Raw genomic sequence first — 230,686 nt, 5'->3', positions numbered from 1 at the left:
TCTTTTTCTGCATTCCGAAGGGTGTGGAACGAAATATATGGCAGCATTCCGCGCACAAGCGTAATAATATTTTTTATTTCTTTTGAAAGAGTCTGAATTTCGTCGTGTGTTTTAAGATTATCGTCAAACACAAGTCTGTTTGCCTCAACCTTTGCATTGCCTGAAAATATTTCGTTTAAGATATTGGTCGTTTTTCTAATATTTACGCAAAGCTGAATAATAGGCTCGGCAATAAAATCGGCAAGGAAAAGTGTAATGATAATTGCAGCGTATGCAAAAACTGCTGCAAGTGCAAAGATAAATACTTTTGCTTGAAAATACGGACGCTCCAGTATTTCTTTCATATATGTTACAACGGCGAAACCAACCAGCCTTTGACCGTCTTTGCGCGAAAAGGTTATGGGATATATATATATACAGGAACCCTTTTCCGGTTTATAAATAGGCTGGCTTCGCGTGAGTGTATTTTGAAAATGTTGTATGTAAAGAGCAGCTTCTTCCGCAGTAATGCGTTTTTCTTCTGCCGGTATATTACGCACCGCCCCCTGCTCCGTTGTATACGAGAATACATTGAAATCGGGAAGTACTGTAGTGTCATTAATCTTATCAAGAAACACCGGCTCGTTACTGTCTGTTGTAATAATATCTACACGGCGATGCGGAAATGGAGAAGATGCATTTGTCTTTTTTATGCCTTCAAGAAAGGCGCTTATTTTTGCATGAAGCCCATCTGAAAAATCATAAATGGCAGCGACCTGTTCGGCTTGATTCTTACCGGTTGTATTGACATTTTGCGTTAAAAGCAATTTGTAGTTCTTTAAATCCGTATAAATAAAGACAGAAATAATAACAATAATTGTAACAAGAATCACCGCTGCGATTTTATTTTTTAGATGCGTTTTCTTGTCAGGATCTTTTACTCGCTCGATCAAATTTTTGATCTGTTCTTTTATATTTATATTGAATCTTTTTCCTTCCGGTTGTTCGGCTACTATTGTTCCCGATTTAGTGCTTACCTGTGGTTTATTCAGTTTATCCGTTTTTTCATCTTCCAAAATCAGCTGTTTGTATTCAGAGTACGCCTCATTATTTGCTTTTATCAAAGAAATCCCGCGACTGATTAAAAAGACATGAAAAATAAAAGCAGTAAAAAAAGCAACGTATACTAAAATACTTAACCCCTGAAACCAGCGTATAGTGTTGGCAAATGTCATCATCCCCGAAATAGCAGCTGCAAGATAAAATGTTACTGCAACAAAAGCAGAAATAATAACAATATTCTGTGTTATTTTTTTATTAAAGATAGAAGTTAAAATAATGAGAAATGCTACGGGCAATAAAAAAAAGGAGAAACAGCTTATATAAAAAAAATGTAAATTCCTTTGTACTAACCCTGAGAATAGAACCGTAAACGGGTACAAGAGCTGCGGAGTTTGCTCATAATTGAGCAGATCCATTTTATCCATGCCGAACGGCATAAACATCAATGCAGCCAAAATAACAAGGGAAACAATTTGCAGCATATAAGGGAATTTTGCTGTCTGTGTATGTACTGTTTCTAACTTTTCATCTTCGATTTCGCTCATCACAATGTCCTATATTTTTAGAATAGCTTATAACCTGAAGGAACGTCTTTCAACGACCTGCCGATATATTAATGATTACCTATAGTGTATATTCTCGGTATTTTTTGTCAAGGGAACGTCCTGCGTGCCATGATAAACGCATTAGGCGATTTTTTTAACAGCCCCGCAAAATAATTAGGACTGTTCGACCAGAGTTGAACCACTTCGCTGTTCAAATGGTCTCACAGCCCCAATTATTTTGCGCTTTTGCTCTACTTTGCCTAATATGTTTACCTGTTTCATCTGCTAAAAAAATGTGCGAAATTTTGAATAAAATTTCACACAAAAGGAAGGCAACCGCTTAAATTATTTCTGGTACGGTTGCCTTAATTAGGAATCACGGCAGCTGCAGCATTATACAGGCGCCTGTGTCTTGAGTATTTACGGCACTGATTGAACCGCCGAGCGCATGCACAATGCTTGCCGCTATCGACAATCCAAGTCCCGCACCGCCTGCACCTCTCGTATGTGCGGCATCTCCGCGGTAAAAGCGCTCAAATATATGTAGCAGTATATCTTGCGCAATTCCCGGACCGTTATCCGAAATCGAAATAATATATGCGCCTTCCGATGCAGGCGCATCAGGAAGGCGCTCTGCTTCTAAAAGCGGCTGTACCGAAAGTTCGATATGAGTATATTCTCCGGCAAATTTGACGCTGTTGGAAATTATAATGGTACATACTTGATGAAGCAGCGCCTCATCCGTGTAAATAGTTGGCACCCCAATACTTTCGGTAAAGCTCACATTCGGTGCGTAGCTTTGTGTACTGTCGATAAGCCGCGTAAAAAATTCGGCAACGGGAACAGGCGTTTTATGAATCCGTATATGCCCGTTTTCAAGCCGGGTCATTTGCAGCAAATTTTCGATAATAGCTTCCATCGAATGTGCTTCGCGGATCAGTGCCGAAAGCGATTTTTCCAAACGGTCGGGATCGTGCTTTCCCCAACGACGCAGCAGATTGGCATGACCGAGAATTACGGCAAGCGGTGTTTTTAACTCGTGCGACACATCAGCTGTAAACCGGCGCTCCCGTTCAAAATCGGTTTGCAGGCGGGAAAGCAAATCGTTCAATGTTTTTGCAAGGACATCAAAGTCGTCGTCCTTATCCGTAACGGGAAGCCGGTCGGTTAAATTGGAGCCGCTGATGTTCTTTGCCGCATCGGTCATAGCACGAACGCTTCGCATTGTACGTTTTGTCATAAAAAACACCGCGATGTACGAAAGCAGCAGCAACGGGACGGTAACCACGGCGAGAATGCTCGGTATGCCGGAAATAATGGACTCCGCCGTATCGGAATCCATATTCAACGCCGTCTGTATAACGTAAGCCTCCCCCGCATGAACGGATACTGCATAGTAGAGAATATTTAAATCGCCGTCGATAAAGTATTGCTTTGCCGTATACCGTTCTGCACGGCGGGGTGTTACCGGCAGCATCGGTAAAAAAGGGTCGTTCGTTGCAATCACTTCCTGCGTGCCGCTCTGATACACGGAAAACGTAATATAATACGGAAGCTCCGCATCAATTTCTTGTACGCGGCCGTTCTTCAGTGCTTCGGCAATAATTCGAGCGGCGGAAATAAGTTCGCGGTTTTGCTGCTGCCTAACGCCGGAACGAAGCAGCACAATAATACCGGCGGAAAAAAGGGCAATCATCACGGCAAACAAAAGAGAGAAGCGCAGTGAAAGCTGCCGTACCGTCGATATGCGGAGCTGCCGTACCGGTGAATCAGATGCTTGCATTGCCGGTGTCCCGTATAACATAGCCGACGCCGCGTACCGTAGAGATGTATTCCTCACCGGTTTTGTCATCGATTTTTGCACGCAAATATCGCACATACACATCGACCGAATTTTCATCGATGTAATGATCTGCACCCCATACCGTATTGATGATGGTATCGCGGCTTAAAACGGTGTTCTTGTGTTCAAGCAATGTCTTCAACAAAAGGTATTCGGTTTTCGACAACATAACCCGTTCTTTGTTTACCGTTACTTCCATACTGTTCGGATTAAGTTCGATACCGCGCAGTTTTAACGGCGTTATTCCCTGTGCATTATTCCGGCGCATCACAGCCCTCATCCGCGCAAGCAGCTCTTCAATCTCAAACGGTTTTGCAAGATAGTCATCCGCCCCGGAATCAAGACCGCTCACCTTATCGAATGTATCCCCCCGCGCGGTGAGCATAATAACCGGTGTATTCGACGTTTTTCTGATTCGCCGCAACACTTCAAGTCCATTCAACTGAGGAAGCATGATGTCGAGCAGCACAAGATCCGGCGTATTCTTTTCAAAAATATCCAAAGCGGTTCTGCCGTCTGCGGCGTAGAGAATATCATATCCTTCATGTTCAAGTTCAAGCTGTAAGAATTCCGCAATACCCGAATCATCTTCAACGATTAATACTCGTGCCATCAATCTTTTTCCTCAAAGCGGACATATTCATAATGGTGATGATTATGCATTTCTTCGTGCATTTCCTTAGGGGGTTTCTGCGGCGGAATATTCAAAAATGTAAATTTATATTCTTTGTCGCATTCCATATCATCAAAGTGTGAAAGATAGAGCGGAATATGATTAAAACTTTTCGCTTCCGGTAAATCAAGATGAAACGGACGATTTGGCGTATCTTTTCCCGCAGATAAAAAAGAGTCCCGAATCAATATTTTTATTTTATCACCTGCTTTGTTAAAAGCAATCAGCGCATCGGCAGGTAAAAACTGACCGTTTATGCTGATATGTTTTTTTTGCAGTGTACGCGGATCGGCAGGCATATTGAATTTAATCTCTATTTCGATAATGTCGGAATGCTCGATTTCGGTTTCTATTTTTGTAACATAAAAAAGACCGTCGGCATTTGCCATCCGCATACCGCGGTACGAAAATGTATGTTTAGCGTCCTTCGGTTTATCCGCAAAAAGTGCACTGTGCATAATAAGAAAGATAAATACCGATATGATAGAGACACTCAATGTCTTATGGGTAATCATAACCGTATCATACCGTATTCTTTCCGTTTTGTGTCAAAATTCCCGATTAAAATATTTTAATCTTTTTCCAATGCAGGCTTCATGATACGGCAAACACAATACGGTATAGTCGTGCACAGACGGTATGAAAACTTAAATAACCGTACTTTATTTTTTTAGGAGTATACAAATGAACAAACAAATGGTAAAAAAGGCTGCGGCATTCGGTATCGTTGCGGTATTATCGGTAGGAGCCGTTTTTGCAAAACCGCACCAATCGAATTCAAAAGATTGGAAACATCATAATGATGCCGGAGCTGCGGAACGCCCGATGCCGTATGACGGTAAAAGCGGCGAGTTTAACGAACGCCAAATGCAACCTGACGGCAAAGGCGGAGAGTTCAACCGGCGCCCGATGATGAACGATGCCGCTGCACAAACGGGAAATTCGGTTATGGGTAAATGGATTGCCCGCGATGAAAATAAGGCAGTCAAGGTCGAGTTTGACCGCGACGGCAGCATGGAAATCGAATGGCTGCAAGGCTTTACTTCATCGACGGAGTGGGAAGGTTTCTGGACTGCTACCGATACCGAAGTTACCTTTACCGTAAGAAGTAAAGAAACCGAAACATGGACAAACGGCTCTAAAAAGGAAATCCGTGAAAGCATGAACGCAGTGTGGAAGCTCCAATACACCCGCAACGACGATAATACGCTCACACTGACCGGCAGCGACTTACCCAAAGAGCTGGCAAACCTTACCTTGTCTCGGCAGGGGCGCTAACACCAACGATGTGCAGGGCAAGCGCATCAAATGCTTGTTTAATATTCCCGCAGAAAAAGTGGAGCTGTTCAACCGGAATTGAACCTCTTTGCGGTTCAAATGGTCTCACACCCCCACTTTTTCTGCGATTTTTCTTTATTCGTGCGGAGGCTTTAATACCCGCCGTCCTCGGCAACGCTCTGCGTCGTAACAAAGGGTATTAAAGCCGACTGCAACCACCTTATGAGAACAACATACCCAGACGCTTGCGTCGGGGTATGTTGATTAGTATGATACGCTTGCCCTGCTCCTGAAAATCAGTCGATACCGACCATCACGGAAGTAGCCTTGATAACAGCCAGAGCAGCCTCGCCCTCTTTTAAGCCGAGTTCTTCGACGGCATTGTTGGAAATGGTTGCGGAGATGGTCAAACCGCCCAGTGCACTGATGCGCACGATGGAATTGACGGCGCCCTTTTCTACTCCCAGTACCTTGCCGGGAAATTGGTTGCGGGCGCTCAGGGGCAGGTGTTCACCACGGCCGACCATAACCTCTGTAGCCTTGATGACAGCGTAGGCCTTTTTACCCGGTGCCAATCCCAGCTCCCGTATGGCGTTCATAGAGATAGTAGCGGACACGGACGTTCCGTTGACATCAATCGTAACAATGCCGTTGACGGCTCCCTCGGCTACCTTAGTTACGGTGCCGGGGAACTGATTTCTTGCACTTAGTTTCATTTAGAACCTCCAAATTATCGAATGATCGAAAATTAGTCTAATTTCGGCGTTTCATAATTCAAAATCATCTGCGCCTGCTCATCGCTGAGTTCATAGTAGAAGAACGTATGATAGAAGTTTTTCAGTTCCTGTGCAATGTCAAAATCTTCAAACAGCTCCGGATACAGCAGCTTTGCACACCACTGGGGCTGCAGTGCGGATTCCACACCATAACGATCCCATGCGAAAACTCCCTTGGGATTGGAATACACCCGTCCGTTTTTCACCGCTTTAAGATTTGCCCATGCAGGATCGGACATAACCTGATCAACCTGCTTCTTGGGTTTTCCGGTAATCAAAACGTCGGGATCCCACTGCAGCACCTGTTCCATAGAAATGGTTTGCAGATTTCCCGTCATTCCTTCCGCAGCTGCGTTGATACCGCCGGCATATTTGATCCACTCATCGATGATGGTGTTGGCGCCGTCGAAGTTCAGCTCATAGATAGAATTGCCGTGCGCTACCGTTGTGCGGTTTTCTTCGGGGATATCTCCTACACGCTTTGCAACCCAATCCAACCGCTCTTTGAGATAGGACGTATAACGGTTAGCAATATCGATAGCATCTCCTCCGAAAACTTCGGCGGTAAGCTGTACGGATCGAACCATCTCGTCATAGGTTTTAAACGAACAGTTGATAAAGGGAATACCGACCGCAGTGAACATATCACGGTATTTTTCGTTGGAACCGAACACTACATCGGGCTTGGCGGCTATAATCTCTTCCAGATTCATATCTGCGGAGAAGTTAGTCGAAACAGCCTTGTAGAAATTCGGACATACGATATACATCCACGGCTGCGAATTCTTGTTGACACAGGTAACCAGCATTCCCTCAGCCTTATTCAGCATTAGGTCAACGGCGTTGTGGGCGAACCAACTCTCTACATACGTGTTGACATGAGCGGGGATTGTAACCTCGGTTCCGGACATATCCACAACAGTACGAGTGGCAGGCGCCTCGTTTTTGGCGGTACACGCCGTAAACAGCATCAATGTCATCATCACGGATAACAGCAATGAGAGCATCTTTTTCATCATTTTCCTCCTCAATAATTCCCTGATATAGGTAAATTGAATCTACAGAAAACCTTTCAAAACAGTCAAGGTTTTCTTCTATATAAATCAGACTGAAAAACAGGCCGGTTCATAACAGCGGAACGCAGCTTCGAATCTTTTCTCCGGTCTCCGTAACTGTCGTGGTGATCCGAACCTCTACGCCGTATGCTTTGCGCAGGTTTTCTTCAGTAACGATTTCGTCAACGGTTCCTTCCAGTACCTGCTTGTCTTTTGTCAGCAAAATAACCCTGTCGCAGCACAAAAAGGCATGATCAGGGTTGTGAGTAGTCATCAAAACTCCTAAGCCGGAGGCGGTGAGCTTTTTAATACTCTGCAATACATGAATCTGATTGCCGAAGTCCAGATTGGCAGTAGGCTCATCCATAACCAATAGGCCGGAGTTTTGCGCTAACGCACGGGCAATGAGAACCATCTGCCGCTCACCGCCGGAAATCCGGGTATACGTTTTTTCTCGCAGGTAGGAAATCTCCAACATGTTCAAAACCTGATCGACGATGCGGTATTCTTCAAGCCCCGGAGCCTCGAACGGACGCAGGTGTGCGGCACGCCCCATAACCACAACATCCGGCACGGAGTAAGGAAAGGGCGGCTCATGGCTTTGCGGAACATAGCCTACGCATTTGGCAAAATCCCTTGCGCGTATCCGGTCTCTGGGAACCCCGTCCAATAGTACCTCTCCTTCCAGCAATTTTAAAAACCCCAAAACCGAGCGAAAAACCGTCGTTTTTCCAATTCCGTTCGGGCCGAGAATGCACACAATTTCTCCTTGCCGGAGAGTCAGCGATACGTCTTTCAGAATCGGCGTTGTCCCATAACCGCAGGTAACATGTTTGAGCGTCAATTCCATTATGCGGCTCCTCTTCTTTTATAGAGAATAAAGATGAAGAAAGGCGCACCCAAAAGCGACGTCAGTACACCGAGCGGAATCTCATAGGCCATAAGCGACCTGCAAAAATTATCGATAATCAGCATGAAAAGTCCGCCGGTCAGCAATGACAGGGGAATCAACGTTTTATTGTTCGGCCCCACCAAAAAGCGTACCAGATGAGGAATCATCAGCCCCACCCAGCCGATTGTACCTGCAACGGAAACAACCGCTGCCGTGAGTAAGGTTGCGCAGATAATGCAAACTACGCGCACGGCGCCTACATTAACGCCCATCGCTTTTGCTTCATCCTCTCCGAAGGATAAAACGTTCAGCTTCCATCTCAGTGCAACGATCGGTACAATCCCAACGGCAAACGGAATAAGAAAAAACAATAAATCGCGATAGCTCACTTTAGCGATGCTGCCCATAAGCCAGTAGGTCATCTCCGGCAGTTGAGATTCCGTATCGGCAAGGTATTTGATGATGGATACCACTGCTTGAAACAGGGTGTTGACGGTCATACCGCACAGCACCAAAAGTAGAATCATATTACTGCCTCGGCCTATAGCCTTGCTGAGAAAATAGGACAGCGTAACCGCTATAATGCCCGTTACAAAAGCTCCTGCTTGAATCATAGCAGAACTTTGATTCATCAGCATCATAAAACACGCGCCGACACTCGCGCCGGCCGAGGCTCCCAGAATATCCGGAGAAACCATCGGGTTACGAAACAGACCTTGATACGTCGCGCCGGCCGCCGCCAGCGCAGCCCCCACCAGCATAGCCGCACAGATACGCGGCATCCGCACCAGCCAAACAACCGTATCCTCCGCCGTTCCCCATTTGGAAAATTCACCGGCGCCGTTTTTGATCCCGCCCCCGATACTTTGTAACACCCGCGCAGGACTAATTGAGTACCGTCCGATACAAAACGAAGCAATGAACGCCAAAGTCAACAGCGCAATCACTGCAATAAAGGCAATCAGCCCTTTTCGCTTGGATTGTTTGTATTCGCGAAGGAAACGTTCGTCTTCCGTATGCCCCACGCTCCCGGCTTTTTCGGGAATACGCGAGCCGATATCGGGATGTACAGTCTCCGTCCGGTTTTGGCTGTCCATATTCTCTCCTTTCGTTTGCCTCACGACAAAAGTTTTCAAGCAGCATTATTGCAAAAGATGCTTCTGAAAATAATACCACAATGATGGGGCTATCAAGAAACCTCAGTTTATGAACAGTCCTTTGAGCTTTATGCGCCCTGCGTCTTCCGCATATCCTGAATAACCATTTGAGGTACCGTATTGCCGTTAAAGGTATTCCGGCTTAGTGTGAATACGGCATCGATATTGTCGCCGATCTTAAATTCAACATTCAATTTATCCGCTGCCTGCCAATACACCGCTGTCCATTTATATGTTCCGCAATCGAACGTAAGACGCAAATGCTGCGGTTGGGTTTTCCCCATAATTGAGGCGGCGGTTAGTTTGATTCCTTTAGCGGCAAATTGCAGCGCCGGAAACCCTTCGCCGTAGGGTTCAAAGGTGTCGAGCACGGTTAAAAGATCAGGCGTTAAATAATCATGAGGGAGTTCCGCATCGATGGAAAGCGGAGGATTTTCGGAGTTTTCGTCAAATTCGATAGCCGCGGTAAATTCCTGAACTTTCTTTAAAAACGGCGCAAGTTTTTCCTGCATTAAGCTGAATCCTGCCGCAAATGAATGTCCGCCATAGTCGAGGAAAAAATCGGGATATGCTTCCGGCAAAGAAAGCACCCGATAGCCGCGGGCGGAACGAAGCGAGCCGACTGCGGTTCCGTCTTCCATAAGACAGATAACCATACTCGGCACGTTAAACTTATCCGCAAGCCTATTTGAAAGAATACCGGTAATGCCGCGGTGGATTTTATCGCTTACGACAACGGTAAGCTTTTCGCGGTATTTTGCAAGACTTTCCCGCGCAATCGGTTCGGCAATTGCCCAGCCGGTCTTTCCGAGTTCTTTCCGCTCCTCGTTCATTGCAATAACTGCATCTGCAAGTTCATTGCGTACCGCTGCGTTTTGCTCAAGAAAAAGTCTGATTGCCGTTTCCGGTTTCCCCATCCGTCCGGTTGCATTGATAACGGGCGTAATATTCCACGCAATATCGTTGGTTCCGATGTGCTTACCGATAAGCCCCTGTTTTATCATCAACTCGGAAAGACCGGCACGTGGCGCGGCATTGATGGCTGCCAGCCCTTGTTTTACCAATATCCGGTTTTCTCCGGTCAGCTGCATCAAGTCTGCAAGCAGCGAAAGCGCGACAAGCTGTAATTCGCTTTTTTCTTTTTCACCGTACATATTATGCGCTTGTTGAACGAGCGTAATAAAGATGTTGAAAAAGCCGTCGAGTTCGGACATCGGCGTGTCGTTGTACTTGCCAATCCGCGATAAATTCTTTAATCGCAAAAGGCTCATCTCGGCAAGCTGAGGCGCAATCTTTGCACATTCGAGTCTAAAATCGCTCACATAAAACTCAACCGACTTACCGAACACTTTTTCCAGCTGCTTGAGCTGCAACTCCTTATCCCAGACAAAAATCTGCTGTCCCTGCAAAAACCTGCCGAGCCGAGTATCGGAAAACGGAACCATACCGGGGATAATCGTTTCCGTGATTCGAGCTGTTTCAACTAAATTGACGGTATGGATCGCTTCCACTGCGAACGCATCGTTGACGGGGCGCACATTCAATAGGCAAATTTGCTGTTTATAAATGTCGAGAAGTCCGAAGCGCAGGGCGGTAACCACCTTCCACGCCGTAGCGCATCCCGAAAGGTATTCGTTAGGATACCCTGAGTCCGGCACCTTACAGTTAATGATGACTGCGGCATCGGGAAGCGTATCCTGCGGGGTGTGATGATCGATGACGATAACATCAATCCCTTTTTCCGCAGCGTAGGCGACTTCTTGAATATTGGAAATACCGCAGTCTACGGTAATGATGAGGGTACCGCCGTCGGCTTCATGTGCATCAACCGCTTCGCAGGAAAGTCCGTACGGTTCGTCGCCGGTGGGAATACGCCATGTCGTCGGGATACCTAAATCGGTAAGCGCTTCATAGAGCACGGTAACGGCGGTGATCCCGTCCACATCGCGGTCTCCGAAAATAAGCACCCGCTCCCCTTCTTCCTTTGCATCGAGTATCCGGTCAACGGCATCCTCCATATTCGTAAAAAGAAAGGGATTGTGCACATAGCGCAAATCGTTTTCAAGATGAAAAAACGCCTCGCTCCCTTCGGCAATGCCGCGCCGCAGCAAAATCGATGCAACAAGTGGCGTGCAGCCGTATTGCTGCGCCATGGATCGAACAATATTAGGGTCTATATCTTTTTTTTCCCAATTCACTGTATGGTACCGGAAGCGCGACTACAAGTCGGCCGCAGAGATTTCTTTGAACACTAACGGACGCATTTGCGGCTTCTCCGCTGCATACCGTATCGCTGTTTTGATCATATCGGAAGCGGTCGGAAGACACTCCGCATCCTTGCCGTACACATCCATGATGAGGTCGCCTTTTTTTACGGCATCGCCTGCGTGCTTATGCAGAATCATACCGGCATCGGGACACACCGCATCGGTAGTTTTATTGCGTCCGACCCCGAGATTGACTCCGGCAATACCGATTTTAAACGCATCGATATCTGCGATAAAGCCGTCTTGTTCCGCTTTAATGTGGCAGGTGTGCGGGCTGCGGCGCTTTCCGCATTCGGCAACAAACTGCTGCGCATTGCCGCCTTGCAGCGTAATATTTTCTAAAAATAGCTCAAGCGCTTTGCCGCTGCGAAGCGCCTCTTGCGCTTTTTGAATTCCTTCTTCTTTTGATACAGCTTTATGACCAAGCACGAGCATCCAGCCTGCAAGCTGTAGTGTTAAGTCGGTTACATCATGCGGTCCTGTGCCTTTCAGAACATTGTAGGTTTCTTCCATTTCCAAGAAGTTACCGACTGCATGTCCTAAGGGCTCATACATATCGGTTATCATCGCGATGACTTTTTTACCCATCGCGGTGCCGGTACCGACAAGGCTCATTGCGAGCGCTTCAGCTTCGGGCAGCGTTTTCATAAAAGCGCCGCTTCCGCATTTTACATCGAACACCAGCGCTTCGGCGCCTTCGGCAACCTTCTTGGAGAGAATACTCGCCGTAATGAGCGGCACCGATTCAACGGTCGCGGTAACATCGCGCAAGGCGTAAATCAGCCGGTCGGCGGGGACGATTTCTTTTGTCTGTCCCGTCATTGCAAAGCCGTTTTTTTTAATGTAATTTCGGAATTGTTCAACGGAAAGCCCGGTCTTATATCCGGTAATCGATTCAAGTTTATCGAGCGTACCGCCGGTGTGTCCAAGTGCACGACCGCTCATCATCGGAACCTTCACCCCGCAGGCAGCTACAATAGGGGCAAGCGGCAGCGAAAGCTTATCTCCGACGCCGCCGGTGGAGTGTTTATCGACAAAAGGACCTTCAATCCCCGACAAATCCATGACTGCTCCGGAATGCAGCATTACATCGGTAAGAACGGCGGTTTCATCAAACGTCATACCATTAAAGTAAACCGCCATCAGCCATGCGGCCATTTGATAGTCGGGAATCTCTCCGGCTACGTATCCGTTCACTAAAAAGGCAATTTCTTCCCGAGAGAGCGTTCCTGCGCCGGTTCCCCGAAACCCGCGCTTTTTCATAATGATATCAACTGCACGCATGTTTTTCTTCCTCTCTTAATTTCTTAATTGAAGGCTTTTCGCCACGCAGCGGGATTGCCCGGTCCTACCCACCTATTGAGGGCAAAACCGTTCCGTAAACTTAACGTAATAAATTTCTTTGCGCGGAGAGCTGCTTCGTAGGGTTCAAGTCCGAAGCCTAAGCCCGCAGTAATTGCAGCAGCAACGGTACAACCGCAGCCGTGAGTCCATTCGGTTTTAATCAGCTCCGCTTCAAGATGCCGGAATTCCTTGCCGTCGTAAAAAACATCGATGGAAGTTTCCGCATCTTTCAATTTGGAACCGCCCTTAATGAATACATACGGTACTCCCATATCATAAATCCGTTTTGCAGCCTCTTTAATTTCTTCCAACGTCGAAGGCGTATCGATATGGGCAATTTGCCCTGCTTCAAACACATTCGGTGTAATAATCTTTGCAAGCGGCAACAGTTTTTTAATAAGCAGCTCATTGATTTCGGGATTAAGCGGCAGATTTCCGCCTTTACAAATCATTACCGGATCAAGAACGTAGTTTTCTACCTTATATTTACCGAGATATTCGGCAGCAAGTTCGATTGCATAAGGAGTTGCCAGCATTCCCGTTTTTGCCGCATCAACGCCGATACCGGTAAAAATAGTTTCGAGCTGAGCCCTCAGTGAATCTTCGCCGATCGGGAATACTTCATGGTTCCAATCCTTGTGGGGATTCATGGTAGCAACTAACGTAATCGCTGCCATACCGTATCCGCCATACTCTTGAAATGTTTTTAAATCCGCTTCAAGCCCTGCTCCGCCTGATGCGTCGGAACCGGCAATTGTCGCCAATTTTATCATTTTACACTCCTATAAAAAGTCAAGAAGAAAGTGTCAACTTTCGATTGACTTTTTACGCACGTTCGCAACGAAGTGAGAACGTGCAGATGATATACAAGTTTGCGCTTAAGCAAACTTGGGTAAATAAAAGCCTGAGCTATTTGTATGGCTTTTATTTTACACTCCTCAATTATGAAAATATCTGCGAGTGAGAACTATATCACATTTACCCGTTAAGTCAAGATCGTTGCGAGGCTGGGATTCTGGGCTCAGAGCACAGAGTTGCTTTTTACTGCCTGTTAGCCTATAATAATAAATACCACATTATGCCGATCCGATGTACCGCACTCCCACCGCACCAACCGCATTATCCCAAAGCGCAACTCCCAGCTTTTAAAAATAGCCTTTTGCAAAGAGGCGGTGTAGATGCTAGGAGTGTACAAAAAACACCCGCAGGCGTACTTGTTGTACGTCGAGGACTGTTTTTTGTGAAGCGACAATGCAGATATACCGCATATTTGCAAAAGGGGCTTGACATAATGGTAATCAGCGGTACAATCCTCACAGCTCGAATACTCTTTAGATAGTTTTTTTTATCTACTTTTTACACACAGCATTATTTTTTCTCATTATGTCCTGTCCTCTGCCGTAATGCGCAGCAGGTAGTCTGGTTCGATACCGGATAATCGCCATTTTTTCTCACAGATTTGTAATCATCACTATTGTATTATTATTAGGAGAAAATTATGAATATACATCTATATAAAAACACGAAGCGCTTATGTTGGTTAGCAGGTGTGCTGCTGCTTGCATCGCTGGTAGTCGGCTGTAAGCCGACTGTAAGCGGGCCGGAAACATATACAGTAACATTTTCACACGGCAAACACGGTACATTGGAAGCAACCGTAGGCGGGAAACCTTTTACCACCGGTACAGTGGTGCAAAAAGGCACAACTGTTGAGTTTACTGCAAAGGCTCTCGCTGGCTATACAGTAGACACATGGACGGTTAATGGTACTGCCGTACCGAAGAATGCATCCACTTCTTATAGCCACAGGGTAACGGCAAAAACAACGGTAACGGTATCCTTTAAGGTTAAAACGCCTCAGGATGAATCTGACAAAACCGTTCAGTATACCGTAGAACACTGGCAGCAAAATACCACAGACGATAAGTACACCAAGGTTGCAGGCGATACCGTAACCCAAAAGGGCAAAGCAGGTGAACCCACAAAGGCAGAAACAAAAACGTACCATGGTTTTACGGCAAAAAAAGTTACGAATAAGCCAATAGCTGCAGACGGTTCGACGGTTATAAAAATTGAGTATGATAGAAACGAAATCACCCTTACGTTCAATCTTGACGGAGGAAATAGCAACGGCAAGACTGATTCGGTAACGGTAAAAGGAAAATACGCGCCTGCCACATTCCTTGACGATATCCTCGAAACGGCGCTGATGAATGCGCTGACGAAAGGAGAGCTTGCAGCAATGCCTTCGATACTGAAGTTCGATAAATTCCCGTTGACCTTTATCCGTCCGCTCTGCCTTGCCGACATCCCGATGATTGTGCGTCATGCAGAAATGCAGGGCTATATTTCTTCTACCTGTACATGCAGTTATCAGGATAATTCAGGCAGAAAAACCGCTCGTTCCCGATTGGATAAGCTTACGGACGGTAACTATGAGTTAAAGCGTAAGCTCTTCGATGCGTTGCGGAATATAAATACGGCGTACCTACCCTAGTAACACCTTTTGAAATATACGGCGCATCTACTGGGTCGCTCGTTCAGCGAAGTACGTCCGTGTACTTCGCTGAACACAAGTTTGACCATTGTCAAACTTGATTCTGCTTAATACGAGCGGCATCCGTGCCGCCGCTCAACGTATCAAAACTGCCAAGGATGGCAGTGGTTTTATACAGGAGCGAGATTTGTGTTATGCACAAATCTCGTCGTTAAGCAGTTGTACACGGATGTACAACTGCTTAACAGTCTATTTCAAAAGGCTTACGGAAAGTTTTTTCAAAACCGTAGGGTAAACACATCAGATAGAATCGGTAAGAACGCAGAATAAATAAGCTGTGAGACCATTTGAGCCGCATAGCGGCGAAATTCTGGTTGAACAGCTTATTTATTCTGCGGGGTATTCAAAAAGTGTCTGATGTGTTTACCCTACCAATAGTCGCTATTTTGCGATGCGCGATGCGGCGCTGATAGTGCGGTGATGTTCTTCCCATGGAGAGGCAACACGGTTTACATCGGAAACGACGAGGAAGCACTGGGTTGCCTTGCCGAACCAGTCTTTATTGGTTGCATCTTTGCGGAGTACATACTGGCATTTTTTCCCATCGGTAGAGAACGAGCGGCATCCGTTTACCGGCTTGCCTGTTGCATCGATCATTGAACCTGAATCGCGATAGTATTCTTCTCCCGGTACGTCAAAATAGAAGTATGCGTTTTTAACCCGAGAATCGTTAACCGAAAAGATAATCTCTATTGTATCGGCGTCACGAGAGACGGAGCGAATAACCGGCATTGCCAGCGCTTGCTGTTCATTCTCCGCTTTTGCAGAGGGGACAATAAACGAAGTCTTTTTTGATTTCTCCTTTACTGTTTTACCCGCCGCACCTGTTACTGCTTGTCCGTCGATACCGGTTACATTTAATTCTTTTTCAAACGGCTTTTGTCCTGCAAGGGTAACCGATGCAAACCACTTTCCAAGAGCAGCTGCTCCTTCGCCTTCACCTGCAGCAAGATGCTTCAGCGTCAATAATTTATCTTTTTTATTGATCTCCAACAGCCCTTTCGCATTTTTCTCGTCAAGGCTCCACATATCAGCAGGGGACGCAAAAAACGCTTCATGGAAATCTTGAGCGGTAAGGGCTCCTTTATATTTTGCGAACATAGTAACAAACATTTTTCCGGCGCCTTTGTGCTGTTTAGAAACAAAAGAGGCATCAGCCTGTTCAATCATCCATAAAATATCCGTAATTTGAGCAGCGGCAATATGGGCAGCCGATCCTTTTGTTTCGGCTTTTTTGTTTTCCGACTGTTTTGCAGGAGCCGCTTTAGCGGCAGTGTTTTGTTTGTCAGATGCCGTTTTAGCGGTTTCTTTTTTGGCTACCTCTGCAGTCGTGCCTTTTTTCTGTGTTTTTTCCCCAACAGCTTTGGATTTTGATGTTTTTTGTTCTGTTTGTCCCTGTTTGGAAGACTTCGTTTGAGTGTTTTTTGCAGCCGATGCACCGGGTACATTTGACTTTGCTGGTTTCTGCTGCGCCGAACCCTGTTTAGCGGGCTTTGTCTGAGTATTTTTCACTTGAGAAGCTGTTTTGCTTTTAGCAGCGCTTCCCGATTGAGCTGTCGTCTTTCGAGGTGTTACCTTCTGAGCGGGCACTTGCGTTGACGTAGGCGTTTTTGCTTCAGCTTTTTGAGACTCGTTTTTTTTAGGTTCGACCTTTTCTGAATTGGAAAGCATAGCCGTAGTAGCCGAGTTTTGCATTGTTTCGGATTTGTTTTCAGTCTGTGTTGCCTGTGTATCCGAGGCAGAGGCTTTTGCAGTTTCTACGGGTGTCGGTTCGGGTTTTTTATCCTCCGGAGCAGTTTTACAACCCGCAGCAATTATTACTAAGCCGAATAAGATAAACGGTATCAATGATTTTTTCATTCGAAATCCTCCTCAGCGGTAAGGCGTATAAAAAACAAATAGTCTTATGAGATATATCGGTAATTATACCAAAAAGTCTAAGAAAATGCCAGAAGGAATCCCAGCCTCGCTCTGCGCCCATTTCTACTTGAAATATATGGGTTATCTGCTGCGTTGCTGCCAAAAACAGCCGGATACGTTTGCCATGCTTATCTTGGATACTAATCTTGACATATTCAAAGAAAATTCGATATACTTATGACCTATAACTTTATTTTATGTGCATTAAGAAAAGTGTACTGGAGGAGAATAGTTGGCGGAGAATAAAGGTTTGCGGATTAATGAACAGATCCGTGTCCGCGAGGTTCGTTTAATTGATGATGCAGGGGAGCAAAAGGGCATTGTTTCCACCCTTGAAGCTCTTAGGATGGCTCAAGACGTTAATCTTGACCTCGTTGAAGTGGCTCCGCAAGCGGATCCTCCCGTTTGCAAGATCTTAGACTATGGAAAGTATCGTTTTGAATTGGAAAAAAAGCTCCGTGATTCCAAGAAAAAACAGAAGCTGCAAGTTCTCAAAGAAATTCGTATGCAGCCTAAGATAAATGACCATGATCTATCTTTTAAAGCACGGCATATACAGGATTTTCTTGATGACGGCGATAAAGTAAAAGTAACAATCCGCTTTCGGGGGCGGGAGTTAGCCCATACCGAGCTGGGGCTGGACGTATTAAATAACGTACTGGCAAAACTCGGCGGAGATTTAACGGTAGAAAAACCTCCGGCAATGGAAGGGCGCACCATGTCAATGACATTAGCGCCCAAATCAAAGAAATAATTTACGAGGTGTACTATGCCTAAGATGAAGAGTAAGAGTGCCGCAGCAAAACGTTTTAAGTTTACCGGCAGCGGTAAAGTAAAGTACAAGCAAATGAATTTGCGTCATATTTTGACCAAGAAATCCCCGCAACGCAAACGCGATTTGCGCAAAGCCGGAATTTTAGCCGAAGCTGACAGCAAAAAAGTAAGAAAGCAGCTGCTTCCTTATGGCACCAATTAATTTTTGATTATTTAGGAGAATACAATGCCGAGATCGTTATGTTCAAATAAACGCATCCACAGACGCAAGAAGATTTTAAAGTTAGCAAAGGGATTCCGCGGACGCAGAGGTACAAACTATAAAGCTGCAAAAGATGCTGTTGTAAAAGCGCTTACCCATAGCTTTGAAGCACGCCGCGACCGCAAAGGCGATATGCGCCGCTTGTGGATCAGCAGAATAAATGCCGCTGTTCGTGCGGAAGGAATGAGTTATTCACGCTTTATCAATGGAATGGCAAAAGCGGGTATCACTTTAAACCGCAAAGCCTTATCCAATATGGCTATCGAAGATCCGGTCGCTTTTAAAAGCGTGGTAGAACAGTCAAAAAAAGCATTAGGAGCCTAACGTATGTTAAACCTCGATCAAATTAAACAGCTTGAAGCAAGAGTCTCAAAAGCGATTGAGCTGATGCAGACACTCAAAGATGAGAACGATTTATTAAAACTTGAACTGCACGATCGCCAAAAACGAATCGAAGAGTTGGAGAATATAGTACTTGTCTTTAAAAACGACCAAGCTAAGATCGAGGAAGGCATCATCAATGCGCTCAATCACTTGAGCGCATTCGAAGACACCGTGTATCAAGCGGCGAATTCCACCGCGGCATCTGCCATATATGGAACAGCTCCGGCAGCGAGCGAATCTTCGGTAAGTGAGGCTGCGGAAACACAGGAAGAAACATCGGCGCCTGTTGTAACGGAACAACCGGAACCCATAGCGGGTGAAACAGCGGAGACGCAAGCCCCTGTTTCCACACCTGAAACAACAGTACAGTCGGCTCCGCAAGAATCTGTAAATCATTCCAATCAACTGGATATTTTTTAACGATGGCCGAACGCAAAGGGCGGTTGCAAATCGATCTGTTAGGTACGTCATTTGCGCTTGCGGCAGACCAACCCGCTGAATATTTACAGGCCATCTATAATCATTATAAAAAAGTCGTATCGGAGGTTCAGCAAACATCCGGCGTGAACGATTCTTTGCGTGTTGCGATTATCGCCGGTATTCTGCTTTCGGATGAATTGAGCAAAGAACGGCTTAATCCGCAAGGAACACTTCCGCAAGACGAAACAGAGGTTTTAATTGAGCAGTCGGCACGAAAAATGATCGAAGATATCGATTCGATTATCTACTCGCTTGCTCCGTCAAACGATGAACAAGTATGACCCTCTTTGTCGATGCGGACTCCTGTCCGGTGCGTATCCGCGAAATTATTTGTAAAACGGCAAAGCGACTGCAAGTTAAAGCTGTCTTTGCCGCTAACCGTCTTATTCCTATTCCGAAAAATTCTTATTGTACCTCGATTATAACCGAAGCCGAAGATCAAGCAGCGGATATGTACATCCTTGCCCATGCTGTGCAAGGGGATATGGTTGTTACCCGTGATATTCCGCTTGCAAAACAACTTGTCGATGTGCATATCAGGGTTATTAACGACCGCGGTATTGTATACACGCCTGAAAATATCGGAGAACGTTTATCTATTCGGAATTTTATGTATGAATTATCGGTAAACGGACTTGCTCCCCAACGGACAAAAGCGTTCGGCAAGAAAGAAATTATGGAATTTGCTCAAGCGCTTGACCGTGAGACGCAGCGGCTTCTGAAAAATGTTCCTTGATGGCTTTAATTCTCGGTATAATTTCCAAAAAAGCATCGGTAATTTCGGGGTCGAATTTTACACCGCGCAGCCGCCGTATCTCTTCCAAAACTTTATCATCAGTCCATTCTTCTTTATAAATCCGTTTGCAGGAAAGCGCATCGTAGACATCTGCAAGTGAGGTAATACGGGCGCCAAGCGGAATTTCTTCACCAATAAGCCCCTGTGCAGCAGTGTGCGTACGGTTGTATTTTACTATTGCGCCGGTCTCTTCAGCGATATGCCCGGGATAACCGGTTCCATCCCAGTTTTCATGGTGCCGCAAGGCAATATCCCGCGACATAGTATCAACCGCCGAATTTCCCGACAAAAATAATTTTGCTCCGCGCCATGTATGGCTCTGCATAATTTGATATTCTTCCGGTGTGAGTTTGCTGGGCTTTTTAAGTATCAAATCCGAAATTCCGATCTTTCCGACGTCATGCAGCATAGCAGCGATTTTAAGTGCATCTCGGAATTTTTCTCGTTCATGCCGGTTGATATTATGGTTAAACGCCCAGCGGTCATAAATTTCTACTGCATAGTTAGCAACCCGATGTACATGTAACCCCGTCTCCCGCGGATCATGCAGCTCAGCCATTTGCACCATACGAAGAATCATCTCGCGAGTTAACGATGCGTGCATAAGCGTTGCGGCAGCATTTGCTGCAAAATGAGAGAGAAACATTTCGTCGTCGGAAGTAAAGGCGCAGATATGGCCATGTACGTCTAGCGCATTGATCATTTGCAGGACGCCCAATACATTGCCGGAAATCGCAATTAACGGCATCGTCAACGTCGATACTGTTTTATAGCCTGTCGCAACATCGCTGACCGTACCGAATTTATACTGTTTATCGGGAGAAATAGCATAGACATTCGGTTCATTAATCAACTGTCTGGTCATCGCAGCCGAACCTGCAATAGTCGTGTTATTGATTGGAAACGAAAAAACATGAAACGGAAGCTTTTCTCCCGGCTTTAATCGCTTTTGTAGCGTTTCGTTTTGGGCATAATGAATAACCAGATGATTCCCATCTACCAGATAAATGGAACCTGCGTCAGCATTTAAAGCCTGCCGTGCCTCAGTTAATATCCTTTCCAATAAAATATCTTTATCGCGAATACTGTATAACCGGGATGTCGTTTGCATAATGTCAAACAGAATTTCTTCCCGTGTCCTCACTGCCGACATCGTATCCATAACATTTCCTTTCCATTTATAAATTAATAATATAGAGATTCTGATAATATCATCTAAAATACGATGTGACAATACGGACGGACACCCTGTAACATTCGTAAAATTATGATACACTGAAAGGAACTCTAAGCGATGTTTCGATGGTTTAGAGAAATCCACTATTTCCGCTCAGGAGGAACAATTATGACTATAGAAAACATTCAACCCAAAGAAGTATTCCATTGGTTTGCCGAAATATCGGCTGTACCGCGCGGTTCACACAACGAAAAAGCCATCAGCGATTTTTTAGTACGCTTTGCAAAAGAACGTTCGCTTGAAGTGTATCAGGATGAAGCGCTCAACGTCATTATCAAAAAGCCCGGGACGGCAGGATATGAAAAATCCCCGACGGTGATATTGCAGGGTCACATGGATATGGTCTGCGAGAAAACGGCGGATTCTAATCACGATTTTTTGAAAGACCCGATCAAGTTGATTGTAGACGGCGACAATCTCCACGCCGACCGCACAACGCTCGGCGGAGACGACGGCATCGCGGTCGCGTATGCGTTGGCAATTCTTGATTCCAAGTCGCTTGCACATCCGCCGCTTGAGGTCTTAGTTACTACAACCGAAGAAGTCGGCATGGACGGTGCGCGAGCGTTAAAAGCCGACCATTTGCAGGGGAGGATTCTGTTCAATATCGATTCCGAAGAGGAAGGCGTCTTTTTAGTCAGCTGTGCAGGCGGCGCCAATACCCATATCGATTTTAAGATTGAAACGGAACCGTTGAAGGGGCAGGCGCTCTCCATCAAAGTCGACGGGCTACTCGGCGGGCATTCCGGTATGGAGATTATCAAGCAGCGTGCAAACGCCATCAAACTGCTGGGGCGGATTTTGTCCGCAGTAAAGGCGGAGCAGACTGTGCATATCGTGTCCATTTCAGGCGGCTCGAAGCATAATGCCATTGCAAAAGAAGCGCAGGCAATTATCACCGTCGAGGATGCCGCCCGCGCACAAGCAGCCATCGCAAAACTTGCCGAAGCAATCAAAGCGGAATACCGCGTTGCCGACAAAGATATCCGCATCACAGCCGAAGCGGCGACGGCTCTGCCTAAGATGATGTATAACGGCACGGTCAGCGGCGGCATCATAGACTTTATGACAATGGTTCCCGACGGGGTGCAATACATGAGTATGGATATCCCCGGATTGGTACAAACCAGCTTGAATAACGGTATCCTCGCCGTCGACGGAGAAACCTTGACATTTACGATTTCGGTGCGCAGCTCGGTGAAGAGCGAACTGGATGAAATTGTGCAGGTGCTGCAGCTCTGCGCGGAGCGTACCGGCGGCGTCTTTAACAAGGTGTCGGAGTACCCCGCGTGGGAGTATTCACCGCAGTCTCGCGCCCGGGATGTTGCCGTAAAAACATACAAAGACCTTACCGGAAAAGAGCCGATTGTGTCCGCCGTTCACGCAGGGCTGGAGTGCGGTCTTATCAAAAAGACCATCCCCAACATTGACGCCGTCAGCTTCGGTCCGAATTTATACGATGTCCATACCCCAAATGAGCATTTGAGTATTTCCTCAGCCGAGCGGATGTGGAAATTTATCGTTAAACTGCTGGAAAATATGCGGTAAGAAATATAATCCAATGGAATCAACAACCCCGATGCGGATCGTCGGGGTTAAATTTTCCGCACGAATAAATTATTAATTGGGACATTCTAAAAACCTACCGATCGACAACTCTTTATAACGCTCTCTTACTTATTATTCATTTTTTAATTTTATTAAAAATATTTATAAATAGATAAAAAAATAATTATATACTTGCGAGCACCGACAATATATGATACGATATTCAAAGATTATTAATTGGAGGTTCTATTTGTATGGAAGCGTTTTTACAAAATCTTACTAATTTAGTTGGCAGCATAAACAGCTTTGTATGGGGCCCGTATTTCCTCATTCCCCTGCTCTGCGGAACAGGGTTGTTTTTCACCCTTCGACTCAAAGGCGTACAATTTTCAAAGTTCGGCGCCGGATGGCGCAGACTTTTCAGTAATTTTTCATTAAAAGGAGAAAAAGCGGGAAAGCATGGGATGAGTTCTTTTCAAGCTGTCGCAACCGCTATTGCCGCACAGGTAGGAACCGGTAACCTAGTCGGTGCAATGACTGCGCTGATTATGGGTGGCCCGGGAGCAATCTTTTGGATGTGGCTTGCCGCATTGGCAGGTATGGCAACAAACTTTGCCGAGGCTTGTATCGCACAAGTTTACAAAACAAAAGATAATTCAGGACAGACAGTCGGCGGCCCTGCATATTACATTTCCCGCGGATTAGGAAATACGGGCTTTGCAAAATTCCTTGCGGCGTTCTTTTCCATCGCAATTATCCTCGCGCTCGGATTTATGGGTAATATGGTTCAAGCGAACTCAATTTCCGATGCGTTTTTAAATGCATTCTCCGTCCCCACATGGATAACAGGAGTTATCCTTGCCGTTATTGCCGGTATCATTTTTATGGGAGGTGTAAAGCGTATCGCTTCCGTTACCGAAAAGGTTGTTCCGTTGATGGCGATTGTTTATATTATTGTCGGAATCATCGTTATTTTGATGAATGCGTCCAATATTCCGGCAATGTTCGCGATGATCTTTAAAGGGGCATTTAACCCGAGATCTGTTTGGGGCGGAGCTTTAGGTTTCGGTATGGGACGTGCGGCCCGTTACGGTATTGCACGCGGTCTTTTCTCCAATGAGGCAGGTATGGGTTCAACGCCGCATGCGCATGCAGTTGCAACCGTAGACAGCCCCGTTGAACAGGGTGTATTGGGAATTGTCGCCGTCTTTATCGACACCTTCGTTGTTTTGAATATTACCGTTTTTACCGTACTCAGCGCAGGAATTATCAAGTTTGAAAACGGGCAGCCGGTAATGAAAGGTATTCAGCTGGTTCAAGAGGCGTTTTCACAGCATCTTTTCGGGCACACTTTCGGTTACCTTTTTATTGCAATCTGTTTATTCTTTTTTGCATTCTCCACGATTATCGGTTGGTATTATTTTGGCGAAACCAATATCCGGTATCTGTTCGGCTCAAAAGGCTTAGTACCATATCAACTGTTGGTCGTAGTATTTATCTTTTTAGGCAGCTTGCTGAAAATCGATTTAGTATGGGAATTGGTAGACTTCTTTAACGGTATTATGGTTATCCCGAACCTTATCAGCTTATTGTTGTTGAGCGGTACCGTTGCGGCTGTCTTGCATGATTATAATGCGGGTAAACCGTATGACGTCAATAATTATATCAGAAAGTAACTGAATTTTAAAACGCACCAATCCGCCGATTAGTCTTTGCTCGGATTAGTCGGCGCGATTCATCCGTATCTACCAAAAACAGCTCTCTTAAAATAACCTGTCAAAAAACACCTTGCAAAAACCACCGATAAACAATATCATTATAAACCAATGTTCAATGTATGAACCGCATAGGAGTAATGGTATGGCACACAAAGTTCGGATTTCCGATCTGGTATTACGGGATGCGCATCAGTCTTTACATGCAACGCGCATGACAACCGCAGATATGCTGCCTATTTGCAGCAAGCTGGATAGCGTCGGATATTGGAGTTTGGAAGCATGGGGCGGAGCGACGTTCGATTCATGTATCCGTTTTTTAAATGAAGATCCGTGGGAGCGGCTGCGCTCTTTGCATAAGGCGCTGCCGAATACTCCCATTATGATGTTGCTGCGCGGACAAAACTTATTGGGTTACCGACACTATGCCGATGATGTCGTCGATGCGTTTGTAAAAGCTGCTGCCGATAACGGTGTCGGGGTGTTCCGTATCTTTGATGCGCTCAATGACCCGCGCAACCTTAAACGTGCGGCGGATGCAGCAAAGAAAACCGGTAAGCATGTTCAAATGGCGATCTCCTTTGCGACGACCCCGTATCATACTATCGAAAAATATGCGGAACTGGCAAAAACGTATACGGAATTCGGCGCCGATTCCATCTGTATTAAAGATATGGCAGGGCTTTTAAAGCCTTTTGATGCATTCGATTTAGTAACGGCAATTAAGAAAAAGACAAGCATTCCTATCAATATTCATACCCATGCAACGACGGGACTCTCCGTAGCGACACTGCTGAAAGCGGCGGAAGCGGGAGCTGATATTTTGGATACCGCGATTTCATCGATGTCGATGGGAACCTCGCATAGTCCGACCGAAACGATGGTAGAAATTTTCCGCGGTACCGAAATGGATACCGGTTTGGATATTAACCTGCTCCTCGAAATTGCGGCCTATTTCCGTGAAGTGCGCAAACATTACGCTCAGTTTGAATCGAGCTTCCTCGGTGCAGATACCCGCATCCTCGTGTCGCAGGTGCCGGGCGGTATGCTTTCCAACCTTGAAAATCAGCTGCGCGACCTTAAAGCCTCCGACAAAATAGATGCAGTCTTAAAAGAAATCCCGATTGTTCAAAAGGACTGCGGCTATATTCCGCTTGTTACCCCGACCAGCCAGATTGTCGGTACTCAGTCGGTGTTTAATGTGCTGTTCGGACGGTATAAAAAACTGACCGCAGAGACCCGCGACCTGCTTATCGGCCGGTATGGTAAAACTCCCGCTCCGTGCAACGAAGAACTGGTAAAAATCGCTTTGGCAGAAGCAAAAGTAGAAGCCCCTGTAACAGCGCGTCCTGCCGACCTCATTCCCAATGAGCTGGATAAAATAAAAGCCGAAGCAAAAGAAAACGGGGCGGGCAATTCCATCGAAGATGTTTTGACTTACGCGATGTTCCCCAAGGTTGCGCCCAAATTCTTTAAAGAGCGCAGTAAAGGCCCTGTTGTGTTTACGGCACCGACGGCAGAGAAAAAAGTAGCAGGCAGTGCAAGCAGCGGCTCGTATACGGTAACGGTAAACGGAACCGATTATGCGGTTTCTTCATCTAACGGAATATTCACCGTAAACGGTACTGATTATGCAGTGAGTGTAAAAGAGAATGCATCCGCCGCATCGGCTCAAAAAGTAGCACCGGCATCAAAATCGGCAACGCCCGCAAACTCAGCTTCGAAAGCAGTCGCCCAACCAGCTTCGGCATCGACGACATCGGCAACCCCTGCCGCAGCGCAAGCAGCACCGGTTTCTAAACCGGCAGTACAACAGCCTGCTGCATCCGCACAAACTTCAGCCGGAACAGGCGGCGAAAAACTTACCGCTCCCGTTGCCGGTACCCTTCTCCGCTACACTGTTGCGGAAGGTGCAACGGTTAGCGAGGGACAAACGGTTATCATGCTTGAATCGATGAAGATGGAATTGGAAATCAATGCGCATAAGGCGGGCATTATTCACTTTGTGGCTGCAGCCGGTACGCAGGTAGCAGAAGGCGACTCACTCGCAGAAATCCGTTAACAGCCGCTCTGCCGGTAATGGACAAAGATATTCGCTTCTCCGGTACCGCTTTTTTATGTTATCGCTAAAAAAAATACGCTGCAGCTGTTGTATGACGGCTGCAGCCGTTTTCGTTTTTACCCTTTCCGCTTTATTTGCGCAGTCTCGCAATCTCACCGTATCAACAGCCGCCTCAGAATATATGGCATCATCTCAAAATGAGGAAGCTCTCCGTGCCATTGTTTCGAAGCTTTCGCTTGAAGAAAAAGCAGCGCAAGTATTGATGGTCAATATCACAGGGAGCAAAACGGCGGATGCAAAAAGCATCGCATCGTTCAAGGGAACCGTTCCGGGCGCAGTGCTTTTATTTGGCTATAATATCGCGGACACGCCCCAAGCAGTTGAAGACTTTTTGGAATCGGCAGTACAAGGTTTTCAGGAAGCGGCGCGCCATTCAGGTCATACTTTTATCCCGCCGCTTTTTGCGCTCGATAACGAAGGCGGTACCGTGTACCGAACCCGCCGCATCACCGCCCCGCTGCCCGCTGCAGAGGAAATCGGCAAGCGTTTTTCCGTCGAGGAAACGGAGGAACTCTACCGATTGTTGGGACAGCAGATGCGGGAGCTTGGTTTGCATCTTAACCTTGCACCGGTTGCGGAAGCAGGAACGGAAGACGTTGCAACGGCGCTTGGTACGAGGACATTCAGCTCGGAACCGGAACAAGCAGGGCAATACGCCGCCGCTGCAGTACGGGGTATGCAGAACACCGGTATTCTTGCAGCGGTCAAACACTTTCCCGGCAACAGCGCCGCGGATTTACACAAAGGCGCTGCCGAATTAACCGTTGACTATGAAACCTTCCTCAGCCGCTATTGCTCAGCATTTCAACCTTCAATTACGGACGGCGCAGCGGCGGCGCTCATTTCCCACATTACGGTACCGGCAGTCGAAGCCGCGCCGTTCTGTTTTTCTGCAAAGGGAATTGCCCTACTCCGTAATGTATTGGGCTTTTCCGGCCTTATCATCACGGACGATATTGCAATGCAGGCATTAAACCGGAACGGCGCTTCGCCCGAAGAAAACGCCGTGCGTGCAATCGCAGCCGGCTGCGACATGGTTATGTGCTCGCTGTCTAAGATTTATCCGTTGGTTGAAGCCATTGCCGAAAAAGCCCGCACTGATACTGCGTTTGCAAAGCGGCTTGACGAAGCGGTACTGCATGTTTTAACTGCCAAGCAAAAAGTGCAACTCATCGATACAAGCAAGCCCATTGCTGCCGACAACTTCTTTATACCGCATACACCGGATTGGGAAAAATTTCGACACGCAAAAGAAGCCGCCGTCGTATATGAAAGAAGAAAGGTAGATGCATCAGACGAGTAAATATAAATCACAAAATCGGGAGATTGGGCAAGCATTTGAAGCGCGAAGAAGTTCAACTCTGCTTGAACAGCCTCCCGATTTTGTGGGGAACCTTAAAAAAAATGCCCGATGCGTTTACCCTGATATTTTTTCAATAGATTTGACGAAAAGTAAAATTTTTTTTATATTACTTTCAGAAACTAGGAATAAATCCTATAATTGAAAAATTTCTTTAATGTTTTAATATATTGAAGAAAAAGGAGTGTAAACTAAAATCCGTACAAATAGCACGGCTTTTAGTTACTCAAGTTTGCTTAAACGCAAACTTGTATATCATAAGCACGTTCTCACTTCGTTGCGAACGTGCGTAAAAAGTCAATCGAAAGTTGATACTTTCTTCTTGACTTTTTATAGGAGGAACTATGACAGTTACTGTTGATGAAAAAGCAAGAGCTTTTCTTGCAAAACACAATGAAACCAACGTGTATACCTATTTAGGCGGATGCCGCACGTGAGGCGGCGTCGTACCTCAACCGGCCGTGTTTGCCGGTTCGCCTGATTCGCTCGATGACTACGACACCTATACTGCTGACGGTATTACCGTCTATGTACGCAAGGGCACTCAAACCGAAAACGGCACACTGACCGTTACAGTGGTTAAGATGCTGTGGATGGATTCTTTAGCAGTAGAAGGGATGGCATATTAGCCGCTGAAATTATCCCCGCAGGATGAACGCCTTCGGGGATTCTAAAATCTCCCACCGCATTATACTTAGGTTATAGATTTTCCAAGAAAGGCAAAATAAAATATCGCAGTAAAAAAATAGAGAAATGCACTGACGTAAAAACCGGAAGAAGACGGTGTAAATGCGGAAGCTGCCGCACCGGCGGCAAAATATATGATACCGGACAGATAGTGTACACTGCGTAGCAGCTCTTGCCGTTTTCCACGAATGACTTTTCCCATCGCGAGTCCCGCATCCGTTAAATAGCCGCTAAAATGCGAGGTGCGTATCAATATGCCATTATATGGAATGAACATGCCGTTTTGTATGCCGAGTACCATACATGTTATTGACAGGACAATACGTAGTGACGGCCTTATAACGGCGATCGCGAAAAACACTGTTGAGAAAACCAATAAAAGAATACCGTAGCGTTTTGAGAATGTGCAATCACTTTTATGAAAAAGCATACCGGAGATACATGCTCCGATATAAAAAGAAAGAATAAGCAATAAAAAGGCGGCTGCCTCTGCAACAGCTCCTTTGGAAAGAGTAAGCGCTACACGAGTAATAGTACCGGTGTGATGGCTGACCGCCGTACCGGCTGTAATAAAAAATACACCGTTCAGAAATCCTGCGATAAAAGTTAGCAGATGTATTAATATCGTTAGAATAAGATTGTGTCTTTTGTTCACTCAAATACTATAATCTGATTTTGATAAAAAAGCTACGTGATTTATTCGTACGGGGATTTAATACCTGCTGTTTTTCAGCTACACTCTGCGTCGGGGTTTGTTGATTATCCGAAAAGTGATATAGTACCGGCAGAGGCGACAGTGATTATCCTTGAAGTACAGGACATCTGTAAATATTACGGCACAGGAAAGAAGCGGCAAACCGGCTGCGAACACATCAGTTTTACCGCTGAATCCGGCGGCATCTACTCCCTGCTCGGATTAAATGGGGCAGGGAAAAGTACGGTATTGAACAGCATCAGCGGGTACCGCCTGCCCTCTTCCGGAGACGTATCGATTTGCGGATATTCCATTTTGAACGAACCGATCGAGGCTAAGCGGAATATCGGGATTTTGTATGAGCAAAATCCGCTCTACGATTCGATGACGGTGCGGGAGTTCTTACTCTTTACGCTGCAAATGCGTGGCTTCGGTAATGCCGTGCAACAAGACCTGCTTGACGAGGCGGTTGAGTTTACCGATCTGCAAGAGGTATACGCCAAACGGATTAAAGAGTTGTCGAAAGGGTATCGGCAGCGGGTAGGTCTTGCGCAAGCGATTATCCATCACCCCCGACTCGTCCTCTTGGACGAACCCGCATCCGGCCTTGATCCGTTCCAGCTGAAAGACTTTGAAAAAAAGATACTCGCGCTATCCACATATGCCGCGGTCATCCTATGTACCCATCAGCTTGAACTTGCCGGACGGATATGCTCACAGCATATTCTGCTCCACAAGGGACGGCAGATTGCCGGAGGAACACGGGCGGAACTTGCCGAGCGTTTATGCGAGGACTTCGGCATTGAAGAAGATGCTTCTTCCGATACGCTTTTGTTCAAAACCTTTGAACAGTACGCCGGAGTTACCACCCGCGAGTTTCGTGAATCTGCCGCTTCCGAATCCGCGGGACGGAAGCGCTCATATTCGGAAACGCCATCATCTGCGGTAGGCGCCAGACAATCGGAAGCCGGTACGCGGGGACGGCGATGAATCAATTCCCGGCGTTTAAGGCGCTTTTTAACAAGGAACTGCATACGCTCATATACAGCCCCGCACTGTATGCGGCAGCACTCGTGCTTTACCTCGGAGCGGCGCTCCCGTTTGTGGGTTCAGGGTACTGGTTTTCGGCGGGGCTGTCGGACTTCCGCTCCTTTTTCCTCAATCTGCCGTTCCTGTTTTGTATTGTCATTCCCCTGCTCGCGATGAATAGCTGGGCTGATGAAAAAAAGCACGGCACCGACCGCCTCCTTGCCGCCTATCCGGTGGATAAACGCCTGCTTGCCGCGGCAAAATATGCAGCCCTTCTCGTCTGTTTTGCAGGAGCCGCCACGCTCACAATGGTGATTCCGCTTTCGGTTATTCCGCTTGTCTATTTTGACTTTTTTCCGTTTTTTCTTTCGTATTGTGCCGTCCTCTTTTTCGGCGCAGCCTTTACCGCATGGTCGCTCGCACTGTCAAATATTTCTGCGCACACCGCCGTCAGCTTTTTGCTTAGCTTTTTTACCGGTATCTTTTTTACCGCAAGCCACGTGCTTGCTCAAGTGTTGCCGCTCCCGTCAGTCATTGTAAAAATACTGCGCTATTGCTCTTTTACGCTTCATTTTGAATCGGCTGCACGCGGTATTTTCGACACCCGTGATTTCTTCTTTTATATATTGCTCATCGTTGCGGCGCAGGGGCTTTCGGTCTTTTTACTGTACGTTCAGGAGGAAAGCCGATGAAAACAAAACCGATAAACATAAAGATGCGCAGCGTAAAAGAGTACCGTATTCAGGCCATGCTATTGGGCGCCATCGTAGTAACGGCGGCTCTGTTCTCACAGCGGCTCTATGCCCGGCTTGATATGACAAGGCAGTGCACCTATTCGCTTTCAGCCTATACCCGATCGATACTGAACAGTCTTGAAGGCTCGGTAACAATCACGTGGTTCCGCTCGTATAATATTGACGGGTATCTGCCGTCGCTGCAATATGTTGAAGACATCCTCGCAGAATATCAGCATACAGCGGACGGGCGCTGTCTCGTGCGATACAAGGATACGGAGGAGCTTTCCCCGCAGCAGCTGAATCAGCTCGGTATTGTCGCTCGGCAAATTGAGCGGAACAGCAACAATACGCAGGTACTGCAAAACCTCTACTCGGGACTGCTCTGCGAGTACCGCGGGGAGAGCAGGGTAATTCCGTTTCTCTCCGATATCTACACCCTTGAGGCTGATATTGCGCGTTTCATTACCGAGATGAATCAAGACGCGCAGGGCAGAAAACTCGACCGCTCCGTCTATGTTGCGCTTCCCGAAGGCAGCACAGAAAACGGTGCAGCGGGCAATTATAAATATGTGTTGCCGTGGCTTGAGTATGCGGGTTTTGTACCGATTACGTTGACGAAGCCTTATCCTGAACTGCACCCTGAAATTCCGCTATTGGTAATCGGCTCTTCCTATTTTGATGCGGATATGCTGACGGCTGTTGATACCTTCATTAACAGGCACGGTTCCGCCGTCTTTTTTGTATCCGCAAACACCGTGGATATCGGCGGCAGTTGGGGGGCAACCCCCAAAAACGATGACGGCCTGCTTGAACTACTCGCCCGATCCGGTTTTGCAGTGCAGGCTAATCTTGTGATGGATCCCGTAAACTTCCGCATGACATTACCGGCCGCCGACGGCTCTCGGTACGAGCACATCAACTACCCGTTTTGGGTTCAGGTGTTCCGACAGGAGGCGGAAGCGATTCCTCCGCTGCTATCTGCGGCAAAGCCCGTGCAGTTTTTCTGGCCGTCGGAGGTTGTTTGTACCGCCGCGCGGGGAAAGACGCCGCTTTCGCTCTTTGTTTCAAGCAACAGGTCGGCGCTGCAACAGCCGCCATATAACACCGACCCACACGGAACTCAGCTCGCCGCAGCAGCAAACGGCGAACACGCGGCCTATCCGCTTGCAGCCTTCAGCGAGCGGGGCGTCAATGAGGTGAGCGGTATCAGCGGTGCAGATAATGCGCGGCTCTTGGTGGTTGCGGATGAGTATTGCGTGAGTTCCGCCGTAGAATACACAAATTCCGATGCAAATTTGGACTTTATGGTGAATACCGTGTACTGGATTGCGCGGCAGGATGCGCTTTTACAGCTGAAAAACAAACAGCCGGCAGTTTTACCCTTCCGCTATTTTGAAAGCGATGCGGCGTTTAACCGCATTATCGCCGCCGCCCGTATCTTTAACCTTGTGCTGATACCCCTGCTGATTATCGGTGCAGGAGCCCTGCTGTACATCCTCCGCCGGAGGAACCGCGCATGAAAAAAGAGACAAAGGTTCTGTTTATCATCCTCTGCGTGCTGCTCTGCTGCTATGCGCTGAGCTTTTTACACCGGTCTTCCCGGGCGGGCGTCTTTTCGAGCAGCTTGATGCATGAACAGGATATCCGCGAGGTTGCGGAAATCCGGTTTTCTATTCCGACAAGGGCTGAACCGGTAGAGATGGGCGAAATGACACTGATTAAAGACGGCGCCCGCTTTTATCTCCACACCGGAAACGGCAGCTATCCGGTCAGGCAGGAAATTATCGACCGCTTTTTTTCGCTGCTCGGAGCCGACCGCTCCTTTCTCCCCATATCGGCACGTCCTCAGGATTATCCCGATTACCAAATCGATGACGGACACGCTTCGCGTATTGTCTTTGTGCGGAAGGATAAAACCGTTCTTTCTGAGCTCTTTTTCGGGATGACCGATGCAGCCGGTGCCGGGCGGTATGTGCGGACGGGAACAAGCGTCAAGGTGTTTTTAATCGATAATGCGTTTGAATCTTTTTTAACGGTCGCCGCTCCGTTCTGGCTCGACTTACAGATATATGCGGCGCTTTTCCGCGGCACGGGTATCCAAGGCTTGGAGTACGGAAATCACAGCGTAATCAGGACGGAAGCAAACAGCGATGCGTTCCGCGCATTGGAAAGCTTTTTAGAGAAATTCTCCTGTATCGATATATACAGCGCGCCGGCATTGCAAAGTCCGCAGACCGCATGGGTACGCCTCACGCTCGGCGACGGCACGGAGTTGCGTTTTTCGTTTACCCCCCTGCAAAGCGGCGACTACGTATTTTTCGACAGCCGCAGCTCGAATGCCTACCTTATCAGCGGGTATACCTGCGAACAGCTGCTCCGGCATATCGATGCGATATGTAATTCGTAATAAGAATAGAAACTAAGGATTGGGTAAAACGCCGTTATGGTGGAGTTCCTCTAAAGGGAAATGCTCATGTATACGACGGTGCGGGTATACACGGCAGGTTTTCTACACCGCTGTTCCAGCTGCTGAATGATTTTTTCGAGCGTTCCTTTTTCCGAACCAAAAGCGATGCGGATTGCCGTGCCGTATTCGGATTCAGCTGAGAACCAACGGTCGAGTTCCGCCTGCGTTACCAGCCGCTTTTCCTGATAGTCTACTTTTTTCAGCAGCTGTATGCGATAGCCTGCTTTTTCGGCGATGTCTGCAACGGTGTTCTCCGTCCATGCAGTACGTGTATTTCGGCTGTCGGAAAAAAATGCTGCTTCGGCAGCCGAAAAACGATTTACGGATTCGTCAGTTGGGAGCAGTACCGACAGCCTGAGTCCCTGCTGCGGAAGCGCGAATGCAAAAATGATACGCGCACCGTCGGTATGCTCTTGCGCGATACGGGAAAAGAAAGCAGTAAAACCGTCCGCACTCGCAGCGGGGTTATACGAAAGCACGGCATCAAACGCCAGATCGGGAAAAAGCGCGTTGCTTTTCTCTCGTACATGTACCATACTATCTAAAGTTCCCGTATTCTCTGGCGTAGAGGATGGTTTTTCATTAAGTCGGATGGCGGCCGGTGTACTTTCACTTTGTTGCCGCGTATAGATTGGAATAATGGTCATAATCGGACGGTTTAAAAATTCAAAGGTTTCCGCGTACCGCTGTGCGGATTGCAAGGCTTCTTGGTGTTCAAAGATTCCTGCGGTACATCCATTCAAGGTGATACGGGTACTCGGCCACAGTAAAAGCCCCCCGTCAGCCCTGTACACCAACACGCGGTCATCGGCGGACAGATTTGCTAACTTGATAAGGGTGTCCCGTATCTGCTCCAGTATTTCAGCGCTGCTGCCTTCCGTCCGCGCCTGCCAGTCCTCAACCGTAAAGGCATCCTTCTTTCCCTCGGCAGCCTCATATATGGCAGCCAGCTGGGTTTCCCGTTTTGCCAGCACCTTATTCCGTATCTTTTCTTCGTAGCCGGTGTATCCGGGTGTGTAAAATACCCTGCCGACCAGTTCATCGGGTAAGTACTGCTGCGCAATCCAGTGGTCACGGTAGGCATGAGGATACAGGTACCCTTCTCCGTGTCCGAGCGATTCTCCATCACGGTTAGCGTCTTTCAGGTGATTCGGAACCTCGGTTTGTTCCCTTTCTACCGCCTTGAGAGCATCAAAGAAACCGAGCGAGCTATTCGATTTAGGGCATGTCGCAAGATACAGAGCCGCATGGGTGAGATGGTACCTGCCCTCCGGCAAACCGATACGGTCAAAGGCTGCCGCCGCACTTGTAACAACGGTCAGCGCGTGAGGATCGGCAAGTCCGATATCCTCGCAAGCGGAAATAAGCATACGCCGAAAGATAAAGTGAGGAGACTCCCCTGCCCGCACCATTCGGGCAAGCCAGTAAAGAGTAGCATCGGGATCGCTCCCCCGGATGGATTTTATAAAAGCACTGATGATATCGTAGTGGTAATCGCCGTCCTTATCATAGAGTACCGCCTTTTGCTGGATACTTTCCTCAGCGGCTTGCATATCGATGATGATTTCCATACCGGCAGACGGCGGCCAGTGCTCGGTAGAGGTTTCAACGGCTAACTCAAGCGCATTTAAGAGACTGCGCGCATCTCCTGCGGCGGTTTCGATGAGGTGTTCCAATGCGCCTTCGGTAAAAGAAACCTTCCACTTTCCATAGCCTCGCTCCGTATCCTGCAAACACCGTTCCACCGTCCGGTACAGATCGGCATCGGTGAGTGCCTTGAGCTGAAATACCCGACTGCGGCTCACTAAGGCTTTATTCACTTCAAAAAAAGGATTTTCGGTTGTCGCACCGATAAAAATAACGGTTCCGTTTTCTACCCACGGCAGCAAAGCATCCTGTTGGGCGCGGTTCCATCGGTGTACTTCATCGACAAAAAGAATAGTCGGTTTCCCGTAGAGGTTTTTATATTGCTCCGCCGATGCAATCGCATCGCGTATCTGCTGCACGCCTGCAAGCACGGCATTTAAACTTAAAAAATTACTTTTGGTATGATTGGCAATAACTTGAGCAAGGGTTGTTTTTCCCGTCCCCGGCGGCCCGAAAAAGATAACGGACGAAAGCCTGTCCGCTTGGATCGCTCTTCTTAAAAGCCTCCCTTTTCCGACAATGTGTTCCTGACCGATATACTCGTCAAGACTGCGGGGGCGCATTCGTGCAGCAAGCGGAAGCCGTTCCGCCGCCGCTGCTGTCTCGAATAAATCTTTACTCACGGTTCCATTCTATTCGCTCCGGCTTATAGAGTCCCCACAAGCCGGTATATTTCGCGTTGGGATCGTTTACACCGACATAGACGATATAACCGGTATCGGTATCAAACGCCTTGATGAGATTGATCGTATATTTTCCGACGCTGTTATTATATTGATGAATATTCGCAGGCGGGACAGAAGAATCTGTAGAACCCGCTTGAATCGATTGCGCACCGGTAAGATCAGCGCCTGCGAGTTTAATTTCTCCAAAGCCCTTTATACCGCTGATCAGCACTAACTGCTTGCTCGGCAAATAGGTAATACTTTGCGGGGCACTTACCTTATGTTTGGTGTCTGTCCAAGCACTGCCGTCGTAACAGTACAGCTTGCTATTGTCAAAAACGAAGACAGAACTTGAGGGGCCTTCACAAATACCTTTTAATCCCGATGAAGGACAACCGGCTACCTTTGCACCCGTTTTATCGTAAAGACCGTCTTCCAACAAGCAGTATTCACGTGCTGCGCCTACCGGAAATTTTCCGTTTGACCATGTGCTTGATACCGCACCATTCTCAATGGTACTTATCGTATAGGTTGTTGTCTTTCCGCTCTCTTCTGATTTAATTGCAAACACAATATTCGTTCCAATAACAGACTGCGCTGTCACTCCGGACACCTTACTCCAAGATGAAGCGGTCGTGTCATACTTATGAATCGTAAAGGTATCGCCTTGCCCGAATGCGGCATAGAGAAGCTTATTGGTGTCGTCGGCGGCAAGCCCCGTACAAAGACCCGAGGGGCACCCGCTCATCTCCGACCATTTTCCTCTGTTTCCCTTTGCCTTGTAATATATTTTTCCGTTTGAAGCATATAACGTATTGCTAATCTCAACTATTCCGCGGATTAATCCTTTAACGGAAGCAGGATTGAGTTTTACCTCCTGCTCTATCGCAGCGAATATCGGAGAGTTTTTACATGTTGATAAACCAATTATGACAGAAATTACAAAAGCGACTGCAAAAATTCTTTTCTTCATAGATGTCATCCTTTTTTAGAAGTGATACCGGGCGGCAAAACCGATATTTAAGAAATTGCCCGTACGATTAAAGCTTTTGTCTTTATACCATTGCGGAACAATATCCCATGATAATTCGCCGCCGAACGACCATTCAGGAGAATACTGATAGAAAACGCCCGCCTGCGGTCTAAAGAACAGGCTGAAATACCGTGTACCGTTATAAGACTGAAAATCACCGCCGATCCCGAAAGTGAGTGGAATACGGAATTTGTCGATTGCAAAGGTATATCCTGAATTGATTGTAAAGGGGATTGCAAAATAGAGATTGCTGCCGCGTGTTAAGTGAAATGTAAAAGCAATATCGCCGCCGATCGAGACCCCTTTCGTCAGATAGTGAGTATAACCGAGGAAGATACTGCCGCCCGGATAGATATTAGTTTTAATCGCAAACTTATTCGGCGAGGTATTAAAAAGCGGTATACCCAGCTGTAAACCCATACGGATAAACTGGTCGCCCTTCCGAATCGGTTCATAGACATAAGCGGTGATAGGGGCTTGCGCAGACGGGGTTTCCGGTTCTTGAGTTTCGGTAGTTTCTTGCGCAAAGGTATTCCATATCAAAACAGAAAAAAAGAAAAATAACCAACAACGTTTCATAAAGGAATTCAACTCCATCTCATTTTAAGGGATTGGGTCGCTCTAAAAACTTAGATATGGATTTTTAGAGGTTCCCGATAAAACAATATCAAACTTGTCTTGTAAGGCGCTGTTAAACAATCACTCTATACTATAAGTTACAGAAGCGCCGGCGTTAACCAAGCGATGTCCCATGCATAGAGCGCTAACGCAATCAGCCCCATACTAATCAGTAATAGCGGTGCATTTTTCCATTGAGCGCTCACATTGCTTTCCTCAACTCTCCGTTTGACGGCACAGAGAATAAACGACCAGACAAGCATACTTGCCAAAGCGCTAAGCACAATGGCAATCAATTCGATATAGGTGAAAGCTTGATAGAGGGCAAAGATAACAGTACCGCCGGAAAACAAACGCTCCCGTATCAGTCGGCTTTCCGTACGTTTTAAAAGTATTCGATATAAGACCAAATCGCACAGATACACAATTATCAATGCAACAACCGGTGTTATACTGACGATATCGAGCGGTAATAAAAGAGAGAATTCAAGCAGCCAGCTGAGCGACGCAGCAATAAGCATTATCGCGCCGTCCCGTAAAATAAACGAAATAATCACACGGGTTGAACGCGCATTCATCGAAAGGCGCTCCAAGCCGATACCATGCAAAAAAATTAATGAAGCAGGGAAAGTATAAAAAAAGATTAAGGATGCAATAAACATACGGCGTCTCCCTATAGCCGACTTCGATATGATTCATCGGTTTGAAACGGTAAAAGTTCACCCTTATGAAAACTGCGGAAAAGCCAGAGTGCGATGCCGAACATCATAAGAACACCGGCGCTGCTCCCCAAAAATGTAAGCGGCAAAGAAAACGGGATAAGTGTAATGCTGAATAAGCCGGAGCGGATAGGTAAAGAAACCGTACCGAACACAACAAGTTCCCTCAATATCGAAACAGCTGCTAAGAGAATTGAATAGAGTATCGGCATTTCAAACGGATATTGGCTTGAATCATACATACCGATACTGATAATCAGTATATACGAAAATCCAACCATATAGATGTATCTTTCAAGGCTAATTGCCATAACAGGAAAAATCACCCCTACGATTTGTGCATATAATGCTGCCGCAAGAATAATATCAAGATAGAGTACAATATGAGAAAACTTATCAATTTTAAAATAATTGATAAACATCTTGCTTACGATTCCGACTGCCAAAAGGAACCAAAATTCTGCAATAAAGATCAGGCCTTCAGCAAAATGGGCTGCGAGGGGGATGATCGGACATAAACCTAAAAAAAAGACGACCGATTTATTGACCATAACTATCTCTCCTGCTTCTTCATCAATATGTCAATTCTATTTCGGTACATTGCAATGGTTGACGGCGTTATCCCGTAACGCTCTGCCTGCACCGGAAGAGCATCAATCCCTGCAAGTCCGCAGAAGACGCAACCGATTGAGCGTTCATAAAAAAAGACTGCAGGATAAACACCGTACTTACCGGTTAGAGGAAGCATAAATACAAACGCTTCGCGTCCGGAGTATGAGGCGGATAATACGGCTTTGAACGGCAAACCGGATAAACCTGTATTATCAAGCCATCTAACAGTTATTTGCCGCCCTTTAAAACCCGGATATGCACGGCAAAGCTTTTCTGCAGCGGCGGTCAGATAGCGGGTATCCGCCTTTCTCCGTAGATACGACAGCCCGAAAAATGAGGCTAAGAATACAAGCAAAATTCCGGCAAGCGCGGCATATTTTTTTAAAAGGTGTTTTGCAGCATCGGTCATAATGCACCTCGTCGTCTTTTATAAAAATATGCTTCCAGCCACTCGATGAGGGGTGTGAGGCAATCGGCAAATAAGACGGCAAAAGGGATACCGGCCGGTATAGCGCCGGGACCGGCAATACAAAACGCGAAAATACCGGTCAGTATGCCGGTGATAAACCTCCCTTCCCATGAGCGGGGAATGGAGCCGCTGTCGTTCATGACAAAAAAGGCCGAAAAAAGAGCACCGCTCGTCAATATCGCCGATAATATATCACCCTTCCCATAAGCGTTTGCTTGTCCTACGGACGGAAATAGATATACCAGCAGCCCATAAATGAGCAAAAATGTAAAAGGCAGCGTTTTATGAATCGTTTTTACTGACAGCAGTACGATTGAAGAACATAATGTTAAGAGATTATACCGGAACGCCGGTACCGTTGATGGATAATGAAGAAACAGTCCGATATACCCTTCCGGCAGCGTTACATCAACTCCATGCAGAAATGTCGAATTAAACATCGAAGTTATATATTGATCTGCCGGTGTCTGCAACAGACCGGAGCCTTCCAGCGCTGCAAAAACGCTACCGCCGGAGATTATCCGATCAAGAGCGACCGGTTGTACAAAGCAATCGGGCTTGCACACTGCAGCAATGCAGGCAGCAAGCATAACCGGATTAATCCATGAGGAACCTTTTCCACCGAAAACACCCCAGCTGAAAAAATAACTCATAAACGCGATTAAAAAGCTAAAAACAAAACCGCCATTAACCGGCAGAAAAAAACCTATCAATAAGCCGGTTACGAACGCATGGATATCAAAGCGGATTCTACCTTGCAGATACCCGATAAGAAAAGACACAAGCGTTGCAGCCGCTCCGGCAGTTATGATCAGAAAGATGCTTGCAAAATCGTGCATAATCCCCATAGCAATAAGCTGAAGCGATAAAAGACTTAATACCAGAATTGCCGTATTCCGCGCATTCATACCGGTATAGACGTAGGGGGCAGGAGAAAGTATGGTACGGTTATACGGCATAACTATCTCCTCTCTCTGCTGCCGATTTGATAATCGCGCTTAACGGAATACGCACCGGACATACTGCCGAACAACAGGCACAGCCGCTGCATAACGCAATAGAGCGCAGCGTTTCGGCAGTGTACCGATTTCTTTGAATCCGACTTACCGTATTTATCGGGTCGATATATGCGGGGCAGCTCCGCAGGCATTGTCCGCAATGGGTGCATTCGTCCAGTTGTTGTTGAATATCAATATCGGTACCGACCGCGTGGATCGATTTAATCCCCTTACCGGCGGGTAAGTCTAAACTGTCAACCAATGTTCCACGCAATAAGCCATTCAGAATGATATGCGTATTTTTGCTTTTAAAGCCGCCGCATTCTTCTATGAGGTGGCCGATCGGTGTACCGATGCGTACTTTAATAACCGTGGCGTGTTCCAATGTCTTGCCGGTAAGGAGTAAGTACGTTGTCAGCATCGGTTGATTATGCTGCACCGATTCATAAACCGACAAAGCAGTCAAAGCGTCGATCACAACAGCATCTTTTTCGGCTGAACGGGTATGGGCATTTCCTGCAGGATAGGTTTGCGGAACGGTGAGATGCGCAAGATCGCGGTCGGAAATAACGGTTCCGATCGTATCAAAAAGGGCACGGTCTTTTTTTTCCATACCTGTTTCAACGATAATTTTCGCAGCCCCTGCCGCATGAGCAATAATATCAATTCCTTCTGCGACTTCGCGGATAAACCGGCGGGCTAAAAAAGAATCCAGCATACAGGTAGGGTCTTTATCGTAAAGCATAACGGTAAGCGTTTTTATACCTTGCTTTACAGCCATCCTGATCTCTTCTGCAAGAGAAACCGTTTCTCCTGAAGTATTAACTAAACCGGCAAGGTCGATGAAGTGAAGAAGCCCTGTTTGATCGCTTTGTTTCCACAGATACGGAGTGCGTCGTTTACCCAGTATGCTGAAGCCACCCCCTGTTTTGATATGAAGTCCGCGGAATGAATGACCATTTGGAAGCTGCGCGTCAACAATTCCCGACACAATGCCGGGAACCGAGGCATGGACGTGCGCCGATAAGCTGTTACCTGCGCGAGCGACCATCTGTCCCTCATTCACAAAATCTCCGACGGAGACTAAGGGAAGGCTACTCGTTTGTGTTTTTGATGCAAGCGGTACCAGCGTATATTGCGGCAGAAAAGCATTTCCTTCGAATTGGGGATCCAAGCGGATATATTTTGCTTGCTGTTGTCCCCGTTTAAATCGTATAAATTCCATCATCGTATTTTGCTCATTATAATCAGAACACAGGGAAATAACAACGTGCCGAGGATAATAAAAAATGCAATAACAGGACTCAGTGTGGATACATATAAAAGACGATAGGCTGCAGCGGAAAAACCGGCTTGAGCTATCAGCATCTTCTCTAACGGGAGCAGCGCCAGTCGCTCGTTTCTTAATGCACGGAGAATAAACACCGTATCGAAGGAATATATAACCCTTTCGTCACGATGCAGCTTTCCATCTGAATCCTCATGATAGGAATCAAAGTATATCCGCATATTCGGGGTAAGCGGCGGTAACGGTTCATGAACATTGAGATAAGGTAAAGCCGCCGTATACCAATAATCTTCTATATAGTTACTTAAATCGGGGAGATAATCCTGCGGCCGCGATGCCTGCACGGTAAAAAAACCTGAATCGGTAAACGGAATCGGCGACCGTGAAACCGGCTGCGGCACGTTCAGTTTAGCGGCAGCAGGGCTTAAACGGTTTGTTGATAATACAAGCGGGATAACTGCGGAAACAAATAGCAAGGCGCCGGCCAGTATGGTTGCATTGATGGCATATCGAGTATTCCAAAACTGTGCCCATGATTGCGGATGCATCGCAAACAGCTTTAACGAAGGATGTTGGCGGTATCGCTCCAGATACGTTTCTCTTATCTGCAAAAAGCTGTGCACTGAAAAGAGCATACCTGCCGATAACAGCAACGCCAACAAGAAAAAGCAAAGGGGAACGATGCCATCGATGACCGCAGTCAACAGCGGAGCCGCAGGAAGAACGAGCATAAACCTGTTATGCTTAATCCGTTCTTTAAGCTGCTTCCATGGGATTGCCAGTTCATTTTCCAGCGCCTCAAGCCAGTATGCAGCGGTTAATATGCTTAAAAGAGCAGTCGCGGATGATAAACTGCTTTTAACGCAGAATGCATAGCAGACAAAGCTGAACGCAGCGGCAAAAAACAGCAGTTTTTTACGGGAATTGGCAATGCAGTAGGCAAACAGAATAAGCGCAAGAAGTCCTTGTATCGGACTATATGGAATAGCGGCTTCAAGAAAAAAATGCGCTCGTTTACCGTAGAGTGAAAAATAGAACGAAAGGTATTTAAAAATCGAAGTATACGGAAGATAAAGATATTGGTATCCGCCGTCATCATCGCGGAACCATCGAGTATAGCGTTCGGTATCGGTAAACGGAAAGCGTTCATGCCGACCGGTTCCTAGTAATGAAAAGCGGCTCGAAACGGAAAACTCCGATGCGGTACCCGAGATGCCGACTTCCTCTGCAGCAGAGATATAGGGTTCAATATCATCCGAGCAGGGAACCGCTGCTATCCGATATCCGTCCCATGTAGGAGCATAAAAACGGAGAGGAAAGATGATAAAAAGCAAGAGGATTCCGGTTGCGATGAACGCCGACAAGAAATATAAAAAACCGTTCAGCCGCTTCATGGGTTATACTGTATAATAGAGTGAAAAATAACTTCCGATTACAACACCGAGAATCATACCGGCAAAAACTTCAACAGGGGTATGGCCTTGAACTTCTTTGACAGGCTTAAAAGATGTATTCATTATTTCGGCCATTTTTGCGCCTACTTCGTTTAACATTTTTGCTTGAAGTCCACTTGAGCGGCGAACTCCCATTGCGTCCCTAATAACAATCATCGCAGAAAAAATAGAAAAAATAAATAAATCCGAAGAAACGCCCTGTTTAAAACCGATTGTAGTCGAGAGAGCCGTCACAAGAGCAGAGTGGCTTGAGGGCATACCACCCGTGCGCCATACCAATAAGTCGAAAAAGACCGGCAGAGAATGTACTGATGATCCGCAAAATCCGATGAATGTTTTGATAAATTGACTCAAAAGCCAGCTTGTAATGGCTGCTAAAAAAATCGGGTTTTGGGCTACAATCTTAACTTGTGTAAAAAAAACCTGCATCTTGTGGACAGTTTTGTACAATTAACAGCTTTTGTCAAGCACTGTCTTTTAAAGAAGCCGTCCAGTATTGCATGAGGATGCCGAATGCGACTGCGACATTGAGCGAGGCTTTGATGCCCTTCATTGGAATGCTGACAATACCGGCGGAAACGCTTTTGAGAGCTTCCGCGCTGAGTCCCAGTTCTTCGGAGCCGAGCAGTACAACACCTTGCTTGGGGAAAGAAAAAGAGGTAATCGGAGTGCCGCCTGTTTCAAGCGCAAAGACGGGAAGGTCGGCAGGCAGAGCTTCAAGCGGACAATACTCCCACGGCAAAAAGCGGATGCACCCCATCGCCGAGCGCTGCGCACGAGGTTGTTCCGGCGAAACGCAGTCCTCCGACAGCAGTAATTTCTCTGCGCCGAAAGCCTCCGCGGTACGAAATATGGAGCCGAGGTTAAAGGGTGCACGGATATCTTCGGCATACACATAGACCCCCGGATAAAACGGGCGCGGTACAGGAAGTGCCGGAGGGGGCGCGTCAGTCTGTGTTTCAGTGTATGGCAGTGACACATTCAGCGCAGCAATATCGTGCTTTGGTATGGCGGTACCGTAGCGCAGCCCCGGAGCGATTAAATCCCATTCGGAAGGCTGTACGTCGCTTTGCCGGTACAGCGCATGACGCAGCGTATTAAACAGTACACGGTAATCTCCGGCGGTCAGCGTTTCCGCGTGTAAGGCGGACGTATACGTTTTAACGGCAGTGGTAATAACAGGATCGGAAGGATAGATTGACGCAAGGTGCGCGCAAAGCCCTTCAACGTAAAATGAATCGCAAGAAAGCAGAACAGCTGAATACGGTAAATCCGGCGAAACGACAACGCATTCAACTTCAAGTATCTCAAGAATTTTGATAATCTTACGTATCTTTTGGGTATTAGGAAGCCGGATAAGCTTAAAAAGCTCAATCATGCGTTAATACGCTTGTTTAAGCAGCTCAAACACATCATCGCTCCGCATCGGCTTGGGGATATAGTTCATAAAACTCAGCGAAACGGTATCTTCGGAAATAGCAACCAGCTGCTCAATAGATAAACCGATATCCTTCAAACGAGTGGGCAGATTAGCTTGAGCCAAACGGCGGCGGATTTCTTCGATAGCATCCTTTGCGACGTACAGCGGATCGACACCGCGCGTATCAACATTCAGCATCCGTCCGATTTTTAGGAGTTTGTCGAGATTCGATGTTTGCGCATTCGTAAGGATATACGGTAAAAGGATTGTTCCGACTACCGAGCTGGAAATATTATAGCGGCTTGCACAGGCGAGTGCGATGGCGCTCCCTAATCCCGGGCTGGAAAAAGAAATACCGATAGCAGTTAAACAGGCCGCTTCTGCAATAACCGTTTCGCGGGAAGCGCCGGTAGAACGTCCGTGCTGCGGATCAAGCGACAACAAAAAGCGGTCGATTGCTTTCCCTAAAATCGTTTCCGACAAAAAGTTTGTTTTTGAAGAGGTATAGCCTTCAAACGCAATGCCGACGCCTTGAAGAATAGTTGCCGTCGTTGCATTTGGTGCAAGATTTGAATAGCAAGCGGTATCGAATACGCAGAGCTTACAGAGATCCTTCCGCACTTTTAATAAATGAATTTTTCGTGAACGAGCGTCAACAATCGGACTGAACGGTGTAAAAGTGAACGGTTCGCGGCAAGTAGCGGGAACTTCAATGAACGGAAGCGGTTCTGCCGCACAAGGCTTCCCTTCGATAAAATCATAGATGGAACCGCTTTCATTGTATAACGAGGCAACGGCACGACCAACTGCGACCGGTCCCATACCGCCTGAGGCAATAACGGCATCGACAAAGACTCCGCGGGCAAGACTTAATGCGTTTTCAATGATATCCGAGTCGGCGGAACGTTTTACGCCGTCAAATACAAGAACGGATATATCCCTTTCTTCCAATGCGTCAATAATTTTTTTTGCAATACCGGTTTCGTGCAGCAACGGATCAACAATAAATAAGAATTTTTTTCCAAATTGAACGGCTTCCGCACCTATTTTTGCTATGGAGTAACTTCCGAGGATAATATTTGATGTAAGCTTAAAGGTAAAATTAGACATACTCGTATTCCGCCTTTATTTCAGGTTTTTTAGAAGAAAATATATGAGCGATTAAAACTGCGTTGAAACGACACAATACCATTTGATTGTGCCGCTGCACGCTTTTAGAGACCGTAATCGTCTAATATCTTGTCAGCAACGAGTTCCAAGAGAGCATTATTTATATATGAAGGATCCGCGAACTTTTTCTTTACCTCGGCAACCTTATCTTCACGAATATCAGGTGCATTTCTCACCGCTTCCAATGCGATATTTGCATCTGATAATACCCGCGCTTCATTTGAAACGGAAACGGCATCCGTTTTACCGAATACTTCAGTCCTTTGCGTCCGTTGAATAGGTTGTACAGGTTTTACAGGCTCAATTCCGTTTAGTCTATCAATTGTCATGTTTTTTCCGCCTTCCATAGCTTTTATCGGCATTTTTATCGAAAAAATTAAGCCTTTCCGGATACAAAAACCGAAAACTCGCCTTTTATCGATTGCCGCTCCTGTAATGTATGTAAAATATCCGATACCTCACCGGATAAAATTTCTTCATGCAGTTTGGTCAACTCACGGCCGACAACAACCAGCCTCTTGCTATCAATATCGGCAATATCTTGTAACAGCTTGATAATTCTGAACGGAGATTCGTAGAGTACGAAGCCCGTGTGCATATCAAAAAGTTCCTGCAGCCGCCGTTTTCTCCGCCCTTGTTTAGGGGATAAAAAACCTTCAAAAAGCACCGACGAGTCGCACGTTCCTGCAATGCTGACCATAACCGCAAATGCGGAAGCGCCCGGGATGGGTACAATAGGATACCCTGCCTCACGCACCAGCTTAACGAGAATGGCTCCGGGGTCGCTCAAGGCCGGAGTTCCTGCATCGCTCGCATACGCGACATTCTTGCCGTCAGCCAATAGACCGATAATTTTCTGCGCGGCATCCGCTTCATTCTGCGAACGGCACGAAATAAGCGGCTTCCGTATCTCAAAATGAGTTAAAAGCCCCAACGTGTGCCGTGTATCTTCGCAGGCAATATAGTCAGCCGTTTTGAAAATTTCCAATGCCCGTACTGTAATATCGCCTAAATTTCCAATTGGTGTTCCGACTACATATAACGATGCCACTATAAAAGTATACTGTGTTTTATAGGTTGCCGCAAGTCCATGAATCGTGTATCTTATTGGTATGGGTACGTTTCTTTCGCCGCTTTCATGGTTCATATTGGTATTTATCGGTATATTATTAATGGGTGTCGCTTATTTTTTATTTACTTTCAAAAGTAGAAAAACAGGAGATGCAGAATATTTACCGAAAGGAAAACCGGGCGCGCCCGGCGTCTGCCCTATTTGCTGTACCGTATTAAAGAAAGGGGAACAGCTAAAAACAAAGGTTTATCCATCGGAAGGAACCGACCGATTATGTTCAATCTATGGATGTCCTCACTGTTATCCGATGATAGAACCCGACGCAGATCGTTTTTGTCCCGTGTGTAAAGCCCCCGTTCCAACCGATTCATACCTCATTGCACGGCTATTTGACCGTAGTAAAACGGATAAGCACGTCCGTATCCTCGGATGTAAAGTATGTCGGCACGCATAAACCGACGATGCCGTATCCGCAATTTTAATCGCAAAAGTATATGCCCCCTTACGAAAAAACTCCATATCTGCCGCGGCGATGTCGTATCTTTTATCGGGAGCGGCGGAAAAACCACATCCATAATTACCACTGCAAATGAACTCGCAGCGCGGGGATTACACGTCGCGGTAACGACTACGACAAAGATGGGGATACGCGAAAAGGAGCGGCTTGATTCCGCCGTGTCCTTTTTCGGTATGGAGACGGGAGAAAAGCTGAGCGCACCGCCGTTAGAAGTAATCGATAGTCTCTGTGATAATTACGATGTAGTTCTAATTGAAGCGGACGGCAGTAAACGGCGGGCGGTCAAGGGGTGGAACGATACCGAACCCGTCATCCACCCCCGTACCACAAAGACGGTTGGGCTTATTTCGACGCGGACGCTCGGCAAGCCGGTGAATGAAACGTGGGTACACCGAACGGAACGATTTTTGAACATTACTTCCGCAAAGATGAATAGACCGCTGCGACTTACCCATATTATGCAAGCGGTTTTTCACCCAAACGGTCTTTTTTTGAAGGCGCGCGGTACTTGTTTTGTACTCTGTATTGCGCCGAGGAGCGAACATGAAGCAATCCGCACCGCTTATTATCGTGCGCGGGGCAGGAGATTTGGCCAGCGGGGTACTGGCAGCAATCCATACCTCAGGTTTTCGTGTCCTTGCACTGGAAACCGAAAACCCTTCCGCCATCCGCCGTACCGTTGCGTTTAGTGAGGCTGTTAGGCTTGGACATTGCACAATAGAAGGAATCGAAGCGCGCCTGATTGCAAAAGAGCATGCCGCAGGGATTCTGTCTGCAAAGGACAGTGAAGCAGGTACTCGATCCGGTACGGAATCGATTGCGGTCGGAACCGGCGCTGCTGTCGGCTCCAAAGCAAACCGGTCAAGCTTTATCCCCATTGCGGTTGACCCTACGGGAGAGTTGATCAGTGTATTGCAGCCTGCCGCCGTTGTGGATGCCATCATCGCAAAGAAAAATTACGGAACGCGCCTCGATATGGCGCCGTTGGTCATTGCGCTGGGACCGGGCTTTACCGCCGAAAGGGACGCACACATCGTTATCGAAACTATGCGCGGGCATAATTTAGGACGGCTCATTTATCAAGGAACGGCGCTCCCCAATACCGGCGTTCCGGGGCTGGTCGGCGGAGAAAGCGCCTTGAGGGTTATCCATGCACCGGCGGCAGGCACGCTGCGTGTTATACATGATATCGGCGACTCGGTTACCCGCGGCGAAACTATTGCCCGCATCATACGCGCGGACGGCAGCGTTACTGATGTTGCCGCTTCGCTTAATGGGATAATCCGAGGCATGCTGCCCGACAGGTTTACCGTCCGCAGCGGACTCAAAATGGCGGATATAGACCCGCGCCTTACCGAATTGAACAACTGCTTTACCATTTCCGACAAGGCGCGCGCACTCGGCGGGGCAGTATTGACGGCGCTGCTTTCCCGCGGTATTGTGCCATAAGACGAATGTCTATACGACAATGACGGAGCTGTGGATTTGCCGGCATAAGGGATTATCCTCTGAACAAGAGCGCACACTGGCAAAGGGATTGCTGAAAACCATACTTGCTGAGCGGATTCCGCATTGTCCTGTGCAGCTTTTGTTTGAATACGGAAAATACGGAAAGCCGTACCTAAAAGATGGAGCGCTGTATTTCAGTTTATCATATACGCATGGAGTGTGCCTCATTGCGCTATCCGATAGTGAAATCGGCGCTGATATTGAGCGGTTGCGCGCTGCAAAACCGAATGTTGCAAGCCGCTGTTTTACCGATGCCGAAAACAGCTATCTTTACCAAAATATGGAGCTGTTTGATCAACGATTTTACGAGTTGTGGACACAAAAGGAAGCATATCTCAAATATACGGGGGAAGGCTTTTACCGCTCACCCAAAAGTGTAGATGTTTTATCTTGTCCTATTCGCCGCAGTCTCTATACGTTGACGGTGAACGATGTAGTCATCTCCTTGTGCGGAAAAAATATACAACCGGTTTCGGTTTATAAGGTCCCTTTACAAGGAAATTAAGAAGGTACTCTATGAAAGAAAATACTGTGATGCTTTGCGCTATCGGTGCGCTCTTGCTTATCATGTTGACGGCATGGATTATCAATCTTGTACGGGCGGCAAAAAACAAGCTGCCGATGCGCTGGTTGGAACGTGTTGTATATATATCCGGCATTATTTGTGTCGGATTAAATGCAATCCGCAGTTGGCGCCTCTACGAAAACAGCATCGGTATCTTTATCGTCGCTCATGCGATTGCGCTTTTCAGTATTCTGTCGGCATTTATCCGCTCGGAACGGCAGCGTAATGAAAAAGATAAATCCTAAAATTGCCGAACGTGTAAAAAAAAAGACTACAAATAGTTTTGCAGTCTTTTTTTGAGCTATGATGGATTCGAACCATCGACCCACGCCTTAAAAGGGCGTTGCTCTACCTACTGAGCTAATAGCCCATATCTTGAAATAACAGGGCAAGTATATAGGATATTGATTGCTATGTCAATAGCCTTTTTTTAAAATGCCGAGAGCTATAAATACTAGACCTATTCGATAACTGTGTTTCGAATAGGTCGATGAACTCTTGCATCGCACAATTTAGAACATCGCATTTCAAGGTAACCTGTTCAGAAACGGAAGTTTCCGAACAGATTTACTTTTATTTCGGTATTCCTGTTACCGATTTTTATGTTAAAGACGGGGTGCCGAGAACTTGCCCCCCTGCCTTTTTCCCGCTATTTTACAACATGGCGTCCTGATGGGGATGCCGGACAACTTATTCCTGCTGAGGTAACAATTCTATCACCGAGAATGCTTATTTGACGTCCGCAATGAATACAGTGAACACCGTCATATACGGCAATATGCTTTTTTGTCGGGTTCTTGGTACAAACAATATCACCGGTCGCTGATACTAAGTTATGACCGACCGGTTTTATATCTTGCTCACAAAATCTACATTTCATAAAAATCTCCTGTAAAAAGCAATGCTTATTCTTTCTATCATTTTTTAGGAGAGAAATCAACATACCCCGACGCGCGAATCAACAACCCCGACTTAATTGTATCGGATAACCGATTGCAGCGGTATCCAGCCGGTAACCCCGACGGCGGTTTTAATGTAGTACCATTGCGGCGCCTTGCGCATGATGATAACACTTTCACCTGCCGAAAGCCGGTGCACGATACTACCGGTATGTTCCGGTATACGCCGCACCGCAATTTCGCCGGAGTCCTCAATGCACACGCCTTGCGGCCGTAGTATGAGCCGAAACAGTACGGCGGTGAGGCTTCCGCTGCACAATGCGATGATGATACAAAGCAGCATAAACCGCTTTTTATTGCGGAAACCGCACACTGCCGCACCGATCAGCAGCAAACCTGAGATTGCCGCCGTTAGAATACCGAGCAGGCGCGGATACAGCGGCAACGGATGCGCAATCTCCAACGCAGCTTCCAACTTTCTGCGTTCACGACGGATTGCGGGAGAAAAAAGCGCCGCGGCTTCCTGCTTACGGTAATCAGCTATCTGTTTTGCCGCGGCGCTTTTTTCTTGCTCGGTCATAGTGCTGCCGCTGTACTGCGTTTCAGGCGGGAGCGCCTGAAACGCAGCGGCGGTGAAGCCGCCCGCGCCGCCTTTACCGGCGACCTCGGTAATTGCCTGCCGGTCAATGCGGTACGTAGCAGGAGCGCTGAATGCTTTTCCGCCCGCTGTAAAAAATATCTGCGCTTGGGGAAGGCTTTGAACACCTATCCGCAAGGGTATCAAACTAAAGGCGGCAAGAACATAATGCTCGTCATCGGGGTATTCGTACGGAACGGAAGCGGTCGACATGAACGGCAGTTCTGTGAGTGCAAGCGGTTTCAGCGCGGCGCTTTCGGAAGGAGCGCATTCGATACGGACTATTTCAGCCGGTAACGGCAGCTCACTGTGCATATTCCGAACAGCGGCGCCCCTTCGGCCATCTTGTGGTTGGGCTGATTCGGAGCCGATTCCTGCAGAACCGGAAACTTCTGATCGACCGGCTTCGGAACGGGGCGCTTCGAGGTGGGAGTATTCTGCTTGCTCAGAGGCGGTTTGTAAAGCGTGTCGGTAGCGCTCGGTATATCCTGCCGAATAAAAGGCTGCGGTTAAACACAGGATGTATTCGGTGCCTTGTTCAAGGGCTGCGCCGTCCGCAATCGGCAGACCGCTTGAAGAATACAGCGTCCACACAAACGGCGTATGCTCCGAAAGCCGCGGCCGGTGTACGGTTATATCCAGCGGTGTCAGCTCGACCGTTTGCCGTTTCCATTGCAGCTCCGGCTCGAACCGGAACCTGCCTGTTTTGTTAAAACGATACCGATAGCGCAGGTGTAGGCCGTCTCGTTCGGGGATTGCACTGCTCTGTATCAGCTCTGCCGTATCGTTCTCCCGCTCGAGGATAAATCGCGGCGTATTGCCATTATTCTTCTGCAAATACGGAGCTTCTCGTTTGATGATAACTTCAATTTCAAATTCACGATCAATTGATAATTCGGTACCGTCTATTTTGAGTTCCATAAAATGCTTAGCATAATCGCTTTGCTGCCCATAGAGGATTGCGGCTGCACAAAAGAAAAAAAAGAGTGTTGCCGGCTTCGCGACTAGCCTGCATACTAAAGGTACTAATAATCGTTTATCGCCGGTTCCGATTCGCGCTGTGTTTTTTTCCATTCGGTTTGCTCTCTTTTGCGAATAATATCTAAGATAATCGAATCCGTCAGATCGGCTTCGGGATCTTCGGTAGCATTTTGCGGAGCTTGATGCTGCATCTCTCGCTGTGTGTCGCTCAACTTTTTGCTCAACTCGTAATTAATCTTAGCCGCCGTATCGCGGCCGGAAAGCTCCAATGATTTTCGGAACAATGCCGCCGCTTCCGCATAATCCTTTGCATGAAACGCAATAATGCCTTGTTGATAAAACCGATGCGCCCGTAAAATATCCGGAGCGGTTTCGAAACCATTTTGTAATTTTCCGGACGCAGCCTCATCTTCTCCCTGCATCAGATATGAAGAGGCAAGCGCAAAATCCGTGTACGGTTTTATGGTCTCATCGGATAATTCCGCCGCTAAACTTTCAGCCTCATAAAAATACAACACGGCATCGTTCCAATCGCTCCGCATCCATGCGAGTGTTCCTTTTACGTGTGCAATTTTGGTTTGCTGTTCTGCGCTACAGCCCGATAGGACAAACATCGTCATCAGTAAAAAAATAAAACTCACCGACAAAAATGATGATCTACATAACGATGATAATAATGTTAAAAGTGATGATATGGCGGCAGCCGGACGTCTACATTTTTTTAGCACGGATACCTCCCGCACAAAGACCGAGACAAAAAAAGAGGAGCGCCATCGCCGTACACTCAAATGTCCGCCGTACCGGTTTTTGCACATATCGTATTTTCTCGCTTTCGGCATCGCCTTCCGTCAGCGATTGCAGCACCTTCTGAGCCGAACCGAGGTCGGCAGCGGAAATATAAAAACTTCCGTTTAAGGCTTGCTCCGCATAGCGTTTAAGAATAGCTTCCTCCAATGCACTTTTTTGCACGACCGATTCGTGTCTTTCATTCAAGACGGAGAGCGTACCGCCTGTTTCCGTTCCAAAGCCGATGATAATCAGTTGAACATTTTCTTGCCGATACCGCGGAAGAATACGCGGCACCGAACCGATTGTTTCACCGCCGTCGGTACACAGCACAACCGTTTTTCCGGTTAATCGATTTTCGGGGAATGCCTCCAATGCGACACGCAGCCCGTGTTCAAGATTGCTGCCTGCCGAGGTTGCATTGAACGGCGACAGCGTTTCCGCTGCGGTCAGTACACTCTGATGATTAAAACTCAACGGTACGGCAAGCGTACCCAGTCCCTTTATCGTAACGAGTCCGCAGGCAGTTTCCGGCAAGCGTTCTATCAAAAAGGAAACATAACGCTTTGCAAATTCGAGCCGGTTCGGTGCGATGTCGGCGACGGTCATACTGCGCGAAATATCAACGGCAAAGATAACTGCATTCCCGTGTTTAACTACGGTGGTTTGTTTTGTGCCCCAGAGCGGTACTGCTGCAGCAATACTGAGAAACAGCCAGCCGATACTCCAAAGCGCCGTTCGGATTCGCAGTGTCCGTATAATGGCGTGAATCTCTCCCGCTGCCGCGTAGCTTTCTCTTAATTTTTTTATGCGATACAGCGTAACGGCGCAGGCAGGCAGAATAGCAATGATGCACAACAGGAAAAACGGTTTTTCAAATTCAATCATTATGACACCGCCTGCATTCCGATTCTACGGAGCAGCCATGCTCCTACCGCGCAGCTCATTGCAATCAATAAAAACAGCCCGTCAAGGTACGTGTATTTACGCATCGTCATTGAAGGAGGCGTCGCCGGTATTTTTTGAATAAATCGATTAAAAATATCCGTTAATAATTCGGGAGACTGTGCCGAAAAATAGCGGCCGTTACCGTAACCGGCAATTTTTTGCAACTCTGCTTCATTAAACATGGTATTGAGCGTACCGGAAATTTCTTTTTTTTGAATGGGATCAATATATTTAACCGGCGCATATCCCGACTTCCCCAACCCGATAATGTAAAACCCGATTTTTTTATGCTTGATGATATCCGCGGCCGCGCGGGGATGCACCTCTCCGGTGTTGTTATCTCCGTCGGTAAAGAGAATGATATGTGAGGGAATCGCGGAATACTGCGTCAGATGCAGCACGGCAGAGGCAAGCCCCATACCGATTGCCGTTCCGTCACCGAATTCACCGACTTGCAGTTGATCCAACCGAGTCAGAAACGTGTGCCGATCGATTGTCGGCGGAATGAGTACGGCGGCGGAACTTCCCAGCGCGGTAAGTCCTAACGAATCGCCTTCATATTTTTCCGCAAAGGACTTGATAATCTGCTTCGCCGCCTCAAGCCGTGTCTGTGTTCCCATGTCCTGTGCCGCCATCGAGGGGCTGGTGTCGATGACAAACATCAGCGCCTGTCCCGAACCGGCATACATCGCTTCGGAAGTTTGCCGTACCGGTTCCGCAAGCGCTGCAACGGCGAACACAAAGGCTGCCGCAAGGGTGTACTGGGAGATACGGTGCACAAGATACACCCGCAGATTTTTTTCTGGAACAAATCCGTTCCAATTTCCGAGCGGCAGCGATATCGATACCGCTTGCAATCTCCCCGTCCGCCGGAGCAGTACAAAAGTCGGCAGTAACAGCAGGAGGAAAAAAGAAAGCGGTCGTTGAAAATTCAGCACACGGATGTCCTTATCACGGGGGTAATTTTACGGGTCTGTGTGCGTTTATGCAAGGGTACGCATTGCATCCATGACAAAGCTTCATAGATATGCAGATTATTCAAATCGCTGAAAATACTGATCTTGCTAAACTTGGTAACCTACGAGAATCCCCCCCATATCCGCCAAGAGCGCGAAAAGAGAATTGTTAAATAAAGCGAATTTATGAGCAATACTTACACTTTGAATTTCCCGATTTCATCAACCAATCGATTGATGCTTTCTTTATTTCGTTCCGTAAATGACTTTACTCCGTAGATGGCATCGTTAATCTGCATAAAATTTGAAGCCATTTCTTCCATACGGCTTTGAAGGGTTTGCGTAACTTTATCTAAGTTTCGTACCTCATCCATAACCTTTTCACTCCCGCCGGAGATTTCGGCAGAGCCTTGCTGAACCGATTGCGTTACCGCATTTATATCCTGCATGGAAGTCAGCACTTCTTTACCGGCTTTTGACTGCTCCGTCATCGAAAATGCAACCATAGAAGCTGATTCCTGTACTGCATCAGTATGCCCCGAAATAACGGTAAATTTTTCTACCGCCAGTGAGGCTGCCTTTACCAGTTGATCTATCTCGGCGGTTATCATCTTTAGAGTTCCGCTGATGGTTTTTCCTTGTGCGCTCGATTCTTCTGCCAGTTTCCGTATCTCATCGGCGACAACAGCAAACCCCTTTCCTGTCTCTCCGGCGTGAGCAGCCTCAATCGCAGCATTCATTGCCAACAGATTTGTTTGCGAGGCGATATTTTCAATGACATTTGAAGCTTCAAGCAAACTGCCCGATTGTTCTGCAATCTTTTGCGAAATGGCATTTGTCTCCACAAGGGTATTTTTACCGTCGACTGTTGCCGACGAAAGTGACTGAAGCGCCGTATTTGCCTTTTGCACGCTCGCAGTAACTGCTTGGATATTTGCAACCATTTGCTCTACCGCAGAGGAAACATCGCTGACATCGGAAGATTGTCCCTCAATCGACGTATTTAATTCACGTATGGCTTCAATAATTTGTGCGATAGCACTGGATGTTTCCGAAACACTATGTGCTTGATTATCAGCTGTAGCATGGAGACTGTCTATTTCACTTGCAATCTGAGTAATAGCACCGTCCGCCTTTTGCATCTCCAGAAAAAGATTTTCACCGATGCTCGTCATATTATGCGCTTCATCTTTGACTTGTTTAAATAACTTCCGCATCGTACCCGTTGTATGATTCAAATAATTACCGATTTGACCTATTTCATCCTTATGGGTATCCGCTTGTACGGTCAGATTTCCTTGCGCAAGTGACCCTAACACGCCCCCAATATCGATAATCCGTTTTGAGGTACTCCGCGCATTCAGTGCAATCAGCAGCGACACCAAAAGCAGCATTATGATTATTGCAACCGTAGAATCCAGCACAATACTAAATACTGATGGTAAAAAATCTTTAATCGGCGCCGTCAACACAATACTATAAGGGAAATCTTTAGATGCAGCTTTTTTTGCATAGATCATTTTTCCCGACTGTTTGTCATGCCACATACCAAGATGGGTAAAACCCGGCACCGACTGCGCTTCGGCAGGGATATAGTCTTGCAAACGTTTACTGAATACATCATCGTTTGATGAGATAACGATATTTCCATCAGAATCAACCAGATACAGTGTTGAATGTGCACTCGGTACTGCTTGCTTTAAGCTCTCCACGGATGTTTCCAAGCTCAGGCCGACGCCTGCAACACCGATAATGTGTTTTTGCGCGTCAAAAACTTGCGCATTAATCCATAAAGCGGTAAGACCGGTTTCTTTATTTTTATTGATAAAAAAAGTGATTGGATCCTTGAGCTGCAAAGTTGTATAAAACCATGTGTCAGAATCATTTTTGGTACTCAACTTTCCTACTTTCACTACTCTATTTGCGTCAGACTGATAGTTGGTTTCTGCTCGGGCGCCGGCAATAAATACTGAAATGATATTGTCTTTTGAAGCAAGCTTCTGAAAATCCCTCATTACATCGGTTTTAAGATTTCCTTCCGGCTGCCCCTGATCAACCCAGCTGATAAGGTTATGGTTTTCCGACCAATTCTGTGCAGCAGAAAACCCTCTAATAAAAGCAACTTCTAAATTGATTGCGGCGGAATCGAGCATTGCATGAGTGTCTTCATAAAACCGGTGCTCGAATTTTTTGCGAACCGACAAAACCATAAAGGTAAGGCTGAGCGAAGCTGTAACAAGTACGGCAATCATCATAAAAAGCGTAAGTTTAGAGCGTATGGACATAGTATCTCTCCTGACATTTTCCGGCGTTCCTGCCCGGACAGTATTCTTACTTTGAAACTTTTTTTCTAACGATTTGTATTATGACTATTAGAAGTGTTCTACTTTTGAAATATGCAGCTCCATAACATTCATCCGCTATTCATCGAGCCGCTACCGATAGCATCAGTATATTTTCAGTGTATATCGATCTAATGTAAAAGTCAAGCAAACTTTTTGAAAATACTTACCGTATCGAAACAACCGAGCAGTCAAAAACCGCCTGCTTGACAGAAAGATATAAAATCATTATTGTATAAAGAGATACTAAGGATATAATCCATTGGAGGTGATTCTGTAAGTGGCAAGTATCATTATCGATGATTCCGAAAACCTTGAAAAAGCGATTAAGCGTTTTAAGCGACAAGTTGAAAAAGAGGGAATTATCCGCGAGTGGAAAAAGCGCGAATACTATGAAAAGCCGTCTACTATTTTAAATAGAAAGAAGAAAGCTCTTCAGCGCAAATTAATGAAAAAAAACCGCAAGTCGTATGATTCAAAATCATACTAATTTTTAACAATCAACAGCAAAGCCGATTCATCGATTTTTTTATCTTATTTATACTGAATTGATAATCGGCTTTGTAATCCTCCTGCAAAAAATTTTAAACAAAATTTTTTGTATTTTTTTACAGATTTTCCGTAAGTCTTTTGAAATAGACGGTATAGATACCTTGCCAGCAAATGTACATCCGTGCACATTTGCTGGCAACGAGTTTTTGCAAAGCAAAAACGTCGCTGATGTACGGGGACGTCCCTGTCCGTTCTGATACGTTGAGGATTTGCAGTAGCGGCATGGATGCCGCGCGTATTAAGCAGAAACAAGTTTGACACCGGTCAAACTTGTGTTCAGCGAAGTACACGGACGTACTTCGCTGAACGAGTGACAACGCAGATGTGCCGTATATTTCAAAAGGACCCAATATTGTTTTAATCCATAAAATCGCCTATACTATTCTCAACCATCCTCAAAGCTTGTAAAAGGACTTTATCATGGAATATTCAATAGAAAAGTTTGAAACCGGCTACCTTATGGTCAATACGTGGGTATTCCCGTTGAGCAAAGAAAGCGCTGCCATAATCGATCCGGGCGGATTGAGTCCCGAATTATCCCAGTATCTATATAAACTTAATCCTACGCATCTTGAAATTATGCTGACACACGGACACTTTGACCATGTCGGTGGCTTGCCTGCTCTCGTACGAAAGTATCCCGATTATCGCTTGTGGATTCACGAAAATGATGCCGCATACCTCGGAAAAGCCGGTATGGAAATCCATTTAAAAAGTTTTGGGCCGCTCCATGTTCAAAAACTGATAGAGCCGTTGGAAAAAAATCCGCTTCCGGAACCGACAGATTTTTATAAAGAAGGAGACAGCGTAAACGGCTTTACCGTGCTGCATACACCCGGCCATACACAAGGCTCTGTTTGCTTGTGGAACGAAGAAGCCGGTATTCTTTTTAGTGGGGATACCCTTTTCTACGGCTCCCGCGGCAGAACCGATTTGCTTGGCGGTAATGAGATGCAGATATGCCGGTCGCTCAAGCGGCTTTTTACCGAACTGCCGGAAAATACACACGTTTATCCGGGGCACGGCTCAAATACGACGATTGAATTTGAAAAGAAATATCAAGGTGCGTACGTGTAAATGTCAAGTAAACGCATCAGATCCCTTTTGAAAACATGCGGGCATCTACTTCGTTATTCCACAAAAATTAGTCCTCGACGTGCAAAAAGCACGCCTGCGGGTAATTTTTGCTCATGCCTCGTATCTGCCTCACCTCTTTTCAAAAGGCTAACGGAAAAATTATTTTTAACCATTAGCCCCCATTATTCTGCGCTTTTTATCTATTCTGTCTGATGCATTTACCCTTCTCGTGAAAAAATTGTACGAAATTTTTGACAAAATTTCGTACAAAGGCAAGCAATCGCTTAACACGTTTCGGATGCGATTGCTCTTAGTGTAAAGGCGCTTCCGTTTCTATAGCCGGCCGTCAACAATTTTGAGAATCTGTGCAGCCTTCTCAGTCTTGAGAAATTTTCGCAAGCCGGCAGACTTTCGAGCGCGTTGTTTTACGATTTTCATAATTGCCGCAAGATCATTGATATAGCCTTGGTTGTTAAAGGCTGAAATTTGCCGCAGCATTTCATATTTCTTTTCGGCAAGTTCGATGAGCATACTCTCCAGCTGCGCTTGCGTCGGCTGACGAAACGCCTCGTAAATAAGTGCCGTGATCGCCCCATACCGCTTTGCCAAATAATAATCGCCCTCGAATCGGCTGTTACGGGTGTTATGCGCCGGAACCGTATTTTTTGCATTGGTTAATAAAATGATGATAAGATGTTCGACAGGATCGATAATGGTAAGCGTTCCCGTCCAGCCGGTATGCCCGAAGGTTCCGGCAGAGGCAAAGGGCGAAAAAGCCCAACTGTATTCCTGCACTCCCTGCCGCCGCCAACCGAACCCGATGCTTGAAACAAGAGACTGTTGCGCCGTAAAATATCCTGCAACGGACGGATCGAAAAACCGTTTGACACCATATCCTCCGTTATTCAGCATTACTTGAGCAAGCACTGCAATACTTTCCGCATTTGCAAACAACCCCGCATGCCCACTAATCTCTTCCATTGCCGTATACGCTTCAGAGTCATGTACAGTTCCATGAATGAGTTCCGTGATTTGTGTGCTATCAATAGCATCTTGAGTGCGCGGTTTTGCACGAATTTCCGTTGCGGCAATCTCATCGAGTGTAAAACCCTGCCGGAGCGGTGTAAAACAAATTCTATCCAAACCAAGCGGGCGGTAAAAATTGTCGGCAACATATTCCGCCAGCCCCACCCCCGTTACCTTTTCGATAATATAGGTAAGCAGCATATAGTTGATATCCGAATAGATCATTGTCGTCCGAGGTTGATACACAAACGGAGTTTCCATAATCAAGTCAAAGGTATGCTCACGATAGCTTTTTTTTGAAACATTTTTAAGTTTCTTAATTTTCTGCGAATACGCCCTTCCAGCGGGAAATCCCGATTGGTGAGTAAGAAGATCAAAGATCGTAATATCGGCTTTGCCTTTTATTTTACTCTTCTTAGTATCAACAAATTGCGGGAAAAAATGGTGAACGGTATCAGTGAGCGCAAGGCGCCGTTCGGAAATCAGTTTTTGAACGGCAAAATTAACCGCATACATCTTTGTATTGCTTGCAAGGTCAAATAAAGTCTTTTCCGTTACAGGAATCACTTCGTCAAGCGGATTGCCTGCGCTGTCAACCCTGCTGATGGCGCCGTAAGCGCTGTTCTTAATCATCATGCCGTCTTTAATAATGACAAGCTGAGCGCCGGGAAACCCCGCCTCCATTTCTGCAGTCAGCAGCTGATCCACTATTTCAAGCGTTTCGGTTGAATACGGTGCATCTTTCTGTTGTTTTTTTAAAGCCTCCTGCGAATTTGAAAGCGGCAGAATAACAGGGTAGGGTATCTTTACCTGTAATGAAGGTTGTTCTTGTGCCGTACCGTTTCCGGCAGGAGTAAGCGCCGCAATATAGAGCATATTTCTACCGTTTTGAATATACGGCGATGCATCAAAGCACATCGGTTTATCCGTACAAAGAGATTTTGTCGGAATTTTTCGGTTATTGATGTACAAATCAAAAGAAGCAAGTCCATGCGCCCAAAAATAAATACGAGCCTGTCCTTTATACGCGGTAAAGGCAAGATAGTTATTCGGTAAAATAGAATCATCGTATTCCTTCATCGGGATCGGAAATATCTGTTCTGCTTGCATTTGTGCATCGGCAGAAAATACCGCTTCGATCATTTCGGCAGTATCGGTAGGCAACAAGCTGTCGTATTTATGGGCAGAGGCAGAAGCGCATCCCAAAAGGCTCAACAGAAAATATGAAATAACAACCGATACAGCAAACGGCCAAAGGAAAAATCTATGGGAAAATCGGAAAGGCTTCATATCCGGCATCCTTTAACCGGAGCCCCATATCTCCGGCAGCGTTCTCTTTAACAAGTACGGCAAAATAAACAGTACCGCTGGGACGCGTTTCTTCTTTTATAATGGGAGTAAAATGTTTTTTTTGCAAATCGGCGGCAAGCGCTTCCGCATATTTTTTTGTCTTATAAAATCCAAGCTGATAATAGGAAGGCTTAGCCTGTGTTTCGGAAACCGCTGCCGGTTTTGAGGATTGAGTAGAAGCTGCCTCTGCTTTTGATGCAGCGCTCGATTGTACTGAAGCTTTTGTCGTTTCCGATGAGGTTCTTGCTTTAGAGGATGTGCTTGTTTTAGAAGCTGAACTGCCGGCAGCCGGTTGCTGAGCAAGTCCGCTTCTCGGCATTAAGTACCAAAAAGTTGACGGTTGCACTGTAACGGTTCCATTGACGGCCGCCGCTTCCATACCGGCAGGGTACTCTTTCAGCAGCCGCTGCTTTGCATCCTCATCACCATTGACCCACCAGAGTGTAAACAGCAATGCAGGATGATATTCCGAAAAAGCCTTTTTCTTAGTATAGGCGGTAATGAGGGGTACAGCTCGATCAGCCCGGTCTTCGGCGAGCAGTCTCCACGTATCATACACGGCGGCTCTCCGATAATATGGATCTTCATCGCTCACCGGTAGCGCGGCGGCGATTTCACTTAACAGGCTTCGGGCAGAATCCATACTGCCGCCGCAAAGCAACACACGAACCGCATCCAATAAAAGCGCAGTTTTTTTATCGGTAGTATCGAACCCCGCCGCCTGCCGGTAACAGTCCGCCGCATTGGAATAATTCCCGTTATGTTGTTCATACTCTGCCAACAGCGTCAGCGCTTGAACTTTTGCCTGAGCATTCGGGAGTGTCGCCAAATTCTTTTCAAAAAATTGCCGGACAGCCGCATCTGTCTTTTGTGCAAAAGCTTTTTGCGCCAAAGTTTGCACGGCGGGCTGCAACGCCGGTTCCGAAGATTCCGCAAAGGCTCCGGCAGCGGCATTTATCATCATTGCTCCGACGATAATGATAAAAAAAAGATATGGTTTTTCGAATCCTAAACAGCAGCTACGCATCCTGCTTTGCCGTCCCGTTCTCTTCGGAATGTTTCTTTTTCCCGAACCAACGGCGTTTTTCAGGTTTTAATTCAACTTTTTCAACATCATGGTACAAAGCCGCTTGCTTTTCAGCCTTCTTCATTTTATGACGACTGCTGATAAGAAAGGGCAGCACCGCAATATTCCCAAACAAAAATGCAAACAACATACTTAAAAAAATCGGCACATCTTTGAATACGTAAAAAATTACGGAAATATCGCAACGATTTGATAGATTAAACCCCATAAACAGCGCAAGCATCAGTATTACAAGAATAAAATACAATAACTTTCCCGGCATTATATCCTCCCGTAGAATCCCTACACGACAGGGACAGCCCTAAACGTTTTCCCTTTTATGGATTGTAATTGAACTTTCATAAAATGTCCAATATGTTTCGGATCACACTTTTCCGCAAGCACAGTCATCTCCCCCTGTTCGGTATGCCCGAACAATTCATCGGGATTATTTCTCGACTGCGATTCAACCAACATCATAACGGTTGAACCAACCCGTTGCTGCATTTTAAGATCGGTAATATGTTGCTGTAAATCGATAACCTGTTGCAGCCGGTTAATCCGCTCGACATCGGGAATCCGGTCGGGAAAATCGTACGCTTTGGTCCCTTCACGCGGATTATAATGATACATAAAAGCCGAATCAAACTGCACCGTCCTCATCAAGTTGAGCGTTTTTTCAAACTCTGCCTGTGTTTCTCCCGGAAACCCGATTAAAATATCGGTTGTCAGTACAATATCCGGTATCCGTTTACGGAGCTTTTCAACAATAGTAAGGTATTGCTCAACAGTATACCGCCGGTTCATTCGCGCAAGAATTTCATTGGAGCCGTTTTGTACCGGCAAATGGAGCGATTTACATATCCTCGGATCCGCCGCCATCACCTCAATCAGCTCATCCGATAAATCTTTCGGATGACTTGAAATAAAGCGTATCCATTTAATAACGTCCTGTTCGGCACACGTCGCTGAAACCGCACGAAGCAAAGACGGAAAACTCGCCGCTGCTCCCGTGACAGGGTCAACTCCGTGATACGAATTGACATTCTGCCCCAACAGCGTAATTTCCCGGACATTCTTTCCGCTTAAAAACCGAATCTCATCCAAAATGCTTTCAACCGGACGGGAAATTTCCCTCCCACGGATATACGGCACAATGCAGTACGTACAAAAATTATTACAGCCGTTCATAATCGGGACAAAGCTTTGAAAAGCCCCTTCGGTATACGAACATTTGGAAAAATGATAGCGCTGTTCATTACTGGACTGCGGGCTAAGCGCCGTCAGCTCAGCGACTCCTTCCTTCGTGCCTTCCCAAAGCGTTTCCCTTTCTACTGCATCGAAGATTGCTGTAAATTGATCCCGTTCAAACATCCCGACGACATAATCAAGCAACGGGAATTTTTCCTTTATCTCATCATGTAGCCGCTGTGCCATACAACCCATTAAGACAATCGTAAAATTCCGCTTCTTTTTCATTGCAGAAAAAAGACCGAGCCGCCCGAATACGCGGGTTTCGGCGGTTATTCGCACCGAACAGGTATTCACAATCAGCAAATTGCAGTGCTGTATATCTTTGGCAGCCTCCCAGCCGCGTTCCCGCAAGAGCTGTTCCAATGCCGCAGATTCGGCAAAGTTCATTTGACATCCATACGTTTCAATAAAGTATTTCAAAATATGTATTCCTAAAATTATCTATAAAATAAATAAGGCAGCTCTCAACACTGAGTTTTTTAGCGATGCCTAATATAAAAAGTTTTCCATCTTACCGACGATTTAAAAAGCGATGCAATTTTAATGCAAGATTATCATATTTCCAACGGAGAACGCTCCCTTTTTCAAGGGCTTTGTTTGCAATAAGCGGAAATTCGGCAAGCACCAGCGGTTTCCCCTCATCTTCCGTAAAGAATTGCACCTTTCCTATTTTTTCTCCTGCTGCAATGGGAGCGGCGAGCGCACCGGGCACGAGTATACGCGAATGAATTTCAGCAGTATTCGGTACGGTTTCACCTGACTCCGCATCGGAAAGAGGAACGGTAAAAGCTCCACCATTTCCGCCCGGATCGTCCGGCAGCGGCAGCAGCGCCGTTCTATTCGCCTGTTCTTTTGCCCCGACAACGGGAATAGCCGGAATATCCAATGGAAAGCTCTGTGCATATCTTGTGGAAAAGTGAGAAAACGCCCATTCCATCAATATTGTGCCGTTCTCTTCCCGTAGAGCCTTTCCCTCCGCCATACTTTTACCGGCGCCGCCTAAAATAACTGCAATGAATCGGATACCGTTCCGCTGTGCGGTAAGCGCAATATTAAAACCGGACTCATAAATGAACCCCGTCTTAATGCCATCGCAGCCGTCCAGTTTAGCCAACAGCGTATTCGTCGCCGGCTGGCGGATAATTGTTTGCGGTTTCAGCATATTATGCGGCTGCGGATAGCTGAATTCCCGCAGCGAGTGAAACTGTGCAAGGTGGTCGGGGTATTTCCGCACATACACTGCACAAAAACGGGCAAAATCGCGGGCGGTTGTGCGGTTATATTCGCTCAAACCGTTTGCATCCTCAAAGTGCGTATTTTGCAAGCCGAGCGCCGCGACGGCTTCATTCATCTGCCGAACAAAGGTCTCTACAGAGCCAGCCGTATGAATTGCAAGTGCCACCGCAGCGTCATTACCGGAAACGACCGCCATACCCCTCATCAGCTCTTCAACGGTTACCCGCTGATTTTTTCCTAAAAACATCAGCGATGACCCCGGCGGAATATTTACCGCCCACGATTCTGTAGGCGGCATGAGAGTGTCGGTCAAGTTGATTTCTCCCCGCTCAACAGCCTGCATCACCGTGTACATCGCAACCAATTTTGTTAATGAAGCAGGAGGAATACTTTGATCGGGATTTTTTTCGAATAAAAGAGCTCCGCTCGCAGCGTCCATCACAACAGCGGAACGAGCGCTTATTGCAGCCGGTTGCGGAATACCTTGCGTACAAGGTGCAAGGTGTAATAAAGGAGGAGTGTGAAAATATCTGCAAGCTTCGTTTCCGAGGGAATCGCGCGTAGCGGTTATATCTGCGCCGAAAGCTGCGTCCTGTTGCGCTTGTTCCTCCGGTAAGATAGTCAGTAATTGCGAACCGCGAACATACAGCGCAATGCCCGAAGCAATAATCCAACCGGCCGCTACGGCAACGGCTATGAGAATATAAAAACCGATTCTATGGGATTTTGTATTAGTCATGCGTCAATAATTATTGAAGGTGCAATCTTTCAACAGCGTGAGGCTAATTTAACAGGCCGGCAGGGTTAAGCGTCGCTCCGTTTCGATAAACGGTAAAATGAAGGTGTGGCCCCGTACTCATTCCGGTATTCCCAACCGTACCAATCTTTGAAGACACGGAAACAAAACTACCTTTGGAAGTAAGGATCGTATTAAGGTGTCCGTACAGCGTCTGATATCCCGAATGATGGCGAATCATCACATAATTTCCATATACGGTGCTGTATCCGGTCGCAATAACTTGTCCGTTCAATGCCGCATAAACGGCAGTACCCTTAGGAGCCGCCATATCCATACCGTTATGGAAACTCCGCTGACCGTTCAGGAATGGATTATCACGCCAGCCGTAACGGGAAGTGATATAATAACTGCTATGCAGCGGCCTTCGGAAAAGGTCTCCGTTGATTTCCTGCAAGGTAGCCCAATCGAGCTTGGCATCAGGTAAAAAGATAACGGAAGCTGTTTCTATCGTATTATCGGTGAGTGTATTTACTGTTGCCAGTTTTTCCAAGGATATTTTGTATTTATCGGCAATAGATTCAGGTGTATCGCCTTTTTTTACCGTATAGGAAATACCGTCTATCGACGGAATCTTTAATATCTGTCCGATTTGCAATGTCCGCGTATTTTTGAGTTTATTAAGGCTGATAATTGCATCTTGACTTACCCCGTATTCGGCAGCGATGGTGCCGACTATATCGCCTTGTTTAACCGAATATGCCCGATAATACAAGGACTGAGGAGCAGAAGGCGCCTCATGTTCTTCCGGTAGTTCAGCAGGTAGAGAGGTGCCGCCGCCCACACCATGGTCGAAAGCGTCATTTTTGCCGCTATCGGACGACCATAAAACGAGGAATACGGAAGCGAAACATATAATACCAAAAATAAAAATACGCGTTACTTTCATTGTAATAATCACTTAGGTCTATTTTATTATTATAGCATGCCTTGGGAAAAAATCAAGGGAACTTTTGCAAATATGCGGGGCATCTACTGCGTTACTCGTTCAACGAAGTACATCCGTGTACTTCGTTGAACACAAGTTTGATTGGTGTCAAACTTGTGTCTGCTTAATACGCGCGGCATCCGTGCCGCTTCTGAAAATCCTCAACGTATCAAAGATACGCCTGCGGTTAATTTTTGCTCGCGCCTTGTATCTGCCTCGCCTATTTGCAAAAGCGCTGGATATGCAGAACCGCCATGGACGGCGGTGGTTCTAAACAGTAGCGATGTTTTTGCGTAGCAAAAACTCGCGTTCAAAATTGATAAGGAGGTCAATTTTTGAACGTGCCACGGATACTCTTTCTATATGATACAAGGTAATCGATAAACGAGCCAACCGACAATAGGGCAGCAATCCAGTAAATACCTTTGTTAATAATAATCATCATATCGGTAACGGATTTTTCTGCAAGCGAAAATGCAATCAGCAGTTCAATAAGCAGCGTAAAACCTTCGGCGAGGATATAGCATACCGTTTTAGTCTTACCGCCTTTTTTCGCACCTATGGTAATACCATTGCCCCGTGCAAGCATCCGTAAAAATATATTCTATAAGGTGGTTGCAGTCGGTTTTAATACCTTCTGTTACGATGCGGCCTGTGAGCATTAACCCTGCACGAATAAAGAAATATTGATGGTGTTCAGTAATTGTGATACATTGATGGACATCTGAAAAAACTCAGGTATAGATTCGCTTCGCATCCTTCGAAATAGAAGATACCCTAAAGTTTATAACATTAAATCAAAAAGGTGATAAATATGTTAAAAAAGGATAAGAAAAGTAATATGAGCAGTATAATTTCAAAAATTGTAGCGGATTCCAATTATAAAATTGAGCAGTTTAATCAAACAGAGATAGATAGTGTAGAAAACTTAATCACTACTAAAACGGATAAAAAAGGAAATGATGTCTATTATGTAAAATGCCAGATAAGAGATAAAGATATTAAGCTTACTGATGAGGAACTTGTCCGTCAGCTTTATATCAATAAACTTATCAATGAATACAACTATCCAAAAGAAAAAATGGAACTCGAATACAGTGTTTCTTTTGGGAGGGAGAAGAAAAGAGCGGATATCGTTATCTTTGATAAACTTGCAACAACAAGCCCTTACATTATTGTTGAACTTAAAAAGCCAAAGCTGAAGGACGGAAAGGAACAGTTAAAGAGCTACTGCAATGCAACAGGAGCTCCTATTGGCGTATGGACAAACGGCGGACAGATTTCTTTTTATCACAGGAAAGATCCTAATTTTTTTGAAGATTTACCGAATATCCCGACCTTTAATGAGAAACTGTCAGATATTTTAAGTGAGCGTTGGACGATAGATGACCTTATCTCAAAAGATAAGTTGCTTACAGAAAAGAAGAGCCTAAAAGACCTTATTTTGGAAATGGAAGACGAGGTGCTTGCTAACGCAGGTGTCGATGTATTTGAAGAAGTTTTCAAACTGATTTTTACAAAGCTTTATGATGAAATGGAAAGCGGAAGAAATCAGGTACGCCATCTTGAATTTAGAAATTACGGAGATACGGAAACGGAACTGAAAGACAAGATACAAAAGCTGTTTGACAAGGCAAAGAATAAGTGGGACGGTGTATTTTCACAAGACGCTAAAATTTTACTTAGTCCCTCTCATTTGTCCGTATGTGTATCTTCTCTTCAAGATGTAAAGCTTTTTAATTCCAATCTCGATGTTGTCGACGACGCTTTTGAATATTTGATGAGCAAATCTTCTAAGGGAGAAAAAGGGCAATACTTTACTCCAAGATATGTAATAGATATGTGCGTTAAAATGCTCAATCCAAAGGCAGATGAAACAATGATAGATCCTGCGAGCGGCTCCTGTGGATTTCCTGTTCACACAATATTTTATGTATGGAAACAAATACTAAAAGAAAAGGGAATAGAGCAAAGTCATTTGTTCACCAGTCAAGAAAAGCCTGCTGAATGTACCGATTATGTTAATGATAACGTGTTTGCAATTGACTTTGATGAAAAAGCTGTGCGGGTAGCAAGAACACTTAATTTAATTGCAGGAGACGGACAGACGAATGTGCTCCATCTTAATACCCTTGATTATGAGCGCTGGGAGGATACGACTAAGACTGAAGATTGGACAGATACGTATAATGAGGGATGGAAAAAGTTTAAAAAACTAAGAACAACTAAAAACAGCAACTATTCTTTTGAGTTTGATATTCTAATGGCTAATCCGCCTTTTGCGGGTGATATTAAAGAGTCAAGAATTATCGCTAAATACGAACTTGGTAAAAATACAAATAGCAAATATCAATCAAAAGTCGGCAGAGATATTCTATTTATAGAAAGAAACCTTAACTTCTTAAAGTCCGGCGGAAGAATGGCAATCGTGCTTCCGCAGGGAAGGTTTAACAATTCATCTGATAAATACATTAGAGATTTTATAACGGAGCGTTGCAGAATTCTTGCCGTTGTCGGCTTACACGGAAATGTTTTTAAACCTCATACGGGAACGAAAACCTCGGTTCTTTTCGTTCAGAAATGGGACGATAAACTTTGCCCTAAAAAAGAGGATTACCCTATCTTTTTTGCCACAATGCAAGAGCCGAGCAAGGATAACTCAGGCGATAAAATCTTTGTCAAAGATAAAGACGGATTGCCAATCCTTGATACGCACGGACACTTAATCGTCAAGCACGATTTATATAACCACGATGGAATGACTGAAGACGGCATAGCCGAAGCCTTTGCAGAATTTGCAAAAAAAGAGCATTTAAGTTTTTTTTAAATAGCCCGTTTGATAAGGAAAAATACGAAAGATTATTAAACGGGCTTGAAGTACGAGAAATCTCACTAAATGAAGTTGAAAAAAATAAAGATTGCAGAGTAGATAGTCAATTTTGGACTACAAAAATTTATTATAATCAGCACTTGGACTACAAAAAAATTGGTGATATATTAACAAAATCTCAATATGGAATTTCAATTGCAATGAATGAAGAAGGAATTGGATATCCTATTTATAGAATGAATGAGATTCATAATTTACTTTGTGATTTAGAAGTGGATAAATATGCTGATGTAGCTCTTAAAGAGGCTAAAAAGTTTATATTGAAAGACGGTGATGTTTTATTTAATAGAACAAATTCTTTTGAATGGGTTGGAAGAACTGGAATTTATTATAAAAATGAATTAGATGATAGAGATTATGTTTTTGCTTCTTATCTGGTTAGATTTAATACAAATGATAATATAATTTTACCAGAGTATTTAAATATTTTTTTAAATTGCAAATATGGAGTATTGGATATAAAACGAAGAGCAAGACAATCAATAAACCAAACTAATGTAAACCCTGAAGAAGTAAAAGAAATGCAAATTCCAATATTGAGTATGAAATTGCAGAATAGGCTCAAAGAATTTTTAATTAGTGCGAGTAACAAAGAAAAGAAATCCAAAGGCTTGTACTATTCAGCCGAAAATCTTCTCATTTCCGAACTGGGACTTGAAAATTTTAATCCGTCGAATAAAAAAGTATCTATCAAAACTTTGAAAGAAAGCTTTTTAAGAACAGGAAGATTGGATAGCGAGTATTACCAGCCTAAGTATGATGAAATATTAAATAAAATTACTAAATATGGTTGTTCTGAATTTACAAATTTTGTAGATAGCTATACAACAGGTTATCCATATTCAAGTGATAGTTATGTAGAAAAAGATGGAATAGCGCTTATAAAAATATCAAATATAAACAATTTTAAACTTGATATTTCAAGTGCAAGTTTAATACCAAAAAACGATATTGGTTTGAGCGCAGAAAATGTAGTACAAAAAAATGATATTTTAGTTTCTATGTCAGGAACGATTGGAAATAGTTGTATAGTACAAGATGACATAAAAGCTGTTGTTAATCAACGGATTATGAAAATAAAATCAAAAAATATCAATCCTGTTGTATTTTCTCTTATTATCAATAGTATGATAGGTAAAAATCAATTGGAGAGAATACAAACAGGAGGAGTACAAGCAAATATTTCTCCGAAGGATATACTAAAAATACAAATACCTTGTATTAAAACGAGCGTCCAAGACGAAATAGCCGGATATATCAAGCAGAGTATGGAGTATTCAAAAAAGGCAAAAGAATTACTTGAAATTTCTACAAAAAGTGTTGAAATAGCTATTGACAAAGATGAACAAACGGCACACAATTTCTTAGAACAGAACAGAACAGAACAGAACAGAACAGAACAGAACAGAACAGAACAGAACAGAACAGAACAGAACAGAACAGAACAGAACAGAACGCTAATTGTCTACTATAATGAGCAAGCGAGCTACTATATCAACCTTGCAATCTTCAGACTTTATGAAGAAATCGGCTTGTTTGATAATCAAAAATCTGTAAATTATACTGTTAAAAATCTTAAAGATACATTCGCCGTTACAGGGAGATTGGATAGTGAATACTATCAAGAAAAATATGACAGGTTGTTTGAAAAACTGTCGGACAACAACTGTGATAAGTTATCTAATCTTGTTACAATCAAAAAGTCGATTGAGCCGGGGAGCGAAAGCTATCAGACAAAAGGTACACCATTTATAAGAGTACAGGATTTAACGAAATTCGGTTTAACTGATACGAATATTTATCTGTCGGAAAACGAATTTAAAGATTGCATCAGACCAAAAAAAGATACGATACTTTTATCCAAAGACGGGACTGTCGGCATAGCCTACAAGATGAATAAAAGCGAAGATATTATTACATCATCTGCCATACTACACCTTGATGTTAAAGATAAGAGAGTGCTACCTGATTATCTGGCATTGGTGCTAAATTCCGTAGCGGTAAAAATGCAAGCGGAAAAGGACGCAGGCGGTTCAATTATTAATCATTGGAAAAAGAGTGAAATAGAAAATGTAATAATTCCGATTATCGCAAAAGAAAAACAGGAGCAAATAAGCAAGCTGCTAATTGAAAGCGAGACTTTACGGAATGAAAGCAAGTCTATTTTAGAAAAGGCTGTTAAGTCGGTAGAAGCGGCGATTGGATAAAGAAGCGTATTCTGCTATTACCGCTGACGCTGGATATGATGCAGGTGTAAAATTCCACGAATTGACTGCAACCGATAACCGGTTACAGTACCGCAATTCTGCTATTCAAACAGTAGAGCCGATTGCAAGGCATTTTCTCCGCGCCGATTTTTTGATTTGCTCATGATAGAAATAATTGACAACAACAGGCGGTGCATCAAAGGGACGGTTCATACTGTCATCGTTTGTTACATAGTCATGCCCGATGTCCGCGGTAAAGGCTTGCAGTGTTGCATCAAGTAGTTCCCAATAACTGCGGTCTCCGTCAACATATATACTTTGATAGAGCGGCAGCAAATCAGGATAGTTCGTTCCTATGTAGTCCATGATCACCGGTTTATAGCTGCCGCGTAAATTGAGATTTTCAAGCCAGATTAAATGACACTGATTCGATATTTGAGAATGATTGCATAATGTCTGCGGTAACTTTTTTGAATGGTGCGGTAAGATAGTGCGGCCTGCTTTGGTCAGGGGTTATCTTTAGCACCGAACATACCCGTAAGTGAAGCAGCTTCGATTGCGTGCCCTTTAATCGCGGCCTTAAGCTCTTTTACGCTGCTGCCCGCCGGAAGAGTCAGATTCATATCGAGCGCATAGAGGTAAAAAATATAGCGGTGCGTCCCGAACGGCGGTTGAGGTCCGTTGTAGCCGCTCGTACCCCAGCTTGTTTCGCCTTCGACGGCATCCGATGGTACATTACCTTCTCCGATCGACGTTGTTTGCGGCGGAATGTTCCACAGCGTCCAATGATAAAATCCGCCGGGAAGCGGCGCATCCGGATCGTGCACGATAATCGCAAGGCTCTTTGTACCCTCCGGTACACCGTCGATTTCGAGCGGAGGAATGTGATTCGCTCCGAGTTTTGCAAATTCTCGGGACATTTTTTCGCCGTCGGCAAAAGCCGTGCTTGTCAACTTCATAGAACCTCCTTCAGTAAGCGGCTTGATTTCGTCTTTACTTGAGCAGCTTCCACAGGAAATAACAATCAGCGCCGCCATAACCGGCAGCATTTTTGTATAGATATGTTTCATACCGATATTTTATAACAAAGCCATTTTAAGTCAATATGCCTGATGGTTGCTTCGGGGACACACATCAGGCTGTTTTAATAGTCTTACACATTGATCAGTGTTAGGCAAAAACTAGGGAGTTTAGTTCCGAAAAAGTTAGGAAAGTATCCCGCCAACGCTTTCTTATATTCTTTATTTCTCCTTCTGCAAGGCACGGATACTCTTTCTATATGAAACAAGGTAATCGATAAACGAGCCGACCGACAATAAGGCAGCAATCCAGTAAATGACTTTATTGATAACAATCATCATATCGGTAACGGATTTTTCCGCAAGCGAAAATACAATCAGCAGTTCAATCAGCAGCGTAAAACCTTCGGCGAGGATATAGCATACCGTTTTAGTCTTACCGCCTTTTTTCGCACCGATGGTAATACCATTCCCTCGTGCAAGCATCCGTAAAAATAAAATATTTAATTCGCGATATAAAATAATGATAAAAACAGGCAGCGGCACATAACCTGACAGCATAAACGCCAACAACACCGTCAGATTTGCAAATACATCCGCAAAAGGGTCGAATAACTTACCGAAATCGCTCACCTGCTTCAACTTACGGGCATAATAGCCGTCTAAAAAATCGGTAAACTCCATGTAAATAAACAACGGTATAAGAATAAGCATCACCGTTTGTTCCGATATTCCTATATAACGAGGAAGGTAGTAGACAAAGATAAAAAGAGGAGCTGCGACCATTCTTGTTGCGGTAAAAAAATTTGCGATGTTCATAGTTTGAGTATCTCTTATCGGTACGAGTTTGTCAAACCCTAGGACAAATACATCAGCCCATTTTTTAACAGCCCCGCAGAATTATAGAGGCCGTTCAACCAGAGTTTCGCCGCTGTGCGGCTCAAATGGTCTCACAACCTCTATAATTCTGCGATTTTTATCTACTCTGCCTGATGTATTTGCCTATCCTACTGAAAAACCGTGCGGAATTTTATTTAAAATTTCGCACAGAACGAAGGCTACCGTTTAAAATATTTCCGGAACGCCGGTGTGTAAACCATCCGCACAAATAAAAAAGCCGACTAAAATCCGATGAAGACTTTAGACGGCTTTTTCAGAAATTACGGTCGGGCATCCGGGGATGTCTCAAAAGTTGGTTGCTTTTTCGACAGTCTCGTGTCTCCGATTTGTGATGTTAAATCGCTTATTCTGCAGGTTTTTCCGCTTCGGGCGGGAGGATGCCCAATAACTCAACTTCAAAAATCAATGTTGAGTTAGGAGGAATAACCTGTGAAACGCCGCGTTCTCCATAAGCAATCTTAGAGGGGATATAAAGCTTGTATTTTGAACCGACTTTCATCAGCTGCAAGCCTTCCGTCCAGCCGGGAATAACGGCATTTAACGGAAATTCAACGGGATTTCCTCGGTCGTAAGAGCTGTCAAAGACGGTGCCGTCAAGTAACGTCCCTTTGTAATGCACTTTTACCGTATCGGTAACGAGCGGAACAGAACCGGTTCCTTCGGTTATAACTTCATATTGCAAACCGCTTTCGGTTGTCTTTACACCGTCATTTTTTGCATTTTTTTCAAGAAATTCTGTTTCTTTTGCCAAGTTTTCCGCCGCTTCTTTCTTATGAGCAGCTTCACTTGCCCGCTGTAATATCTTCTGTGCGGCAGTGATATCTACTTCTTTGTTTTTTTCGACATCCTTTAAACCTTTTACCAATTCACCGTAATCGACATCCAGTTTAAAGTCTTTAAGCGATGTTCCCATCATAACGCCGAACGCATAGCCGACCTCTTTTTTCGTCGGAGGGGGAAGTTCTTTTTCTTCCTCTGTTTTTGTTGTCTCGGTGTTAGCGCCTTCCGCCGGAGCAGCAGTTTCGGCGGCCGGTTGTTTTTTACAGCTTACCGTAAAAGAAAACACAAGAAGTGCCGCAGCAATAATCGATAGAATCTTTTTGTTCATTTTTCACATCCATAAATAATAAAATTAGATTTTATGACGATACTAACAATGACTAAAAAAGTCAATGTTTTATGATAGAAATGGAGAAAAAATGCGGATACTTATTGTTTGTATTATATATGCTGTTCTCGTTACGATTCTCGGCTCAATTACCGTAAAAAACTTTTTTACTATGAAAACGAAAAAAGACCCGCTGCATCGGCAATATTTTTTTGCCGCACTTATCTTCTTATTTTTCCTTATTATATCTTTTATTGCAATTCTTCTAAAGCTAAAGCAAGATATATTTATCGGCGATGGCGCAGGCTCAGATATCTTTATAGGATATTCCGATAAAACCGGCTATGGTCTTATAGGTTTTATCATCTTAATTATCCTTGGAATAGCAGCAATCGTCCTATTTGACCGATTCTTCCTGAAACGGAGATCAAAAACCGAACAAGAATACCGCACACGCCGAAAATTAGCCATCGCTGTTGTTATAATTATAATAGGAATAATTGCAGCGCTTAGATTGATTTGGTAACAAGTTGGAAAACCAATCCCCGGATGAATGGAAACCATATTATTAATAAAACAAGCACTGCCGGATTGTCCGGATATAATCTTTCATAGCAATGCACTTTCTATACATTTTTTCAAACACTTGTTAGAATACGCCGTATGCGTTTATTCTTTTCATATTTTAAACCTCATTGGAAACTCTTTACTGCCGATCTGTGCTGTGCAGCTTTTATTGCAGCGGTAGATATTATCTTCCCCATGGCAAGCAGATACAGTATCCAACATTTTTTACCCAAGGCTGACTATGCAGCCTTTTATGCATTTATTGTAATAATGATAGGATTATATCTTATCCGCAGCGCTGCTCAGTATTTTGTAACGTATTTCGGGCATCTTTTCGGTGTTAAAGTTGAGGCGGATATGCGGCGGGATCTTTTTCGCCATATAGAAAAACAGTCTTTTCATTTTTTTGATACCAATAGAACCGGACAGCTGATGTCCCGCATCACAACAGATTTGTTTGAAATTACCGAGTTATCGCATCACGGACCGGAAGACCTCTTTATTTCAGTATTAACGTTGACCGGCTCGCTGGCACTTATGGCTTCTATCAGATGGGAGCTCGCACTGCTTTTGACGCTCTTTATACCCATCGCATTTTTTCATACTGTCCGCTGCCGTGTACATATTATGAAAGCGTCCCGCCGTGTAAAGGAAGAAACTGCTGCAATCAATACCGCTATTGAATCAGCGCTCTCCGGAATACGTGTAACACAAATATTTACCAATGAAGGCTATGAACAAGATCGGTTTGAACAAAACAATCAGGCATTTTATACGGCAAAAAAACGTTTTTATTGGAATATGGCATTTTTCTTTAGCCGTTTAGAGTTTCTTATTTCAATGTTACATTTAGTGATTATTGCCGCTGGCGGTTTTTTTATTATGCAGAAGACGATGACGCTTACCGACCTTATTACCGCAACACTTTTTGCCGGTGCATTTTTACAGCCTATCCGTCGGCTTACTGCTTTTATTGAACTATACGCAAACGGTATGGCAGGTTTTAAACGCTTTAAAGAACTCATGGAAACAGATGATAGTATTAGCGATCATGATAATGCGGTAGAAATTACTTTAGCTCATGGAAACATCTGCTATCATAATGTTTCGTTTTCGTATCAAGATGGGGTTACGGTATTAAAAAATATCAACATGGATATACAGGCAGGGCAAACCATTGCTTTTGTAGGACCGTCCGGCGGAGGGAAAACCAGTTTATGTAATTTACTGCCCCGTTTTTATGAACCGTCCGCAGGAACAATTACCCTCGATGGGCGGAATATACAGGATATTACCGTGCACAGTTTACGGCGGCAAATCGGTGTTGTTCAGCAGGATGTTTTCTTATTTGCCGGTACCATTAAGGAAAATATTGCATACGGAAACAATGACGCTTCTGAACAGGATATAATACATGCAGCAAAACGGGCTGAAATTCATGAAGATATTATGCAGATGCCGGACGGGTATAATACGCTTGTCGGAGAGCGGGGGGTACGGCTTTCCGGCGGGCAAAAACAGCGGGTTGCGATTGCACGAACCTTTTTAAAAAATCCCCCGATTTTAATACTTGATGAAGCAACTTCGGCTCTTGATACCGCAACGGAAATAAAAATTCAAAAATCATTTGAAGAACTCGCACGGGGTCGTACAACGCTGGTTATTGCCCACCGCTTGTCAACAATCCGCAGTGCAGACCGTATTGTAGTAGTTGATGATGAAGGTATTTGCGAGCAAGGAACGCATACAGAGCTATTGGCAAAAGGCGGTGTCTATGCCGCCCTCTATAACGCACAAAACAACATGAGCTAGATGTTGATTTGCTCTATCTGAAGACGGAATGATTCCACAGCATACTCATCTTACGTTTACTGTAAAGCCTTCTATATATTATAGAAAATCTTTAAAAATCTAACCGAGTTTTTAGAAATGCCCATCTATTTACAAAAAATGATCGATGCGGGATATTGGTACCAGCAATTAATTCTCGTAATGTCCGTGGCAGGAAAGGATTTCTAAAGTATTTGTACTCACTCGATATACAAGCCTATTCACTTCATCAATACGCGGCTCCAAAAACCATTCAGTTCACCCTTTAGAGGTTCCGGTTTACCTATACCGTCAAAGCTTCCCCGTTCAATAAACCCTCATTTTTGCAACGTTTCAGCAAAAACCGCTTGTATTTTATGGATAAACGGATAAGGGGAATAGCGTATACCATAGTATCACCGACTATACAGGTATCCGCAAAGGAGTTTCACGCAAAAAACTGTACAATGCCGACAAATTCGGTGCCTTACCGCTTGTGAATGTCAATGTATTGAAGGAGCTGTTTTATGCCGAGAAAAACTTGGAAAATACAAAGTAATACAACGGTGCTGAAATTGGAAGAAAGAAATAAGAAGGATGAAGATACCTTCGTGTCGTCTTGTAATGTGCATAAACTTTTTGAAGAGATTGAACAGCTGAACGAATAATTTTGATTGTGAGGTATGTAAATCAAATCCGTTTTTATCTTGTAATTTATGTTGAATCATTTACATACATACAGTCATCATATAAGTATATTTCTAGCAGTATAGAGCCTACTAAATTTACATCAAATTTTTGCAGCATAAAACTATATTTCAATAATATTCCATAACTGGTTATCAATTTTCGTAAGATGTTTATCAAACCGTTCTTTTTGTACAGCAAAGCATAACAGATGCGTTGGTCTGGAGAACCCGACATACACTGTTTTTGCGGCTTTATACATCATACCGGATTTTTTTGTTTTGGCAGTCTTACGAAATTTTTTATGTATAAAACAATCGACAAGCCTATTTGATTCGTGCATACTTGAATTATATGTTTCCATATAAAGCAGACCGGTTACTGTTTGACCTTTTATTGCATGGACGGTTTTGATGGAAATATCAATTCCTGAAATACTGCATATATTTATCTGCTTAGTATCTACGGTTTTATTATTTTGTATAATATTTACAGGGGTTGTTATAAACGAATAAATGTCATTGTTTATATTTACGGGATTATTATCTAATGATACCGCTTGCAAAAAATCGGGTAGAAATGCTTGTATATCGTGAATAGACTGCTCGATAGGTTCATTATTGATCCGCTGCTTGCACCAACGAAAAAGGTTTCGCTTAAATAGTTCATATATATCGGTTTCTTCTTTGAGATATTTGAATAATGTTCTTATTGTATAATAGCGTCCATGCTTATCTTGTATCTTTTGCATATAAAGTATATGTAATAATGCATTTAAAATAGACTTTCTCATTGTTTCCAAGTGCTTTTTATGAGGATCAACTGCGAGTAAATGATCTGTAAGAGAGCTGTAATTAATTTTAGTTGATGCAGCTGCTGTACAAAAAGAATCATAGTAATCGGAAATTCCAAGTTTATCGTCTGCGGCACCATTTAAAATAGATTTCCGCCAGCCGACGGCTGCATAACTTCCTGTCATCGGCAGTTTCCCTTCATTTTGTAGTTCACAAATAAGATGAGCAAATCTCGTAATAACCGTTTTAATATTCTCTTTTTTATACACGAAAAGATAGGGCTTAATATCTATAGCTGTTCCGTCTGCATTTTTTCTGAGACCTTGTATCTCATGAGGCTCTACAGCAAATGATGACACAATAGCAGCAGTACAAGGAGAAAGCCTATGACTTCCGAGTAATGTTAAGTTTCCTCGCGGCTTCCAATCCGCTTTATCGGAATTATCAGCTTTCTCATTAGAACCATCACTATTATCACTATCGTTTTCTCCAAAAATGCTTTGATTTACATCTCCTATACGTTGAAATACCGTTATAGCTTGTTGTTCATCTGTATATCCTGATGTGTAAAATAACTCATCCAATAATTTTATTTGATGACTGTGCATATCCTGCATTTCATCAACAAATACATACTTAAATCTTTTTTGGAAAATAGTTACTATACGCGGATTATCATGAATATAGAAATTTGCAAATTCAAATGCATCATTATAGGTTAGCAAACCTTTTTTCACATTATCATACTTAAATTTTGCAATCTCTTTTGCTATATCGCATTCAAGATTCTTTAACCCATTAATACATTTTGCACAACCGTCTTGATCGATTTGAGCGGTTAGTAAAGTTGCCATTTGAACCTTGTAAGTTCGATAGCTGAACCACTTCCATCTACTGTATTTATATTTAAGTGCTAATTCACACTGCTCAAAATATATGTCATCATCTATTCGATAGGGATGTGTTTTATGAACATGGGCATAATAGGGAAGTGCCAAAAAAGCATCGGTAAAGCTTTGTATTGTTCCGACAAAATTAGGATAATTAAACAATTTCGGGGCAATAGTCTGTAATTTAGACTGTATTTCTTCAACTGCTGTGTTTGTATGAGAAAGAATAAGTACACCCGAACCGTCAGGAAACGGCATTTTCTTTTCTAAAATGATAAGTTTTGCCAACAGTGCTGTTGTTTTACCGCTTCCGGGAACCGCTTGTAGGTCAATAGTATCTAAATTAGTGATAAAGTTTCGACGTTCTTCATCAAAATGCTTATTTGCAGGAAGCAAGATTTTCTCTGCATATTCAATATCTTCATTTGTTATTGTTATTTGCATACAAATTGTACCGCCTCAATAAAATTCTGTATTGCCGCATCACTTTTAAGTTCGTTTTCTGAACAAAAAACATTATCGAGACCTAAGGCTAGAAGATATGCAATTTTCCGTTTATTTAAAGAATCAGAAAGCAGTTTTTGGGCAAGAGCCTCTTCAAATGAACTACTATCAGAGGTAATTCTTGGGTGTACTTTTTTAACCGTTTCCTCAAAAAGATTACCGAATACTGTTGACTTGTACAAAGCATATTCAAATGTCCATTCCTTTGTTACAAACAGCCGTATATTGTTATTAGTATCATACTTTTTCGTCAGTTTTGTCATTTTTTCTGATAGAGCTTGTTCTATTTCAATATCAGTTTTTATTCTGATTTCAGCTGTATCTTTATCTTTTTCATAGTATTTTACATCGGAATCTGTAATAACAGCTATCGGGATGGGTATAGACTCATTATTGTTTTTCCGTTGAAAAATGTGCGTATAGTTAAAAAAGCCTATGGATTGTATGTTAATAATTGAAACACCGGCTTGCGTTATATCTTTTTTTATCATTCCCAGTTTTTTAAGTAGCTTTGCAAAAGACGGCAAAAACACTTGTTCCGACCAGCCTTCGACAAAAATAAGACCTTTTGCAAAAAATAGATTTGCTTTCGTTACATCAAGAAAGGTTTGTAAAAAGCAGTAATTATCAGCGGATAGTTTGGTAAACTCATGTCCCATAGGGTAACAGGTATTATTAGCACAGAGAATAATATTTTTAAGGTTAATTTTTGAAGCAAGATTTGGGCTATGCGTTGTTAAAATCAATTGAACATCTTTTAGTCTTTGTAGTTTTTCAATTACTTTTAGCTGTGCCTGCGGATGTAAATGTGCCTCTAGCTCTTCAATCAATCCTAGTTTTACACCGTCCCAATTCTTTCGCTGCAAATTCAAAAGTTCGGCTGCCATATAGAGCCGATTTAGAGTTCCCAGCCCCGGATTTTGTGTCTTTTCTAAAGAAAGCTGCAATTTTCCTAAAATACTTTTTAGTGTTGTTTCGCTCATTGAAAATCGAGCTTTTTCATCATTAAAACAAAAAGACTGTAAATATTCGTCTAACTGTTCTTTTATTGCGGCTCCTTCAGTATCTGATATTTGCATTTCGTCATTGCCTGAAAAGAAATTATCTACAAATAAATTAAATTCTTGTAGATGATTAATAAAATTTTCGTGAGTTTCCTCTTTGGTAAATACTTCATGTGCCAATAAAATATTTGAAAGCCGTGAATATTTTCCCGGCATTAATTCATTTTCTGCATCACGCAGCGGTTTTAAATAGGTAACTTTCAAATACTCTCGTGCTTCTGAAGTTAACAGATACAAAGCAGAACCTTCTCCCGCACGGATATCGGTTGTTGTAATTTTTTTTGTTTTCGGATTCCGTCGTGCTTCAAATACAACACGGAGGTAGATTACTGCAGGCTGATTGCCTTGTTTTTTGTAGCATAGCCATTCAATAAAGTTTTTTGCTTCATCATCAGTTAAATCTTCAAAAAGCAATTCTATCCGCAATCGATCCGATTCATTATAGAAATCATCGTCTGTTACTCTTAACCATTCGTAGCTTTGTGTTTTTAATACCAATTTTACAGCGTCTATAATAGCCGTCTTACCTGAATCATTTTCACCGACAAGGACATTCATACCCTGATGGAAAGGAACTACTAAGTGCGGAACATTTATATCAAAATCATTCCGACCATATTTTCTAAAATTCCATAATTTTATTTCCGATAAATACATTTTTTCACCCCTGTATTCCTTTTCAGTATACTACTTACTCATCATTATAGCTATTCCGATACGCACTTAGTTTCCCCCGTTTCCTCTTCCCCGTAAGCAGCCCCTCCGTCTTCTTCCCATACAGCTCGAACAAAAAAGCCACACGGGAGGCATCGTCGGGGAAGGGGACTTTCCGGTAGAGCTTATCCACAGCAGGAATCCATGGCTGCGTGCGCTTTGGTGAGTACCGGCGGCATAGTCAAACCATTTATCGTAGCAAATTGTAAAATGTTTGCAAAAGCTGTAACGCTGGATTTCTCGGCAACCGGTCATTGAATAAAATATAACAATTGTTCATAAAGTCGTTCGCTAATATGCCTACCGGAGTCTCTCAAAATATCTATAGCCTGTTTGATTTCTTCTTTTGAAATAAGAGAAACTTCATAAGCAAGTCCTAAAATACCAATTGTTCCCATGATTTTAATATCCATACGAATTGCAACTTCACGCCCTCTTGCTTCGTCCATTAGGAGTAAATCCGCTTTTTTATTATCGGCAAGGTAAATCGCTTCACTTTCACCTAAATCGAGACCGGCAGAACGGCGGAGAAGTGAAACATAGTTTTCATCTATATCGTCTATTACGTGAATAAACATACTATTTTTTATTATTTCTGCTTCATCTCTGTATTTAATATTTTCTGTAAGTTCTGCAAAAACACTTTTTGGGATTTGAACAATTTCAAAAAGTGTTTTAAGCAAATCTAAACGCTTAATCTTTAAAAATGAAATAAGAGGTGTTGTGTCTGAAATTACTATCATGTCTTTATCTTTTTAAGAGAATGAAATGTTTGAATATCTTGCATAACATCAGTTATATCCATATCAAAATAAGGGAACCCCATATCATCATATAAATCAATCAAATCAAGTTTTTTTATTCCCAAAATTTCAGCTGCGCGACCATGAGAAATGACTTTTTTGTAGACATAGGGATATAGCAGGAGTGCATTTCGCTCAAGATCTTCGTTTGATTCACCGCTATAATTGTCCGTAAAATACGTTTTCATATCTTTTGGGACTGTTATCTGAATCGTAGCATATTCCATAAAATCATTCTCCCTGTATAAATATAGTATATACCCTAAACACTTCTACCCCCGCCTCTGTTTCTTAGCACGTGAAGTCAACCCCTCCGTCTTCTTCCCATACAGCTCGAACAAAAAAGCCACACGGGCGGCATCATCGGGGAAGGCTGTTTTACGATAGAGTTTATCCACAGCGGAATCAAGGGCGGCGTGCGCCTTGGTGAGTACCGGCGGCATAGTATTGGGATCGTATAAGTCGGCAAGGGAGCTATCGGGAAACTGCGAGCGCGCGTCCAATACCGCTTGCGCCTTTTGCATAATAGCTGCCTTTTGTTCTTCCGAAACATCCGGCCACGGGAAGTTGTTATACACAATCTGTGCAGAATAGCGGTAATCGCTTTTGAGCCGCCCGCATACGGTACGCATCCACGCCATGTGTATTTGCGAAGTAAGCACCCCGAACTCGTATAGCGTTGCATTGGGAACGAGTAAGTTCGCATTGCTTGAAATATCAGAACTATTCATAAAACCAATCGGAATATATTTACGGCGTTCTGATGATGTACTCGGCACGAGGAGATAATGTCCCGACTCCGGCTGACGGATTTCTCCAAAGAGGGATGGCGTTTGCGCAAGTTTCCGTGTTGCTTCACGGCTGCTGCCTCCACGGTGTTCCCGCACCTTTTGTATTCGCGCTACAATGAGCGGACATTTTTTTAGATGCTGAGGTTCCGCATTCAAAAGCCAGAGACAATATCGTTTTTTATTATTGATAAACTCTTCCGCCCCCAAAAACGGACGGATATACCGTTTTGCTTCCGGTTCTTGTTGCAAAAAGGCTGCGTATTCATTTTCTTCTATAATGAGATTACCGCCATCGTTCGGCATACTGCCAAACACCATCGGATTAGTTTGTGTATCAAGTACCGAACTTCTACTATCAATAAACACATTTTGTGCATCAGCTAAATAAGCATTTATCCGCTTGACTGTTTGAGCTTTCGGCTCTCCTTTTATATCGTCATATAAAAAGAGTTGTTTTTCCGTTCGGTTCTGGAGAGAAAAGCCGACAATAATGCAGTACACTGCCGCATTGCCCCGCGCTTCATTCGACCACTTGAAGGTCTGGTGTGCAAAATTAATATGCACCCCGCGCGCAAAAAGATTTGGCCACAAAATCGGTACCTGCTGTCCCTGACAAATAGAATTGGTAGAAACAAAGGCGCATTCAATCTGCGTTCCTTGAATATACTCCGCAACCTTTTTATACCAGCCCGTAACGTAGTCAAGATTCCCCGCATTCTTTACCCCGCTAAAAAGCATTGCAAGCTCCGCAGACTGTTCTTTCTCCATCACCCGCGCACCTAAAAACGGCGGATTGCCGAGAATATACGAAAGGTTATGTTTTGGTACGATGGTCTCCCAATCAAGCGCAAGCGCATTGCCCTGTACAATCGACGCGGAATTAACCAACGGAATACGCGCAAAGTATTGACCGAAGCGGCTGCCTACCAGTCTATTCATTTGATGATCCATCAGCCACAGCGCCGTTTGTGCAATCTGAGCGGGAAACTCTTCAAGCTCTATGCCGTAAAACTGATTAACATTTACCTTGATATATTCGCCGACATCAAGCAGCTGCTGATCTGTGCTTTTCAATTCTTCAATAATCGCAAGTTCCAAAAGACGCAGCTCTCGGTATGCAATAACCAAAAAATTCCCGCAGCCGCAGGCGGGATCAAGAAAGGTTAAATGTGCAATTTTATCATGCAGCGCGTTCAAGTTTGTTACGCGGGCTTCGGAGGTGTACTGTTTGTATTTATCAAATTCCGTCCACAGAGAATCTAAAAAGAGCGGATGAATGAGTTTTAAGATATTTGTTTCGCTGGTATAATGCGCTCCCAAAGCGTGCCGTTCTTCCGGCTTCATCACACTCTGAAACATCGCACCGAAAATTGCCGGAGAAATACCGCTCCAGTCCAGTGCACAGCATTCAATCAGTTTTTCCCGCATTGCACAGTTAAAATCCGCAGTTGGAAGCAGCTCCTTAAAAAGCCCGCCGTTGATATACGGAAAACGCGCCAGCTGCTCATCAAGTGTTCTAAGCCGCTTTTCTTTCGGCGTATTGAGCACTTCAAAAATCTTTTGAATGTGCATCGCTAAATCGCTGCCGTCAAGATTCGTCCGCTGCAAAATATATTTAATAAAGTGATCGTGCTCAAAAATACCGGTGTCATCAGCAAACAAACAAAATAACAGACGAACCAAATACAACTCCAGCTGATGTCCGGTATAACCGATTTCTTTTAAGGTATCGTGTAATTCTCCCATCTTTTCCGCTGCTTCGATATTGACCGCATCCTGTTTTTTATATTCAACATCCTTGTAACCTGCAAGAAAGAGAAACAGCTCAATATACTCCGCCAGTTCATCAATTGTAAAAGAGGTGAGCTCCGCATTTTTTTCTAAATGATAGTAGTCGAAATGAACAAAATCGCAAATCAAAATGCCCTTCGGCATATCGGCATTCTGCAGCGCATTGGCGTAGGCTTTTGCCTGTTCAAAGGCTTTTTTTCGGTCTTTGCCGGGAGACTTCATTTCGATGAGAATGTAACTCTTCCAAAAAAGATCGATATATCCATTTGAACCGTCTAACAGTTTAACTTTGTGCTCAAACACGGCAATTTTATTGCGTGGCACACCGAAAATTGCAAAAAACTCGTTTTCAAAGGTTTGCGCATCCGCTTCTTCCCGCGCAGTTGCCGCTTTATCTTTCCAGTTCAGTACAAACTGCTGCGCTCGTATCTTAATTTCGTTTAATGATAATGCCATATAATCAGTATGTCCAATGTCTATACCGATTGTCAAGCAAGAGGGTATCTCTAAAAAACTGTAAGCTTTTAGCAGTGCGAAGGTACTATAGATTGGTGATTTTAACCTCTATTATCAGCGCTGCAACTGCTATAATTTTAATTGTCCTTTATAGGAACCCGTCTGCTTTTTATGCTATACTTTTATCGTTATGCGTTCCGAACGGCTTTTTGAAATCGTCTTTATTCTTCTCAATAAAAAACGAACGACGGCGCAGGAGCTTGCGAAAAAATTTGCTGTATCGATTCGTACCGTGTATCGTGATATTGATATTTTAAGCTGTGCCGGTATTCCGGTGTATACGGTGCAGGGAACAGGCGGCGGAATTTTTATTGACGAAACATACACCATCAATAAATCGATTGTAACACAAGAAGAGCAAGATAAAATTCTGCTCGCCCTGCAATGTTTATCGCCTGTTGACGAGATACATACCGAATCGATTTTAAACCGATTGTCTGCTGTCTTTCAGCGTCATGCCAATTGGGTTAAGGTTGATTATTCTCGCTGGGAAAACAAAAACGACACGTCCATTTTCGATACGGTTAAACAAGCCATCTTGGAATGCCGTGCGCTCCGCATTGAATATCTCAGTTCCTATGGAGAAAAAACTGAGCGTACGATTTATCCGCTTCGCCTTTTGTTTAAATCCAAGACGTGGTACGTTGAAAGTTTGTGTACCGACAAAAATGCTTACCGGCTTTTCCGGTTAAACCGTATGGTTTCCGTTATGCAGACAGTAAGCACATTTAAGCGTACGGAATTGCTCAACAAGCTACCTGACCGTACAGAGTATTCCGATGCTCTGACGCTTACGAACATAAAATTAAAATGCACCGCCGGAATCGCTTATCGGTTTTATGATGAATTTCCTCCCGATCTTATCACAAAAAATATGGACGGCTCGTACACGCTTTCGGTATGCCTTCCGATCGATCATTGGCTGTACGGATTTATTTTGTCGCTCGGTACCGAGGTAGAAATTCTTGAACCGGAAACTCTAAAACAAGGAATAATCGATTTTGCTGAAAAAATAGCGGCGCACCATAAAAAAGTTTAAATGTTTTTTCAAACCTGACATACCGTGTCAGCTTTCTATGGTACAATAGGGCATCTTACTATCCTAAAGGAGTCACAATAACCTATGCCAAGACCTACCAGCAAATCCGATTTAATCCAAGCCGCAAATGACCAGTTCGCAAAACTGTGGACGCTAATCGGTGAAATGTCTGACGAAGAAAAGAGCGCCGATATTGTTCCGAACGAACGCGATAAAAACGTACGGGATGTTTTAGTTCATCTATATGAGTGGCACTGTCTTTTGCTGAATTGGATACAGACAAACACAAATGGGAAACCTGCGCCTTTTTTGCCGGCGCCCTATAATTGGAAAACCTATCCCCAGATGAATGTTGCTTTTTGGGAAAAACATCAAAACACATCATATACCGATGCAGAAGCAATGCTCAAAAAAACGCATAAAGAGGTGATGGCGATTATCGAAACATTTTCCAACGAAGACCTTTTTTCCAAAGGCGCTTTCGATTGGACGGGAACAACGACGCTCGGCAGCTACTGCGTGTCTGCAACTTCGAGTCACTATGATTGGGCAATTAAGGATATTAAAAAAGCCTTGAAAAAATATAGAACACGATAACAGCCATCTCTAGCAACTGCGGTTTTTAAAGGTTTCCAACACAAACACTGCCGAATTGCCTGTGTATAATCTTTCATAGACAACACGGCGTTATTCGTACGGAGGGTTTAATACCCCGACGCTCTGCGTCGTAACAAAGGGTATTAAAGCCGACTGTAACCACCTTATGAGAACAACATACCCCGACGCTTGCGTCGGGGTTGTTGATTATGGTATTATCATGCCATAGGGGGGATAGTTATGCCGCAAATAGTTCCGATACGTGATTTAAAGAATACTGCAAATATTTCCGCCTTGTGTCATGAAAGTAATGAACCTATTTTTATAACAAAAAACGGTTACGGTGATATGGTGATTATGAGTATGGAAACGTTTGAAAGAAACTCTTTTTTCGATCGTCTGTATGATAACCTGAATGCAGCGGAGCAGGATGTAAAAGAAGGCCGTGTTACCAATGTTGATGATGCAGTTGCGGAACTAAAATCCAAGTATGGTTTATAAAGTCAGAAAAAAAGATTGTACATATATTGCATATATTTTATGCAAAAAGAGATTATGCAAAATCGGTGTAAAACAAAGCCTTGAAAAAATATCGAACACGATAACAGCCATTTCTAGCAACTGCGGTTTTTAGCAGTTGCCGACACAAACACTGCCGAATTTTCAGGAATAACAGATGCACTTTGTACAAGCAAAAGGAATTTTATCAGCGAAAAATGGGATGAACTTATACCGCGGTTGCACGCATGGGTGTATCTATTGCGACTCGCGCAGTGAGTGTTATCATATAACCCACAGCTTTGAAGATATAGAAATAAAAGAAAATGCAATAGAGCTGCTCGACGATGCCTTGCAGCGGAAGCGTAATAAGTGCATGATTGGTACCGGGTCTATGACCGATCCATATATGCCGCTGGAAGAAAAACTCGGTATGACGCGGAAAGCGATAGAGACTGTCTACCGCTACGGTTTCGGTTTTACTGTAATAACAAAATCGCCGCTCATATTGCGCGACCTCGAACTTTTACAGGCGGTAAACACCAAAGCAAAATGCGTTGTACAAATGACACTGACCACCTCTGACGATAGCTTGTGCAAAATACTTGAGCCGAATGTTGCCGTTACCAGTGAACGCTTTACCGTGCTTAAAACGCTACGCGACGCAGGTATACCCACCGTTGTGTGGCTTACGCCTATTCTTCCCTTCATCAATGATACGGTGGAAAATCTTGAAGGTATTTTACAGTATTGTATCGAAGCAAAAGTACGCGGCATCATCTGTTTCGGCATGGGCTTAACGCTCAGAGACGGCAACCGCGAATATTTTTATAAAAAACTTGATGCAGCGTTTCCGGGCTTAAAAGAACAATATATCCAGCGTTACGGTACTCGCTATTCCGTTATAAGTCCGCACAATACACGCCTAATGAATATCTTCCATGCGCGGTGCAAAGAAAACGGGATAGAAACCAACCCTGATGTCATATTTGCGTATTTAAGCGCTTTTGATAAAATCCCCGGAAAGACGAATGCGCAGTTGGAATTATTTTGATATAATGGCAGCCAATACGTAAACGAATCAAATCCATTAGGAGCAGATTATGAATGAAAATGAAACGCACGCTGTTACCGAGCGCGGGATATTTTTTGTGCAAAAAAAGTTGTGATTGTAACGCAGCAATATCGTTTATGACATCGTAACGCATAGTCTGATTTTTTACCTTGACCGATATATGCTTTTGTTATATACAATTAAGTATTCACCCTATGAAACTTGAACGGCTCCTTGAAATAATTATCTATTTATTAAATCATGAAAAAGTCTCTGCAAAATACTTAGCCGAGTATTTTAATGTATCGGTGAGGACTATTCAGCGCGATATGGCGAGTATCGCTGAAGCCGGTATACCGGTGTATACATTAGGCGGAAGGTATGGCGGTTATGCCGTTTTAGAACATTATAAAATAAAGAACCTCACCGTCAAAAACAGCGAACAGCAAATCATTGTCAATGCGTTGGAAAGCCTTGCAACGTCATACACAAACGAGAGCTTAAACTCTTTAATCAAAAAATACAATGCAATTATCGAAAAAGGAGACGGGCAAAAAGTCTTTTGGGATTTTAGCGTTACAAAAGAAAATAAAAAAGTACAAGATTTCAATCTGCTGTTGGAAAAAGCTATAAGCGATAAAAAATATATCGTATTCGATTACCGTAATTCAGAAGGAAAAAGTTCGCATATTTGTGCGGAACCGCTTGCCATTCATTACAAATGGTATGCGTGGTATTTGTTTACATACCTTAAAGAAACAAAAGAGTATCGAACTTTTAAAGTTGCACGGATTCAAACGCTTGCCATCTCAAAAGAAACTGCCGCTGCAAATCACGGCGATATACAGCAGAGGATGAGAGAAGCCGAACTTGCGTATTACAAGACCTGCATTGATATAGAAATCGTTTTTTCCGAAACGGAAATTCCACTCATCGAAGAGTATTTTCCCGACTCCGTTATCGAAATGCTGCCGTCTCAAAAATATAAAACCCATATCCGTGTTCCTGCAAAAGAACGGTTGTGGAAGGCCTTACTCCTCAGCTTCGGGAATGCAGTTACCGTCGTATCTCCTAAAGATTATCAAGCGGAACTTGTAAAAACAGCAAAAAGTTTTTTAGCTAATTATGATAATGCTCGATTTTGCTTATGAAATGAATGAACACACTAGAGTGTTCGGAGGTGCTTTATGTTATATATTATTTTAGTATTAATGTTCCTTTCATTCGCCGGCGGCGGTATTATAATTAGAGAATTAAAAGCATATGACTTAATAGCAGGGTACAATACTATGCCGGATGAAGAAAAGGCACAATATGATATTGAATCGGTCGCAAATCAGTTAGGTATACTATTATATTTTTTTGCGTTATTAGCTGCAATTGTAATGATATTGTTTTATTTTGCTCACCTTTCTTTACCAATGAAAGAGTTAATAATGTTTGGCTATGTGGCAATTATTTTGTTTATACTAGGTATAGCTATGTTGGTATTTAATAAAAAAAATATTCGTAAAATTCTTCCGGTTTTCATTATTTACAATGTTGTTATGATAGCATCATTAATACCGGCTTTCTTAAAGCTGGTAAAAAAACTTTTGTAAAAAAATGTAATTTTTTTATCCAATTACGACAGATAGCGGTTCCTTTTTTATTCCATCGCTCCGACAAGATAAAGATATTGAATTGGCAGCCCATATATTTCAGCCTCTTCAATATTTTCAACCTTGGGAAAATAGGTGTAGGTACGCCCGTCGATAAGTTCAATAATAATCATAAAGTCAGGCTCGCTATCGGGTGCATTAGGATTTAAGCTGTAGGTTGCCTTTTTTATATCTTCCAGCCTATTCGGTGCAATGTAGCCAATGTTTTCAGTTTGGCCTGCAATAAGTTTACAAATGAATTGTTCAGTCCGTCCTTGAAGCATATCCATACATTGGAATGCGATATATTCAGGTTTAATATACTGTAAACAAGAAGCCGCATCATGGGCATTAAGAGCTTTTACAAAACCGCTCAATAATATACTGTAAACATCTGCTTCATCATCGGTTTCTTTTAGCACATAGTCGCTGATGCGGACAAATTTTTCATTTTTCCACTTAAAAATCATACAATCAAGTTGGTTTATCATTACCGCAAGCGAAGTGTTGTCCCGCAGCGGATAAAAACGTATCAAATCATTCATACCTTGAAATGCAGGGCTTTTTTTGATCTGTTCTTTTACTGTTTTTATGCCGAAATCGTTCGTTTCGGAAATTTTGCCTTTATTGTAAAGATAAAAGACTCCAGAGCCGGCACCGTCGTAACTTACCAAAATAAGTTTTTTACCGCCTTTTACATCCCAATAACACATTTCAAAACCGTATTTGCTTTTAAGGCTCAAATACCGGTTTTTCTCATCGCAGACCTCAATGTACGAATCCCTGTTTGCCGTATCCAAGTTAAAATTATCAAAAACAGGCTTTAATGCTTTTTCAGGTAAGAGTTTAAAGAGCGTTTTGATCGTTACAGGTTCCTCTGCAAAAAGAGCGGAAGCTCCTGCAGTTAAAACGGCAAGAGTGAAAATAATCGATATAATTTTTCTATTCATATTGTGTTAACTCCATATTGCAAGCCTGATTACTCGGCTTTTTTGTAACGGGTCGTAACAAATGTCAATAGACCGTTTTCGATAACACATTTTTCCCAATTAGGTTTTTGGCCTTGACCGTCAAAAAAATCAACCGTTCCGATTTGTACCCATAACTCACCGTTCCTGTCTTCCCAAGGCTGAGGTTTACCAAGCATCATCATACCATGACGGAGCGTGATTACCCCCGCTTCGACGGCTTTATCAATTTTTTCTTGAGGTACATTATCAGGAATCGACATAAGCATATAAATCATACCGTCTTTACAAATTTCCAACACAGAGTTTATCCTAGTCTTTCTCTCGCGTCGTTCTTCTTCGACTGCAGCTGTATTATTTTTATCGATGAAATCAGGCAACGTGTTTAGATACTCCTCGGCATTAAGGAACGTAGTTCTGTCGCTTTCATCCATACTCATAATTGAATGAAATACCCATTTTCCTACATAGGACATAGAATTCTCCTTATTTTTTTCTGCAAAAAGCAGAGAATTAAAGCCCGTAAAAAGTGCAATACTTAGCATAATCAATGTGATGTTCTTTTTCATATTAAACATAGTTTTTCTCCGTAATATCTTATGTTTATTATAACACACTTTGCAGTATTCTCCATAACAGAAATTTCCCTTACTGAAGAATTTCTCAAAAGGTTTTATCCAATTACGACATATAGCTGTCGCTGTTCCGTGATAGTGTCCGTTATAACTTATTTTAGGCGGATAGGATACACTGTTTGATGAAAAGATATCTTCTACTATTAAAAGCCTATTTTAAAGGTTCCCTTATGAATCTACTGGAATATAAGTTTGATTTTATAAGCGGCGGCACCTTTGAGCTTGTATGGCTTTTTATGTATATCATTTTTATAGACACGATTTTTATTCATACCAACACGATAAACGGGTGGGATAAATATCAAATGCTGATGTTGACTTTTCAGGGCGGATTGACGGATTCTGTATTTACTTTTGCGATAGTACCGGGATTAAAAAGACTGCCCGAAATGATCAATACCGGCACCTTGGATTTTATATTATTAAAACCGTTAAATCCGCGCTTTAATATTTCATGTCATGCATTCGATATTCCGCAAATAAAAAACATCGCCATCAACACTATTGGTTTGATATATTGTCTTATACAATTAAATATCCCTATCACACCGTTAAAAGGAGTGATGTATATTCTGCTTTCACTGAATGGTCTTTTTTTAATTTATTCGATTATGTTTATATTGATGAGCCTTGCTTTTTGGTTTATGCGGATGGATATTGTTATGGGGATAGGCTCGGAATTAATTACTATTGGAAATAAACCGATGCAGATATATCCGAAAGTGATTCAAAAAATTCTAACCTTTGTTATTCCCTTGTTTGTTTGCTTTAATTTCCCTGTTTTGTTCATCGTTAAACAATTATCTGTGCGCGCTATTTTCTATGCTTTTATCTTAAATGTACTATTTTTGTTATTATCAAATTTTATTTTTAAAAAAGGAGTAAAGCGTTATGTCGGATCATGTAGTTAGAAGCGAAAAGATTATTGTTGCAGAAAATATTTGCAAAAGTTATACGTATTATAAAAAAGAGGCAGGGCTGAAAGGCAGTATAAAAAACTTGTTTAAACGTGAAAAATTGTATAAGCCTGCGGTAAAAAATCTTTCTTTTCAAATTAATCATGGCTCGATAACGGGGTTAATCGGTTTAAACGGCGCGGGAAAAACGACGACCCTCAAAATGCTATCCGGTTTAATACTTCCGACGACAGGAAATCTAAATGTCTTGCATTATAATCCCTTTGAAAAGAAAAAAGAGTACCTGCGACAAATTTCGATGGTGATGGGGAACAAGAGCCAACTTTGGTGGGATCTGCCTGCCGTTGATTCTTTTGAGCTCAATAAAACGATTTATGAAGTTGAAGGTGCCGAATACAAAAAAACGCTGCATACGATGATTGAAATACTCGGGGTCAAGAAACAGGTGAATGTTCAGGTGAGGCGGCTGTCTTTGGGAGAACGGATGAAGATGGAATTAATAGCTGCGCTAATTCATAAGCCGAAACTTATTTTTCTTGATGAACCTACGATAGGGCTCGATGTCATTACGCAATACAATATACGGGATTTTTTAAAACACTATTGCAGTACGTATCATGCGACGCTTATATTAACAAGTCATAATTTTAACGATATTGTTTCTCTTTGCAGTGAATTGATTTTGATAAATAACGGAGAAAAGATATACTCGGATTCTTTTATTAATTTTAAAAACACCTTTCTCAATCAAAAATATTTTATCCTCAAATTAAAATTTCCGGCAGCTGAAAAAATAATAACTATGCTTCAACAAAAAGGAGTCGGCACTGCAGAAAAAACAGCTGACGATACGGTAAAAATTTCTGCGGATTCAACTGAAAGTTTAGATATACTAAAAAATATTTCCAATGAGTTTATTGAAGATTTAAGCGATATTACTATTGAAAATATATCCATGGAAGACGTTATCAGAAAATTGTACAAAGCAGATGAGTGATTTTTTAAGACACTATTTTTAATTCACTATAGGAAAAGATTATGAATACCTATTATAAAATTTTTAAGATAAGCTTAGCAAATCAATTGGAATACCGTGCTAATTTTATTTCAGGATTTTTGTTTTCGCTCGTTCCTTTTACCGTTAATGTCTTATTGTGGCTTGCCGTTACTGCTCAGAGCAGCACCATTCCTCTTGAAGCAAGCGGAATAGTGTCGTATTACTTTTTAACGTTGATTACATACAATATTACTTCGACGACTTCCGTATTCAAAATTTCAGATGATATAAGACTCGGTTCTCTCAATCAGTATCTGATAAAACCGTATAACTATACATTGTATCAACTTGCCGTCGATTTACCGTATCGTTTTGTTTTTATTGTTATGAATGCCCTTCCAATTGCGGTTTTATATTTTGTGCTAAAAAGATATTTTGTGTTTACGATATCTGCAAGGAAGATTGTATTTTTTACAGCTTTTTTGGCCGCAGGTTATCTTATCAATTTTTTAATTGATTTTTTGATAGCGCTCTATAGTTTTTATTTTTCTCGAGTTTCCTCGCTGTATACGTCGATACGGGTATTTAAAAATATTTCCGCCGGTATTATTTTCCCGCTCGTCCTTTTACCAAAATCCGTATTTACCTTTTTAAAAAACCTCCCCTTTGCCTTTATCTCGCATATTCCTGTAAGTCTTTTACTTGATGATATGCCGATGCATACTGCTCTTTTTTCTTTATGCAAAGCATTCGGCTGGATAACAATCCTTAGTATATCGTGTAGAACGGTGTGGAAAAAAGGAATGAAAGTCTATTCTGCCTATGGAGGATAGTTTTTCCGATTTTCTTTTTATCAAGAAAATACCTAACTTGTATAAGTTAAAAAAAACTGATATTATTTTATATTCGGTATATTCAAAAAGATTATTTGTGAAACAAGCCTGTTTATTAAATAAATCATTATACAATAATGATTTATAAAATTTACAGATAGTTCGGAAAAGAAAATCCTTTTAAATTATCACTTTTTGAACTTCCCTTCACACAGATTTTGAAATACCAATCTATGTTATATGAGGTGAAATATGATTAGAGGCGGCGATATTGCAAAAGGCACGGTATTATTACACAAAGGTAGTCCGTATTTGGTAGTCGAACGGGAATTTGTAAACCCCGGAAAGGGAGCTGCATTTGCTCGTGTTAAAATGAAGAATTTAAAAGACGGGGCTGTTTTAACCCAAACAATCAAAACGGCAGACACTGTAGAAGACGCAACAGTGGATACACACAAAGGACAATATCAATACGAAGATGGCGAAAGCTATCTCTTTATGGATACGGAAAGCTATGATCAGATTTCAGTTCCTTCAGATATTATCAACGATAAAAAATACTATCTACGGGAAGGTGATGAATACGAAATCCTTATTTGGGAAGGCAACCCTATCGATGTAAAAATACCTGCAAAAATGGTATTTGAAGTTGCAGAAAGCGAAAACTATGTAAAGGGTGATACCGTTTCAGGAGCAACAAAGCCCATTACTACCGAAACAGGGCTTGTAGTTCGTGTTCCACTCTTTATTAAGCAAGGTGAAAAGATATTGGTCAACACCGAATCGAATGAATATCAAGAGCGTATTAATTCATAGTTACTTTCAAGAACTTTAAGTTTAGCTGAAATCTTAACAAAAAGCCCTTCACATATTTGAGGGGCTTTTTCTTTTTACAGAAAATTTATTCGTGCGCGAGGATTTAATACACTGACGCGAGCATTGGGGTTGTTGGTTATTCCCTGATGTCTTACGCCAAGGTTATTGATTTATACTATATATTTAATCGCTTTTAAAAATGCTTTTCTTGAATGTTTCACGTGAAACATTTTATACAGAATTGAAAGAAAGCAGCTGTTGGGAACCTCTAAAAACTTCAGTTTTTAGAGGTTTACCATAGACTTAATTTGCGATGTTTTGATTTAAGTCATTCAATTACAAAGACTTAAATCAAAACTCGTCGGGCATCTCTAAAAATCTAACCGAGTTTTTAGAGATGCCCTATTCATATAATTTTAATTCTTTTATTACTTTTGCCATATTTATAAAATCATTATCATCATGCAGTAAATATAAATCATTTTCTATTGCTGTTTCTGCTATTAACAAATCTATCGTACTTCTAATGGTAATGCATTTTTCTCTACACCTAATATTTATCAGTACAGCTTGTTCATAAGATTCTTTACCGTATTTTAAATGATATAACGGAATTGTTTCAAAATACTCTTTTAAAATATTATATTCTTTGTCTGTTTTCGCTCCTTGTAAAATTTCTTGATAAATAAATGTATTAATTCCATACGGCAACCTTTTATCAAGAATATATTCAAATTGTTCAACAGCTTCAGTTTTTTGATCTTTCAAATAATTAATAATAACAGAGGTATCAACTAAAATCATTTTCCGATCCGCATTTCTTTATAATTATAATTTTCATAAAAAGCTATTTTACCTTTTAAATCTCTAATATCTTTTACTTTTCGATTTTGAATATATTCTTGTAATGCAGTTTCAACTAATTCTTTTTTTGTATGAATATTTGCAGAATATTTAAAAGCTTCGGCTACAAGCGCATCATTTAATACGATATTTGTTCTCATATATACACCGCACAATACACATAGTAATACACATATATTCTTTTGTCAAATTAATGCTTCAATATTTTTTAGCATAGTTTCCTGAGATTTAATTATAAAAGCAATAACATAAGTCATTATTGTAAAAATATTTATCTTGATAATTTTTGAAAATTTTTTTTACTTGACATTTCGATAAAGAGAAGATAATCTAAAAAAAATATATTCTAGGAGGATATATGAAAAAAATATTTTTTGTAGTGATGTTTGCACTTTTAGCAAGTTCACTGACCTTTGCAGCAGCAAAGGATACTAGCAAAAAAGGTGCCAGCGGCGGTAATGGAAATGGAGGAATAGACAAAATAGGTGGTTGGGTTGGACTACCTTTCATGGGTTTAACCTATTCCCATGAATTTAATGACCTCATTGAATTTGATCTATTAGCAGGTTCGACAGGTATTCCATTTTATGCACGTAGATTAAATATTCGCGGTGGAGTCCTTTTTACAGTATGGGAACCAGTTATAAATGGCCAAAAATGTCCTCTTACTATAGGACCTGCACTTGAATTGAGCAGTTTTTTTTCACTTTTTATACCAAGTTCTTTTGACATATCAGTTCTTTGTCCCATCCGTTGGGAGGTTAATTTTGAAAATATCCCTGCATTTAATTTATTTATTGAAGTAGCACCACGTCTTGGTGTGAATTTTGGTACATACAATATTGGATACATACCTGTAAGTGAGACAACAAGTATTCATGTAATGCCGCAATTCGGTATTGGTTTAAGATACCGTATTCCGGGTAAAAAATAAAAAACACTGTTAACCAACACGGGGCTGTCCCAAAAGTATAAAGACGTGATAAAATCAGGATATGAGTAGAGGAGTCAGTAGTAAAATAACGTTTAAGACGTATGATCAAAGTGAACGGTGGCTATTGCCCCCGAGCTTAGAAGAATTGGTGCCGGAGAATCATCTGGTAAGAGTAGTCAGCGCAACGGTGGATGAAATAGAACTGAAAGCCCTGTTTGAAGCCTACACAACGGGAGGGGGAGCAAGCCGCTACCATCCGCAGATGCTGTTAAAAGTATTGATCTACTGCTATCTGACCGGCACCTATTCGTCGCGGCAGATTGCGAAACAATGCCGAGAAAATGTAAACGTAATGTGGCTGGCAGCAAACCAAAAACCTGACTTTAGAACAATCAATGCATTTCGAGGAGAAAGGCTGAAAAGTGTGATTGAAGAAGTATTTACCGCAACGGTAAAGCTTTTGTATGAAAAAGGCTATGTCAAACTAGAGAAGTATTTTGTGGACGGAACAAAGATAGAAAGTGCGGCGAACAAATATACATTTGTATGGAAAGGGTCGGTAGAAAAGTACGAAAAGAAACTGGACGAAAAAATAAGGGAGCTGATAAAAGAAATAAATACGATAGCCGAACAAGAAAATGAGATATATGGCGATAAAGATTTAGAAGAGCTCGGAGAAGGAGCAGAGGTTACGAGTAAAGAGATCAAAGAAGTTGCGCAAAAGATAAACAACAAGCTTGAAGCGTTGGCAGAGAATAGTGAAACAAAAGCAAAAACGGTTAAAAAAAACTGGAGAAAGCAAAGAAAGCACTTGAGACAGAGCTGCTGCCGCGAAAAGAAAAATATGAAGCATACAACGCAACCTTTAATGGGAGAAACAGCTTTTCTAAAACCGACCATGATGCCACTTTTATGAGAATGAAAGAAGATGCGATGAAGAACGGGCAGTTAAAGCCCGGCTACAATGTACAAGTAGGCAATGAGAATACCTTTGCAATAGGCTATGATATATTTGCGGATGCTGCGGATATGAGAACCTTACCGGTTCATATTGATAATGTACAAAAACGGTTAGAGCATACCTTTGAAATGGTGATAGCAGATGCAGGGTATGGTAGTGAAGAAAACTATGAGTATCTTGAGAGAAATGGAAGTGTTGCATTAGTAAAATATGGAAGCTATCATCAACAGCGGAAGAAGAGTTTTAAGAAGAAGCTCTTTAATAGTGAAAATTGGGACTATGATAGTGAGCAAAAAGCATACACCTGTCCAGCCGGCAACAGAGTACCGTATGTGAAAACCGTGACGAAAGAAACGAAAAACGGGTATACCCATACTATTGATATCTATCAGTGCCATAGTTGTGAAGGTTGTCCGTTACGGGAAAAGTGTAGCAAAGCGAAAGAAGGGCGAACGGTACAGCGGAACGAGAAGTGGCTTGCCCAAAAGAAGCAAGTCAATGAGCGGCTTGATGATGATGAGAACAAGAAAATCATGAAACGCCGCTCGGTAGAATGCGAAACGGTCTTTGGACAAATAAAAGGGAACCAGCACTTCCGTCGCTTTTATTTACGCAGCACTGAAAAAGTAACAGTAGAGATCGCTCTGTTATTGCTTGGTTATAATATTAAGAACCTTATGCGCAAAGAACAGGAAAAGAAGGCGGCATAAGGGGGATAAATCGAGGGTTACCCCTAAAATAATCAAAAAAAACGAAAAATATGGTTAGTTCTGTGAAGCAGGGTCTATACAATCGGTAATAAAACAAAACTTTTAGGACAGCCCCGTGTTAAACTCTTTGCTTCTTTTATTGTCGCTATCATTTTTTCATTAAAATTATCAAATTGATATCTTGACGTACTATACTAACAGGTGATATTGTTTAAAAGTTCTGCGGATGTCGTATAACGGCTATTACCCGAGCTTCCCAAGCTCGTGACGGGGGTTCGACTCCCCTCATCCGCTGTTTTCTATTCTAATCTCTTTCGCTAATAGACATCCTCAATCTTTCAAATGCCTTTTGTACTTCTTGTGGTAATTCCGTTTTTATAGCATTATCAGTTTCTAGTGATATTTTTTGCTGTATTGAGAGTGCAGCAGTTTTTTCACTCGCCTTTTGCTTATCAGGAACTGTCCTATCGTTATTTTCAATATTTCCAAACTGATGAGAAGTCTCATAATACGATGAAACAATAACTGAAATATTTTTAACTTCCAGTTGAGGATATTTTTTTTGAAAGTTTCGCAAAATATATTTCTTGTTTAATAAAATCTGCTGACTCCAGCCGGGATGATCAACTTCAATAACCGCCGTTTGATGTTTAATATCAAGCAGCTTGGAATGGGCAGCTTGCTTCTCTCCGACAATAGAAGCCCATGACGAATATACTTCCAATACTTTTGATTGTTCAAAAAGCCCTACCTTATCAAGATAGCTCATAATCAACTCAGAAAGCTTTTTTACGTCATTCTGCACGGAAGCTGCCCTCGGAAACAATATACACACGGCTTTTTTCGCGTATGTAGTTTTGATACGGTTCTCCCGGAAGGAATGTACAGATAAGCTGGTCATAACGAGGTAAATGCTCGGTAAAATTTTTTCGTTTTTCAGGATCAAGTTCCAAAAGAACATCATCCATCAGCAATACGGGCAACCGTTTCGTCTTTTCCGTATAAAAATATGCCTGAGCCGCTCTCAAAACAAGAGAAAGTAAACGTTGTTGTCCCATCGAAGCGGTTTGTACAAAGGGCTTTTTATTGCGGATAAAGCGTATCTTATCGCGATGAGGCCCTGACATACTGGTATTCATCGTAAAATCAAGCTGGCGTTTTTCTATTAATGAGATTAATACTTCATCAAAATTCGTCGATTTCCACGAAGGACTGTAATCGATCATCACGGAATCTATTCCACCGATATTTTCATATAAAGAAGAGAATATATTATTGAACGATTCAATAAGTGTACGACGCTTTTCTATAATTTGTATGCCTATAGGAATGAGCTGCGCGTCAATGACATCCAGTATTTCGCTCTTTTTTTCTTTTAATACGAGATTGCGTGATTTTAGTAATTTTGTAAAGTTACGTAGAATATCGATATATGACGGATCATAGAGAGAAAGAGATTGATCGATAAAAAAACGGCGGCGTTCCGGTGCTCCTGTCGCAAAATCCAAATCATCATGGCAAAAGAGAATGCAAGGAATAGTTGAGATGAAATCTTTTCTGTCGTGAATTTTCTTTAAGTTTTTTTCTATGATTTTTTTTTTATCTTTTGAAATAATCGATATGCTATGGCTCCGCTCTTCGTTTTCTTTAAATAAGACGCGAATACTGTATTCATTCGTATTTTTTTTATATATTTCCGCTTCGTTTCTGGTTCTAAAGGAATTTCCATAAGCGGCAAGGTATAACGCTTCCAGTAGGTTTGTTTTACCTTGACCATTTTGACCGACTAAAAAAACTTCAGGAGCGGAGAGGTCAATTGCCTTGTCCTCAAGGTTCCTGAAGTTGTAAAAAGAGATCGACAAAAACGGCACAAATACTACTCCATTTGCATCGGCATAATGATATGAAAGAAATGAGTATCTGTTTCCGGCCGTAACGTGATTGCACGCATCGGATCGGTAAATTCTATGCGGATATTTTCCGAACCGAGTACCTTGAGCGGTTCTTCAAGGTACATATAATTTAAGGCGATGGTTATTTCTTCACCTTCATATTTACAGGGAATTTCTTCGTTTGCCGTTCCAAGCTCATTTTCATTTGACGTGATGGAGAGCGTACCGGCAGAAATTTTTAAGAATATCCGTTTGGATTTTTGCTCTACAAGCAAGGCAACTCGTTTTAAGGCTTGTAGGAAATCATCGCAGTTAGTTTCAAAACAATGTGCTTGAGATTCGGGAATAACTCGTTCATAGTTCGGAAATTGACCGTCTATTAAAACCGAGGAAAAGTTATAAGCATTGAAGCGGAAGAATATGTTTTTTTCGCTTATTCCGATGGAAATCATGCCTTCTTCCGACGATCGTCGTTGTACAATAGAAAGAATTTTAGGAGGAATGATACTTCCTTTAAAATCAGGTAAAGCAATCCTAAAATCATGTTGAATAAATGCTAATCTTCTGCCGTCGGTAGCTGCAAAAATCAGATTGTTTTCTTTCTTTTCCATATAGACACCGTTCATAAAGTAACGAGTTTCATCATCGGAAACAGCGAAAATCGTTTGAGTTATCATTTCTTTAAATTCTTTTGCAGGAACTTCGAAGAATTGAACATTTGAAGAATCCGTAAAAGGAGGAAAGTCGTTATCTGATATGGTTTTAAGGGAGAATTTCGCTTTTTTACTGATGGAACGGATAATGAGTTTTTGATCTTTTTGTTCCGCTTCTATCTCACCGGAAGGCATTGAAGCAATAATGCTGGTAAATTTATCGCAGAATACGGTTGTTGCACCTTCTTCGGCAATATCGACGGGAATTTTTGTTTCAAAGGCTACTTTTATATCGGTTGCACGGATTGTTAAGCTGCCTTCTTTTGCTATGAGCAGGACATTTGATAATATGGATATTGCTGTCTTGTTTGAAATGATTTCTTGAGCAATAGCCATTTCTTTTAGTAAAACTTCTTTAGTAAATGTAAATTTCATGATTTCTCCTAAAAAGAGGTTATCTTTATTATAATATAAATTTAGTAATAGTAATAGTAGGCGCTGTGAATTTCTTGATATTTAGGTTAAAGCATTGGTTAGCCGTTAGTTAGCGCTTGAATAATGATGTCTGAATTGTGCACAATTTGTATCATTATGCACAGCTGAAAAAGATATGCACAGTAGAATAGGTCTTATAAACAAGTTTTACATCGATTATGCAGAGGTTATGAACAGTGGAGAAAATGAGGAATTGACTACTGAAATAGCTTGACTGAAAAGCTCTGCTACTGAAAATTTTTTGTGATATACAGAATTGGCGGTTTTTACTATACTAAGCTCAGTATGATAAAAGCGTTTACGGTAGGAAAAAACATATTTTCATCGCAAGAGCATGTGTTGATTATTGCGGAGATTGGAACAGGGCATAACGGCAGCTTGCAGAAGGCGAAAGAATTGGTAGTGGCTGCTAAAGAAAGCGGAGCCGATGCGGTTAAATTTCAGATTGTGTATGCGGATGAAATTTTGCATCCCGATACCGGTTTTGTGAATTTACCGACCGGAAGGATTCCTCTTTATGAACGCTTTAGAGAGCTGGAGTGCAGTATTGATTTTTACGCTGAATTGGCACAGTATGCACATAAGCTTGGAATGCTTTTTTCCGCTTCGGCATTCGGCCTTCGTTCAGCTGATGAATTGCGGCAGCTTAATCCGGCTTTTATCAAAATTGCGTCGCCGGAGCTCAATCATTTTCCGCTGCTTGAGCGCGTTGCTTCATTCAGACTGCCGGTTATTCTTTCGACCGGTGTCTCTCGGCTTGGAGATATTGAACGTGCCATAAGCTGTTTGGAAAGCAACGGGTTACCTGCCGATATGCGGGCGTTGCTTCATTGTGTAACGGCGTATCCTGCGCCGGAAACGGATTATAATACGGCTGTGCTGCAATCCTTGTCGATGTTGTTTAACAGTCCTGTCGGTATTAGCGATCATTCGCTTGATCCTGCTGCCGTTCCGATAGCGGGGTTGTTGAGCGGCGCCTGCATTATCGAAAAGCATATTTGTCTTTCCCGCAGCGATGCCGGTCTTGATGATCCTGTTGCGTTGGAACCCGCGCAGTTTTTGCAGATGTCAAAAACTGTAAGGGAATTAACCGGTAAGTCCGATGAAGATATTTTTAAGGCGGCACAGGGTTACGGCTATTCTAGAGATTTTCTACAGCGCATTATCGGTGACGGTGAAAAAAAACTTGCTGCTGCGGAAAAAGATAATTACGGTAAAACGAATCGTTCGCTGCATTATATAAAAGATTTACAGAAAGGCGCCGTGCTGACAAACAGCGATATTGCCGTTTTACGAACCGAAAAGAATTTAACGGCCGGAGAGTCCCCTGAGTATTTACATTATTTTATCGGATCGGTTTTGCAGAAAGATGTTACCGGAGGTTCCGGCGCCGTGTTTGATGATATTATAGAGAGGAAAATGCGATAATGTCGGATTATTACGAAACCCTCGGCAGTTTGTTGCGTGATAGACTTGGGACGGATGACGATCCCTTTGAACAAGCGGTAGAAGGCCGGCAGGGTAAATATCGAAGCGCCGGAAACAAAATAGAACGGCGTGTTCCTAAAAAAAGAACATACAAAGAACCTGAACAAAAGATTGAACCGATACGTGTACCCGTCCCCGATGCTTTAACGGAAGATTTTGCTATTCTGCAAGTACTTCCGGGTGTTCCGCTTGACTATTGCAAAAAAGCATGGAAACACTTATTGAAAAAATATCATCCTGATGTCATTGCTGAGGAATCTGCACGGCAACAAGCTGCGTCTATTGTCCGAAGGATAAATCGTTCGTATAAGCGTATCGAAATATGGTTTTCAACCGGTAAGGTACAGGATTATGACAGTTTATGAGTTGTGTGCATAACTATTTATTGCCGAGATTTCGGTATCTTTGGATATTTTTGTTTCTTCTTTTTCCGGTGCAAGGACTGATTGCAGAAAATATTTTTTATGAATTTGGGCCTAAAACGGATAAGGTTATTGTCTTTACCGCATCGGCAGGTAGTGATAATCAAGCTACTGCTATAACTCTCCAACTGCAAAAATATGCACAAAAATTATCCGCTGAGGCGCCGGATACCCATATCATTGTTGCTATTACGAAAAATGATATTTCCGAATTACCGGTTGATGTTCCTGTAAAGCGGTACGAAGGTACTAAGGCGTTAATTCAAACCTTGATCACGTATCCGAATGCCGCTGTATGTCTTGTTGCCCCCGATAAGTTTGATGGCGCACGGATTATTACGGGAACATCGAAAGGTACAACCCCTGCATGGTTTCTGAAAGTGGTATACGCCTCTTTGGAACAAAAAAATATTCCTATTGACTTTTATACTAATGCGGTTGTGTTTCACCGTCTCGGTTGGCTGCCTGATGACCCTGCTTTACGGCTTTATAATGAAGCGAATATTCCGGCAATAAAAATAGAAACCGGTGCGGATTTGTCGGATTTTTTTTCTTCGGTTGCACCTGCCGTTATTCAGAGTATGAGTAATGAATGGGATACTCATTATTTTGTTTTGAAGCTGCATAAAAAACTTATTATCATCAACGAGCAGCATATCGTCATCACGCTTATTGTATCGTCAATTATATTTTTGCTATGGGTGATGTTTTTTAGCTTTTTATTCGGGAAAAAACGAGATCAACATATAAAAGATTTATTTAAACTATGGTGGATGCCGATTTATTTTTTCTTGGTCAATTGGCTTAGTTTTTTCTTAGGCTCCAAGATAACGGAAGCGCTTTTTTACCTGCGGTTTTCCTCTATAAGTGAGCTGAATTCATTTCCGTTGACAGCGCTGCTGATTAAATATGTGTTTGCATTGTTTTTTATGTTTACCGTTACCGCATTTAATAAATTTATTCCACTTCCGGCAAATCGTTTTATTTACGGATTTATTGCTCATGTCGTTTGTTTGTTGAATATTTTTATTTTTTCATTTTTTAACCTTTCGTTTTCGATCATCTTTATGCTGATTTATTTTGTTTCGTTAGCTGCTTATCATTTTAAAAATATTGTGCTGCAAATTATATTTATTGTGTGTCTGTTTTTGCCGCTCATGCCGGTTGTGACGCATATTATCCTTTATCGCGAGTATATGTTCCATATCATATTTTTTATCAACCTTGCATCAGCCTGTATTTTTGTTCCTTTTGATTTATTTTTAATTAGGCTGAGTTTGAGCTTTGATAAAAAAAAGAAGATCGTTAAACTGCTTTTAAAAATACCGATTCAATGTAAGGTTATGGGCGGGCTATTTATTGCATTAACGCTTTGGGTATTTGTTATGCCGACAGCAAGAAACACCGCTCATAATCGCTGGATGTTGATTCAACGCCTTAACGGGGATGAAAGTACCGTAGTAAAAAAATATATCGATTCTCCGGCGGAAGAAAGCATAACGGATTATACTCGCGGTAATACACAGGGTGAGGCAGAAAATGCGGATAGTTTTTTAACTGTTCGTACCTCATTTGAAAATTACTTTGAGCGCAGCATCGGGACTATTACCATTGATTCACCGTTAAAAATTGAAGCGTTTTCCGTAACATTGAGCGCACTGAACGATATTGCAATTTTTGAATCCGATGTTCGATTTGAACAAAATGCTTCCGGTGATACGGCAACCTTTGTGTCTTCTTCCCGTCCGAGTTTTCCGGTTGTCATTCATTTTTCAGGTAAAAAAGATGCTGCCCTTACGCTTTCGGTTGTAGTGTGGTCGAATGATAATCCATTCGAAATAAAGCTGCCGATGGATAATTCCAAAGATGCTGCCGGTAAAACGGAAGCGATACCGTTCCTCTTAAAGATAGAAAAAAGGATGAACATTACGGCAGAGGGGAAGGAGTAGCAGGGTAATCAATATTTATAGTTTTTATCATGGCAAAAATAATTACCGGCTCATGACATATTTGTGAAATTATTGTAGTATTTTTTAATTCTTTGTTGGAAAAGCAGGGGAATTAAATTGAGAGACTTTTAGAGAGTTTCCTTAGATTAAAATTAGGAGAATAAAAATTATGACACACCCCATAGAAGTAGAAGTCAGAAGCTACGAACTGGATGCATATAATCATGTAAATAATGCCGTTTATTTAAACTACTTGGAATACGCCCGTATGGAATACCTGCGCAGAATCGGTTTTGATTATGTCGGGCTCATCGAAGAAGGCTATATGCTCTATGTAACGCATATCGATATTCACTACAAATATTCTGCGCGGCTTTACGATAAACTCCGTATTGACGTTACGCCTATCAAACTCGGCAAACTTTCGGGAACGTTCCGGCAGGTAATTACAAATCCCGAAGGATATGTCTGTGCTGAAGCGGACGTTTCGTGGGGGTGTGTGGATAAAACCGGCAAACCCGCAAAACTGCCGGACAAGTATTTTGTGGAAGGGCTTCAACCTAAAAAAACAATAAATTGATCTGCATAGTTCTTCACTGCAACAGCATCCAAAGTTTATCCTTTGTCTACTTGTTGCAGTTTAAAGAAAATTTTAAGAAATGTTTATGACCGACAGGCAATGCGGAAGCCGATATTCTTGTATTTACTATTAGGTTTATCACTAAAGCGGATCATACGAGTAGCCCCAGAAGCGTCTTGGTAATAACTACCGCCGCGGTTAACACGCTTACTGCCGGTCTCCTTGCCGGTAGGATCCTGTTTATCATAGCTTTCCATATTACTCCAGTACCAATCCCAGCACCATTCTATTACATTCCCGGTCATATCATACAATCCGTAAGCATTCGGCTTCTTTTTCTTTACTTCATGCGTTTTGTTATCGGCTCCGGTTTCGGATATCCATGCGTAGTCTTTCAGCTCGCTCAGCATGATCGTACCTGCCCATGCATCATCCTTTCCGGCTTTTGCTGCCCATTCCCATTCCGCTTCGGTAGGGAGTCGGAAACCTTTCTTTGACCAATCTGCATACGGTAGTTTTTGAACCTTGGCATCATCTTTTGTATACACTGCGGTAAACGCCGCATCACTATAATAAACGCACGTAGTACTTGCTCCACTGTTCGTTTTCTTGGTCAGTTCATTACAAAACGCAATGCATTCATACCATGTAACCATTTCCACGGGACGCTTCATTTGTACTTCACCGGCAGCAGGCGGATTCCATGAGCCCTGAAACCCGCTTGGATTATTTCCCATAACTTCCTGCCATAACTCTTGGGTCACTTCTGTTTCGCTTATATGATAGGCGGTTAAATTTACCCAACGCGGGGGATTATTCGCTTCTGTACTATGACCTATACTGCCGTCGGTTACCGCGGCAATTGATTTCATTACAAAATTTACACCTTGTACGGAACCGATACCGTTTGCTGCATCATATCCACTGGGTTTTTCACCATTGGAGGAGGGAGTTGTACCGGGACAAGCGGTGAATAAAAGAGATATAATCAGCATACACACCGATATGGCGGCATAACTGAAATACTTTTCTATCGTCCGGTCTTTCTGCCTGAAATTGTTGATTTTCATATTTGTCATTTCTCCCATAAAAAGTCAAGAAGAAAGTATCAACTTTCGATTGACTTTTTACGCACGTTCGCAACGAAGTGAGAACGTGCAGATGATATACAAGTTTGCTCAAACGCAAACTTGAGTAAATAAAAGCCGTGCCATTTGTACGGCTTTTATTTTACACTCCTTAGTCATACTATCTTTAGAATATAACCGAACGCATTATACTGTAAAATATGCATAATCGCAATGCTTCTTAAATGTCTAACCATGAGTAACCGCCATGGATTCCAACGCTTGCTGGACAGCTATCAGAAAAAGAGTTATACTCTTTTTGTATATAAGTAATATACGTGTGGATCCGCTTATTATTATCTTTCAAAGGCGGACAAGATAGGCGGATGTCTTTTTTATTCATTAAAAGGAGACTTGACAAAATGAATGAAAAAAGTATAATACCCCCCCCCCCCCCCCCACCCCACCTACCTACCGTTTAATTGGTAATACTGGATGGGTGATTGGTAATCGAAATTCCTACAAGATAATCTACTCTTTAGATTCCTTCTCTGGGAAAGAATTTTATATGCGTTTGTAAGGTTACCGCAACTAATACCCTGTATCATCATCTCAAATTACTATATCCATTATTTTATTGGGAGGTTTACAATGAAAAAACGTTTTTCGTTAAAAAAGAAATTCATTCTTATTTTTGGTATTCTCATTGCTGCAGCAGGAGTTATTGAAATTGTCTTAGCAGTTATGATTGCCAGAAGGGCAGTCACCGAAAAAATAGAGGATCATCTTATTGATAAGGCAAATGATACCGCCGAAATCATTAACGGAAGGGTTACAGCCCTGTTGCAATTTATCGAAGGTATTTCCCGAATGCCGGTTTTGCGAGATGCAACCGCTTCATCCACTGCACGATTAGCGTTCCTTGCAAATGAAGTTTCTTTTAATGAAACAATAATCGAATTGAATATGACTGATGCACAAGGACAGTGTATGCTTGCTAATGGAAGCGTATTATCCGTTGTGAACAGAGATTGGTTTCGTTCCGCCATTAGCGGGAAATCCTTTTTTTCGGAGCCATACATCTCTCGTGCAAACGGACAATTAATAAACACCCTTGCCGTCCCTATCTATGATGATAACAAAACTATTGTAGGAGTGTTATCTGCCGATATCCCCGGTTTGCTGTTATCCCAAAATATTGCTGATATCGTTGTAGGAGAATCCGGCAACTGTTATATTATGGGGGCAACGGGAATTATCATTGCAGATAGGGATACCGATTTAGTACAAAGTCAAGATAATATCATTGAACAAGCAAAAACAGATCCTTCACTCACATCGACCGCAGCCTTTTTACAGTATGTGCTTGATACTGACGAAGGAGAAGTCTGCTACTATGACTATCATGGCATTGAATATATTGCATCATTCGCAGCGGTTAAAACTACTAATTGGTCGATTATCATTCGAGCGCCTGTCAACGAATTCATGGGAACGGTCAACACACTTCGCAGCACAATGATTGGAATTGGTATTAGTGTACTAATTGGAGCGCTGATTATTGTCTATTTTGTTGCCCGTACAATGATAAAACCAATTCAAACGACGGTTTCGGCTTTACAAAATATTTCACAAGGTGATGGCGACTTAACAGTCCGGCTGCCGGTATACGGTAATGATGAAATCACCGATATGGCAAAGTATTTTAATGAAACAATCGCTAAAATCGGCGCTTCAATACAAGCGGTTGGAACAAGCAGCAGCGAAATGGAAGAAATCGGTAATGAACTTGCGTCGAATATGACCGAAACGGCAAGCTCCGTCAACCAAATTAGTGCAAACATTGATGGTGTTAAACAGCAAGCCTTAACTCAGGCTGCCAGCGTTACCGAAACTGCAGCAACTATTGAAGAAATTGTTCGGACTATTAAGCAACTAAATGCCAGTATTGAAACGCAAGCTGCAAGTGTCGCACAATCTTCATCTTCCGTAGAAGAGATGGTTGCAAATATTGCATCTATCGGTCAAACACTCGGTAAAACCGATGACGTAATTAAAAGCCTTACAACAGCAACCGGCGACGGTAAAGCAACGCTTGTTACTTCTAACACGGTAACACAGAAAATCGCAGAAGAATCCGGTTCCTTGATGGAAGCCAGCAGTGTTATTCAGCATATTGCTTCACAAACGAACCTGCTCGCAATGAATGCTGCAATAGAAGCGGCTCATGCGGGAGAAGCAGGTAAGGGCTTTGCTGTTGTTGCAGATGAAATTCGCAAGCTCGCAGAAGAATCTTCGATGCAAGGGAAAACCATCACCACTACATTGAAAGCGCTCAGTGGTGAAATTGAAACACTCTCTACTTCATCCAAAACGGTGGAAGAAAAATTTAATACAATCTTCAGCCTTGCAGAGAAGGTAAAAGAAATGAGCACCAGTGTTACCGAATCGATGCGAGAGCAGGAAAACGGCAGCAAGGAAGTTCTAGCGGCGATAAAAAGCATCAACATGGTAACCGTAGAAGTGCAGGCGGGTTCGGAAGAAATGCTAAAAGGTGGAGAGAGTGTTGCACAGGAAATGCATACATTGGACGACCTTACGCGCATTATTACGGAAAGTATGAACGAGATGGCTGCGGGTGCGGTGCAGATTAACAATGCCGTGCAGGAAGTGAGCGAGATTACGCAGAAAAATAAACGGAGTATTGAGCGTTTGGCGGAAGAGGTCTCAAAGTTTAAAGTTTAATAGGTAAAACATAAGCATACAGTAGCTCCTAATTGTTTTACTATATCCCAACGGGGAGGAGTTGAAAATGTATAGTCGGAAAATTGATCCTAAAGGGATCAGCATCCTTATCAGTGCACTAATTTTGATTGCATTGTTGGGAAATGCCTGCACAACGCAGAAAAAAAAGAATGATATACAAGGCGCGGACATCGTGGATATGAAAGGCGCCGAGTTGGACACCATTATGAATGACAAGGCGGAACAAGAGCAGTACCTTGTTATCGATGTACGTGAAAAATACGAGTATGAGGCAGGGCATGTCCGCTATGCAATCAACATCAGTCTCAACGATATCGAAAACAGGCTGAACGATATTGCAGACTTCAAGGATAAAAATATTATCGTTATTTGCAGAAGCGGAAGACGGAGCCGGGCTGCTGCGAAAATCTTACAAAAGAACGGATTTAAAAAACTGTTCAATGCGGATGGAGTCGGCAGCTACTCTTATAAGTCGATCACCAAAGTTACAAACGTACGCGGGAAACAGATGCAGGAGCTCGCGAATACAGGGAACTATTCCGTTGTCGATGCCCGAGAACCCGCTGATTATGCCGCTTCGCATTTAAAAGGTGCAATATCGGGGAATGCGGATACCCTTGCTGAATTACTCCCGCAATTACCTAAGGAAAAACCGGTGCTAACCTACTGCTATTCCGGCAACCGCTCTTTTGCCGTTGCGGAAAAATTAGTAGCTGCAGGATACACGGTGATAAACAGTTTAGACGGTACCAACGAATACTCAGCCTTTGAATTGGTAAAATAACGAAAAATAAGACAGATATCCGCAGACACTATCAGAAATCAAAGCCCGCTAAAAAGTTAACTTTTTAGCGGGCTTTTTTATTTATGCGAAACGTTTAATACACCGGCGTTCTGCTTCGGTGTGTGTTGATTTAAGTTAATGATAACTATGCGCCGCGTTTACTTACACTTCACCGGGGGCAAGTTGAGTTAAAATTTCGGTGTGGTCTTCAAAGATGGCAACCGTGTGCTCCATGTGGCAGGAACAGGACTTGTCGGCGCTGACAACCGTCCATCCGTCGGCGCGGGTTTTAACATCTGCCGTACCGAGGTTAATCATCGGTTCAATCGCAATCACCATACCGGGTACTAGCCGCGGGTTTGGTGCGCCCCGCTCCGGTACATTCGGAATATTCGGTTCTTCATGTACTTTAAGCCCGACCCCATGACCGCAGTATTCATATACGACACCGTATTTATACTGCCGCGCCAAGTCGTACACCGCGCGGGATATTGCATTTACACGCTTACCTGCCTGACAGGCGGCGATTCCCGCATAGAGGCAGTCGGTGGTAACCTTTAAAAGTTGTGCGCGTTCGGGGCTTACCTTTCCAACCGGCACCGTTACGCACGAATCGCTGATGTATCCGTTAAGGTCAATACCGATATCCAGCGATACGAGGTCTCCTTCCTGTACGATTTTCTTTTTGCTGGGAATGCCGTGGATAACTTCTTCGTTGATGGAGATACAGGCTGCCCCCGGAAAATTTTCCGCATACCATGCGGGAACGCCGCCGATGCTCTTAATGTACTCAACACAAAAGTCATCCAGTTCTTTCGTGGTTACGCCCGGCTTCACCCGCGGCGTTAATTGCTTAAAGAGCCTTGCCAATGCTTTACATGATAGGCGGATACCGTCTATCTGTTCCTTTGTCTTAATTCGTATCATATATTCCTTACCCTTTGCGCAGCCTTATCGTCTTAGGATTTGCCGGTTATCTTATGTTAAGGATAACCGGAGCACCTTTAACGCCAAAGCTGCTCCTGATAGTTTTTTTTCAACTTCGTTATGCCGCGGATGCGGGGATTCATTCGCATGGACGCCTCCGCACATCCGTCACCGGTAGTAAAATCACCCATCCGGTAATAAATTTCCGCCATCTTTTTTAATATTTCTGCATTATCCGCTTTACTTAGCCCAAAATCCAGCGCGGCTTCGCAACAATCAAGCAGTAAATCGTCTGCAAGATTGTAGATGAGTTTTTCGCGGATAAGCTTGCGGGCTAGAATAAGCACTTCGGGAAAAAAATGGCGGAAATATGCCTGCTTCTGCTCTTCGCTGATAATTTGGTCAAGCAGCAAAAAAGACTCATAATAGTGATCACGGAAATAGAGTTCCTCTGCAAGCACAAATCCGCAATCCATAAAGTCTCCCCTGCTAAAGTACCGGCGAAGCGAAAACGAAGGCTGTACCGAGCGGAGCCGTAAAAATTCCTGTACCGCTTCGTCCTCAGCATTATGGAAAAGGTCAAAAAAAATTAGCGTCGCCCTGCTTTCGGGATCCGTCCGCTCTTTTAGCCATGTACGGTAATCAAAACTTTCACCTTTTTTCGCGGTCTTATTATAGAAAAAATCAAACTCCGCCCGGCGCTTCGCATCCAGCAAGGCTTCATAGGCACGGATAAGCCTCATCAGCGCCTGCTCATTAGCTTTTTTGCCGTCGGTATTCCGAACATTATGGGGAATATCGGGATGCAGTTCTTTGGCTTTTTTTCGGAATGCCCGTTTGATTTCGGAAGTAGAAGCGGAAGGAGAAACACTTAAAATCTTATAATAATCTTCTATTATTATGGCTTGATGTGTTGAGCGATCTCCGCGTCCTTCTTCGCTATCCTGCCGTCCGCTTTCCGCCTTGCTACCCAATATTTGCCCCCGCGCGGCGAGCATCCGCTACATTCCGCAAAGTATCGAAGTAGTCGATCATAAAACCGCAGCTTTCTAATGTATTCATCAGATTTCGAATAAATTTACCCGAAAACAGCCCACGGTTTACGGTAAGAACGCAGCCTTTACAACCCTCTTTAAGGCCGTGATCTCTGAGGATTGTTACGACGGCAGGATTTGGTTTTGATGTAAAAAACGGTTTTTCGGCGCAGAAAATAGCAATATATCCGTACATATTAAGCCGATCCGTATCGGTCAACGTATGCCCATTCAAAATACGAATATCATCGCACCGATTATGGGCGCCTTCTTTTAGGGCTGCCAGAAAAAGCTGTGTTTGTGCTTTTTTCCCTTTATCAAAATACACCAATGCGGTTGTCATGGGGATATAATAGAAAAAATAAATCTCTTATGCAAGCGGACGCCTAGTTAGGAAAGGTTGATCCAAGTCTGTAAAGGAATGAGCAATACAATAATTGGTTTCAAATTGCCAATTATTGCATGTCGTTACGGGAACCTTTTCCTCGTCGTACCTTTTGCGGGAAGCTTGTATGAGGTACGGCTTTTCGGTGCTTTAATAACGTGAGTTCTTTTACGGTAACTATGGTTCTTTGTGGTAAAATATATGGTTTTTTCACTTCGATAGTGTATACTGTGTTAACGAATAAGCCTATCGGCTTGTAGTTTTTACACGTTCCTGTTAAATCCTTGAGGTACTTATGTTAAAAAAATGCTTTTTTGTACTTGTACTTACACTTATGGCAATTTTTCCACTCGCAGCGGAGATATCATTTAACAGTCTTGCAGGCTCTGTCCAGACTTTCTGGTCGGATACGAACGGGTTACCTTCAAATAGAATATTGGACGTTTTGCAGGATGGAACGGGTTATATTTGGCTTGCCTCCTATGACGGCCTTATCAGGTTTGACGGAGAAACGTTTACCGAGTTTACCGAAGCCGAACACGGGTTTACCGGCATAGCGCCGCGTGTTCTATGCGAAGATGCATACAGTACGCTCTGGATAGGAACCAATTCCACCGGTTTATACGCCTATCAAAACAAGATATTTAAGCGCTATGCCGAAGAAGATGGTCTGCCGAATCTTTCAATTAGAGCGATAAAATTTGATAAAGACAATGTGCTGTGGGTCGGAACGGCAGACGGACTCGCGCGGTTGGAAAAAAGCGGCCGTTTTGTCCCTATCCTTGATGAACGCAATAAAAGTTTAGGGATTATTACGTTTATCCTTCCGGTAAAGGACAGGATATATGTCGGTTCAAATCTGCAGGGGATTACAGTCATTCAAAATAAAAAAGTAGCCCGGCTCCCGTATTTGGATGCCATACAGGATCATACTTTTTCGGCTGCATATTTTGATTCCGATAACATACTGTGGCTCGGTACAAAAAACGGAAAAATCATCAAGATAAAAGAAGAAAAAGACATTGAATTTATTGACGCGGAATATCTGAAAGGGATGAGTATTAACGAATTTTTGCGTACTGTGAACGGAACGCTGTATGCGGCGACCAATAGAGGTATTGTTACGATCAAAAAGGGTAAGCCGGAAATATTTTCGGAAGAGAACGGCTTGCCGAATAATATCGTTTCATGTCTCTGTCAAGACTTTGAGGAAAACCTTTGGGTAGGTATGGAACGCGGCGGCGTCGGGAAATTCAGTAAAGGAAAATTTCTTGATTTAACCAGCGCAGAGTCCCTGCCACCAACCGCGGCAAATTCCGTATTGGAAGATTTGGATAAAAACATTTGGATTGCAAAAGATGACGGCATTGTGTGCTTAAAAAGTTCGGCGCTCTCTCCTACAAGAGCAAGGCAAATTGATGCCCTTATCGAAAAGCTGCATGCCGTCCGTGTCCGGCAAATCAGAGAAGAAGCGGACGGAACATTATTTTTTGCTACCTATTCCGATAACGGCCTTTTGATTTTTAGGAAAGACGGAAGCATGCAAGCGCTATCAAAAAAAGACGGACTACCGAACAACCGTGTACGTTTTTCGTACCGCAGCTCGGATAATCTCCTGTGGATCGGCACAACGGCAGGACCCGCCGTCTATTTTGACGGTACGATAACAACAATTACGCAGGAAGACGGACTCCCTAATTTATTTATTCTTTGTGCGGAAGAAAGCCGCAGCGGAAAGATATGGCTTGGTACGGACGGCGGCGGGGCGGTCGTTTTAACGGTGTCGGGTTTTTCTGACGGCAGACCGGTTATCAAGGTGGAACACGTTTTTACCAAAGATGATGGACTGCACGGCAATATTATCCTTAGAATTATTGAAGATACGGAAAATAATATTTGGTTATGCACAAGCGAGGGGCTAACACTGTATAAAAACGGCGGATTCTATTATGCCAATAAAGCATTCGGTGCAGGAGCTATCAGTGTGTTTAACATCGTACAAGACACAATGGGAAACCTCTGGATTGTAACGGCAAAAGATTTGCTGCTGGTAAAAACGGATGTTTTTGTAAAGGCAGTGCTGAACGGTCTCCCAGCTGAATTTCTTGTCCGCTACAACCGGCTTGACGGCCTAACAGGTCAATTAGCGGCGAATGCATGGGCGCATGTTACCGCCGAAAATACATTGTTTCTGCCTACGCTTAAGGGAGTTGCCGTTTGCGCTCCTTCCTATTATGTTACCAATAAACATGCTCCACCGGTTGTTATCGAGAGCATTGTTTTAGACGGCAAAAACTATGATGTAACGGAAGAAAGACTGAAGGTCGCGGCCGGAATAAAGCGTATTCTGTTTAAATTTACCGCTTTAAGTTTTACCATTCCGCAACGGGTTCAGTTTGAATATAAACTTGAAGGATATGATAAAGAGTGGCGTAGCTGCGGAACTACGCGGGAGATTGCCTATACGAACCTCAACCCCGGTAATTACGTGTTTAAGGTAAGAGCTGCGAACAATGACGGCATTGTAAACAAGAGCGGTTCCAGCGCCGCTATCTATAAGAAGCCGTTTTTTTATCAGACTATCTGGTTCTATCTTTTACTTGTATGCTGTATCGGAAGCGGTATCTTCTTTGCCGTCCAACTCCGCTTTAGAAATTTACAGCGGAGGGCTGATGAACTTGACCGGAAGGTACAAGAAAAAACAAAAGAACTCGCCGGTGAAAAAGAAAAAAGCGATAAACTTTTACGCAATACTCTGCCGCCCTCCGTTATCGACGAACTTATCAGTACGGGAGCGTCAAAGCCTAAAGTGTATCCTGCGGTAACGGTACTGTTTGCAGATTTAGTCAGCTTTACCGAATGGTCGGGTGGTACGGCGCCGGAGCATGTTATTAGGCAATTAAATACGATGTTTACTCAATTTGACGGTATTATGGATGTTTTCGGCTGTGAGCGGATAAAAACACTTGGAGACGGATACTTAGCATGCTGCGGCCTTAGAGGAGAAAAAGACCATGCACTCAGGCTTACCGGCGCCGCTGTCGAAATGCTACGAAGCTTTGAAACAATTAATAAAGATAATAACAGCCATTTTAGAATAAAAATAGGCATCGATTCGGGAGCAATCACCGGAGGTATCGTCGGCGTGCATAAATATATTTTCGATATCTTTGGTGACACGGTTAATATGGCTTTCCGCCTTGAATCGGTAACTGCTCCGATGGCGTGCACCGTTTCGATGAAAACAGCGGCGCTCATTTCCGGCAGCTATCGGCTCTATAAACGCCCTCCACATCTTTTAAAGGGAAAAGGAAAGGTGCCATGCTATTATATAAATTATCAGGATGTCGACTATACGATGGAATTCGAAGAAATAAAAGAATGTTATGATCAACTGACCAGAGCATTTAAAGAAAACCGACTCTCCGAATGCCGTGCCCTTATCAACAGGTTGGAGCCGACGCTATTGGAGCCTGAGATGGCAAAAGGAATTTCTATTATAGAAAAAAACATGTGCAGGTAGCATGGGGATGCTCTGCAGCGGGGAATAGATTGCATCTTTCAAATAATTATCTTAAAATCGAATGACCTAAGAGACGTTTCTTAGAACTAACGTTTTCAGAGATGGTTTCTATTTTTTTTCGGAGGTAAATGATGACTATCTATGATTATTCGGTGCAAGATGCGCAAGGAAACGATGTTCCGCTCAAGCAATACAAAGGCAAAGTCTTGTTGATTGTTAATACGGCGACGGCTTGCGGATTTACACCGCAGTATAAAGAGTTGGAAGAACTATACGAAAAATATCACGATAACGGTTTTGAAATAATCGATGTGCCGTGCAATCAATTCGGCGAGCAGGCTCCCGGAACCGATGCGGAAATTCACTCGTTTTGTATGCTCCATTACAACACAAAGTTCCCTCAAATGAAAAAATCGGATGTAAACGGTGAACACGCGCTTCCGCTTTTTACCTATCTAAAATCACAGAAAAAATTCGAGGGTTTCGGCACAGGGAAGATGGCGGAAACGCTAAGTGATTTTATTCAAAAAATAGACAGCAATTATAAAAATAATCCTGAAATTAAATGGAATTTTACCAAATTCGTTATTGCCCGGGACGGCACTGTTGTTGCCCGCTTTGAACCGCCCGCTCCTATGGCTGATGTTGCGGCATGTGTGGAAAAGTGTGTAGTGGGGTAAAGTAACTCAAAAAAAGGAGCCGTGCCCCCGGCAGGCAATGCGAACTACGCTTGGATCCAGCACATGATACACCATCTTTCTGCAAACGGTAAAATCGGACTTGTGCTTGCCAATGGCGTATCCGCTTTACTTAGCCCAAAATCCAGCGCGGCTTCTCGAATAAATTTACCCGAAAACAGCCCACGGTTTACGGTAAGAACGCAGCCTTTACAACCCTCTTTAAGGTCGTGATCTCTGAGGATTGTTACGACGGCAGGATTTGGTTTTGATGTAAAAAACGGTTTTTCGGCGCAGAAAATAGCAATATATCCGTACATATTAAGCCGATCCGTATCGGTCAACGTATGCCCATTCAAAATACGAATATCATCGCACCTAAAGCCACAATGGAACAACAAAATAGTACGAAATGCACATTTATTTTGACAAGTACTGAATCGCATGATATAATCCTTTTTATATTTATTGCCTTTTTTAAGGTAAGTGTGATTTTATTCGGTAGTGTTTGCCGGATTATTTTTAACAGGGAGTACATTATGAAAAAAATGTGTCTGTTTTTATTGGTTGCCGTGGCCGGCGTATGGACAGGAATGTCTAATGCTTTTGGCTGTACGGGGTTTGTTGCAGGAAAGGATGCAACAGCCGACGGCTTCCGTATCATTGCGCGTACGGAAGATTTGAGTGGCGCCCATAACAAAACCTTTAAGGTATATCCGCATAAGAAAAACAGAAAGCCGGTACAGTTTACCGACTCAATCGGCTTTAAAATCGAATTACCGAAAGAGAGCTATCGGTATACCGCTATTTGCGATGCCGAACAATCCGAAGGCATCTACGACGAAGTAGGTTTTAACGAGCACGGCGTTGCGATGAGCGCAACCGTTTCTGCCTCTCCGGGAAAAGCTGCAGAAGAAGCTGACCCGCTTGTTGAAAACGGACTTTCGGAAGCATCTATGACAACGGTTGTGTTGCCGTATATTACCACAGCCCGGGAAGGCGTTGAACGGATTGCAAAGATTGTAGATACCTACGGTTCGGCAGAAGGCAACATCATTTTTATCGCAGACGATAAAGAAAGCTGGTACATGGAAATTTATACCGGCCATCAGTATGCAGCGGTTAAGGTCCCGGATGATATGTATGCGGTAGTACCTAATTGCTTCTTGCTCGGTTATGTCGATACGACAAGTAAAGATGTTATCGCATCAAAAGATTTAATCAATTTGCCTAAGTCGAAAGGCTTTTATAAAGAAGTTGACGGTAAATTCCATGCAGCGCTTACTTATGGAGAAGAAATGAGCGACTACAACCGTGTACGGCTTTGGGGAGGACAAAATAAACTCTCACCGTCCGCTAAGGTTGCGTATGACACGAAGCTATTCTCTTTGTGGAGAAAGGCTGATAAGAAAATCGCCCTTGAAGATGTAATGGAATTGCAGCGCTATCGCTATGAAGATACCGATAAAAATGCAAATTTACCGGAAAACGCAGGAGTTCGCGCAATCGGTACACCGACTTCTATGGAATGCCATATCATTCAGATGAAAGACACCTTACCGAAAGCTGTCGGCGGTGTGATGTGGATGGCGATGGCAAATGCGGAACATTCGGTGTATCTGCCCTTCTATGGCAACATTACGGACACCTACGCTGCGTATAAAGTCGACAACAAAATGTATACGCCTGATTCGTTTTATTGGCTGATGCGGACTATCAATGTCTTTTCAGCTTTAAACAGGGATATGTACGGAAAGAATGTCCGCAGCTATTGGAAAGCGTATGAGCAAAAGCTGATTAAAGAGCAGAAAGGCAAAGATGCTGAAATTGCACGGCTCTATACCAAAAAAGGTGAATCCGCCGCAGCAAAATATGCAACCAAATTAGGAAACGACCAAGCAGCCGATGTGTTTGAAAAAGCACAGAAAATATACCCGGAACTGGTAGGTTTTGCCGCACAGAACGAAGGCAGAACTCCTAAAAAAGCCTTTGAACCGTCTGTAGCAAAAGAAAAATAAATAATGTCTTCCGGCAGTTTAGCCGCTAAACTGCCGGAAATTGGAAACAACCAATGAATATACGTACTATGCTTGTATCCGACTATGAAGCGGTATATGCTTTATGGATGTCGTGTGCGGGAATGGGCTTGAACGATTTAGACGACTCAAAAGAAGGTATTGCTCGTTTCTTGAAGCGCAATCCGGAAACATGTTTTGTTGCGGAAAATGAAAAAGATATTATCGGCGCAATATTAGCAGGAAATGACGGAAGGCGAGGTTACATATACCATACTGCTGTACATCCGAAATGGCGGAGACAAAGGGTTGCTTCCCAATTGATCTCCACGGTGCTGAATGCTTTAAAACATATTGGTATTCACAAAACCGCGTTAGTTGTATTCACTAAAAATAAAGATGGTAATGCCTTTTGGGAAAACGAAGGCTTTTCCGTTAGAGACGATTTAGTTTATCGCAATAAAGCCCTTACAGAATTAAAAAGAATAGACACCTAGCAGAAATTTAAACCACAAATCAGCTTGACCGATTAATCGACTTTGAGAACTAAGGTATGTATTTCCTCTATAATAAATATTTTTTTTAATTCAAGCCAATCCTATAGCCTAAAGTAAACCGGATTTTATTGCATCCCGCATACGGAATATAGAATCGCAACCGCTGCTTACGGATAAAGATAAAGAACTATATTTTTTTAACAGTATATGTAATTCAGAAGCACTCGGTAAATACGTACCATTCTGTGAAGCATGGTATATAGCTGCACTAAAGTATCTTGACTGGGTTCAAAATAGCGATAATTTGACGGATGTTATGACCGCATACGAAAACGCCCTCCTACTTGGTACAAATATTTCCAAAGAAGATCTCAAACACATATTTGAGCATTTACTTTATCTTTCGTTTTGCTATTTTAATACGACAAATGATACTGAAAAAGTTTTAGAAATTTATAATCAAAGACATAAATATCTTACTAACGATGAGTATACGAATACGTATCAACTGATGGTCAAGTTTAATTTTTCTACGGAGGAATTGAATCCTATAAAATATATCTGCGAACTATGGAATGAACATTTCAATGTTCAAGCTGTTGGAAGTATTATTGGCTTAGATATTCTGGAAACTCAAGCACTTTTACAAAAAAACAGAAAATATTTACAAAGACAAGACGGAGATGATCTTGATTATGATTGGGAAGAACAGCTTGAAATGGTTGACTGGTGTTGTTCATATATTTATTTGCGGGATATACCGATAGGCTTACCGTTTTAGAGGCTCAAGAAACCGTTCTCCAGTCAGCTGCTTTTGAATAAATGCACATCGGAATTATGCAATTACCAATCAAAATTAACATCTCCCGATGCAGAGTATCACGCCCACATTTCACTTTCTCTTACTTTTTATTCCCGCATAATGCGCAACCGCTGCGAACAGCACAAGTATTGAAAGATAATCTACCGCGAACAAAACATAGCCTCTGTCAAAATCGAAGAAGAAAAACTGCTGCTGCAGGAACATATATTGTACAAGACCGCGGGAGATAAACGCATACACACCGTAAGCGGAAATCAGCAGAACGAGCACCCTCAAAATCCGCAGGGTACGGGGCTTTGCTTTAAGTCGGGAGGCAATCATATTTGCGTGCATTCTTAAATGGAAGCACATAAAAAGATAATACCAGTGCGAAGCGATAAGATGAGCAATCCGTGCAAAGCCGAGCATATCGCCCACGGCTTCCGGCGGAACAAACCACGCCATCATAAGACCGCTCATCATCAGAAAAAGTGCGCAGAGCAATATCCCCATATTTACCGCAATTTGCATGATTCTGTGTGCGGAATATTTCCCGCGAAATAATGCCCCGTACCATCTGCGGTTCAGCACGATGTGAACCGCCCATAGTACGAGCAGCGGCATTCCTAAAATCTGGTGAATCTTATCGTCAGGGAAAAGTACCGTGCCTCCCATCAGGATTATAGAAAGCACGGTCATCATCATATCAAGCGGCATTCTGATTTCGTTTAGTTTTATTATTGTATTATTCCTTAAACTCTTTTTCCATTATAGATATTACTATATAAGTTTCCCATACTCGTAAATATATGCTTAACCATTTACAGCATAATGCTTTGCATATTGAGAAAGTACTTCATTCATCATAGTCTGATATTTTGTATGATTTTTCTTTGCTTCTGTTTTAAAAAAATTAATACAATCAGAATCTATTGAAATGGTTATTTTTTCTTTTGCTGGTTTCTTTACAAGCTCTGCCGGTGAAGGAAGAAAATCCGTCACTAATACGGCAGAATCCAATGCTTCCATTACTGATTTTTCGGGGTTACTGTAAATGCTCTTCATAGAGTTTCTTTCCTTGACGCCAATATCCTGCGCCGAAAATCCTAATATTTTGACCACGTATTGTAAAACGCACGGTCAAAATTCCTTTATCTGTTTTTCCAATACAAAAATAACGTTTTTCTGAAATGGAATGCTTTACATCTTCTAAAATCATACGGTTTACGTCAAAAAAAGCATCCTGCGCCTTTTCAAAAGAGACCTTATGCTTCCCTATGTTTTCAGAGTTTTTATTTTCATCCCATTCAAATGTCATATACCTCCATATTATACATACTATTTTATGTATTCGTCAACATACAAAATATTTTATTGAAAAAACTAACAGCACGCTCATAACCTCCGTCCCCGATTTTCATCATTTTACCGCAACTCCGCTCTTATTAAGCCATTTTGTCACATATTTGCCAAGGGATGAGCCGCCCGAATAATGAACCGACAGCCCTTCACCGAGTTTAGCATTCGGGGCAAGCAGAGGGATTGCAATCCCCCTGGAATAATCGGAAAGATTAATGATTATAAACGAGAGCTGTTAACATGGATTTTCGGTTTTGCTGCAGTATAAAGCGGCGGCAAAGTTGACGCGAAGGCTGCCTAAAAAAGGGAGATGCACCGGCATCGACGCCTCAAACAACTTTCGTGATAAAACAAACGTCAGGTTAAAGTGGGTCAAAATTTTCTATGTATGTTTATTCTTTTTCCACGTTATATAATCTTTTTTTATCTTCATATTTTTTAGTTTATTCCATTCTTCCAAAGCATCTTCTCTTATCGCATCTTTTTCATTTGCTAAATAATCACTTATAAAGTTATTAAATTTGCAGGATGGAATTTGCGGAAGTTTTCCTTCGGTTTTATTTAAACGAATATATTCACAAATGACATCATTATAAGTTATTTTTTCATCATGAGAAAGTTTATTTTCAATCCATCGATTAAGCCAATATTTTGCCCCTGATTTCGGTTTTAGTCCCGGAACTCGGCTATTCATTTGACTATGTATGAATTCCCATGTTTCTTTTTTATTGCTAAAATTTTCAACATAACTGCTATTATTCAAAATTTCTATATTCCGGCTTTTGCTCCTAAAACTATTCTTTTTATTCACCGTCCCGGTTTCCAAAAATTGAATAATCATTTCTTCAAGCTGATCCTTTCGTATTTTTGAATGAAAAGGAATTTCAAGCGATTTTGCCAATGCTTTGAGTTCACTCATATACCAATATTTATTTTCAAATTCTTTTATCGTCATATAGTCTTTTGCTTATGTGCGGTGATTATTGTATAACTGTATGCATTAATGGTGATAATAACATCATCAATACTTACATACCAATTTTTTACTTTTTTGATTATTGTGGAATGCCCGCATCGTGCAGCGTTTTAAGCACCGCAAAACGCTCACTCGTAACGGCAACATTCGGTTCAAGTATTTTGCAGAGCTTATCGTTATATGTGGTGAGCGTCATCTGCACAACACACTTTGCTTTTTTGTTCACCGCCTGCAAAAGTTCAAGGTCGCGCAAAATCAACGGCGATTTTGTTATCACGGTAAAGCCGAACCCATACCGGTACACGGTTTCTATCGCTTTGCGCGTCATACCGATTTTTTCTTCAAGCGGCATATACGGATCGGTCATAGAACCGGTGCCGATCATGCACTTATTTCGTTTCCGCCGCAAAGCAGTTTCGAGCAGTTCTATTGCATTCTCTTTTATTTCTATATCTTCGAACGTATGCTTTATTTGATAGCAATCGCTCCGCGAGTCGCAGTAGATGCACCCGTGAGTACAGCCTCGGTACAGGTTCATTCCGTTTTTAGCCGATAAAATTCCTTTTGCTTGAACAAAGTGCATACGAATACGACTATTTCTCCCGCCACTTTTTCAGCGCCTTTTTAATATCCTTGATTGTCCAATCGTAATGGCTCGATGTTAAAGCCGATAGGCGATTCTGTCAGTGCATTTTAATTTAATATTTGTAAGGAGAATATCCGGCGCCGCTAAACCGAATTACAGTTTTTCAATTTCTTCAACGGAAAGACCGGTTCCTTCAGCTATCTTGTCAATGTCAAAACCGAAACGTTTAAAAGCCTTAGCTGTTTCAAGCTTTGCTTGGCGCGATCCGTTGGAAAAGCCTTGTTCAATACCTTGTTCAATACCTTCGGCAAAGGCAATTTCTCGTTCTTCAGCACGTTGTACGGCTATATCGGTTTCATAATCATATTCAGCTAATAGCATATTAACGACCTCCTTACTCTTGCGTTTTAGATATTCACGCAAAATATTGTTCTCTATACATTCTTCAACGGCTTTTTCAAAACCGTTTTGAGGGTCTATTTCTTTCCATTTTCGCACTGTTTCCACAAATATACTGTATTCCTGTATCGTTTTACAGTTTTCCAATACAGGATGGCGGTTTTGGCGGTTTATGTTTATTACTTTAACGGTCAACTCAAGATTAGGTTCCGCTGCCTTTTCTATGAAGGCCTCCGAGAGTTTAAGAGTCTTATCACAAGGATAGTCTTCTTCTCCATTGTAAAAAACATAGAATTCAGGACTCGGAATTTTCAGTAGTTTACGGCTATATTTTTCTTTTGATTCAAAGAGGGTTTCATACAAGCGGCTGATGTATTCAAGGCAGCGTAAAGGCATATTCGGGTTGATTGTTGACTGGTGTTCTGCAAGCACTATTATTTTGTTATCTACAAGGTAGGATACATCGTTATAGAATGTCATGTACAAGACTTGATCAAGGCGGATATTTTTCAAAAGCTCTATAGCCGTAAGTTTGGTATTATGCAAGGCGTTATACAGTGACAAAAAGTTTTCTTTTGCTTTTTCGTCTTCACTGAATAAATCGACAAAGACAGAATCTTTATATTTTCTGTTTGAAGTGCTCATATCACAACTCCTTAACATACAATTATACCACATTTACCGCCGTTTTGTAAGAATACCGTGACGTATACCGCACGTATATACACAAAAAAACGCCTCAAGCCAGAGATATCTCCGACGTGAGAGCGGATAGTTTAGTTGACTGTGTTATTACCTATTAATCGGACTACTCTGCAACAAACCTATCGGCCTGTGTTCCCATGTCATCGGCATTGAACATCAGTCTTCAATATCATTTTCCAGCTGTTTTATCACCTTTGCGGGAACACCGGCGGCTACGCAGTTATCGGGAATATCTTTTGTTACCACCGCACCCGCCGCGATGATGACATTGTTGCCGTTGGTTACGTCCGGCAAAATCATACAGTTACAGCCGATCCATACATCGCTTCCAATAATAACGAGTTTTGAGTTCGCCATTTTTATTTCATATAAATAGTTGTTCACTCTACAAATTTCAAATCACCCAAACCGGCACGATGTAGTTTTCCCTATCAATTGCTGAAAGCTCCGGTTTCATGCAGATGACCGCGCCTTTAGAACGCGGAATAGAAGCGTTATCCAGTAAGCTGAATACTTTGACAAGCTCGGAACCCGGATTTGCGGATTTCTTAATTTCTATCGGATTAAGTACGCCGTCATGCTCTAATACGATATCGATTTCTTTCGCGTCTTTGTCCCGATAGTAATACATAAAGGGCGCTTTACCGTTATTGAGATATGTTTTCATTATTTCGGAAACAACATAATTTTCAAGTATGGCTCCGTTCATAGCGCCGCTTTCCAGCGTTTCCGCACTGCTCCACTTTGTCAGATAGCAGACTAATCCCGTATCATAAAAATACAGCTTGGGAGTTTTTACGAGGCGCTTTAACATATTATTTGAATAAGGGTGTAAGTAAAAAATAATTCCTAACGTTTCAAGAATACCCAGCCAGCCCTTCACCTGCTTTTGATTAATATCCGCGTCGCGTGCTATGTCGGCGATATTGAGCAGCTGTCCGCACCGTGCGGCAACGGCAGTTATAAACCGCAAAAATTTTAAAGAGTCAATCGAATCCGAAAGCGCTCTTACATCTCTTTCAATATATGTTGTTACATAACTGCTGTAAAAAATGTGAGTGTTTTTATTTTGACCGCTTATGACCGCAGGCATGGAGCCGTTATAAATTCTGTTAAAAATTTCTTTGATATTCGCAGGTTTTCGTTCTCTGCTCCGTGCAGAAAGTTTTTTCATATCGAGCACAAACGGCTCAAGTCTATTTCCGTAAATCTCTGCTTGCGATAAAGATGTTAATGAGAGCACCGCTACTCTTCCTGCCAATGACTCTTGCATTCCCTGCATCAGCTTAAAAGCTTGAGAACCGGTAAGCCAGAAATCACCTTTGCTGCGCTTTTTATCCGCATATATTTTTATGTAGGTGAATAATTCAGGCGCATATTGAACTTCATCGATCAGTATGGGCGGTTTATGCAGCTGCAAAAACAGTTCCGGATCGGTCTTTGCAAGAGCTCTCTCATGCAAATCATCGAGCGACACATAACCTCTGTCTGTGCCCTCCATAAGTTTTTGCAGCATGGTAGTTTTCCCAACCTGTCTTGGGCCTGTTACCAATACTACCGGATATTCTTTTGTTACCTCTAAGACTATCTTTTCCAAACTTCTGGAAATATAACTCATACAGCATCCTTTCGGCTAATATGTATTGTGATTACATTTTAGCCGAAGGCTATAGACATGGCAAGTACAAGGCCTCCCATACGGAACAACACTCGAATTGACAGCCCAATATATGCGAATTATTGCGTTAGGCGCAGTCTTTCAGCTTTTAGCCACCGGTCTTATACCTTTTATCCGCAATAGGAAGCAAATATTTTCTCTTGCTGTTTTTGTACAAAATAGTGTACATTATAAGTAAATAATCCTAAAAGATTAAAATTTTGAATAAAGTATTTAGAAAAATTTGATGTAAAAGGATTATCACAATTGCAAAGAACTGTTTTATTCTTAAATTGACCGATATAATGAGAAAGTTCGTTTTCTACAGTTTCATAAGTTGTATAAAACTCATCATCTTTAAATCGCTTTGCTTTATGTAAATTTGTATTTTTATTAGCCATTTTCCCTTCACACCTTGGTTAATAATTAATAATAATAGCACATTTTACAAAAAATTTATAGAGGGCGGTCGTTAATTTTTTAATATTTATATAACAATGCTAAAATACAAAGTTTAAAAGCCACTCTTGACACTGTTTTTAATTGTACATATAATCAAATAAACATCTGAACATTTGTTCATATATTGACAGATAAAACAATCCTGCTGTTTTGAGAAGACGAATGACCAAGGTGGGCAGGCATGATAATCAGAATACGTAAGGAGGCAGCATAATGGAAAACCAAGAAGAACCGATGAGTGACGAAGCGGCGGAGTATTTTAACCCCGATGCCGTGGCTCATGCACGCTCAAAGATCCCCGACGAGGACACGATGACCGCATTGAGTGATTTTTTTAAGAACTTCGGTGATTCAACCCGTATCAAGATTGTATCCGCGTTAATGGCGGGTGAGCTGTGCGTTGCCGACATTGCGGAGGTACTTGAAATCTCCGCTTCGGCAATTTCTCATCAACTGCGTATCCTCAGACAGGCAAAAATAGTGCGTTCGCGGCGGGTGGGAAAACAAATCTATTATTCCATAGAGGACAATCATGTCGGCATCTTATACAGCGTCGGCATGGAGCATATTCTGGAAGGCCGCTAGACCAAAGGAGCAGGGTAAACGCATCAGGCCGTTTTTTAACACCCCCGCGGAAAAATTGATACTATTCGACCAGAACTGCCAAGGATGGCAGTGGTTCCATACAGTAGTGATGTTTTGTGCACGCACAAAACTCGCCTTCAACTGTTGTACATGGACGTACAACAGTTGAAGATGGTTCAAATGGTCTCACAGCCTCAATTTTTCCGCGGTTTTATCTACTCTACCTGATGCGTTTACCCATTTACTGAAAAAACGTGCGAAATTTTAAGCAAAATTTCGCACAGAAGGAAGGCAACCTCAAAAATATTTTTAATGTGGTTGCCATGACCTAAGGAGGAGAGAAAATGGCTTGTAGTTGTATGGCATGTAATCATATACACGAAACGCATAATCATGATGAACATCATCATGACAGTTTGTGGAATAAACACGATATTATCCGTTTTAGCGTAGCGGCGGTGTTTTTTATCGCCGGGATTATATTGAAGGCAGCCGCCGAACCTTTCAAAATTACCGTCCAATTCGGCGGCGCTTCTTACTCCATTGCACTTTCATCACTGCTTTTTGTCGGTTCATGGCTTGCTGCAGGACTGGAAGTTATCCAAACCTTGCTGAAGACCATCGGTAAAGGAAGTATTTTTGACGAAAACTTTTTGATGACCTTTGCGACACTCGGTGCATTCATACTCGGAGAGTGGTCGGAAGGCGCCGCGGTTATGCTGTTTTACAACTTAGGCGAGCTGCTGCAAGCGGCCGCCGTTCAACAGTCCCGCCGTTCCATTACCAACTTGATGGATTTGCGCCCCGAATTTGTCCGGCTCTATCGTAATCCTGCCGACTCCGCATCGGAGTACGGCGATACACACGATTGCTGTGGGCATGAAGATGATGACCACCATCACAGTCATGAGCACATTCACGCCGAGATGTGCGAATGCGGGTATGAACACGGTGAACATCACCATACCCATTCGGAAAACTGCGAATGCGGGCATGAACATAGCCATGAACACCATCACGAACATGAAGAATGCGATTGCGAGCATGAACACGAACATACGCATAATCATACCGAAGAGTGCTGCTGCGGGCATCATCACGGAGACGCCGATTCGAATATTGTTGCTCCTGAAGAGGTGCCGATCGGAACACTCATTCTTGTAAAACCGGGAGAGAAGGTTCCGCTTGACGGGATACTGGTCGAAGGGGCGTGTTCTTTTGACACCTCTTCAATGACGGGAGAGAGTGTTCCGCGTTTTATTGAAGCAGGCGGTACGGTACTGGCAGGATTCGTCAATACGGACGGGCTTGCGGTGATTAAAACCACTGTAGCGGCGGAAAACACCGCTGCGGCCAAAATGCTGCAGTTGGTGGAACATGCGCAAGACCGCAAGGCAAAAACGGAGCGGCTTATTTCGAGCTTCGCACGGGTATACACGCCGATTGTAACGATCGGTGCAGTCGTGCTGGCGCTCCTTCCGCCGCTTGTACTTTCGGCCGTACACGGCGGCCCGCTTTCGTGGAACGCCTTTGTTCCGTGGATTTCGCGCGGATTGGTATTCCTCGTTATATCCTGCCCTTGCGCCTTTGTTATCTCCGTTCCGCTCGGCTACTTCGGCGGACTCGGCGGCGCAGCAAAAAAAGGCATATTGATAAAAGGCGCGGATTTTATCGACTCGCTTGCCAAAACGGACAGCGTTGTATTCGACAAAACCGGCACACTGACCGCCGGTGTTTTAACGGTACAGCATATTCTTCCTGCGGAACAATTCAGCACGGAGGAATTGCTTGAGCTTGCCTACATCGCCGAGTATCATTCCGGCCATCCGATTGCCGTTGCGATAAAAGGCGCTATACAAGGACAGCTCGGCAAAGAGAAAATAGCCATATTTGAAAAAGAAGCAGCCGAACTCCGGCAATACACGGAAAAAGCCGGTTCCGGTGTTAAAATGCTGCGGAACGAACAGGAGCTTGCGGCCGGTTCCGCGCTGTTCATCTTCGGCGATGCGGAAAAGCAGCTTGCTTCCATCGCTCAAATCGAAGGAACAAAGGTATTCCTTTCCTACGGCGGGCGTTATGTCGGCTGTATTATTTGCAGCGATAGCATTAAGCCGCAATCCGCACAAGCGATACGGGAACTGCGCGGCGTCGGCGTTGGATATCTTGAGATGCTGACCGGCGATACGAAACGCACGGGTGAAAAAATAGCCGCCGAATTGCAGCTTGACCGCTGCAGCAGCGAACTTTTGCCGCATGAAAAGGTCGCCCGCTTTGAAGCAATCAGCGACGAACGAAAGAAAGGCAATGCCCGCGCCGTCTGCGTGTTTGTCGGAGACGGAATTAACGATGCGCCCGCTCTCGCCCGTGCGGATGTGGGTATCGCGATGGGCGGAATCGGCAGCGACGCCGCAATCGAAGCCGCCGACGTCGTTCTTATGACCGACAACCCGCAACTTATTCCGCAGGCAATCAAGTCGGCACGTTTTACACGGCAAATCGTCAAACAAAATATCGTTATGTCGTTTGTTGTTAAAATCGCCTTTTTGGCAGGCGGCGCCTTGGGCATTATCGGATTATGGGCAGCGGTGTTTGCCGATGTCGGCGTCGCACTTCTTGCCGTGTGCAACTCGCTGCGCGCACGGAGATAGGAAGTTCCTAAAAGATACAACAGTGCGGGAATATATTCAGCTTTTACTTTTAAGTCCGCAAGATCGATTTTGATAAAATCTTGCGGATAATCAGCGTCTTTATATTTAATGTCAGACCTCCTAAAAAACAGCAAAATTATTTTCTTTTCTCTTAAATTCTTAGCCAAAAAGCCGCGCGTGTCGCATATAGAAGGTAGCTTACAAATACTTAGGAGACGAACCGATGAAAAAACTCTTTTTTGTTATGCCGGTTATCTGTGCGCTATGCGGAGCAGGGTGTGCAGGTTTTTCTCAACAGCCGATTTTTACCGATATTCTCGGAGGAGAAGCTGAACCCATTAAAATAGTAAAAACCGTACGGATGGAAACCAATACTATACAGATATACTTTGCCGGTACGGCGGAATTTCTTTCAGTGGAAATTTTTATCCCCGAAACGGGAGAAACGCAAACGTGCAGCGCCGAGCCGATGGATATCCCCGACAATTTTACCGATTCCGACGAACAATCCGGCAAGGCTGATACCTACACCGCCTTTGCGCTTAGCCCAACTGCCACGATCGGTATCGGAGTTCCTTTTGTATTGCGCGGTTCCGTGTCGGACACAAAGCACAGCGTTCTTGATTTTGCGCTGCCGTTTGAGGGAGCCAATACGCACCCTGCAAAACTGCGGATAACCGAAATCCGTCCGCTATACAGCAGCAAACCGAAAAGCGAATTTATCGAGTTTATTGTAATGGAAAGCGGCAACCTTTCCGGCATCACCATCACGAATGTCGGAGATAAGCAAAACCCGCACTGTCGGTTCCCCGCCGCAGAAGTTTCCGCAGGCGAGACTATTGTATACCATTGGCGTTCCGTCGAAGAGGGTATCCGCGATGAAACAACCGTTAAAATTATTTCCGGCGGAACACAAGCTTGTGCGGCTGCGCGGGATTTTTGGGGACCGTATACGAGCATTCCCAAAAGAAACGCCAATGTCATTCTGATAAAAGCCGGAGTGGACGGCGATATTCAGGATGCCATTCTCTACTGTACCGAAAAAGAATGTGCTAAACGGGGCGCAGCTCCTGCATGGAATGACGAAGAGCTGGTACGGGAAGCGGAAGCCGCCGTTGCAAGCGGTGCATGGCGAGGAGGCGCCGTCTTAAAGTCAGCGGTTATCGCGCCGATAACAGCCTCAAAATCGCTGGTACGCGATGCAAAAACCGCTATTAATAAAGCAGAAAGCTGGACACTCCGCGATTCAAAAAAGGTTACTATGGGGAAACCGTATTAACACCAGCTTTTAAGAATATGCGGAGCATCTACGTTGTCGCATCTAAATTTAAAGGAACTGTTCAAAAACTGTTACGCAATCCGCTTTAGCGGATATGATAAATTATTTCCTTACAGAAAAGGCCGATAGGCTTTCAGTTTTTGGACAGCCCCTTGTCGTTAAGCGGTGTATACGAATGTACATTTCAGAACCGCCACGGATGGCGGTGGTTCCAAGCAGTAACCGGTTTGCTTGCAAACCGGCGCTGGCTTACAAGCGAGGATTTGACTATCTGCAAGCGATAGCAGCATAAAAACAATGGTATGACGCTACCTGTTCCATCCGGCAGGGGAAGGAATGTACAATCCATTCAGTCTATTAAATGCTTTTGATAATAAAGAAATTAAAAGCTACTGGTTCGGGACGGGAACACCGACCTTTTTGGTGAATTATCTGAAAGAAGCTCATTTTTTTATCCCTGACTTGGATGGGAATATTGAATTGAATGAAACCGGATTGGAAACATACAGGGCTGTAGCGCAAGATGCCTTACCTATTCTGTTTCAATCCGGTTATTTAACCATTAAGAAATACGTTACAGAAGAGCGGATGTACCGGCTTGGTTTTCCGAATGATGAAGTGCGGTACGGGTTTTTAGAAAATTTGATGCCTGCATATACTACAATACCGTTTACAGACACGGGAAAATCAGTATGGAGCTTTGTAGAAGATATCTGTAAAAGCAATGTAGACAGCTTTATGGAACGGATGCGGTTGTTATTACAGCTGATATTGAGGTATGTTAATGGAAGCCCGAAAACAGCCTATACATTTCGGTTGTGCATAATCTCCAGTTCTTCCATAACGAGATCGACGACGGCCTGTTTTTTGTCATCTCCGTCACGGCAGCGTTGTTTCGCACGCTCGCGGAATTCGTTACAGTCGATAACCGGACTCATTTCCATTACAACCTTGTCTTGGCACACAATGTCTCCCAGCATATTGGATGGGTCGTCCGAAATGCGCAAACAGTTACCGTTAATAGACACCAACAGCATCACATCGGAGGTTCGGATGTATGAGTCGATTTCGCGGACACCCCGTTTTGTTTCGGGCTTTCCCGGGCGGTAGCGGGTACCTGCCGGATATACGATAACGGCTTTTCCTTCTTTTCGCACTTCTTCCAACGTCCGCATCGAGGCGATATTGATGCTGCGGCTCCGTTTTTTCTCTTCTTCCAGTTGTACGGGGTCGGTAATGCCGGCAAGTGTTCTGCTCGGATAAATGACAATGCGCTCATAGCCTTCGGTGAGAGCGGCTATCAGCGGGTCTTCTTCAGTAAGCTTCATCCCTGCCATTGCGATAGAGCGATGGGCAAGTTCCTCTCCTGCCGGTCCTGTTTGTTCCATTAAATATAAGAAAATCGGTAAATCAAGGTTGCTGTAGTGCTCGGAAAGGATAATGCCTTTCTTTCCTGCTTTAATTGCTTGTAAAAATTCAGCAATGTGTTTTTCTGGGTAGAGTTTTGAACCTTCCAACAAGAGTTTTTTTACGGCCGATTCTAAGATTGATCGAATTTGAGGATTTTCCAGTTTGTGTACATTTTCTTCGGTGATAACATTATCCTTGCTTGCGTATTGTTCGAATAATGGCCTCAAGTTTTCAAGCATATTTTTTAGTACAAGACCGTCAATTTTTTTCTCTTCCATAATGCGCTCCTCAAAATAATACAATTGTCTCGTCGACCTATTCGAAAACGAAAGTTTCAGAATAGGTCTAATATACTCCTATATGGAAAGACGTTCCAACAGCGGCGGCAGCTCATAAATTGATTTGATCGACGGGATACCGGACGCTTTGGTAAAATCCGTACATCGTTCTTTTTCGTCGATCAGTACGCTCCTGCCGCCAATTTTGACAAAACCCTCAACGTAAGCGGGGCAATCATCCAGAAACAACGTTTCTTCAACCGTTTTATGCACAGCGGCAAGCGGCTTGGTAAAGGCTTCCGGTTGCGGCTTCCCTCTCCCTTGGTTATAGGAAATGTCAAAAACACCGAGGAATAAATCACTGATATTAAAGAAGTTCAAAACCCGTTCGGCATGTGCCATCGGTGCATTGGTCAAAACCGTCATCGGCATTTGTAACGAAATGAGAAAGTCTCGTAAATTGGGATCAGGCTGTAATTCTGAAATCTCAGAAGCGGGATGTACTGCTTCAAAATAAGTGTCTCTGTCGTTAAAATGATATTCACACTCAAGCCATTCGAGCGTAGTGCCATAGTTGTGCCGCCGTGCACGTTGCAGTTTTATAGCCTCTTCCAACGGAAGCGATAAGAAATCGGCAATAAATTGAAACATCCGTTCGGAGATTCTCCGTTCCATCAGATTGGATGCAGAATAAAGCGTATTATCAATATCAAAAAGTAAATGCCCTATCATCTCTGTTGCAGTATAGCACAAAAACTAAAAAAGTCCATTAAAATAGGCTTGCTCTGCGCTATACGCAGCGCTGTTAACTGTTAGGCTGACAATGGTAAAGCTGCCGTCTTTATTTTTAATGCATCGTTTTATGTCTTTTGAAATCTTTTTTGATTCGATGTCGTATACGGATTGCTTGAGCGTAAAGGCTGTTTGCTTCCCTTCGACAGTCGTATACGGCAGCAGTGTTTTGGCATAAGGACTTGAAGCTGTTAGCAATCGAAGCAAGCGTTCGGGTACGGATAACGGATTCCCATTTTCTGCCGACGGTATATTGACCGTACTTACCGTTAAAAAGGCGGTATCCTCGCAAAGAAATGAATTATCTGCAATTTTTTTCCACTGGCTATCCAAATGGAGCTGCACACCTGATACGGTTACCGTTTCTTTCTTTGCCGCTTTATCGACGGTAAATACGTTTGTGTTTTGCTGAGGTTCTGCCGGATCATAACCATAGAATACCGATTCCCCGTTACCATTAATGGAACCTATTTCGGTTAATTCCAAAACCGGTTCTTTTTTTGCGCCGGTTATCGCTTTAAGGTGAAAGAGGGGCACAAAAGATTGAAAGTCCAGTGTAACTGCTCCGCCGAATTCTTCCATTTGCTTGCGTACCGTTGCCGTGCCGAACGGCGCCTTTCCTGCACGAGGGAAAGTTTTAATTTCATAGAGCTTGGGTAAAAGCTCCATCAAATAATTAACGCCGAATGTATCATCCTGCGTAATAGAAGAGATAATTTGCTGACCGGTCAGGACTAACCGCCCCTTTTCAACTTGAGCGCTGAATAGGATGGATACGGTACGGGAATTTCCCTGCTCATCGGTACGGATAAAAGCACCGTAGGTTTCATCGTTATAATACAAAAAGCCTATCCATGTAGGGACTTTCCATGAATAATCACGGTAAATAACGTAATCACCGGAAAAAGTACCTTGCGCAGATTCTTTTGTAGGTTTTTGCGTTGCAAAAAGAAGTGTGGGAACAAATACCGACATACAGCATACGATAAACCATGCTGCACTTCGCTTGAGGAAGGCGTGATAATAATCCATTATAATCTCCCCAAAAAATTAACTTTTTTCTGCGTTTTCTTCTGCATATTTTTTGAATTCTTCTTCGCTCATTTTATCGGCATAGAGCGGATAGAGCGCTTCGACTAAATCTTCCAACGTAGGGAATTTTGCACCGTCTAATTTGTATGGCATTATTGTACCTCGCTTACTGTATTTAAGATTTTGATGAGTTCTTCTTTTGTTCCGTTGATGAGCGGTACATCCGGAAGAGGCGTATCAATACCTCGAAGATATTCGGGAATGATGGGAGATTCGCCGCATATCCGGGTAAGAATTTTGCTTTCAAAGGCAGGATGATCCTTCGAGACCAACACGAGAGATTCTCCGCCGCTCCTTTGGCATATATTCCGGTTTTGTGCTGCTGAGTATGCATGAGCGGTCGCCATATCGAACATAATACCGTAACGCCGATAGGAATCGCTGATGAGCATTTCCGCTTCGGCATCCGAGACCCATGCAGGGAAAATAATCGATTTCATAATCGCAGGGCTGAGTGTAAAAATTTGTTCAAGTCGTTCGATGCTGGAAGGTACGGCAGGATCGGCGGGGCCGCGTTCCGAAAGTGGGATGGACGAATTAACGCAGCGGCAGCTACCGGTTTCGTCACAGTTCAGTGCATCCGTTGCGTCCGTGATAAAACCGTTTACCGGCAAGCAAAACTTCCATGCGTATAAGCCTGCCGCAAGATTACCGTAGTTTCCCGACGGCACTGCATAGAATATCTCCCCTGCCGTTCTTGTTTTTATGCGGGTAAAAGCAAACATATAGAAAAACACCTGCGGCAAAATGCGCCCGATGTTGACCGTATTTGCCAATGTCAGGTTATAATCTTTTACGAGCTGCCGCTCTTGATAAATAGACCGGATGAGATTCTCGACTGTGACAGTGTCTCCTTCAACCTCTACGGGATAGACGGAGCCGCCGTTCTGAAACAAATGCTCCGGTTTTAGCCCCTTTGCATAGCCTTTCGGATATAAGATAATCAATTTAAGATGTTTTTTATTTCCGAATGCTGCCGCCATACTTCTGCCGCCGGTTCCGGTACTGGGGGCGATGACAATGGCTTTCTTCTCATCTATTGTTAAAAGGTGTTCCAGCGCGGAAGCAAGCCATAGAAAGCCGAAATCTCGATGATTGCCGGTCGGCCCGTGGAACAGCTCCAGCAAAAAGAGGCGGTCATCAAGCTGGCGAAGCCGCGGGCTATAGGATTGAAACGCCGTTGCTGCAATCCGCTCGGAAATAACCGGACTAATCTCTTCTTTGAGCAGTGCAGATGTTAGCGAGCCTGCTATGGTCGAAAAGGTTGTCTGCTCATTCATGTGCAATATCCACGAGCGTAAATCGTGTTCGGAGTACGGAACATATAAACCGCCGTCGGCAGGCATACAATCAAAGATCGCATGTTTAAAGGAAACAGCGAGATTGCTGTTTCGAGTGCTGACTAACTTCATAGTTTCAAAGCGCTCCTTTATCAAGTCGGTATTTTTTAACAAAACCTTCCGGCTTGTAGCTCATTTTTGCATGGCGCAGCCCCTCGTCGCCCAAGTCTTGCTCACGGTTGATGTAGATAACCTGTTCGGGAAGCGATTGGGCAAAGGCATAGTTGATGTATTGATAGCTGCCTCGAAAATCGGTTCGTGCTTTTTCAAAATGGACAACGGCGATAGTTCCCTGACCGGCCAATTCAGCTAAACACCATGCAACCGGCACACCTTGTACATACAGGATAAGGCTGAGAAAATTCGCTATTTCCGGCAATGCCAAGGCTTGTTGTGCAGCCTCGTAGTCGGTTTCTTGGATGTTGGTTTGCTCCGTCGCCCAGATGTCTAAAATTTTAGATGCGTCTTTTTTGGTATCCGTATCAAGCTTTTTCAACGTAAAATCAGGATAATTGCTTAAAAAGCCATTCACATGGTTTTTCTTTTTATGTAATTGCTTACCGGAAAGCGTACTCAACGAGAGGCGGGTGTAGAGGTAATCGAAATTATCCCTATCTTCGGTAGGAGACTCTTTAAAGTTTTGGAAAAAGGATTCATTAGTAGTTAAATAGGATTCAGAGATTAGTTTCCAGTAAGCACAGTCGCGGTACAGTTCTTTAATTGTAGAAATAGGAAGCGGCGTCCCGAGTGTGAAAAAAAACGGTTTTTGCCGCTCTTCTCCCAAAAAGAGCAGGGTATGCTCATTAAATCTGCTTATCTTATATTTATAAAAATTTCTAAAAAAATACAAACTTCCGAAGGTTAACTCCGACATACCGTCTTTCTGCTGTTGTAAATCGGGTTTAATTGCTTGTACAGCTTCGAGAGATAGCGGAGAAAATTCAGGATACCGCGCAATGACGTCCATGGCCGCTATGTTACTCTTTTATCAAAAAAATCGCAAGTTCTTTAGCAAATATAAAGGGTAGCGGATATGCAAGTTTTCGATAAAAAACTTAGTAATTCAGCACCGCCACGGATGGCGGTGGTTATAACAGAAGCGATATTTTGGCTTTGCCAAAATTCGCAATCAAGTGATGAACAAGGACGTTCATCACTTGATGATTAAGCCGTCAGATCCAACAGATAAGCTGATTCCGGCAAGGATGAAGCATACCCGATGTTCTTTGAAAGCGTTATTTCCGTATGAATTTTAGTATTGACATATTCAATCATCGCATCCAGTGTTTTTTCATCGGGTTTTGCTGTTAATAGCTTATTTTCCCGTTCGTTTTCGCGCATTTTAACCAGCTGATCGATAAGCGTATTTAAAATCTTCAGCTTCCCGATGCTGACGCCGTTTTGATCCTTAGTGCGCGGCACTCCGGAAACATATTGAAAATGAGAATAAACAACTTGTTTGGTATCGACCGGAAGATATGCACGCCCTCCGGCCGAAATGTTCGTCATTGCCACATAAGACAACGTTGACAGCGGTACATAATTCGACACCATACCGATCCCTCCACTATTCCAATAATCGGCATTTTTTTTATGTACTTTAGAGGAATCTTATAAAGAAGATTATCTTTTATCCGTAATGACACAAAACAATATCGGATTCTTTAAAAATTTTAAGCTCAATGGTATAATCAATATGCTTATACCGAATAAAATAGTATGGAGGCTCTCTGCTATGAAATTTATTATGGACGAAAGTATTGCCGCGCTTGGGATTAAAAGCATTGTGATCGGGATTGCAAAAAATGTAGATCCACAAGCTCCCTTATCAGAGGCCTTTTTAAAGAAGCAAAAAGAGATGGAAGAATGGGCGTTGAAATGCGATGTTGATGAAGTATTCAATCATCCGGTTATTCGGGGATACACTGATATGCTGCAAAGTGTGGGACGCAGTATCAAGAAATATATGCCAACCGTTCCGGCTCTTATCCGAAACATTCAGCACCGTGGCTCTATTCCGCACATCAATAGCGTTATCGATATTTATAACGTCGAATCGTTACGTTCGCTTTTGGCAATAGGCGGACATGACCTTGCTAAAGTAGACGGGCAGATAGAGTTTACCGTTAATAAGGAAGAAGGTGTTTTCCTTCCCATCCTATCCACGGAAAAGCATGTCGCTAAAACCGATTACGTGTATCGCGATTCAAAAGGTATTATGGCATGGCTGGATGTCCGGGATGGGGAACATTATAAATTTGATGACGGGACAAAAAATGCAATCTTTATCATTCAGGGAAATGCCAATACCTCCGTCGATATGCGTGTAGACGCGCTCAAACGGATTCAAAGCGATTTAGCGGAATGTATGCCCCGGTTGGAATTTGAGATACAGGTTATCGAGGGGTAATTCATAATGAGAAATTGAGCTTCTCCGTTTCCTGTACGGTTAAGCTGAATTTCAGAAATCGAAGGAGACTTCTACCGTTCCGCAAGTTCCGGCTTTTTGAATAAGGAGATAGCCCAAAACGACAAGAAGAAGCGGAACGCTTCCCGATGAATTAAGCCGATATCAAGGGCGACGGCCACGAGCAGAGCCGACCGTATGCCCAATTTGTTTTTGCCGAATCCGATGAGCCAGTGTACAAAGGCTTCATCGTATTGGTAGTCTTGAATAAAATCGATGACGGTCTTTTTTAGCACGGGATCGCTCGTTTTTTTCGTTTCAAAAATTTCATCGAGTATATCGATGAAAAGAATAGAAGGCGATTGTTTTTCGTTCCGGTATTTTTCAAACATATAATAAAAGTCGTTTTGGATACCCATTAACGATGCCAGTGCAAGCAGCGCTTCGTTTTCGATATAGGGCGGAACGGTGTCCCTGCGGAGAATATCCAGAATAAACATAGGGGAATTATCTGCATTAAAAAGCTCCAGCGCGCGTATCCCTTTCAGTATTAGCGCAGGGTTTTCCGCTTGGGATAGTATGGTGCCGATTTTAGGCTGGCTGTAGCTGTCGTTCAGCCGGGCAAGGGCGACCATCGCTTCTCCGGCAAGATAGTAGTCGTCGCTGTCGAGCGCTGTCCGTAACGGGGTAACCGCTTGCTGCACATTGAATTTGGCGAGTATCCGCGCGGCGAGCGGCGCTGTGGTAAACGCACCCTGTTCAAGCTCTTTCAACACTACATCGCGTACTTTTACATTGATGGTATTCATCGAATAGAGCGCCCGTAATGCGTTCATCCGAATTGTAAAACGCGGAGATTCAAGGTAATGCAGCAGTTGATCGCAGGATACCGATGAAGCAATTTCGCCGAGTTCGTTGAGGATTTTCTCCTCGGTTTCGATAGTTTCGCTTCGGTCTAATTTGTGCAGAAGGTTAAGCGCCTTCATATCGCGGGGAGAAAAGAGCACGGCAAGCGTTTCAAACACGCGGTAACTGCCGAGGTTCAAGAGTTTGCGCTGGAATACGATACCGATTGCGATAATGGCGATAACTATCAAGAAAAATATTTGATACGATTGCAGGTAGGAAAAACCTTGCATTCGCAAAAGGTCGAGTATCGTTCCACCGAGAATGGAACCTGCGCCGCCGGTAATCGCAAGGATAAAGTAATAGAGCATACTTAAATCCATCAGCGCCTCTTCCGGCACCATCGCGAAGAAATATGCTTGCGACGAATTATCCTGCCCGACAAAACCGACATTGCTGATCATCGTAAATAAGATGAGAAAAACGGTGCTGAGTATACCGGCGCTTGCAAGTCCCGGCGCAAAGAAAGCCGGTATTAACGAAAGGGCGCTGATTGCGCTGAAAATAATAAAGATCGGTTTTGCGCCGATGCGGTCGATAATCAGATGCATTAAAAGCCCGACACTGAGTGCGCCTACAAGTGAGTACACGGATAAGATGGTCGCTGCGCTGTCTCGTCTACTGTAAACCTCTTTTGCATACACGATGATAAACGGGCGGATCATCGCAATACCGAGACTGATAATAAAGAACGCCAACACGAACCGTCTAAAGTTTGCATCTTTAAAGGCATCCCGAATGTGCCTCAAAAAAGTGGAACCTTGGCGCGGGGTAGTATTGTCTTTCCGCTTTTGACGGTTCGGCTTTGCGGACTCCGGTTCCGGTATTCTAAACAGCAGGATAGAGGCGATAAAGCCGAGCAGTATGCCGATCATGCTGGCAAGGTTATAGCTATGTACCGAAGGATCCCTCCGTAAAAGCCACGCAAGCAAAACAGTGGCAAGTAATGCCGCAAGGTTGTTGATTAAGGAAAGACGCACGATATACGAGCTGCGGTCTTTCCCGGGCGCAAGGATTCTGATAACGGGATTATTTGCAATCATCCCGACGCCGCGGAAAAAATTGAACAGCCCTACCGCAAGCAGTAGGCAATAGAGCGCATACTGATCGTGTCCTGCAGATACAAGAAAAGGGATGGCAAGCAGCGGCAGCAGCGAGGCGGTACGCAAAAGCCATGTACTGCCGAATGTCTGCATAATGCTGAAACGCATCACCATCAATTTGCCAAGTGGAATGGCAAAAAAAGAAAGGTACATAAATGCGGTCAGTAAACCGACTACCGTTGTGTTGGCTTTTAAAAACAGCGCATAAAGGGTAACCGTATTGCCGGTAACAAGCGCAAAAGAAAAAGAATTGAAGATATTGTAAATGTCGTAGATTCGCCGCCCTCGTTTAATTTTATAGGCCGACAGTTGCTCATTCATCGGCCGTATTGTATAGTGAACGTATGAAAAACTCAACGGTACCCCTCCGCTCGGAGGTCGCAAAAAGCGACCAATGGGATTTAAGCAAACTTTTTACAAATGATACGGACTGGAATGCTTCACTGAAAGACATTACCGCCGCAAAAGACCGCGTATTAACCTACAAAAACGCCTTTGCCGCACCTGAAAAACTGACTGCCGAAACGGTGCTCGGCTGTTTACAGGCGGTGGAAGCGGCGTCTCGTATTTCGGAAAAGACAAGCCATTATGCCTTTTTGATGAAGTCGGTGGATGAAAGTGATCCTAAAAACATCGAACGGGTTTCTCTTGCGATGATGGCCGACACGGAACTCTCTTCCGAAACAAGCTGGTTTATTCCTGCTTTGCTGGAGATTCCCGAACAGAACATCCGCAGCTGGATTGATCCTGCCGGAAAGACCGGAGCTGCTTTTGCTCCGTACAAAGTCTTTATCGAAAAACTGATCAGATTAAAGGCTCATACATTGAGTGAAAAAGAAGAAAAGCTCCTTTCGCTTTTAGCCGAATCGCAGGATGTCGAACGCCGCAGCTTCTCGACGCTTACGAATGTAGACTTCCGTTTCGGTTCGATTGAAACTCCCGACGGAGCGAAAGAGCTTACGCAATCTTCATATTCACAGTTCTTAATCAATCCCGACCGAAATATCCGTAAGCAAGCATATATGCAATTTTACGGCACGTTCGACACGTACAAAAATACGATAGCATCTTTGTACACCGGTCAGGTGCAGCAAAATATCGCGCTTGCCCGTATCCGCGGATACGGTTCCGCCCGTGAACAGGCGCTCTATCCCGATAAGGTTCCGACGGAAGTATACGACAACCTTATCAGCACAATCCGGAAAAACTTGGAGCCGCTGCATCATTTTTATGCACTTATGCAAAAATCGCTCAAACTTGATGAGCTGCGGCACTACGATGTGTATGTTCCGTTGGTGGGCGAAGTGCGGCGGCACACTCCGTATAACGAAGCCGTCGATATGATTACCGAAGCGTTACAGCCGCTCGGCGATGAATATGTTACCACGCTGCGGAACGGACTGCTCGGCGGCTGGGTTGACAGGTACGAAAATAAGGGCAAGCGTTCCGGCGCTTTTTCGTGGGGCGGCTTTGAAGGCGATCCGTATATCATGGTCAACTACAAAGAGGATGTTATCCGGGATGTGTTCACCCTTGTGCACGAAGGCGGGCATTCCATGCACTCGTGGTATTCAGTGCGGAACAATCCGTTTTTAAGCTACAACTACACGATTTTTGAAGCAGAGGTTGCCTCAACCTTTAACGAGGAGCTGTTGTTCCGCTCTATGCTGAAAAACACGAGTGATCCCAAAATGCGGGCATACCTGCTGAGTATTCGTGTAAGCGATATTCTCGCAACACTCTACCGCCAGACGATGTTTGCCGAATACGAACATATCACGCATAAGTTGGTCGAAGAGGGAACGCCGCTTACCATCGAGAACCTTCGCAGCGAGTATCGCAAACTGTTGACTGCTTACTTTGGCCCCGCGATGCACTTTGAGGAATGCAGCGATCTTGAAGGCTTGCGTATCCCGCATTTTTATAATTCGTTCTATGTGTACAAATATGCAACCGGTGTTTCCGCATCGCTTGCCCTTGCCGAACGGGTATGCTCGGGCGGAAAAACGGAGCGGGAGGATTACTTTAAGTTTTTAACCTCCGGCGGTTCCCGCTATCCCATCGAGTCGCTGCGGATTGCCGGTGTCGATATGGCTTCTCCCGAACCGGTTGAAGCAGCCTGTAAGCACTTTGCGCACTTAGTAAGCGAGCTTGAAAAAGCCTTAGCCGCTCTATAACCCGATTGCTCTGCCGCCGTGACTCTTGAACAAGCTCAAGCGATTATCGATTCGCCTTTTTTCAGCGCTTTTTTAGAACCGGCGGCAGACCGGCGTGCCTTTATAACGGAATGGTTGGCGGCGCAAGGAATTCCCTACCGTACCGTTACCCTTCAAGATAAAACACACATTGTTATTACCTACCGGCAATCCGCGTACAATCCCCGCTTTAAGATGAAAACGCTGATAGCGCACTATGACCGCGCCGCCGGTACACAGGGCGCAAATGATAATTCCGCCGCCTGCATACAGCTGTTGCTGTTTGCTCAAACGCTGCTGCAAAAACGGGATGCGCATAACATCCGTATTATCTTTACCGACGGCGAGGAAGCGGGCGCGGATGGCATTAAAAACCAAGGGGCATACCGTTTGGGGCAAGGCCTACGTGCGCTTTCAATGCAGCAGGATGACATCTTTGTGTTTGATATGTGCGGCAGCGGGGATACGCTCATCCTTTCAGAGTCGGGGATATACGGCAGGGATACACGGAAAACGGCGGCGCTTACGGCTCTGCATCGGCGCTGCCGCATCTATGCCGACGCCGCGTGCAGGGGGCGCTGGCTTTCGCTGCCGACTGCTTACAGCGACAACGCGGGGCTTATTTCCGCCGGATTAACCGCGCAGGTCATCACCGTATTGCCGAGGGCGGAAGCGGAGCTGTTAATGCGGTATATGCCGCACTCGGCTGGAAGGCCCCTATCGGGTAACGTGCATTCCGCCGGATGTCATAGGTCGTCCGAAATATCCTCCAACGAAAGCGCCGCTCAAGCGCTTCAACGGTGCATTATCACCAATGCACACGTTCCGCCTGATTCACCGCTTGCCGCCGTCATTCCGCAGACATGGCAGCGGATGCACACGCCGCAGGATAGGCTTGAAACACTGACACCGCAAGCCTTTATCCTAGTAGATAAAATGCTTCGGTATCTGGCGGGGGTGAAAGAACCGGTAAAGTGAAGAATATCCGTTCCCATCGTACTCTTTGCAATAACGATATGATTTTAATCTCAATACGGTATTGTGATTAAAAAATGCTTGTGAATCTAAAAAAACTCAAAGCGGTAGGGTTGCTTAAAAAAAAGTTTCATTTTATACTAAAACATAATTCCTCTTATCAATGGAAGCTGATGGGATCTGGTGGTCTTCGCGGTCTTCAAAACCGTTGGTTGCATAATTCGCAACGGCAGGTTCGATTCCTGCCTCTTCCGGTTTTCTGTTGTAGGTGTGGCTGTGCTAAGTGTTTTGTTTGTTGCAGCATTTTCGACAGATGCCGAAAAACTCGCTTGTGTGTCTAAGAAAGTTTGGTCGGTAGACTACATATTGGATAATCGAGCAGTCCTATCGTGTTTAGAAGAAAAAGCATACGACGTTCTGTTATTTGATTTTGAAGCGGGAGGCGAATACCCGCCGAATATACTCAAAGAAATTTACGGGCAATATCCCATTTTACCTATCTTTTTATTATCACATCAGCACTGTAACTTCGTAGAAAAGGCAGCCTTTGCAACAAATATGATATTAGGGTGTTTTTCAATTCCGTATGAATTCAATATATTACATAATACTATCCAAAATACGCTTGAAGGAAAAATTATCAGAATAATCGATATGTATGATATAGATCCGGTAACGGCGCCGCTTTATACAAAACTACAGGGACAGAGTATCGAAATTCAAATAGTACGGAATTTTATTTTACAGACGGCGCAGCAACATTCTCATGTATTGCTTTACGGAGAAAGCGGTTCAGGCAAAGAAGTTGTTGCTTCACTTATCCATCACTATTCTAAAAATCGCCCCGGCAAATATCTACCGATAAATACTACCTGTATTGCAGAAGACCTTGCAGAGAGCTTATTGTTCGGTTCGTGCAAGGGCGCCTATACTGGGGCAATCGATAAAGAAGGTCTTTTTTCGGAAGTAGATCAGGGAACATTATTTTTTGATGAAATAGAGAATCTTACACTGAATTTGCAAGCAAAGCTCTTGCGGGTTATTGAAACACATGAATATTATAAACTGGGGGGAACTAAAAAGCACTCTTCTGATTTTAGATTGATTTGTGCGACGAATTGTGATTTGCAAGAGATGGTTGATCAAGGTCTTTTCCGGTTGGATCTTTTTTATCGTCTTGATGTTGCACATCTTATTGTTCCCCCGCTGCGCCAGCATAAAGAAGATATCGGAGTGCTGGCATATAATTATTTAAAGCAAACGAGAAAATACTTATCACGAGAGGCGCTGTCTTTGCTGTGTAAGTATAGTTGGCCGGGGAATGTCCGCGAACTTTTTAATTGTCTGGAACGGGCGGTATTTGCAGCAAAGGCATCTCCTGTACTGTTTCCGCAGCATTTCGACATTTAACATAGCACAGCTTTTGAAAAAGCTCTTCCAAATACCGTGCTTCCCGGGCGGATAATCCCGCTCTTGCAATTATTTCTTGGAAAAAACGGATGTTGTCTTCTTTCCCTGCATGTTTGAAAAGTCCTATTTTACATAAGCAGTTGTTGATATGTTCCGATGCCGATGTGATCCGTGTATACGGAATGCGTTCGTATCCATACTTTCGGGGGCTATAGGCGCGGAAGAGGGTATAGCAGATAATTTGCACGGCGTGGGAAAGATTAAGCGATGGAAAATCGGGCGCCGAAGGGATATTGATCGCTACCGAGCATACATTTAACTCTTCATCGGTAAGCCCTGTTCGTTCATTTCCGAATACGATGCCGGTAAGCCCCTCTGCCGTGTTAAATGAAAATGAAGCGAAGTCTTCCGGGGTCATTCCCCATGATTTGCGTTTTTCGCCTACTCGTCGTGTTGTTCCGGCGACAATACCGCAATCAGCAACAGCTGCTTTTAATCCGGTGATCGAGGGTTCAAAAAAGCATGCGTTTTGCCAAAGCGCCCTCGCATGAATTGCCAAACGGAGGATTTCATTTTCGTCGTAATCCGCTCTATTGCCTACAATACGTAAATCAGTACAATTATTGTTAGCCATCGCTCTGCAAACGGCGCCGATGTTACGGCTTATTTCAGGGCGGCAGAGAATAACCGCAACCGGAAGCCGTTCTTGAGAGGTTGAAGTATCCATAGCAATTATTTTGTAGAGAACGCTTGCTATGTCAAGTGCTTCGGAGTATAATGGAAGAGACATAAGCGTGGAGACTATCTAACAAACCGTATAAGAAGGAATACGCTATGGATAATGTGCTGCAAGGTAAAAGTGCGTTGGTCGTCGGCGGTACAAGCGGAATTGGGTACTGCTTAGCGCAAGCTCTTTTAGAGGAATCTGCTTCTGTCGTGATGCAGGGGCGGAGCAATTCAAACCATGTTACAAGTCTTTGCAGCCAAGGAAATGTAGCCTGTTTTATCTGCGATTTGCAAGAAGTCTCCTATGTGGAAGAACTGTGTAAATATGCCAATGCTGCCGATATCCTGTGCATTGTTTATGGTCCGTTTTTGCAAAAGCCGCTTGATATGACTACTGCGAAGGAGTGGAACACAACCGTATATGCGAACTTTACCCTGCCGGGAATACTGGTTTCATCAGCTTTAGCCGGTATGAAAGCGCGGAATTGGGGGCGTATTTTGTTATTCGGTGGTACGGAAACGCATATTTTACGCGGTTTTCGGACAAATGCCGTATACGGAGCGGCAAAAACAGGGATTATGTCTCTTGTAAAATCCGTGAGTATGGAATATGCTCAATATGGTATTACGGCCAATGCCGTTTGCCCCGGGTTCACCGATAGCGGCTTGTTACCTGAAGAGACGCGGGTTCTATGGGCAAAAAAAAATCCGGACGGTAAACTGGTTAATCCGTCTGCAATTACAGATGCTGCGCTTTTTTTGTTAAAAGATAGCGCTTATAATGGGGTTATAATGCCGGTTGACAAAGGATGGTCGTCGTTTTAAATCTAAACCCCTTGAATAGGGATATGAATACAGGTATAATTTTTATTTAAGAACATAACAGACTGATATAAAGGATTGTCATATGAATGATGCAGAAATAATTCAGAGTTTCGACAACGAAAAAGACAAAAGCCTCAAGATACAACTTCAAAAGGTAGAAGGGCTTGAAAAATGTATCGTGATTATTCTGTCGGGATATATCGATACATACAATTCAACATTCTTTCAAAAAAGAGTTACAACCCTTATTGATGCGGGTTATGTTCAGCTTATTTTCAATTGTTCCCATTTAGATTATGTTTCGTCCACAGGTATCGGCTCGTTTACCGCATTTTTAAAAGCTGTTAAAGGAAGAGGCGGTGATATCGTTCTGCTAAGCCTTCAGCCGAAAGTCTATGAAGTGTTTCAATTACTCGGGTTCGCTAATTTCTTTACGATTCACGATTCTTTAGAAACCTCTATCGACTTCTTTAAAAACAAAGGGTCAAAGGCTGCTCCTCAGACCAATCTTTTCCCTAAAATTTTCTCGTGTCCTATCTGTGCAAAAAAACTAAAAGCGCCTCGCGCAGGTCGCTTCCGCTGTTCCGAATGTAAGACTATTCTGGCGGTTGATAATAATGCACAGGTTTCACTCGGTTAATATTATATAACAGTATTACTTGTGAAGAAGTTGTGGATATCTTATAAGCCACATATCTGCGATTTTTGTTTTTTGTTATATCGCCTATATCGTTTCTATTATGTAAAGTGTTATGTGTAAAGATTTTACCCTCTTTTAATATAAAATGAATTCTATTTATATCAGTTAAAAAAGAGAGAAAGCAATAGAACCGTATTGATAATAACTTGTGGATAATTTGTCATGTCGGTGAGTAAGCTGTGAATAATCGATGTCGAATGAAATATTGATAAAAAACGCTTCCTAAAATATGATGTAAACGTGAGGAGAAATTATGGCGTACTATTATGAAGAACCGTCGCATACTTTTAATGAGTATCTGTTAATTCCGCGTTATACCGGCGTTGAACATAGCCCTCAAAATATTGACCTGCATACGCCGCTTACTCGTTTTGCTACCGGAGAAAAACCGCTCTATACGCTCAATATTCCATTGGTTTCGGCAATTATGCAATCGGTTTCCAATGACAGTATGGCGATTTCTCTTGCAAAAGAGGGCGGTTTATCCTTTATTTTCTGTTCACAGAGTATAGAAAAACAAGCTGCCATGGTGGCTGCCGTTAAAGACTATAAAGCCGGTTTTGTAGAAAGTGATTCAAACTTAAAACCTGAGAATACTTTGGAAGACGTGTTGCGTTTAAAAGAAAAAACAGGGCATACGACGGTCGCTGTTACCGATGACGGTACTGCACATGGTAAACTACTCGGTGTTATTACCGGTCGTGATTATCGTCCAAGTAGGATGGCGCGGGATTTAACCGTTTCAAAATTTATGACGCCGATTGAAAAGGTTCATTATGCCGGTGAAGGCGTTACCTTAAAGGAAGCAAATGATATTATTTGGGAATATAAGCTCAATTCTCTTCCCGTTCTTGATTCCGAAGGAAAACTTGTAGCGTTTGTATTTCGCAAAGACTATGAAAGCAAAAAAGAGCATCCGAACGAACTGCTTGACGAAAAGAAGCGGTACTTGGTGGGGGCGGGGCTGAATACCCGCGATTATGAGCAGCGGGTTCCTGCGTTGATTGCCGCCGGCGTCGATGTTTTGTGTATTGACTCCTCAGACGGCTTTTCGGAATGGCAGAAACGTACTATTAAGTTTGTAAAAAAGCAATATGGTGAAAAAATTCCCATTGGGGCAGGAAATGTTGTTGACGAAGACGGTTTTATCTTTTTGGCGGAAGCAGGAGCTGATTTTATCAAAGTAGGGATTGGCGGCGGCTCCATCTGTATTACCCGCGAAACCAAGGGCATCGGGCGTGGGCAGGCAACGGCGCTTATTGAAGTCGCCAAAGCCCGCGATGCTTACTTTAAAAAAACAGGGATTTATATCCCCATCTGTTCCGACGGCGGTATTGTGTATGATCATCATATTACAATGGCGCTTGCAATGGGCAGCGACTTCTGTATGTTGGGGCGTTACTTTGCTCGCTTTGATGAAAGCCCGACAAACAAAATATTGGTAAACGGCAGTTATATGAAAGAATATTGGGGCGAAGGTTCGTCGCGGGCGCGGAACTGGCAGCGTTATGATTCCGGTGGCGACAGTAAGCTTGCGTTTGAAGAGGGCGTTGATTCCTATGTCCCTTACGCTGGCTCATTACATGACGGTGTTAAGACAACGCTCTATAAAGTACGCTCCACAATGTGCAACTGCGGTGTGCTAACCATTCCCGAGTTGCAAAAGAATGCAAAAATAACATTGGTCTCACCTTCCAGCATTGTAGAAGGCGGCTCTCACGATGTTGTGCTGAAGGACGTGCGTTCCTCTATACGCTAAAAAAATTGCCGCCCTCTTCTATAGAAGGCGGCAATCCACCGCATATCTGTGCTTTACGCACGATAATAGGCGATATGGTGTTTACTTATGTGCGGAATGATGCTCAGTATGGTCTTCGTGAATCTTATTTTTCATCAATGGAGGCTGACCGGTTGCATCAAGGGCATCGCGCCAGAGGGAGCCGTCCGGTTCAACATAGTTGCGCGAACGGACAACGACACTAATTGGTAAGTGAACAAACTTGTTATACATCAACCCTACAATCAGTTTAGTCTTACCTGCCATAGCAGCATGAACCGCATTGTTTCCGAGCCGTTCGCAGTAAATAGAGTCAACCGGCGCTGCCGGTGCAGAACGGATTTGGTAGCTCGGATCGATATACTTTAAATTGATATGGATGGATTTTGACTTAAAGTATGTTTCAATTTGTTCTTTTAAGAATACGCCGATATCCGACAGGCGCTTATTCCCCGAATCATCGGTTTCATTTTTGCTCTGCATTAAGTCTTGGCCTGCCCCTTCCGCAACGACAATGACCGTGTAATGGCTTTGCTCCAAACGGTCTTCCAAATGCTTTAAAAAGCCGTTTTCGCCCCGCATATCGAAAGGAATTTCGGGAATGAGGACAAAGTCAACCTCATGGCTCGCAATAGCCGTGTGCGTTGCAATAAAGCCCGATTCCCGTCCCATCAGCTTAACTAATCCGATACCGTTAATCTGAGATTGTGCTTCCATACGGGCGGCGGCGACAGCCTCAGAAGCTTTTACGACTGCCGTGTCGAAGCCGAATGATTTTTGAATGAATGACAAATCGTTGTCAACGGTTTTCGGAATGCCGACAACGGAGATACAAAGATTACGCCGTTCAATCTCCTTTGCAATTTCCAAAGCGCCTTTTTGCGTTCCATCTCCTCCGATAACGAAAAGGATGTTCAAGTTAAGGCGTTCTATTCCATCAACAATTTCGACGACACGGGTGCCGCCGCCGCGCGAGGTGCCGAGAATGGTTCCTCCCGTTTTATGGCATGCATCGACAACCGTCGGATTTAAGGGCATAACGTCAAAATGGTAATCCGGCAGGAGTCCTTTAAAACCGAAGCGGATTCCGCTAATCCGTTTAACACCGTAGCGTCTCCATAAGCAGCGTACGACAGAACGGATAACGTCGTTAAGGCCGGGGCATAATCCTCCGCAGGTGATAATGCCTGCATGGACATGGCTCGGATTAAAAAATATTTTTTCCCGCGGGCCTGCTTTTTCGATCAGCTGTTCACGTTTGAAGGGGCCGTACTGCTCTCCTACTTTAGATTCCAGCCGAAAGCGAATAAAATCTTCATTGGTAACGTAATTAGCGATACGGTCTCCGATTACGTTTGAAAGGTGAATGGGAGACGGTATTTTACAGGCGCCGAGTGTTTCAATGGTAAAATCGAATTCTTCATCATGCCGCATAATGAACCTCCGTTATATCGAAAGTATCAAGCTCCAAATCAAGGGGGCCGTATTTTTATCTTTCTATAATTATTGATGATAACCAATATCACAGTATCATAAATTTGCGGGGCAGAAAAGAGAGAAAAAGCTTTTTTTGATTGACAGATTTCTCAATTTTCTTCATTATAAGGATACCTATGGCACAGAAAACAGAATCTTTCCTTACACGCATATTACAGCTTTTTTTTCCGCGGGATGATGCAGAGGCGATAAAGAAACGGCATTTAAAGACGTTGGCAAAGGAAATTTCAAAAAGTAAATTCGGAAAGTGGTATAAACCCTCTTCTGAAGAGCTTCAACAGCAGATGGCTCGTTTCTTTTTTGAACTGTATAAGATTGTCGGTCCTGCACGAGCGCTTCTTGCAAGTGCAGCCTCTTCAAAGGTTCTCAAGTCTATCACCGTAGAACAAAACTTATCAAAGCATCAGCATCAACTGCGAGAAAAATTAACACCCGAAGCGATTAAAGAGCGAGCAAAAACAACAAATCCCAAAGAGCTGAGTCTTCAGGTGCAGAAGGAATTTGATGTTTTTATGCGTGAACTTGACGGTAAGAAGATAGATGAAATCGATACACTGTACCGGCAGCTTAATGAATTTATCCACTTTGTACTGTTTGACTATTATTTCTTTTTAAAAAAATTTGATCCTGCTTTACCGGAAGATAAATTTTCTTATACGCCGAACTTTTCGAATGTGAACGGCGAGTATCTTAAAGATGAATTAAACGATTTTATCGTTGTGCTCAACGGGCTTTCCCTTGATGCAAATTGGGAAAAGCTTTTTGCAATTATTACCGCATACAAGAATGTACAGCCGGTTAACGCCCCTCAGTGGAAAAAACACCTCGGTCTTTTAAATGACGTGCGCCGTACTCATATTCTGGAAAAAATCATTCAGCACATTACAAAAAATCCAACCTACACGGTGGAAATCAGTCCTTTCACCGAAAAGGTTACCGACGACTATCTTAAACAAATAGAGAGATCTATTGATAATACGTTAAAAAACATTGTTGAGGAACAAAAGAATTCTCAAGTAGCAGTGCTAGTGCAACGTGTATTCGGGAATACCATTCCTTCAGGTACTAAAAACTATAATCCGCGCTCCAATGCGGCATTTGAAAAACGGGGACTTGACGGTTATATCTATGCCGATGCAATGAACTACCTCAAATCATTTTTAGTTGAATACTTTAAGAGTGACGTCAGGGCGCTCTCCGATTTAATTTTAGTACGCGGACAATGGACACAGCAGGTTCTGTCTGCCGAATATTCCGAAAGCTATCATAATTTAATGCATATTTCGACCAAACTTTTAGAATTTGACGAAAAACTTTCAGAAGTTTCCGAAATGGGAGTAAAATTCCATACGTTGTTGTCTCGAATGGAGCGAGAAAAAGAAGCCGGTCGGCAGGTGCAAAAGCATTTGAATGATGTTAACGAAGCGGCATTTAAATTGCTTAAAGTTGCTATTAAAAATATTATGACGCTTGGAAATGCCATAAAGAACTGTATTGCCGATTATGATAAGCCGCATCGTGATTTACTACAAAACTGGAAAGAAATCGAACAACATTCGGACAGACCGATACGGGAATGGATGACCGCCGTTTATACAAAGATTTATAATTTTATTATGCTGGAACAGGTTGTTCTAAAGAAAGAAGAATAGCTGACGCTCGGAATTACAGTGTTTATCTAATTGAGGGTATCTTTCTGAAAGGACTTTTTGATGGAAAAGATATTTGACTCGGTACGGGAGCTTGATAAGCGGGCGGAAGATGCCTTTAGTCTAAAAAACGGCGTACTGATGGAGAATGCTGCCCGAGGTATGGCCGAACGTATCCGAAGCGTTCTTTCGCCATGGTTATCATACTTGCAACATATACAGGGTGATGCAGGGGCGGAACCTATTTGGAATCTGCGGTATCCGCATAGAGCGCTATCGACTCCGCAAAGCGTGTTGCCGCATCCGCAGGTAGAACCGCCGCTTGTACAGGTTGTCTGCGGTTCCGGTGATAACGGCGGCGACGGGTTCGCACTTGCGCGGATGCTTGCCGATTTTTGTACCGTTCGTGTCATTTCCGTAAAGGAACCAAAATCACCATTATGCAAACTGCAACGGGAGCGGCTTCGTCTGCTCGGTATTCCGGTAGCTGCTGAATTGCAGGAACGCTGCGATGTACTTGTCGATGCGCTGTTCGGTACGGGTATCCGCGGCAGCCTCGATAGCGAAATGTGTGCGGCGATTGATCGGATGAATGCCGTACACGGTTATAAGGTTGCCTGCGATATTCCGAGCGGTTTAAATGAATTCGGTATACCGTCGACTGTTGCGTTCCGCGCCGATGAAACTTGTACCATGGGTGCCCTTAAAACCGCTCTCTATGCCGACGCCGCAAAGGATTATACCGGCGTCATTCATGTGTGTAATCTTGGGCTGCCGCGGCGCTGCTACGAAGGCCAAACCGACACCTTTCTCCTGTCCGTAGAGGATATGAAGTTGCCTCATCGCGCCGTACAAAATACCCACAAGATGAGCTACGGACACGGTGTGTTTTTCTGCGGCGAAAAGACCGGCGCTTGTATGCTAGCTGCCTCTGCAGCGCTCCATTTTGGTATCGGTTTGGTTACCGTGTTCGGAGCGCCTATGCCTGCTGCCCCGTTCGATTTTATGTATGCGGCAGAGTTGCCCGAAAACTTTTCCGCCGCGATGATCGGCTCCGGATTAGGGCGAAGTTCCGATGCACAGGCACGGGCGCTCGATTTCCTTTCACAAGAGCACGTTCGGGAACATCCTCTCATTCTTGACGCCGACATACTGCATAACCCCAAGCTGCCTGAACTGCTGCCGCTTTTAAAAACGCCTATTCTAACGCCGCATCCTAAGGAGTTCCAAAGTCTGCTTGCAAATAGCGGCCTTGCGCAGGTAAGTGTTGCCGAAATACAGGATCACCGATTTGAATATTTGAGACTGTTTTGCGGCGCTTTCCCGCAGGCAGTCATAGTATTGAAAGGCGCTTATCCGCTTATCGGCTGCGGAAGCCGCGTATTTGTAAATTCGCTCGGAAGCAATGCGCTTGCCAAAGCAGGTACGGGCGATGTTTTGAGTGGGATGATTACCGCATTAGCAGCTCAAGGCTATTCTCCCGTTGAGGCTGCGTATACTGCAAGCCTTGCCCATGCGGAAGCGGCAAAACTACTGCATACTTCCGACTACGGTTTAACGGCAAGCGCACTTGCGGAAGCTGCCGGCAGGTTTGGATGCTAAAGGATTGAAAGCATATATAGTCCATTAGGAGTATATTATGAGTGAAAATGAAACTGTAGAAAAGAAAAAGCAGACACTGCAAGACATTGACATACCGAAATATATCCGAATTGCCAATGTTATTTTTATTGCTCTTTCTATTATTGCTGCAGCACTTAATTTAGTTATTGATATTTTAACGCAGGGGCATGCGACATTAAAGCAATTAGCATATCTCTTATTCAATTTTCGAACAAAGGCCGTATTTTTTCGTGGTGTTACAATTTATTGCTCAAATGATCAGTTCAATCAAAGTAATATTCGGCGCATTGATTGTCAGCCTTATCGGTTTTTTTATCGTTCTACACTTTCGCCGTCTGTACGGAATGTTACGAAGAATGGTATAACGCAACTTGCACGGATAAAAGCCGCCGGTGCAATTCTGATTAAAGCTGCTCCCCTTTATTTAGGTGAACAAATTCCTATACAAACTTCACCGGGAAGTGCAACTGACGGCTAAGTTTGGAACGCATTGGAAATCCCTTCCGTGTACATCATTGTCCATCTGTGCTATAATTCCTGCATGCTAAAAAAAACAATGCTCAATATTGCACATAGGGGATTTCGCAGCCGGTACCCTGAAAACACCATGCTCGCCTTTCGGAAAGCGGTGGAAGCAGGCTGTGACGGCATCGAGTTTGATGTCCATCTTTCGAAAGATGGAGAAGCGGTCATTATTCACGATGAAACGGTTGACCGGACAACGGACGGTACGGGTTTGGTCGGAGAGAAAACATACCGTGAACTAAAATCGCTGAATGCGGCAAAACCGCATCCCGAAACAATAGATTTTGCAGCCATTCCTTCGTTGCGGGAATACTTTGAATACATTGCAGCGCAGCCTAATATCATTTCGAACATCGAATTAAAAACAGGTGTGTTTATCTATGATGGAATTGAAGAAGTTGTATATCAGCTGATGAAGGAATACAAATTGATTAGCCGCTGTATCATATCTTCTTTTAATCACGAAAGCGTATTGCGGATGAAAAAGATCGACCCTACAGTGGTATGTGGGCTATTGGTAGACAGTTGGCAAATCCATCCCGAACAGTATGTGCGAAACCTCGGTATCGAGTGTTATCATCCGTCAGCTTATTGTGTAACACCTGAACTGGTTGCCGCTTTACATAACACGGGTATTCGCATCAATCCGTGGTTTGGCAGCATCCAATGCGATTATCGGCAGCTGCTCGAAATGGGAGTAGACAGCCTTATTACCGACTACCCCGATCAGATTACCGCGTTGTTGAAAGACCTTCGCTCGGCGGCGGTGGATTAATCCAATACCAGTACCGTCGGTTTATTTTGACAAAAGCGGCAAATTTTATTCCAACCCGTATTGCCAAATATACAATTTGTAAATGCTGAATAAGCGAGGTATAATTCGGAATCAAAAAGAATAATACGAATGAAAGAGGAATGATAATGTCCGGCAAGCATTCACGGCTACCAAGGTTTGTCGCTGCTAAAAGCGAAGCAAGAAAGAATACGTTGTAGAAACTTACTACACCTGTGATATACACCATATTACTATTCCCAAAGAGATAGGCAGCGGTATAGGTAACGGCAAACGATAGTATTAAATGTGTAATGAGCCGTGATGAAATTGCACGGGAACGAACAATTGAATGAATTGCGGAGATAGCTGTTCCCGTCATAATAATGATAATCAGCGCTTCACCACCCGTTATATTGAAGATAAGCACCGCGTCTGCTGCCGTGTGAATTGACGGTATTGACATAAGCCACGATGTCAGACCGATAGCAATAATTCCTTCATTGGATCCGAGCTTCCCAAAGCACATTACTCGCCGCTTATAGCGTTCCCAGAAACTTCCAATCTGCCCCGCATATAGATTAAAGAAACCTATTGTAATAAGAGCCGGTTTTGTTACTCGGAAAGAAATCATCAGAATACCCATCAAAAGACCGGTTACAAAACAGTCCAAAAAATGATCAAAGTATTCGCCGAGCGGTGAACCGGTTCCTGTTTTCCGAGCCTGCTTTCCATCGGCACAATCGCCGGTCAGATAAATCAGTGCAAGTAATGGAATAAGCCACCAATGCTCGTACCTTCCGATATAATACCCATGTACTGAAATACAAAAAGCAATGATAATAGAAAGAAAGGAAAAGAATGTAATAAAGTTTGCCGGTAGACGGTATGGTAAAATTTTTACCAAAGGATTAACAAAAAACTTATACAATACCGGTGATAAAATGGATTGATCGTCTGCGCTATATGAATATTCGGTCATTAAAAAACTCCGCGTAAGAAGTGATGAACTCTTCCCGCACAATGCCGGTGCCGCTTGTTATGCGGTGCTGCCTGCCATTATACGGGAAAATACAGCCTTACGCTCTGGTGTAATTTTTTATTTCGGTTCTGATTCGGTTTGCAAGCTCTGCACGGGGAACGCGTACTTGCTCCATAGAATCGCGGAATCGTAAAGTTACGGTTCCATCTTCTTTGCTGTCATAATCGACGGTAACACAGAACGGAGTTCCCGCTTCATCCTGACGGCGATACCGTTTACCGATTGCGCCGGATTGGTCGTAGTCGGTACGGAAGTCTTCACGTAATTCCGCTTGAATTTCCTGTGCCAGTTCCGCAAGTCCGTCTTTCTTCATCAAAGGTAGCACCGCTACGGTAATCGGCGCAATAACAGGGTGAAAATGCAGCACGGTTCGCCAATCGTCATCATTGCCTTTGTCGGCAACTTTTTGCTCTTCGTATGCATCGCAGAGGAACATCAACAAGTTGCGCGTTAAACCGGCGGAGGTTTCGATGATATACGGAATATACCGTTCGTTGCCGTTATCTTGATCGATATACTGCATATCCTTACCGGAATATTCGGTATGGCGAGTTAGGTCAAAATTCGTGCGGTTGTGTACGCCTTCAAGCTCTTTAAAGCCCATCGGGAATTCGTATTCAATATCGTAAGCGTCTTTTGCATAGTGAGCAAGTTCATCGGGGCCATGCCGGTGCCAGCGTAGCTTATCCATCCGTACGCCGTGCTTTTTGTAGAATGCCCACCGCTGCTCGCGCCAGTAGTTAAACCACTCGTCATCGGTACCGGGCTTTACAAAAAACTGCATTTCCATCTGCTCAAACTCGCAGGTACGGAAGATAAAGTTCTTTGTTACAATCTCGTTGCGGAAGGCTTTACCGATCTGCGCGATACCGAAGGGAATTTTCATACGGTTGGACTGCGCGACGTTTTTATAGTTCACATAGATACCCTGCGCGGTTTCGGGACGTAAGTAGATGAGGCTGCTGTTATCGTCTGTTGGTCCGATATGGGTTTTAAACATCAGGTTGAACTTCCGTACATCGGTGAGTTCACCGCCGCAATCGGGACATTCCTTTTTGGCTAACTTGTTTTGATCAATCTGATCGGCGCGGAAACGAGCTTTACACTTTTTACAGTCAACTAACGGGTCGGTAAAGTTTTCCACATGTCCCGATGCTTCCCACACGCGCGGGTGCATCAAAATGGCTGCATCGATACCGACAATTGAGTTGTGCAGCTGGGTCATTTCCTTCCACCATGCGCGGGCGATGTTGTTTTTTAATTCAATCCCGAGCGGGCCGTAATCCCATGCTCCGTTCTGTCCTCCGTAAATTTCAGAAGACTGAAATACAAATCCGCGCCTTTTACATAGGCTGACAATTTTTTCCATTGAAATTGCATGATCTTCCATACTGTAAACTCCTTTTTTCGTTATGCGAACCGTTCTTTTATTGTTTTTTCGATCCGGGCAATAGAGCGATCGATGCCCAATATCTGGATGGAACCGATAAGGGGCGGGCTTACACGGCTGCCGGTAACTGCCATACGCATCGGCATCATAAAGTCTCCAAGCTTAACGCCCATAGCCTCTGCTTCCGCACGGAACAGGTCGCTTGCTGCGTGTTCATCCATATTTGCAATAGAAGGCAACACGGTCTTTGCTTTTTCGAGTACCGCCTTTGTTTTTTTCGCATCCAATTTCTTGGGGATAATCTCTTCCGCAGGCGGGACAGCAGGCTCTTCAAAGAGGAAGCGTACCATTTGCGATGCTTCCGTCAAAAAGTGCAGCCGTTCCTTAATAAGCGGCATAACCCTCATCAGCATTGCTCTTTGCTCGTCGGTTGGTTTGAGTAAGGTCTGGTCTGCAAAGCGTAAGCCGACAGCATCTCGTGCCTTTTGATCCTGCTCTCCGAATATACCGGAGTTCGCAATGAACGGCCATGTCAGCTCAAAAAGTTCTTCATCGGTTTTAAGCCGCATGTACTGCCCGTTAAACCATTCCAACTTTTTATAGTCGAAAATTGCCGGCGCTTTGTTGATGTGTTCGGGATTAAACCGTTCACCCAATTCTTGGAGCGAGAACATATCCCGTCCTTCTTCATAAGAACAGCCGAGCATCGCAACATAGTTGATAATCGCTTCTTTTAAATAGCCGTTATTGCGGAATTCATTACAGCTGGTCGCGCCGTGCCGCTTGGAAAGCTTATGGCCGTCATTTCCCATTACCATCGGTAAATGGCAAAAATCAGGGTGCTCCCACCCGAATGCCTTATACATCAACACATGCATCGGTGTAGAGGGAATCCATTCTTGGGCGCGCATGACATGCGTAATCTTCATTAAATGATCATCGACAACGTTTGCCAAGTGATAGGTGGGGAAGCCGTCGCTTTTCAGCAAGATGGGGTCGGGGTTGATGTCTTCATTTTTCCACTCGATTGTACCGAGAAGGACATCATGGAACACCGTTGTTCCTTCAAGCGGCACCTTGAGGCGGATAACATAAGGTTTTCCCGCTGCGATATTCGCATCGATTTCTTCCTGCGTTAAATTGCGGCAGTGCCGATCATATCCCGGAGGCATTTTATTCATGGTTTGAATTTTTCTGATGCGTTCGAGCCGTTCTTCATCGCAAAAACAATAATAGGCATGGCCGCTTTTGACGAGTTTATCCGCATACTCGCGGTATAATTCGGAACGTTGCGACTGAATATAGGGGGCATACGGACCGCCGCGGGGGCCGCCTTCATCCCAATCAATTCCAAGCCAGTCAAGGGTATCGTAAAGGTTTGTTTCGTATTCCGCCGCATAGCGGGTTTGATCGGTGTCTTCTATACGCAAGATAAATTTTCCACCGGTTGCGCGGGAAAAAAGATAATTAAATAACGCAGTGCGTACTCCGCCAATGTGCTGAAATCCTGTCGGAGACGGGGCATAACGGCTTCGAGTTTCCATAGTGTGCTCCTAACCATTTTTTAAGAAAATGACAGTCTATAATTATAGAAACTTTTATCCTTTTGAGCAAGAGTATGGATTCGTACAGCATAGAGCGTTCAGCAATATCTCAAAAGTTGGTTACTTTTTTCGACATCTCTGCGATGTTTAAATCTAAAGATCAAAACCGCCGCCATCCGTATCGATAAAAAACGGCGGGTAAAAAACTATTTGCGGTTTAGTCTTTTGTACGGTACAATAGACACTATCGGGCACCGGTAAAAATCGGCGTTGAGCTTTTAGCGGCGCTCTATCGTATAAAATAAGGAATATGCTGCATTATGGTAAAAGCTGTCTTTGCGGGTTCATTTGATCCTCCCACGTTCGGCCATTTGAATATTATTGAGCGGACACAAAAGCTCTTTTCAGAAATACACGTTGTCATTGCCGTAAATAAAAACAAGAGTTATTGCTTTTCCGGCGAGGAGAGGCTGGAGGTTATACAACAATTGGTTTCCCGTTGGAATAATGTTTCAGTACATCTGTGGGATTCGCTGATTGTCGATTATGCGAAGAAAATTAAAGCGGACGTTCTTATCCGCGGCGTTCGGAATGATAACGATTTTTTATATGAATTCGATTTAGCGATGATGAACAAAAGTTTGAATCCGCAGATCGAAACGTTGTTCTTGGTACCCGACCCTAAGTTTTTTGTACTGCGCTCCAGTTCAATTAAAGAACTCGCTGCCTTCGGCGGTGATGTGTCGACTATGGTTCCCCCCATCGTTGAAGCGATGCTGAAAAAGAAGTTTTCACCCAAAAAATAGCAGTAATACCTTTACCTTACTTCTGTGCGAAATTTTACCTAAAATTTCGCACCTCTATTTTTTCTAGTAGACAGGCAAACGCATTAGACAAAGTAAAATAAAAAGCGCAGAATAAGTGAGGCTATGAGACCATTTGAACTGCAAAGCGGTTCAACTCTGGTCGAATAGACTCTCTTATTCTGTGAGGAGTTTTAAAAGGAGTCTGATGCCTTTACCTTGTTTTTTTCATACGATTATTGTACACTCGCCCGCATGAAAACCGATATCCAGATAGCGCGCGAGACGCCGCTTAAACCGATACAAGAAATTGCAGCGGAACTGCATATAGATGCTTTCTCCGTAATTCCATACGGGTTTTATACGGCGAAAATCCCATATACAGCTATCATTCCGGTCCGGATAAAAGAGCATAAACTCATCCTCGTTACCTCTATGACGCCGACAAAAGCGGGAATTGGCAAGACGACGGTTTCCATCGGGCTTGCGCTCGGTTTGCAGAAAATCGGTAAAAATGCGGTATTGGCGCTGCGCGAGCCTTCGCTCGGTCCCTGCTTCGGGATGAAAGGCGGGGCGGCGGGCGGCGGTTATGCACAAGTGCTTCCGATGGAAGAAATCAATCTGCACTTTACCGGCGATTTCCACGCCATTACTTCCGCACACAATATGATCAGCGCGCTGCTGGATAACTATGTGTTTAGGACGCAACATACGCCGCAGGGTTTAAAAAAGGTGATTTGGAAACGGGTACTCGATGTGAACGATCGCGCGCTCCGTTCAATTGTTACCGGCCTCGGCGAAGGAAACGGCGTTCCTGCCGAATCGGGGTTTGACATAACCGCCGCTTCGGAGATTATGGCGATTTTATGCCTCGCTTCCGACATCGACGATTTACGCCGCCGCATAGAAAAGATTATACTCGGCTATCGGCCGGACAACACGCCGTTTACGGTTAAAGACCTCGGCGCCGCCGGAGCAATTACCGTACTGCTTAAAAATGCGATTAATCCGAATTTGGTACAGACCACCGAAAACACTCCCGCATTTGTACACGGCGGCCCGTTTGCAAATATTGCGCATGGCTGCAATTCCATTATCGCGACCAAAACAGCCCTTACCTACGGCGACTACGTTATTACCGAAGCGGGATTCGGAGCCGATTTAGGCGCTGAAAAATTCTTTGACATTAAATGCCGCAAGGCGGGGCTTGCGCCTGCTTTAACCGTACTGGTCGTTACCACCGGCGGGCTTAAATTACACGGCGGCGTTCCGGAATCGGAACTGTCTAAGCCCAATAAGGATGCGCTTACCCACGGGTTTAAGAATATGGATAGGCATGTTGAAAACCTGCGTAAATTCGGACAGACGGTATTGGTGGTGTTGAATAAATACGGCTACGATACGGAGGAAGAAATCGAATGTCTCCGCACTTATTGCCGAAATACCGGTGTGCCATTTGCCGTAAACAGCGCTTTTTCCGACGGAGGGGCGGGCGCGACGGATTTTGCCCGTACCGTTTCCGGTTTGATTGAAACCGAGCCGTCAAAGCCGCTTGTGTTTACCTATCAGGATAGCGACGGCATCAAAACAAAAATCGAAAAAATATGCAAACAAGTGTACGGTGCAAAAAATGTTACTTACTCTGCCGATGCGGAAAAAATGCTGAAGCGGATAAGTACATGGGGCGTCGATTCCTATCCGGTATGCATCGCAAAAACGCAGTATTCTTTTTCCGACGATCCTAAAAAACTCGGCGTTCCCGAACAGTTTGACATGACTGTCCGCGAAATTATTGTAAATAACGGCGCCGAAATGATTGTTGCGGTTATGGGCGACATGATGCGGATGCCGGGGCTGCCGAAAGAACCTCAAGCGCTCCGTATAGACCTTGTAAACGGTTATATCGACGGATTAGCGTAAATTATATATCAGGGGACATCCTATGAAGAAAGGCTTTAGAGACTGTATTATTGTCGGCTTTGCGCTCTTTGCAATGTTTTTCGGCGCCGGGAATCTTATTTTTCCGCCGCTGCTTGGGTTTATGACCGGCAGCAAATGGTTTATTACGTTTATCGCGTTCTCTATTACCGGTATTTGTATTCCGATTTTGGGCATTTTTGCAATGGGGAAAGCGGGCGGCGATGTACAGCACTTTGCCGGCAAGGTTCATCCTGTGTTTGCCAATGTGTTCGGTACCGTTATTATGCTGGGTATCGGTCCGCTGTTAGCGCTGCCGCGGACTGCCGCAACCACGTATGAAATTGGAGTGCTCCCTTTCAGCGCGTCGATAAGTCCCGTTGTCAGTTCTATCGTATTCTTTACTATTGTGTTGATCTTTTCTATTAAGCCGTCAAAGGTTATTGATACCATCGGTAAATATTTAACGCCGGTGCTTATCATCGTGCTTGCCGCTATCGTTATCCGTGCCTTTATCGCACCGCTCGGGCCGCTTGAGAATCCTCCTCCGCAGAACTTCTTTTTAAAAGGCTTTTTGGAAGGGTACCAGACGATGGATGCGCTGGCAGCTATGTTGTTTGCAACGATCATCATCAATAATATCAAAGAGCGTGGGTATTCCGACCGAAAATCGCTGTTAAAGATCAATCTTTCTGCCGGATTAATTGCTGCGGCAGGGCTGTTGCTGGTATACGGCGGCTTGCTCCATGCCGGCGCTTCGGCTTCGTTGGTGTTCCCTAAAGATATCAGCCGAACGGCGCTCCTCATCAATATTTGCGCGAGTTTATGGGGTAATGTCGGAACGGCTATTCTGTCGATTTCGATTGCCGTTGCTTGTATTACCACTGCAATCGGTTTGACGGCCACAGCCGGTCATTTTTTTAAAAAATTATTCCATAATAAGGTCTCTTATGAAGCGATTGTCATTGTCGTGTCGGTATTCAGCTGCTGGCTCGCCAACTATGGAGTAGAAAACATCATCCGTTATTCGGTACCGCTTCTGGAAGCGCTCTATCCCGTTTGCATCCTTCTAACGATTATGAATCTTTTGGATGATTATATTCCCAATCGCTATTATTACGTCGGCGGGACTGTCGGTACGCTCTTAGTGAGCTGTTTGCAGGCCTTTGCTTCAACTGAAGGTATTGTAAACGATTTCCTCAGACTGTTCGGCACAAAGCCTGTCTCATTCGCAGGCTTGGCTGCACTGTTGCAAAAGCTTCCGCTTTCAAGCATCGGGGTTGCGTGGCTTGTTCCGGCAATTATCGGTGCATTCTTGTTCGGGCTACTCGGCGGGAAAGGCACGGCGGCAAAACAGACTGCGTAACACCGTACAAAGAATTGAGCGATGCCCTAATAAAGTTTTATATAACAAAAAGGCTATGAACGATAGTTTTGGGGCATCCTCATTTCAGCTTCTATTTCTCTTTCGAACTGATTTTTTCCAGCATATATCGTTTTAATAAAAATGTGCAGAAATACGGGAATGTATAAAATTTACCGTTAAACCCAATGTTTTTTGTACAGAGTTTTATTCCGTAATGAATGTCTGCGTATTTTTCTTTTTCTATCAGATTTTTAAGAGAAATCGTAGCATTGTCGGTCGCCTTTACTTCTATCGGGACAAGGGATTCGGCATCGCGGATAAAAAAATCCATTTCAATTGTAGCTTTCTCATTCTTATAATAAAAGAGTTCATATCCCTGTTTTACCAGCATATCGCCAACAATGTTCTCAAAGATTGCGCCTTTGTATGTGTTGAAATTTTTGTTCTGCCGTAAATCTGTCTGCGCCTCTTCATCCATGGCTGCAATCAAAATTCCCGTGTCATGATAATAGATTTTATATTCCGTCGGTTCAGTGATAAAATTGATTTCTATAAAATGCTTATAGCTCTCTGCAAAGTGCTCTATAGATGAAGTTTTTCCGATCTGTCGTGCCCCTTTTATTATAAGCGGCATTCTGTTTGGATTCTGCTTCCACTGTATGAGAAAATCATCTACTTTACGGCGGAGTTTGTATTCCATGACTTCATATTATCATGTCTTATCACATTTTTCCATAATAACTCAGAATAAGCACATGGTAACCTCGAAATAAGTTTATACAGCAGGAATTGCCCTTCCTTAGTTCTTCAACATATTTTTTTTTGTTTCTTTATTATATAATTTTACGACTTTCCAATATCCGGATTTGTCAGACCCAACACGATATATAGTACCGTTTTCAACCAACGTCGCCAAAGCTCTTGTTACAGTTGCACGTGACATCCTGATTTTTTCTGCAATCTTTTCTTTTGATAAATTAGGATTTTCTGAGATCGCCTCGAGAACCATTTTTACCGGCTCATTTAATTCGAACATCACCATAATATCGTTAGGATGAGCTGTATATTCAGGTTCTGCAATTCCGTATTCTCTACAAAGTCTACAAATCTTTTCTACCCCACGCCCCCAGCTTTCTATAAAGCCGGCTCTAAAGAATGTGTTTGCAATATCGGGATTGTGTGGTAATGAACGGTGTTTCTGCATGAGAGTTTCAGCCGTCCAGCTGACTGGGAAAATGCAATCATTACTGATATAGAGTTTGTCTTTATAAACACTGATTTGAACTGGGACACCAACAGAAAAATCCTGATGAATAAGTAAACCTGTTCGGAAATCTCCGTTTCTGAACAGGTTACCTTAAAATGCGATGTTCTAAATCGTGCCATTTGTGCGATTTAGAACTCGTCGACCTATTCGAAAACGCAGTTATCGAATAGGTCGAGTGCATTGAAAACAGCTTCACGCACGGCGTCTTTAGGAAATGGAAAATGCTCAATTCTTGTAATGTTATCATAAGAGATTTCAACAGTCAGATATTTTGTATAAAGTAAGTCTATTACTCTGTCAGAATTTCGTTTTTTTGCCGATAGTGTAACTATGAATATTATCACGTATCATGCATCCGATATGGATACGGTGCAAAATGATTCCGTGTCGTTTGCTGTTCAGCTAAAGCGTAAAAATGAATATACAGGCGGGCAGGCTCGACAAGCGGCGGTAGCCGCCGATATGCGCTTTTTTTCCGATTTTCAGAGTACAAATATACCGTATACAAAGAAACGGGTCGCTTTTAATCATACTATTCCATTGATGCGTTTGAACCCTTTGCCTTTTTTGCTGATTTTCAGTATTCTGTATGCGGTGTTGGCGGTTCCGCTATTGCGCAGCGGCGCCGGTTCTTATCCCATTCGGACAATGAGCTTTAACGAAGAGCCTTCGTTAAGCCGCGCGATTCATTCGTATATTTTTCCGGAACAGGAAAATTTCGCCGATCAAGAAGCGGCGCCTGTTGCGGAGGGGTATGTTTCGACGGTAACGTTTAAAGATTATACGGTGAGGAAAGGCGATACCATCAGCGGTATCGCTTCCCGGGCAGGATTGCGGAATTTCGGAACGCTGCTATCGGTTAACAATATCGATAACGCGCGCCGGATTAGCGCCGGACAGGTGCTGCGTATACCTTCGACGGATGGTCTTTTGTACACGGTGAAAAAGAACGAAACCCTTGCAGGTATCGCAGCAGCTCATAAAGTAAGTGTTACGGCGTTACTTGATGCAAATGATTTAACGCAGGAAACTTTGGCAGTCGGGCAAAAGCTTTTTATCCCCGGCGCATCGCTTTCGTCTTTTGAGCTGCGAAAAGCGCTCGGCGAGCTGTTTATCTATCCGATACGGGGCAGGCTTACCTCACCGTTCGGGTACCGGAGCGACCCGTTTACGGGGGTACGAAGCTTCCATTCGGGCATTGACTTAGCTGCACCGACCGGAACTTCGGTAAAGGCAACGTTAGACGGAAAGGTCGCAGAAACGGGATTTAACCGCATTTTCGGCAACTATGTCATTATCACGCATGACCGAGGGTATCAGTCCCTTTACGGTCATTTATCTGCGATTTATGTAAAGCGGGGGCAGTATGTCACGCAAGGTGCGGTCGTGGGTGCGGTCGGTAATACGGGATACTCCACCGGCCCGCATCTGCATTTGTCTATTTATAAAAACGGGAGCTTGATTAATCCTTTCTCCGTTCTAAAATAGGCCGCTATACTGAATTGTGCAAAGCTGATAACAGATTCTGAGGTACATTTTTTATTAACGTATCACAGGGGATGTCTAAAAAACAAGCTTTTTAGAGATGCCCCACAGAATATATTTTAGGAGGATTGTGTGAAACGAATTGTATTCACTTTATGTGCATTATTGAGTGCATATACACTCTTATTTGCTTATAACCCGCCCGGAGGAGGAGAAGCTGCCAATACGTTCTTTTCTCCCGATTTGCTGGGCGGTCAAGCAAGCGCTACCGGCGGACCGTTCGGGGATGGAAATCCTGCCGAATCGGCAACGAACCCTGCCCTTCCTGCGTATGAGCAGCGAGTTATTTTTGACCTTTCGTATGCTGCCGTTGTCGGGTTTAATAAGAACACCGCAAACGATTTCGGATTAAAAGGCCATTTGGCAAACATCGATTTTTTATATCCGGCTCGATGGGGTGTTATCGCTACCGATGTTCACTTTTTTACTTCATCGTTTAATTCTCTGCAATGGGGTACAGCCGGTTCGATGCGGTTTTCGTATTCAAAGGATTTAACCGATAAGCTGGCGCTTGGTATCGGTCTATATGGTATTGTCGGCACCGATTGGGGCGTAGGAGCCGATATCGGTGTCCTTTATCGGTTCGGTGATCTCGGATTTGCGAAGGATTCAAAAGTCGGCGCTTCGATTACCGGAATGGGTAAGCCGTATAACGCCGGCAGGGGTGGTATAAAAGGCGCCGACAAAACGAGCGGTTTCCCCGGTATGGTTACTCCCCGCGTCGGTTTTGCGACCACCTTTATTTCGGTAAAGAACTTTAAGCTTGGTATGGCTTTTGATCTGTCTTTTCCGACATTCCAGAACCTTGTGTTTGACACCGGCCTTCACATGAAGTTTGCCGACATGGTTACCTTTAAAACCGGCTGGAGCTTCAATCTTGTCGAAACGCTGAATCACCGGCAAACCTATATTCCTTCTTTCGGGCTTGCCTGTTCGATTAAGCTCAATTCAAAAGATAAAAGCGAATCGAATGTATGGGAACAAAGCGATATTACTCCGCAGCTTGCCGCTAAGCCGTTATCGAATGATATCTGGGCGCTCGGCGCAGGCGTTAATGTAAAGGTCGGTAAGACCGATACCGCAGCTCCCGTCATCAGTGTCGATTATCCCGAAACAAAATATATTTCTCCCAATAGCGACGGTGTGCAAGATGTGCTGGAATTCCCGCTATCGATTACCGATCAGCGCTATGTGATGGCATGGGAATGTACTTTTGAAAACGAAAAAGGTGAAGTTGTCCGTACGATTGCGAATAAAGAAGCCCGCCCGCAGCTGAGCGGAAAGTCTTTCTGGAAACTCCTGACAAAGGCAAAATCCGGCGTTGAAGTACCGGAGACCCTGCGGTGGGACGGTATGCTCGACTCCGGTTCGGTTGCTCCCGACGGTACCTACTATTTTAGTCTTACGGCTTCCGATGATAATAACAACACGGCAAAAACGGAACGCTATGCCGTAGTGGTTGATAATACGCCACCGGTTATTACCGTGACGCCGCCTTCCGGACAAAATGCGTTGATTTTCAGCCCCGATGGGGATGGAAACAAGGATACGTTCCTTATCAAGCAGAGCGGTTCCGTTGAAGATAAATGGGTTGCAACCGTTACCGATGCGACTAACAAGGTTGTGCGCACAGCCGATACCGTAAATGCCGCTCCTGCCGACTTTGCATGGGACGGAAAGAACAATTCCGGTGAATTTATCCCCGACGGGATTTACACCTACAAAATCGCCGCTACCGATCGCGCAGGTAACAGCGCATCGCAATCGGTTCCCAATATCATCGTAGACACTATCAAACCGTCGGTCGGTATTTCGATTAGTACCAATGCCTTTTCTCCGAACGGGGACGGTGTAAAAGATACCATCACCCTATCGCCGGTAATTCCGATTCAAACCGGCTTACAGGAATGGAAAATCGATATCCAAAATGCAAAGGGAACGACGGTACACACGATAACCGAGAGCCGCGTTGCCGCAATCACATTTGACGGAAAAGATAGAAACGGAAAAGTTTTACCGGAAGGTGACTACAAAGCAACGCTCTCCGCACGGTATGTAAACGGATATGCTCCGAGTGAAACCTCTCCGGTATTCACCCTCAATGTTACTGCCCCTAAAGCAACGGTAACGGCATCGACCGCTATTTTCTCGCCGGACGGTGACGGAAAACTTGATACGGTTACCTTTACTCAGCAGGTAAGCGCCGGCGATAGCTGGACTGCAGAAATTTATGCGCTTGACGGCGCCGGTAATATGAACGGCAAGCCGGTACGCAGCTTTGCAATTACGAAGGATAACGCTGCAAGTTTTGCTTGGGACGGACGGAACAACTCCGGCGCTTTGCTTGCGGACGGAAAATACGCCTACCGCTTAGTAGGTAAAAACGATGCCGGCAATACCGGTTATTCCGCTCCCGTTTCGGTTGAGCTGAATACCGAAAAAGCCGATGTTATCTTGTCTGCAAATATGCTGGCATTCTCTCCGAATAAAGACGGCGTACAGGATACGATTGTATTCTCTCCCAAACTGAAATCGAATACCGCCGCGGCTTCCTATACTTTCGGAATCTACGATAAATCAGGCGTTGCCGTAAAAACACTTTCAGGAAACGGTACGCCTCCCGCTTCAATCAGCTGGGACGGTATCGCAGATGCCGGTGATGCAAAGGGACAGCTTTGTGAGGACGGTTCGTACTCCGCCGCTATCGATGTAACGCTCACAAACGGGCAAGCGGCAAAATCGACTATTCCCGAAATTATGCTTGATACGAAATATCCTGAGGTGGAAATTTCCGCGCCTTATTTGGTGTTCTCGACGGATGGCGCGGCAACACGTCCGAATTTACCCGTTGCACAAAAAGCTTCCGCAGAAACCCTGTGGACGGGCAGCATTACCGCGAGCGGTAATAGGGAAGTGCGGAACTTTACATGGGAAGGGAAAGCTATCGATTTTGTCTGGGACGGAACCGATGCTTCGGGAAATAAAGTTCCCGACGGAACCTACCGCTATACTATTTTTGCGCAGGATCCGGCAGGTAATAGGACAATCAAGTCTCTTGACAATATCGTGATTGACTCGCGAGTTCCTAAAGCGTATATCACTGCGGAACTGCCTGCATTCTCTCCCAATGGAGACGGCATAAAGGATACGCAAAACTTGACCGTTCATACGACACTGAAAGACGGGTTGGCTTCGTGGTCGGTTGTAATAAAGTCGGCGGATAACAGTGCTGCCGCTCCGGTAAAGACATGGTCATCGGAAAAAGGGAATGCGCTTGCTTCTTCCATTCAGTGGGATGGTAAATCCGATGCAGGCAGTGTTGCTTCCGGTACTTTTGTTGCAGAGCTTTCGCTGCGTTATACGAAAGGAGATGAGCTTTCGGTCAGCAGTGCGCCATTTGTTTCTTCGACAAAAGCTCCTGAACTCGGAGTTAAGATGCTTCCTAAGTATTTTAGCCCTGATAACGACGGTAACGAAGACGAGCTCTTTATTAACCTATCCGCAAAGTCGGATACGCAGTTAAAGCAGTGGTCGTTTGAAATCCGCGAACCGGAAGATACCGGCAATAAGCTATTCTGGAGTACCGGCGGAAAGAATAAGATAACCGAGCAGATTGTCTGGGATGGCCGTTCGTTAAAGGGCGAAACCGTACAATCGGCTACCGACTATCCGTATACCTTTACCGTAACCGATGAAGTCGGACAGACCTCCGTTGTTAAGGGGTATATCCCAATCGATGTACTGGTTATCCGCGATGGAGATAAGCTCAAAATTGCCGTTCCTTCTATTATCTTTAGAAAGAATGCCGCCGACTTTGAAGGACTCGAACAAAATGTCGTTGATCGGAATGTTAAGGTATTAACCCGTATTGCGCAAATCTTGAATAAGTTCCCCGAATACAAGGTTCAGGTTGAAGGACATGCGAACAACGTAAGCGGGACGGAACGTGAAGAAAGAGAAGACCTTATTCCGCTTTCGGGCGCACGCGCCGATGCTGTCCGCAGATTCCTGATCGAAAAAGGCGTATCCCGCAGTAGATTGTCGTCTGTCGGTATCGGCGGTACAAAGCCGATTGCGTCGCTTTCCGATAGGGATAACTGGTGGAAAAACCGCCGTGTTGAATTTATCTTGATTAAATAACAAAATAATGTTGAATACCGCCGGTTGAGGTACGATGTGCATTAACCGGCAATTTGAGAAATCCGCAGGCGGCGAAGCTGTTTGCGGATTTTTTTTAGCCAAAGGAGCAGAAATGATGCAGAAAATACTTAACCTTATCGGACTTGTAGGGCAGTCCTGTGCGGGGAAAAACATGGTTGCGGACTTCCTTGAAGAAAAAGGATATGCCGTTATCGATGCTGATAAGGTTGCACATACGGTTCTGCAGGAGCAATGCGAGGCGGTGATAGCACGTTTTTCCCCTCATGCTGCAAAGCGGGGTTTACAGCTGCGGACACAGGAGGGGGCATTGAACAGAAAGGCGTTGAGTGTCCTGCTTTTTTCGGAACCGGCGCTACTGGCGGAACACGAAGCTTTTATTCTCCCCAAAATTGAAGAGCGTATCCGCTTTCTTATCAAAGATGCTTTAACCGAATGCCCAAACAGGCCGATTGTTCTCAATGCGCCGACACTGCATAAAACCTCTTTAACCCCCGAATGCTCGTTTATTCTTTACATCAAAGCGCCGTTTTTTATCAGACTTATCCGGGGCAGAAAGCGCGATAATATCCCGCTCTGTCGGCTCATTGCCCGTTTTTTACAGCAAAAAGATTTCTTTGCTCAATACCTTTTGCAAAATGCCGATATTGTAAGCGTGGTAAACGCTCATTCCGTGCAGTCTTTACGGAAAAAAATCGAGCGCGTACTGCGCGAAAAGGGTTTTTGAGGGCAGCTATGGAACAAAAGAAAATTTTATGGGTTATCCTTTCGGTAAGCTTATTCGTATTGATTATTTTCGGTATTGCACTATTTTTATATTCACCGTCGCGAAATAGCGCAACGGCATTGGCCGGCGGGGAAACTGTTCCTTATGAAACGGCCGGTACTTCCGCCAATGTTGATCCTGACTTATGGGCACGAGACCCCGATAGGGTTGCCGGACTGGATAGAACCGCTCCCGCTGCTGCCGGAAACATTATCAATTTGAATAATCTGAATATCATTTCCACCGATGGGCAGAGCGACCAAACAAACGGGATTGACGTTTCCGATTTAACCGTGCAGGCGGGAACTGCCGACGTTTCCGGTCTTCCTAAAGAATTGGCGGAACAAATCGGTATTGATACCGCTCCGGAACAGCCGGAAGAACGCGCTGCCTCTACAAAGAAAGAAGAACCTCCTGCACAGTCGCCTAAAACATCTGAGGTGCAAGCCCCGTCGAAACCGGCAGTGGAAAAGAAGCCCTCTACGCAAGCGAGTGTTTCCGTTACCGTTAAACCTAAGGCGAAAACGTCGGCTAAACCTGCAAAGCCTGCTGTGCCGCAAGTTCAGACTCTTTATTGGGTTCAGACCGCTTCGCTTGCAAGCAGGATTAACGCCGAACGCGCACGGGATAAGCTTGCGGCGCAGCACATGAAAGTAGAGATTTTTACAAAAGAAACGTCGGCAGGCTTAACACACCGCGTAAGAGTCGGTCCCTTTACCAATAACACCGAGGCAAAATACTGGCTAAATAGCATCAAAAAAATTGAGGGCTTTGAAAAAAGCTATGTTACGGAAGAAAAGGTAAAGACGAATAGTTAAAAATCGAACTGGTTTTTTAGTGATAGCTTATAGAGTAAGCCGGAAAAGGGAGCCGTTGTTTTACCGGCTCCCTTTTTTTATATCAAAAGCGTGGGATATCGAAAGCGCTTCTTGTTTTTGCACGGATAACGTGATATATTCTATAGATACTGAATTATTTCGTTATCCAAAGCCAACGCAATTTTTGGTAGGGCTGTCCAAAAGCTGAAAGCCTATCTAAGGGGGAAAGGATGTCTTGTCATAAATATAGCAAATATTTCGTATATATCGGTATGCTTATCGCTTTGGTTTTTACTGCTTCCTGTAATTTGCAGCCTTTTTCAAGCATTAGAGTAAAAGCAAGTCCTAAGGTTTATTTGCCGTTGGGGGCGGAGGAAATTACAGTAAGTGATATAGATAAACAACTGAGAGATATTATAGCTTCAAACGGAGATTCGTCTTCCGGTACAAAGGCGCGTATATTTCGTTATACTCCGTCCGATGCAACAGGTGAAGATAAAAATCAGTTGCGTTATTTAATTCACTATCCTATCAAATCTTTAGACTTTGATCTAAGCAATTATTTCGGAGAAAATGCGGTTTCAAGCGACACGGGACTTTCATACAAGGTAGATGAGAAGATTTCCATTCCTACTTTGGACACCACCCAAGTGTGTACCATAGCGGAGCCTGATGTGATTAATACTAAATTACTGGAGGCTTTTAACAATGCTGATTCGTCGACGCTGCCATCGATAAATATTCCGGCTGGCACATCGAGCGAAACTTCGATACCTGTAAATATTCCTATTAACTTTGAAGGCTTTGAAGAACTTACGTTCGAGTACGATGCTTATTTAACACTGTCGGCAGAGCTTCCCACTGGTATGACGTGTTCATTTTCCGATGCAAAACTTACCAGTAACGGCAATACATTTGACGGACATAGCCCTTACGGTTCCTCAAATGTGGTAAAATTTTATCTTGGTGGTAGGTCGATAGGCAACTCGCTAACCCTTACAGGGATGATGACTCTGCACGACAGCACATCGTCGGGCGGCACGGTTACGTTCAAGCGTACCCTTGAAGGAACGATACAAGAAGTGAAAGGCGTAAACGCCCATCTTGAACATCTTACGCCGGGCAGCGCTCAAACTGTTGAATTGCCGCTGCCGGATGATTTTAAAAAAGCCGTTATCGGAGAAGGAACTCTGCAGTTTGCATTCCGACAGCCTGAGGGGTGGAGCGGGATAGAAATAAAAGAGAAAACAAAAATAGCACAGGCGGAAAAAGACGGTGTGCAGGGGCTGAATATTAATCCGTCAGAATTTCGTACCTTAGGAGAACCGATTAAGCTTGCCGGTTTGACGCTCAATGATTCAAAAACGCTGACGTATACGCCGGAGCTTGAGGTAACATTAAAGAATGCAACGTACCGCAAACCATCCCAATCGCTGACTACCGAATTCAGCTTTTCCATCCGGAAGTTTACCGAACTTACTTTGAAAAATAGAGATACGTTTGTAATAGCAAAAACCGAACCTATTCCCGAAGCCATGAAAAAATGGATTAATAAGATAGAGTTTAAAGAAGTGAGTGCAACGGTAACGATGGACAACGGATTGCCGGAAGGGAATCCTATAAAGCTGACGCTTTCGTCAATTGCGCTTAATATATCGTCGCAATCACAAGACTTCCCCTCCCAAAAATCAACGGACCGCACCTACACAAGTATTGCAGATTGGATGTTGGATGTGGAACATACGGCTAATCTTGATTTGAATGCTGCAGTGGAACTTCCCAATTATAACGATAGTGATAAGACGTTTACTTTACAAAATATTTCTACCGGTACGGACATAAAAGTTTCTGTAAAAACAAAGTTTACTCTTGATTGGAAAAAAATTACGTTGAAAGCGCAAAACGGTCAGTCGTTTTCTTATCCTCAGGGGGACAATAGCTTTATTGATCTCTCTGCCCTTTCAAACTTGAAGAAAGTGCATCTGAAAATGCCTGATGTACCGGTATATGTATATGCGGGCACTGCCTCCGGTTTATTGGCTGATAAGTCGATAAAAATAGGGCTGTCTGCGCGCTATACAGAAGAAGGTAGTAGCACTCCCCAGTCGATGACGTTCTGCAGTGAAACTGACTGCACATTACACAACTTTCCTGCCGATAAGTTCGTTGATACTAAAAAAGAATATACGGAGACGATTCCTTCCTACAGTTTCGCTATAAAACGTGGAGTTACCGATAGTACGCTCGCGGATATCTTGAATAAATACCCGACTGGTATACAGCTTGCGTATACATTGACTATGGACAAAATGGACGTGGAGCGCGCAACCTATGACGATATAATAAAAAACGGAGAAAAGGCCGAAATAAAGCTCGATGTGCTTTTAGATGTTCCGGTCGGTTTTACAATCGATACGCCCGACCCAATATCGCTTATGCCGTTTATGAAAAAAATAGGCGAAAGGGATCTCTTAAATAGAACAAGTGCAAACGATAAATTGCTTAACGAACAAATTATGGATGCATTGCAGTCGATACGGTTGAATGCAAATATTCGAAATGACTCGGGGTTCCAACCGTCTATTATATTTCGAGCGAAGACGGAGAATGGCTCTGTGCTCATGGAAAAAGAACTGTCGTCGGCTACCGGAGAAGGGGAATTATTACAATTCACTAAAGATGACTGGGATACGCTCCAGAATACATATCCCGTATATCCTGAAATTCTTCTTCAATTTCCGGCAGATAAACAACGCACTGTTAAGATTAATAAGGATTTTGCCGTGTCCGCATCGTTCACTGTCTTAGCCGAAACGGATATCGATTATTCGATGAAAGTGAACTAATTACCGGAGCATTCTGAGGAAAATAAAATGAAAAAAAAATATCTTATTGTATTATGTATCGTAATAGGCATTGTTACAGCGTTTGGACAGGATGCGACAAGTGCTGCTACCGATTCAGAAATATTGACTGAACAAGGAGCAATGCCCGGCGGCGTCAAAGCCGACGAAGCAACGGCACAACCTTCTCGAGAAAACGAGGCGGCTATGCCCGAAAACGAAATACCCGCTGCCGTTTCTGCGGATGATAACAGCAGTGCCGCCCAGTCTCCTGCGGCATCTTCCGAAAATGCTCCTGCCGAGCCTGCTGCCCATGCAGATATCGGAGTGACTGAATCCCCTGCTTTGTCGGTGCCAAACGCAAATACTAACAACAAGCCTTCTGCTGCCGCTGAGACGGTAATTGTTCCTGAACAGGGCAACAAGGCTCAGGAGCAGAAGGAGGTATCCCAGCCGGTTGAAATGAATGAGCCGACACAGCGGACTAAGAAGGCTCGTCCGTTTTCTCTGCATACGGGATTTGTTGTTTCAGGCGCTGTCGCCAATAATATAGTCTCTGTGTTGGATTTTTTTCAACCGGAGTTGCTTATCGACTTTAATCAGCTTTCAAGGGATACGATAAAATCGGGAGTCCATGCCGGAGCAATCTTTAATGTTGATACATTTTTCCGATTTACTGTGCTGGAAAAACATACGGTAAAGTTTTCTATTACTGCTAATGGGGATGTATGGGGAAATTTGCCGAAGAGTTTGCTTGACCTTGTGGCAAATGGCAATCCGGCAACTGCAACCGGTGAAACGATTAAAGGTACTTTAAATGCAAAGATTAATGCATTTGTTGATGCAGGGATAATGTATCAGTTTAATAATCCTTCTTACGGTTTTTCGGCACGGGTCGCATATTTTGCTCCTGTCGCATATATGGAAAATCCCAGCGGAACATATAGTCTGTCTCCGCATACGACGACGGGCGGTGTAGTTGATGGAATCACGCTAAAAGCTGAAGGCAAGGCAGATATTTATGGGTGTCTACCGGATTATTTAGCAAATAGAAATTTTTCTATCCTTGATATCTTAAAAAATGGCGGCGTTGATTTAAGTTTAACCGGTGTATTCCGCCCAACAGGGTGGGTCACGATTACGGGCGGTATCGACTACTTACCGATTATGCCAATAGTAACGAATAAAGGAATGAGTGCATTATTTAATTATGATGATTCTGTGACTAATCTTTTAGACAATATTGCCAGCGGAGACTTTTCCTTTTTTAAGTCGCCAATAACAAAGAGTATCTCCGGTACCTTGAATGAAAAAAAAATTATGCGTCCGTGTAAAATTCAAATCGGAGCGGATTTTAGGCCGTTTCAAAATGACTATTTGATCTTATCGCCGTCTTTTGCCTTTCCGGTTATCAATGCAAAGCCGTATTATGTGGATGGTGGGCTTAAAATTGAAAGTCGTTTCGCAAAAGTGCTTGGGGTCTATTTGGATACCGGATGTATCGAGCGGGTGTGGCGGCATGAACTTTGTCTCTTTATTGCTTCGCGAGGTTTCACGTTTAACCTCGCTGCATCGGTTGCGTCGCAGGATTTTAGGCGTACATTCACAACGCTGTCCGGTGTCGGGATAAAATTCGGTGCTGGTATCGGTTTCTAGGATATCCTTTTGAAAATATATGGCACATCTACTGCGTTGCTACACAAAAATAAATGCTCAACGTATCAAAGATACGCCTGCGCTTTATTTTTGTTCGCGCCTTGTATCTGTACCATCTATTTTCAAAAGGCTAACGGCAAAAATATGCGGCGCATCTACGTTTTCAAAAGGCTAACGGAAAGCTATATCCGTGTGTGTCCTGATGCGTTTGCTTTCCTTCTGTGCGAAATTTTGCTTAAAATTTCGCGCATTTTTCCCATCAAGCGGGCAAATGTATCAGACAGAGAAGATACAAATCGCAGAAGCACAGAGGCTGTGAGACCATTTGAGCCGCAAAGCGGCGAAACTCTGGTTGAACAGCCTCTGTACTTCTGCGGGGCTGTGTAAAATAAGGTCTGATGCTTTATCCTGCCGATACCGATTGAATTTTTTTGTGAAATATGTAAACTAGTGCTCAAGTTTATTCCGACATGAGGGGGCGGGTATGATGTACTCCAGTTCTGCGAATTTGGCAATTCTGGCGTGTCCTGGCGGCGAACACTTTGCCGATGCTGTAATTCAACATTTAAAACATATTTATGTAGAAAAACTGAATAGAAAAATAGATAAGTTAATAAAACGGTATAATTTACAAAAAGAAAACCTTATCCGAGACCTCAATTTTTATAACGACCTTATTTCTTCCGGTTTACATGAAAATAACGAGATTGAGAAAATCCGTATCCCTCGCTTTAAAGTGAATGCCCGTTTTACCTATTTTATGAACGGCGAATTTAAGACGGAAATACTGGAATGTATTCGTGGGAAGAATGTCTGTATTTTTCAGGATGTTGAAAACCATTATCCGCTTTGGGTGAACGAAGGTAAGAACCAACACGTTTTTTCGGTTAATGATCATCTTATGTCGATGATGGTAACCATCGATGCCGTTCGGTATGCCGGAGCCGCGCATATTACCCTTGTGGTGCCTGTGTATCCGTATAGCCGTCAGCATAAAAAGAAGGGACGCGAAGGATTAACCGCCAGTATGCTGGGACATTTTTACGAAACGCTCGGGGTCGACCAAATTATTACGTTGGATATCCATTCCCGCGAGATTGAAAATTCCTTCCATACTGCCCGTATCGAAAATCTCCATGCAAGTTATCAGATTATTCGAGAGTTGATAAAAATTGAAAACCTTGCAGATCCGAATGCAGAGCTTGTTATTGTTGCTCCGGATAGTGGGGCGGTAGACCGGAATAAATTCTATTCCAGCGGCCTAAAAAAACCGCTTGCGATGATTTACAAAGAGCGCGATTATTCCGTCGTTACACAGAATGCAAAGCAATCCAATATTGTAAATATCAATCTACTAGGCGATGTAAACGGCAAAACTGCTTTCCTTGCCGATGATATGCTCGGCACAGGCGGTACGCTGTTAAAGGCAATGGAGTTCCTCAAAAGCAAGGGTGCAAAAAAAGTTATTGCGGCTGTGAGTTTACCGTTTTTTACCGGCGATGCAATCCAGCTTTTTGATGAAGCATATAAAAAAGGACATTTCTATCGTATCATCGGTACTAATGCAGTATACCACGAAGAGTTGCTCAAGAAAGAATGGTATATTTCGACTGATGTTTCAAGATTGTTTGCACAGGCTATTTCGCGCTTGCACCATAATCAGTCTTTGAGCGGACTGCTGGATAATAGAGATATTATCGAACGGATATTGCATACAGCGGATTCGAATGCACAGCATAAGGCGGAAAATAAACAAGAGTAAGTAAAGCTGGAATTTATATGGAAATAAAACAATCAACGGATATGCCTGCTTTGCCGAAAAAATCATTATTTTCTCATCAAGCGGCGTGGATAAAGCCTGTTATCATCTTTATTATGATGCTGATACTGCTTATCCCGCTGGCATTTATCCGTTCGCTTGTCAACGATCGGGAAGAGTACCGGCGGACTGCCGAAGCGTCTATCATGGAGCCGGCGGGAGGTGAGCCTGTTATTGAAGGGCTTGTTCTTGCCGTGCCGTATGATGAATTGATCGAATATACGGATGATTCGGGAAAGGTTGTTCAAAAAGGGAAAAAGCAAGACTATATTCTCACCGTACCGGAAACATATAATCTGGTAACGCAGATTAATCCCTATCATCTTTCGCGGGGCATATTTACCGTGCCTATTTTTAACGGAGATTTGGCGATTAAAGCTTCGTTTTCCGGCTTTCAATTCAGTCAATTCAATATCGCGGAAAAAAACATCCGCTATAAGGATGCGGTGTTGATTCTTGGCATAAAAGATAAAAAGACCTTAACCGCCTACCCCGCGCTCCGCGTAAACGGTATGCCGCTTATTGAAGCGCTGACGGCTCCTGCAGGAGCCTCGCCGTTTCGCAATGCCGTTTATTACATGATGCCGGAAGATACCGTGCGTTCCGGCTTTTCGATAGAGGGTTCCGTTTCCATTCAAGGGGGTAAAAGCCTGTGTATCGTACCGCTTGCTGCGGACAACAGTTTTGCGGTGCAGTCGACGTGGCCTGCGCCCAGTTTTTCGGGAGGGTGGCTGCCGAAGAACCGTACGCTTGACGATTCGGGCTTTTCCGCCGATTGGCATATTTCCGGTTTAAGTACGGCATTTCCCCGCAGCTGGAAAGCACAGGATTTCGACATAGCTGAAGATACGGATGTGTACGATGAATATGGCGGTTATGCGGCAAAAGCGGTGGCGGAGCCCCGAAGCTCGCCCGAAACGGTAAAGATCGGTTTTATTACTCCCGTTAACCATTATTCGCAGGTAAAGCGGTGCATTACGTATGCGCTCCTTTTTTTGGCAGTGCCGTTTTTAGCGATATTTTTATGCGAATTGTGGAGTGCGGTACGGATTCATCCCATCCAATATTTTCTTATCGGGATTGCTGACGTTTTATTTTACTTGCTGTTATTGTCTTTTTCCGAACATATTTCGTTTAGCCTTAGCTATTTGATTGCTACGGCAGGTGTGTGTACCGTTGTCGGGTTTTATACTGCTGCAATTTTTAAGCGGATACGTTGGGGTATTCTTTTAACGGCGGTACAAGCGATATCGTATTTGTTGCTGTTCGGTATTTTGCAATCGGAAGATTATGCGCTGCTTATCGGCAGCATCGGTATATTCTGCGTTGTTGCGCTGCTGATGTTCCTTACGCGGCGGGTTGATTGGTATAGTACCCGTTTTATCTCCGTGCATACCCATTCGGAGGGTGCCGATGGCGATATAACCCGTATGCTTACAAACGACGAGTCTTTCTCCGGCGGCGCTCAATAGGTTCATGCAAAGCGGTATTTTTTGTGCCGATATCGGTACGTCGTCGCTAAAGGCGGCGGTTATTACCGAAGACGGAACGGTACTTAAGTTTATACGGTTGCTGTTTCCGCAGCCTGTTCACGCGGTTGACTGGGTTCAAACCTTTTTTACCGCATGGAGCAGCTTACCGGCTGATTATGTGATAGACGCAATTTGTATTTCGGGGAACGGCCCTTCACTTGTCGCCGTACCCCAAAACCGCCGTGCGCCGGAAGCAAGCATCAACGCTGCCGGACGCATACCGAAGAGTCATATCAACGCCGCATCTCCTCGGTCTGCCGTATCTTTATCCTCCGCTGTTTCTCCCGATGATGTTGTTAACGGTATTCTTGATGCGGCTAAAGGCGATACCCTGTTTTTATGGAATGAGCCGGTACCGCAAGGGCTTACCGTACTGGCGCCGCAGGGGATGCCCATACGAGCGTCGCAGGAGGATACCGTGTCAGGGCGACAGGGGGCTGCCGTACCGGCGCCGCAGAGTGTTGCCATACGAGCGCCGCAAGATGGAACCGCAGCGATCCCGCCGGTAGGAGCCTCTCTTTTTTTGCCGCGGATTGCGGCGTTCCGTGCAAAGTACCCCGATGTATTTAATAGCGCTGCCCAGCTTTTTTCCGGGCCGGAATATGTTTCTTATCTTTTAACCGGGGCGGCGGTAACCAGTCTCCCCGATCCGCGCTACGAGGCGGCGTATTGGAGCAAAGACGAGCTTTTCCGGTTTGCAGAAGCACTGCATATCAATACGGAAAGACTGGCCGGTTTGTTGCCGCCGTTTGCAGCCGCCGGTACGGTGATGGGACGCTTTTGTGGTATTCCGGTTATTGCAGGAGTACCGGATTTTATCGCGGCGCTTATCGGGACGGGAACGCTGACAGCTGGCACCGCCTGCGACCGTGCAGGTTCAAGTGAGGGCATTAACGTTTGCATTTTGCAGCCGCGCCGCGCCGAAAAAACACTGCTGCTGCCGTCGGTTATGCCCGATTTGTGGAATCTTTCATCCGTTATTCCGTCATCCGGCGCAGCGTTTTCCGATTTTTTAATAGCGCACGGCTTACGCGGCAACGATTATATCGCTGCGATGGAACGGATTGCCGCGGAATCGTTTATTGCATCGGGCACATATCCCGCAACCTTTGCGGGACAGGGGCGCGCGTTTGTAGAGGCCCTTGCTTTCCGTATTCGGCACGGCTGTGATTTACTGGAACAGGCTTCCGGTTTTCATCCTGTGTATACGCTCTCCGGTGGGCAGGCGCACAATGCTATCTGGTGTCAAATGAAAGCAGATATGACCGGCAGAACTTTCGCGCTTCCCGCTTTTGCCGACGGAGAATTGATCGGTGATGCGGCGCTGGCTCTCTACGGGCTTGGTAAAGGCAAGGCTAGGGGAGAAAACCTTGTCTCCATCGTGCAACGGCTTATCCGCATCAAACGCTACTATGAACCGGAACCGGCCGCTGCTCATCGGTATACGGAAAAGTATTTGTTGCATTCTGAAACGGCATAATGCTATCGGCTTCAAAAATGAAACCGCAGCCGGTTTTAGCAGCCATTGTTATTGCCTTGTTAATCCTGCTGTTTTAGAATTCCCTTGTTGTAAGCGCTGATCAGCATTTCCAAGTTTTGGATTTTTTCCTTCATGTCGGCGCCGGTGTCGGTATCCGCAACCCGCTTTCGTTCAACTAAAGTTTCGATCACCTCTTTGGTCGATTCAATGTCGAAACCTTCGCGTAAAACCTTGTCTACGGACTCAAACGGGTGGTGGCTTATCAGCGTCATTCCGTAAGAATTATAGGTGAGCGTGTAGCCTGCAATGCCGGTAGTCTTTTGATAAGCCTTGGAAAATCCACCGTCGATAACCAAGAGCTTGCCGCCCGCTTTAATCGGACTTTCCCCCTTGGCAACTTTGACCGGTGTGTGCCCGTTAACGATGTGGGCATTACCGCTTAATCCGAACTCCTTGAGTATCCGTGCGGCAAGCGTTCCGTCATCCCGTTCCATCAGCTTATAATACGGCGAGGACGGCTCCTTATGCGTTGCTTTATCATCGATAAAGTAGCGTTCAAAGGTGGTCATCTTCGTCTTGCCGAACAGCGTCGAATCCTGATTGCACCATAAAAACCACAGAAAGTCTGCATTCTGTCCGGAAAAGTAGGCTTCCCGCGCCATCTGGTCGTATTTATCCATCAGGCTTTTACCGTAATATACGGCGCCGTCTATCTCTTTCTCCTTAAAGCTGCCGTCCTCGTTCAGCAACAGGCAGGCATGGAAGAGCAGGTTATCGTTATAGCGCCGGTACATGCTCCCCTTTGCATACAAGAACCGCACATGCTGCTTGAGCTTTTCGCTGGTCATAAACGTATTGGTCAGTGTATCGATGAGGTACTGCTCTTCATCGGTAAGCGCTGTTTGATGTGCGGGATCGATGGTCGGGAACGAGGTGTCGTTCAGGGTATAAGTCTTTCCTTCAATTTCGATGGTACCCGCAGTAGGATTAAGCGTTCGCAAAAGTCTCCGGTGTTCCATATTATACGAAGGATGTTGCTCAATGATATTCTCTTCAATTTTGAATTGAATGATGCTGATTGCCTTATGCATTTTTGCGAGCAGTTCCGCATCGACGTCGAAGGGCTTTTTCTCGTTTACTTTCGGCATAAACCGCGTGCACGGATCATCTTTATACACATGCTGTGCGAAACTTACCAGCGGCAGCAGGCTGATGCCGTATCCATCCTCGATAGCGTCGATGTTGGAATAGCGGAGCGCAATCCGTATCGCCGTTGCAACACACGCACGGCATCCCGCAGCAGCTCCCATCCAGAGGATATCGTGATTGCCCCACTGGATATCAAGACTGTTCTGCGCCATCAGCGTATCCATCACCTTGTGTGGGGACGGGCCGCGGTCAAAAATATCGCCGATAATATGCAGATGATCGATGGTGCATTTTTTTATTACTTCGGACAGTTCAATGATGAATAAATCCGCACGTCCGTATTCCACGAGGCTTTTGATAATTTCGCTATAATAATCCTTTTTGTTAAAGCGGTGTTCATCTTCCTGCAACAGCTCTTCCATTATGTAGGCAAAACTCTTCGGCAGCAGTTTCCTCACCTTTGATCGTGTATACTTTGACGCTGTTGCCCGCGCTACCCGTACCAGCCGGTAAATAGTTAATTCGTACCAGTTTGTAATATTGGCCTTTTTTTCCGCTTTGATCAGTTCGAGTTTTTCCTTAGGATAGTAGATGAGGGTAGTGAGTTCTTCTAAATCGTCAATACTGACTGTTGAGCTGAGTTCTTCGGATACTTTCCGCCGGATAGCGCCCGACGCATTTTGCATCACATGATTAAATGCTTCCGCTTCTCCGTGAATATCCGTCAAAAAATGCTCGGTTCCTTTCGGTAAATTCAGGATGGCTTTCAGATTGACCACTTCTTCAACTGCGGTGGTAACATTGGGAAATGAGCGGGAGAGTAAATCCAAATACTTTATATTTCGCTGTAGTGTTTCTGCCGGTATACTTTTCATATATTTCTCCTTTATAAGATACGGGATAGGGAGCTTTCAAAAATATTCGGATTTTGGAAGTTTCCTTATACAATATACGGTAATACGCATATGGTCTTTTGTCAAATAAAATTATTGATTGCTATTCCCCTCTTTCTAACTTTGCGTTTTTGGTCTATGATAATCGTAGTTGACTAGGAGGAATGAGATGAAATGTACACCGCTTAATCAAGCTTTATGCGGGACTGCCGTACCGGTTTCCGCTTTGTATAGTCAAAAAAGCTGCGGCGTCGGTGAATTTTCCGACCTTATTCCTTTTGCAGATTTTTGTAAAAAAGCAGGATTGCGCATTATTCAGCTTTTACCCGTCAATGATACGGGAACCGACAGCTCTCCGTATAACGCTCTTTCTGCTTTTGCATTGCACCCCCTCTACATCTGTTTGGACGATATACCGGAAGCGCATACCTTTAAGACTGAGATAAAAAAAATACGCATTGCTTTTGAACCGCATACTCCGGGGGAGCGGTTCCGATACCGCGATATACTTCATGAAAAAAACGTACTGCTGCATGCCGTGTTTAATAAATCCGAAAAGCAGATTATTGCAGATTCTCAGACCGGTGAGCTTGCGGAATGGATAGAGGCAAATCCGTGGATAATCGAGTATGCGGTGTTTAAAAATATTAAGCGACAAAACTATCATGCTTCGTGGAAGGATTGGAAAGAATGTGTCGGCATGCGTTCTCCTTCAACGGCAAAAATCACTGCTGCATGGAACGATCCTGTTTTGAAGCGAGAGCATCTATTCTATGCGTGGGTACAAATGCATTTGCATAAGCAATTATTGAAAGCCGTTACTTATTGCGCTGATAACGGGATTCTGGTAAAAGGCGATATTCCGATTTTGATGAACGAGGATTCAGTGGAAGTGTGGGCTCATCCTGAATATTTCCGCAGTGACCTTCGCGCCGGTAGTCCGCCTGACGGGGATAATCCTACCGGGCAAAATTGGGGATTCCCTATTTACAATTGGGTAAATTTAAAAGCAACCGGCTATCGTTGGTGGAAGGATCGGCTTGCTCATGCGTCGCAGTATTACCATGCCTTCCGGCTCGATCATATTTTAGGTTTTTTTAGAATTTGGGCTATTCCCAAAGGAGAAATGACAGGGCTTTTAGGTAAGCCTATTCCCTATTCGGAAATAACAATTGAGGATTTGAAAAAAGCGGGCTTTTCCGAAGACCGTATCCGATGGATGGCAGAGCCGCATATCAATACCGATATCGTTCAAAATGCAGTGAATGGTGATTATCTGTATGCGCATGGTCTGTTGCGTAAAGTTGCCGATAGGATCGGTACTGAGGAGCTGTGGCTTTTTAAAGCAGGAATACAAAGTGAGTCCGGTCTTCATCGCCGCGGGCTTCCTGCAAAAGTGGAAACGGCTTTGCGGAAAAAATGGACTGATCGTATGCTGGTAAAAGCCGGAAAAGACCTGCACGGTAATACCGTATATACTGCGGTATATCTGTACCGGAATACCACTGCGTGGAGAACGTTATCGGAGGATGAACAAAGACGATTTTCTTTGTTGGTAGAAGAAAAAGAAACAGAGCAAAATAAACTCTGGGCGGCGCAAGCAGAGGATATTTTGTCGGAATTGTGCACGTTCGTCGATATGCAGCCGTGCGCCGAAGATTTGGGGGCGAAACCGGCGGCATTACCGGAGGTTCTGGAAAAATTGCAGATTTTGAGCCTTCGGGTATTCCGATGGGAACGCAGATGGGCTGAACCCTGCTGTCCTTTTATTCCGCTGCAAGATTATCCGAAAGCAGCGGTTGCGGTAACCTCCGTGCACGATTCATCAACGATGCGGGGATGGTGGGAACAAGAACTCTCGTATACCGATATGCTTTCGTTCTTTGATGCGCTGCTTATTGACGGAGAGATGCGGACAGCGCTGTGCCCTATCGAAGGGGAAAAACCTGCCTACACAGCAGACTTAGCCGCAGCGTTATTGAGCGCCTTAGTTAAAGTTCCGTCGATCTTTGCCATTTTCCCCATACAGGATTGGCTGGGGCTTATGATCGATGAATTACATACTGTCAAGGCACAGGATGAGCGGATTAACATCCCCGGTACCGTCAGCGAATCAAACTGGACATATCGGCTTCCTCTTCCCATAGAAACACTGAGTAAAAATAAAGAATTGACAAAGCGATTACGGAATATCACCTCATTACGGCATATCGGGCAGACCGATTAAACATAACGGTTTGATGATTTAGCAATGTCGGAAAAGAGGCTTATAAGAGGTTTACTATGCGTGTATTAGTTATCGGTGGCGCCGGATATATCGGCAGCCATGTAGTTAAAGCAATGCTCGATGCCGGTCATTCGGTTACGGTGTTCGACAATTTATCGACGGGGCAGCTTTGCAATATTTTTCCGGGTACGGAGTTCATCGCAGGAGATACCCGCCACAGTGATGATATTGACGCAGCCTTTGCCCGTGGATTTGACGGCGCCGTATACTTGGCTGCATTTAAGGCGGTAGGGGAATCAATGGTTGCCCCCGAAAAATACTCCATCAATAATATTTCGGCAACGATGAATATCTTAAATGCAGCGGTTAAGCACGGCTGCCTTCGTTTTGTCTTTTCGTCGTCGGCTGCCGTCTACGGTTCGCCGGAATATCTCCCCATCGACGAAAAGCACCCGAAGAATCCCGAAAGCTATTATGGGTTTACCAAGCTCAAAACGGAAGAGTTTTTGCAATGGTATGACCGGTTAAAGGGGCTTAAATTTGCATCGCTGCGGTATTTTAATGCAGCGGGCTATGATCCGGAAGGTGCTGTTAAGGGGCTTGAGCGGAATCCTCAGAACCTCCTGCCGATTATTATGGAGGTAGCTGCCGGTATGCGGAAGGAGCTTCAGATTTTCGGCAACGATTACCCCACGCGCGATGGAACCTGCATTCGTGACTATGTACACGTGAGCGACCTCGCGAAAGCGCATACCGATGCACTGCATTATATCGATAAGGAAAATAGTAGTCTTATCGCCAATCTCGGCAGCGAAGTTGGAATTACCGTCAGCGAAATGCTTACCGCTGCTCGCTCTATTACCGGAAAGGCAATACCCGCACGCTTTGTCGGCCGCCGTGCCGGAGACCCCGCCGAGCTTTATGCAACATCACAGCATGCCCGCGAAACGATAGGCTGGAATCCTCAATATTCTGATGTAAAAACCTTGATTGAATCAACGTGGAATATGTATAAAAATCTTTAAATACGGTGCGGCTCTTTTGCTTGTAAAGCAGAGAAAAATATAGCCATATATTAAAAGAAAACCTCTCGGAATAATGTTCCCGAGAGGTTTTAAATTAAGTCTGCTGAAATCTAAGAAAAGAACTTTTCGAGTTCGTTCATATCGGTAGTCTTCAATAAATCTTTTCCGTCTTCATCAAGTACGACTACCATCGGAGCTGCAGATACGCCATGTGCGCCCATAAAGCTTTTTCCTTCATCGGATGCAGCATCCATAATCTTCTTATCGACGTCGGGTAACCCGTTGCAGTATGTCTTTAATTTTTCACTTACATCGTCCCCTGCTGTTAATACATTTACAAGCATAAAACCTCCTCATACTTTGTTAGTTTAAGTGCATTTACGTTAGTCGCGTACACTATTCGGTTAAAATACGGATAATATCGGACTTGTCAGTTGCATTCAGTATTTCTTGTCGCTTTTCGGCACTCTTGAACAACAGGCTGACTTCAGCCAAAAATTGCAAGTGCGGACCTGTTTTGTCAATCGGTGAAAGTGTCATAATAAAAATGCGGCATGGTTCTTGATCTAACGAATCAAAATCGACCGGATGATCCGAAATGCCAATACAGGCAACAAGATCGTTTACTGAATCGGTCTTTCCGTGTGGGATTGCGATACCATGCTTCATTCCCGTAGACATTTTGCGTTCACGATCTAACACGCAGGCTCGGGCAACGGCTTTATCTTTTACTTTTCCTGCCTGAACAAGCATTTCAAGCAATTCATCAATGATTTCCTCTTTAGAGGTTCCTTTTAAATGGAGATTGACAGTTTCAGGTGTCAAAACAGTTTTCAAGTTCATATATTTAGTGTACGGGACTTTGTCGGAAAAGTCAAGGATTTTATTTTGTATTTTTGTATCTTCTAAAATATTATCTTAAAAAACTATTGCTCAATTTATCGAAAAACTATATACTCATACCGTTTTTGGGGAATTAGCTCAGGTGGTAGAGCGATTGGTTCGCAATCAATAGGTCAGGGGTTCGAATCCCCTATTCTCCACAAGTTTATATCTCTCTGTGCATACTTTTACTGCTTTCTTCAATAATAATATCAGAAGTGTACAGTTGGGAACCTCTAAAAACCTCAGTTTTTTAGAGGGTCCCCTTAGATGTATAAACACATCACGCTAACGGAGTTTGTCGGTCTTCTCTTTTTTTGATACGCATAGACTTCCGTAGCGATGATGCTGAAGCGGCGTTTTTATGTTTTGGGCGCTTACTAAATTAAAAAAAACAAAAGAAAAAAAGCAAAATGCGCTTGACAGAATAAATGATTTTGTGATATATTCTTCTTCGCTGCGGCGCACTAAGCCAGAGCGTCGGAGTGAGTGAACTGGTCTTTGAAATTAAAGGGAAGGGAAAGAAGAAAGCCAAAGAGCAATCATCTTTGGTAAGGAAAATAAGCGTAGAACAAAGAATGAGAGAAGAAGTGGCGCAGGGTGATGGATAGTTGCTTTGTGTTGTTATTTTTTTTCTCTCGAGGTCAACGTTCCTAAAATAAAAGAAACGGGACTTGCTTGAAAATTATTGAAATCAGACGCCCTTCGGGGTGTTTGAAATAAAATAATGGAGAGTTTGATCCTGGCTCAGAACGAACGCTGGCGGCGCGTCTTAAGCATGCAAGTCGAACGGCAAGAGAGAAGCTTGCTTCTCTCCTAGAGTGGCGGACTGGTGAGGAACACGTGGGTAATCTACCCTTAAGATGGGGATAGCTGCTAGAAATAGCAGATAATACCGAATACACTCGGCGCTTCACAAGAGGTGTTGAGGAAAGGAAGCTACGGCTTCGCTTGAGGATGAGCTTGCGTCCCATTAGCTAGTTGGTGAGGTAACGGCCCACCAAGGCGACGATGGGTATCCGGCCTGAGAGGGTGAACGGACACATTGGGACTGAGATACGGCCCAAACTCCTACGGGAGGCAGCAGCTAAGAATATTCCGCAATGGACGGAAGTCTGACGGAGCGACGCCGCGTGGATGAAGAAGGCTGAAAAGTTGTAAAATCCTTTTGTTGATGAAGAATAAGGATGAGAGGGAATGCTCATCTGATGACGGTAATCGACGAATAAGCCCCGGCTAATTACGTGCCAGCAGCCGCGGTAACACGTAAGGGGCGAGCGTTGTTCGGAATTATTGGGCGTAAAGGGCATGTAGGCGGTTATGTAAGCCTGATGTGAAATCCTGGGGCTTAACCCCAGAATAGCATTGGGTACTGTGTAACTTGAATTACGGAAGGGAAACTGGAATTCCAAGTGTAGGGGTGGAATCTGTAGATATTTGGAAGAACACCGGTGGCGAAGGCGGGTTTCTGGCCGATAATTGACGCTGAGATGCGAAAGTGTGGGGATCGAACAGGATTAGATACCCTGGTAGTCCACACCGTAAACGATGTACACTAGGTGTTGGGGCAAGAGCTTCAGTGCCAAAGCAAACGCGATAAGTGTACCGCCTGGGGAGTATGCCCGCAAGGGTGAAACTCAAAGGAATTGACGGGGGCCCGCACAAGCGGTGGAGCATGTGGTTTAATTCGATGGTACGCGAGGAACCTTACCTGGGTTTGACATCTAGTAGAAGGTCTTAGAGATAAGGCTGGGTAGCAATACCCTGCTAGACAGGTGCTGCATGGCTGTCGTCAGCTCGTGCCGTGAGGTGTTGGGTTAAGTCCCGCAACGAGCGCAACCCCTACTGCCAGTTACTAACAGGTAAAGCTTGAGGACTCTGGCGGAACTGCCGATGACAAATCGGAGGAAGGTGGGGATGACGTCAAGTCATCATGGCCCTTATGTCCAGGGCTACACACGTGCTACAATGGTTGCTACAAAGCGAAGCGAGACCGTAAGGTGGAGCAAACCGCAAAAAAGCAATCGTAGTTCGGATTGAAGTCTGAAACTCGACTTCATGAAGTTGGAATCGCTAGTAATCGCGCATCAGCACGGCGCGGTGAATACGTTCCCGGGCCTTGTACACACCGCCCGTCACACCATCCGAGTTGGGGGTACCCGAAGTCGCTTGTCTAACCTGCAAAGGAGGACGGTGCCGAAGGTACGCTTGGTAAGGAGGGTGAAGTCGTAACAAGGTAGCCGTACCGGAAGGTGCGGCTGGATCACCTCCTTTCTTAGAGAAAGGTAATACTAAATGCTTTGTAAGTTGTACACAAAGCTTTCGCTTATCGCTTCTTCTTTCCCTCTCTTTTTTTATACGGGCCTGTAGCTCAGTTGGTTAGAGCACTTCTCTGATAAGGAAGGGGTCATTAGTTCAACTCTAATCAGGCCCATTAACAGCTGAGTAAATAGCTGAAATCTTTATTCCGCTTGAATAATCGGAATAAAGAAATTGTTCTTTGAAAGATGAGGGAAGGGAAAGAAAGAATGCTTGAAGGCGAGTTTTTTTTGTTGAAAAGGAATGAGCCGGAGAGTAGAGAAATAAGGTAAAAAGAAATGTTCTTGGCGATTGCTTGAATAAGCAAACGTTTTAAGAAGGGAACATAATATGGTCAAGCGAAGAATAGGTTTATGGTGGATGTCTTGGAGCCAACCGGCGAAGAAGGCCGTGATAAGCTGCGAAAAGCTTCGGGGAGGAGCACATATCCTGTGATCCGGAGATTGCCGAATGGGGTAACCCGATAGGAGAGATCCTATCATTACGCTCTTGAATAAAATAGAGAGGTAAAGCGATACTGAGTGAACTGAACCATCTAAGTAACTCAAGGAAAAGACATCAAAAGAGATTCCGAAAGTAGTGGCGAGCGAAATTGGAAGAGCCCAAACCCGTTAAACGGGGGTTGTAGGGCTGCACGGGCTTACGTACAGCAAGTGATAAAATGAATGTATAGTAGAAAGGTTTTGGGAAAGCCTGACAGAGAGGGTGAAATCCCCGTATACGAAATACAGTCATCTTGCCGGTGCAGTACCTGAGTACGGCGGGACACGAGAAATCCTGTCGGAATCCGGGTCGACCACGATCCAAGGCTAAATACGAGTTGGCTACCGATAGCGGACAAGTACCGTGAGGGAAAGATGAAAAGAACCCCGGTGAGGGGAGTGAAATAGAACCTGAAACCATAAACCAACAAGATGTTACAGCCCCTTGTGGGTAGTAGCGTGCCTTTTGTAGAATGAGCCTGCGAGTTACGGTATGCAGCGAGGTTAAGGAATAGGAGTTCCGGAGCCGGAGGGAAACCGAGTCTGAAATGGGCGAAGGTGAAGTTGCATGTCGTAGACCCGAAGCCAGAGTGATCTAGTCATGAGCAGGTTGAAGCAGCGGTAAAACGCTGTGGAGGACCGAACTACAATCTGTTAAAAAAGGTTTGGATGACTTGTGACTAGGAGTGAAAGGCTAAACAAACCTGGAAATAGCTGGTTCTCCCCGAAATGCCTTTAGGGACAGCCTTATACAAAATTACCGGAGGTAAAGCACTGGATGGACTAGGGGGCTTCACCGCCTACCAAACCCAATCAAACTCTGAATGCCGGTAATCAACGTATAGGAGTGAGACTGCGTGCGACAAGGTTCGTAGTCAAAAGGGAAACAGCCCAGACCGTCAGCTAAGGTCCCGAAATACTGCTTGAGTGTGAAATGAAGTGTGGATACCTAGACAGCCAGGAGGTTGGCTTAGAAGCAGCCATTCCTTAAAAGAGTGCGTAATAGCTCACTGGTCGAGTATACATGCGCAGATAATGTAACGGGGCTAAGCAGTATACCGAAGCTACGGGTCTTACACGATTTAAGTGTAAGGCGGTAGGGGAGCATTCCATGGACTGATGAAGGTGTACCTGAGAGGGGCACTGGAGGGGATGGAAGAGAGAATGCAGGTATAAGTACACGAAAAGAAAGGTGAGATTCCTTTCCGCCGAAAACCTCAGGTTTCCTGGGTAAAGGTCATCTGCCCAGGGTTAGTCGGCCCCTAAGGCGAGGGCGAAAGCCGTAGTCGATGGGAAATCGGTTCATATTCCGATACCTTTTATAATTTCGATGGCAGGACGCATGAGGCGAACCCCGGCCGGAGAACGGTTGTTCCGGTCGAAGTATTCAAGCCGTTATGAAGGATAGTAGGCAAATCCGCTATCCAAGGTGAGAAGCGACAGCGAGTGGATCGATGAGAGAAGCGAAGCGGGAGTAGTCATGGTGCCGGGAAATACTGTCTAAGGTTAAGGTTATAAAAGACCGTACCGTAAACCGACACAGGTAGGTAGGATGAGAAATCTAAGGCGCTCGAGAGAACTCGCGTTAAGGAACTCGGCAAAAAGCACACGTAACTTAGGGAGAAGTGTGACCTCTGTTTAGTAATGAGTGGAGGTAGCATAAAGCAGGCCCAGGCGACTGTTTATCAAAAACACAGCCATCTGCGAACCAGTAATGGGACGTATAGGTGGTGACACCTGCCCGGTGCCGGAAGGTTAAGAGGAGCGGTGAGCAGTAATGCAAAGCTGTCAATTGAAGCCCCGGTAAACGGCGGCCGTAACTATAACGGTCCTAAGGTAGCGAAATTCCTTGTCGGGTAAGTTCCGACCCGCACGAATGGTGTAACGTATCTGGGCACTGTCTCAACGCGAGGCTCGGTGAAATTTATATACCGGTAAAGAAGCCGGTTACCCATAGTTAGACGGAAAGACCCCGTGAACCTTCACCGTAACTTACTATTGGGACTTGGTTTATCATGTGTAGAATAGGTGGGAAACAGTGAAACTTGCTCGTTAGGGTGAGTGGAGTTGCCAAGTGAAATACCACCCTTGATGAATTAGGTTTCTAACCCGTTCCGTGAAGCCGGAATGGGAACAGTGGTAGGCAGGCGGTTTGACTGGGGCGGTCGCCTCCTAAAATGTAACGGAGGTGCGCGAAGGTCTCCTCACGTCGGTTGGAAATCGACGCAGTGAGTGTAAAGGCACAAGGAGGCTTAACTGCAAGAGTGACAGCTCAAGCAGATACGAAAGTAGGTCTTAGTGATCTGGCGGTCGCGAGTGGAAGCGCCGTCACTTAACGGATAAAAGGTACTCCGGGGATAACAGGCTGATTTTCCCCAAGAGTTCACATCGACGGGAAAGTTTGGCACCTCGATGTCGGCTCATCGCATCCTGGGGCTGAAGTAGGTCCCAAGGGTTTGGCTGTTCGCCAATTAAAGCGGTACGTGAGCTGGGTTCAGAACGTCGCGAGACAGTTCGGTCCCTATCTGCTATGGGCGTTGGATATGTGAGAGGGGCTGCTTTTAGTACGAGAGGACCGAAGTGGACGAACCTCTGGTGTACCAGTTATCCTGCCAAGGGTAAGTGCTGGGTAGCTATCGTTCGGAAGGGATAACCGCTGAAGGCATCTAAGCGGGAAGCCCACCTCAAGATTACATATCCCTCGGGGTTTAACCCCGCTAAAGACTCCTTGCACACTACAAGGTTGATAGGTTGCAGGTCTAAGCACAGTAATGTGTTCTAGCCGAGCAATACTAATAAGTCGTGAGGCTTGACCATATTATCTTCTCTTCTTTGTTCTTTTCCTTACTCTACGCTTTCTTTCCTTATGTGCTTTATAGTGAAGCGCTTCCCTTTATTTAATAAATTTCGTTTCTTTTTTGTTTCGTCTTTTATTGCCCGGTTGCCATAGTGGAGAGGTCATACCCGTTCCCATCCCGAACACGGAAGTCAAGCTCTCATTACGCCGATGATACTGCTCATCTAGAGTGGGAAAGTAGGTAGCTGCCGGGCTTTTTTTTACTCCTCTGAGTGGGATAAAGGTAGGTATTGATGATGTTGTTTCCTCGCCCTATCTCAAAATATTGTGTATTGTATTTATTATTTCCGATTCTTCTCTTTATATCATGTGCTACGGCAAGAAATAATACTCATACTGATTCTATATCTGGACAGACTGTTTCGGCCACTATCCTGCCATTACCTTCTGCCGCTGATTTGGCATCAAACCGTATCGACTCACAGGTTCAAACTGATATGGAAATAGCTTCGCCGGCAAGCATTCGTAGTGCCGTAACCCGTGTATATGCGACTTCTCAAGGTTTAATGAAGGAAAAACAATTGCAATTGACATTGGCTACCCGGTTGATGCGCCTTTTATATCCGCTCGAGTCTATCGATTGGAATACTCCGAATTATCAACAAGCTGACCCGTATCTTGATGCATTGGATCAAATTGAGAAAAGCAATTATCCACAAAACCTTGGAACAAATACGTTTTTCGATGCGGTTATTCCGGCAATGATTTTGATAAAGGGGGTCGGGGGGGAGGAATACGCTACTGTATTGGAAAAACGTCTCTTTATTGCAAGAGGCTTAAATCCTTCTTCCGTATTGCCCCCTTATCTTTTAGGGCTTTTATATGAGCAGCTTGGTAGGCTTTCAGATGCAGAGAATTACTATCAGATGGCATGGGCGCAAGATGAGAGCTGCTATCCGGCCGGTATGCGCTTTGCTTATTTAGCCCTCTTTAGTAATAACATTGAAACATCGTATAAAATTGCTGAAAGATTGTATACTCGTTATCCTGATGCTGTAATAATTCGACTATTACTTGCCGAAACATATCTTGACAAAAGGAATTTTGAAAAAGCTGAGGAACTTGTTTCCGCGGTCATCAAAAAAGATAATGATTTTGGGCGTGCCTTCTTTTTGCAAGTCCGGCTATATGTAGAAAAAAAAGAATATTTAGCTGCAAATACTCTGCTTGATGAGTTTGCCAAACAAAATAAGGTTGATAAGGCTTACCTTCTGTTGCGGAGCCGTGTATTACTCGAATGGAGTAAGAATATTGTCGAGGCAAAACAATGCCTTGAAAAGGCCGACTCTCTTTATCCGCAATCTCCTGATGTTATTCTCGCTTGTGCAAATTTTTGCTTTGAAACAAAAAATACCGTTAACGGGAAGACTACGAATGATTTTCTCAGTGTACTTTTAAAACAAAATCCGCGTAATATTCTTGCAATCCGCCTTTTGGTCAAAGAAGATATAGCTGAAAAACGATGGGGAAACGCCCTTGAACGCGCACAGTATCTATATAATAATAATCCTTCTGAGCAAGATATCGTGTTATATGCCCGTGTCTGCGCAGGGATGAATAACTGGGAAGAAGCGATGAATACGGCGCAAGCTGTATATATGGCTGCCGCCCAAAAGCGGCCTTCTGACGAAATTATCGCGTTGTATTTACAGGTTCTTTACGGTGCAAAAAAATACGGTACGCTTAGGCAAGTTATTAACCGCCATCTCAGTGATGCTCGATCTGCCTTAAAGTCAATTTTAATTTATTATCAAGCATTACTTGCGCCCAGCGATGAGGAGAAACTGACCCTCTTACGGTCGAGTCTTTTGTCCGATCCGCGTAGCTCGTTGACGCTCTTTGCTCTATATGAGTGGTATTTTAAGCATAAGGATTATCGCAAAGCATATTATTATTTGCAGCAAGTTATTGCGCTTGATCCTTATAATAAAACGTATCTTCGGCTTGCTGAAAAATTGGAAAGGCTTCAGTAAAAATGTAAGCGCATAATGCCGTGATTTAGTAGATTTTTTTAGCGATGAAGTGGGACGCTAGCTGAAAAAAGGTTTTTCAGTATGAGATTGAGCGAGAAGTAAGCTGACTGTCTGGAAAATAAAAAGCCTGAAATAAACAGCGCGGTTTATTTCAGGCTTTAACCATCTCCTAGGGGAATTGAACCCCTGTTGTCGGGATGAAAACCCGATGTCCTAACCACTAGACGAAGGAGACATTAGTATTCATTGCTCAACAATGAGATATACTTATATCTCAAAAAAACATTATTGTCAAGTAGCTCTTTTTTTTATTCTATCGGAAAATTCAAAAACAGCAGGATGCGTTTCTGCTTTCGTATATATAACGTTATTCGGTAAAATTGATATTGACTTCCCCTATACCGGCCTTAACACGGATGGTATGCAGCGCATTTTGATTGTTGATACGGAATGTGGAGTCGATTCCTGTCGCACTGCGTCCGTCTATCAGTATCGAACCGATCCCTGAGGTAGCATTGATCAAATAATCGTCTTTTTTTCCATTTATGCGCATGTCTATTTCGCCGATTCCTGCGTTAATTTCAAGTTTCGTAAAAATTCTGCCGTCAAAGACGGTCTCTCCGATGCCGGTGTTCATCACAGTATCCGTAAAACTACAATTGTGAAAGACTGTTTCTCCTACGCCTGTTTCGATGTTTACATTTGAGGCGGTAATATTTTTGACGTCTACTTTACCTGCTCCGCTATTCAATTTAAACCGTTGATTTGCAGTAAAACCGTCAAGCATCAGTAAGCCAGCCCCGATATTGATGTTAGCGGTATCAAACAGTGTATTTTGAGGTATCTTAACCGTGATGGTTGTTTTAGAACGTCCCAGCCTGTCGCCTTTCCATCCGAATGGCCAACTCCATGTGTGGTTCTTTTTTGTGCTGATTACTAAGGTGTCGCCGTCAATTTGTACGGAAGCTCCGATCCTTTTTGTGTTATTTGTGATGCTGTAGGCAATGGATTGCTTATCATGCGGTTCAATTCGCAGCGCGGCATAAGAAACATCCGCTTTTAGCTGTTTTAAAACGGAAGCATCAGATATGAGCTGTGTTTCATTCGTATGTGTCGATAGGGCACTACTTGTATTTTCGTTATCCATACACAATTCCTCCTTGTCCATACACCATCCCTCATCGAGATAACCATTGTCGTAGAAGGTCTTTTTCACGTTGCCACCCATCAGAATTCCAATAATGATGAGGAGTCCTCCAATTCCAATAATTGTAAATACCGTTCTTATTCTTCTTTTCATCGATATAATCCTAATATTCTAAAAACATATCTTAGCAATATTCTAAAATAAGAATGCTAAACCGCTGAAAAATAATCCTGCCAATAGGAGAGGGATGCTGCATAAAATCATAATAATCAACGTAATGCTAAAGATTAAGAGTTTGAATGAGAATTTCAGGAGACCGCCTGCGATGGCAAAGACTAATCCGCCTATTCCGAACAGACTAAGCAGAATGCACAAAATAATGATCATCAGCATTTTCCTCTCCTTACCGGTCAGTATCGCTTGTGTTTTTCCTGATATACTCGTATTCGAGCGGTTTTTCTTTTTTAATAGGCATTACCAATGCGCAGATAATATAGCAGAAAATACCGCTTCCGAAAAAAAGAGTCGCAAGAATCCACAGCAACCGGATAACGGTTGAGTCGATGTCAAAGTATTCGGCAATACCGCCGCATACGCCGCAGATTTTCTTATCGCTTTCGCTGCGGTAGAGTTTCTTTTCCATATAAGCCTCCAATGTGTGTGGTTTTGAGAATCGCGAAAAGTTCACTTGTGCTTTTAGCAATGCTCGTTCATCTATTTGATTTGTTCCTGATATGCTTTCCGATACCGGCGATTAACGCGCTGATACCGTAAAAAATCAGGAGTGCAAAACCGACGAGTATTAATGCGCTGCCGAACAGTAATAAGGCAGTAGCAGAACCGAAAAACAAGCTGCCGATTCCTTTAATAAAGATTGCGCCTGCTGCAATTATTAAAGCGAAGACAACTGCAAATCCGGCAAATCCGAGTGCTACGATGGTTACCACTGCGGCGATGATAAGCGGTATCGCAACGGGCGCAGCGCAAATAGCCAGTATGGTAAACCAAAAAGCGCGCCAACCGCTTTTTGTAGAGGCTCGGGCTTTTTTTGCTTCTTTTACGGCGTAATCCGATAAAATTTTTGAAGCAATGTGAGCAGGACTTTTGAGTTCCCGTATCACTTCTTGTTCATTTTGACTACCGGCCTCGTCAAAGTATTCTTCGTAATACTGTAATGCAGCTTGCAAATCTTCTTTCGGCAACCGATGCAGCCGCGCAGCAAGCTCTGCCATAAATTCTCTACGGGTCATGAACACTGTGCTCCTTTAAAAATTTTTTCGATCAATTCTTTGTAAGACTTCCATTCGTCGCAGTACAAGCTCTGCTGCCGTTTCCCTGCAGGCGTTATACGGTAATATTTTCTATTGCGCCCATCAATGGGCATATCATAGGTTTCTAAAAAACCTGCTGTTTGCAGCCGTTTTAATACCGGATAGAGTGTCGATTCGGAGATGGACATGACGTCCTTTACATCCTGTGTTAACTTATATCCGTAGGAGTCTTCATTACTCAAGAGGGCGAGCACGCAGGCTTCAAGCAATCCTGAGTTAATTGAAAAAAGCACTTTTACCTCCTGTACTCTTTATAATATTATTCATAATATAATATGTTGTCAAGTATAATATTTGAAATGTTCTTCTATGCGGATGTGTCGGACAATGGTGTTAGCTGAAGATTGTTAGGCGCTTTGTTTTTTACAGTTGGATATCCGGAGTATATGGGGCGCGGCGGAAGTGAAGGAACTCTGCCGCATATTTTTGCGGATTGCAAAGATGCCCGCATCCGTTTGCCAGATGGAAAATATCGGTTGAATTGAGTACCGCCGCATCAAGGTTATGCTCTACGGAAATAACCGTCAGGCCTTGTTCCGTATTTAATTTTTTAATAAAGGTATAAATTTCCTGCTGGCTTTGTATATCGATGCCTGTTGACGGTTCATCGAGGATGAGTAAATCAGGCTCACCGATAAGAGCACGGGCGATATACATTTTTTGCAGCTGCCCGCCGGATAGCGTCCCTGCCAACGCATATTTGTAATCGAGTAGCCTGACATCCGAAAGATAACGGTCGATAAGGCCTTTATCGCGCTGCTTGCGCAATATCCGATACGAATTTAAGGTTTCGTAAACGGTAATGGGAAAGCCTGTTATCGCCGCCTTTTTTTGCGGTACATAGCCGATACTGTGCGCCCCGCAGCGGATACTCCCCGTATCGGGAGTTAACAGTCCGAGGAGCAGCTTTATCAGGGTGCTTTTTCCTGCGCCGTTTTCGCCGACAATCGAGATATATGCTCCTTTCTTAATTGTAAGACAGAGATTTTCAAATAATGGTTTTTTACCGGCTCCGTATTTAAACGATAAATCTTGAATACAGACCATTCCACACATGTCGCTGTGTTCGTGTGCGGGAATAGAAGTCTGCGGGAGTGTCGATTCCTGTTCGTTCATACGGATGTGTTATACGGGTTCGTGGAATTTTGAATTGAGCTTTCCGCATAGTTCACGTAGCTGCGCTTCATTTTCAATATTATGCTGCTGTAACAAAACCGGCGGAATTTGATAGTAACTGATATTGCCGTCAAAAAACTGTAACATAAATTCAGCAAAACTTACCGTAGAAACAAGCTCATAATATTTTTTAGGGGCAGCTTCCGGTTCGTATTGGTATTTTATCGTATTAATAATAGCTTCGGGTAAATGCCATTTTTCAGCAACAGCGACACCGATTGCTTGGTGCTCCATCCCCGACATCACGCTTTTGATGACCTGATCGGGAATGTTTTTTTCGGTTTGTAAGTCTTTAATCTTTCCCAATACTTCCGGATAAATGGAACTGAATACGATTTTACCTAAATCGTGCAAAAGGGCACAGACATATATTTCTTCGAGAAGCTTGGTTTTTCCTTGCATTTTAGCAAGATTATATGCGAAAAATGCACATCGATAGGTATGATTCCACAGCCTTTTTTGTTCGTTTCCTGTTACTTTTAAAACTTGTAGTGTTCCAACGGAATACAACAAATGCTGAATACCCCGTAAACCGGCCATTTTAACCGCTTCAGTAATACTCATACATTCTTTTGTAAGTCCGAACGCAACCGAGTTGACGAGTTTTAAAAGATCGGTTGTCAGCGCAATATCATCACTGATAAAAGATGCAATTGCCCCCATCGTTGCATTCGGATCATTGATGAGCCGCTGTATTTGCACGATTTTTTCGGGAAATTGCGGAATTTCTTCAATATAATCTACAATCGTCTTAGTCAATTCCACGAGGTGCTGGTTCACTGTAAAATCAATCGGAATGGTAATCCGATTGATCGTTAAGTCTTTTTCAGGGATCAATTCGAACGCATCTTCCTGCAAACCGATTTTTTTAAGCATAAGAAGCATGATAATTAAACCAAGTCCTGCCCCTTCCGTATCGTCAATCGCCTGCATAAAAGCTTGGTCTACATTTTCATAGTCCCGCGCGACAACCATCTGGTCAAAAATGCGTTTAAATTCAGTCGCAACCATCTGCACATTATTGCGTACCTCGAAAATAATATGCCCCTGCTTAACCTGCATAATGACTTTAATATAAAGCCCCTCTTTTTTTTGCTGCTGCAGATAGTAATCGATATTGCCGAGGCTTTCTTGTTTAAAATTGAGCATTCCTTCGTCGTAGGACTTCTGATCATAAATATCAAAGCCCTTTTCTTTAAAATACACTCGCTTGGTATTTGCTTTTTTTGCGTTTGTGGTCAGCTCATTGAGGCAATAGACGATATAGTCTTGAATGCCGTCCTGATGAACCGCTTCGAGGAAAGCCTTCGCAACATCGACGATGTAGGTTTCCGTTTCCTTGGGGAGCGTATACGTGTTAATCGAGATGGGTATATTCATCTGCACCGCTTGCTTAATCTTGTTTTTATCTACCGGTATAGTTGCAACATTATCCATATATTCAGTATAAGAGAAATTGATAATTTTCGCAATGCTTTATATTGATATTCCTAGGGTAAACGCATTAGGCCGTCTTTTTAACAACCCCGCAGAAAAATTGAAACTATTCGACCAGAGTTGAATCTCTTCGTGATTCAAATGGTCTCACAGTCTCAATTTTTCTGCAATTTTTATCTACCCTGCCTGATGTGTTTACCTATTTGCTAGAAAACTGTGCGAAATTTTATTTCCCTGAAATGCAACAGTTGAATAAAATATGAATTTTTGAAACCGTTGCATTGGTGCGCCTCAGGCGCACACGTCAATACGCAAGTTTTCGAAAGAAAACTTGACGGTTAAGATGAGCGGCAGCATTGTAGACGCTCATCTTATACCTATGAAATTTCGCACAGAAGGAAGGCAACCGCTAAAAATATTTTTGATACGGTTGCCCTGTTGATATTCCGTACCATTACGAGTAAAATAGCACGAAATGTGTATCACCTATAAATGATACCATATTTTATCTATATAAAGAGGTCGAATGATTCACACGATTTTAGAGAAGAAACAATTCTCAAAAGATGTTTTCTATCTGCGCGTTGCGGCACCGGAAATTGCCCGTCAGAGAAAGGCAGGACAATTTGTTATTATTCAGCTTGATATCGATTACGGCGAGCGCATTCCGCTTACCATCGCCGATGCCGATCCTTCCGAAGGGTGGATAGCCCTTGTCGTTCAGGCAGTTGGGGCAACCACGATTAAGCTCTGCCGAAAAGAAGTAGGCGATTCGATTGCGGCAATTCTCGGTCCGCTCGGTAATCCCACGCATATTGCAAAGGTCGGAAAGGTTGTCTGCGTCGGCGGTGGTATCGGTACGGCTCCTCTACACCCGATTGCTCAAGCCTATAAACGTGCCGGTAATGAAGTTATCATTATCATCGGCGGACGTACAAAAGAGCTTGTTATTTTTGAAGAAGAAATGCGTAAAATAGCGGATGAGCTCATCATCGTAACCGATGACGGAAGCTACGGCCGAAAAGCGCTGGTTACCGAACCGTTAAAAGAAATTTGTGAAAGCTCTGCGCCGCCTCAAGAGGTTATTGCAATCGGTCCGCCGATTATGATGAAATTCTGCGCGGCCACAACCCGTCCGTTCGGTATCCATACGGTTGTTTCGTTAAATACCATTATGATCGATGGTACCGGAATGTGCGGAGGCTGCCGCGTTACGATTGACGGAAAAACCAAGTTTGTCTGCGTGGACGGCCCCGAATTTGACGGGCACAAAGTCGATTTCGACAACATGATGATGCGGATGAAGGCGTTTAAGGAACGGGAAGATCACGACCGTCATGCCTGCAGAATCGGACTGTCTAACGGCGCTCATTAACCTTAAATCAACCTGAATAGAAGATAAGCCGGCATTTTTTCGGATGTGCCGCGCAGAGGAGTATGGAATGGAAACCGAAAATATAAATACCGAACACCACTACGTCCCCCGCGAAAAACTTGCGGAGCAGGCGAAAGCGTATTGGGGTGAATTAAAAGATAAAGAATTAAAAATGAAGGATCGCGGCGCTATCCCGATACAGGAAATGCCGGTACTTGAACCGCATGCCAGAGCACGTCTTATGGACGAGGTTGCAACCGGTTACACCGAAGAACAGGCGCGGATCGAAGCGGAACGCTGCTTAAACTGCAAGAACCGCCCCTGCGTACAGGGCTGCCCTGTTGGAATCCCCATCCCCGAATTTATCAGCTGTATTCAAAAGGGAGATTTTAAGGCTTCTGTCGATACGATTAAAACGACGAACTTGCTTCCCGCTATCTGCGGCCGCGTATGTCCGCAAGAAAAACAGTGCCAAGCAGTATGTACCGTCGGCAAAATGCATAAATCAGTGGATAAGGCGGTTGCAATCGGCAGATTGGAACGCTTTGTTGCAGATTGGGAACGAAATAATAACAAGACAACAATTCCGCCGGTTGCTCCCGATACCGGAAAGAAGGTTGCGATTATCGGATCGGGACCTGCAGGTCTTGCCGCCGCCGCCGATATCCGCCGTGCCGGTCATGCGGTAACCGTATTCGAAGCCTTCCATAAAACGGGCGGCGTTATGGTCTACGGAATCCCCGAATTCCGGCTCCCCAAAGACATTGTCGCGAAAGAAGTGGAAAATCTTAAAAAGATGGGCGTCAAATTTGAAACCAACTTCTTAGTCGGACGGACGGCAACACTGGAACAGCTGCTCCAAGAAGACGGTTTCGACGCCGCCTTTATCGGTACCGGCGCGGGCTTACCTAAGTTTATGAACGTCGAGGGAGAAAACCTCATCGGCGTATTCAGCGCAAACGAGTACTTAACCCGCGCCAATTTGATGAAGGCCTATCAAGAAGATAAGGCGGACACACCGCTGTATCCTGCAAAGGTTGTTGCGGTTATCGGCGGCGGGAATGTCGCGATGGATGCCGCCCGTATGGGATACCGGCTCGGTGCCGATAAAGTGTACTGTATTTACCGCCGTACCCGTGCCGAAATGCCCGCCCGCGCCGAAGAAATCGCCCATGCGGAAGAAGAAGGGGTTGAGTTCTGCTTTTTGCAAAACCCGACACGCTTTATCGGCGATAAAGACGGTAAGGTGTGTGCAGTCGAAGTGCTGAACTACGAGCTTGGTGAACCCGACGATTCCGGTCGCCGCAGTCCTATTGCCATTCCGGGTACTGAGCATCAAATCCCGGTGGATACGGTTATCGTTGCGCTTGGTAACAGCTCTAACCCGCTGATGGCAAAAACGACGGAAGGATTGCAGGTAACAAAGAACGGCAACATCATCGTCGATGAAAACCAGAAAACCAGCATTCCGAAAGTGTGGTCGGGCGGAGATATCGTACTCGGTGCGGCAACCGTCATCCTCGCGATGGGTGAAGGACGCAAAGCGGCGGCGAGCATTAACGAATATTTAGCACAGTAACACAAAAGGAGAAATCGTATGAAAAAGTATGTACCGGAACCGTTTAGAATCAAAATGGTAGAGCCAATTAAAATGACAACCCGCGAAGAACGCCTCAAAAAGCTTGAAGCGGCAAAGTACAATATGTTCAACTTGCGCGGGGAAGATGTGTACATCGACTTATTAACCGATAGCGGCACAAACGCAATGAGCGATAGGCAATGGGCGGGTGTGATGGTCGGTGATGAGGCGTATGCCGGTGGCAAAAGCTATTTTAAATTGCTCGAAGCGGGACAGGATATTTTCGGATACGAATTTATCCAACCGGTACATCAAGGACGGGCGGCGGAAAAAGTGATGTTCCCCTTATTGCTTAAAAAAGGGCAGTTCGCTATTTCCAATATGTTCTTTGATACGACAAGAGCGCATGTCACTTTGTCCGGCGGGAAACCGGTAGACTGCGTGTGTGCGGAAGCAAAAAAACCGGCTGTCTATGCTCCTTTCAAAGGCAACATGGATGTTGAAAAACTTGAAAAGTATATCAATGAATACGGCAAAGAAAATGTCGGTATGATTGTTATGACCATTACCAATAACTCAGCCGGCGGTCAGCCCGTATCGATGCAAAATCTCCGTGAAGTGTCTGCGGTCGCAAAAAAATACGGTATTTTATTTAATATCGATGCGGCTCGTTTTGCGGAAAACGCCTATTTTATTAAAGAACGCGAAGCGGGATATAACAATAAATCCATTAAAGACATTGTACGCGAGATGTTCAGCTATGCCGACACCTTTACGATGAGCGCAAAAAAAGATGCAATCGTCAACATGGGCGGTCTTATCGGTATTAAGAACAACAAAGACATTTATCAACTGATTAAGGGCAACTGTATTTCGTTTGAGGGCTTTATTACCTACGGCGGTCTTTCCGGCCGTGATCTTGAAGCTTTGGCGATTGGTCTGTACGAAGGTATCGATGAAGAATATCTGAAATACCGCAACGCTTCTATGGAATATTTGGCATCTCAGCTGCTTGATGCGGGCGTTGCCATTCAGAACCCCGCAGGCGGGCATGGCGTTTACGTTGATGCAAATGCGATGTTCCCGCACATTCCCTACTATGAATTTCCCGGCCATACGCTTTGCGTAGAGCTGTACAAAGAAGCCGGCATCCGTACTTGCGATATCGGTTCGTTTATGCTCGGCAATGATCCTGAAACGGGTAAGCAGATTAAATCAGAATTTGAGTTTGCACGGTTAGCTATTCCGCGGCGTGTGTATACGCAGGCTCATTTGGATGTCATTGCCGAAGCGTTAATCAACATCAAGGAACGGGCTTCGCAGGTGAAGGGTTACCGCATCATTTGGGAACCGCCGATTTTGCGCCACTTCCAAGCTCACTTGGAACCCATTAAATAGCCCTAAGTGGACATTCGGAAAGAGAAGCGTACTAATCCGCCTATTAAAAGGAACCAGCTATGATAAATACAGAAGCACGGCGCGATCAATTCGGATCACAGGTTGGGTTTATTCTTGCTTGCATCGGTTCCGCCGTCGGCATGGGGAATATCTGGCTGTTCCCGTTCCGTGCGGGGCAGTTCGGGGGAGCGGCATTTTTAATTCCTTACATCATCTTTGTTACTTTCATCGGATACACGGGTATTGTTGAAGAAATGTGCTTAGGACGGGCAATGAGAACAGGCCCGCACGGTGCATTTCTGAAAGCAACTCAAATGCACGGTAATAATTCAGGTGCCGCTATCGGATGGATCCCTGTTGCCGGTTCGCTCGGTATTGCAATCGGATACACAGTTGTAGTCGGATGGATTATCCGCTTTACAGTAGGAGCTTTTTTAGGCTCCATGCTTGCTGCAGAGAACAGCGGTGCATACTTCGGTGCCATTGCGGGACGGCTTTCAAGCTTACCGTGGCACAGTGCCGCAATTATCGGCTGCTTTATAATTATGGCGGCAGGTGTTTCATCAGGTATCGAAAAAGTCAACAAAGTGATGATGCCGGCATTTTTCGGCTTGTTTATTATTCTTGCCATTCGTGTTGCGACATTACCGAAAGCAGCTGACGGATATACCTTTCTATTTAAAGCAGACTGGAGTAAATTGGCGGATGTAAAAACGTGGGTTTATGCACTCGGTCAAGCATTCTTTTCGTTATCACTCGCCGGAAGCGGTACTGTGGTATACGGCAGCTATTTGAAGGATAATGAAGATGCTCCAACCAGTGCAAAATTCACGGCGATATTCGATACGTTCGCAGCGCTGCTTGCAGCATTGGTTATCATCCCCGCGGTCTTTGTGTATAACCTTGAACCGACAGCAGGGCCTCCGCTAATGTTTATCACCATGCCGATGATCTTTAAAGAAATGCCTGCCGGTACTCTGTTTTCGATTATATTCTTTGTCGCGGTATTGTTCGCCGGAATTACTTCGTTGATCAATCTGTATGAAACACCGGTAGAGATGCTGCAGCAAAAGTTTAAATTGAGCCGAAAGGTTTCGCTTCTCATTGTGCTCGGTCTCGGGTTCCTTATCGGACTTATTGTTGAAGACGGAAACATACTCGGTATATGGATGGATGTTATCAGTATTTATATTATTCCGCTCGGAGCGTTACTTGCCGGTATTATGTTCTTCTGGGTATGCAATAAAGATTTCGTGTTACGCGAAGTTTCAAAAGGCCGCTTAAAACCGGTCAGCAGTGCGTATGTTGTGCAAGGAAAATATCTTTACTGCGGCGTTACCGTCATCATATATATTCTCGGTATTTTCTACGGCGGTATCGGTTGATTCTGCTTGTATCGGTTTTATTTTCCTTGTTCAGAACGAGCTAATGCAATGACAGCGTTTAAAAATGCGGTTTTACCACAGTATCTTTCTGCATAAATCATCAATTTCATCAAGTTTCAGAAGTGGGCAGCCTAAATATTCTACAAATTCTATTAACAATAAACTTTGAATATGACCACCATAAGCAATCTCCATTTTATAGCCGTAGCTTTCTAAAAGTTTTAAAAGAGCATAAGCCGCACCGAGGGCATCATGATCCGGAAAATCATGCGTTTGTATAAGTACCGGTTGGTCTTTACTTAAAACCGAGCAAAGCATCGATAATTTTTCTTTCATAAACACCAATCCTAAAGTAGAATTGATAATAATATAGCACAAAAAAAGCTGTTTTCCAATCGTATCAATTCGACCGAGGTCTTTAAAAGAAATCTTGACAGCCCTATAAACTCCTTGTATCATACTATATATAATTTTTTTTATAGTTTTATTAAAAAAATCAAAGCTGGAGGAATGGAATGAAAAAACATTTCATGGTAGCACTGACGGGCGCATTCATCGGGATTGCAGCTGTCGTATTGGTCAAATTCGGAAACCCGGGAAATATGGGCTTCTGTATTGCCTGTTTCTTACGCGATATTGCGGGTACCTTAAAACTGCACAATGCGGCTGTGGTGCAGTATATGCGCCCCGAAGTCATCGGACTTATCGTCGGTGCGTTTGCTATTGCACTTATAAAAAAAGAATTTAAGCCCCGTGGCGGTTCAGCGCCTTTTACCCGCTTTGTGTTAGGCTTTTTCGTAATGATCGGTGCGTTGATGTTCTTAGGCTGCCCGCTTCGTATGTTTTTACGTTTGGGCGCAGGCGATTTGAATGCGATATTTGGACTTGTCGGGTTCATCATCGGTATCGCGATTGGAGTGGTATTCCTCAACAAGAACTTCTCGTTAAGCCGCGCATATCCCCAATCCGGACAGGAAGGGATGCTTGCCCCCATCGTGATGATCGTATTCTTCATTTTATTGGTTGCATTCCCTGCCGTTCTCGCCTTTAGCGAAAAAGGTCCCGGTTCAATGCATGCGCCGATTGCGCTCGCACTCGGTATCGGTCTTGTCGGCGGCGCATTAGCACAACGCAGTCGGCTCTGTACCGCAGGCGGTATCCGCGATGCAATTATGCTTAAAGACTTCCACCTTTTAACGGGTAGTATTGCTATTTTAGTTGCCGTGCTTATCGGAACGCTCGTAACCGGGCAGTTTAAGCTCGGACTCGCGGGACAAGCAGTTGCCCACACCGACGGGTTGTGGAACGCGCTCGGTATGGTGCTGGTCGGATGGGCGAGTGTTCTGCTCGGCGGCTGCCCCTTACGCCAGCTCATTTTAACCGGCGAGGGTAACACCGACTCGGCTGTAACCGTAACCGGTTTGATTGCAGGCGCCGCTTTCGCTCATAACTTCGGTCTTGCTTCTTCCGGTAAAGGGCCGACCAGCGCGGGGATGATTGCCGTTGTTATCGGATTAGTCGTAACAGCCTGCGTTAGCGTATACTACGCAGCAAAAAATAAATAATGTTTTCGCGGTATCTCTGATAATCGACCTCATTAGGGATGCCGCTTTTTTAAACGTACAAAATATTTAAGCAGGGACCCTCATAAAGCATAGCAAATATTAAGCGGTGCCCGAATTTTTAGTAATTTAGCAGAAGGAGATAGAGAAATGGCAGATTATACGGTAGACGCACGAGGGCTTTCCTGCCCTGAACCGGTGGTACGGACAAAAAAAGCATTCGATGCACATCAGAATTTTACGGTGCTTGTCGATAATGAAACCTCAAAAGAAAACGTTATCCGCTTTTGCGATAAGATGAAGGCAAAGACCTCCGTCTCAGCCGACGGCAGCGACTGGAAAATTACTGTTTCAAAATGATCGACGGTTACGTAATAACGTTTCACACTCATTACGAAGCGCTCGTTTGTATGTGCAGTCTCGAAAAAAGCGAGGCTGTGCAAAACGGCGTGATTACCGTCAAGCTTATTCCCGTGCCGCGCGAACTCAGCTCCGCCTGCGGTACGGCGGTTAAAGTTATGATAAAAGACGGCGCTGCGTTCGGCGCAGAGAACTTCGCAAACATTGAACGCGATGAAGTGTTCAGCTTTGACTCCGCCGGAACATACACCGCAGCGGATAACTAAGAGGCAAACATGAGCTGTGCAGTCCCGGATAAAAATTTCAGTTTAATTAAATCTTCGTCCTATTCGGGATGAGGGGCAAAATTAAGTGCGGGTGCACTGGACGGATTATTAAAAAGTTTTCCTATTTGCTCCGATGCCCGGCTATTGGTCGGCTTCGATACATCGGATGATGCGGCTGTTTATAAAATCAGTGACGAAACAGCGTTAATCTTTACCGCTGATTTCTTTCCGGCTATTACGGATGATCCGTATATGTTCGGGCAGATTGCCGCCGCGAATGCGCTTAGCGATATTTACGCAATGGGCGGTGTTCCGAAACTGGCACTCAATCTTTTTTGTATTTCGGAAAAAATGCCCGAATCCGTTATCAAAGAGATACTGCGGGGCGGCGCCGACAAGGCGTTTGAGGCGGGAGCAATCATCTGCGGAGGGCACACCATTTACGACAGCATTCCGAAATACGGTTTAGCGGTAACGGGTTTTGTGCATCCCAACAAAATACTGCGAAATTCGGCGTGCAAAACAGGTGATGTACTGATTTTAACCAAGCCCATCGGCTCCGGTATTTTAACAACAGCAGCGAAAGCTGATATGCTCGGTACGGACGAGCTTAAAAGTGTATATGACGTTATGGCGTTTTTAAATGCCGCCGCCTGTACTGTGATGACCAAATACGAGGTTCACGCCTGTACGGATATCACGGGCTTTGGACTTTTGGGGCACTTGTATGAAATGGGAAAGGGAAGCGGCCTTAGTATTGAGCTTACTTGTAAATCGCTGCCGATTTTTGACGCTGCCGTTGAATATGCCGAAATGGGCTTTGTTCCCGCCGGAGCGTATTCAAACAGGAGCTTTGTCGGTGATAATGCTGCTCTGGACGGAGTGCCGCGTGCCTATCAAGACATCCTGTTTGACCCGCAGACGTCAGGCGGTCTTGTTATTGCGGTAGCTCAACAAGACGCACAACAGTTATATGCAGAACTCTGCACCGTCCTTGAAAATACCGTCTGCGGAAAGCCGACAATTATCGGCACGGTTGTAGAACGTGCCGATAAGGTTGTACGGGTAAATTAGACCTGTTCGATCGGGATATTAACCGGCCGCACGAATAAAATATATTTCAATTGACATATAACCATAGAGACCCTATAATATTACCATAAGTTACCCATAAAATACTTATAACATATCGGTTTGATCAGCAACCCCGATGCGATGGGGTATGTTGTTCTTATAAGGAGGAACTAATGGTTAAAACATTGCCGCTTTTTATCGATGGAAAGCAGGTTGTTTCAAAAACACAGAAATTTTCAGATGCGTATGATCCGAGTACCGGAGAGGTAATTGCAAAAGTCCCTTGCTGCACAGCGGAAGAAGTAAATACTGCGGTGTCCGCCGCAAAAAAAGCTTTTCCGGCATGGTCTGCAACTCCGGTGCAGAAACGGACGCAGATATTGTATAAGGTCAGAGATTTACTGATCGAGCACATGGATGAACTTACTCATTTGGTAGCGCTGGAAAACGGAAAAGCATGGGCAGAAGCGCAAGGCGATGTGTTGAAAGCAAAAGAAGGTACCGAACAAGCGATTTCCGCCCCTTCGCTCATTATGGGCGAAAGTTTGATGGATGCTTCGCTCGGTTACGATACGGTACTTTACCGGGAGCCGATCGGCGTATGCGCCGGTATTGTCCCTTTCAATTTTCCTGCGATGATACCGATGGGATGGATGACTCCTATTTGTGTCGCCTGCGGGAATACTATTGTACTAAAAGCAGCAACTTTTACACCGCAATCGGCGTTGCGTATCGCTGAACTTTATAAAGAAGCGGGGTTGCCGGATGGAGTTATTAACATTGTAACCTGTTCCCGTACCGAAGCGGAGATTTTATTAACTCACAAGGATATTAAAGCGATAACCTTTGTCGGTTCAACGTCGGTCGGTAAGCATATTTATTCAACGGCTGCCGCTACCGGTAAACGGGTTCAAGCGCTCTGTGAAGCAAAAAATCATGCATTGGTATTGGATGATGCGCCGATTGAACGGACTGCAGCCGGCATTATTAATGCGGCATACGGGTGCGCCGGTGAACGCTGTATGGCGCTGCCGGTTGTCGTTGTACAAGAGGGTATTGCCGATGCGCTCGTTGCGAAGCTTAAAGAGGCAGCCCAGAGGCTTACTGTCGGAAAAGCCTATGATAAGGCAACAAAGCTTGGGCCTGTTGTCAATGCCGAGCATAAGGCTTCCATTATTAAATGGATTGAAACAGGTATTAAAGAAGGAGCAACGCTCGTTTTAGACGGCAGAAATCATACCGTTGCCGGTGCAGAAAACGGCTTCTACCTTGGCCCGACTATCCTCGATAACGTTACGGAGAATATGACGGTCGGTACACAGGAAATTTTCGGCCCTGTGTTATGTATCAAGCGGGTAAAAACCTTTGAAGAAGGACTTGCAATTATGAATCGAAACCCGTTTGCAAACGGATCGGTTATCTACACCCAAAACGGGTACTATGCGCGGGAATTTGTGCGTCATACCGATGGGGGAATGGTTGGAATAAATGTCGGTATACCGGTACCTATCGGAATGTTCCCCTTCTCAGGGCATAAAGAATCGTTCATCGGTGATTTACATACGCTCGGCAAAGACGGTTATCGGTTCTTTACGGAAACAAAAGTTGTTACCACTCACTGGTTTGATGAACACGAAATTCATTCAAGCGAAGTAAGCACATGGGACGGCACTATTTAGCCTGAAAAACTTGTAAAATTTCTTTGCCGGTATATGAATTTCCATTTGTATACCGGCGGATTAATGAGCTTTATCATCGGAAGTTTGATACGATTGGGTAAGCACAATCTCAACATGATTTTTTTGAAGAGCAATAAGTAAATCGTCTGTCGGTTGTTTATCGGTTATCAGAGCATCCAAATTGCTGAAAGAGCTATAGGTTACCATTGATGTTTGATTAAATTTACTGCTATCTAACAAAAGATATACTTCCTGCGAACGGGCGATAGCAAGCTTCTTCACTACCGATTCCGCCGGAACCGTATTGCTGACTTCCGCATGGGCGCTAATACCGGTTGCCGCCATGAAAGCTTTGGAAATATTATAACTTTTCAAAACCTCAAGCGTATGCGGGCCGGTAAAAGAAAGCGTACTCCTATCCAGTTCGCCGGAGAGGCTAAAGACTTGTAAACCGGTATACGGCACTGCCTGAATAAGAAATTCAAGATTATTGGTAAGCACCGTAATCTGTTTGTTTTGCAGTCCTTCTATCATGTGACAGGTGGTGGTGCCTGAATCGATAAAGATAATATCTCCATCTTTTACATAATCACAAGCAGTGCGCGCAATCCGCTTTTTTAGAGCAAGATTCTGAACCGTTCGATCGCCAAAAGAAGGCAGCGCAATTGCATCCTTTACAACACGTACCCCGCCGTATGTTTTTTCAATTTTTTTTCCTTTAATAATTTCATCAATATCCCGCCGGATAGTGTTTTTTGATACTTTAAAGGCATCACAAAGTTGGTCAAGAGTTACCGCTTGATAATGATAAATAAAGTCTTCAATTTTCTCCAGTCGCTGTGTTCTCATAGTATGAATAATTTAATACCCAATACTACCGAATTGGTCAACTATCCAGCGGTGTTCGGGCGCATCGCATCGGCTTGTCCACGGGTTTCCGTCAAGATGTCGAATCATCCATACATAGGTCATGCGGTAGGCGGGAGCGGCAACCTGCGGATGGGTTAACCCGCCCGGGATGGCTGCAAAACTTTCATGTTTAATTTTAAACGCCTCGTCCCCGATAAAACAAGCGCCAAACCCTTGCGGCTTATCAAAGCGATAGTAGTATACTTCGGGCTGCTCATGGGTATGCGGAATAAAACTTGACCACAATCCCGCATGGTTAAAGATTTCTCCGATGACCATGTTGGAATATGGAGCCGTACTGTAATCAAAGATGGTTGTAACCTCCCGTACCGCCGTGTTGCCGGGTATATTGGCGCCGAAGGTGTTGATTTTTATCGTATCGGGAGTATAAAACACGGGGGCAAAACTACGGGAGTTTTCCGTTTGCTGTACCAGTACGAGCGAGGGCTGCTCCGCTGTAACGGTTGCCGCAGTATTTCTTGGGATATGCAGGCAATAACCGGTATTGTCCCAAGTAGTAGGTCGCTGGGCGGTTTCGGTTTTACCGTCCCACGCAAAGCGTACCGCTCCTTCAAGAAGCAGCAAAGCAGTTTCCTGCGCCGCATCCTGTAAAGAAAGCGTTTGCCCTGCCGTAAGCCGATGGACGGAAATATTCATCAGCATATTCGCATAAAGACCGTTTGTTTCCGTGAGTGTTTGTACACCGTGTTCGTTAAACGTAGGATAGCCGAATAGTGATTTTCTATCGTAATTCATAACCTTTATCCCTCCCGCGCAACCATTTCGCCGTATTGCGCTTTACACTCTTTGATAAACTGCCTTACCTTGTCTTCAGACGGCATATCGGCGGAACAGCCGTGGCTTGCCACCAAAAGCGAAGCCGAAGCGCTGCCGAATTCAAGACATTCAATCATATCCCAGCCGTTAAAGATACCGAATAAAAACGCCGAAGCATAGCCGTCGCCGCCGCCGAACGATTTAAGCGCTTTAACCGGAAAGGGCTTAATCGAAAAGTCTTTTCCGTCCTGCGTATATGCCGTCGAGCCTTTTTTTCCATGCTTAATAACAACGATTTTTGCTTTTTGCGAATGCCAATAGGCTGCCGTCTCCGCATCATTTTTACCCGGCCCTATCAGCCGTTCGGTTAAATCGTATTCCTCACGGGAACCGAGTATGATAGCGCTTTCATGCGCTACAATCGAATAATACAGAGCGGTTTCATCCTCGCTTTTCCAGTTATAGGGGCGGTAGTCAATGTCGAAAATAATCGGCGTTTTGGTTTTCTTTGCGAGTGCAACCGCTTTCAGCATCGCTTCGCGGGAAGGGCTTTGCGCCAATGCGGTACCGGAAATAAGCACTGCCTTTGCCGATTGAATATAATCTTCGTGGATATGCTCCGTAGAAAGCGATAAGTCTGCCGCTTGATTGCGGTACATCAGGATACTGCTTTCGTGTTCATTGAGAATTTCCGTAAATGTAAGACCGAGTTTTTCCCCGTGCGTTGTCCGCACCATTTGGGAAGTATCAACTCCTTCTTTTTGAAAAGTGTCGGTAATAAAGGTACCGAACTGATCATCGGAAACAGCTCCTACAAAGCCGACTTTTTTCCCGAGGCGGGCAAGTCCTACTGCAATATTCGCGGGAGAACCGCCGAGATATTTTTTGAACGAAACGCAATCCTGCAGCGGATGAAAATAATCAATAGGGTTTAAATCGACGGTTGCCCGTCCGAACAGTACAAGATCAAGCGGACGAGACCGTTCAAAATTAATATACATCAGCTTTTCTCCTCATTATTAAAAACCGCAATATGACGAAGGACATTTTCGTATACGCCTTGCACGGCAGCTTCATGTAAGCCAAAAAAACCGGGCGTATCATGTCGGGCGCAATAAGCGCGTATACCATCCGCAAAGGCGTCAAAATTTGCCGTTGCAATGTTTATCTTTCGTATACCGCAGTCTATGCAACGCCTGAAATCTTCATCGCTGATGCCGGTACCGCCGTGCAAAACCAGCGGCGCCGGAGTCAGTGCATGTATTGTTTTAAGCGCCTCAAAGTCAAGCTGCGGTGTTCCTTTATAATGGCCGTGCGCATTCCCGATAGCAACGGCCAGCGCATCAGCCGGGGCTTGGCGTAAAAATTCCTTTACGGTTTCGGGATTGGTGGTAATGGCTTTTTTCTCGGCGCCGCCTTCGCTGCCGCCGATTGTTCCCAATTCCGCTTCGACGCCCGCGCCGTATTTTTTCGCTGCGGCAAGCGTATCATTCGTTATTGCAATATTTTGTTCCAGCGGAAGCGCGGAACCGTCAATCATAACGGAGGTAAAGCCATAATCGAGCGCACTGTGAATCACATCGAGGGTTTGTCCGTGGTCAAGATGCACTGCTACGGCTACCTTTGCGGCGCGGGCGGCGCTCACCATCATCGGCGCGATTAAATGGAACGGGGAATAAACCAACCGCGCCTGTGCAATTTGCAGAATAATCGGGGTATTTGCCGTTTCCGCCGCCTTTATTGCGCCGATAATCATTTCCATATCGGCAACGTTAAAAGCGCCTACCGCCTTATTGTGCTGTTCGGCTTCCCGCAATAAATCCGTCATCAGTGCTAATGCCATGCCGATGCCTGCCTCTTACTTTATTTCCGATAAAAGTACCGCACGATGTTCTTTCAAAGAGCGCAATGCCGCGGCAGCGATCAATACCGGCTGTAATCCGTCGTTAATATCAACCGGTACGGGGCAGTCCTGTTCGATTGCCTGCACAAACATCCGTACCTCTTTTGTAAAGGAAGCCATATACCGTTCAAGGAAAAAGTAGAGCGGCTTTTCGGCATGGATACCGGTTTCACTGCTCAATATAAGCGATGAGTTTGTATCGTTGGAAACGCTTGCTTGACCTTTTGATCCGAATACCTCCGCACGTTGATCGTAGCCATAAGCCGCCTTACGGGAATTGTCTATAACGGCTAAGGCTCCGTTCGCCATTTTAAGCGAAATAATTGCAGTATCTATATCGCCTGCTTTTCCGATAAGCGGATCCACCAGTACGGCGCCGTTTGCAAATACTTCGACAACATCGCTTGCGGTTAAATAACGCACCATATCAAAATCATGGATGGTCATGTCGAGGAACATACCTCCTGAAACGGCTGCGTATTCGGGCGGCGGCGGCGCAGGGTCGCGTGAGGTAATGCGTACAATATGCACATCACCGACATCTCCATGTGCGACGGCGGCGCGTACCGCTTCAAAATTATGATCAAACCGGCGGTTAAAGCCTACTTGATATTTAAGATTTGTTCCCTTTAATTTTTCCATTACCTGACGGATTTTTGCGATGTCTTGAGACACGGGCTTTTCGCAGAACACGTGTTTACCGGCTGCGATTGCCTCAAGCGATATATCCGCGTGAGTGTTCGTTGATGAGCAGATTAAGACTGCATCAATTTCGGGATCATTTAATATCTTTTTGTAATCCTTTGAACAATCGGAAACGCCGAGCGCACGGAGCGAGGCTTCGGTTTCCTCATTCATAAAAGGATCGGCAATCGTTTTAAGATGCGCCGATGCAATATGATTCATAATACTTTGTGCATGAACCTTTCCGATTCTTCCTGCACCGATAATGCCGAGAGAAATCATTTTCTTCAGCCTCCTTAATAGTTCAACTCCAGTATACTATAGGTTTTGGGTAAATTCAAGCAATAAATTGATAAATAATGGTATGTTAAATATGATTCCAGTGTTATGTCAATGTTATATATTGGTAATATTATTTATTTAATATGGGTATATAATGAGTATTTCTTAAAAAAAATTCTTGACGGCGCTCTCGTTCAATGCTACTATTTGAATTATAGAAGCAAATTAACCGAGGCAGCTAACTTTAAGGAAAACCTCTAAAAACTGCAAGCCTATCGGCTTGTTCTGTAAAGAAATGATTTATCGTATACGTTCGCGCGGATTGTGAATCAGTTTTTGGAAGGTTCTCATATATAATTGAGATACAATGGAGGAATCGGGGATGATACGAAAGACGGTTGGACAGGCGGTAACGGCATTTCTTGACCGCCAATATGTGATGCGGGACGGTAAGAGGATAAAGTTTGTAGCGGGAATATTTACGATATTCGGACACGGGAATGTCTGCGGACTCGGTGAAGCTTTAGCTGCCGATTCGGGCGGATTACGGGTATATCAGGGAAGGAATGAGCAGGGAATGTGTCATGCGGCGATCGGCTTTGCTAAACAGCATAATCTGCAAAAGATCATCGCGTGCACATCATCTATCGGGCCGGGCGCCGCAAATATGGTAACCGCCTGCGCGCTTGCAACGGCAAACCATATTCCCCTACTGGTCTTAACCGGCGACACCTTTGCAACACGGCAGAGTGATCCCGTACTGCAGCAGATAGAGCAACCGCACAGCGCGGCGGTTACCACAAGCGATGCCTTTAAGCCGGTGTGCCGGTACTGGGATCGCGTAAACCGCCCCGAACAGCTGATGACGGCGCTCATCAATGCACTACGAGTGTTAACCGACCCCGAACTGACCGGCGGGGTGTGTATTTCTTTGCCGCAGGATGTACAAGGTGAGGTCTGGGATTTCCCCGAAAGTTTTTTAGCGGAGCGGGTACACACAATTGAACGCCGCCGTCCTGATGAAACGCTGCTTAAGCAGGCGGTAGACTGCATCGTCGGCGCTCAAAAACCGCTGGTGATTTGCGGCGGCGGCGTGCGGTATTCGGAAGCAGGGCAGGAGCTTCTATCGTTTTGTAAGACCTTCGGTATCCCCTTTGCAGAAACGCAGGCGGGGAAAGGCTGTATTGCCGGTAGCGAACCGCTGAACCTCGGCGGCATCGGGGTAACAGGAAACAGCGCCGCCAATACGATTGCAAAAGAGGCCGATTTAATTATCGGGGTAGGGACACGCTTTACCGACTTTACCACCGCTTCAAAATGGCTGTTCCGGCATCCCGATGTCCGATTCCTTTCGATAAATGTCAGCGGCTTTGATGCGGGAAAATTGGATGCGCTGCCGCTTGTCGGTGATGTGAAAGTCTGCCTTGCAGAACTGCTGCCGGCGCTTAAAAATGCGCAGTATCGTACCGGATATTCGGGAGAAATCGAGGCTGCGCAGGCCGGTTGGCATGCCGAGATGGAGAAGCTTTCAGAATATTCCTATCCTAAAAACGGAACGGGATTTCAGCCGCTTATTGAAAAGCGTAATCCTCATTCGATTGATGATTTTATCCGCGCAACCGGCGGCGTTATTACGCAAACAGCTGCCCTCGCGCTTATCCGCAGAACAATAGAAGCCGATGCGGTTATAGTCGGCGCTTCCGGCAGTTTACCGGGGGATTTACAGCGGATGTGGACAACGGATTCACCGGGCGGCTATCACCTCGAATACGGATATTCCTGTATGGGCTACGAGATTGCCGCCTCCGTCGGGGTTAAACTTGCAGAGCCTGCACGCCCTGTGTATAGCATGGTTGGGGACGGCGCTTTTTTAATGCTGCATTCCGAGCTGATAACGGCGCGGCAAGAAGGGGCTAAGATTACCGTATTGCTGTTTGATAATTGCGGCTTCGGCTGCATCAATAACCTGCAAATGGGGCAGGGCATTGCCAGCCTCGCAACGGAATTCCGCTTTAGGAATGCTGAAACGGGAAAGCAGGACGGAGAAATGATACCGATCGATTATGCAATGGTGGCGCGGGGCTACGGCCTTAAAGCTTATACGGCGCGGACGCTTGATGAACTGTCCGACGCATTGAAAGAAGCAATGTCCGTCCCTGAGTCCGTATTGATCGACATTAAGGTGTTGCCTAAGACTATGACCGACGGATACGGCGCTTGGTGGCATGTCGGTATTGCGGGTAATTCGGCATCGGAATCGGTACGGGAAGCGTACAAGCAAAAAGAAATGCATCTTGCTCAAGCAAGAAAATATTAACATAGAGGAGAAATACTTATGTTTGATGCAAAGAAAATTCGGGTCGGCATTGCGCCGATTGCATGGACAAATGATGATATGCCCGATTTAGGCAAGGAAAATTCATTTGAACAGTGCATCAGCGAGGCTGCATTGGCAGGGTATGCAGGTACGGAAATCGGTAATAAATATCCGCGTGATCCGGTTGTCTTAAAAAAATACCTTGAAATACGCAATCTTGAGGTTGCAAGCGCGTGGTTCAGCGCTTTTTTGACAACGAAGCCTTTTGAAGAAACGGCAGAGGCGTTCAAAAAGCACCGCGACTTTTTACATGCGATGGGGGCAAAGGTTATTGTCGTGTCAGAACAGGGGCACAGTATTCAGGGACAGCAGGATACGCCTATATTTGAAAAAAAGCACTGTATGAATGACGCTGAATGGAAGCTGCTTTGCAAAGGGTTAAACAATCTGGGCGCTCTTGCACAGGAAAAGGGTATGAAGATTGTCTACCACCATCACATGGGAACTGTTGTACAAACAACGGCGGAAATCGACCGGATGATGGCCGAAACCGATCCTTCGTTAGTGTATCTGTTGTATGATACCGGTCATCTGGTGTATTCAGGCGAAGACCACATTGCAATTTTGAAAAAATATGTTGATCGTATTAAGCATGTTCACCTTAAAGATATCCGTCCGGCGATTGTTAAAAAAGTAAAGGATGAGCATTTAAGCTTTTTGCAAGGAGTTCGACTGGGTGCATTTACCGTCCCGGGCGACGGGTCGATTGATTTCGACGCAGCTTTTGCAATCCTTGCAGAGCATAAGTACGAAGGATGGTTCCTTGTCGAAGCCGAGCAGGATCCCGCGATTGCCAATCCTTTTGAATACGCGGTAAAGGCGCGGCGCTTTATTCGCGAGCACGCAGGAATATAAGAAAAATCCCAACGCATAATTCATCGGCGCCCTCCTTACTGATGAATTATGCATCCCTCCCTATTTGCTTTACGATAATCAGATATGCTAATCACTTTATAAATAGTTCACCGCCTTTAACAATAAAATGGGTATATTTTGAGTATTTTATAAATATTTTTCTTGACGGCGCTATTTTTCAATGCTACTATTAACATATACGTATCTAAAAATGCCGGTTTATATAAAAATGAATCGGCGAAATGTTCGCGGATTTTATCAAATCGGCGGAAACATTAGGAGGAAGAGATGAAAACTTTTGCAAAGCGAATGTTGTATGTTACAGCAGTGGCTGCAATGTTGTTGGGATGCACAAAGAAAGAGGCTGCTGCGCCTCAGGCGTCTCAAACAAAGACCGACGGCTTTACGGTAGGTTATTGTATCAATAATCTCAATGATACTTTTCAGACGTATATTCTGGAAGCTGCAAAAGCAGCTATTACCGAAGCGGGCGGGAATATTGAGGTTAACGATGCAACTGAGGACACCATCAAGCAGCAGGATCAGGTAAACAGCTTTATTGCGAAGGGTGTTAAGGGATTAATTGTCGTACCGGTAGACACCAGTTCAATGGATGCCATTACCAATGCGGCGCGCAATGCAGGTATTCCGCTCTGCTATGTCAACCGCAATCCTTTTGCCGGTAAAGAAGATAGTATGCCTGACGGCGTGTACTATGTCGGATCGCAGGAGATTGTTGCAGGGCGGCTTCAAGGCGAGCGGGTTGGAGAACTGCTGCAAGGAAAAGGCGGCGTTGCAATTCTGGTCGGTATCCTCGGAAATGAGGGCGCATTAAAGCGCACAGAGGGTAATAAAGAAGTGCTCGCTTCAAAATACCCCGAAATTACCGTACTTGCCGAACAAACGGCAAACTGGCAGCGCGACCAAGCGGTTACCGTTACCGAAAACTGGATTACGACATACGGAAATAAGTTGAATGCGATATTGGCAAACAACGACGAAATGGCTCTCGGCGCTATTAAAGCGTTGGAAGCAGGAAATAGAAAAGATGTTTTGGTTCTCGGTGTAGATGCAACGCTTGACGGGCGGAATGCCGTACGCGAAGGGTTGATGGCGGCAACGGTATTTCAGGATGCAAACGGACAAGGAGGCGGCGCTGCAAAGGTTATTACATCAAAGATAAAGGGTGGTAGCCCCGATAAAATAACGTGGGTGCCGTTCCAATTGGTTGATAAGGATTCCCCGTTAGTGAAATAAAACGTCTCTAAAGAGCCGGTTTATTTTACGAGGCAGATCATTTATGGAGGATGTACGGATGAGTGACGGCAATTATATTTTACAAATGAAGAATATTTCGAAGCTTTTTCCGGGTGTGCGTGCGTTGGATTCCGTACATCTCGATGTAAAACGCGGGGAAGTCCATGCCCTAATGGGAGAAAACGGCGCCGGAAAATCGACATTGATGAAATGTCTTATCGGTATTCAACCGGTGAGTTCGGGCGAGATTATCTTTGACGGCAGGCAGCTTCCGCAGTACTACACGACAGCAGAAGCGCTTTCGTGGGGGATATCTATGATCCATCAGGAACTTTCCCCCGTAGCCGAACGGCCGATTATGGAAAATATCTGGCTTGGAAGGGAGCCGCTTTATCGAACCGGTTTGGTCAATCATAAAAAAATGTATGAAATGACCAAAGCTGTGCTGGAACAGGTGCATCTGCAAGAAGATCCTAAGACGAAGGTTGGAACTTTAACGGTGGCAAAGATGCAGATGGTAGAAATTGCAAAAGCGGTTTCCTATGACGCAAAGCTTATCATTATGGATGAACCGACTTCCGCCTTAACGGATCGGGAGCGGGATCAACTTTTTTCCGTTATAAGAAAGCTTAAAAGCGAAGATAAAAGCATTATCTACATTACGCATAAGCTGGATGAAATTGCGCAAATTGCGGATACCGTCAGTATCTTCCGCGACGGTCATTTTATCGCGTCTCATGCAGCGAAAGATTTACCGATGGAACAGATGATAACTGAAATGGTCGGGCGGCCGGTGGATACAATGTTTCCCAAAATTCCCTGTCCGATCGGAGATGAGATCCTTTCGGTAGAAGGTTTAAGTGACGGGCGGCATTTTACCGATGTTTCTTTTTCGTTACGGAAAGGAGAAATACTGGGACTTGCCGGTTTGGTAGGCGCCGGAAGAACTGAAATTATCGAAACCATCTTCGGTATCCGCCGCGCTGTAGCGGGAACGGTCAAAATAAACGGTAAACCGGTTCAGATTAAAAATCCCCGTGATGCAATTAAACATAAGATAGCGCTTCTTACCGAAGATCGGCGGCTTTCAGGTATCTTCCCGGTATTGCCGGTAAGCGACAATATCGTAATATCCAACATCAACCACTATATCAACCGTTTCGGTCTTTTAAATAAAAAGAATATTTTAAAAGATTGTAGTGAATATGTGCGGTCGATAGAAATTAAGACACCCGGTGTCGGACAGCAAATTCAATTTTTATCGGGAGGAAATCAACAAAAGGTACTCATCGCTCGATGGCTTTTAACCGAGCCGGATATTTTGTTTCTTGATGAACCGACGCGGGGAATTGACGTCGGTGCAAAGGCCGAAATTCACCGTTTTATCAGTATGCTTGCAGGACAAGGAAAAGCCATCATCATGGTTTCCTCCGAAATGCCTGAAATACTCGGTATGAGCGATAGAATTGTCGTCGTTGCGGAAGGACATGTTACCGGTATCCTCGAAAATAAAAATCTTACACAGGATACTATTATGGCCTATGCTTCAAACAAAGCGGACTTGGCGGTTTAAAAAACATACTGATAATTACGAGGAGGAATAAAGATATGGCTGGAGCAGGAACAAGCCGCTTTGATATAAAAACGTTAAAGGCGCTGGTACAAACCTATGGTATCGTACTGGTGCTCATTCTGATGATTATTGTTATCTCGATATTAAATCCGAGATTCTTAGGTTTAACAAATATTTTTAATGTACTGAGCCAAACGGCCATTTACGGTATTTTGGCGCTCGGTATGACCTTTGTCATCACCTCACAGGGAATTGATCTTTCCGTCGGTTCGGTGCTCGCATTGGCGGGCTGTATTATGGCAAGCATCGGGCAGGTCGCAGGAGCTGTACCGCGCTATTTTCCGAACTTACCTCAAATGCCGCTTATTGTTCCCATCCTTGCGGCCTTATCGGTAGGCGCCGCTTCAGGTGCGCTGAACGGATGGCTTATTTCGGCAACGCGCATCCCGCCGTTTATTGCAACGCTCGGTATGTACACCGTTGCGCGCGGTCTTGTGCTTGTCTATACGGGCGGCACGCCGATCAGCAATTTGCTGTCCGGCTTTGATGTAATCGGACAGGGCAAGCTTTTCGGATATATTCCGGTTGCGGTACTGGTGTATGTTGTGATGATTATCATTTCGTGGATACTGCTGCATAATACCAAGTTCGGCAAGGCTGTCTATGCACTCGGCGGGAATAAACGGGCTGCGGAAATTTCCGGCGTAAATGTGAATAAAACGCTGATTATCATCTATGCTTATTGCGGATTGCTTGCCGGTGTTGCAGCTATTGTGTATGCAGGACGGGCGGGCAGTATGCATCCTTCCGCCGCAACCGGCTATGAGTTGACGGCAATTGCTGCAACGACGGTCGGCGGTACCAGTCATACCGGCGGCATCGGCACTATTTGGGGCGCAGTTATCGGAGCATTGCTTATTTCCGTACTGAGAAACGGGTTAACGCTTTTGTCGGTCAGCTCCTATTGGCAGCAGATTGCCGAAGGCGTCATTATCGTAGCGGCAGTTATCGTCGATATGCGGAAAAATAAGGGGAAAAAATAAATGAACAAGATACGGATAGGTTCAGTCGGTTTAGGTCGCTTAGGACTCGAACACGCAAAAAATATTGCAACAAGAATTCCGGGCGCGGAACTGGTCGCTTTGTGCGACATCGATACCGAAAAACTGCATCGGGTTGGGAAAGAACTCGGTGTCCGCCATTACTGTACGTCTTTTGAAGAAATGCTTGCCGTTGAGGAGCTTGATGCGGTAGCGATTGTTTCCCCATCGGCTCTCCACTGTACGCAGATTGCGCAGGCTTTGGAGCGCGGTAAGCACGTGTTTTGTGAAAAACCGCTTGGCACCAGCCTTGAAGAATGCCGCCTTGCGGAAAAAGCGGTAGAAGCCCATCCCGACGCAGTGTTTATGCTTGGGTTTATGCGCCGTTTTGATGAATCCTACCGCTATGCAAAAGAAAAAATCGATGCAGGCGAGATCGGCCGGCCGATACTGTTCCGCTCTTATAGTCAGGATCCGATCAGCTGTATTGACGGCGCGATTGCGTTTGCTCCGCACAGCGGCGGCGAATTCTATGATATGTCTTCTCACGATATCGACCTTGCCCGTTGGATGCTTTCAAGCGAACCTGTTTCGGTCTATGCGGTTGGCGGTTGTTATGCGTATCCCGAATTTGCTCAGTATGAAGACGGTGATAATGTCTCCTGCTTAATGAAGTTTAAAAACGATGCAATGGCCTTCCTCTTTGCCGGTAGAACCGCACCGCACGGGTATAACGTCGAAACGGAAATTATCGGAACGAAGGCAACGCTGCGAATCGCTTCCGTGCCTCAAAAAAACTTGGTTGAAATTCTTGACCGGTACGGTGTCCGCAAAGAGTGTTCGGAGAATTTTCAGGAGCGGTTTGCACAGGCTTATCTGCACGAAATGGAAGCATTTGTAGACTGCATCCGCTCAAAGCGGAAACCGTCCGTCTCCGTATATGACGGTACGGCGGTATCCGTTATTGCCGGTAAATGTACCGAATCCTTTCGGAGCGGAAAACTGATAGATATTTAATACGCAAACTCTGCGCTTAACCGAATATAGTGGTTGAACTGTTTCCCGATAGCTTTGGCACGCCAGTCTGCAAGCTGTCTGGCGGCTTCTGCCCGGACAGCTGCTTCTCCACCGGCTATGTCTTTAATCTCTTTTCCATACCACTCCGGTTTTTTTGCCTTATAGATATTTTGCCGCACACCGGGATTAATATTTGCCTCGAACACATAGCCGAATTTAAACAGCATATACCCGCCCGACTTTAGAATCGGCAAATGGCAACTCACATCAAGTGCCAGTTGATTAACATATTGGATGGTCTGCTGTCGCATAAAGGGGTTGGCATAAAGATATGCGTGGGTTATTGGTCCTGAGTCATTTGTTATCGTTGCATGGTTGTGCGTAGATCCGTCAGTTGTGTATTCCTTTGATACATAGTCTTTTAGAATAGCAATATCAGTAATGCTTTCATTTACGTTTGCATGGCGGATAAACGTATTTGATACATTAACATCCAAACCATACAGCGGTTTAAACTTGAGTTTCAACAGGATTCTATCCGAATTAGGTTCTAAATTACTACCGATAGGAACTCCATTATGGGTATAATTCTGATAATTCGGTGCGCTTATAGTAGAACCATCAAAATGCGTATATGTATAGGGGAATACAAAGGTATAATTCAAATCGACAAAAGAAAACCAATGTGTCTTCGGCATGGTATAGCTTACTCCGAATTGCCCCGACATACGCCATTTTGCATCTTTTTTGAACTTAACAATTTCGTTAAATCCGAGGTCATCAGCATAGAGAGCTCCGTCTAATCGTAAACCCTTGACCGGTTTAATCGTAAAAGTTCCGCCTATAAGGCTGTTATCGGGAAAGGCATACAACCCTTGACTGACAAAAAATGCTGAGAAAGGAAGTAAGTAAATAGGCTCAAACCGGTTACCATAAATAATCGTATCAACAATCCCAAATGAAAGCCATGGCAGCGGGCGTATATTCAATGAATGGATTGCTAAAAACTTACCCGGCTTACGGCTACGGCTATCGCCGCGGTCACTTGTTGCGGTTAACGTAAGTAGTGCTTGATTATATGTCCATTTTTCTTTATTGACAACAAAGGTAAATTGCCCTTGATGCATTGCTTGAGATCCGACAAAGAGGCTGTTATCGTAAAATGGACCATGATTGGTACGTGCAATACCGGCAGTAACATAATACTGAGGAGTACCAAAAGCAATCCCTGTGTTAAATACCGGCAGTACCAGAAATTTGCCGGCAAAGACGCCGTCATCCGCAAGATCATATTTTGAATATTGAAAGAGCGGAGTCAGCGCCTGGGAAAAAAGCTTATTTGTTAGGAAAACACTCACCCTTCCGGAAATCGTAAAAAGTCTATGCAATGAATAATTAATATCTATAAAGGGAGCCAAATTTAATTCATACTGCTTTTGGGGCGCTTTTACCGCTACTTCAGCCAGCCCGCCGAAATGAAATACTCTTCCGAAAAAGCGGTTATAATATTCTTGCGCCCGCCGCCGCTGACCGGCATCGCCTGTATCAATAACAATTTGTAAGATACGTTGTATTTCTTGCAAAGGATATGGCCGAATATTGGGGGCATCATTAATTAAACCGCAGCCCTCCCATATCGACAAATCCTCATAAAAGGGATCAAACACATTGACTGCGACCTGGGCGCCTATATTCATATATAGTGCAGCAAACAAAAGCCCAACGCACAAAATCTTTTTCATCATAACCTCGTTTTTTCATAATGATTTCTATAGTATTTCACGAAATTACCAGAAATCGGCAATATGCTCAAGCAGGAACATACCATATAAGGAGACTTTACCGTATCGTATATTTAACCGAAGAATAAATATCCACTGCGTGTCCCTTCTTTCTACCGGATACAATTGTCCAGTTCAGCCCTGCATTCAGTTCAAGCTGTTTAATCACCCGATACGAACCTTCCACCGAAATCGTATGGAAGTATGCCGGATTCCCGGAAGGAGTCTTTGCCTGCGCTATGGCTTCATAGTGATCGGCATCAGGGTAATAGACACCCGGCTTTCCTGGTTTTTCTTTGCTGGGATCAAAAAAATTATCCTCGTTTTCTCCTTTTACCAAAAAACGATAACCAAGCTTTGCGCGGTACTTTTGCAGCTCCGTTAGAGAAACCTGCAAAAAAGCCCCCATGGTGTCCGGTCCATAAGGATTTGCAACCCATTGCCGGATATATGAGTTCGTCATTCCCTTACCTGCAACGGTATCTTTTCGGCGATGGTATAAACTGATATGCTTATTTTCCATTATATACATCCATGGATTCGCGTATAAAAATTCTCCCGTTATCGAAAGATGTCCAAAGCTGAACGGATGGATATACTCAACACCGGCTAAACCGCCGAGGCTGTTAGGAATATTTCGGGCGGTGGGATAGTTTTTCAGCTCGAACAAAGTCTGAAACTGATTTTGACCGTATTGAGCATATAGCCGCAACCCTCGTATGGGTACCACATCTAAACCGATACCGAATTGGCAGCCGATGCTTGATTTTCCGGATTCTTCAGAAGCATTTGCATTAAAAGTCTTCTCTCGCCAGCCGAAAAAATTATGAAAAATCATCATCGGGTTTAAGTATTTAGGATCAAACGGAGCATTAAGTACGATGCCTTCGTAAAAGCGAAGTGTAATCCAATTAATTGGGCGGAACGAAGCTTCGTGAGAAAATACAAATCGGGTAGGTTCCAATTCCAATACATTCAGTGCTAATCGCACCTTCTTATAGAAAAATGAGGCGGTTATGTAATCCATTCGATCTACGGTATCTGCGATCAGCATACTACCCGCAAGTGACCTACCGATATTTAAAGCACCTCGTCCAATACTAAAATTAAAGAAGTGATTTCCAAGGCTCAATCCCGCCTGCATAGGAAAGGACGCATCAAAGGCATTCCCTTCTAAGGGCAGATTTGTATACGGATAGGACAATTCCGCCGCCCAATAATTCTTCTTTAAACTGAGGTTAGCAAAAAAATCAACATACCGGGTAAACATCACATGCATCGGGATGGAAACAACGGCGGGCGTTCTATTATACCGTAAAAAACTATCCAGCCTTACTTCCTTTTCGCGGTTGTGTACATATTGCCCTTGCAGCGCAAAAATACCATTCACGTCAAATGAAAAATATTTACGAGTAAACAAAAACGGATGCCCTGAAAAATATCCCTGCATCATACGGTATAGCGGTTCGCTTGCCTGCGGTATAGCGGTATTCTCAAACGAAGAAAAGTATTCGGCAAGCTCACCCTTAGAAAGCGGCTGACGGTCTGCAAGCGTTGTCTGCCGCGATTCGACCGAAAGGATGTGCATTGCGTCATAAATCCAATGGTCATTTTCCACAAATAGCGCATACGGCGTGTCTGCAAAACAGAACACGGTAGGCTTTAAGGATAGTAATAGAACGATAATAAAACGCTTCATTTTTTAATCCTTTGAAATAATTGATACACAATATAGATAAAACGAGAAAAGATGTCCATCGTATATATCAAGGACTAGCTCAAAATACCATAGCCCTTTTGCAGTTCTGCTTTACAGCTTGCTTTTGCCGTCTTACCGTGATAGGATAAAAGCCGACTTATAAAGGGTTACTTATATGCGAATTGCTATTTTTACCGAATGCTATCTTCCGGAAATAAACGGCGCCGTATATCATATCGAAGCGCTGCGAAAAGGTTTAATTGAATTGGGACATGATGTTCTCATCGTTAAACCCGATGCAGATACAAAGCATCATCATATTACCGACGGTATTTTATACAGCCCTGCCGTAAAATTGCACCATCTTTACAATTATTCCGTTTCTTATCCGCATAGTAGAACCAGATTAAAACTGCTAAAAGAATGGAAGCCTGATATTATCCATATTCACCATGAATTCAGCCAAGGTCTATTCGCCTTGTATGCGGGGCGTAAACTCAATATACCGATTGTATATACCTGCCACAGTATGTACTACGATTATATTCACTATTTCGGTGCATTGCAAAATCTTAAAGCGGTAAAAGATTTTATCGACCATGGTATTTTACGGTATACCAATGCCGCTAAAGCGGTTATCTGTGCATCAACAAAACTGGAAGATTTCTTAAAGCAGTGCAAAGTAACAACACCGATTTATAAAATCCCCAATGCATGTATTACAACCGATTTTGCCGAAGAGACGCTCAATCAAGATGTTATTCAAAATCTTAAAATTCAGTATGCCATTCAGCCTGATGATTTTATCGCTTGTTTTTGTGGGAGACTTGCTGCGGAAAAAAATCTTTCACTCACATTAGAGTATTGGAGACAGTTTGTAGACGGAATGCCGAATGCTAAATTATTTATAATCGGAAACGGTCCCGCCAGAGCAGAGCTTGAACAGCAAGCAAAAGATTACGGCCTTACCCATTCGGTTATCTTTACCGGCGCCGTGCTGCATGAGAATATCAAATACTATTACCACTTATGTGATGCATACATTATGACCTCGCTTTCGGAAAACCATTCGGTTTCGGCTCTTGAAGCGATTGCCTGCGGCATACCTGTAATTCATCTGTATGACGAAGAAAATGAAGATCAATATATCGAAGGAGTAACAGGCTTCGCTTTTAAAGATTCGGCCGCATTCGTTAACATTCTGCACAACATCTATGATAAAAAACAACATACTAAGGACGGTAAAACGCTCAAAGAGGAAATAAACTCAGCCGCATTGCAAGACAATTATCAAACGATGACAAAAAAAATTGTCGAAGTTTACCAACGGGTATTGGCAGAAACCCATAATCCGTAACAGCCCTTCTGTGCGAAATTTCATAGGTATAAGGTGAGCGTCTACAATGACGCCGCTCACCTTAACTGTCAAGTTTTCTTTCGAAAACTTGCGTATTGATATGTGCGCTTTTCGCGCACGAATGCAACAGTTTCCAAAATTCATATTTTGTTCAACTGTTGCATTTTAAGGAAATAAAATTTCGCACATTTTTCCCACAAATGGATAAACGCATCAGGTAGACTAGATAAAAACCGCGGAAAAACTGAGACTGTGAGACCATTTGAACCATCTTCAACTGTTGTACATCCGTGTACAACAGTTGAAGGCGAGTTTTGTGTACGCACAAAACATCGCTGCACTGACAGGAAGTCAGTGGTTCCAAACAGTATCGAGTTTTTCATCAGAAAAACTCGAAGCTAAACAATGTACAAGGATGTACATTGTTTAGCGATGCCATCCTTGGCAGTTCTGGTCGAATAGTCTCGGTTTTTCCGTGGGGGTGTTAAAAAACGACCTGATGCGTTTATTCATCCATCCCGTTCACTCTTTTTTTCTTTTAGGCTATACTGACCTTTATGATTACAGTAAGCGATGTTAGTTTAAAATTTTCGGAAAAACCTCTTTTTAAAGATGTCAATTTAAAATTTACCCCCGGGAACTGCTACGGCATTATCGGAGCGAATGGAGCAGGCAAGTCAACATTCCTCAAGCTGCTTTCAGGCGAATTGGAACACGATAGCGGAGAAATCAGCATTACGCCGGGTGAACGGATGGCGGTACTGCGGCAGGATCACTTTGCGTTTGATGAGTATTCCGTCAAAGACACCGTATACATGGGCTACCCGCAGCTCTACAAGATTATGAAAGAGCGGGAAACCATTTACGAAAAGGAAGATTTCAGCGAAGCGGACGGTATCCGCGCCTCGGAGCTTGAAGGTGAGTTTGCCGACATGGGCGGCTGGGAGGCGGAAAATCAGGTAGAACAGATGCTCTCCGGGCTCGGTTTGGAAGAGGCAAACCACGAGCGTATGATGAGCGAGCTTGACGAAAGCCAGAAGGTGCGGGTACTGCTGGCGCAGGCGCTGTTCGGCAATCCCGATATTCTGTTGTTGGACGAACCGACGAACGGTCTCGACCTTGAATCCATCAGCTGGCTGGAGGAGTTTTTAATTGAGTTTCCCAATACGGTGATCGTGGTATCGCACGACCGACACTTTCTGAACACCGTGTGTACGCATATCTGCGATATCGACTTTGGCAAAATCCGTATGTACAGCGGTAACTACGACTTCTGGTATCAGATGAGTCAGATTATGCAGCGACAAGCACGCGACCAGCAGAAAAAACGCGAAGAAAAGATGAAAGACCTGCGCGAATTTATCCTGCGCTTCGCTTCTAACGCGGCAAAAAGCCGACAGGCAACCAGCCGCAAAAAAGTGTACGACAAACTTGCTCTGGAAGAACTGGAAGTTACCACCCGAAAATTCCCGTATGTCCACTTTAAACCGGATAGAGAAATCGGGAATAACGTTGTTCGCGTAGAAAAGTTGAATTACACTTCTAAGGAAGAAGGTTCCGGCAACGGCATTACGCTGCTCAAAGATTTCAGCTTGACCGTGAACCGAACGGACAAAATCGCCTTTGTTGGGCAGGAGCATAACTCAAAATCGGCTTTCTTCGATATTATTGCCGGTGTTAAAACCGCCGATTCGGGGGATGTGTATTGGGGACAAACCGTTACGAATGCCTATCTCAGCAAAGATAATTCCAGCTACTTTGAAACCGATTTGAACATTACCGACTGGCTGCGGCAATTTTCCACCGAACAGGATGAAGCATACGTGCGCGGCTTTTTGGGACGGATGCTTTTTACCGGCGATGAATCGCTCAAACCGGTCAAAGTGCTTTCGGGAGGAGAAAAGGTACGGTGTATGCTCAGTAAGCTGATGCTTTCCGGCGCCAATGTCCTCATTATGGATGAGCCGACCAATCACCTCGACTTGGAAGCGATTACCAGCTTGAACGAAGCGCTCATCGCCTTTCCCGGTGTTGTACTATTCAACTCGCATGACCACGAGTTCATCTCGTCCATCGCAAACCGCATTGTGGAAATTACCCCCGGCGGTGTAATCGACCGGATGATGCCCTTTGACGACTACATCCGCGACGAGCAGGTTCACGAATTGCGCAACAAGTATTACGGCGGCGCTGCAAAGAAGATATTGATTTAATACAGGCACCCTTCCGTGAGTCTTAATCTTTAGAAGCGATGTTTAAAATTAAGTTGTGAGTGTATCAAGACTTAGTTGT

The 230,686-nt window shown here is 44.2% G+C and carries 198 protein-coding genes, 6 tRNA genes, 3 rRNA genes and 10 pseudogenes (1 of these 217 cut by a window edge); 109 read left to right on the top strand and 108 right to left on the bottom strand.

Annotated elements, in window-relative coordinates; genetic code table 11:
• From ABK01_RS01870 to ABK01_RS01855, 4 genes are all read right to left on the bottom strand, one after another.
• A protein-coding gene (locus ABK01_RS01870; protein WP_253676040.1) for an adenylate/guanylate cyclase domain-containing protein crosses the window boundary here: on the bottom strand, positions 1 to 1,586 show its 5' portion. Its footprint begins 793 nt before the window's first position; 1,586 of the gene's 2,379 nt are visible here — the first part of the coding sequence; the start codon lies at positions 1,584 to 1,586; its stop codon lies beyond the left edge, outside the window.
• Positions 1,587 to 1,962: 376 nt separating this feature from the next.
• Positions 1,963 to 3,369 carry a sensor histidine kinase gene (locus ABK01_RS01865; protein ID WP_371922027.1) on the bottom strand — a complete coding sequence of 469 codons (1,407 nt, stop codon included), beginning with the start codon at positions 3,367 to 3,369 and terminating at the stop codon, positions 1,963 to 1,965.
• The gene (locus tag ABK01_RS01860) at positions 3,356 to 4,042 is read right to left on the bottom strand and encodes a response regulator transcription factor (RefSeq protein ID WP_253676037.1); all 687 of its coding nucleotides are present in this window, start codon (positions 4,040 to 4,042) and stop codon (positions 3,356 to 3,358) included. The genes ABK01_RS01865 and ABK01_RS01860 overlap by 14 nt, the downstream gene beginning before the upstream one ends.
• On the bottom strand, positions 4,042 to 4,617 hold the full coding sequence (locus ABK01_RS01855; protein ID WP_253676036.1) for a hypothetical protein: 576 nt from the start codon (positions 4,615 to 4,617) through the stop codon (positions 4,042 to 4,044). Before ABK01_RS01855 ends, ABK01_RS01860 begins: the two co-directional genes overlap by 1 nt.
• A 169-nt stretch (positions 4,618 to 4,786) precedes the next feature.
• Here ABK01_RS01855 and ABK01_RS01850 point away from each other — a divergent pair, with 169 nt between their 5' ends.
• Positions 4,787 to 5,380, top strand: coding sequence for a hypothetical protein (locus ABK01_RS01850; protein ID WP_253676035.1), 594 nt, complete (start codon positions 4,787 to 4,789; stop codon positions 5,378 to 5,380).
• 296 nt (positions 5,381 to 5,676) lie between these two features.
• Here the strand turns inward: ABK01_RS01850 and ABK01_RS01845 are convergent, their stop codons facing one another.
• From ABK01_RS01845 to thiD, 7 genes are all read right to left on the bottom strand, one after another.
• Positions 5,677 to 6,096 (bottom strand): TOBE domain-containing protein, encoded by a 420-nt coding sequence (locus tag ABK01_RS01845; protein ID WP_253676034.1) that lies wholly within the window; start codon positions 6,094 to 6,096, stop codon positions 5,677 to 5,679.
• Between the two features lie 32 nt (positions 6,097 to 6,128).
• Positions 6,129 to 7,175 carry an ABC transporter substrate-binding protein gene (locus ABK01_RS01840; protein WP_253676033.1) on the bottom strand — a complete coding sequence of 349 codons (1,047 nt, stop codon included), beginning with the start codon at positions 7,173 to 7,175 and terminating at the stop codon, positions 6,129 to 6,131.
• A gap of 106 nt (positions 7,176 to 7,281) precedes the next feature.
• On the bottom strand, positions 7,282 to 8,061 hold the full coding sequence (locus tag ABK01_RS01835; RefSeq protein ID WP_253676031.1) for an ABC transporter ATP-binding protein: 780 nt from the start codon (positions 8,059 to 8,061) through the stop codon (positions 7,282 to 7,284).
• A complete protein-coding gene (locus tag ABK01_RS01830; RefSeq protein ID WP_253676029.1) occupies positions 8,061 to 9,200 on the bottom strand; it encodes a FecCD family ABC transporter permease in 1,140 nt (379 codons plus the stop codon). The genes ABK01_RS01835 and ABK01_RS01830 overlap by 1 nt, the downstream gene beginning before the upstream one ends.
• Before the next feature lie 128 nt (positions 9,201 to 9,328).
• Positions 9,329 to 11,458 (bottom strand): single-stranded-DNA-specific exonuclease RecJ, encoded by a 2,130-nt coding sequence (gene recJ / locus ABK01_RS01825; protein WP_253676027.1) that lies wholly within the window; start codon positions 11,456 to 11,458, stop codon positions 9,329 to 9,331.
• A 21-nt stretch (positions 11,459 to 11,479) separates the two neighbouring features.
• Positions 11,480 to 12,811, bottom strand: a complete 1,332-nt coding sequence (locus ABK01_RS01820; protein ID WP_253676025.1) for a thymidine phosphorylase — start codon at positions 12,809 to 12,811, stop codon at positions 11,480 to 11,482.
• A gap of 23 nt (positions 12,812 to 12,834) precedes the next feature.
• Entirely contained in the window at positions 12,835 to 13,644 is an 810-nt protein-coding gene (gene thiD, locus ABK01_RS01815) for a bifunctional hydroxymethylpyrimidine kinase/phosphomethylpyrimidine kinase (RefSeq protein ID WP_253676023.1), read from the bottom strand.
• A 725-nt stretch (positions 13,645 to 14,369) separates the two neighbouring features.
• Here thiD and ABK01_RS11770 point away from each other — a divergent pair.
• Positions 14,370 to 14,660, top strand: a pseudogene (locus tag ABK01_RS11770) (hypothetical protein); the annotation flags it as partial.
• 387 nt (positions 14,661 to 15,047) lie between these two features.
• A pseudogene (locus ABK01_RS11765) lies at positions 15,048 to 15,368 on the top strand (tRNA 2-thiocytidine biosynthesis protein TtcA); the annotation flags it as partial.
• Positions 15,369 to 15,809: 441 nt separating this feature from the next.
• Here ABK01_RS11765 and ABK01_RS01805 read toward each other — a convergent pair.
• Positions 15,810 to 17,288 (bottom strand): hypothetical protein, encoded by a 1,479-nt coding sequence (locus ABK01_RS01805; RefSeq protein WP_253676020.1) that lies wholly within the window; start codon positions 17,286 to 17,288, stop codon positions 15,810 to 15,812.
• A gap of 292 nt (positions 17,289 to 17,580) precedes the next feature.
• On the opposite strand from ABK01_RS01805, the gene infC reads away from it, so the two are divergent.
• The 6 genes from infC to ABK01_RS01775 are packed head-to-tail and all read left to right on the top strand — an operon-like array spanning position 17,581 to position 19,984.
• Positions 17,581 to 18,102 (top strand): translation initiation factor IF-3, encoded by a 522-nt coding sequence (infC, locus tag ABK01_RS01800; RefSeq protein ID WP_016522923.1) that lies wholly within the window; start codon positions 17,581 to 17,583, stop codon positions 18,100 to 18,102.
• Positions 18,103 to 18,117: 15 nt separating this feature from the next.
• On the top strand, positions 18,118 to 18,324 hold the full coding sequence (gene rpmI / locus ABK01_RS01795; protein ID WP_016522922.1) for a 50S ribosomal protein L35: 207 nt from the start codon (positions 18,118 to 18,120) through the stop codon (positions 18,322 to 18,324).
• Positions 18,325 to 18,348: 24 nt separating this feature from the next.
• Entirely contained in the window at positions 18,349 to 18,708 is a 360-nt protein-coding gene (gene rplT, locus ABK01_RS01790) for a 50S ribosomal protein L20 (RefSeq protein WP_016522921.1), read from the top strand.
• 3 nt (positions 18,709 to 18,711) lie between these two features.
• The gene (zapB, locus tag ABK01_RS11760) at positions 18,712 to 19,188 is read left to right on the top strand and encodes a cell division protein ZapB (protein ID WP_371922016.1); all 477 of its coding nucleotides are present in this window, start codon (positions 18,712 to 18,714) and stop codon (positions 19,186 to 19,188) included.
• 2 nt (positions 19,189 to 19,190) lie between these two features.
• The gene (locus ABK01_RS01780) at positions 19,191 to 19,529 is read left to right on the top strand and encodes a cell division protein ZapA (protein WP_253676018.1); all 339 of its coding nucleotides are present in this window, start codon (positions 19,191 to 19,193) and stop codon (positions 19,527 to 19,529) included.
• A complete protein-coding gene (locus tag ABK01_RS01775; protein ID WP_253676016.1) occupies positions 19,526 to 19,984 on the top strand; it encodes a YaiI/YqxD family protein in 459 nt (152 codons plus the stop codon). Before ABK01_RS01780 ends, ABK01_RS01775 begins: the two co-directional genes overlap by 4 nt.
• Here ABK01_RS01775 and ABK01_RS01770 read toward each other — a convergent pair.
• Complete coding sequence (locus ABK01_RS01770) at positions 19,923 to 21,206, bottom strand: GAF and HD-GYP domain-containing protein (RefSeq protein WP_212565817.1); 1,284 nt, start codon at positions 21,204 to 21,206, stop codon at positions 19,923 to 19,925. The two genes, ABK01_RS01775 and ABK01_RS01770, sit on opposite strands and share 62 nt — an antisense overlap.
• A 183-nt stretch (positions 21,207 to 21,389) precedes the next feature.
• Between ABK01_RS01770 and ABK01_RS01765 the strand changes: the two genes are divergently transcribed.
• The 5 genes from ABK01_RS01765 to ABK01_RS11720 all read left to right on the top strand — a co-directional run bounded on the left by ABK01_RS01765 (position 21,390) and on the right by ABK01_RS11720 (position 28,655).
• The gene (locus ABK01_RS01765; RefSeq protein ID WP_371922015.1) at positions 21,390 to 22,829 is read left to right on the top strand and encodes an aminoacyl-histidine dipeptidase; all 1,440 of its coding nucleotides are present in this window, start codon (positions 21,390 to 21,392) and stop codon (positions 22,827 to 22,829) included.
• Between the two features lie 254 nt (positions 22,830 to 23,083).
• Positions 23,084 to 24,505, top strand: coding sequence for an alanine/glycine:cation symporter family protein (locus ABK01_RS01760; protein ID WP_212565816.1), 1,422 nt, complete (start codon positions 23,084 to 23,086; stop codon positions 24,503 to 24,505).
• A 184-nt stretch (positions 24,506 to 24,689) separates the two neighbouring features.
• On the top strand, positions 24,690 to 26,606 hold the full coding sequence (oadA, locus tag ABK01_RS01755; RefSeq protein ID WP_253676014.1) for a sodium-extruding oxaloacetate decarboxylase subunit alpha: 1,917 nt from the start codon (positions 24,690 to 24,692) through the stop codon (positions 26,604 to 26,606).
• Positions 26,607 to 26,787: 181 nt separating this feature from the next.
• Positions 26,788 to 27,969, top strand: a complete 1,182-nt coding sequence (locus ABK01_RS01750; protein ID WP_253676012.1) for a glycoside hydrolase family 3 N-terminal domain-containing protein — start codon at positions 26,788 to 26,790, stop codon at positions 27,967 to 27,969.
• Positions 27,970 to 28,370: 401 nt separating this feature from the next.
• Positions 28,371 to 28,655 (top strand): CC/Se motif family (seleno)protein, encoded by a 285-nt coding sequence (locus ABK01_RS11720; protein WP_305880061.1) that lies wholly within the window; start codon positions 28,371 to 28,373, stop codon positions 28,653 to 28,655.
• A gap of 65 nt (positions 28,656 to 28,720) precedes the next feature.
• On the opposite strand, the gene ABK01_RS01740 is transcribed toward ABK01_RS11720, so the two are convergent.
• On the bottom strand, positions 28,721 to 29,368 hold the full coding sequence (locus ABK01_RS01740) for a YoaK family protein (RefSeq protein ID WP_253676010.1): 648 nt from the start codon (positions 29,366 to 29,368) through the stop codon (positions 28,721 to 28,723).
• 141 nt (positions 29,369 to 29,509) lie between these two features.
• Here ABK01_RS01740 and ABK01_RS01735 point away from each other — a divergent pair, with 141 nt between their 5' ends.
• From ABK01_RS01735 to ABK01_RS01720, 4 genes are read left to right on the top strand one after another with little or no spacing between them, the layout of a single operon-like run.
• Positions 29,510 to 30,397, top strand: a complete 888-nt coding sequence (locus ABK01_RS01735; RefSeq protein ID WP_253676008.1) for an ABC transporter ATP-binding protein — start codon at positions 29,510 to 29,512, stop codon at positions 30,395 to 30,397.
• Positions 30,394 to 31,128, top strand: a complete 735-nt coding sequence (locus ABK01_RS01730) for an ABC transporter permease (protein ID WP_253676007.1) — start codon at positions 30,394 to 30,396, stop codon at positions 31,126 to 31,128. Before ABK01_RS01735 ends, ABK01_RS01730 begins: the two co-directional genes overlap by 4 nt.
• The gene (locus tag ABK01_RS01725; RefSeq protein ID WP_253676005.1) at positions 31,125 to 32,693 is read left to right on the top strand and encodes a Gldg family protein; all 1,569 of its coding nucleotides are present in this window, start codon (positions 31,125 to 31,127) and stop codon (positions 32,691 to 32,693) included. Before ABK01_RS01730 ends, ABK01_RS01725 begins: the two co-directional genes overlap by 4 nt.
• Positions 32,690 to 33,580 carry a DUF4340 domain-containing protein gene (locus ABK01_RS01720; RefSeq protein ID WP_253676003.1) on the top strand — a complete coding sequence of 297 codons (891 nt, stop codon included), beginning with the start codon at positions 32,690 to 32,692 and terminating at the stop codon, positions 33,578 to 33,580. The genes ABK01_RS01725 and ABK01_RS01720 overlap by 4 nt, the downstream gene beginning before the upstream one ends.
• Positions 33,581 to 33,630: 50 nt before the next feature.
• On the opposite strand, the gene ABK01_RS01715 is transcribed toward ABK01_RS01720, so the two are convergent.
• The 14 genes from ABK01_RS01715 to rsmI form a co-directional block, all read right to left on the bottom strand.
• Positions 33,631 to 35,910 carry an AAA family ATPase gene (locus ABK01_RS01715; RefSeq protein WP_253676001.1) on the bottom strand — a complete coding sequence of 760 codons (2,280 nt, stop codon included), beginning with the start codon at positions 35,908 to 35,910 and terminating at the stop codon, positions 33,631 to 33,633.
• On the bottom strand, positions 35,903 to 36,925 hold the full coding sequence (locus tag ABK01_RS01710) for a hypothetical protein (RefSeq protein WP_253675999.1): 1,023 nt from the start codon (positions 36,923 to 36,925) through the stop codon (positions 35,903 to 35,905). Before ABK01_RS01710 ends, ABK01_RS01715 begins: the two co-directional genes overlap by 8 nt.
• Positions 36,926 to 36,940: 15 nt before the next feature.
• Entirely contained in the window at positions 36,941 to 37,564 is a 624-nt protein-coding gene (locus ABK01_RS01705) for a TP0733 family outer membrane beta-barrel protein (RefSeq protein ID WP_253675998.1), read from the bottom strand.
• Between the two features lie 137 nt (positions 37,565 to 37,701).
• On the bottom strand, positions 37,702 to 38,265 hold the full coding sequence (locus ABK01_RS01700) for a hypothetical protein (protein ID WP_253675997.1): 564 nt from the start codon (positions 38,263 to 38,265) through the stop codon (positions 37,702 to 37,704).
• Between the two features lie 11 nt (positions 38,266 to 38,276).
• Positions 38,277 to 38,873 carry a hypothetical protein gene (locus ABK01_RS01695; RefSeq protein WP_253675996.1) on the bottom strand — a complete coding sequence of 199 codons (597 nt, stop codon included), beginning with the start codon at positions 38,871 to 38,873 and terminating at the stop codon, positions 38,277 to 38,279.
• Between the two features lie 2 nt (positions 38,874 to 38,875).
• Positions 38,876 to 39,343: a hypothetical protein gene (locus tag ABK01_RS01690; protein ID WP_253675995.1), complete on the bottom strand. Its 468-nt coding sequence runs from the start codon at positions 39,341 to 39,343 to the stop codon at positions 38,876 to 38,878.
• On the bottom strand, positions 39,340 to 40,362 hold the full coding sequence (locus tag ABK01_RS01685; RefSeq protein WP_253675994.1) for an RnfABCDGE type electron transport complex subunit D: 1,023 nt from the start codon (positions 40,360 to 40,362) through the stop codon (positions 39,340 to 39,342). Before ABK01_RS01685 ends, ABK01_RS01690 begins: the two co-directional genes overlap by 4 nt.
• A complete protein-coding gene (locus ABK01_RS01680) occupies positions 40,352 to 41,629 on the bottom strand; it encodes a 4Fe-4S dicluster domain-containing protein (RefSeq protein ID WP_253675993.1) in 1,278 nt (425 codons plus the stop codon). Before ABK01_RS01680 ends, ABK01_RS01685 begins: the two co-directional genes overlap by 11 nt.
• Complete coding sequence (locus tag ABK01_RS01675) at positions 41,626 to 43,083, bottom strand: hypothetical protein (protein ID WP_253675992.1); 1,458 nt, start codon at positions 43,081 to 43,083, stop codon at positions 41,626 to 41,628. Before ABK01_RS01675 ends, ABK01_RS01680 begins: the two co-directional genes overlap by 4 nt.
• Positions 43,084 to 43,086: 3 nt before the next feature.
• Positions 43,087 to 43,572, bottom strand: a complete 486-nt coding sequence (locus tag ABK01_RS01670) for a divergent PAP2 family protein (RefSeq protein ID WP_212565799.1) — start codon at positions 43,570 to 43,572, stop codon at positions 43,087 to 43,089.
• A 34-nt stretch (positions 43,573 to 43,606) separates the two neighbouring features.
• Complete coding sequence (locus tag ABK01_RS01665) at positions 43,607 to 44,521, bottom strand: TrmH family RNA methyltransferase (RefSeq protein WP_212565798.1); 915 nt, start codon at positions 44,519 to 44,521, stop codon at positions 43,607 to 43,609.
• 3 nt (positions 44,522 to 44,524) lie between these two features.
• Entirely contained in the window at positions 44,525 to 45,673 is a 1,149-nt protein-coding gene (locus ABK01_RS01660; protein WP_212565797.1) for an iron-containing alcohol dehydrogenase, read from the bottom strand.
• Positions 45,674 to 45,777: 104 nt separating this feature from the next.
• The gene (locus tag ABK01_RS01655) at positions 45,778 to 46,062 is read right to left on the bottom strand and encodes a flagellar biosynthesis anti-sigma factor FlgM (RefSeq protein ID WP_212565796.1); all 285 of its coding nucleotides are present in this window, start codon (positions 46,060 to 46,062) and stop codon (positions 45,778 to 45,780) included.
• A 47-nt stretch (positions 46,063 to 46,109) separates the two neighbouring features.
• Positions 46,110 to 46,784, bottom strand: coding sequence for a 16S rRNA (cytidine(1402)-2'-O)-methyltransferase (gene rsmI, locus ABK01_RS01650; RefSeq protein WP_212565795.1), 675 nt, complete (start codon positions 46,782 to 46,784; stop codon positions 46,110 to 46,112).
• A gap of 61 nt (positions 46,785 to 46,845) precedes the next feature.
• Between rsmI and ABK01_RS01645 the strand changes: the two genes are divergently transcribed.
• Genes ABK01_RS01645 through ABK01_RS01625 form a run of 5 tightly spaced genes read left to right on the top strand, consistent with a single transcriptional unit; the run spans position 46,846 to position 49,641 of the window.
• A complete protein-coding gene (locus ABK01_RS01645) occupies positions 46,846 to 47,259 on the top strand; it encodes a hypothetical protein (protein ID WP_212565794.1) in 414 nt (137 codons plus the stop codon).
• Positions 47,244 to 48,011: a selenium cofactor biosynthesis protein YqeC gene (yqeC, locus tag ABK01_RS01640; RefSeq protein WP_230974533.1), complete on the top strand. Its 768-nt coding sequence runs from the start codon at positions 47,244 to 47,246 to the stop codon at positions 48,009 to 48,011. The genes ABK01_RS01645 and yqeC overlap by 16 nt, the downstream gene beginning before the upstream one ends.
• On the top strand, positions 47,893 to 48,771 hold the full coding sequence (yqeB, locus tag ABK01_RS01635; RefSeq protein ID WP_230974651.1) for a selenium-dependent molybdenum cofactor biosynthesis protein YqeB: 879 nt from the start codon (positions 47,893 to 47,895) through the stop codon (positions 48,769 to 48,771). The genes yqeC and yqeB overlap by 119 nt, the downstream gene beginning before the upstream one ends.
• 19 nt (positions 48,772 to 48,790) lie before the next feature.
• A complete protein-coding gene (locus ABK01_RS01630) occupies positions 48,791 to 49,336 on the top strand; it encodes a 4'-phosphopantetheinyl transferase family protein (protein WP_253675991.1) in 546 nt (181 codons plus the stop codon).
• 11 nt (positions 49,337 to 49,347) lie between these two features.
• Positions 49,348 to 49,641, top strand: coding sequence for a hypothetical protein (locus tag ABK01_RS01625; protein WP_253675990.1), 294 nt, complete (start codon positions 49,348 to 49,350; stop codon positions 49,639 to 49,641).
• Between the two features lie 52 nt (positions 49,642 to 49,693).
• Here the strand turns inward: ABK01_RS01625 and ABK01_RS01620 are convergent.
• The 7 genes from ABK01_RS01620 to ABK01_RS01590 form a co-directional block, all read right to left on the bottom strand.
• Positions 49,694 to 49,766 (bottom strand) — tRNA-Lys (locus tag ABK01_RS01620).
• Between the two features lie 279 nt (positions 49,767 to 50,045).
• Positions 50,046 to 50,276 (bottom strand): hypothetical protein, encoded by a 231-nt coding sequence (locus ABK01_RS01615; RefSeq protein WP_212565791.1) that lies wholly within the window; start codon positions 50,274 to 50,276, stop codon positions 50,046 to 50,048.
• Positions 50,277 to 50,368: 92 nt separating this feature from the next.
• A complete protein-coding gene (locus tag ABK01_RS01610) occupies positions 50,369 to 52,006 on the bottom strand; it encodes an SH3 domain-containing protein (RefSeq protein WP_253675989.1) in 1,638 nt (545 codons plus the stop codon).
• Positions 51,958 to 52,554, bottom strand: coding sequence for a tetratricopeptide repeat protein (locus ABK01_RS01605; protein WP_253675988.1), 597 nt, complete (start codon positions 52,552 to 52,554; stop codon positions 51,958 to 51,960). The genes ABK01_RS01610 and ABK01_RS01605 overlap by 49 nt, the downstream gene beginning before the upstream one ends.
• Before the next feature lie 70 nt (positions 52,555 to 52,624).
• Positions 52,625 to 53,587 (bottom strand): vWA domain-containing protein, encoded by a 963-nt coding sequence (locus ABK01_RS01600; RefSeq protein WP_253675987.1) that lies wholly within the window; start codon positions 53,585 to 53,587, stop codon positions 52,625 to 52,627.
• The gene (locus tag ABK01_RS01595; RefSeq protein ID WP_253675986.1) at positions 53,587 to 54,585 is read right to left on the bottom strand and encodes a VWA domain-containing protein; all 999 of its coding nucleotides are present in this window, start codon (positions 54,583 to 54,585) and stop codon (positions 53,587 to 53,589) included. The genes ABK01_RS01600 and ABK01_RS01595 overlap by 1 nt, the downstream gene beginning before the upstream one ends.
• A gap of 215 nt (positions 54,586 to 54,800) precedes the next feature.
• Positions 54,801 to 56,888: a methyl-accepting chemotaxis protein gene (locus tag ABK01_RS01590; RefSeq protein ID WP_253675985.1), complete on the bottom strand. Its 2,088-nt coding sequence runs from the start codon at positions 56,886 to 56,888 to the stop codon at positions 54,801 to 54,803.
• A gap of 337 nt (positions 56,889 to 57,225) precedes the next feature.
• Between ABK01_RS01590 and rpsU the strand changes: the two genes are divergently transcribed.
• Both rpsU and ABK01_RS01580 read left to right on the top strand, forming a co-directional pair.
• Positions 57,226 to 57,435: a 30S ribosomal protein S21 gene (gene rpsU, locus ABK01_RS01585; RefSeq protein ID WP_253675984.1), complete on the top strand. Its 210-nt coding sequence runs from the start codon at positions 57,226 to 57,228 to the stop codon at positions 57,433 to 57,435.
• 482 nt (positions 57,436 to 57,917) lie between these two features.
• Positions 57,918 to 58,574: an MBL fold metallo-hydrolase gene (locus ABK01_RS01580; RefSeq protein ID WP_253675983.1), complete on the top strand. Its 657-nt coding sequence runs from the start codon at positions 57,918 to 57,920 to the stop codon at positions 58,572 to 58,574.
• Between the two features lie 333 nt (positions 58,575 to 58,907).
• Here ABK01_RS01580 and pbp4b read toward each other — a convergent pair whose 3' ends face one another.
• The 7 genes from pbp4b to ABK01_RS01545 form a co-directional block, all read right to left on the bottom strand.
• Positions 58,908 to 60,890, bottom strand: coding sequence for a penicillin binding protein PBP4B (gene pbp4b, locus ABK01_RS01575; protein ID WP_253675982.1), 1,983 nt, complete (start codon positions 60,888 to 60,890; stop codon positions 58,908 to 58,910).
• The gene (locus ABK01_RS01570; RefSeq protein ID WP_253675981.1) at positions 60,865 to 61,914 is read right to left on the bottom strand and encodes an SPOR domain-containing protein; all 1,050 of its coding nucleotides are present in this window, start codon (positions 61,912 to 61,914) and stop codon (positions 60,865 to 60,867) included. The genes pbp4b and ABK01_RS01570 overlap by 26 nt, the downstream gene beginning before the upstream one ends.
• Positions 61,915 to 61,969: 55 nt before the next feature.
• Positions 61,970 to 62,299 (bottom strand): hypothetical protein, encoded by a 330-nt coding sequence (locus ABK01_RS01565; RefSeq protein ID WP_253675980.1) that lies wholly within the window; start codon positions 62,297 to 62,299, stop codon positions 61,970 to 61,972.
• A gap of 20 nt (positions 62,300 to 62,319) precedes the next feature.
• On the bottom strand, positions 62,320 to 63,690 hold the full coding sequence (gene miaB, locus ABK01_RS01560; protein ID WP_253675979.1) for a tRNA (N6-isopentenyl adenosine(37)-C2)-methylthiotransferase MiaB: 1,371 nt from the start codon (positions 63,688 to 63,690) through the stop codon (positions 62,320 to 62,322).
• 91 nt (positions 63,691 to 63,781) lie between these two features.
• On the bottom strand, positions 63,782 to 65,245 hold the full coding sequence (locus ABK01_RS01555; protein ID WP_253675978.1) for a D-alanyl-D-alanine carboxypeptidase family protein: 1,464 nt from the start codon (positions 65,243 to 65,245) through the stop codon (positions 63,782 to 63,784).
• 43 nt (positions 65,246 to 65,288) lie between these two features.
• The gene (locus ABK01_RS01550) at positions 65,289 to 66,191 is read right to left on the bottom strand and encodes a M23 family metallopeptidase (RefSeq protein ID WP_253675977.1); all 903 of its coding nucleotides are present in this window, start codon (positions 66,189 to 66,191) and stop codon (positions 65,289 to 65,291) included.
• A 367-nt stretch (positions 66,192 to 66,558) separates the two neighbouring features.
• Positions 66,559 to 66,819 (bottom strand): hypothetical protein, encoded by a 261-nt coding sequence (locus ABK01_RS01545; RefSeq protein WP_253675976.1) that lies wholly within the window; start codon positions 66,817 to 66,819, stop codon positions 66,559 to 66,561.
• 225 nt (positions 66,820 to 67,044) lie between these two features.
• On the opposite strand from ABK01_RS01545, the gene ABK01_RS01540 reads away from it, so the two are divergent.
• Together ABK01_RS01540 and ABK01_RS01535 are read left to right on the top strand one after the other, a co-directional pair.
• A complete protein-coding gene (locus ABK01_RS01540) occupies positions 67,045 to 69,057 on the top strand; it encodes a type I restriction-modification system subunit M (protein ID WP_253675975.1) in 2,013 nt (670 codons plus the stop codon).
• Between the two features lie 143 nt (positions 69,058 to 69,200).
• The gene (locus ABK01_RS01535) at positions 69,201 to 71,327 is read left to right on the top strand and encodes a restriction endonuclease subunit S (RefSeq protein WP_253675974.1); all 2,127 of its coding nucleotides are present in this window, start codon (positions 69,201 to 69,203) and stop codon (positions 71,325 to 71,327) included.
• Between the two features lie 105 nt (positions 71,328 to 71,432).
• On the opposite strand, the pseudogene ABK01_RS01530 reads toward ABK01_RS01535, so the two are convergent.
• From ABK01_RS01530 to ABK01_RS01515, 4 genes and pseudogenes are all read right to left on the bottom strand, one after another.
• Positions 71,433 to 71,765, bottom strand: a pseudogene (locus ABK01_RS01530) (radical SAM protein); the annotation flags it as partial.
• Positions 71,766 to 71,833: 68 nt separating this feature from the next.
• A complete protein-coding gene (locus tag ABK01_RS01525) occupies positions 71,834 to 72,397 on the bottom strand; it encodes a YbhB/YbcL family Raf kinase inhibitor-like protein (RefSeq protein WP_253675972.1) in 564 nt (187 codons plus the stop codon).
• Between the two features lie 171 nt (positions 72,398 to 72,568).
• Positions 72,569 to 73,165 carry a CDP-diacylglycerol--glycerol-3-phosphate 3-phosphatidyltransferase gene (pgsA, locus tag ABK01_RS01520; protein WP_253675971.1) on the bottom strand — a complete coding sequence of 199 codons (597 nt, stop codon included), beginning with the start codon at positions 73,163 to 73,165 and terminating at the stop codon, positions 72,569 to 72,571.
• 424 nt (positions 73,166 to 73,589) lie between these two features.
• Positions 73,590 to 74,354 carry a BamJ family beta-barrel-assembly machinery protein gene (locus ABK01_RS01515; protein WP_253675970.1) on the bottom strand — a complete coding sequence of 255 codons (765 nt, stop codon included), beginning with the start codon at positions 74,352 to 74,354 and terminating at the stop codon, positions 73,590 to 73,592.
• A gap of 172 nt (positions 74,355 to 74,526) precedes the next feature.
• Between ABK01_RS01515 and ABK01_RS01510 the strand changes: the two genes are divergently transcribed.
• Positions 74,527 to 74,880: a hypothetical protein gene (locus ABK01_RS01510; RefSeq protein WP_253675969.1), complete on the top strand. Its 354-nt coding sequence runs from the start codon at positions 74,527 to 74,529 to the stop codon at positions 74,878 to 74,880.
• Between the two features lie 137 nt (positions 74,881 to 75,017).
• A complete protein-coding gene (locus tag ABK01_RS01505) occupies positions 75,018 to 76,733 on the top strand; it encodes an ABC transporter ATP-binding protein (protein WP_253675968.1) in 1,716 nt (571 codons plus the stop codon).
• A 168-nt stretch (positions 76,734 to 76,901) separates the two neighbouring features.
• On the opposite strand, the pseudogene ABK01_RS01500 reads toward ABK01_RS01505, so the two are convergent.
• Positions 76,902 to 77,062, bottom strand: a pseudogene (locus ABK01_RS01500) (Txe/YoeB family addiction module toxin); the annotation flags it as partial.
• A 195-nt stretch (positions 77,063 to 77,257) separates the two neighbouring features.
• Between ABK01_RS01500 and ABK01_RS01495 the strand changes: the two are divergent.
• Positions 77,258 to 77,398 (top strand): hypothetical protein, encoded by a 141-nt coding sequence (locus ABK01_RS01495; protein ID WP_253675967.1) that lies wholly within the window; start codon positions 77,258 to 77,260, stop codon positions 77,396 to 77,398.
• A gap of 143 nt (positions 77,399 to 77,541) precedes the next feature.
• Here ABK01_RS01495 and ABK01_RS01490 read toward each other — a convergent pair whose 3' ends face one another.
• The 6 genes from ABK01_RS01490 to ABK01_RS01465 form a co-directional block, all read right to left on the bottom strand.
• Entirely contained in the window at positions 77,542 to 79,545 is a 2,004-nt protein-coding gene (locus tag ABK01_RS01490; RefSeq protein ID WP_253675966.1) for a UvrD-helicase domain-containing protein, read from the bottom strand.
• Entirely contained in the window at positions 79,536 to 81,326 is a 1,791-nt protein-coding gene (locus ABK01_RS01485) for an ATP-dependent nuclease (RefSeq protein ID WP_253675965.1), read from the bottom strand. The genes ABK01_RS01490 and ABK01_RS01485 overlap by 10 nt, the downstream gene beginning before the upstream one ends.
• Positions 81,327 to 81,360: 34 nt before the next feature.
• Positions 81,361 to 81,516 carry a DNA methylase gene (locus tag ABK01_RS01480; protein ID WP_253675964.1) on the bottom strand — a complete coding sequence of 52 codons (156 nt, stop codon included), beginning with the start codon at positions 81,514 to 81,516 and terminating at the stop codon, positions 81,361 to 81,363.
• 118 nt (positions 81,517 to 81,634) lie between these two features.
• On the bottom strand, positions 81,635 to 82,126 hold the full coding sequence (locus tag ABK01_RS01475) for a PIN domain-containing protein (RefSeq protein ID WP_253675963.1): 492 nt from the start codon (positions 82,124 to 82,126) through the stop codon (positions 81,635 to 81,637).
• Positions 82,123 to 82,413 carry a UPF0175 family protein gene (locus tag ABK01_RS01470; protein WP_253675962.1) on the bottom strand — a complete coding sequence of 97 codons (291 nt, stop codon included), beginning with the start codon at positions 82,411 to 82,413 and terminating at the stop codon, positions 82,123 to 82,125. The genes ABK01_RS01475 and ABK01_RS01470 overlap by 4 nt, the downstream gene beginning before the upstream one ends.
• Before the next feature lie 45 nt (positions 82,414 to 82,458).
• Positions 82,459 to 85,224 carry a DNA methyltransferase gene (locus ABK01_RS01465; protein ID WP_253675961.1) on the bottom strand — a complete coding sequence of 922 codons (2,766 nt, stop codon included), beginning with the start codon at positions 85,222 to 85,224 and terminating at the stop codon, positions 82,459 to 82,461.
• A 190-nt stretch (positions 85,225 to 85,414) separates the two neighbouring features.
• Here ABK01_RS01465 and ABK01_RS01460 point away from each other — a divergent pair, with 190 nt between their 5' ends.
• The 6 genes from ABK01_RS01460 to ABK01_RS01435 all read left to right on the top strand — a co-directional run bounded on the left by ABK01_RS01460 (position 85,415) and on the right by ABK01_RS01435 (position 90,073).
• Positions 85,415 to 86,323, top strand: a complete 909-nt coding sequence (locus ABK01_RS01460; RefSeq protein WP_253675960.1) for a helix-turn-helix transcriptional regulator — start codon at positions 85,415 to 85,417, stop codon at positions 86,321 to 86,323.
• An 84-nt stretch (positions 86,324 to 86,407) separates the two neighbouring features.
• Positions 86,408 to 86,920, top strand: coding sequence for a ClbS/DfsB family four-helix bundle protein (locus ABK01_RS01455; RefSeq protein WP_253675959.1), 513 nt, complete (start codon positions 86,408 to 86,410; stop codon positions 86,918 to 86,920).
• 240 nt (positions 86,921 to 87,160) lie between these two features.
• Positions 87,161 to 87,421, top strand: a complete 261-nt coding sequence (locus ABK01_RS01450) for a type II toxin-antitoxin system Phd/YefM family antitoxin (RefSeq protein ID WP_253675958.1) — start codon at positions 87,161 to 87,163, stop codon at positions 87,419 to 87,421.
• A gap of 175 nt (positions 87,422 to 87,596) precedes the next feature.
• Entirely contained in the window at positions 87,597 to 88,472 is an 876-nt protein-coding gene (locus ABK01_RS01445; RefSeq protein ID WP_253675957.1) for an SPL family radical SAM protein, read from the top strand.
• A 215-nt stretch (positions 88,473 to 88,687) separates the two neighbouring features.
• On the top strand, positions 88,688 to 89,623 hold the full coding sequence (locus ABK01_RS01440; protein WP_253675956.1) for a helix-turn-helix transcriptional regulator: 936 nt from the start codon (positions 88,688 to 88,690) through the stop codon (positions 89,621 to 89,623).
• A gap of 36 nt (positions 89,624 to 89,659) precedes the next feature.
• Positions 89,660 to 90,073 (top strand): DUF3784 domain-containing protein, encoded by a 414-nt coding sequence (locus ABK01_RS01435; protein WP_253675955.1) that lies wholly within the window; start codon positions 89,660 to 89,662, stop codon positions 90,071 to 90,073.
• Between the two features lie 47 nt (positions 90,074 to 90,120).
• On the opposite strand, the gene ABK01_RS01430 is transcribed toward ABK01_RS01435, so the two are convergent.
• Together ABK01_RS01430 and ABK01_RS01425 are read right to left on the bottom strand one after the other, a co-directional pair.
• Entirely contained in the window at positions 90,121 to 91,062 is a 942-nt protein-coding gene (locus ABK01_RS01430; RefSeq protein ID WP_253675954.1) for a hypothetical protein, read from the bottom strand.
• A gap of 29 nt (positions 91,063 to 91,091) precedes the next feature.
• Positions 91,092 to 91,658, bottom strand: a complete 567-nt coding sequence (locus ABK01_RS01425) for a hypothetical protein (protein ID WP_253675953.1) — start codon at positions 91,656 to 91,658, stop codon at positions 91,092 to 91,094.
• A 179-nt stretch (positions 91,659 to 91,837) separates the two neighbouring features.
• Here ABK01_RS01425 and ABK01_RS01420 point away from each other — a divergent pair, with 179 nt between their 5' ends.
• The 4 genes from ABK01_RS01420 (at position 91,838) to efp (ending at position 95,278) form a co-directional block, all read left to right on the top strand.
• On the top strand, positions 91,838 to 92,626 hold the full coding sequence (locus tag ABK01_RS01420; RefSeq protein WP_253675952.1) for an ABC transporter permease: 789 nt from the start codon (positions 91,838 to 91,840) through the stop codon (positions 92,624 to 92,626).
• Positions 92,607 to 93,629: an ABC transporter ATP-binding protein gene (locus tag ABK01_RS01415; protein WP_253675951.1), complete on the top strand. Its 1,023-nt coding sequence runs from the start codon at positions 92,607 to 92,609 to the stop codon at positions 93,627 to 93,629. The genes ABK01_RS01420 and ABK01_RS01415 overlap by 20 nt, the downstream gene beginning before the upstream one ends.
• A gap of 41 nt (positions 93,630 to 93,670) precedes the next feature.
• Positions 93,671 to 94,462, top strand: coding sequence for an ABC transporter permease (locus ABK01_RS01410; RefSeq protein ID WP_253675950.1), 792 nt, complete (start codon positions 93,671 to 93,673; stop codon positions 94,460 to 94,462).
• Between the two features lie 252 nt (positions 94,463 to 94,714).
• Positions 94,715 to 95,278, top strand: coding sequence for an elongation factor P (gene efp, locus ABK01_RS01405; RefSeq protein WP_162664678.1), 564 nt, complete (start codon positions 94,715 to 94,717; stop codon positions 95,276 to 95,278).
• Between the two features lie 402 nt (positions 95,279 to 95,680).
• Here efp and ABK01_RS01400 read toward each other — a convergent pair whose 3' ends face one another.
• Together ABK01_RS01400 and ABK01_RS01395 are read right to left on the bottom strand one after the other, a co-directional pair.
• Positions 95,681 to 96,082 (bottom strand): type II toxin-antitoxin system VapC family toxin, encoded by a 402-nt coding sequence (locus ABK01_RS01400; protein ID WP_253675949.1) that lies wholly within the window; start codon positions 96,080 to 96,082, stop codon positions 95,681 to 95,683.
• Positions 96,079 to 96,282, bottom strand: a complete 204-nt coding sequence (locus ABK01_RS01395; RefSeq protein WP_253675948.1) for a type II toxin-antitoxin system VapB family antitoxin — start codon at positions 96,280 to 96,282, stop codon at positions 96,079 to 96,081. The genes ABK01_RS01400 and ABK01_RS01395 overlap by 4 nt, the downstream gene beginning before the upstream one ends.
• Positions 96,283 to 96,500: 218 nt before the next feature.
• Between ABK01_RS01395 and ABK01_RS01390 the strand changes: the two genes are divergently transcribed.
• The 4 genes from ABK01_RS01390 (at position 96,501) to ABK01_RS01375 (ending at position 99,041) form a co-directional block, all read left to right on the top strand.
• Complete coding sequence (locus tag ABK01_RS01390; protein WP_253675947.1) at positions 96,501 to 97,076, top strand: hypothetical protein; 576 nt, start codon at positions 96,501 to 96,503, stop codon at positions 97,074 to 97,076.
• 61 nt (positions 97,077 to 97,137) lie between these two features.
• Positions 97,138 to 97,992, top strand: a complete 855-nt coding sequence (locus tag ABK01_RS01385) for a transposase (RefSeq protein ID WP_253675946.1) — start codon at positions 97,138 to 97,140, stop codon at positions 97,990 to 97,992.
• Positions 97,989 to 98,747 (top strand): transposase, encoded by a 759-nt coding sequence (locus ABK01_RS01380; RefSeq protein WP_253675945.1) that lies wholly within the window; start codon positions 97,989 to 97,991, stop codon positions 98,745 to 98,747. Before ABK01_RS01385 ends, ABK01_RS01380 begins: the two co-directional genes overlap by 4 nt.
• Positions 98,748 to 98,969: 222 nt before the next feature.
• A tRNA-Gly gene (locus ABK01_RS01375) sits at positions 98,970 to 99,041 on the top strand.
• Positions 99,042 to 99,051: 10 nt separating this feature from the next.
• On the opposite strand, the gene ABK01_RS01370 is transcribed toward ABK01_RS01375, so the two are convergent.
• The 3 genes from ABK01_RS01370 to dnaN are packed head-to-tail and all read right to left on the bottom strand — an operon-like array spanning position 99,052 to position 101,727.
• Positions 99,052 to 99,516 (bottom strand): DciA family protein, encoded by a 465-nt coding sequence (locus tag ABK01_RS01370; protein ID WP_253675944.1) that lies wholly within the window; start codon positions 99,514 to 99,516, stop codon positions 99,052 to 99,054.
• Between the two features lie 25 nt (positions 99,517 to 99,541).
• Positions 99,542 to 100,618 carry a DNA replication/repair protein RecF gene (locus tag ABK01_RS01365; RefSeq protein ID WP_253675943.1) on the bottom strand — a complete coding sequence of 359 codons (1,077 nt, stop codon included), beginning with the start codon at positions 100,616 to 100,618 and terminating at the stop codon, positions 99,542 to 99,544.
• 5 nt (positions 100,619 to 100,623) lie between these two features.
• Positions 100,624 to 101,727 (bottom strand): DNA polymerase III subunit beta, encoded by a 1,104-nt coding sequence (gene dnaN, locus ABK01_RS01360; RefSeq protein WP_253675942.1) that lies wholly within the window; start codon positions 101,725 to 101,727, stop codon positions 100,624 to 100,626.
• Positions 101,728 to 102,072: 345 nt separating this feature from the next.
• On the opposite strand from dnaN, the gene ABK01_RS01355 reads away from it, so the two are divergent.
• From ABK01_RS01355 to ABK01_RS01340, 4 genes are all read left to right on the top strand, one after another.
• Positions 102,073 to 103,215 carry an N-acetylneuraminate synthase family protein gene (locus tag ABK01_RS01355; protein ID WP_371922026.1) on the top strand — a complete coding sequence of 381 codons (1,143 nt, stop codon included), beginning with the start codon at positions 102,073 to 102,075 and terminating at the stop codon, positions 103,213 to 103,215.
• A complete protein-coding gene (locus ABK01_RS01350) occupies positions 103,215 to 103,640 on the top strand; it encodes a J domain-containing protein (protein ID WP_253675940.1) in 426 nt (141 codons plus the stop codon). Before ABK01_RS01355 ends, ABK01_RS01350 begins: the two co-directional genes overlap by 1 nt.
• Entirely contained in the window at positions 103,637 to 105,646 is a 2,010-nt protein-coding gene (locus ABK01_RS01345) for a hypothetical protein (RefSeq protein WP_253675939.1), read from the top strand. Before ABK01_RS01350 ends, ABK01_RS01345 begins: the two co-directional genes overlap by 4 nt.
• A 169-nt stretch (positions 105,647 to 105,815) precedes the next feature.
• The gene (locus ABK01_RS01340; protein WP_253675938.1) at positions 105,816 to 106,226 is read left to right on the top strand and encodes an acyl-CoA thioesterase; all 411 of its coding nucleotides are present in this window, start codon (positions 105,816 to 105,818) and stop codon (positions 106,224 to 106,226) included.
• A gap of 83 nt (positions 106,227 to 106,309) precedes the next feature.
• Here ABK01_RS01340 and ABK01_RS01335 read toward each other — a convergent pair whose 3' ends face one another.
• A complete protein-coding gene (locus ABK01_RS01335; protein ID WP_253675937.1) occupies positions 106,310 to 107,296 on the bottom strand; it encodes a formylglycine-generating enzyme family protein in 987 nt (328 codons plus the stop codon).
• Positions 107,297 to 107,944: 648 nt separating this feature from the next.
• Between ABK01_RS01335 and ABK01_RS01330 the strand changes: the two genes are divergently transcribed.
• Together ABK01_RS01330 and ABK01_RS01325 are read left to right on the top strand one after the other, a co-directional pair.
• Positions 107,945 to 110,038 carry a methyl-accepting chemotaxis protein gene (locus ABK01_RS01330; RefSeq protein ID WP_253675936.1) on the top strand — a complete coding sequence of 698 codons (2,094 nt, stop codon included), beginning with the start codon at positions 107,945 to 107,947 and terminating at the stop codon, positions 110,036 to 110,038.
• Between the two features lie 67 nt (positions 110,039 to 110,105).
• Positions 110,106 to 110,843, top strand: coding sequence for a rhodanese-like domain-containing protein (locus tag ABK01_RS01325; protein ID WP_253675935.1), 738 nt, complete (start codon positions 110,106 to 110,108; stop codon positions 110,841 to 110,843).
• A gap of 162 nt (positions 110,844 to 111,005) precedes the next feature.
• On the opposite strand, the gene map is transcribed toward ABK01_RS01325, so the two are convergent.
• The 3 genes from map to ABK01_RS01310 form a co-directional block, all read right to left on the bottom strand.
• Positions 111,006 to 111,770, bottom strand: coding sequence for a type I methionyl aminopeptidase (map, locus tag ABK01_RS01320; protein WP_253675934.1), 765 nt, complete (start codon positions 111,768 to 111,770; stop codon positions 111,006 to 111,008).
• Between the two features lie 77 nt (positions 111,771 to 111,847).
• On the bottom strand, positions 111,848 to 112,768 hold the full coding sequence (locus ABK01_RS01315; RefSeq protein ID WP_253675933.1) for a J domain-containing protein: 921 nt from the start codon (positions 112,766 to 112,768) through the stop codon (positions 111,848 to 111,850).
• Positions 112,737 to 113,147, bottom strand: coding sequence for a hypothetical protein (locus ABK01_RS01310; RefSeq protein ID WP_212565738.1), 411 nt, complete (start codon positions 113,145 to 113,147; stop codon positions 112,737 to 112,739). The genes ABK01_RS01315 and ABK01_RS01310 overlap by 32 nt, the downstream gene beginning before the upstream one ends.
• Positions 113,148 to 113,484: 337 nt before the next feature.
• Between ABK01_RS01310 and ABK01_RS01305 the strand changes: the two genes are divergently transcribed.
• The 6 genes and pseudogenes from ABK01_RS01305 (at position 113,485) to ABK01_RS01280 (ending at position 120,682) form a co-directional block, all read left to right on the top strand.
• Complete coding sequence (locus tag ABK01_RS01305; RefSeq protein ID WP_253675932.1) at positions 113,485 to 116,712, top strand: adenylate/guanylate cyclase domain-containing protein; 3,228 nt, start codon at positions 113,485 to 113,487, stop codon at positions 116,710 to 116,712.
• 131 nt (positions 116,713 to 116,843) lie between these two features.
• Positions 116,844 to 117,392 (top strand): glutathione peroxidase, encoded by a 549-nt coding sequence (locus ABK01_RS01300; RefSeq protein ID WP_253676575.1) that lies wholly within the window; start codon positions 116,844 to 116,846, stop codon positions 117,390 to 117,392.
• Between the two features lie 21 nt (positions 117,393 to 117,413).
• A pseudogene (locus tag ABK01_RS01295) lies at positions 117,414 to 117,509 on the top strand (N-6 DNA methylase); the annotation flags it as partial.
• A 419-nt stretch (positions 117,510 to 117,928) separates the two neighbouring features.
• Positions 117,929 to 119,407: a C69 family dipeptidase gene (locus ABK01_RS01290; RefSeq protein ID WP_253675931.1), complete on the top strand. Its 1,479-nt coding sequence runs from the start codon at positions 117,929 to 117,931 to the stop codon at positions 119,405 to 119,407.
• 53 nt (positions 119,408 to 119,460) lie between these two features.
• Complete coding sequence (locus tag ABK01_RS01285) at positions 119,461 to 119,901, top strand: GNAT family N-acetyltransferase (RefSeq protein ID WP_253675930.1); 441 nt, start codon at positions 119,461 to 119,463, stop codon at positions 119,899 to 119,901.
• Between the two features lie 316 nt (positions 119,902 to 120,217).
• On the top strand, positions 120,218 to 120,682 hold the full coding sequence (locus ABK01_RS01280; RefSeq protein ID WP_253675929.1) for a hypothetical protein: 465 nt from the start codon (positions 120,218 to 120,220) through the stop codon (positions 120,680 to 120,682).
• A gap of 111 nt (positions 120,683 to 120,793) precedes the next feature.
• Here the strand turns inward: ABK01_RS01280 and ABK01_RS01275 are convergent, their stop codons facing one another.
• From ABK01_RS01275 to ABK01_RS01230, 10 genes and pseudogenes are all read right to left on the bottom strand, one after another.
• Positions 120,794 to 121,420 carry an endonuclease gene (locus ABK01_RS01275; protein WP_253675928.1) on the bottom strand — a complete coding sequence of 209 codons (627 nt, stop codon included), beginning with the start codon at positions 121,418 to 121,420 and terminating at the stop codon, positions 120,794 to 120,796.
• A gap of 96 nt (positions 121,421 to 121,516) precedes the next feature.
• Complete coding sequence (locus tag ABK01_RS01270) at positions 121,517 to 121,768, bottom strand: BrnA antitoxin family protein (protein WP_212565734.1); 252 nt, start codon at positions 121,766 to 121,768, stop codon at positions 121,517 to 121,519.
• Positions 121,749 to 122,021, bottom strand: coding sequence for a BrnT family toxin (locus tag ABK01_RS01265; RefSeq protein WP_212565733.1), 273 nt, complete (start codon positions 122,019 to 122,021; stop codon positions 121,749 to 121,751). Before ABK01_RS01265 ends, ABK01_RS01270 begins: the two co-directional genes overlap by 20 nt.
• Positions 122,022 to 122,444: 423 nt before the next feature.
• The gene (locus ABK01_RS01260; RefSeq protein WP_212565732.1) at positions 122,445 to 123,017 is read right to left on the bottom strand and encodes an SAP domain-containing protein; all 573 of its coding nucleotides are present in this window, start codon (positions 123,015 to 123,017) and stop codon (positions 122,445 to 122,447) included.
• Positions 123,014 to 123,115, bottom strand: a pseudogene (locus ABK01_RS01255) (DUF3781 domain-containing protein); the annotation flags it as partial. The gene ABK01_RS01260 and the pseudogene ABK01_RS01255, both read right to left, overlap by 4 nt.
• A gap of 8 nt (positions 123,116 to 123,123) precedes the next feature.
• Positions 123,124 to 123,621: pseudogene (locus tag ABK01_RS01250) on the bottom strand (radical SAM protein); the annotation flags it as partial.
• 156 nt (positions 123,622 to 123,777) lie between these two features.
• The gene (locus tag ABK01_RS01245) at positions 123,778 to 124,668 is read right to left on the bottom strand and encodes an Rpn family recombination-promoting nuclease/putative transposase (protein ID WP_212565731.1); all 891 of its coding nucleotides are present in this window, start codon (positions 124,666 to 124,668) and stop codon (positions 123,778 to 123,780) included.
• Positions 124,669 to 124,884: 216 nt separating this feature from the next.
• Positions 124,885 to 125,004: pseudogene (locus tag ABK01_RS11755) on the bottom strand (sugar O-acetyltransferase); the annotation flags it as partial.
• 118 nt (positions 125,005 to 125,122) lie between these two features.
• Positions 125,123 to 126,346 (bottom strand): ATP-binding protein, encoded by a 1,224-nt coding sequence (locus ABK01_RS01235; RefSeq protein WP_212565729.1) that lies wholly within the window; start codon positions 126,344 to 126,346, stop codon positions 125,123 to 125,125.
• Positions 126,347 to 126,516: 170 nt separating this feature from the next.
• Positions 126,517 to 126,786, bottom strand: coding sequence for an adenine-specific methyltransferase EcoRI family protein (locus tag ABK01_RS01230; protein ID WP_253675926.1), 270 nt, complete (start codon positions 126,784 to 126,786; stop codon positions 126,517 to 126,519).
• A gap of 274 nt (positions 126,787 to 127,060) precedes the next feature.
• Here ABK01_RS01230 and ABK01_RS01225 point away from each other — a divergent pair, with 274 nt between their 5' ends.
• The 4 genes and pseudogenes from ABK01_RS01225 to ABK01_RS01210 all read left to right on the top strand — a co-directional run.
• A complete protein-coding gene (locus ABK01_RS01225) occupies positions 127,061 to 127,432 on the top strand; it encodes an ArsR/SmtB family transcription factor (RefSeq protein ID WP_016522542.1) in 372 nt (123 codons plus the stop codon).
• 344 nt (positions 127,433 to 127,776) lie between these two features.
• Positions 127,777 to 130,080 carry a heavy metal translocating P-type ATPase gene (locus tag ABK01_RS01220; protein WP_253675925.1) on the top strand — a complete coding sequence of 768 codons (2,304 nt, stop codon included), beginning with the start codon at positions 127,777 to 127,779 and terminating at the stop codon, positions 130,078 to 130,080.
• Between the two features lie 223 nt (positions 130,081 to 130,303).
• Positions 130,304 to 131,359: a lipoprotein TP_1001-related protein gene (locus tag ABK01_RS01215; protein WP_253675924.1), complete on the top strand. Its 1,056-nt coding sequence runs from the start codon at positions 130,304 to 130,306 to the stop codon at positions 131,357 to 131,359.
• Between the two features lie 283 nt (positions 131,360 to 131,642).
• Positions 131,643 to 132,121, top strand: a pseudogene (locus tag ABK01_RS01210) (AAA family ATPase); the annotation flags it as partial.
• Positions 132,122 to 132,162: 41 nt separating this feature from the next.
• Here the strand turns inward: ABK01_RS01210 and ABK01_RS01205 are convergent.
• The 7 genes from ABK01_RS01205 to ABK01_RS01180 all read right to left on the bottom strand — a co-directional run bounded on the left by ABK01_RS01205 (position 132,163) and on the right by ABK01_RS01180 (position 137,825).
• Positions 132,163 to 133,032, bottom strand: a complete 870-nt coding sequence (locus ABK01_RS01205) for a 1-acyl-sn-glycerol-3-phosphate acyltransferase (protein ID WP_371922025.1) — start codon at positions 133,030 to 133,032, stop codon at positions 132,163 to 132,165.
• Between the two features lie 93 nt (positions 133,033 to 133,125).
• Positions 133,126 to 133,779 carry an HAD-IA family hydrolase gene (locus tag ABK01_RS01200; RefSeq protein WP_253675922.1) on the bottom strand — a complete coding sequence of 218 codons (654 nt, stop codon included), beginning with the start codon at positions 133,777 to 133,779 and terminating at the stop codon, positions 133,126 to 133,128.
• Positions 133,780 to 133,803: 24 nt separating this feature from the next.
• Positions 133,804 to 134,871, bottom strand: a complete 1,068-nt coding sequence (locus ABK01_RS01195) for a DUF7954 domain-containing protein (protein ID WP_253675921.1) — start codon at positions 134,869 to 134,871, stop codon at positions 133,804 to 133,806.
• Positions 134,872 to 134,889: 18 nt separating this feature from the next.
• On the bottom strand, positions 134,890 to 135,024 hold the full coding sequence (locus ABK01_RS11680; RefSeq protein ID WP_256478592.1) for a hypothetical protein: 135 nt from the start codon (positions 135,022 to 135,024) through the stop codon (positions 134,890 to 134,892).
• Positions 135,024 to 136,343, bottom strand: coding sequence for a pyridoxal-phosphate dependent enzyme (locus tag ABK01_RS01190; RefSeq protein ID WP_253675920.1), 1,320 nt, complete (start codon positions 136,341 to 136,343; stop codon positions 135,024 to 135,026). Before ABK01_RS01190 ends, ABK01_RS11680 begins: the two co-directional genes overlap by 1 nt.
• Positions 136,344 to 136,347: 4 nt before the next feature.
• Positions 136,348 to 137,238, bottom strand: a complete 891-nt coding sequence (locus ABK01_RS01185; RefSeq protein WP_253675919.1) for a DUF2156 domain-containing protein — start codon at positions 137,236 to 137,238, stop codon at positions 136,348 to 136,350.
• Between the two features lie 197 nt (positions 137,239 to 137,435).
• Positions 137,436 to 137,825 (bottom strand): hypothetical protein, encoded by a 390-nt coding sequence (locus tag ABK01_RS01180; protein WP_253675918.1) that lies wholly within the window; start codon positions 137,823 to 137,825, stop codon positions 137,436 to 137,438.
• Between the two features lie 181 nt (positions 137,826 to 138,006).
• Here ABK01_RS01180 and ABK01_RS01175 point away from each other — a divergent pair, with 181 nt between their 5' ends.
• Entirely contained in the window at positions 138,007 to 138,681 is a 675-nt protein-coding gene (locus ABK01_RS01175) for a B3/B4 domain-containing protein (protein WP_253675917.1), read from the top strand.
• A gap of 71 nt (positions 138,682 to 138,752) precedes the next feature.
• Here the strand turns inward: ABK01_RS01175 and ABK01_RS01170 are convergent, their stop codons facing one another.
• On the bottom strand, positions 138,753 to 141,008 hold the full coding sequence (locus ABK01_RS01170; RefSeq protein WP_253676574.1) for an MFS transporter: 2,256 nt from the start codon (positions 141,006 to 141,008) through the stop codon (positions 138,753 to 138,755).
• A gap of 23 nt (positions 141,009 to 141,031) precedes the next feature.
• On the opposite strand from ABK01_RS01170, the gene pepF reads away from it, so the two are divergent.
• From pepF to ABK01_RS01150, 4 genes are all read left to right on the top strand, one after another.
• The gene (pepF, locus tag ABK01_RS01165; protein ID WP_253675916.1) at positions 141,032 to 142,864 is read left to right on the top strand and encodes an oligoendopeptidase F; all 1,833 of its coding nucleotides are present in this window, start codon (positions 141,032 to 141,034) and stop codon (positions 142,862 to 142,864) included.
• Positions 142,865 to 142,882: 18 nt separating this feature from the next.
• The gene (locus ABK01_RS01160) at positions 142,883 to 143,860 is read left to right on the top strand and encodes a M28 family peptidase (protein ID WP_253675915.1); all 978 of its coding nucleotides are present in this window, start codon (positions 142,883 to 142,885) and stop codon (positions 143,858 to 143,860) included.
• A gap of 162 nt (positions 143,861 to 144,022) precedes the next feature.
• A tRNA-Sec gene (locus tag ABK01_RS01155) sits at positions 144,023 to 144,111 on the top strand.
• 22 nt (positions 144,112 to 144,133) lie between these two features.
• A complete protein-coding gene (locus tag ABK01_RS01150) occupies positions 144,134 to 145,267 on the top strand; it encodes a sigma 54-interacting transcriptional regulator (RefSeq protein ID WP_253675914.1) in 1,134 nt (377 codons plus the stop codon).
• Here ABK01_RS01150 and ABK01_RS01145 read toward each other — a convergent pair.
• Positions 145,194 to 145,994 (bottom strand): RNA methyltransferase, encoded by an 801-nt coding sequence (locus ABK01_RS01145; RefSeq protein ID WP_253675913.1) that lies wholly within the window; start codon positions 145,992 to 145,994, stop codon positions 145,194 to 145,196. The two genes, ABK01_RS01150 and ABK01_RS01145, sit on opposite strands and share 74 nt — an antisense overlap.
• Positions 145,995 to 146,101: 107 nt before the next feature.
• Between ABK01_RS01145 and ABK01_RS01140 the strand changes: the two genes are divergently transcribed.
• The 3 genes from ABK01_RS01140 (at position 146,102) to ABK01_RS01130 (ending at position 149,277) form a co-directional block, all read left to right on the top strand.
• A complete protein-coding gene (locus ABK01_RS01140) occupies positions 146,102 to 146,818 on the top strand; it encodes an SDR family NAD(P)-dependent oxidoreductase (RefSeq protein WP_212565717.1) in 717 nt (238 codons plus the stop codon).
• A gap of 82 nt (positions 146,819 to 146,900) precedes the next feature.
• Positions 146,901 to 147,458, top strand: a complete 558-nt coding sequence (locus tag ABK01_RS01135) for an STAS domain-containing protein (protein WP_212565716.1) — start codon at positions 146,901 to 146,903, stop codon at positions 147,456 to 147,458.
• Between the two features lie 313 nt (positions 147,459 to 147,771).
• The gene (locus ABK01_RS01130; protein ID WP_253675912.1) at positions 147,772 to 149,277 is read left to right on the top strand and encodes an IMP dehydrogenase; all 1,506 of its coding nucleotides are present in this window, start codon (positions 147,772 to 147,774) and stop codon (positions 149,275 to 149,277) included.
• A gap of 81 nt (positions 149,278 to 149,358) precedes the next feature.
• On the opposite strand, the gene ABK01_RS01125 is transcribed toward ABK01_RS01130, so the two are convergent.
• On the bottom strand, positions 149,359 to 150,729 hold the full coding sequence (locus ABK01_RS01125; RefSeq protein ID WP_253675911.1) for an ATP-dependent 6-phosphofructokinase: 1,371 nt from the start codon (positions 150,727 to 150,729) through the stop codon (positions 149,359 to 149,361).
• Between the two features lie 179 nt (positions 150,730 to 150,908).
• Between ABK01_RS01125 and ABK01_RS01120 the strand changes: the two genes are divergently transcribed.
• The 4 genes from ABK01_RS01120 (at position 150,909) to ABK01_RS01105 (ending at position 155,364) form a co-directional block, all read left to right on the top strand.
• Positions 150,909 to 152,444: a DUF5312 family protein gene (locus ABK01_RS01120; RefSeq protein ID WP_253675910.1), complete on the top strand. Its 1,536-nt coding sequence runs from the start codon at positions 150,909 to 150,911 to the stop codon at positions 152,442 to 152,444.
• 60 nt (positions 152,445 to 152,504) lie between these two features.
• Positions 152,505 to 154,043: an NAD(P)H-hydrate dehydratase gene (locus tag ABK01_RS01115; protein ID WP_253675909.1), complete on the top strand. Its 1,539-nt coding sequence runs from the start codon at positions 152,505 to 152,507 to the stop codon at positions 154,041 to 154,043.
• Positions 154,044 to 154,080: 37 nt separating this feature from the next.
• Positions 154,081 to 154,542, top strand: coding sequence for a hypothetical protein (locus tag ABK01_RS01110; RefSeq protein ID WP_253675908.1), 462 nt, complete (start codon positions 154,081 to 154,083; stop codon positions 154,540 to 154,542).
• Between the two features lie 63 nt (positions 154,543 to 154,605).
• Positions 154,606 to 155,364 (top strand): glycerophosphodiester phosphodiesterase, encoded by a 759-nt coding sequence (locus ABK01_RS01105; protein WP_212565712.1) that lies wholly within the window; start codon positions 154,606 to 154,608, stop codon positions 155,362 to 155,364.
• Here the strand turns inward: ABK01_RS01105 and ABK01_RS01100 are convergent.
• The 3 genes from ABK01_RS01100 to gltX form a co-directional block, all read right to left on the bottom strand.
• The gene (locus ABK01_RS01100; RefSeq protein WP_253675907.1) at positions 155,321 to 156,343 is read right to left on the bottom strand and encodes a CDP-alcohol phosphatidyltransferase family protein; all 1,023 of its coding nucleotides are present in this window, start codon (positions 156,341 to 156,343) and stop codon (positions 155,321 to 155,323) included. The two genes, ABK01_RS01105 and ABK01_RS01100, sit on opposite strands and share 44 nt — an antisense overlap.
• A 97-nt stretch (positions 156,344 to 156,440) precedes the next feature.
• Entirely contained in the window at positions 156,441 to 157,793 is a 1,353-nt protein-coding gene (locus ABK01_RS01095; RefSeq protein WP_253675906.1) for a glycine--tRNA ligase, read from the bottom strand.
• Positions 157,794 to 157,813: 20 nt separating this feature from the next.
• The gene (gene gltX / locus ABK01_RS01090; RefSeq protein WP_253675905.1) at positions 157,814 to 159,337 is read right to left on the bottom strand and encodes a glutamate--tRNA ligase; all 1,524 of its coding nucleotides are present in this window, start codon (positions 159,335 to 159,337) and stop codon (positions 157,814 to 157,816) included.
• Positions 159,338 to 159,657: 320 nt separating this feature from the next.
• On the opposite strand from gltX, the gene coaD reads away from it, so the two are divergent.
• The 3 genes from coaD (at position 159,658) to brnQ (ending at position 163,423) form a co-directional block, all read left to right on the top strand.
• Positions 159,658 to 160,143, top strand: a complete 486-nt coding sequence (gene coaD / locus ABK01_RS01085; protein ID WP_212565708.1) for a pantetheine-phosphate adenylyltransferase — start codon at positions 159,658 to 159,660, stop codon at positions 160,141 to 160,143.
• A 252-nt stretch (positions 160,144 to 160,395) separates the two neighbouring features.
• Positions 160,396 to 162,060: a formate--tetrahydrofolate ligase gene (locus ABK01_RS01080; protein ID WP_253675904.1), complete on the top strand. Its 1,665-nt coding sequence runs from the start codon at positions 160,396 to 160,398 to the stop codon at positions 162,058 to 162,060.
• A gap of 22 nt (positions 162,061 to 162,082) precedes the next feature.
• Positions 162,083 to 163,423, top strand: a complete 1,341-nt coding sequence (gene brnQ, locus ABK01_RS01075) for a branched-chain amino acid transport system II carrier protein (protein ID WP_253675903.1) — start codon at positions 162,083 to 162,085, stop codon at positions 163,421 to 163,423.
• Positions 163,424 to 163,514: 91 nt separating this feature from the next.
• Here brnQ and ABK01_RS01070 read toward each other — a convergent pair whose 3' ends face one another.
• Both ABK01_RS01070 and ABK01_RS01065 read right to left on the bottom strand, forming a co-directional pair.
• Positions 163,515 to 164,057 (bottom strand): DUF4143 domain-containing protein, encoded by a 543-nt coding sequence (locus ABK01_RS01070; RefSeq protein ID WP_253675902.1) that lies wholly within the window; start codon positions 164,055 to 164,057, stop codon positions 163,515 to 163,517.
• 165 nt (positions 164,058 to 164,222) lie between these two features.
• Positions 164,223 to 164,660: an ATP-binding protein gene (locus ABK01_RS01065; protein WP_253676573.1), complete on the bottom strand. Its 438-nt coding sequence runs from the start codon at positions 164,658 to 164,660 to the stop codon at positions 164,223 to 164,225.
• A 360-nt stretch (positions 164,661 to 165,020) separates the two neighbouring features.
• Here ABK01_RS01065 and ABK01_RS01060 point away from each other — a divergent pair, with 360 nt between their 5' ends.
• The 9 genes from ABK01_RS01060 to ABK01_RS01020 all read left to right on the top strand — a co-directional run bounded on the left by ABK01_RS01060 (position 165,021) and on the right by ABK01_RS01020 (position 181,307).
• Positions 165,021 to 166,178 (top strand): peptidoglycan DD-metalloendopeptidase family protein, encoded by a 1,158-nt coding sequence (locus ABK01_RS01060; RefSeq protein WP_253675901.1) that lies wholly within the window; start codon positions 165,021 to 165,023, stop codon positions 166,176 to 166,178.
• Positions 166,179 to 166,307: 129 nt separating this feature from the next.
• On the top strand, positions 166,308 to 170,375 hold the full coding sequence (locus ABK01_RS01055) for a FlgD immunoglobulin-like domain containing protein (RefSeq protein WP_253675900.1): 4,068 nt from the start codon (positions 166,308 to 166,310) through the stop codon (positions 170,373 to 170,375).
• A gap of 112 nt (positions 170,376 to 170,487) precedes the next feature.
• Positions 170,488 to 171,120: a dephospho-CoA kinase gene (gene coaE, locus ABK01_RS01050; RefSeq protein WP_253675899.1), complete on the top strand. Its 633-nt coding sequence runs from the start codon at positions 170,488 to 170,490 to the stop codon at positions 171,118 to 171,120.
• A gap of 8 nt (positions 171,121 to 171,128) precedes the next feature.
• On the top strand, positions 171,129 to 171,977 hold the full coding sequence (locus ABK01_RS01045) for an SPOR domain-containing protein (protein WP_212566494.1): 849 nt from the start codon (positions 171,129 to 171,131) through the stop codon (positions 171,975 to 171,977).
• A 230-nt stretch (positions 171,978 to 172,207) separates the two neighbouring features.
• A complete protein-coding gene (locus ABK01_RS01040) occupies positions 172,208 to 174,823 on the top strand; it encodes a hypothetical protein (protein ID WP_253675898.1) in 2,616 nt (871 codons plus the stop codon).
• Positions 174,824 to 174,850: 27 nt separating this feature from the next.
• Positions 174,851 to 176,476: a hypothetical protein gene (locus ABK01_RS01035; protein ID WP_253675897.1), complete on the top strand. Its 1,626-nt coding sequence runs from the start codon at positions 174,851 to 174,853 to the stop codon at positions 176,474 to 176,476.
• Positions 176,477 to 176,960: 484 nt separating this feature from the next.
• Positions 176,961 to 178,238: a ribose-phosphate diphosphokinase gene (prs, locus tag ABK01_RS01030; RefSeq protein ID WP_253675896.1), complete on the top strand. Its 1,278-nt coding sequence runs from the start codon at positions 176,961 to 176,963 to the stop codon at positions 178,236 to 178,238.
• Positions 178,239 to 178,255: 17 nt separating this feature from the next.
• Positions 178,256 to 179,767, top strand: coding sequence for a cell envelope integrity protein CreD (gene creD / locus ABK01_RS01025; RefSeq protein WP_253675895.1), 1,512 nt, complete (start codon positions 178,256 to 178,258; stop codon positions 179,765 to 179,767).
• A gap of 4 nt (positions 179,768 to 179,771) precedes the next feature.
• The gene (locus tag ABK01_RS01020) at positions 179,772 to 181,307 is read left to right on the top strand and encodes an FGGY-family carbohydrate kinase (RefSeq protein ID WP_253675894.1); all 1,536 of its coding nucleotides are present in this window, start codon (positions 179,772 to 179,774) and stop codon (positions 181,305 to 181,307) included.
• Between the two features lie 59 nt (positions 181,308 to 181,366).
• Here the strand turns inward: ABK01_RS01020 and ABK01_RS01015 are convergent, their stop codons facing one another.
• Complete coding sequence (locus ABK01_RS01015; protein ID WP_253675893.1) at positions 181,367 to 183,331, bottom strand: fructose-1,6-bisphosphatase; 1,965 nt, start codon at positions 183,329 to 183,331, stop codon at positions 181,367 to 181,369.
• 187 nt (positions 183,332 to 183,518) lie between these two features.
• Between ABK01_RS01015 and ABK01_RS01010 the strand changes: the two genes are divergently transcribed.
• Both ABK01_RS01010 and galE read left to right on the top strand, forming a co-directional pair.
• Positions 183,519 to 185,576 carry a 4-alpha-glucanotransferase gene (locus ABK01_RS01010; protein ID WP_253675892.1) on the top strand — a complete coding sequence of 686 codons (2,058 nt, stop codon included), beginning with the start codon at positions 183,519 to 183,521 and terminating at the stop codon, positions 185,574 to 185,576.
• Positions 185,577 to 185,632: 56 nt separating this feature from the next.
• Entirely contained in the window at positions 185,633 to 186,601 is a 969-nt protein-coding gene (galE, locus tag ABK01_RS01005) for a UDP-glucose 4-epimerase GalE (RefSeq protein WP_253675891.1), read from the top strand.
• Between the two features lie 110 nt (positions 186,602 to 186,711).
• Here the strand turns inward: galE and ABK01_RS01000 are convergent, their stop codons facing one another.
• Both ABK01_RS01000 and ABK01_RS00995 read right to left on the bottom strand, forming a co-directional pair.
• On the bottom strand, positions 186,712 to 186,945 hold the full coding sequence (locus tag ABK01_RS01000; protein WP_016522863.1) for a thioredoxin domain-containing protein: 234 nt from the start codon (positions 186,943 to 186,945) through the stop codon (positions 186,712 to 186,714).
• Positions 186,946 to 186,997: 52 nt separating this feature from the next.
• Entirely contained in the window at positions 186,998 to 187,444 is a 447-nt protein-coding gene (locus ABK01_RS00995; protein ID WP_016522864.1) for a PTS sugar transporter subunit IIA, read from the bottom strand.
• 127 nt (positions 187,445 to 187,571) lie between these two features.
• Here ABK01_RS00995 and ABK01_RS00990 point away from each other — a divergent pair.
• The 6 genes from ABK01_RS00990 (at position 187,572) to ABK01_RS00965 (ending at position 195,114) form a co-directional block, all read left to right on the top strand.
• Positions 187,572 to 187,644: transfer RNA gene (locus ABK01_RS00990), tRNA-Ala, on the top strand.
• A 563-nt stretch (positions 187,645 to 188,207) separates the two neighbouring features.
• Positions 188,208 to 189,757 (top strand): 16S ribosomal RNA (locus ABK01_RS00985).
• An 86-nt stretch (positions 189,758 to 189,843) separates the two neighbouring features.
• Positions 189,844 to 189,917: transfer RNA gene (locus ABK01_RS00980), tRNA-Ile, on the top strand.
• Between the two features lie 217 nt (positions 189,918 to 190,134).
• Positions 190,135 to 193,101 (top strand): 23S ribosomal RNA (locus tag ABK01_RS00975).
• A 119-nt stretch (positions 193,102 to 193,220) separates the two neighbouring features.
• Positions 193,221 to 193,335: ribosomal RNA gene (gene rrf, locus ABK01_RS00970) — 5S ribosomal RNA — on the top strand.
• The 16S, 23S and 5S rRNA genes sit together here with 1 tRNA gene alongside, the layout of an rRNA operon.
• A gap of 243 nt (positions 193,336 to 193,578) precedes the next feature.
• Positions 193,579 to 195,114: a tetratricopeptide repeat protein gene (locus ABK01_RS00965; protein ID WP_253675890.1), complete on the top strand. Its 1,536-nt coding sequence runs from the start codon at positions 193,579 to 193,581 to the stop codon at positions 195,112 to 195,114.
• A 163-nt stretch (positions 195,115 to 195,277) separates the two neighbouring features.
• Here the strand turns inward: ABK01_RS00965 and ABK01_RS00960 are convergent.
• From ABK01_RS00960 to ABK01_RS00925, 8 genes are all read right to left on the bottom strand, one after another.
• Positions 195,278 to 195,349, bottom strand: a tRNA-Glu gene (locus ABK01_RS00960).
• A gap of 132 nt (positions 195,350 to 195,481) precedes the next feature.
• Complete coding sequence (locus ABK01_RS00955) at positions 195,482 to 196,414, bottom strand: DUF4097 family beta strand repeat-containing protein (protein ID WP_253675889.1); 933 nt, start codon at positions 196,412 to 196,414, stop codon at positions 195,482 to 195,484.
• A 42-nt stretch (positions 196,415 to 196,456) separates the two neighbouring features.
• Positions 196,457 to 196,654, bottom strand: coding sequence for a hypothetical protein (locus ABK01_RS00950; protein WP_162664505.1), 198 nt, complete (start codon positions 196,652 to 196,654; stop codon positions 196,457 to 196,459).
• A gap of 10 nt (positions 196,655 to 196,664) precedes the next feature.
• Entirely contained in the window at positions 196,665 to 196,904 is a 240-nt protein-coding gene (locus ABK01_RS00945; RefSeq protein WP_253675888.1) for a PspC domain-containing protein, read from the bottom strand.
• 67 nt (positions 196,905 to 196,971) lie between these two features.
• The gene (locus ABK01_RS00940; RefSeq protein WP_253675887.1) at positions 196,972 to 197,511 is read right to left on the bottom strand and encodes a DUF1700 domain-containing protein; all 540 of its coding nucleotides are present in this window, start codon (positions 197,509 to 197,511) and stop codon (positions 196,972 to 196,974) included.
• A complete protein-coding gene (locus ABK01_RS00935; RefSeq protein WP_253675886.1) occupies positions 197,508 to 197,825 on the bottom strand; it encodes a PadR family transcriptional regulator in 318 nt (105 codons plus the stop codon). The genes ABK01_RS00940 and ABK01_RS00935 overlap by 4 nt, the downstream gene beginning before the upstream one ends.
• A 130-nt stretch (positions 197,826 to 197,955) precedes the next feature.
• The gene (locus tag ABK01_RS00930; protein ID WP_371922055.1) at positions 197,956 to 198,639 is read right to left on the bottom strand and encodes a metal ABC transporter ATP-binding protein; all 684 of its coding nucleotides are present in this window, start codon (positions 198,637 to 198,639) and stop codon (positions 197,956 to 197,958) included.
• 78 nt (positions 198,640 to 198,717) lie between these two features.
• A complete protein-coding gene (locus ABK01_RS00925; protein WP_253675884.1) occupies positions 198,718 to 200,205 on the bottom strand; it encodes an HDOD domain-containing protein in 1,488 nt (495 codons plus the stop codon).
• A gap of 529 nt (positions 200,206 to 200,734) precedes the next feature.
• Between ABK01_RS00925 and ABK01_RS00920 the strand changes: the two genes are divergently transcribed.
• The 4 genes from ABK01_RS00920 (at position 200,735) to ABK01_RS00905 (ending at position 205,942) form a co-directional block, all read left to right on the top strand.
• A complete protein-coding gene (locus tag ABK01_RS00920; RefSeq protein ID WP_253676623.1) occupies positions 200,735 to 201,580 on the top strand; it encodes a sulfide/dihydroorotate dehydrogenase-like FAD/NAD-binding protein in 846 nt (281 codons plus the stop codon).
• Between the two features lie 67 nt (positions 201,581 to 201,647).
• On the top strand, positions 201,648 to 203,159 hold the full coding sequence (gene gltA, locus ABK01_RS00915) for an NADPH-dependent glutamate synthase (RefSeq protein WP_253675883.1): 1,512 nt from the start codon (positions 201,648 to 201,650) through the stop codon (positions 203,157 to 203,159).
• Positions 203,160 to 203,177: 18 nt separating this feature from the next.
• Positions 203,178 to 204,557, top strand: a complete 1,380-nt coding sequence (locus ABK01_RS00910) for a tryptophanase (RefSeq protein WP_253675882.1) — start codon at positions 203,178 to 203,180, stop codon at positions 204,555 to 204,557.
• Between the two features lie 59 nt (positions 204,558 to 204,616).
• Complete coding sequence (locus ABK01_RS00905) at positions 204,617 to 205,942, top strand: sodium-dependent transporter (protein ID WP_253675881.1); 1,326 nt, start codon at positions 204,617 to 204,619, stop codon at positions 205,940 to 205,942.
• A gap of 93 nt (positions 205,943 to 206,035) precedes the next feature.
• Here the strand turns inward: ABK01_RS00905 and ABK01_RS00900 are convergent.
• Positions 206,036 to 206,278, bottom strand: a pseudogene (locus ABK01_RS00900) (phosphoesterase); the annotation flags it as partial.
• 179 nt (positions 206,279 to 206,457) lie between these two features.
• Between ABK01_RS00900 and yedE the strand changes: the two are divergent.
• The 5 genes from yedE (at position 206,458) to ABK01_RS00875 (ending at position 210,883) form a co-directional block, all read left to right on the top strand.
• The gene (yedE, locus tag ABK01_RS00895) at positions 206,458 to 207,507 is read left to right on the top strand and encodes a YedE family putative selenium transporter (RefSeq protein WP_253675879.1); all 1,050 of its coding nucleotides are present in this window, start codon (positions 206,458 to 206,460) and stop codon (positions 207,505 to 207,507) included.
• 147 nt (positions 207,508 to 207,654) lie between these two features.
• On the top strand, positions 207,655 to 207,864 hold the full coding sequence (locus ABK01_RS00890; RefSeq protein ID WP_162661966.1) for a sulfurtransferase TusA family protein: 210 nt from the start codon (positions 207,655 to 207,657) through the stop codon (positions 207,862 to 207,864).
• A gap of 50 nt (positions 207,865 to 207,914) precedes the next feature.
• Entirely contained in the window at positions 207,915 to 208,130 is a 216-nt protein-coding gene (locus ABK01_RS00885; protein ID WP_253675878.1) for a putative Se/S carrier-like protein, read from the top strand.
• Between the two features lie 9 nt (positions 208,131 to 208,139).
• Positions 208,140 to 209,204: a selenide, water dikinase SelD gene (gene selD, locus ABK01_RS00880; RefSeq protein WP_371922013.1), complete on the top strand. Its 1,065-nt coding sequence runs from the start codon at positions 208,140 to 208,142 to the stop codon at positions 209,202 to 209,204.
• Between the two features lie 173 nt (positions 209,205 to 209,377).
• Positions 209,378 to 210,883 carry a CoA-acylating methylmalonate-semialdehyde dehydrogenase gene (locus ABK01_RS00875; RefSeq protein ID WP_253675877.1) on the top strand — a complete coding sequence of 502 codons (1,506 nt, stop codon included), beginning with the start codon at positions 209,378 to 209,380 and terminating at the stop codon, positions 210,881 to 210,883.
• A 60-nt stretch (positions 210,884 to 210,943) separates the two neighbouring features.
• Here ABK01_RS00875 and ABK01_RS00870 read toward each other — a convergent pair whose 3' ends face one another.
• Genes ABK01_RS00870 through iolG (ABK01_RS00850) form a run of 5 tightly spaced genes read right to left on the bottom strand, consistent with a single transcriptional unit; the run spans position 210,944 to position 215,438 of the window.
• Positions 210,944 to 211,732, bottom strand: coding sequence for a DeoR/GlpR family DNA-binding transcription regulator (locus ABK01_RS00870; protein WP_212565685.1), 789 nt, complete (start codon positions 211,730 to 211,732; stop codon positions 210,944 to 210,946).
• 12 nt (positions 211,733 to 211,744) lie between these two features.
• Positions 211,745 to 212,548, bottom strand: coding sequence for a 5-deoxy-glucuronate isomerase (locus ABK01_RS00865; RefSeq protein WP_253675876.1), 804 nt, complete (start codon positions 212,546 to 212,548; stop codon positions 211,745 to 211,747).
• 5 nt (positions 212,549 to 212,553) lie between these two features.
• Positions 212,554 to 213,570, bottom strand: a complete 1,017-nt coding sequence (gene iolC, locus ABK01_RS00860; protein ID WP_253675875.1) for a 5-dehydro-2-deoxygluconokinase — start codon at positions 213,568 to 213,570, stop codon at positions 212,554 to 212,556.
• Complete coding sequence (locus ABK01_RS00855; RefSeq protein WP_253675874.1) at positions 213,570 to 214,412, bottom strand: ketose-bisphosphate aldolase; 843 nt, start codon at positions 214,410 to 214,412, stop codon at positions 213,570 to 213,572. Before ABK01_RS00855 ends, iolC begins: the two co-directional genes overlap by 1 nt.
• 15 nt (positions 214,413 to 214,427) lie before the next feature.
• Positions 214,428 to 215,438 (bottom strand): inositol 2-dehydrogenase, encoded by a 1,011-nt coding sequence (iolG, locus tag ABK01_RS00850; RefSeq protein WP_253675873.1) that lies wholly within the window; start codon positions 215,436 to 215,438, stop codon positions 214,428 to 214,430.
• Between the two features lie 382 nt (positions 215,439 to 215,820).
• Between iolG (ABK01_RS00850) and iolD the strand changes: the two genes are divergently transcribed.
• The 6 genes from iolD to iolG (ABK01_RS00820) all read left to right on the top strand — a co-directional run bounded on the left by iolD (position 215,821) and on the right by iolG (ABK01_RS00820) (position 223,557).
• Positions 215,821 to 217,755 carry a 3D-(3,5/4)-trihydroxycyclohexane-1,2-dione acylhydrolase (decyclizing) gene (gene iolD / locus ABK01_RS00845; protein WP_253675872.1) on the top strand — a complete coding sequence of 645 codons (1,935 nt, stop codon included), beginning with the start codon at positions 215,821 to 215,823 and terminating at the stop codon, positions 217,753 to 217,755.
• Between the two features lie 18 nt (positions 217,756 to 217,773).
• Positions 217,774 to 218,670 carry a myo-inosose-2 dehydratase gene (iolE, locus tag ABK01_RS00840; RefSeq protein ID WP_253675871.1) on the top strand — a complete coding sequence of 299 codons (897 nt, stop codon included), beginning with the start codon at positions 217,774 to 217,776 and terminating at the stop codon, positions 218,668 to 218,670.
• Between the two features lie 288 nt (positions 218,671 to 218,958).
• Complete coding sequence (locus ABK01_RS00835; protein ID WP_253675870.1) at positions 218,959 to 219,927, top strand: substrate-binding domain-containing protein; 969 nt, start codon at positions 218,959 to 218,961, stop codon at positions 219,925 to 219,927.
• 58 nt (positions 219,928 to 219,985) lie between these two features.
• Positions 219,986 to 221,500 carry a sugar ABC transporter ATP-binding protein gene (locus tag ABK01_RS00830; protein WP_253675869.1) on the top strand — a complete coding sequence of 505 codons (1,515 nt, stop codon included), beginning with the start codon at positions 219,986 to 219,988 and terminating at the stop codon, positions 221,498 to 221,500.
• A 35-nt stretch (positions 221,501 to 221,535) separates the two neighbouring features.
• Entirely contained in the window at positions 221,536 to 222,543 is a 1,008-nt protein-coding gene (locus ABK01_RS00825; protein WP_253675868.1) for an ABC transporter permease, read from the top strand.
• A complete protein-coding gene (gene iolG, locus ABK01_RS00820; protein ID WP_253675867.1) occupies positions 222,544 to 223,557 on the top strand; it encodes an inositol 2-dehydrogenase in 1,014 nt (337 codons plus the stop codon).
• Here the strand turns inward: iolG (ABK01_RS00820) and ABK01_RS00815 are convergent.
• Together ABK01_RS00815 and ABK01_RS00810 are read right to left on the bottom strand one after the other, a co-directional pair.
• Positions 223,554 to 225,299 carry a hypothetical protein gene (locus tag ABK01_RS00815; protein ID WP_253676621.1) on the bottom strand — a complete coding sequence of 582 codons (1,746 nt, stop codon included), beginning with the start codon at positions 225,297 to 225,299 and terminating at the stop codon, positions 223,554 to 223,556. The genes iolG (ABK01_RS00820) and ABK01_RS00815 overlap by 4 nt on opposite strands.
• Positions 225,300 to 225,396: 97 nt before the next feature.
• Positions 225,397 to 227,037: a hypothetical protein gene (locus ABK01_RS00810; RefSeq protein ID WP_253675866.1), complete on the bottom strand. Its 1,641-nt coding sequence runs from the start codon at positions 227,035 to 227,037 to the stop codon at positions 225,397 to 225,399.
• A gap of 175 nt (positions 227,038 to 227,212) precedes the next feature.
• Between ABK01_RS00810 and ABK01_RS00805 the strand changes: the two genes are divergently transcribed.
• Together ABK01_RS00805 and ABK01_RS00800 are read left to right on the top strand one after the other, a co-directional pair.
• Positions 227,213 to 228,394 carry a glycosyltransferase gene (locus ABK01_RS00805; protein WP_253675865.1) on the top strand — a complete coding sequence of 394 codons (1,182 nt, stop codon included), beginning with the start codon at positions 227,213 to 227,215 and terminating at the stop codon, positions 228,392 to 228,394.
• 557 nt (positions 228,395 to 228,951) lie between these two features.
• Positions 228,952 to 230,607, top strand: coding sequence for an ABC-F family ATP-binding cassette domain-containing protein (locus ABK01_RS00800; RefSeq protein WP_253675864.1), 1,656 nt, complete (start codon positions 228,952 to 228,954; stop codon positions 230,605 to 230,607).
• Positions 230,608 to 230,686 lie beyond the last annotated feature (79 nt).

The organism is Treponema sp. OMZ 305 (assembly GCF_024181325.1).
Classification (GTDB): Bacteria; Spirochaetota; Spirochaetia; order Treponematales; family Treponemataceae; genus Treponema.
This window is presented reverse-complemented; position numbering and strand designations above follow the sequence as displayed.

What these genes read in the sequence shown, in the direction of transcription:
- ABK01_RS01425 (WP_253675953.1), bottom strand. Translation starts at nt 91,658, where the DNA reads ATGTTTAATATGAAAAAGAACATCACATTGATTATGCTAAGTATTGCA.
- ABK01_RS01400 (WP_253675949.1), bottom strand. Translation starts at nt 96,082, where the DNA reads ATGATTTTAGTTGATACCTCTGTTATTATTAATTATTTGAAAGATCAA.
- ABK01_RS00905 (WP_253675881.1), top strand. Translation starts at nt 204,617, where the DNA reads ATGATAAATACAGAAGCACGGCGCGATCAATTCGGATCACAGGTTGGG.
- ABK01_RS00925 (WP_253675884.1), bottom strand. Translation starts at nt 200,205, where the DNA reads ATGGATAATGTTGCAACTATACCGGTAGATAAAAACAAGATTAAGCAA.
- ABK01_RS01190 (WP_253675920.1), bottom strand. Translation starts at nt 136,343, where the DNA reads ATGAAGTTAGTCAGCACTCGAAACAGCAATCTCGCTGTTTCCTTTAAA.
- ABK01_RS01290 (WP_253675931.1), top strand. Translation starts at nt 117,929, where the DNA reads ATGAAAAAAATGTGTCTGTTTTTATTGGTTGCCGTGGCCGGCGTATGG.
- ABK01_RS01230 (WP_253675926.1), bottom strand. Translation starts at nt 126,786, where the DNA reads ATGGCTAATAAAAATACAAATTTACATAAAGCAAAGCGATTTAAAGAT.
- ABK01_RS01305 (WP_253675932.1), top strand. Translation starts at nt 113,485, where the DNA reads ATGTTAAAAAAATGCTTTTTTGTACTTGTACTTACACTTATGGCAATT.
- ABK01_RS01545 (WP_253675976.1), bottom strand. Translation starts at nt 66,819, where the DNA reads ATGCTTGCACGGGGCAATGGTATTACCATAGGTGCGAAAAAAGGCGGT.
- ABK01_RS01555 (WP_253675978.1), bottom strand. Translation starts at nt 65,245, where the DNA reads ATGACTAATACAAAATCCCATAGAATCGGTTTTTATATTCTCATAGCC.
- ABK01_RS00865 (WP_253675876.1), bottom strand. Translation starts at nt 212,548, where the DNA reads ATGAATTACGATAGAAAATCACTATTCGGCTATCCTACGTTTAACGAA.
- ABK01_RS01265 (WP_212565733.1), bottom strand. Translation starts at nt 122,021, where the DNA reads ATGACATTTGAATGGGATGAAAATAAAAACTCTGAAAACATAGGGAAG.
- ABK01_RS01300 (WP_253676575.1), top strand. Translation starts at nt 116,844, where the DNA reads ATGACTATCTATGATTATTCGGTGCAAGATGCGCAAGGAAACGATGTT.
- ABK01_RS01580 (WP_253675983.1), top strand. Translation starts at nt 57,918, where the DNA reads ATGGAATATTCAATAGAAAAGTTTGAAACCGGCTACCTTATGGTCAAT.
- map (WP_253675934.1), bottom strand. Translation starts at nt 111,770, where the DNA reads ATGATACGAATTAAGACAAAGGAACAGATAGACGGTATCCGCCTATCA.
- ABK01_RS01355 (WP_371922026.1), top strand. Translation starts at nt 102,073, where the DNA reads ATGATAAAAGCGTTTACGGTAGGAAAAAACATATTTTCATCGCAAGAG.
- dnaN (WP_253675942.1), bottom strand. Translation starts at nt 101,727, where the DNA reads ATGAAATTTACATTTACTAAAGAAGTTTTACTAAAAGAAATGGCTATT.
- ABK01_RS01105 (WP_212565712.1), top strand. Translation starts at nt 154,606, where the DNA reads ATGCTAAAAAAAACAATGCTCAATATTGCACATAGGGGATTTCGCAGC.
- ABK01_RS01730 (WP_253676007.1), top strand. Translation starts at nt 30,394, where the DNA reads ATGAATCAATTCCCGGCGTTTAAGGCGCTTTTTAACAAGGAACTGCAT.
- efp (WP_162664678.1), top strand. Translation starts at nt 94,715, where the DNA reads ATGATTAGAGGCGGCGATATTGCAAAAGGCACGGTATTATTACACAAA.
- ABK01_RS01275 (WP_253675928.1), bottom strand. Translation starts at nt 121,420, where the DNA reads ATGCCGCTTGATATGATGATGACCGTGCTTTCTATAATCCTGATGGGA.
- ABK01_RS01035 (WP_253675897.1), top strand. Translation starts at nt 174,851, where the DNA reads ATGAAAAAAAAATATCTTATTGTATTATGTATCGTAATAGGCATTGTT.
- ABK01_RS01510 (WP_253675969.1), top strand. Translation starts at nt 74,527, where the DNA reads ATGAAAACGAAAAAAGACCCGCTGCATCGGCAATATTTTTTTGCCGCA.
- iolC (WP_253675875.1), bottom strand. Translation starts at nt 213,570, where the DNA reads ATGTATATTAATTTTGAACGGTCTCGTCCGCTTGATCTTGTACTGTTC.
- ABK01_RS01600 (WP_253675987.1), bottom strand. Translation starts at nt 53,587, where the DNA reads ATGATTGAATTTGAAAAACCGTTTTTCCTGTTGTGCATCATTGCTATT.
- zapB (WP_371922016.1), top strand. Translation starts at nt 18,712, where the DNA reads ATGTTAAACCTCGATCAAATTAAACAGCTTGAAGCAAGAGTCTCAAAA.
- ABK01_RS01515 (WP_253675970.1), bottom strand. Translation starts at nt 74,354, where the DNA reads ATGAACAAAAAGATTCTATCGATTATTGCTGCGGCACTTCTTGTGTTT.
- iolG (WP_253675867.1), top strand. Translation starts at nt 222,544, where the DNA reads ATGAACAAGATACGGATAGGTTCAGTCGGTTTAGGTCGCTTAGGACTC.
- ABK01_RS01315 (WP_253675933.1), bottom strand. Translation starts at nt 112,768, where the DNA reads ATGCTCGCCGCGCGGGGGCAAATATTGGGTAGCAAGGCGGAAAGCGGA.
- ABK01_RS01370 (WP_253675944.1), bottom strand. Translation starts at nt 99,516, where the DNA reads ATGAGCTATCTTGATAAGGTAGGGCTTTTTGAACAATCAAAAGTATTG.
- pgsA (WP_253675971.1), bottom strand. Translation starts at nt 73,165, where the DNA reads ATGAACATCGCAAATTTTTTTACCGCAACAAGAATGGTCGCAGCTCCT.
- ABK01_RS01445 (WP_253675957.1), top strand. Translation starts at nt 87,597, where the DNA reads ATGCACTTTGTACAAGCAAAAGGAATTTTATCAGCGAAAAATGGGATG.
- ABK01_RS01215 (WP_253675924.1), top strand. Translation starts at nt 130,304, where the DNA reads ATGAAAAAACTCTTTTTTGTTATGCCGGTTATCTGTGCGCTATGCGGA.
- ABK01_RS01750 (WP_253676012.1), top strand. Translation starts at nt 26,788, where the DNA reads ATGGCATCATCTCAAAATGAGGAAGCTCTCCGTGCCATTGTTTCGAAG.
- ABK01_RS01610 (WP_253675989.1), bottom strand. Translation starts at nt 52,006, where the DNA reads ATGGAAAAAAACACAGCGCGAATCGGAACCGGCGATAAACGATTATTA.
- ABK01_RS01330 (WP_253675936.1), top strand. Translation starts at nt 107,945, where the DNA reads ATGAAAAAACGTTTTTCGTTAAAAAAGAAATTCATTCTTATTTTTGGT.
- ABK01_RS01615 (WP_212565791.1), bottom strand. Translation starts at nt 50,276, where the DNA reads ATGAAATGTAGATTTTGTGAGCAAGATATAAAACCGGTCGGTCATAAC.
- ABK01_RS01720 (WP_253676003.1), top strand. Translation starts at nt 32,690, where the DNA reads ATGAAAAAAGAGACAAAGGTTCTGTTTATCATCCTCTGCGTGCTGCTC.
- ABK01_RS01855 (WP_253676036.1), bottom strand. Translation starts at nt 4,617, where the DNA reads ATGATTACCCATAAGACATTGAGTGTCTCTATCATATCGGTATTTATC.
- prs (WP_253675896.1), top strand. Translation starts at nt 176,961, where the DNA reads ATGATGTACTCCAGTTCTGCGAATTTGGCAATTCTGGCGTGTCCTGGC.
- ABK01_RS01570 (WP_253675981.1), bottom strand. Translation starts at nt 61,914, where the DNA reads ATGATGATAAATGCCGCTGCCGGAGCCTTTGCGGAATCTTCGGAACCG.
- ABK01_RS01395 (WP_253675948.1), bottom strand. Translation starts at nt 96,282, where the DNA reads ATGAGAACAAATATCGTATTAAATGATGCGCTTGTAGCCGAAGCTTTT.
- ABK01_RS00910 (WP_253675882.1), top strand. Translation starts at nt 203,178, where the DNA reads ATGAAAAAGTATGTACCGGAACCGTTTAGAATCAAAATGGTAGAGCCA.
- ABK01_RS01675 (WP_253675992.1), bottom strand. Translation starts at nt 43,083, where the DNA reads ATGAAGCGGCTGAACGGTTTTTTATATTTCTTGTCGGCGTTCATCGCA.
- yedE (WP_253675879.1), top strand. Translation starts at nt 206,458, where the DNA reads ATGAAAAAACATTTCATGGTAGCACTGACGGGCGCATTCATCGGGATT.
- ABK01_RS01135 (WP_212565716.1), top strand. Translation starts at nt 146,901, where the DNA reads ATGAATGATGCAGAAATAATTCAGAGTTTCGACAACGAAAAAGACAAA.
- ABK01_RS00825 (WP_253675868.1), top strand. Translation starts at nt 221,536, where the DNA reads ATGGCTGGAGCAGGAACAAGCCGCTTTGATATAAAAACGTTAAAGGCG.
- ABK01_RS01465 (WP_253675961.1), bottom strand. Translation starts at nt 85,224, where the DNA reads ATGGCATTATCATTAAACGAAATTAAGATACGAGCGCAGCAGTTTGTA.
- galE (WP_253675891.1), top strand. Translation starts at nt 185,633, where the DNA reads ATGCGTGTATTAGTTATCGGTGGCGCCGGATATATCGGCAGCCATGTA.
- ABK01_RS00805 (WP_253675865.1), top strand. Translation starts at nt 227,213, where the DNA reads ATGCGAATTGCTATTTTTACCGAATGCTATCTTCCGGAAATAAACGGC.
- ABK01_RS01550 (WP_253675977.1), bottom strand. Translation starts at nt 66,191, where the DNA reads ATGAAAGTAACGCGTATTTTTATTTTTGGTATTATATGTTTCGCTTCC.
- oadA (WP_253676014.1), top strand. Translation starts at nt 24,690, where the DNA reads ATGGCACACAAAGTTCGGATTTCCGATCTGGTATTACGGGATGCGCAT.
- ABK01_RS01485 (WP_253675965.1), bottom strand. Translation starts at nt 81,326, where the DNA reads ATGTATTTATCGGAAATAAAATTATGGAATTTTAGAAAATATGGTCGG.
- ABK01_RS01655 (WP_212565796.1), bottom strand. Translation starts at nt 46,062, where the DNA reads ATGACAATTGATAGACTAAACGGAATTGAGCCTGTAAAACCTGTACAA.
- ABK01_RS01645 (WP_212565794.1), top strand. Translation starts at nt 46,846, where the DNA reads ATGGGTACGTTTCTTTCGCCGCTTTCATGGTTCATATTGGTATTTATC.
- ABK01_RS01475 (WP_253675963.1), bottom strand. Translation starts at nt 82,126, where the DNA reads ATGATAGTAATTTCAGACACAACACCTCTTATTTCATTTTTAAAGATT.
- coaE (WP_253675899.1), top strand. Translation starts at nt 170,488, where the DNA reads ATGATGCAGAAAATACTTAACCTTATCGGACTTGTAGGGCAGTCCTGT.
- yqeC (WP_230974533.1), top strand. Translation starts at nt 47,244, where the DNA reads ATGTCGGCACGCATAAACCGACGATGCCGTATCCGCAATTTTAATCGC.
- ABK01_RS00870 (WP_212565685.1), bottom strand. Translation starts at nt 211,732, where the DNA reads ATGAGAACACAGCGACTGGAGAAAATTGAAGACTTTATTTATCATTAT.
- ABK01_RS01440 (WP_253675956.1), top strand. Translation starts at nt 88,688, where the DNA reads ATGAAACTTGAACGGCTCCTTGAAATAATTATCTATTTATTAAATCAT.
- ABK01_RS01060 (WP_253675901.1), top strand. Translation starts at nt 165,021, where the DNA reads ATGAATATTATCACGTATCATGCATCCGATATGGATACGGTGCAAAAT.
- ABK01_RS01175 (WP_253675917.1), top strand. Translation starts at nt 138,007, where the DNA reads ATGAAATTTATTATGGACGAAAGTATTGCCGCGCTTGGGATTAAAAGC.
- ABK01_RS01125 (WP_253675911.1), bottom strand. Translation starts at nt 150,729, where the DNA reads ATGCGGCATGATGAAGAATTCGATTTTACCATTGAAACACTCGGCGCC.
- ABK01_RS00955 (WP_253675889.1), bottom strand. Translation starts at nt 196,414, where the DNA reads ATGAAAAGAAGAATAAGAACGGTATTTACAATTATTGGAATTGGAGGA.
- ABK01_RS00855 (WP_253675874.1), bottom strand. Translation starts at nt 214,412, where the DNA reads ATGGCATTAGCACTGATGACGGATTTATTGCGGGAAGCCGAACAGCAC.
- ABK01_RS01170 (WP_253676574.1), bottom strand. Translation starts at nt 141,008, where the DNA reads ATGAATGAGCAACTGTCGGCCTATAAAATTAAACGAGGGCGGCGAATC.
- ABK01_RS01865 (WP_371922027.1), bottom strand. Translation starts at nt 3,369, where the DNA reads ATGCAAGCATCTGATTCACCGGTACGGCAGCTCCGCATATCGACGGTA.
- ABK01_RS01385 (WP_253675946.1), top strand. Translation starts at nt 97,138, where the DNA reads ATGAGTAGAGGAGTCAGTAGTAAAATAACGTTTAAGACGTATGATCAA.
- ABK01_RS01695 (WP_253675996.1), bottom strand. Translation starts at nt 38,873, where the DNA reads ATGGTCAATAAATCGGTCGTCTTTTTTTTAGGTTTATGTCCGATCATC.
- ABK01_RS01040 (WP_253675898.1), top strand. Translation starts at nt 172,208, where the DNA reads ATGTCTTGTCATAAATATAGCAAATATTTCGTATATATCGGTATGCTT.
- ABK01_RS01495 (WP_253675967.1), top strand. Translation starts at nt 77,258, where the DNA reads ATGCCGAGAAAAACTTGGAAAATACAAAGTAATACAACGGTGCTGAAA.
- ABK01_RS01200 (WP_253675922.1), bottom strand. Translation starts at nt 133,779, where the DNA reads ATGATAGGGCATTTACTTTTTGATATTGATAATACGCTTTATTCTGCA.
- ABK01_RS00875 (WP_253675877.1), top strand. Translation starts at nt 209,378, where the DNA reads ATGGTTAAAACATTGCCGCTTTTTATCGATGGAAAGCAGGTTGTTTCA.
- ABK01_RS00800 (WP_253675864.1), top strand. Translation starts at nt 228,952, where the DNA reads ATGATTACAGTAAGCGATGTTAGTTTAAAATTTTCGGAAAAACCTCTT.
- ABK01_RS01185 (WP_253675919.1), bottom strand. Translation starts at nt 137,238, where the DNA reads ATGGACGTCATTGCGCGGTATCCTGAATTTTCTCCGCTATCTCTCGAA.
- ABK01_RS01420 (WP_253675952.1), top strand. Translation starts at nt 91,838, where the DNA reads ATGAAAAGATATCTTCTACTATTAAAAGCCTATTTTAAAGGTTCCCTT.
- ABK01_RS01565 (WP_253675980.1), bottom strand. Translation starts at nt 62,299, where the DNA reads ATGCCGGGAAAGTTATTGTATTTTATTCTTGTAATACTGATGCTTGCG.
- gltX (WP_253675905.1), bottom strand. Translation starts at nt 159,337, where the DNA reads ATGGAAACTCGAAGCCGTTATGCCCCGTCTCCGACAGGATTTCAGCAC.
- creD (WP_253675895.1), top strand. Translation starts at nt 178,256, where the DNA reads ATGGAAATAAAACAATCAACGGATATGCCTGCTTTGCCGAAAAAATCA.
- rplT (WP_016522921.1), top strand. Translation starts at nt 18,349, where the DNA reads ATGCCGAGATCGTTATGTTCAAATAAACGCATCCACAGACGCAAGAAG.
- ABK01_RS01000 (WP_016522863.1), bottom strand. Translation starts at nt 186,945, where the DNA reads ATGCTTGTAAATGTATTAACAGCAGGGGACGATGTAAGTGAAAAATTA.
- ABK01_RS01110 (WP_253675908.1), top strand. Translation starts at nt 154,081, where the DNA reads ATGAGTGAAAATGAAACTGTAGAAAAGAAAAAGCAGACACTGCAAGAC.
- ABK01_RS01860 (WP_253676037.1), bottom strand. Translation starts at nt 4,042, where the DNA reads ATGGCACGAGTATTAATCGTTGAAGATGATTCGGGTATTGCGGAATTC.
- ABK01_RS01410 (WP_253675950.1), top strand. Translation starts at nt 93,671, where the DNA reads ATGAATACCTATTATAAAATTTTTAAGATAAGCTTAGCAAATCAATTG.
- ABK01_RS01660 (WP_212565797.1), bottom strand. Translation starts at nt 45,673, where the DNA reads ATGTCTAATTTTACCTTTAAGCTTACATCAAATATTATCCTCGGAAGT.
- ABK01_RS01760 (WP_212565816.1), top strand. Translation starts at nt 23,084, where the DNA reads ATGGAAGCGTTTTTACAAAATCTTACTAATTTAGTTGGCAGCATAAAC.
- iolE (WP_253675871.1), top strand. Translation starts at nt 217,774, where the DNA reads ATGTTTGATGCAAAGAAAATTCGGGTCGGCATTGCGCCGATTGCATGG.
- thiD (WP_253676023.1), bottom strand. Translation starts at nt 13,644, where the DNA reads ATGATAAAATTGGCGACAATTGCCGGTTCCGACGCATCAGGCGGAGCA.
- ABK01_RS01665 (WP_212565798.1), bottom strand. Translation starts at nt 44,521, where the DNA reads ATGATTGAGCTTTTTAAGCTTATCCGGCTTCCTAATACCCAAAAGATA.
- ABK01_RS01080 (WP_253675904.1), top strand. Translation starts at nt 160,396, where the DNA reads ATGAAAACCGATATCCAGATAGCGCGCGAGACGCCGCTTAAACCGATA.
- rpmI (WP_016522922.1), top strand. Translation starts at nt 18,118, where the DNA reads ATGCCTAAGATGAAGAGTAAGAGTGCCGCAGCAAAACGTTTTAAGTTT.
- ABK01_RS00890 (WP_162661966.1), top strand. Translation starts at nt 207,655, where the DNA reads ATGGCAGATTATACGGTAGACGCACGAGGGCTTTCCTGCCCTGAACCG.
- ABK01_RS01835 (WP_253676031.1), bottom strand. Translation starts at nt 8,061, where the DNA reads ATGGAATTGACGCTCAAACATGTTACCTGCGGTTATGGGACAACGCCG.
- ABK01_RS01540 (WP_253675975.1), top strand. Translation starts at nt 67,045, where the DNA reads ATGTTAAAAAAGGATAAGAAAAGTAATATGAGCAGTATAATTTCAAAA.
- ABK01_RS00945 (WP_253675888.1), bottom strand. Translation starts at nt 196,904, where the DNA reads ATGGAAAAGAAACTCTACCGCAGCGAAAGCGATAAGAAAATCTGCGGC.
- ABK01_RS01505 (WP_253675968.1), top strand. Translation starts at nt 75,018, where the DNA reads ATGCGTTTATTCTTTTCATATTTTAAACCTCATTGGAAACTCTTTACT.
- ABK01_RS01705 (WP_253675998.1), bottom strand. Translation starts at nt 37,564, where the DNA reads ATGAAACGTTGTTGGTTATTTTTCTTTTTTTCTGTTTTGATATGGAAT.
- ABK01_RS01100 (WP_253675907.1), bottom strand. Translation starts at nt 156,343, where the DNA reads ATGACCGAATATTCATATAGCGCAGACGATCAATCCATTTTATCACCG.
- ABK01_RS01840 (WP_253676033.1), bottom strand. Translation starts at nt 7,175, where the DNA reads ATGATGAAAAAGATGCTCTCATTGCTGTTATCCGTGATGATGACATTG.
- ABK01_RS01625 (WP_253675990.1), top strand. Translation starts at nt 49,348, where the DNA reads ATGAAAGAAAATACTGTGATGCTTTGCGCTATCGGTGCGCTCTTGCTT.
- ABK01_RS01340 (WP_253675938.1), top strand. Translation starts at nt 105,816, where the DNA reads ATGACACACCCCATAGAAGTAGAAGTCAGAAGCTACGAACTGGATGCA.
- ABK01_RS01805 (WP_253676020.1), bottom strand. Translation starts at nt 17,288, where the DNA reads ATGAAAAAATCATTGATACCGTTTATCTTATTCGGCTTAGTAATAATT.
- ABK01_RS01685 (WP_253675994.1), bottom strand. Translation starts at nt 40,362, where the DNA reads ATGCCGTATAACCGTACCATACTTTCTCCTGCCCCCTACGTCTATACC.
- ABK01_RS01145 (WP_253675913.1), bottom strand. Translation starts at nt 145,994, where the DNA reads ATGGATACTTCAACCTCTCAAGAACGGCTTCCGGTTGCGGTTATTCTC.
- brnQ (WP_253675903.1), top strand. Translation starts at nt 162,083, where the DNA reads ATGAAGAAAGGCTTTAGAGACTGTATTATTGTCGGCTTTGCGCTCTTT.
- ABK01_RS01700 (WP_253675997.1), bottom strand. Translation starts at nt 38,265, where the DNA reads ATGTTTATTGCATCCTTAATCTTTTTTTATACTTTCCCTGCTTCATTA.
- ABK01_RS01325 (WP_253675935.1), top strand. Translation starts at nt 110,106, where the DNA reads ATGTATAGTCGGAAAATTGATCCTAAAGGGATCAGCATCCTTATCAGT.
- ABK01_RS01120 (WP_253675910.1), top strand. Translation starts at nt 150,909, where the DNA reads ATGGCACAGAAAACAGAATCTTTCCTTACACGCATATTACAGCTTTTT.
- ABK01_RS01390 (WP_253675947.1), top strand. Translation starts at nt 96,501, where the DNA reads ATGAAAAAAATATTTTTTGTAGTGATGTTTGCACTTTTAGCAAGTTCA.
- ABK01_RS01435 (WP_253675955.1), top strand. Translation starts at nt 89,660, where the DNA reads ATGTTATATATTATTTTAGTATTAATGTTCCTTTCATTCGCCGGCGGC.
- ABK01_RS11680 (WP_256478592.1), bottom strand. Translation starts at nt 135,024, where the DNA reads ATGCCATACAAATTAGACGGTGCAAAATTCCCTACGTTGGAAGATTTA.
- ABK01_RS00815 (WP_253676621.1), bottom strand. Translation starts at nt 225,299, where the DNA reads ATGAAAAAGATTTTGTGCGTTGGGCTTTTGTTTGCTGCACTATATATG.
- ABK01_RS01460 (WP_253675960.1), top strand. Translation starts at nt 85,415, where the DNA reads ATGCGTTCCGAACGGCTTTTTGAAATCGTCTTTATTCTTCTCAATAAA.
- ABK01_RS00830 (WP_253675869.1), top strand. Translation starts at nt 219,986, where the DNA reads ATGAGTGACGGCAATTATATTTTACAAATGAAGAATATTTCGAAGCTT.
- ABK01_RS01020 (WP_253675894.1), top strand. Translation starts at nt 179,772, where the DNA reads ATGCAAAGCGGTATTTTTTGTGCCGATATCGGTACGTCGTCGCTAAAG.
- ABK01_RS01770 (WP_212565817.1), bottom strand. Translation starts at nt 21,206, where the DNA reads ATGGATACGATGTCGGCAGTGAGGACACGGGAAGAAATTCTGTTTGAC.
- ABK01_RS01115 (WP_253675909.1), top strand. Translation starts at nt 152,505, where the DNA reads ATGGAAAAGATATTTGACTCGGTACGGGAGCTTGATAAGCGGGCGGAA.
- ABK01_RS01070 (WP_253675902.1), bottom strand. Translation starts at nt 164,057, where the DNA reads ATGCCGCTTATAATAAAAGGGGCACGACAGATCGGAAAAACTTCATCT.
- ABK01_RS01345 (WP_253675939.1), top strand. Translation starts at nt 103,637, where the DNA reads ATGAGTTGTGTGCATAACTATTTATTGCCGAGATTTCGGTATCTTTGG.
- ABK01_RS01590 (WP_253675985.1), bottom strand. Translation starts at nt 56,888, where the DNA reads ATGTCCATACGCTCTAAACTTACGCTTTTTATGATGATTGCCGTACTT.
- ABK01_RS01525 (WP_253675972.1), bottom strand. Translation starts at nt 72,397, where the DNA reads ATGAAACATATCTATACAAAAATGCTGCCGGTTATGGCGGCGCTGATT.
- ABK01_RS01260 (WP_212565732.1), bottom strand. Translation starts at nt 123,017, where the DNA reads ATGACGATAAAAGAATTTGAAAATAAATATTGGTATATGAGTGAACTC.
- ABK01_RS01450 (WP_253675958.1), top strand. Translation starts at nt 87,161, where the DNA reads ATGCCGCAAATAGTTCCGATACGTGATTTAAAGAATACTGCAAATATT.
- ABK01_RS01680 (WP_253675993.1), bottom strand. Translation starts at nt 41,629, where the DNA reads ATGATGGAATTTATACGATTTAAACGGGGACAACAGCAAGCAAAATAT.
- ABK01_RS01180 (WP_253675918.1), bottom strand. Translation starts at nt 137,825, where the DNA reads ATGGTGTCGAATTATGTACCGCTGTCAACGTTGTCTTATGTGGCAATG.
- ABK01_RS01350 (WP_253675940.1), top strand. Translation starts at nt 103,215, where the DNA reads ATGTCGGATTATTACGAAACCCTCGGCAGTTTGTTGCGTGATAGACTT.
- iolD (WP_253675872.1), top strand. Translation starts at nt 215,821, where the DNA reads ATGATACGAAAGACGGTTGGACAGGCGGTAACGGCATTTCTTGACCGC.
- ABK01_RS01220 (WP_253675925.1), top strand. Translation starts at nt 127,777, where the DNA reads ATGGCTTGTAGTTGTATGGCATGTAATCATATACACGAAACGCATAAT.
- ABK01_RS01850 (WP_253676035.1), top strand. Translation starts at nt 4,787, where the DNA reads ATGAACAAACAAATGGTAAAAAAGGCTGCGGCATTCGGTATCGTTGCG.
- ABK01_RS01310 (WP_212565738.1), bottom strand. Translation starts at nt 113,147, where the DNA reads ATGACAACCGCATTGGTGTATTTTGATAAAGGGAAAAAAGCACAAACA.
- ABK01_RS00810 (WP_253675866.1), bottom strand. Translation starts at nt 227,037, where the DNA reads ATGAAGCGTTTTATTATCGTTCTATTACTATCCTTAAAGCCTACCGTG.
- ABK01_RS00930 (WP_371922055.1), bottom strand. Translation starts at nt 198,639, where the DNA reads ATGGTCTGTATTCAAGATTTATCGTTTAAATACGGAGCCGGTAAAAAA.
- ABK01_RS01095 (WP_253675906.1), bottom strand. Translation starts at nt 157,793, where the DNA reads ATGGAAGATCATGCAATTTCAATGGAAAAAATTGTCAGCCTATGTAAA.
- pepF (WP_253675916.1), top strand. Translation starts at nt 141,032, where the DNA reads ATGAAAAACTCAACGGTACCCCTCCGCTCGGAGGTCGCAAAAAGCGAC.
- ABK01_RS01775 (WP_253676016.1), top strand. Translation starts at nt 19,526, where the DNA reads ATGACCCTCTTTGTCGATGCGGACTCCTGTCCGGTGCGTATCCGCGAA.
- ABK01_RS01280 (WP_253675929.1), top strand. Translation starts at nt 120,218, where the DNA reads ATGACCGCATACGAAAACGCCCTCCTACTTGGTACAAATATTTCCAAA.
- ABK01_RS01140 (WP_212565717.1), top strand. Translation starts at nt 146,102, where the DNA reads ATGGATAATGTGCTGCAAGGTAAAAGTGCGTTGGTCGTCGGCGGTACA.
- ABK01_RS01630 (WP_253675991.1), top strand. Translation starts at nt 48,791, where the DNA reads ATGACGGAGCTGTGGATTTGCCGGCATAAGGGATTATCCTCTGAACAA.
- coaD (WP_212565708.1), top strand. Translation starts at nt 159,658, where the DNA reads ATGGTAAAAGCTGTCTTTGCGGGTTCATTTGATCCTCCCACGTTCGGC.
- pbp4b (WP_253675982.1), bottom strand. Translation starts at nt 60,890, where the DNA reads ATGAAGCCTTTCCGATTTTCCCATAGATTTTTCCTTTGGCCGTTTGCT.
- ABK01_RS01470 (WP_253675962.1), bottom strand. Translation starts at nt 82,413, where the DNA reads ATGGAATATGCTACGATTCAGATAACAGTCCCAAAAGATATGAAAACG.
- ABK01_RS01245 (WP_212565731.1), bottom strand. Translation starts at nt 124,668, where the DNA reads ATGAGCACTTCAAACAGAAAATATAAAGATTCTGTCTTTGTCGATTTA.
- ABK01_RS00950 (WP_162664505.1), bottom strand. Translation starts at nt 196,654, where the DNA reads ATGCTGATGATCATTATTTTGTGCATTCTGCTTAGTCTGTTCGGAATA.
- ABK01_RS01335 (WP_253675937.1), bottom strand. Translation starts at nt 107,296, where the DNA reads ATGAAAATCAACAATTTCAGGCAGAAAGACCGGACGATAGAAAAGTAT.
- ABK01_RS01830 (WP_253676029.1), bottom strand. Translation starts at nt 9,200, where the DNA reads ATGGACAGCCAAAACCGGACGGAGACTGTACATCCCGATATCGGCTCG.
- ABK01_RS01845 (WP_253676034.1), bottom strand. Translation starts at nt 6,096, where the DNA reads ATGAAACTAAGTGCAAGAAATCAGTTCCCCGGCACCGTAACTAAGGTA.
- ABK01_RS01270 (WP_212565734.1), bottom strand. Translation starts at nt 121,768, where the DNA reads ATGAAGAGCATTTACAGTAACCCCGAAAAATCAGTAATGGAAGCATTG.
- ABK01_RS00995 (WP_016522864.1), bottom strand. Translation starts at nt 187,444, where the DNA reads ATGAACTTGAAAACTGTTTTGACACCTGAAACTGTCAATCTCCATTTA.
- ABK01_RS01690 (WP_253675995.1), bottom strand. Translation starts at nt 39,343, where the DNA reads ATGACCGATGCTGCAAAACACCTTTTAAAAAAATATGCCGCGCTTGCC.
- ABK01_RS01765 (WP_371922015.1), top strand. Translation starts at nt 21,390, where the DNA reads ATGACTATAGAAAACATTCAACCCAAAGAAGTATTCCATTGGTTTGCC.
- ABK01_RS01725 (WP_253676005.1), top strand. Translation starts at nt 31,125, where the DNA reads ATGAAAACAAAACCGATAAACATAAAGATGCGCAGCGTAAAAGAGTAC.
- ABK01_RS01455 (WP_253675959.1), top strand. Translation starts at nt 86,408, where the DNA reads ATGCCAAGACCTACCAGCAAATCCGATTTAATCCAAGCCGCAAATGAC.
- ABK01_RS01235 (WP_212565729.1), bottom strand. Translation starts at nt 126,346, where the DNA reads ATGAGTTATATTTCCAGAAGTTTGGAAAAGATAGTCTTAGAGGTAACA.
- ABK01_RS01430 (WP_253675954.1), bottom strand. Translation starts at nt 91,062, where the DNA reads ATGAATAGAAAAATTATATCGATTATTTTCACTCTTGCCGTTTTAACT.
- ABK01_RS01195 (WP_253675921.1), bottom strand. Translation starts at nt 134,871, where the DNA reads ATGGATTATTATCACGCCTTCCTCAAGCGAAGTGCAGCATGGTTTATC.
- ABK01_RS01820 (WP_253676025.1), bottom strand. Translation starts at nt 12,811, where the DNA reads ATGCGTGCAGTTGATATCATTATGAAAAAGCGCGGGTTTCGGGGAACC.
- ABK01_RS01780 (WP_253676018.1), top strand. Translation starts at nt 19,191, where the DNA reads ATGGCCGAACGCAAAGGGCGGTTGCAAATCGATCTGTTAGGTACGTCA.
- ABK01_RS01015 (WP_253675893.1), bottom strand. Translation starts at nt 183,331, where the DNA reads ATGAAAAGTATACCGGCAGAAACACTACAGCGAAATATAAAGTATTTG.
- ABK01_RS00940 (WP_253675887.1), bottom strand. Translation starts at nt 197,511, where the DNA reads ATGACCCGTAGAGAATTTATGGCAGAGCTTGCTGCGCGGCTGCATCGG.
- ABK01_RS01710 (WP_253675999.1), bottom strand. Translation starts at nt 36,925, where the DNA reads ATGAAGAAAAGAATTTTTGCAGTCGCTTTTGTAATTTCTGTCATAATT.
- ABK01_RS01130 (WP_253675912.1), top strand. Translation starts at nt 147,772, where the DNA reads ATGGCGTACTATTATGAAGAACCGTCGCATACTTTTAATGAGTATCTG.
- ABK01_RS01670 (WP_212565799.1), bottom strand. Translation starts at nt 43,572, where the DNA reads ATGCAGGTTTTTTTTACACAAGTTAAGATTGTAGCCCAAAACCCGATT.
- ABK01_RS01285 (WP_253675930.1), top strand. Translation starts at nt 119,461, where the DNA reads ATGAATATACGTACTATGCTTGTATCCGACTATGAAGCGGTATATGCT.
- ABK01_RS01010 (WP_253675892.1), top strand. Translation starts at nt 183,519, where the DNA reads ATGAAATGTACACCGCTTAATCAAGCTTTATGCGGGACTGCCGTACCG.
- ABK01_RS01415 (WP_253675951.1), top strand. Translation starts at nt 92,607, where the DNA reads ATGTCGGATCATGTAGTTAGAAGCGAAAAGATTATTGTTGCAGAAAAT.
- ABK01_RS01045 (WP_212566494.1), top strand. Translation starts at nt 171,129, where the DNA reads ATGGAACAAAAGAAAATTTTATGGGTTATCCTTTCGGTAAGCTTATTC.
- ABK01_RS00885 (WP_253675878.1), top strand. Translation starts at nt 207,915, where the DNA reads ATGTGCAGTCTCGAAAAAAGCGAGGCTGTGCAAAACGGCGTGATTACC.
- ABK01_RS00835 (WP_253675870.1), top strand. Translation starts at nt 218,959, where the DNA reads ATGAAAACTTTTGCAAAGCGAATGTTGTATGTTACAGCAGTGGCTGCA.
- ABK01_RS00965 (WP_253675890.1), top strand. Translation starts at nt 193,579, where the DNA reads ATGGAAATAGCTTCGCCGGCAAGCATTCGTAGTGCCGTAACCCGTGTA.
- ABK01_RS01380 (WP_253675945.1), top strand. Translation starts at nt 97,989, where the DNA reads ATGAGAATGAAAGAAGATGCGATGAAGAACGGGCAGTTAAAGCCCGGC.
- ABK01_RS01225 (WP_016522542.1), top strand. Translation starts at nt 127,061, where the DNA reads ATGGAAAACCAAGAAGAACCGATGAGTGACGAAGCGGCGGAGTATTTT.
- gltA (WP_253675883.1), top strand. Translation starts at nt 201,648, where the DNA reads ATGGAAACCGAAAATATAAATACCGAACACCACTACGTCCCCCGCGAA.
- iolG (WP_253675873.1), bottom strand. Translation starts at nt 215,438, where the DNA reads ATGATTTCTCTCGGCATTATCGGTGCAGGAAGAATCGGAAAGGTTCAT.
- ABK01_RS01490 (WP_253675966.1), bottom strand. Translation starts at nt 79,545, where the DNA reads ATGCAAATAACAATAACAAATGAAGATATTGAATATGCAGAGAAAATC.